The organism is Flavobacterium sp. B183 (genome assembly GCF_023539155.1).
GTDB classification, from domain to species: domain Bacteria; phylum Bacteroidota; class Bacteroidia; order Flavobacteriales; family Flavobacteriaceae; genus Flavobacterium; species Flavobacterium tructae.
In genome coordinates this window covers 4,323,845-4,554,530 of the sequence record NZ_CP097434.1, presented here as the reverse complement: position 1 = coordinate 4,554,530, position 230,686 = coordinate 4,323,845, and the positions used below count along the sequence as shown (strand labels likewise).

The window sequence follows — 230,686 nt, the reverse complement described above, 5'->3', positions numbered from 1 at the left end:
ACGGGAAAATTGATCGCAACCAGCTTTTAGCAAAGAGCGATTCCAAAAGTAATTCTGAAAAAGCAATAGTCCTTCCTTCAAACACCTATGAAGAAAAGATTCTTGAATTTTGGATGGATACATTGGGAAGAAATAGCTTAGGAATCAATGATAATTTCTTTGAGAATGGCGGACATTCTATTTCCGCAATACAGATCATTACAAAAGTCAAGAAAGAATTTCAGGTTGATATCCCGTTGAAGGATCTTTTTGAATATCCAATTCTCGAAGATTTTGCAAAAAGAATTGACTTTCATAAAAAAGAAAGGCTAAATCTGGTATTGCCAAATCCTGCGAAGAAAAGCAGAAAGAGCAGGTATAAAATATCACCTGTTCAGTTTGCCGAATGGTACCTGCAAAAATTTAATCCGAACAGCACGTTTTATAACATCGGATTTATACTTGAATTCAATGGTGATCTGAATATTGATGCATTGTACCAAACAATAGTACATCTGTATGACAGGCATGATATTTTCAGAATAGCATTAGTTGAAGACGATGGCAGGCCTTATCAGCTTCTCAGGGAACATACAGAACTTAATTTTACTGACTTTCTAATCGATATCAGACAAGAGTCAGAGCAGGAAAGTAAGGTGCAGGAAATCATAAAAAAATACAGCAACACTGTTTTTGATTTATCCAAACCACCAATCTGTACCGTTAAATTGATCAGACTGGCGGATGAAAAATACATTTTTACGTTAGAGACGCACCATATTGTCTGGGATCAGATATCAACTTTTATTTTCCATAAGGAACTGACTCAGGGCTATAACAATTTAATTGCCACAGGTGATTTTGGTCTTCCGGAATTAAAGGTAAACTATGTCGATTACACCGAATGGATTAACGCTTTGATCGATTCGGGACAATTAGAGTCTCAAAGGCAATACTGGTTGGAAAAATACAAAACAATACCGGAACCACTCGAACTGCCTACAGATTTTCCGAGGCCACTGGTGCATTCCTTTAATGGAGACTTTATTTTCAAATCGGTTGATTTAGATTTCAAACAGGAAATAACCGATTTCTGTAATCAAAATGGGGTCACCTATCAAATCTTTCTAATTTCTGTATTAAACTTATTATTATACAGATTAACCAACCAGGATGATTTTGTGGTAGGAACTCCTATATGGAACAGAGATAAGGAAAATCTGGAAGATATTATCGGCCTATTTGCATCGGGAATACCGATACGCTGTACGGTAGAGGAAAACTGGTCTTTCAGAAAATTAATGGAGCATTCAAAGAAAAGTTCGCTGGATGCTTATGAAAACCATTTGTATCCTTTCAACAAGATTATCGAAGAATTAAATCCGACTACAGATTTTTCAAGACAAAAAGTAATGTCCGTATTTTTTGGCGTGCAGAATGATGACACCGAATTGACCGAAAGAAACTTTGATGGCATCACCATCAATGACATCACTGGTCAGTATGATTTGAAAATAAACCATACCTCTGTTTTTGATTTCACGCTTCAGATTGATCACTCACAGCATTATATGTGGTATTCATTGCGATACAATACAGATTTGTTTAAAGCATCAACAGCGCAAAATTTCCTTTCGCGATACGAGCAGTTGATCCGTCAGTGTATAGCAGATCCCGAACAGAATATTGGAGATTATGACATATTGCTGAACGAAGAGAAAACGATCATTAGCGATTTTACCGAGAATACAGATGTTTTTGCTATTGAAGATTACGGTATTCATAACCTGATTGAAGAAACGGCGGTAAAATATCCTGAGAATGTTGCAGTAGTCGACAACGAACAACAGCTTACTTATGCCCAAATCAATGCTCTTGCCAATAAAATTTCCCATTATCTGATCGAAAAAGGTATTAGGAAAAAAGACAGGGTTGGAGTGCTGATGCAGCGATCGACAGAGTTTATAGCCACAGTATTAGGAATACTTAAAGCAGGTGCAATTTATGTGCCGCTGGGTAAAGACTATCCCGTACAGCGTATCGAAGAAATTATCAATCAGGCAGAAATTGAAGCAATAGTTACCACTACAGAATGTTTGTCTCAGGCATTTATGGAGGCCTCTTTTTCGAAATTGTTCATCGACCTGAACACTACAGATCTTTCCGGGTTTTCTGATTCTGCTCCAAATGTACAGGTAGAAAACCAGGACCTGGCTTATACTATATTTACTTCAGGATCAACAGGAAAGCCGAAGGGTATTAATATCAAACATGTAGGGATAATCAATATTATAAAATCTACTACAGAGGCTTTTAATTTCGATGAAAACGAAGCTATTTTATTTCACACACCGGTAGTCTTCGATGCGTCGATTATGGACTTTTTATGGCCATTAGCCACAGGCGCAAAAATTGTCGTGATGAAAGATGATGATGAAAAAAGCATAAAAGCCTATGAAACCTATATCGAGAAGCATAAGATTACGCATGTGCAGTCGGTGCCTTTGTTATTAGAATCTATTGTGGATGGTCTTGAAAGAAACGAAATTTCAAATCTTCAAAGTCTAAAAAGAATAGCGGTAGGGGGGGCTTTATTGCAGACCTCATTAAGAAACCGCTTTTTTAATGTGCTGGAGTGTAAATTGTATAACTGCTATGGACCAACTGAAACCACTGTAGATTCTACCCGATTTGACTGTTCTGAAAGCACTATTGGGACAGATCAGTTTGTTCCCGTAGGCAAGCCGGTAGCCAATACCAAAATTTATGTTTTGGATAAAAAGATGAAAATTTGTCCACTTGGTGTTCCGGGGGAATTGTATATATCATCAATAGGTGCAGCTGCCGATTACCTGAACAATCCCGAACAAACCGAAAATGCATTTGTTGATAATCCATTTCAGGATGGATTTAGCACAAGGCTTTACAAAACGGGAGATAAGGGCATTTATGACGAAGCCGGTAATTTAATTGTATACGGACGACTCGACAATCAGGTAAAATTGAATGGTAACAGGATTGAGATTGATGAGATAGAATCAGTTCTTTTAAATCATAACGCTATTTTTAATGTTGCCGTACTTGTAAACAAACAAGCAGCTTACGAACAATTAATTGCTTTTATTGAACCCGAAAAAGGAATCAACAGTTTTGTAGCTAAGGATGGCAGAGTTTACACATGGATTACCCTTCATCAAAATGAAATGATTAGGGAAGACTTCCAGGGCCTTTCCAAAACAGTACCTTTTGAACCATTATTTTTAGAATCTTTTAAAGATTTTGATCAGATACTTTACGATTATCCTGATCTGCAAATAAGGATTAATGACGAAAGCGGTAAAACAATTTGTTATGTAACGGCTGTTCCTGTTTTTCTGTCAGACGCGACTGCTGCTTCCGATGATAGTAGCATTTTACTGCGTAGGGTAGAGGAAACACAATACAACGCCATAGCCATTCTGAATATTTCGACCCTTTCGACATTCAACACTCTGGAAGAGGATGAGATTTTAAAGTGTTATGCCGAGGTATGCCGTCATTTTGGATATTCTAATCTGATCAGCCTCAAAGCTTCTACTGAAAAAGAAGGTACTTTTTTACAAACGGATTATTCCTATTTGCTGAACGAACAATCGGCCAGTAATTATTTGAATGATAATGCAATCAGAATGCATTTGTCTGTGTATTTGCCGCAATACATGATTCCGCGAAAAATTATTGTTTTAGATAAAATACCACTGAATGATAATGGAAAAGTTGACAAGAACAAATTAAACAAATTGAAGCTCAATAGCGATTTCCTGTCGCCTGAAACTAAACTGACGGCAACAGAGCAAATCATAAAAAGCTTCTTTACAGAAATTTTAGAAAAAGAAATCCAAATTCATTCCAGCTTTTTTGAATATGGAGGACATTCTATAAACATGATTCAACTGATTTCCAAAATCGAAAAAGAGTTCGGTATAAAATTCCCAATAGTAGAAGTATTCAATCGCCAATCCATTTACAGCATAGCGGCTTATGTAGACAAAAACGCAAAGAATAAAGAAGCTGGGATCTATCTGCACAAACTCAGCAGTGGAAAAACAAAGAATATGGTATGCATACCCTCTATTAGTACCACCGCAGTAGATTTCTTAGAGTTGTCAAAACACCTTGATCATTACAACGTTTATGCGCTTGATTTTTCTTTTTTAGATTCCTATAAAGAAATGCATAACAGTTTAAATGACATCGTAGACAGCGCTATAGCAATGATAATGAACAGCGGAATTGAAGGCGAACTTGACTTGCTGGGTTATTCAGCCGGAGGCTTATTTGCTTATGAACTGCTAAAAAAACTGGAAGATTATAAAGTGGTCAATAAGTTTATCGTATTGGATATAGTGCCACCGCCTCAGACCGTCAAAATAAACAAAAAAGCAACTGCTTATGAAGACGCTGACGTTGACGCATACTTAGAATTAGATCAGCTGAATAAATTTACTCCTGATGAAAGGAAAATAATTGTAGATCGAATATGGAAATATGCTGAAATCACTTCGTTCATATCAGGAAACAAAATGATCAATATTCCAACCTATGTTTTTCTGAGTGAAAATTCCAGCATCGACAAACACAGCGTTTGGCAAGCCTTAATTAAAAGTAAAATCAATCTGATCAGGCTTGAAGGGGGGCATTATGAAATACTCCAAAAAGAAAAAATACAAAAAAACACCCAAATTATAACAAATCAAATAGAGAAATAAAAAGATACAAAATTATGAGAAATATTATTTTAGGAATAAATTGTGTATACCATGAATCAGCGGCATGCTTAATAATTGATAACAAAGTAGTGGCGGCTATTGAAGAAGAAAGACTCTCAAGAGTCAAACATGCAAAAGAATCAAAAATTGACAATCCGGATGAATTGCCGATTCTTGCAATAAACAAATGTCTCGAGATGGGGGGAGTAAGTTTAGAGGATGTTTCTTTAATAGGGTTTTCATTTAAACCTGAAAGAAGATTAGAAAACATCCCTTCAGAAGATCGTTTCGTACCAAACAACTGGGGTTGTGAGGATGGCGAAAAGTTATTCTATGATAAATTAACACAAATTCCTCAAAAACTTCAGGAAATGGGGTTCAAGGGACAGTTTAGCTTTATCGAACATGCGATAGCGCATTGTGCATCAGCATACTATCCATCTCCGTTTAGTGATGCGGCCATACTTTCTATTGACGGAATCGGTGAATTTGAATCGACCACCCTTGCCTACGGACATGGTAAAAATATTGATGTAGTACAACAAATTGCCTATCCTAATTCAATTGGTTTTTTATGGGAGAAAATTTCTAAATTTTTAGGCTTTTCAGAATACGATGCATGTAAAGTAATGAGCGTAGCGTCGTTCGGAAATCCTTTAACATTCGAAGAGGAATTCAGTAAGATAATTTCCATCAATGATCAAACTATTTTTGAACTGGATAATGAGGTACTATGCTTCAGGGTTGAAGATTATTCTAAGTTAGAAAAGTTATTCAACATTAAAAAAAGAGAAACATTAGATGAATTAGAAGAGGTACACAAGGATATTGCCGCTGCTCTGCAAAAATGGACAACCGATATTATTGTAAAAGTTACCGACAGGCTTTTTGAAGAAACAAAATCTGAAAATCTTTGTGTTGCGGGTGGTGTCGCTTTAAACTGTGTTGCCAACACCATTGCTTTTGAAAATAGTAAGTTCAAAAATATTTTTATACAGCCGGCAGCAAATGATGCGGGAACTGCATTGGGAGCGGCTTTAAAACTGAATATTGAAGCAGAAGGTAATTTAGAAGGATTGGTTTTGGACAATACGTTCTTAGGGCCTTCATTTACGACCGAAGAAATACACAATGAAATGTCTAAGAGAAATCTGGTGTATTCACATGTGGAAGACATAGAAGTGAAAGCTGCAGAACTTATTAAAGCAGGTAATATTATTGGATGGTTTCAGGGAGCAATGGAATTTGGACCCCGGGCGCTTGGAAACAGAAGTCTTTTGGCAGATCCGAGAAATTTCCATATGATTAAAAAACTCAATTCAATAGTAAAACACCGGGAAGATCACAGACCATTTTGCCCAAGTGTTTTATCAGAAGAAACAGAAAACTGGTTTGACATTAAAAAAAGCACACCTGTATCCGAGTACATGCTTATGGCTTATCCGGCTTTAACCAATAAAAAAGAACTTATACCGGCAGTAGTGCATGTTGACGGGACTTCGAGAATACAGGCCGTTAATCAGAAAACCAATCCAAAATATCATGGGTTAATATCAGAATTCTATAAACTAACCGGTATCCCGATGGTTTTAAACACTTCTTTTAATGATAGAGAACCAATTGTTTGTACTCCTGAGGATGCGATAAAAACCTTTTTGAAATCCAATATTGATTATTTGGTAATGGGGAATTTTATTTTAAACAAACAGGATAATCTGGAAAAAGTGTAATCTTTTTGATGCTGAGAACGAAAATTTTGAAAAAGATTCACCAACTATTGAATGTATCTTTGTATAGGTATCCGTCTATTGCAGAAGTAGTTAATCGTGTTGGTAAAAACTCGGGCACTGTTTTGAAAGAAGCGATGAGACAAGTGAAATCAGTACAGCAATACTACTATTGATAACGAAATTAATGGTCAATAGTTGAGATCCGTATTCAGAAAAAAAATCACAGAAGAAGTACTGGCGTTAAACAATTATTTTTTCGCCAGTGCTTTTAAAGGAATGTTTAAAAAAGAACTCCTAATAATCAAAAAAATATACACGATATGGATTATAAAAAATATACCGAAGCAAACAGGATCGCATGGAATGAGGTGAACCCAATGCATCAGGATTTTAAAAAGAGATATAAAAGCAAATTCACTTTAGAGGACTTTAGTACCTTGGATGAGAACCTTCTGGAAGTACTAAATAAAATAACATTCCAAAACAAATCAATACTTCAACTGTGCTGTAACGACGGTGAGGAACTGATTTCATTAAAAAAAATGAATGCCGGCACATGTGTCGGTATCGATATCTCTGACGAAGCGATCGATTCGGCACGTTTTCTAAACGACCAACTGGGTCTTGACTGTACATTTCACGTCTATGATGTTTATGAAATGGACGAAATTATAGAAAACGAAAAATTTGATATCGTATTAATGACAGTAGGTGCCCTGGTCTGGCTGCCCGATTTGAATCAGATCATAAAAAAAATCTCTAAAGTATTATCTCCTGAAGGATTTCTGGTTATTCAGGAACAACATCCTTTTAGCTGGCTTATCGATGAGGATATGAAACTTTCGGAAGAGGAGAATTATTTTAGAAAAGAACCATTAAAAGAGGAAGGTGGCCTGGATTATTTAGGAAAAACCGAATATGAAGGAAGCACAAACTATAGTTTTAATTATACGTTCTCCGACCTATTCAATGCCATTGCCGATAATGGGCTGTCACTTTACAAATTATTTGAATATGCGAATGATATATCAAATTTAAAAGAAGACCTGGAACAAAAAGAACTTTCCTATCCGTTGTCCTATATCTGCATTGCAAAAAAACACAAATCCTAATCGATGAATACATTATTAGACAAACTGTACAAACTAAAAAAACTTATTGGAAATACTCCTTTGTATAATATATGCGCAGAGAAGAATATTTTTATAAAAGTAGAATACTATCAACTTGGTGGTAGTATAAAAATGCGATCTGCATTTAAAGTAATAGAAGAAGCAATTCTTGATGGTTCAATCAATGAAGACACAGTTGTAATCGAATCTACTTCGGGAAATTTTGGGATAGCGCTCGCTTTGATCTGCAGAAAACTGGACCTGAAGTTTATACCGGTTATAGATCCGTGCATCTCTTTATACAAAAAGAAAAAGCTGGAACTACTGTGCAGTCACATCGTTCAGATCACACAAAAAGACGAAACCGGTAATTATTTACTGAACAGAATAAAATTTATCAAAAACTATCTTGAAGAAAATAAAAATTCTTTCCAGCCCAACCAATATAAAAACAAGAATTGTTACCTGGCTTATAATGCGATGATGGAGGAGATAAAAGATCAAATTGATGAAATAGACTATATTTTTATTTCTGTGAGTTCGGGAGCCACAGTCACCGGATTATCACAGCATATCAAGAAGTATTTTCCAAAAATAAAGATTATAGCGGTAGATATTGAAGGCTCACTGATTTTTTCTACCATAACCAAAGAACGCAAACTACCGGGTATTGGTGCCAGCAAAACATCTGATTTTATTGCCCTGGCAGACATACATGATCATGTTATTTTAAGTGAAGAGGAAATCATAAGCGGCTGCCAAAAACTTTTCCATGAATACGGTATTCTGGCTGGTGCTTCCGGAGGAGCGGCTTTTTATGCTGCCTTGCAAAATATTGAAAATTCTGAAAAGAAACAGAATTGCCTGGTCATTATACCCGATTCCGGCGATGATTACCTGGAATTAATAGATTATAAATGCTTTCAACAAACTTCTTATGAAATACATTAATGAACAAAATATATTGGAAATAGGGAATAACTGGAATGAAATTATTCAGGTTATTGAAGATACTGTTCTCCTGTTAGAAAAAAAGGATTACGCACAACCTATAAAACCATACCTTAGATATAAAGATTTAAAAAACAGAATAATCGCTATGCCGGCTTATGTAGGAGGAGATTATAATATTTCGGGCATAAAATGGATCGCCAGCTTTCCTGACAATATAAAAAATAATCTCCCGAGGGCCAATTCAGTTATTATCCTGAATAATGCCGATACTGGTGTTCCCATATCGGTGATAAATACGCCCATGGTCTCGGCCATACGTACATCGGCAGTTACTGGTGCGATCATAAAAAGCTACAGAGAAGCAGTAGAAATTAAGGAGAAAATAAATTTTGGTATTATTGGTTTAGGACCAATTGGGAGGATGCATCTTGAGATGATTTTTACTTTGCATGAAGATATCATTGACAAAATTTATGTCTACGATATCAATCCAATTGACACAGAGTTGCTGCCCGAAAAATGGAAACATAAAATCGTACTCGCAAACGATTGGGAACAAGCTTATTTAAACTCAAAAATTTTTATTACCTGTACGGCCTCGTCAAAAAGATACATCAATCTTCCACCTCCAAAGGGTTCATTGCAACTCAATGTTTCATTAAGAGATTATGAAGCCGATGTTTATGATTTTATTGACTGCGTGATTGTTGATAATTGGGACGAAGTGTGCCGCGAAAACACCGATATTGAAATGATGCATCAGACAAAAGGACTGCTGGAGAAAGACGTTCTTATAATCACGGATGTCTTATCCGGAAAATTAGGAAAAACTATCAAAGCAAATGATACCATAATGTTCTGTCCTATGGGGATGGCGATTTTTGATATCGGGATAGCCAAATATTTCTATGAATTATCGCAAGATAAGCGTATCGGACAAACGTTGTAATTTTTAGGAAAACGTATTGCCTAAACCGAAAGAAGAAGCAAAACGATTATCGCAGTTATCCATACTGTTGCCCTTTTTAAATAGGCCGGCAGAATCACAAAATTGGACTCCGGCCAAACAATTATGGATGAAAAAGTAACTGATAATGTTATGGAACTACTATAAAAAGAATATTCATGAAACTGACATTGCCCCAACAAGATATTTACTTCGAACAATTATTATTTCCTAATGAGCCTGTTTACAATATTGGGGCTAAAATCGAAATTAAAGGTCAAGTAAACATAGAAATATTCAAAAGAGCGTATGTTGCCTTGATTGATCAGCACGATGCTTATAGAAGTATTATTGTAAAAAAGGAAGAAAATGTTGGTATTCAAATAGTAGCAGACCATCAATCGGAGCTGGGGTATATTGATTTTTCAGACTTTGAAAATCCAACTGAGCAAGCAAATCTCTATATGCAAAAGGAATTTATGAAACCTTTTGATTTATTAAAAGGAAGCCTTTTGCATATTTTCACTTTAGTAAAAGTTCAGGACGATTTTTACTATTTATTCTCGGTGTATCATCATATCATAACCGATGGCTGGGGAACTTCATTAATGTTTCAAAGATTGGTTCAGAACTACAATGAGATTTCTGAATCTGGCGCAATTATTTCCGATTATCCATTTAGTTACAAAGACTTTGAAGAAGATGATTTCGAATATCAAAATTCAGAATCATTAAAGCAAGATTTAGAATACTGGTCTCAAAAATTCAAACCATTACCGGAGAATTTATTCGATAAGTTAGATGACCGTGTGCAAATAAACAAAAGCAGCCGTAAAGAACTGATTATTGCAAGAGAGGTTTACAACCAATTAAATGAACTAGCCACAAGCTATAAATGTTCCACTTTTGCTCTAATTTTAGGAATTCTGTACACTTATTTTGGCAGAAAACACGAAAACAACGATTTTGCTATTGGCTTGCCCGTTTTAAACAGAAGTAAGTCTGCTTATAAAAAAACGGTGGGGCTTTTTATGGGAATTTCTCCTCTAAGAATGTCATTGGATTTTGAAGCGACTTTTCAGGATTTAATAACTGATATAAAAAATCAGTTAAAACAAGATTATCGCCACCAGCGGCTGCCCTTAGGAAAGTTAATTCAGGAATTGCAGTTGTACAGTCAAAAAGAGCGATTGTTTAACATCACACTTTCTTACGAAAAACAAGATTACTCCGCTCATTTTAAAAACACACAAACCAAAGTAATTCCATTAAGTCATCAATCAGAAAGAGTAGCTCTGGCTTTGTACATAAGAGAATTTGACGAATCAGAAGATGTGAAAATTGATTTTGACTATAATTTGAATTATTTTGATGAGGTAAGCATCACACAAGTGGTCAATCATTTTGAAAAGTTGGTTCATGCTGTTTTAAATAATTCAGATAAAAAGCTAAAAGAGTTAACCTATTTAACCACAGAAGAAAAGCAACAAGTAGTATTTGATTTTAATCGTACAAAAGTTGAGTATCCAAAAGATAAAACGGTACTGGATTTATTTCAGGAACAAATTAAAAAAGTACCTGAAAAAATTGCGGTAAAAGAGGAGACAAAATCATATTCTTATAGCGAACTGGATAAGCTATCCAACCAGATAGCAGCGTACATTATTTCAAAATTTGGTACGGAAGATAAAGCACCAATTGCTGTTTTGTTAGGTCGCTCTGCTAATATGATCGCTGTTTTGTTAGGGATTTTAAAAACAGGCAGATCTTATATCCCGTTAGATCCTGCTTTTCCAAAAGACCGTTTAAGCTATATTGTGGCTCATAGTCAAACCAGCATCATTATTAACGAAAATAATAATGAAATTGAGGCGATCAAACAGGTAAAGACAATAGCATTAGAACATATTCTTGCTGAAATTGAGGATCTACAAACAACAGCTTTTCAAAACGTATCCCCACAAGATACGGCCTATATTATATACACATCAGGATCAACAGGGAATCCAAAAGGAGTTGAAATTGGACATCAGTCATTGCTTAATTTCTTAACCAGTATGCAGCAGGTACCCGGAATAAATGCAAATGACATTTTATTTTCAGTAACAACTTATTCTTTTGATATTTCTATATTAGAATTTTTTGCACCCTTAATTTCAGGAGCAACCTTATATATTGCTAACCAGAATTTGTTATCCGATCCTAATTTAATGATTAGAAAATTAGAAGAACTCAAACCCACAATCCTTCAGGCCACACCAAGTTTTTATCAAATGTTATTCAATGCCAACTGGCAGGGCGATAAACAATTAAAAGTATTATGTGGCGGCGATTTGCTAAGCGAATCATTAGCCCAAAAACTAATCAGCCATAGCTCAGCATTATGGAATATGTACGGACCAACCGAAACGACTATTTGGTCCAGTGTAAAAAAAATAGAGCACCCCTCGCAAGCCTCCAATATTGGTAAACCCATCAACAATACGCAATTCTATATTTTAGATGCATTTTTAGATCCAAAACCGATTGGAATTCCGGGAGCCATTTATATTGCTGGCGATGGATTGGCACTGGGATATTATAAAAACAACGAATTAACCAAAGAAAAATTCATCCAAAACCCTTTTGATACGAATAGTTGGTGCTATGAAACAGGAGATGTTGGAAAATGGAATCACAATGGAGAAATAGAATTTTTAGGACGAAATGACAATCAGGTAAAAATTAGAGGTTATAGAATAGAATTGGGCGATATCGAGTCGCAATTCAATCAAATAGCTGCAATTAAAGATACTGTTGTCATTGCTAAAAAAGGAGCGCAACAAGAAGCTTTTTTAATCGCTTATGTTTTAAAAAATCAAGAGTTCGTCGATACAATTGAAATTACGAATCAATTGAAAAAGACACTTCCGTACTATATGATTCCGAATGCAATTATTCCACTGGAAGAATTTCCGCTTACGCCCAATCAAAAAGTAGATAGAAAATCGTTGTCACAAAGAGAGATTCAGTATAATACAAACGAAGATCATTTTAAAGAACCGGTTTCCGATTTAGAAATAAAACTATCACACTATTGGGCAACAGTATTAAATACAAAAGAAGTCATAAGTGTAACGGATAACTTCTTTGCGCTTGGTGGTCATTCTTTGAATGCAGTAAAATTGATTGGATTAATTTCCCGAAATCTTTATGTAGAGATTACTTTAAAAACGATTTTTGATTTCCCGACTATAAAAGCACTGGCTGTTTATTTACAAGAGTTAAAGCCAACCCAATCGAATGCCATACCTTTAGCTGAAATCAAAGATTTGTACCATTTGACTCCTGCTCAATATACTATTTGGCTGGCTTCTCAACAAACAAAGAATTCGATTGCTTATAATATGTCTGCCGGCTATACTATTGAAGGAATTATAGATACAGCTAAAGTGAACCGGTCCATCAATCAAATCATTGAAAAGTATGAAATCCTAAGAACCAATTTTATTGAAATTGATGGAATTCCGTATCAAAAAATAAATGCTACGGAAAAGAATAGATTTGAAATTGCTGTACATCAATTAAAAAATGGTTCTATAGAAGAGGCGATCGATCGATTATGTAATACCGAATTTGATTTAGAAAAAGACATGTTGATAAGAGCTCAATTGCTACCCTTAGAAACGAATCAACATCTACTTCTTTTTTCGACACATCACATTATGATGGATGGCTTGTCACTGGAAATTTTCATCAAAGAATTTATCCAAAACTATAATCAAAGTACTCCAAATCAAACTAACGAGAACAGCCTAAAACTTCAGTTTAAAGATTATTCAGAGTGGTTGAATAAAACAGTAAAAGAGGATCAATCTAAAAATGAGTTGTTTTGGAAAAATTATCTTCAAAACTATACACCTAAAAATTCATTTGACAGGGATTTTAGTATTCAGAATAATAAACAAAACGGAAGTAAATTATCATTTGAGCTCACAGAAGAAGTTACGCTCCTTTTAAAACATCTGGCTGCCGAAAAGCAAATGACTTTCTACACCCTTTTAGTGGCTTCAATCAATGCTTTAATTTATAAACTATCCAACCATTCGGATATATGCATTGGTACCGTAAATTCAGGAAGAAATAGCTATGATTTAAACAATCAAATAGGAATGTTTGTGAAAACTCTGGTGCTAAGAACTCAAATACAGTCAGAACAAACTTTTACAGATGTATGGGAGAATGTTAATCATAACATACTGGAAATAAACAATTATCAGGATCTGCCATTTGACAAAATAGCATCGGATATTTATGATCTGATGCTGGTCTATCAAAACCCCGAATTTAATTTTGAAAACAGCATTGAATTAGATGAATTGAAATTAGCATCTTATCCAATCGAAAGCAAATTCAGTAGAATACCTATTGTGTTTAACTTGTTTGAAAGTGAGCATCAGTTAAAAGGAACTATTGATTACAATTCTGATTTGTTTGAGGAAGATACTATACAAATGATTGTATCAGAATTTGGTAAAATGCTAAATGAAATTGTCGTTAATCCTTTAAGGAAGATTGGAGAAATAGACGATAAATTAGAGCAGGAAATCAATACGACATTAGATTTTGATTTTAATTTTTAAAGGATTGAATCACCAAAGCTGCGCAAATGTCTCTGACTTTGCGCTTTTTTTTTGCACTTGTGAATCATTACAGTTTATAAAAGTCTCCTGACTTTTACCGTTATTTTTTAATACTGTTTTAAATCTTTTCTTTTCTGGAAATTACATCTAAGAAATTTAGTTTTAAAGTCTAAGACTTTATGACTTGTATGTTTTAAATTAGATATTGCAAGTTGGCGTAAAGTCAGAGACATTTGCGCAGCGCGAAGAAATTTACTTTTAAAGTCTAAGACTTTATGACTTGTATGTTTTAAATTAGATATTTGCAAATTGGCGCAAAGTCAGAGACATTTGCGCAGCGCGTTAAAAGGGAAAATGATTTCTTATATAAAGAAAGGGGGACTTAGCAAGTCCCCCTTTGTTTTTTTACGTTTTAGTGTTTGCCATTTCCATGCCCTTTTCCGTGCCCATGCCCATTATCTTTATATTCTTTATATTCTTTGTTATTTCCTTTCCCCGGTTTTTGACCAATTGTTTTTTGTGGTTTTCCTTTGTAGCCTTTACCATATTTTACTTTGTGAGTTTTATAATTGTCATAGGGTGAATTGCCTCTGTAATCGGTTAGTACCACTTTATATTCGTTATAAAGGTCATAGTTTCTGTAACTTCTCGGCAAATTTCTAGTTCTGATCCATTTTCCGTTACTTATGTAAATGTAATTGGATGCATTGATGTCGTAGTACATCTCGAGATCCGGTAAATAATAATAACGGACATCTGTATAACCCACAGGACCCCATGCTGGCGGTGTTCCAATATTTACATTAACAGATACCTGTGCCTGTAAAGAGCTTACGGCAATGAATGTCATTGCAATAAAGAAGTATTTTAATGATTTCATGATTTCAAATGGTATTAAATTATTAATAATCTAAAGTAAAACAAAAATCGAACCTAAAATTAATTGATTGGTACTTTTTTATTATAAAGCCGTAATAATAAATTCACTACGTCTGTTCATTTGGTGCTCTTCTTCGGTACAAGGCACTCCATCCGAACATTTGTTTACCAGTTCAGTTTCTCCGTATCCTTTACCTGTTAATCGCTGTGGTGCGATACCATTTTTGATCAGCCATTGTATGGTAGATTTGGCTCTTCTGTCGGATAGGGCTTCATTGTATTTAAATGTTGCCCGACTATCGGTATGAGAACGAATGTCTAATTTCATATTCGGATACTGGTTTAGTACATCAAGTATTTTTTCTAAATCTAAAGCTGCCTCTGTGCGAATGTTTGATTTATCCAGATCAAAATAGATCATTTTAATGCCAAAACATTTACCCAGATCATCACCTATGGTTACCAGACAATCCGATTTTTCCAATGCTATTGATAAGTTTGTTCTTCCATTTTTATTTGAGATCGTTATACTTTCTTCTTTTGTATAATACTTCTCTTTTTCAGCTCTCAGAAAGTAGGTTACCCCACATTCTACCGGAAAAGTGTAGTTTCCGTTTGAATCAGAGTTGACCGTTGCGATTACTTTATTGCTGTCGGAATATAAACTTAGTTTGGTTTGTGGTAAGACTTCTCCCGTAGCCAGGTCAGTTATAGTTCCGTATAGTTCCTGAACGCAGGTTAGTGGAATTCTTTCCAAAAATTGATAAATATCATCGGAACCCTTTCCGCCATCTTTATTGGAACTAAAAAAGCCTTTTTTCGATTTGGTATCGATTATGTAAGCAAAATCATCTTTAGGAGAATTGATATCGGCTCCAAGATTTTGAACATTACTTACGTCGGTATTGCTTAATTTTCCAACAAAAACGTCCAAACCTCCCAGTCCCGGATGTCCGTCTGACGCAAAGTAAATTTCATTTTGATCGTTTATATAGGGAAAGCTTTCTTTTCCTTCGGTGTTAACACCTGGGCCCAAATTCTCAGGAATGCCAAATTCTCCATTACCGTTAATACTAACTTTGTAGAGATCAGATTGTCCTATTGATCCCGGCATATCCGATGCAAAATAGAGTGTTTTTTCGTCAGGACTTAAAGCAGGATGTGCCGTGCTGTAATTATTACTGTCAAAAGGAAGCTCTGTTATATTGGTCCATTCACCGTTTTCAAATGTAGCTTTGTATATTTTTACTAAAGTAATTTTACTTTCATTTTTCCCTTTTTTCCCATTTATATAATTGTTTCTCGTAAAATAAACAGTTTTTCCATCTTTTGTAAAAACAGGAGTCGACTCATGGAATTTGGTATTTATTTTAGATTTGAATTTTTTGGGAGCATTAGGATTAAAATTCTCATCGATATCGGATTGATATAAATTGGTAAAATGCTCACCAGTCCATTTGTGAATTCTTTGACTGAAATTACCGGTATCTCTGGCTGAGGCAAATATAATTTTGTGTTGATAGAAAGCTGTTCCATAATCGGAGTATTTACTGTTTATTCCTGCATTTTCGATAGTGTAGCGGCCCGAATTGGCTTTTATTTTATCCAGATAATTTTTATCTGTTTCATATAGTTTGGCTCTGCTGTCGTTTTTTGATTTTTGTCGGAATAAATCCATCATTTGATTGGCTTTGGCTGTATCTCCGGTTGATTTTAATGATTGTGCATATCGATAGTAATATTCAGGTTCAACTTCAGTATTCTGAGCAAATAATTCGCCATACCATTTTGCTGCTTTTTCGAATTCGGAATTGAAGTAAAAGGAATTACCTAACTTCTTAAAGAGATCTTCTGATTTGTAACCTTTTTCGGCTACTCTCTGATACGTTTTAATTGCATCGATATAGGCATAGTTATCGTATTTTTTGTCTCCGGAAACAATTTTACCCTGTTGCGCAAAACTGTTAGATAAAAAAACACTTACTACGGTGGTGCAAAGGAGTATATATTTTTTCATGATAAAAAATTTTAGAAGAAACGAGGAGTTGTCATTTTACTATTTTTTCTGAAGAATTCATAGCGCAGGAAGATTTCATGCGAACCAGAATTGTAATTGTTTAATTTAGTGGTTTCACGATCGTAACCATATCCTATGTACAGACCATCACTAATCTGAAACCCGGCCATAGCACTAAGCGAGGCACTCCATCTGTAGGCAACACCTACCACAAGTTTATCCATAAACATAAAGTTGGCAGAAACGTCTACCTGAAGCGGAGCTCCCTGAACCATTTTTGTGAGTAAAGCGGGTTTGAATTTGATGTATTGAAGTCTGTCAAGATCAAAAACATACCCGGCTATTAAATAATAATTGATTCTGTCTTTGTAAATGGCATAATCATTATCATCGTACCGATTGGTTTCGATAAAATTAGGTACTGATAAACCAATGTAAGCCTTATCGGAATGCCAATAGACTCCGGCTCCTACATTGGGAGAGAATTTATTGTTCAGGTCCTGAAACTGTGGATCACCCTGGCTTTCCGGATTTAATTTAGTAACATCGAGATTAAAAAAATTGGCTGAGCCTTTAATCCCGAATGAAAGTTTAAAATCTGCAGATGTTTGTATAGTATACGAAAGATCAGCTGAAAAAGTGTTTTCATTTGTAGGCCCAATCTTGTCATTGACCAGCGAAACTCCAACTCCCAAATTGCTATTGTTTATTGGAGTATTTACAGAAAAGGTACTGGTTTTCGGTGCCCCGTCAAGTCCAACCCATTGCGTACGGTATAATCCGAAAATGCTTAATGCTCCTCGTGAGCCCGCATATGCCGGATTGATATTTATGGTATTGTACATATATTGTGTAAACTGCGCATCTTGCTGTGCATAACTTACTATAGCAGTAAATACCAGGACGAAAGAAAGTAATTTTGTTTTCATAGTAGGTAAATTATTTTAGTATTGTCATTGCCTTTTGAATCTTAAAAAATAAGCTGAATGAATTCAGAAATCTATTACATGAGTTTTTCAATTGAAAACCATCCTGATCACTGATGAATTATGCAATCAGGATGGCATCTGCTTATCTGGAAAGATATAAGTATCCGTCTTTTTTGTTCATTTGTATTGCACCATTTCCATCTACGGAGGTGTAATTAAGAATGTAAAAGTAAGTTCCTGTTGGAAGACCATCTGATTGACTTACTGTTGTTCTTCCTCTTGAAATGCCATCAAAAGCATTGGTGGTATTGTTGTAATTTTTAGTATCGAATACTAATACCCCCCAACGGTTGTATATTTCGACACTATTGTCAGGATAACAAGCTGTGTCTTCGATATGGTCGATAACAAATCGGTCGTTTATACCGTCGTTATTAGGAGAGAATGCGTTATGAACCAGTATAGTTCCGCAGGCCAAAACTTTGCAATCATCATTAACCGCAAGGTTTACCACTAAACTTCTTGGACACGCTTCGTCTTTTATTTGATATTCAAATGAATAGTTACCAGTCGGAAGTCCAAAAGTAGTTACAACACTGCCGTTTAGTGCACCGGTATTATTGGTATCAATCCAGGTACCGGTTGTAGAAGTATTTCTAGGCAACGGACCTAACAAATTAACCGTTGAAGTATCGGCATTACAGGCTTCAATTGCAAAAGGAGCTGTCGTAACAATATCATGTACAACTGTTATGGTTTGTACGAGTATTGTTTTATTGCCGGCACAATCGGATAAAGTGTATGTTCTTGTTAAGATATAAGGACTGTTTCCACAACCAGTGCCTCCATTATTAGAATCACTTACGGTTACCGTTACGGTTTGGCTGCAATTATCGGCAGTATTGGTTACGGCTCCCGTATTGGCAACAGGAATATCTGCTATGTTTTGTAAAGTAACATCTGCCGGAATTGTTCCTGTTGGAGGAGTAGTATCCTTAACAGTAATTAGCTGTGTGTAGGAAGTTGTATTACAACTACAATCGCTGCTGGTCCACGTACGGGTCAGTGTATAATTTGTGCTGCATTCATTTTCAATACTGTTTTTTGTTTCAGTATAAACTACCGGCACATTAGCATTACAATTATCTGATGCTGTTATATTAGCCGGTGCAGGAACTTTATCACATGATACTGTAATATTCGCAGGAAGGACTCCATTAAAGACTGGTTTGCTGGTATCTTCGATTGTAATCACCTGAGTGAAAGTATCTGTAATATTGTTGCAATTGTCTTTTGCTACCCAACTGTTTGTATAGGTTCCGGCATTTGCACAAGTAGCAGAGGGTACAAACTGTCCTGTAGTTTTCACGATCGTCACATCGCTATCACAATTATCGGTTGCTACAGGCGCACTGGCTTGTGCAGTTGTCAGCCCTTCGGTATCACTACATTGAATGGTTTTATTCAAACTTCCCGCTAGAGTGGTCCAGGTAGGTTTGGTGGTATCTTCGATAGTGATTACTTGTATAAAAGTATCGGAAGTATTGCCACAATTATCCTTAACGGTCCAGGTATTGGTATAGGTTCCGGAGTTTCCACATGATGTAGAAGCTATAAACTGACCACTAGTTTTAACGATATTGCTCACATCGTTATCACAATTATCGGTTGCTACAGGTGCACTGGCTTGCGCAGCGATTAAACCTGTCGCATCACTACATTGGATCGTAATATCTAAACTTCCCGCTAGAGTAGTCCAGGTAGGTTTGGTGGTATCTTCGATAGTGATTACTTGTGTAAAAGTATCGGAAGTATTGCCACAATTATCCTTAACGGTCCAGGTATTGGTGTAGGTTCCGGAGTTTCCACAAGATTGAGAAGCTACAAACTGACCACTGGTTTTAACGATATTGCTCACATCGCTATCACAATTATCGGTTGCTACAGGCGCACTGGCTTGCGCAGCGATTAAACCTGCCGCATCACTACATTGGATCGTAATATCTAAACTTCCGGCCAGAGTGGTCCAGGTAGGTTTAGTGGTATCTTCGATAGTGATTACTTGTATAAAAGTATCGGAAGTATTGCCGCAATTATCCTTAACGGTCCAGGTATTGGTGTAGGTTCCGGAGTTTCCACAAGACTGAGAAGCTACAAACTGACCACTGGTTTTAACGATATTGGTCACATCGTTATCACAATTATCGGTAGCTACAGGTGCACTGGCTTGCGCAGCAATTAGACCTGCCGCATCGCTACATTGGATTGTAATATCTAAGCTTCCCGTTAGAGTAGTCCAGGTTGGTTTGGTGGTATCTTCGATAGTGATCACCTGTGTAAAAGTATCGGAAGTATTACCACAATTGTCCTTAACGGTCCAGGTATTGGTGTAGGTTCCGGAATTTCCACAAGACTGAGAAGCTACAAACTGACCACTGGTTTTAACGATATTGGTCACATCGTTATCACAATTATCGGTAGCTACAGGTGCACTGGCTTGCGCAGCAATTAGACCTGCCGCATCGCTACATTGGATTGTAATATCTAAGCTTCCCGTTAGAGTAGTCCAGGTTGGTTTGGTGGTATCTTCAATAGTGATTACTTGTGTAAAAGTACCGGAAGTATTACCACAATTATCTACGGCAACCCAAGTATTAGTATAAGTACCGGCATTGCTGCAAGACCCTGAAGCTACAAACTGCCCGCTCGTTTTGGTGTAAGTGACGGTTGAACAATTTGCGGTAGCAGTAGGTGCCTGATTTTGCGCAGCTGTTAATCCAGCAGCATCACTACATTGTAATGTAGTATCTAATGTTCCTGCTTGTGTAATCCAGGTTGGAATAGCAGTATCCTGAACAGTAATTATCTGGGTAAAGACTGTTGAGGTGTTGTTACAAACGTCATTTGCAGTCCAGGTATTGGTGTAAGTTCCTGTACTTCCACAATTTCCTCCTTGAAATTGACCGCTTACTTTGGTATAGGTAACTGTTCCTCCACAATTGTCAGTAGCTACCGGTGCATTAACCTGAGCAGTTGTCAAACCGGCAGTATCACTACATTGCAAAGTTACATCCAATGCAGCTGGAGCCGTTGTCCATGTTGGCGCGGTAGTGTCTTGTATCGTAATGGTTTGAGTAAACACAGTCGATACATTGGTACAAACATCCGTAGCGGTCCAGGTATTGGTATACGTTCCGGAGTTTATGCAGTTTCCTGCAACGAAAGCCCCTGAAACTTTAGTATAACTCACCGTTCCTCCACAATTATCAGTAGCTATTGGAGCATTGGCTTGTGCAGTTGTCAAACCAGCGGTATCACTGCATTGCAAAGTCACATCCAATGCGGCTGGAGCTGTAGTCCATGTTGGCGCTGTAGTGTCTTGAATTGTAATGGTTTGAGTAAACACAGTCGATACATTGGTACAAACATCTGTAGCCGTCCAAGTATTGGTATACGTTCCGGAGTTCACACAGTTTCCAGCCACGAAAGCCCCTGAAACTTTGGTATAACTCACCGTTCCTCCACAATTATCAGTAGCTACCGGTGCATTGGCCTGTGCAGTTGTCAAACCTGCAGTATCGCTACATTCCAAAGTCACATCTAATGCGGCTGGCGCAGTTGTCCATGTTGGCGCGGTAGTATCTTCGATAGTGATTACTTGTGTAAAAGTACCGGAAGTATTACCACAATTATCTACGGCAACCCAAGTATTGGTATAGGTACCGGCATTGCTACAAGATGCCGAAGCCACAAACTGACCACTCGTTTTGGTGTAAGTGACGGTTGAACAATTTGCAGTAGCAGTAGGTGCCTGATTTTGCGCAGCTGTTAATCCAGCAGCATCACTACATTGTAATGTAGTATCTAATGTTCCTGCTTGTGTAATCCAGGTTGGAATAGCAGTATCCTGAACAGTAATTACCTGAGTAAAGACTGTTGAGGTGTTGTTACAAACATCATTTGCAGTCCAGGTATTGGTATAAGTTCCTGTACTTCCACAATTTCCTCCTTGAAATTGACCGCTTACTTTGGTATAGGTAACTGTTCCTCCACAATTGTCAGTAGCTACCGGTGCATTAACCTGAGCAGTTGTCAAACCGGCAGTATCACTACATTGCAAAGTTACATCCAATGCAGCTGGAGCCGTTGTCCATGTTGGCGCGGTAGTGTCTTGAATTGTAATGGTTTGAGTAAACACAGTCGATACATTGGTACAAACATCCGTAGCGGTCCAGGTATTGGTATAAGTTCCGGAGTTTATGCAGTTTCCTGCAACGAAAGCCCCTGAAACTTTGGTGTAACTCACTGTTCCTCCACAATTATCAGTAGCTATTGGAGCATTAGTCTGAGCAGTTGTCAAACCTGCAGTATCGCTACATTCTAAAGTCACATCCAATGCGGCTGGAGCCGTAGTCCATGTTGGCGCTGTAGTATCTTGAATTGTAATGGTTTGAGTAAATACAGTCGATACATTGGTACAAACATCTGTAGCCGTCCAGGTATTGGTATACGTTCCGGAGTTTATGCAGTTTCCTGCAACGAAAGCACCTGAAACTTTGGTGTAACTCACTGTTCCTCCACAATTGTCAGTAACTACCGGTGCATTGGCCTGAGCAGTTGTCAAACCTGCAGTATCACTACATTGCAAAGTCACATCCAATGCGGCTGGAGCCGTAGTCCATGTTGGCGCTGTAGTGTCTTGAATTGTAATGGTTTGAGTAAACACAGTCGATACATTAGTACAAACATCTGTAGCGGTCCAGGTATTGGTATAAGTTCCGGAGTTCACGCAGTTTCCAGCCACGAAAGCCCCTGAAACTTTGGTATAACTCACCGTTGCTCCACAATTGTCAGTAGCTACCGGTGCATTGGCCTGTGCAGTTGTTAAACCTGCAGTATCACTACATTCTAAAGTCACATCCAATGCGGCTGGAGCTGTAGTCCATGTTGGCGCTGTAGTGTCCTGAATTGTAATGGTTTGAGTAAACACAGTCGATACATTGGTACAAACATCTGTAGCCGTCCAAGTATTGGTATAAGTTCCGGAGTTTATGCAGTTTCCTGCAACGAAAGCACCTGAAACTTTGGTATAAGTCACCGTTCCTCCACAATTATCAGTAGCTATTGGAGCATTGGCCTGTGCAGTTGTCAAACCTGCAGTATCACTACATTCTAAAGTTACATCCAATGCGGCTGGAGCTGTAGTCCATGTTGGCGCGGTAGTGTCTTGAATTGTAATGGTTTGAGTAAACACAGTCGATACATTGGTACAAACATCTGTAGCCGTCCAAGTATTGGTATAAGTTCCGGAGTTTATGCAGTTTCCTGCAACGAAAGCCCCTGAAACTTTGGTATAAGTCACCGTTCCTCCACAATTATCAGTAGCTATTGGAGCATTGGCCTGTGCAGTTGTCAAACCTGCAGTATCACTACATTCTAAAGTTACATCCAATGCGGCTGGAGCTGTAGTCCATGTTGGCGCGGTAGTGTCTTGAATTGTAATGGTTTGAGTAAACACAGTCGATACATTGGTACAAACATCTGTAGCCGTCTAAGTATTGGTATAAGTTCCGGAGTTTATGCAGTTTCCGGCAACGAAAGCACCTGAAACTTTGGTGTAACTCACCGTTCCTCCACAATTGTCAGTAGCTACCGGTGCATTGGCCTGAGCAGTTGTCAAACCTGCAGTATCACTACATTGCAAAGTCACATCCAATGCGGCTGGAGCCGTAGTCCATGTTGGCGCTGTAGTGTCTTGAATTGTAATGGTTTGAGTAAATACAGTCGATACATTGGTACAAACATCCGTAGCGGTCCAGGTATTGGTATAAGTTCCGGAGTTTATGCAGTTTCCGGCAACGAAAGCACCTGAAACTTTGGTGTAACTCACCGTTCCTCCACAATTGTCAGTAGCTACCGGTGCATTGGCCTGAGCAGTTGTCAAACCTGCAGTATCACTACATTGCAAAGTCACATCCAATGCGGCTGGAGCCGTAGTCCATGTTGGCGCTGTAGTGTCTTGAATTGTAATGGTTTGAGTAAACACAGTCGATACATTGGTGCAAACATCTGTAGCGGTCCAAGTATTGGTATAAGTTCCGGAGTCTATGCAGTTTCCGGCCACGAAAGTTCCAGAAACTTTGGTATAAGTCACCGTTCCTCCACAATTGTCAGTAGCTACCGGTGCATTGGCCTGAGCAGTTGTCAAACCTGCAGTATCACTACATTGCAAAGTTACATCCAATGCGGCTGGAGCAGTTGTCCATGTTGGTGCTGTAGTGTCCTGAATTGTAATGGTTTGAGTAAATACAGTCGATGCATTGGTACAAACATCTGTAGCCGTCCAAGTATTGGTATAAGTTCCGGAGTTTATGCAGTTTCCTGCAACGAAAGCACCTGAAACTTTGGTATAACTCACTGTTCCTCCACAATTATCAGTAGCTATTGGAGCATTGGCCTGTGCAGTTGTCAAACCGGCAGTATCACTACATTGTAAAGTCACATCCAATGCAGCTGGAGCCGTAGTCCATGTTGGCGCTGTAGTGTCTTGTATCGTAATGGTTTGAGTAAACACAGTCGATACATTGGTACAAACATCTGTAGCCGTCCAGGTATTGGTATACGTTCCGGAGTTTATGCAGTTTCCTGCAACGAAAGCACCTGAAACTTTGGTATAACTCACCGTTCCTCCACAATTATCAGTAGCTACCGGTGCATTGGCCTGAGCAGTTGTCAAACCTGCAGTATCACTACATTCTAAAGTTACATCCAATGCGGCTGGAGCCGTAGTCCATGTTGGCGCTGTAGTGTCTTGAATTGTAATGGTTTGAGTAAACACAGTCGATACATTGGTACAAACATCTGTAGCCGTCCAAGTATTGGTATAAGTTCCGGAGTTTATGCAGTTTCCTGCAACGAAAGCACCTGATGTTTTGGTATAGGTAACTGTTCCTCCACAATTATCAGTAGCTATTGGAGCATTGGCCTGCGCAGTTGTTAAACCGGCAGTATCACTACATTCTAAAGTCACATCCAATGCGGCTGGCGCAGTTGTCCATGTTGGAGCAGTGATATCTTGGACATTAATTATTTTGGTACATGTTGATTCACAACCATTAATGTCTCTGATTACCACAGTTAATGTAAATGGCGCACTACAAGTAGCACCAGTATTTACTAAAACGGTTTGTCCCGAAAGATTACCACTAATAGTAGCATTTCCTGAAATTGACCAGGTGTAATTGCTCATACCTGCAGGTGCTGAATAACTATTAGCTGTTGACGATGGACAAAGTGGACCATCAGATCCAGTAATCAAACATACTGGTAAAGGATTCACCGTAACTGTTACTGTAAAGGTACTTCCTGTACAGGTTCCTGATGTTGGGGTAACGGTGTAAACTACATTTATCGGTGCATTGGTTGTATTGGTTAAGGTTCCGCTGATGTTTGCAGCATTGCTTCCCGCCGCGGCTCCTGAAATTCCAATTACGCTTGGGGCTGCCCAGCTATAAGTAGTGCCAGTCGGAACTGTTCCGTTGGTTCCATTTGCTGGTGTAACTGTAAAATTACCTCCACTGCATATACTGGTCGCCGTTATATTGTTCAGAGCAGGTTTTGGATTTACCGTAACTGTCACTGTAAAAGTACTTCCTGTACAGGTTCCTGATGTTGGAGTTACAGTATAGACTACATTTATCGGCGCATTGGTTGTATTGGTTAAGGTTCCGCTGATGTTAGCAGCATTGCTTCCTGTCGCGGTTCCTGTAATTCCAATTACGCTTGGGGCTGCCCAGCTATAAGTAGTACCAGTCGGAACTGTTCCGTTGGTTCCATTGGCCGGAGTAGTGGTAAAAGTGTCACCACTGCATATACTGGTTGCCGTTATATTGTTCAGAGCAGGTTTCGGATTTACCGTAACTGTCACTGTAAAAGTACTTCCTGTACAGGTTCCTGATGTTGGAGTTACAGTATAGACTACATTTATCGGCGCATTGGTTGTATTGGTTAAGGTTCCGCTGATGTTAGCAGCATTGCTTCCTGCTGCGGTTCCTGTAATTCCAATTACGCTTGGTGCTGCCCAGCTATAAGTAGTACCAGTCGGAACTGTTCCGTTGGTTCCATTGGCCGGAGTAGTGGTAAAAGTGTCACCACTGCATATACTGGTTGCCGTTATATTGTTCAGAGCAGGTTTTGGATTTACCGTAACTGTTACTGTAAAGGTACTTCCTGTACAGGTTCCTGATGTTGGGGTAACGGTGTAAACCACATTTATCGGCGCATTGGTTGTATTGGTTAAGGTTCCGCTGATGTTAGCAGCATTGCTTCCCGCCGCGGTTCCTGTAATTCCAATTACGCTTGGAGCAGCCCAGCTATAAGTAGTACCAGTCGGAACTGTTCCGTTGGTTCCATTGGTCGGAGTAGTGGTAAAAGTGTCACCACTGCATATACTGGTTGCCGTTATATTGTTCAGAGCAGGTTTTGGATTTACCGTAACTGTCACTGTAAAAGCACTTCCTGTACAAGTTCCTGATGTCGGGGTAACGGTGTAAACCACATTTATTGGCGCATTGGTTGTATTGGTTAAGGTTCCGCTGATGTTAGCAGCATTGCTTCCCGCTGCGGTTCCTGTAATTCCAATTACGCTTGGTGCTGCCCAGCTATAAGTAGTGCCAGTCGGAACTGTTCCGTTGGTTCCATTGGCCGGAGTAGTGGTAAAAGTGTCTCCACTACATATACTGGTTGCCGTTATATTGTTCAGAGCAGGTTTCGGATTTACCGTAACTGTCACTGTAAAAGTACTTCCTGTACAGGTTCCTGATGTTGGGGTAACGGTGTAAACCACATTTATCGGCGCATTGGTTGTATTGGTTAAGGTTCCGCTGATGTTTGCAGCATTACTTCCCGCTGCGGTTCCTGTAATTCCAATTACGCTTGGTGCTGCCCAGCTATAAGTAGTACCAGCCGGAACTGTTCCGTTGGTTCCATTGGCCGGAGTAGCGGTAAAAGTACTTCCGCTGCATATAGTAGAAGTCATTGCAGTTATTACCGGTGTCGTACAACATGCAGTTACAGTAATATTGTTAACTGTTTTAGTATTTGGTATAACCTGATTTGTAGGGTCTGATACTGTTAAACTAGCAGAAAATGGACCAGCGGAAGAATAAGTCACAGTATATGGACCTATTGTTGTTAAACTAACCGGAGAAATTGTTGCGGCACCCGGAAATGACCAGCTATAATTAGTATTGGGTTCAACTCCTGTAGAAGTACTGGCGTAAACTACCTTTTGGAATGAGCCTCCATCACAACTTTTAGTAATAGAAAAATCGGCAAAAAGAGGTGTTTTTATAATTATCCCATTTGAATATGCACTACTGCATTTAGGAGGATTACAAGTAATCAGTGAAAGGCTTTGCGAAGGTGTAATAGCCTGTCCGTTTGTTTCCCATCCTAAGTAAATATTTTTTAACTCAAGGGATTGGCCTGCAGTATAGTTTGTAATTTGGGCCATTCGGTATTTGGACCCTGCTGTAATTATGCTTCCTCTAATTTTAATCGTCAACCGGTCTGTTACGGCACCAACAAAATTAGTGTTATCGAAATTTTTTCGAACTCCGCCAACTAAATAGTCAAATTGAAACATCAAGTCGTATTTAGAACTATTGGAGGCAATAGTTACCCATATGTACAAACCGTTTACAGGATTTGAAACATAGGCTAAAGTGGCTACATTTCCAACGTTATCACCTAGATAAACACTCCCAAAAGTAACATCCTGAGCATTACATTGTGAGAGAGAACAAGCTGGAGTCGTGGTTAATGAAGCATTAGTATTATCAAATGTAACATTGGTATTTTGTGAATAAGCAAATATTGTAGAAAGCATTAATAATAAAAAAGCCAGAAATGGAATTAAAGTAATTTTTTTCATAATCTTATTATTTAAATAAACTAGTAACTTATTTCTTGTTAAAATTTAAATAAGAAAAATTGAGATTTTAGTCTATTGCTAGACAATCTGAATATTTAAAAACTATTGATTCACCTAAGCTAACCCTCGGATTGGTTTGTGAATGACTGTATTGTGGTGCGGGACAGAACTAATAAGTCTGTATAAGTAGAGTACTTTTTGCTTTCATACTTTTTAGATTTAAAATTTATGAAATGTTTATTTTTTTAACACAATCAAAGATATGTATATGGTTTTTTATAATACTTTTTAATCTTTAAATAACTTAAAAAGTCGTTAAAAGGGTGTTTTTATGATAAAATGAACCTTAAATTTCTTTATTGTTTCATTTTTAGAAGAAGAGACTGGAGTTATTGTTTTGTATCCGAATGTTTTAAAAGCAGCTGTTCATAGTAGTACTAATTTAATGAGTATACTTAAAACAGCCGCTGCTGCAACAATAATATAGGAGTTCCTGAATTTTCTTTATATAAAGCAACGTAAAAGTTGTAATAATTGCCACTAGAGCCGTTGAAATGTCTATTATACTTCTTTTGGATATTACCATTACAGATATGAGTCAGAGAAATTGTACAGCGCTTGTGAGATACAATTTATAGAGCGGGATTTTCATTCATGATTTGTAAATTAGAATGCAATTCCAAACTGAAAACCGACTGTAAAGGAAGCAGGATGATTATTACCAAAGCGGATGGGTAGGGGGATTGCGGCAAAGTAGCTGCAATTGGTGCTTTTTATTATTGTTTTATTCAAAACAGGCGTAATGCCATATCTTCCGGAGGATTCAAAGGCAGCCCTTCCCGCAAAAGTATATCCGTGCCCCAAGGCTACCAGAACCCCGGGATGAAACAATAAGTTAGTTACTTTGCTGGTACCCTGATCGTCCTTTATATTGGGAACTACCTCAAAAGAAAATCCGATTTTCTCGTTTTTCCAGATATTGATTCCAGTTGGAAATCCTACAGCGTAGTAGTCTCTGAAATTTACTGCAGTTTCATCTTTATTTAAGGTTACCAGAGGATGCAGAATACCAAAATATCCTGTGATTTTAGGATACGTAGTCTGAGAAAAGCACGGAAGGCTAAATAGTAGTAGAATAGAAAGGTGCAGGAATCTTAAAAGCATCGATTTTGTTTTTATAAATTATAGAAACAAAATTACAAGCATTAAACTTCCCTAAATAGAATGCGTTTTACGTTTTGTATAGGGATTACTTTTTTTGGATTTTTTTTCTGTACGCCGACGGATTCTTTCCGGTTTGAAGTTTAAAAATTCTTGTAAAATGGCTTTGATCTGAAAATCCGGTTCGATAGGCAATCTCCGTCAAAGTATAGGTAGTATTCTCAATAAGATTTACCGCTTTTTCAATCCTTTGTTTTCTGACATAGTCCCCGAAATTTAAATCTTCAAAATATTTAGAAAATTCTCTCGACAGGTAGGATGGGTTCAAATCGAGTTCACCCGATATTTTTTTAAGGTCGAAAGTAAACTGAGCATCAATCTGGTCCTGAATAAGATTTTTGAGGTCTTTTACCCAGGATGGTGTTTTTCCGGTTGTTTTTTTGTCTTTAAGAAACTTGTTGTAAACTTCGTGTAGCAGGTTCTCAAAGGGACTGTTCTCCAGATGTTTTTGTTTATATAGATGCGAAGCCCAGCTGTAAAGTGCGTCATAGAGCACCATTCCGGTTTCAAGGAGTTTATAATCATCAGTAATATTATGCGAAAGCCCGGCAGACACCGCCCAGAGTCCGGCAGATTCTTTTGCAATTTCATGACGATCGGTATCAGCCCCGCGTACAATTCGTGCCATGATGGAAATAGCGGGATCTTCAATTTTATATTTTTTTACAATATAATCGAAAGTGCACTGCTCCTGATAATGTGTGAATTCAACATTTGGAATATCAAAAGGAACAGCATTTAATTCTTTTGCTTTGTCCAGAACCTGATCAAAAGGGACGTAAATAAATTCAGCCTCAGGATCCACAAAATTTCTAATAAGCCATGGGCATGCAATTCGGTCTATTTTTGGCCTTTCTCTGGTGATCCATTTCATAAATCAATTGTTTTTTAGAATACGTGCTAAGGTACATTTTTTTATTATTTAAGTATCAGGTAGTGAGAATGCACAGTGCTTGTGAAGTACACTTTATAGAGCGGGGAGAATTTTATTTAACTGAAACAAAATCGTATAAAAATTTATTTTGTTACAAGAAATGGAACAAAATGATAAAAAATAAAAATTTGTTACCGTTTTTGAAACAAATTTTAAAATATAAAAAAATTGTTCACCTGGTAAAATAGAACAATCCTTCGCGAGGGGATAGAAACTACGTAGAGCGGGCAGGGGAGTAAAACTTAATCTATGTCTACAAAATTAGTCAGTACTTTTTGTCCGTCTTGATCTTCTAGTTTACCTACTTTTATTTTTGTATAAGGTGTGGAAAATAATTTTGCTACGAAAAGCAGGTATTTTACATTCGATTCAAATGGAACCAGCGATGATAGTTCACATCCAATTTTTGTAAAATTTAGTATTTTTACGCTACTTTTATTTTTGTTAGCTGTCGTTTCAATAAAAATAGCCATATTACCATTCTCAAATAAGGTAGTGTATGACTTCCTAATACCATTTGTTATAATAGCGAGATCTGGGGTGTGATTTATCAAGCCGAGCTCCATCATCAATAAAATATCTGTATAAGAGATGTTTAGTGCTTTTTCTAGATATGCTTTATCTTCATAAGGAATAAAGTCGCTACTTTGTGATTTAATTCTTAAAGGAACAAATTTTGTAAAAACTTCGGCTTCTTGCTTAGTTAAGTTTTTTAGCACATCTAATGTTCGTAATGAGAATGCTCCTGGATTTTTAACTTCTCCAGAAAGTACTCTTCCCCAAAGTTTTTGCATTTCTTCACTAGAAATGTCTTCTGCTATATTAAAAAATCTAGTTGCCCAATCTGTATCAACTTTCTCAGAACTAACATCAGATTCTTGGTTGATTTGTGTAATAGCAACTTCGATTATATTATCAATGTTTTCTTGTTTTCTTTTCTCTTGAAATAGAAGTTTTTGTTCAATTACATTTAATGTTTCTAATTCAAATAATTTACTTTCTGCTTGTGCTTTTGACTTAGCTCTTTCAATAATTTCTATTTTGTAAGCTTCGGCTTCGGCTTCTTTTCTAATTGCTCTTGGTTTATATAATGTTCCAATGCCCTGGCTAATAACTTCAACAAGTTTTTCTATCGGTTTACCTTCAAATTTTATAAGTTCCATTTTTAATTTATTTTTTAAATTATCTTTTTTCAGAATAAAGATCTATCAATTTTTTTGACAATTCTGCTTTAGTTTCTTCCTTTAATTGTAAATGTGAATCTTTTATTGTTTCAATAATTTGAACAGACATTCCAACGGCGTTAATTCTTTCTAAAACATTGACAAAATCTTTCGCTTGTTCCATTACAGATTTGTATACTATTAAAAATGTTGCTCCGATAAAATTTACAATTAAGCCGGCTATTGCGACAAGAATAGAACCGTTTAAGTTTTTTGGATCATCAAAAACCATTATAGAACCATATATAATTAATCCAAAACCTACTATCATTACCAAAACAGATAAACTAAAAATGGATCTTACTTGGCTAATATTGCGATTGAGATAACTTTCAAGTTTAATTCGGGCTAAATCCCATGCTAACTTTGGCTCGTTTGGATGATTTGCAACCATCTTTTCTTGCTCAACAATTAGTTCTTCATTTTTTTCATTTGAAAGGTTTTGTTCCAAAATAACTCCTATAAATTGCATTATCAAGCCAAGGGTAACTGTTCCCAATACTAAATTCACTAATAAATAATGTAGATCCTTATCTGTTTTTTTTGGGTATAAAATTTCTGTGAAAATACCAATTACAATCCCAGTAATAATAAATATTAATCCTAAGTATAGTAATCGTAATACTGTTTTATGATTGTTCTTTTTTGCACTGAAGAAAGTAGATATAAGTGCATTTGGGAACCGAAAAAATATGTCCATGTTTTGTTAGGTTAGATCGTTTGATAAGTAAGAAAGGTTTAAAGACTATGCATATTATTTTGCTTAAGGCTTTTATTCGAGTTTAAAGTACTACCAAAAATAAAAATATTTATTCTACTTTTTGCCACTCACCGGAGAGCTTTTTAAAAAGTTGTGTAAACATCATTTGACAAACACTTATAAATTTTATTATATGAGCAAAAAATCTAATGATTAATAATATAATTAAACTGAATAATAACATTCCAAAGCAAAAAAAAGAGACTAAAAAAGTCTCTTTGTAAAATTAATATTTTATAAATAATCATTTACCAATCAATTTCTCAAGCCTCGCCATCATTTCATCTTTCTCCTTCAACATGCGCTCGTACAATGCAATTTTTTCTTCGTGAAGTTTTTTTAACTCTTCTAATGGATTGATGTTAAATACAGGTTTAGCATTTCCTATATAAGCCTCTTTTTCAATATTAAACGTATTCGAAATAATATTTATCGCTTGCTCTTCATCAAAATTCTGAAACGCTTCCACCGGAATTTTTAATACAGCTGAGATTTGTTTCAGAAGTTTGTCTTCAATGACATCTTTCTGCTCCAGCATCGAAATTTTTTTTTGGTTCCAGTCTTCGCCCAGATCATAAGCCAATGCTTCCTGTTTGATGTTAAGCATTTCTCTAAAACGTTTTACGTTTCTTCCCTGATGTATTTTCTGTTCCATAACGAATATCAATTTTCTAAAGGCTCAAAGATAACCTCATTTGGGTTAAAAATCCCTGAATTTCAAAGATAAAAAAATATTGGATAACGCGCCTGTTTTGTCAGATATTATACCAATTTTTATTCAGAGTATAATATCAACTTTTCGAATAGATTTTTCTTTTGAAAGAACAGAACTTCGTTTGTGAATTTTAAATCACCTTAGTATTTTGTGGCAAAATTGAAGGCAACTCCAGTCTTGATACTATTTGTGAATAGGATAATTTTAATTGGTTGTATTCTATAGATCTAATCGAACCATTTCTTATGTTTGTAGCTCAATATCTAAGTTTTAAGTATGAGTAAGAGTATTAAAATTATTTCATCAGAAGAATTTCCAAAACAATTTATGTCTGATGCTTCTCTCGACTTTGATTTCTTAAAATCTCCCTTACAGATATATGATTTAAATACTACAACCGAGTATATCCAGATTCCGACCCCGCTTTTTAGGCCTGATTATAATTTTATGGTTCATGTTACCAGAGGTTATGCAAAACAGCAAGTCGATAATGAAGTGATATCCATAAATGAAAATGATGTTTTGTTTGTAAAACAGGGACATATTACTGCAATGAAAGAAATTGATCAGATGATAACGGGACATTTTATTTTATTTGAGGAGAGTGTTCTGAATCATATTTTATCGAAACAGGAACTAATACAGATTTTTGCCGCCAATTCAGTTCTTAAATTGCCTAAAGAGACCAGTATATGGCTTAATTCTTTATTTGGTTTATTAAGTCAGGAATTTCGTAATGAAAATTCCAATATTGAAATTTGTTATTCGATCATGCAGGCGGCTTTCCAGAAAATTCTTTTTTCAAATAAAGAACTGAATAAAACAATACATCGCAACAATGAGATCACTTTTTCTTTTAAGGAGCTGGTTTATAAATATCATACAGAGAATAAGTCCGTGACCTTTTATGCCGATAAATTAAAAATCTCTGTAAATTATCTCAATAGATGTATCAAGCAAACCACCGGAATAGCTCCAAAAGAATGGATAAACAATGTTAGTATTCTGCAAAGTCAGATACTTTTGCAAGATTTGACTAAAGATATTTCAGAAATTGCTTTTGCGTTGAATTACGAAGATCCTTCTTATTTTGGACGCCTTTTCAAAAAAATAACAGGTACGACTCCTTCTCAGTACCGAAATTCATTAAAGCAAGATTTGTCCGAGTAACGGCAAACTAAATCCTAGTAACAATTATTGTTTTAACTGCAACTTTGCCCTAAGAAAATCTTAGAGGGCTGATACAGCTTGTGTGTTTAAATTTAATAATTGTTATTTTGAAAAAAGTACTGTCATTCGTTTTAGTAACCTTGTTTTTTTGTTTTCCAAATAAGTTTTACGCTCAATTAATTACAGATGGTGCCGGGATGAGCATTACTGTGCATGGGAGAACTAACTTTAAGAATTTGTCAACTGTAGATCTGTACTATGGGAATAAATTCAAATACAATACTTACGATTTTTGGTTGCCAATACCCTCTTTTAAAATTGGAAAAACACGTATTCTCGGAACGGTCAACTACCGTGTTTTAGACTTTACATTTGATAGAGATATTGAAATTAGTCCGAATTACATCACGAAGATTAACGAAATCAAACCTACCATTGTTGTGCGGCATCCTATAGGAAAAAGATGGGCTGCTTTTGGAGTCTTAATCCCTACGATTGCTTCTGACTTTAAAAATTCGTTTTCGATGAACGATATGGTTTTCGATGGCATTTTTGGAGTTTCGAGAAAGTTTGGAGAAAAGTCCACTCTTGAAATCGGAATTGGTCCTCATGTTATGTATGCTTTTGGCAAGTTTTTAATAACACCTGCCGTATCTCTCGACTATAAGAGCAATAATGGTAAGTGGCTTGCTCAAATATACTGGCCAAGGGTAAATGTTTTTAGAAATCTGGGTAATAATACTCAAGTTGGTCTGGCCGGCTCGATTGACTGGACGCTTAACAATTTACAAAACTACAAGAATGATCAGGGAGAAGAGATCGATTATGCTCAGTTTTCGGCAATCCATGGTGGTCTGCAAATTAATCAGCGTCTTTTTGATGGCTTTTGGCTGCAACTGCAAGGAGGTTTAGGATTTGCCAACAAATACACACTTTTTAATTCTAATAATGACACCATTAGCAATTATAAAGCAAAAGAAACGCCTTATGTCAAAATGATGCTCAGTTATCGTTTTGGGAAATAAGTACGCAAACAGAATCACATTAAAAATTATAAAATTAAAGACAAAATGAAAAAATCTATTTTAAGCATTCTTCTATTGGGAGTATCGTATTTTACTAATGCACAACAGATAAAAACGAATGTTGATGTCCACAATGTTCAAAAAGGTAAAGGGACTGTTGTACTAAATGTATATGATAAAAAAGAAAATTTTCTCAAGCGAGCCTGCTTTACCAAAGTTCAAAAAGTGAATCAGGAAACGATGAAGTTTCAAATTGATTTGCCAAGAGGGACTTACGCAATTACGGTTTATCAGGATTTGGATAATAACGGAAAACTAAACAGTAACTGGTTGGGGATGCCAAAAGAGCCTGTAGGGAACAGTACGAATTTTATGCCGGATGGCGGGGCACCAACATTTCAGGATTGCTCTGTTTATATCTTAAATAATGACGCTACAATTAAAATAAATCTTTACTAAGGATTTTTGAAATTTTAGTTTAAAAGAGCCAGTCTTTTATAAAATGACTGGCATTACTAGGCAAACTTAAATCATGACATAAAATTATGGAAGAGATAAATTCTGAAAAAAAAGTTATTGCAGAGTTAAAGGGGGCTTGCAAGGAGTATCAAACCGGTGATACATTGATTACGGCTCTGGAAGCAACAACTATTCAGTTTAGAACCCGGGAGCTCACCTTAATAATTGGTCCTTCGGGTTCAGGGAAAACCACTTTATTATCGCTGTTAGGCTGTGTTATTTATCCAACAAAAGGAGATGTTTTTATTGATGGTCAACACGTAAATGCGCTTTCGGCTAAGGAATTATCGGCTTTGAGATTGAATAAAATAGGTTTCGTATTTCAAAGTTTTAATCTTTTAGCACCACTTAATTCTTTAGAAAATGTAATGATGCCGCTGCAGCTTATGAAGGTAAGCGAGCCTGTGGCTAAGAAAAAAGCAGAAAAAGCTCTTGAATTAGTGGGGATGAAAGACAGAATGAAAAATTTACCAAAAATGCTAAGTGGAGGCCAGCAACAAAGAGTTTCGATTGCAAGGGCATTGGTAACCAATCCGCCAATTGTGCTTTGTGATGAACCAACGGCTGCATTAGATGTAAAAAGTGTTGGTTTAGTAATGGAGGAATTAAAAGAACTTGCTCAAAATGGAAAAAGTGTAATTGTGGTTACACATGATATGCGACTTAAGAAGTTTGCAGACAGAATTATTTATGTGGATAGTGGAATTGCGACTGAAAATGAGAGTACAACATTTATAAAGAATCAATTAATCAAATTATAAAGAATGAAATATATTTTAATTTCTATAACGGCCCTTCTTTTTTTTAGCTGTAATAAAAAAGACGAAGTAAAACAGGGTCAGACAGGTTTTACTAAAGAAGTTCTTTCATCGGGTATTGTAGGAATCGGACGCGTTGAACCGGAGGAGAAATTGTCTTTATTGGCAACAGAAGTGGGTGGTGTTGTTCTGGCTATCCATAAAAAGGAGAACGATACAATTGGGAAAAATGATTTAATTATCGAATTGGATCATTCCGTTCAGGATGCTAAAATCGCCCGGATAAAAAGTCGGATTCAAACGCAAAAAGGGGAGATAGACATAGCACAACTGAAGCTAAAAGAGCAGAAAATAAATGTTGCAAACAAACAAATTGAATTAGAACGACTGAGAAACTTACAAGAAAAAGGCGCGGAAATAAAACAGAATGTTGATAATCTTGAAACAGAAACTAAAATTTTTCAAACAAATCTGGAACAATTGAAAAGTAAGGTTTTGGTTGAAAACTCCAGACTTGAGGAAATTAAACAAGAGCTGGAAGTGTCAAACCGTGAGTTGCAACAATATTTGATAAAAGCACCGGGTGATGGGCAAATTATGACAATGTACGCAACAAAAGGAGCTGCATTGTCACCCAGTCAGTCTTTTGCAGATTTTATTCCGAAAAGTAATTTGGTTGCTGCCTGTGAAATTGATGAGCTGTTTGCAGACAAAGTTAAAAAAGGTCAGAAAGCCACTATTCGCCAAATAGGTTCCAATAAAATTATTGGATCTGGCAGAGTAATTTTTGCGTCTTTGGCACTTAAACGCAAATCTATTTTTTCTGAAAAAGCAGAAGATCAGGAAGACAGAAGAGTGCGGGAAATAAAAATTCTGTTGAACAACCCAACGAAGTATTTAATTAATTCCCGGATCGAATGCGTTATTCAGGCATCAAAATAAGAAAGCATCAAAAACAAGCCTGATAGGGAATAATTTCATAGGGACTGGAAATGCCAATATAGAGGCATGAATTCCATATATAAAGGAAAATAAATAATAGCTAAGTATGAAATTTGGTATTAAAACAGCGTGGAAGTTTATTCGTTTCGATAAAACAAAAAGCATCGGAGTAGTGGTTGGAATAGTAATAAGTACTTTTCTCATTGGACAACAAATTGGGACATTTAATTTTTTGACAGGACTAATGAGTGTGTTGGTAAAAAATACAACAGCTGATATTTGGGTTGTTGATAATAAAACGACAGATGCCAATCAGCTTAGTTTGATAGATACCAGAAAAGAGAAAGAAATCAAGAGTTTGGAGGGAGTGAAAGAGGCATTTCCAATGGTTGTAACAAATGGTAAGGCAAAATTTCCTAACGGAACCAGTGCTGTTGTAAACATTATTGGAAGTGAATTTCCTTATTTTAAAGCAGGTCCGGATAGTGCAAAGGTTGTACAAGGGGAACTTTCAGATTTAGTACAGGAGGCAGCGGTGTCTGCAGATTATTTTGACCGAAATAATTTTGGAGGTTCGTCAAATGTTGGGACCAGTTTTGAAATCAATGGGAAAAGAGCAGTAATTACTTTGCAAACAAAAGGGATAAGAGGTTGGGGCGGTTATTTAATGTACACTACAATTGACAGAGCAAGATTTTACAGTAATATTCCTTCTACTGCTATAAGCGCTTTATTGGTAAATGTAAAAAAAGGGAAAGATGTAGACCAAGTTGTAGATCAGATCAATAATTCTATTTATGGAGTAAGAGCATGGCGGGCATCATCCTTGAGTTCAGCAACCATAAATAGTGTTTTGGCTTCTACAGGTTTAGGTGCCAGTACAGGATCCTTAGTAGGATTTGCCATTATTGCCGGTTTTTTTATTATTGGATTAACGATGTATTCATCTGCACTTGACAGAATTAAGGATTATGGAACGCTAAAAGCAATTGGTGCAACTGATGCATACATTAGGAAATTAATACTTACACAAGCCACTTTATTTGCTATTGTTGGGTTTATGATTGCTTTTATTTTCTTATTGGGGTTTAAGAACGGAATGTATCAATCGGGAATAGTAATAGATTTTAGTCCCGGAATACTTTTCATAATTCTAACAGTTACCTTCTCTATTTCGCTTTTCGGAGCTGTGTTTGCCATTAGAAGAATAAAAAATGTAGAACCTGCCTCTGTATTTAGAGGTTAAAAAGTTGTTAGAATGAAAAATAATGTATGGTATATCTGTTTTATAAGCTGTCTTCTGTTGTCAGGATTTTTTAAAATGAATGCACAAAGTACGATCTGGACCTTGGATAAAGCCATTGAAGCGGCACAAAAGAATAGAAAGATAGTAGCTTCACTGGAAAAAGAATATAAAATCAATCAATTAAAAACAAAAGAATTAAATGCAAAATATTTGCCCAGAGTAGCGTTGAATTATAATTATCAGTACAATCCGATTATTGCTACAAGTGTGTTACCGGCTGAAGCATTTAATTCCCATCAATCATCAGAGGGTATGATCCCGGTAAAATTAGGAGCTAATTATTCTCAAAGCGCAGGTCTTTTATTGCAACAACCTTTACTGGATATGGCTATTTCAAAATTAATAGCCGAATCGAAACTACAGGAGAAACTAGCTGCTTTAAGTGAAAACGAGGCAAAGCTGGAACTTACTTATGAAGTCTCAAAAGTATATCTAAATATAGTAGTTGCAGAAGAACAAGAAAAAGAAGCGGTTGGAGATACTGCACGTACAGCGCTGAGTCTGGAGACTATTAATCAAAAATACAAATACAAAAGAGTTTTAAAAACGGACGTAAACGATGCTAAAGTAACGCACAATAATGCGGTTCAAAAATACCGCAATGCCGTAAATAATGTATTGGTTTTGAAACAGTATTTCTTATACGTTATTGGAAATGAATCTTTGATTGCTGCTGCTGTGAAATTAGAAAAATACAGCGTAGAGGAAAGTATTGGCAATCTTGATGATAATCTAATTGAAGCATTGCCGCAAATTGAAATTTTGAAAACGCAAAATGAAGTATTAGAGAATAAGAAAAAACTGGAAAGAACTAAATATAGCCCCTTGATTACTATTAATGGTTATTTAGGAGCGGATCAATTTACAGAAAACCTAAATCCTTTCAAGCAAAATAGTTGGTATGGAAATAGTTATGTTGGTGTCTCACTAAAGTTACCTTTTTCTTTTGGAGAAAATACAGCAAAAAGAATTGATCAGTTAAAATTTCAGCAAAATCAAAATAAGGACAGAATTACAGAGAATATTAATAAAAGCAAATACAATGCTTTAAATGCCGCTACTGTTTACGCTAATGTCCTGGAACAACTAAAAACAGTGAGTGAAAACAGTAAGCTAACTTCAGAGATTGTAATGATTTACCAGGACCGATATAAATTTGATCAAATAGCCTTTAATGAACTAAATGATAAAGAGATCAAATTGCAAAATCTGGAATTATTTCAGAATCAGCTTAAAAAACAATTGATAGTCTCATGGCTCGATTGGAAAAAAGCGGCAGGAAAATTAGTCTGGTAAGTTTGAAGAGCATTTGCATAAGTATCATAGCAAACGGATAAACATTCCTTTCAGCTAAATTTTATTTAGGAATGAAAAAAAACAGCTTTGTAGGCATACCCTGTAAAGGTTGTTCAACATCCCGTACAGTCTTTTGTTTACATTTTTAGTTTTAAAAGTTATCGATAGGCTGTTTATAGGATTGCTAGTCCCATTTTATAAACAGTATTCGAAGTTGACGGAGTGCGAAGCATATCAGGAAGCTTTTATAAAAACACGTAAAACTACCTATATTCATTTGCAGGATAAATCTTATTTTCGTTAGGGTGTACTATCAATTAGATAGCTAACCATTGAGCCGTAACAAATCAATAACTACTAAATATGGACAACAAAAAACGAAGCATTGAAAAACCTACTGCAAACAACGTAAAATGTTGGGACAGTAGTGGCAGTACTGAAATGGTGACACTGCGTCTTAAGGAGATGTTTGTAGAAATGGGCCAAAAAACCCGAATTGAAAATGGGCAACACCCAGCCGAACGTGCTGTTTTTAGAAAACAACACGGTATCACTTATGGACAATTCGTAATCAATGAGGATATTCCTGAAAAATTCAAAAAAGGTATTTTTGCAGGTTCTAGTTTTGATTGTGCTGTTCGTTTCTCTAGTGATACAGGACCCACTTCACCGGACTTAAATTCCACTATTGGAGTGGGGTTGAAATTGTTTGGAGTGGAAGGACCAAAACTTTTTGGAGAAGGCCCTACTGCCGATTTCATTTTTCAGAATATCGATCGCTTTTTTGCTAGTGATGCACAACAAATGTGTGCGTTTACAACTGCTGGTGCTATTGATAGGGATTATGATTCTTATATCAATAAACATCCTGAATTAGCTGGTATTTTACAAGCTATGCAGAAAGAAGAAGCGAGTGTGTTAAGTACTGGTTATTGGGCTATTTTACCTTTTCAACTGGGAGAAAATCAAATTGTTAAATATCGTTTGGTTCCGGACGACACTTATAAAGGGGCACCTTTTGACGATGATAATTATTTACGTTTGGATTTAGAAAAACGTTTGCGCAATGGAGCTGCTACTTTCAGATTTGAAATTCAATTGCGTACTAATGAAGCAACCATGCCTCTTAATGATGCACAAGTAGTTTGGAGCACAGAGGAAAGTCCGTACATCTGTATTGCAAAGTTACATTTACCCCAACAAGATGTAACTGCGATTGGTCAGTCTGAATTTGGAAGCAATCTTTCATTCAATATTTGGAGAACTTTAGAAGTTCATAAACCTTTAGGCTCAATTGCAGAGGCTCGCAAAACCGTTTATGCTGCTAGTGCCGAAGCAAGGCATCAAGCCAACGGGCAACAGCTACAAGAGCCTAATGCCATAAATCCACATTTTAGAGGCAATACAGACGAGGATAGCAATTGTATTGTTAGAGCTGGTATTTATCCTCCTATTGGTGTAATGCGTGTAGGAACTAGTGAAGAAGAGTATTTTATAGGCCCTTTAGTAGACGAACCAGAAGCAAAAGAGGATGTTTATGCGTATCGGGATAAAACCGGAGCGATAAAACGTCAGGCCGCCCAATTTCGTATTTATGGTTTCAATGCTGCCGGAAAAGCGATTAAGGAACTAACTATGGATAATGCTAAGATTACCTGGCATTCGCATTTGGCCAATCAAAAATCATCGTGGTATCAATTTCAAATTGCCTTAGATATTCCAGATGCATCCGCTCCTAATGTTCCGCCTTCTTTATTAAGAAATATTGATGTAAAAGACCGGAGCCAGTTATTGATTGATGGTGGAGGCGAAAGTATCTCAGATCCTAATGTCACTGAAGGAAAAAAATTCACGGGGGAATTCATGGGACAATCGGTTTATTTGGGAGAAATGCACACCGACGAAAAAGGACGTTTAGTAATGTTAGGTGGTCATGGTAAATCGAAAAACATCAATGGCGACAGAGCCATTACCTTTGCTAACAATGAAGGTTGGTATGATGATATGTCAGATGGCCCCGTTACCGCCACAGTAGAATATGAAGGAGTAGCTCTTAATGTAGATCCTGCCTGGGTGATTTGCGCTCCGCCTGATTATGCTCCTATGCAAAAATCGGTTCGTACTATGTGGGATTTAATGCGTAGTGTGGCTGTAGAATCAGGAATGTTAGTAAGACCTGCAAGACCTTCTTTCTGTAAAGATATCTTGCCTATTTTTGAAAGAATGACCAATTTACAATGGGTAAATGCAGGATTTGCGGCTGCTTTTGGATGGGGTGGACAATTTAATTATACCAGTATAACATGGGTAAAAAAACTAAATGATCCTTCTTCTGCCAACTTAGAAATGCGTCGTACTATTTCCAATAATTTCCGTAGGTTTGATCAATCTGGTGCTGAAGCGCCGCAGCTATGGCCTTGGCTATATGGTGATGCAGTTGCCATTCCTACACAAGGTTCTGTGCGTCAACATTCCACCTTATCGCAGTTGCAATTGCAGTTTTTAGATCAATGGGTCGAAGGTGATTTTGATGCCGATTTTGTAGATAAAACAGGCTGTCCTTATATTCCACCTGTTAAAAAAATTGATGATTATTCGATTGCTGAACAACCAGACATGCTAACCAAAGCGGCCATGGATTTTTGCCTGGCTGATGCTTTTCATCCGGGTTGCGAAATGACTTGGCCTATGCGAACTTCTGGTATGTATATGGCTCCTTTCCGATTGAAACACGCTCCTAAAACACCAAAAACTGATTACCATTATTATGGCTCTACTATGAATAGTGATGTCTTGACTTTACCTGCTGGTCCTTTATTAGGTGGTCAGGTACCAGGTGGTGTGACGAGATGGATGGCTATTCCCTGGCAAACTGATACGGCAAGCTGCAGAGATGGTTACACGACTGCATACGATCCTTATCTGCCAACATTTTGGCCTGCCAGAGTTCCTAATAATATTTTGAGTGAAGAACGTTATAAAGAAACTTTAGATACTCACCTAGGAGAAGAGACACGCAGAGAAGCTTTTGCATATCGTTATTTTTGGTTGGATGATTTGCCTTTAGATGGTGAAGCTCCAACACAAACCAATCAGATTAATGCAATGGTGAAGTATTTTGACAAGTTAGCGATTGTACAACCGCGTCCGGGGATATCTGATGATCCTAATTTTCCACCAGAAATGCAAATTGGTATAATTCCTAATGACGAACAAAATCAACTGTTGTTAAAAGAAACGGAAACCCGATTACGAAAAATCTTAAATGACAACAAGCGTTTGGACAAGAAAGAAGAATCTTTATTAAATATTACTTTGGAACATTTGTCTAATGAAGGTTTGTTTACTGAACAAGTTGTAATAGAGAGCACTCGCGACCAACTATTAGAATTGGTTCAGGACGAATTGGTTCAGGATGAGACTTTAACAGGTGAAGTTCAAAAATTAGTTGATTTATTAGCTTCTAAAGCACATAAATTCACCAGAACAAGAACCGTTCCTCATTCCAGACAACCTAGAAAAGAGGTGGGTGTTCCGGAACAATTGGTTCGTTTCCAGCGTTTTATTCCAAAACAGTATTAGATTTGGCAACAGAAAAAACAGATGTATTAATTATAGGTGGCGGTATTGCAGGTTGCATTGCCGCCATTTCCTTGACAGATGCCTATCAGGTAACATTAGTTGATAAACTTCCTGAACCCACTGAGCGCATTGGAGAATCTTTAGCTCCAGCTTCGCAACGCATTCTAAAACAATTGGATTTATTGGAGGGGTTGGAAAACCAAGTAGGCATTTTGTACCGTAAAAGCGTAGGTATGCAGTCCTATTGGGGAAGCGACCAGGTGCATTTAGTAGACGATTTAAGAAATCCTGACGGTTTTGTTAAAAATTTGGACCGGCAAGCTTTTGAAGCCTATTTGAGAAGTGTTGCAGAAGCTAGAGGCGTACATTGTTTGTGGGGTTCTAAACTGCATAGTAGTTCTTATGAAAATTCTCGTTGGCAGGTGCAATTAAGAGCTAGTGATACCTCTTTGTATACTTCAACGATTTCTGCATCTTTTGTTATTGACGCTAGTGGGCGTCAATCGCATTTTGCACAGAGCCTGGGCATTAAACGACAAGTAGAAGATAAATTGATTGCCTGTTGGGTTACTTTACCTAATACCCGAACAAATGTTATGAGTACTATTTCAGCTAGTGAAAATGGTTGGTGGTATAGTACTGTTGTTCCTCATGACAAAAGGGTAGTGGCTTTTCATACCGATGCTGATTTAGTGGCTAAAAACGAACTTAAAACTACTGGCTCATTTTTGGAACTGGCAAAAAAAAATACGGTTATTTTATCTTTACTAAAAGAACATGAAAATGCTATTACCTTTAAAGGTTCAGTTGCTGCTAATTCAACTAAATTAAAACAAGTAGCTGGTCAACAATGGGTTGCTTTAGGCGATGCAGCACTAAGTTTTGATCCGCTATCTTCACAAGGTATGTACAATGCAATGGCTAGTGCCATGCAATTACAAACTTTGCTATTGCAGTACGGGTTCACTGAAACACTTCAAAAAATATATACAGAACAAACGGAACACATTTGGAGTCATTACCTAAAACACAAAAGTATTTTTTACCAAGCGGAAACCAGGTGGAGAACAGCTGCTTTTTGGGAGAGACGGTTGTGATGTTTACCTTTAGAGAGATGTTTCTATTTGAATCGAAAATAGGCAATTCTGTTTGATAAATTCGGGAAATTGAACAGTCTTATTTTTTTGTGACAAAGTAAGAGGCAACTCCAGTTTGGTTTAATTTTCAACATTTAGAGTCATAGAAGTATAATCATAAGAAATGTTATCGATTCTAAACATATCTTTTGTTATGCTCAATTCCTCAAAATTCATTTTTTTATAAAGTCTGGTTGCTGGAATATTATTTGTCAAAACTTGCAAATCAATCCAGCTAATTTGGCGATTAGCTCTGCAATAATCAATAATAAATGCTAACAAATTTTGACCAATTTTCAAATTTCTAAAATTACTGTCAACGCCCATTCCAAGTAAAACTCTATGTTCTGCATTTGGCTGATTTTGAGAACGGATGTCAATGTGTCCAGCAATTTTTTCTTCTTCATTTATTGCTATCCAAACTTTTCTCCATCCGGCTTTTTCATTCATTCCGTCCTCAAACTTTGCCTTCCATTCGTTTGAAAGTGTAGATTGCTGTTTAGAAAGTGGCTGGAAAAGAGCTGTTCCTTTCTGTCCATTTTCAGAAAGATGAATGTTCAAGTATTGAAAAAAGTCATCAAGTTTGTCTTTATTAAACTCTTTAATTGAAATCATTTTATTAATTGAATATTGGTGTGTTGTTATTGGCTAACCATTAACACAAATATATAGCTATTTTGGATTTGCAAACAAATAGGAGAGAAAAGGTTACCCTACATTTTTGTAATTAGTTAGTTTATGAAACTCTTCAATAGTTTTAAAAATAGGTGATTCCTTTTGATAAATTCAGGACGAGACATTTTTTAATTTTATCAGCTCTTTAAATTTAAAAAATCCAACACCTTTGGTGAAACTTTCAAATCAGATGGTTAGACCAGGGATAACTATGTTTAAATCATTTTGTAAATTGGCGTCCCAAATTTTAAATGACTTAAATTTTTATATTTGATTCTGACAGATGCGACATAACCTTAGAATAAAATAGTATCAAATTTCATGAATAAGTTAGCAGGTTGTTGTTTAGTGTAACAACTTCGAATCAAACAGTATAAAAAAAACGACGCAGAATACCTTCTGCGTCGTTCCATTCATTTCTGTTTAATTGATTTAGATACCTTCCACCATCAAACGAGTGTCTGGTAAATTTTTCAATGGCTGTATTTTTACCTCTGGTTTTGCCATTCTCGTAATTGCATTTAATGCGGCAGCAATAGCACCTTCTTGCCAACCAGGAAGGGAGGAAATTTGATCACCAACAATAAAAAAGTTAGCATTGCTCGCATTTTTTGTGTTCGGATCTATAATTCCAGATCCTTGTGCAATAGCGTTAAATTGTTTCGTTGAGTAGTTCGCATCTCCAACGGCTTGCCAATATGCCCAGCCACCTTTGATATTTGGCATATTTTGCCAAGCTATGGCAACGCCTTCTCCCAAGCCTTCGGCAAATTTATTACCGAATTTACTGGCATCATTTCGTGCTTTGGTAAGTCGCTCATTAACGGGTAATTTTCCCCAATCGTGTGCTACTTTATCAAAATTATAAGCGCCTGTGAGCACACCTTTTTCGTCTTGATACGCCGTAGATGGATACCAAATTTGTTGAATTTCATTGTCTGTCCAAGAGATTCCTCCAAAAATAGGTACAACTCCCACTTCGGATTTTTCAACTGCCATTGTCTTGAGATTTATTGGGCTTCCTTGCCATAAAGATCGATTTGCCTGCCAGCCCACTTTGGAGGTACAGGCTAAAAAACGCGGAACGTATCCGTCTTCTCGCGGTTCATAACCTGGAGCTTGTGTTGGTTCAAATTGTGCCACAAAAACGGCTTCTAAAGCATCTTTAAATTCAGGTTCAAGTCCCGAATTTAGGAGATCAGAATCTAGTATGTTTTTCAAAAAAGGCATCGCAAGGTTGCAAACACAATAATCAGCTTCGTAATAGATCGGTTCTTCTGTTCCAACTTGTCCAACCGAAATGATGTACTTCTCTTTAGTTGAGTCCCATTTTATTTTTTTTACAGGACTATTCAAAAGAATATTTCCTCCCAAAGCAGCCACTTGTTGAGCAAAAGCGTGTTGTACCTGATCCATTCCTCCAACGGGTTGAAATAAAGTAGGTTGCCAAAGAAAATCTGTAGGTTGATAGAATTTTGTACCTTCCCAAAATTTTGATTCGAGCAATTTATCAAAACTCAAAACATCGGCAACAATTCCAGCCGCAACACCAGGTAAAACTTCATATCCAGCGCGTGTTTTTCCATCCTCGAAGCCAGGTGATCCAGCTGTTGCGCTATAGGTTCCATCTACATCAAGCTCTCCGAAACTGATCATCAAACTTTGTAATTGTTCAACGCGTGTTTCAAGATCACTTTCGCTAATTCCCACTTGTGAATTGCGAAGTAATTCTTCCGCATTTTTGTATACCATGTGCGCCAACCAACCTCTTGTATTATGATCCAAACGACGGTAAACCATAGGTTCACCTCCAAAACTTTCGTCCTTTTGAACCAAATTAGATTCAGAGTTCATCACATATATTTCAACGTCTACCGAAAAACGTTTTAAGTAAGAAAGGAGTCGTTTGTGACTGCTTGGAATACGACCAGGACCTGCATTAAGGTAAGGTTCTGAGTCTCCTACTGGGCGTTTAAATCGAACAACTTGAGGTTCTCCAGGTTTCGAATCGAACAAATCACTGTCTGCATCTTCAATGAGTGTATCCCCTGTACGTAAGCTCATGCAGCGTCCTCCTGTTTTATGAGATGCTTCCAGAATGGTTACTTTTGCACCAGACTCCTGAGCGAGAAGTTCATACGCGGTGGTAAGTCCCCCAACACCAGACCCGATGATTATAACCTCTTTTCCTTCTAGTTGATTTGGACTAAGTTTAATCGCTTGATTGGTAATCGTGTTTTGCATTTTTGTTGCTTTAGCCAATGCGGCGAATGCAATTGATCTTGGATTGTTTTTTAAAAATTCCTGACGACTTTTGTACTGTCCCATTTTGTATAAATTTTATGTTAAAAAATAAAAAAAATGATTTCTATGGTATTGGTATTTTTTTGGGATAATCTCGAAAACGCTTTCTAACTCTAGATTTTATTTTCTGAAATGAAATTAATGATTGAAAATAAAAAAATGAAAAAGATGTCGTTAGTGAAGGTTTTTCTGTCGTGAATGGATGTTTTTTTGTTGTGAATAAAATTGATTTATTCCAATAAAATAAATTACTTAAGGTTATTGTATGATTGCGGTTTTATAAAGAAGATTAAAATATAAAAAAGTAAAGCCTACAATTATTCTGTCAGCCTTTTACTTTTTTTAATTAGATTTAAAAAGATCTCCATAAACTTTCGCTAATTGAATCTGCTTCTAAGTAATATCAGGTTCTGTCGCATCTAAAGCTAAGTTTTATCTTTGCCTTTTTTAAATTTTTAAACTGATGAATACGAAAGGTCATTGCTATCCGAAGTCTATTATATTGCAGACAGTATAATTTAAGCTTAGGTTTACATTAAGTTATCGGGATCTTGAGACGATTTTGCCGCAAAACTTTTGAGTGTTTTTACAAAGTTTGAAAACTGTCTTAAAAGAAAAAAACCTACGAATACTAGGATTTGCAGGTTTTATTATGTTTTCTTAGGCCCAAAAAAAAGTCCTGAAATGTTTCAGGACTTTTAGTGGGGAGAGCAGGATTCGAACTTTATGTGTTTAGATCCCGTCTTTGCTACGTATTTATAAATGTCTTGAACCTAATGCACCGATTCTGCACCCAAATTCAATTTTACTATTTCAATAAATCATGCACAAAAATTAAAACACTAACGAATAACTGACAGTAGTATTATTCTTTTTTGTACTACAAATATACCAAAAATACTTAATATTTACGGTTAAATGGAATTGTCACTTACACAGATTTTTCAGATTGAACTTTTCGTTTAACATATTTACAGTTTTAAATATGATTACATTATTTCAAGATTTGAAAACGAAAACTCAAGAGGAAAAAAATCTTTTTTAGAGATTGGGTGATTACAATATGGAAATTTAATTTCTGGATATGTAATTAATAATATTGAATTATCTTAATTTAAGTCCATTTCTAAACTGACTCTTTTTATTCGTTTTTTTACTGTTTAACTAGTACCTAGTTATAAAAAATAATCGATTTGTATGTCCTGTCGGGGGACCTCTACGGGACAAATTTCTATAAATTTTGTGGAAGATTTGAAGAGATTGGCTTACTGGAAGTAGGTACTGTCTTTTAGCGGCACTAAGAATTTGGTTTAGATGTCCTGTTGGGGATTGAAGCAGAAATATATTTAGTTTTATGTATTATTTTACCCAAAATAAAAAGAGACAGCCTTAATTTTTTGTAAAAAAAAAGATATCAATTCCTTACATTTAAAGTTTTGAGGTGGCAATAAAATGGTAATCAAAATATCTTATACAACTGAATATTAATATTTTGTCGCATAGTAATTATATAAAAAGCCCTGAAATTTCAGGGCTTAATTGTAATTTATTTTCAGCAAACTACATTTTTGGAAGCAGTACTGTATCCACTACATGTATGACACCATTAGATTGATTTACATCTGAAATTGTAACTTTAGCTTTATTGCCACTCTCGTCACTAATGTACAAATCTTTTCCATCCATCCAGGCAGTTAGAGTTCCGCCGCTAACTGTTTTTAAAGAAGCTTTTCCTTTACCAGCTTTTATTGCTTTTGCAATATCAGAACTATTCATTTTACCGGCTACTACATGATATGTCAATATAGTTTGTAATGATTTAATATTCTCAGGTTTCAATAATGTTTCAACAGTTCCAGCCGGCAATTTACTAAATGCTTCATTTGTTGGTGCAAAAACAGTAAATGGACCTTTACCTTGTAAAGTTTCAACTAATCCTGCTGCTTTTACTGCTGCTACCAAGGTGGTATGATCCTTTGAGTTTACCGCATTTTCTATAATATTTTTATTAGGATACATATCTGCTCCACCAACCATTACTGTTTTTTGTGCAAATGATGTCAATCCAAATCCTAATGCCAGGATTGCTGCTGCTAAAAATTTTCTAGTTTTCATAATTACTTTTTTTAAGTTATAAAGTCATTTACGCTTTAATATTCTTTTTGGTTTTAAAAGAGGTAAAAAAATAAATTAAAATGGATACAAGGGGCGAATTGATATATTAATAATGAAAACTCCAATATTGCCTATTGCTATTATAGCATTATTCAGCCCACTCATTAATCCAGCTGCTAACAGTCTGGCACCACTTCTGGTCGTCATTCAAACAGGGAATAGCCATGAAATTTTCTCCTCCATTTTTCTCAAAATCTTCTTTGGCGCGCATGGCAATTTCTTCGAGCGTTTCTAAACAATCCGAAACGAAAGCAGGTGTTACAACAGCCAGATTTTTAATTCCTTTTGCCGGCATTTTATCAATTTCAATATCAGTATAAGGCTCCAGCCATTTATCTCCAGCTAATCGCGATTGAAAAGTAAGACTGTATTTGTCTTCAGGAAGATCTAATAATTTTACAACTTGTTTGGTTGTTTCATAGCATTGATGACGGTAACAAAAATCATGCGCAGCCGAAGGCGTGTTGCAGCAAGAGCCATCAATTTTGCAATGTGATTTAGTTACATCTGTTTTGCGGATGTGACGTTCCGGGATTCCGTGATACGAGAATAACAAATGATCGTATTGAAATCCGGCTAAATGTTTCTGAATTGAATCCGCCAGATTCCTTATATAATCTGGTTTATTGTAAAACGCAGGAACATCTGTAAAAGTCATGTGTGGGAATTTCTTTTTACGAATTTCTTCTGCTTTTACTAAAATAGTCAAAGTCGAAGCCATTGCATACTGCGGATACAGCGGAAAAAGCAGTACTTCCGTTGCGCCTTTTTCATGCAGTTCCTGCAGTCCTTTTTCAATAGTCATACTTCCGTAACGCATTGCCAAAGAAACCGGAACGTTTACCAAAGGCTGTACTTTTTTCTGCATTCTTTCTGAAAGCACCACAAGGGGCGAACCTTCATCCCACCAGATTTTTGCATAAGCATGTGCCGATTCTTTGGGTCTTTTTCTTAAGATGATACCTCGGACTAATAAAGCTCTTAGTAAATACGGAACATCGATCACATATTTATCCATTAAAAATTCATCTAAATAGGGCTTTACATCTTTTGGTGTCGGGCTTTCGGGAGATCCTAAATTTACTAATAATACACCTTTCATTTTTTTTTGGCTTTTTTACTTTAAGCTTCAGGCTTTAAGTATTTGTTGTTTAAATTGATGCTAAAAATAGTATTGGCTGCCTTTTAGAAAAAGGAAAAATCAATTTTATTTATGCTGTAATTTACAAAATCGACGCTGTTTTAAATTTGGTATTAACAGACATCAGGTATTTCTTTGGAGTTGTGGAAAATTTTTTCTTGAATCCCGCAATAAAGTGGCTTCCGGTGCTGTAACCTATTTTAAGCCCCACTTCATTTACATTGTAGGAACCGCTGTCAAGCAGTTTTCTGGCGAAATCCATTTTGTAATCAAACAGAAAACCATAAACGGTATCTCCGTAAATTTGTTTGAAACCTATTTTTAATTTTTTCATGTTCAGTCCAATTTCATCTGCCAATTGCTGTAATCCTGGTGGTTCGGCCATATTGGCGATAATGATTTCTCTGGCTTTTCTGATTTTCAGGACGTTATCTTCATCGATCAAAAATGGACATTGTCCTGCGTTTGGATCTTCCATTTTATTGAAATACAAACTCAACAATTCGTATCCTTTTCCTTTATAATAAAGGTTCTTTAGGGAGGGATGAAGGCTGTAATGAAACAACTGTCTCAAAACAATAGCCATCGAAGGACTAATGTTCCCTTCGGTATAATCCTTTTTTTTCTTATTATCGGGGCTTAAAATAGTAATATAATCTGCTTCAACAGAAAATAATGAATGAAATTTCTCAATCGAAACAATAACTGAAATCACCCATGAATTTGGAGAAAGCTCTAAATGAAGCAATGACTGTTTCTGCAGATTGCACAAAATCAGGGATTTTTCCTCTTTTAATTCTAAAGCATAATTACTCTGAGTGAATAAAAATCTGCTATTGCCTTTTAGTCCGAAATGAAACTGTAACAGGCCAGCACTAATTTCGTGCTGTGCAAAAAAAGATTCTGAACTGTCGTTCTGAAACCGCATAAGGGTAAGGCCGTCCTCAATTTTTATTTCTTCCTGCATTTTTTTTATATAAAAAATTATTGACTTTTCAAGATAGTTTTTAGGCGGTTATTGCCTATTGGACCCTAAGACTGCGGCAACCTGGATATTTATTTTATTGGAAAGTTTACTTTTAACCAAATTTGGAATTTGAATATTAAAATCACTAGCATTTACACTAAAATTACATGAAATGCTAATCCCTGATGATGATCTGCTTATCCTTGCAGCAGTATTTATATCCCTGGATTTTCCGTGAAGTTCTAATGTACCTTTAATGATAAAATCTTTGGGATTTACTGTTAGGCTTTGAAGATCAAATCCTTCTATTTTTCCTTTAAATACTGCTTTTGGATATTGGTCACTTTCGATGTAATTTTCATTAAAGTGTTCTTCCATTAAAGCAACCTTAAACTGGAAACCTTTCATCAGGGCCAAACTTGCAATCTCTCCTGTTGCTGGATTCAAAACAAAAGTAACATTCTTGTTTACTGCTTTAACTTCTTCAAAAGAAGGAACGGAAGCTTCAAAAGTAACTTTTGCTGATTTACTGACCATTTTTTCTTGTGATACGCCAATGGCGCAAACACACAGCATTGCAATAAGTATTGTTTTTTTCATTATTTCGCCTTTATTTTTTTATAAAATCATCCTGTTTTGCGAAGTCTTATTTTAAAACTGCAATAATTTGAATTTTGACTTTATTATCCAGTTTATATTTAATAAGCGCTGGAATTGGAATGTTGAAATCACTTGCATTTACTTCAAAATCAGATATAAGGGTGAATCTGGAACCCGATCTTGTAATTTTTGCATCGACACTTATATCCTTGGATTTTCCATGCACTTCTAGTTTTCCTTTTATGGTGTAATCTTTATAATCTTCTGTTAGACTTTTAATGTCGAAACCTTCAATTTGTCCCCTGAAAACTGCTTTTGGATATTTATCGGTTTCCATGTAATTTTCATTAAAATGTTCTTCCATCAATGCCATTTCAAACTGGAATCCTTTCATTAAGGCAAGACTAGCCACTTCTCCAGTTGCGGGATTCAAAACAAAAGTTACATTGCTGTTAGTTCCTGCAACCGGCTGAAAAGCAGGTACTGAAGCTTCCAGAGTTATTGTTGCAGATTTAGTTACTATTTTTTCCTGTGAAAAAACAATAAAAGAAGCCAATAGCATTGGCATTATTATGATTTTCTTCATGTTGCTGTTATAGATTATTTTTCTAATAATCCATCCTGATTCCATTTATTTATAATGTCGATAGTAGCTTGAGGCAATCTTGGTCCACCTTGCGGCATTAAGGAACTATCTCCATTTTCTAAAGAAATTCGTGTAAGCAATCCTCGGTTTAAAACTGCATTTTTCACCTGTTCATAAGTAACTAAAGACATTGGCGCGCCATTTTTAGGAACTGCCGCATGGCATACAACGCAGTTATTATCAATAATAGATTTTACATTTTGGTTGTATGTTGCCAAACCATTAATTGGTGTAGAGTCAATTAAAGTACTTGGATCATCGTTGGCACAACTTACAAAAATTGATGCTAATGATGAGATGGCGAAAAGGGTTTTTAAATTCATAAGGCTGGTTTTTAGTTATAAATAAATGCATGATTTTTTTAAGGATCATCAGGCATTTCAAAATCATATACGTTGAAAAGAATAATACAGATTTGGCAAGAGGCATATTTAATGTTTTAAATCCAATAGGTATTTTTTAACGTAGATAATTTGAAATACTAAAAACCAGTTATGAGAAAAAAAATACTAATTACAATTTCCCTTTTTATAATAATCGGAATTTCGGCGTACCTCTACATCTACAAAGGGCATAGAAATATAGAATCAGAAACTGCCGATTATGTTGTAACCGTTAACGAACTAGAAAGAGAGTTTACTTCAAACGATAGTCTGGCTTACATCAAATATCAGGACAAAACAATTGAATTATCTGCACGAGTAACAAGTATTGATAAAGTCAGTAATGGAATTGTTATGAGCGAAAAAATATTTGTGACATTCAAAAACGGTTTGCCGCAAAATATTATATCTGGAAAAACCCTAAAAATTAAAGGGCGTTTTTTAGGATATGACGAATTGCTCCAGGAATTTAAAATAGACCAATCTTCAGTTGTACACTAATACAAATAACAATTTAAAACTAACCTCATGAAAAACTTTATTCTATTACTTTTTTTATTTCCGCTATTAACCTTCTCTCAAACCGATTTGCTGTCCGGAGTAGAAACTCCTTCTGCAAAAGAAAAAGTGACATCTGCATTCAAAGCCTTAAAAATCGTTAATCTTGAGTCTACAAAATTGGCCGCAAAAGGGGATTTATATTTTGTTGTTGCACACCGATTTGGTTCTATTAAAGATGGTTTTGAAGGTTTCTACGGATTGGATAATGCCAATACACAAATAAAATTTATTTACGGTTTAACAAATGGATTTAATGTAAGTGCAGCCCGAAGTGAATTTGCTTATGACTTTGCAACAAAATATATGCTGTTTCCTCAAATAAAAGACGGTTTCCCTGTTACTATTGCTGGTTTTAATAGTTTGTCTATTAATAACACATTAAAAGAAAGTCTGTATCCGAAACTTCAATTTAAAGACAGGCTGACTTATGTTGCGCAGCTGCTGATTTCAAGAAAATTTTCTGAAAAGCTCTCTTTAGAAATTGTTCCGTCATTCTTTCATCAAAATTTTGTTGAAGACGTAGATCAAAGTAATACGCAATATGCGATAGGATTTGGAGGTAGATATAAATTCGCTAAGCGCTGGTCTTTAAATATGGATTATGCGGCGCATTTAAACAGAGCGCCAAATTCACTTTATAAAAATCCGCTATCTATAGGTTTTGATTTAGAAACCGGCGGACACGTTTTTCAAATGCATTTTACCAGTTCCCAGGCAATTGATGAAGCCGGATATCTTGGAAGAACCACCGGCGACTGGACAAAAGGAGATATATTTTTTGGATTTAATCTTGCCAGAGTTTTCTAGTATCTCCTTTATAATTAAATTATTAGGTAATTTCTGTATTTATAATAATTCTAAATTGATCGATTTGCTGCTATTTCTAAAACCGCATTGATGAAGTACACGTAGATAATTTTAAAAGCATAAAAAAATTATGAAAACTAATAAAATAATCAAAAAAGGACTTTTTATTCTAAGTGGAATATTTGTACTGTTTGCCGCGATTTTGCTTTTTCACATTATAACGGCCAAACCGCCCGTTTATGACACCCCAAATCTTCAGGTAAGCAGAATCGATTTTAAATCAGACATCGATTCTCTGCAGGCCAGAAAAATCTGTGCCGACCTGAGAAGCATAAAAGGCCTGACATCAGATTCTATCATCGTTAAAAGAAATGTTGTGGTGTACTTCCACAATAATAAAATTACAAACTCTGAGAAAGTTTTCAACGAGCTGATGGCTAAAGGACGTTATGATGCGCAGCGTTATATTTTACCAGCAAATTTAGCAGACAAAGAAGTGTGTCCAATGAATCAAAATAGTTTGAGCTATAGACTGTCTCAAAAGATAAATCGTTTTTTTAATTAACCCTTTAATACTTTAAATTTATGAAAGTTTATTCAAAACTTACACTTAGTGTACTAATTGCTGCATCGGCAGCTATGATTTCCTGCAGCAGTAATGACGACGAAACCCCAGCACCGGTTAAGGCTTCTATCTACGAGCGATTAGGCGGAACTAAAATGGTTTCTGATCCTGATAATTCCGGCCAGATGATCGAGCAGGGACGTTTGAGTTTCCGCAAAGTGGTAAATTCAACTATCGGATTGATTGTTGCTGATATCCAATCGAACGCGTCAGGTAATCTGCAGGCACATTTTGCCCCTTTATTAGCAGAAACTGGAACTACCCAGTCTACCAATATTGCTAAGTTATCAGATAACCTTACTGATTTCTTTTCGTTTAATACGGGAGGAACAAATGCTGTAAATACATATTCTGGTTTGAGTATGTCAGCTGCGCATGATCCTGCAAAAAATCCTCGTATGGGAACAAAATCAAGCAGTGCAGATTATACAAAATTTGAAGGATATGTTGGAGCTGCGGCCAATGCGAATGGCGTTGCTTCAAATACAGAACTTTATACTGATATTGTTGCTGTTTTAGAATCATTGAGAACTCCTATAGTTCAAAAATAAATTTTTTCTCAAAACGCTGCCTGAAAAAGGCAGCGTTTTATAATTCAATACTATTTGAAGTATATAAATATTTTTCAAAACCTGTCAGCTTTATAATACTTGGAAATTATATAAAACCGCAGTTTAAATCCATTTATTCCATAGTGATGTAAAAAGCACTTCCGGCGCTGTTATATAAATTCTGCAGGCAATAATTTTTGAACCTTTTAAGGAAAACATAAATATGGAAAATTTTAATATGTCCAGATCCTCCACTTTTTATGCATTGGGGTTAAGCTACAAGAAAGCAGATGCAGTTATCAGAGGAAAATTTAGTCTAGATGCTAAAGCACAATCTTATTTATTATTACAAGCTAAAGCAGATGGTATAGAATCTTTGATTGTTACTTCTACTTGTAATAGAACTGAAATTTATGGTTTTGCCCATCATCCTTATGAACTCATCAAATTGCTTTGCGAGAACAGCAATGGCTCTGTAGAAGAATTTCAGCAGGCTGCTTATATATATAAGAATGAAGAAGCTGTCAGCCACATGTTCCGGGTAGGAACAGGTTTAGACAGTCAGATTCTGGGTGATTTTGAAATCATCAGCCAGATTAAAACCGCCTTTAGCAATAGTAAACGGGAAGGTTTGGTCAATACATTTCTGGACCGGTTGGTAAATACTGTTATTCAAGCGAGCAAAAAAGTTAAAACTGAGACGAAAATTTCTTCTGGTGCAACTTCAGTTTCTTTTGCATCAGTGCAGTATATTATCCGAAATGTGGCCGATATTGGAAACAAAAATATTTTGTTATTCGGAACGGGGAAAATAGGAAGAAATACGTGCGAAAACTTAGTAAAACATACTAAAAACAGCCATATTGCCCTTATAAACAGAACAAAAAACAAAGCCGAATTATTGGCCGGCAAGCTGAATGTTATTGTAAAAGATTATGCTGATTTAAAACAGGAACTGCAGCAGGCTGATGTGCTGGTTGTAGCTACAGGAGCACAAAATCCCACTATTGACAAAACATCGCTTGCTTTACAGAAACCCTTATTGATTCTGGATTTATCCATCCCGCGCAATGTAGATACCAATGTAGAAGAAATCTCCGGTGTAACTTTAATACATCTGGATGATTTATCTCAAATTACTGATGACACGCTGGAAAAGAGAAAACAGCATATTCCTGCTGCGGAAGCCATTATTGATGATCTAAAATTAGAACTGAATACCTGGGTGAACGGCCGAAAATGTGCTCCGACTATCCATGCCTTAAAATCCAAGCTAAATGATATTGTATCAGCAGAATTTGCTTTTCAAAAAAAGAAAACAACCCATTTTGATGATGCACAGATGGATTTAATCAGTTCAAGAATTATTCAAAAATTAACAAACCATTTTGCCAGCCATTTAAAAAATGAAAACACTTCAGTGGATCAAAGCATTGAATTCATTGAAAAAGTATTTCAGATAGGACAGCTTGCACCGAATAAGGCTTCTTCACCAATAGAAGAAAAATACAAAATCAATCTGTCATAAATGCTTAATCAACTTCAGTTTCAAACTTACAGCAAAGTTCTGAAGCAAGTTACAAAAATAGAACCCGCCAGCTGCGCTGCACGCTGCGACGGGCTTGTCCATAAACATAATCTTCCAAAAAATGTTTACTTAATTCTGCATGGGAGTAATCAATTCCTCATTTGGTAAAGTTAGACTAATTAATTTGGTGATAATTACATGATTATTAATTAATTTTATAATTAGCTTTTTTACTATAAATTGCCTCACGTCATTGATCCATGTTATAAAAAAGGCAGGCCGGCGTACCAAACGCTTGAGAAGTAAACTAATTTTCTGCCTCAGCTGAGCAATAATTGATAATCAGAGAGTGAGAGTGGAAAATTCAATAAATGATAAATAGTTAACGATTTAATGGGGTTTCATTATTTCAATTACTAGAAATTTTAAAAAAGGGAGTATGGGGTCTATTCCATTTTTGGCGTTCGAATTCTGTTAACTTTTAACGTACTTTATCTAATTTTTCAAGTTGAAAGATTACTATTTGAAATTGCTGGTCAAAAATGGTTTATAAACATCGTCGGCGTTAAACGCTAAAAATGTTAAACTTAAACTTTTTAATCAAATAAAGTATCAGTCGAAAATATCTAATTATTGAAAGCAGGCTTTAAAATTCTACGTAGGCTGCAAAAAATTAAACTATTAGAAACTATTCAAATCAAAATTTGACGATGATTTTAGATTTTTTTACAATGGCTAAGGGGTTTGGGTAAAATTCCGCCAGAGTGCAGTATTGAATCCCAAAAAGCGCATATTGAATAGTATCAATATGCGCTTTTTAGTTAGGACTTTTTATGGAATTAGACTTTTCCTAAAGTATAAAGCTGCTCCATTGTAGGAGTAAGGCTTCCTCCTGCAGGTTCCAACGTGATGCCAAAAGCTTCAGCTGAATCGGTTTGGCTTACAGCGAAGATTTTTTGAGAGTTTTCTTCAAAATTATCCAGCAGACCAATACTTGTCGGTGTAAGCACCGGACTTAGTTTTAAAGACCAAACCTGGTAAACCATTCCTTTTGGAGGGTTTGGGAGACCTGCCGCGTCGATATAAGTCGTTTTTGTTTCTTTGTTCCAATACACTTTTGCAAATGATGCCGGAGATACTGATTGTCCGCCCAGAATAACGCTTGTGTTTTTAATGTCTCTCACAATGCTCAGATTTTTCTCAGTCTGTTTATTCTGCTGGTCTAAAAAAGCATATTCTCTTTCAATTTTATTTTTTTCGCCTCCAGCCTCAGAGACTGCCTGTTTAGATTTTGCCAGTTCTAAAGTCTGATATCCAAAACCTAAGAGCAGTAATACGGCAGCCGACCAGCTCAAGTACTGCGAACGGTTTGATGCTGATTTTATATTGATAACTTTACCATCGTTAAGCTCTAAAAGCGCTTTTGTTTTCTCGAAATTGGCAACCGAATGGAAAGGTGAGAAGCTTGATGATAAGGCTGAAACAGCTTTTTCTATAGCAATGATTTCACTTTCAACCTCAGGGTTTTTTCTAGCAAGTTCGGCAATTTCCAGGTTCTCTTTTTCTGTCAGCAGGCCGTAAACGTAAAGTTCTAAAATGCCTGATTCAATATATTCCTTATCTTCCATTATATCTTTAAATAATTTCTTAAATCGTTGATACAGTTTCTGTTTTGTGTTTTGATAGTGCCCAGCGGCATGGCAAGCTCTTCCGCTGCTTCTTGCTGGGTATATCCCTTAAAGAATAGCAGATCAATAATCTCGATACATTTTGGTTTCAGTTTTTTTACGAATTCCTGAATTCCTATAGAATCAATTCTGTTTGTGAGCTTGTTGCTATCATCTAATAGATTTACGAAATTATCCGAAGAAAGGTTTTTTTGGTTGTTGTTGAAATTTTTGGACCGCAGCTTGTCAATCGATGTGTTCCTTGCAATATTAAGGATCCATGTGTAGAACCTGCCCTTGCTTTCACTGTAACTATCGATGTTTTTCCAGATTTTTACAAAGACTTCCTGCAGGACATCCTCGGCTTCTTCCCGGTTTTTTACTAGAACATTTATGACCGAAAATAAGCTTTTTGAGTACATATCGTAGAGATGGGTGAAAGCTCTTTCATCTTTTTTGCGGATTAGTACCAGTAATTCTTCTTGGCTCATAGGATTGGATTTAAAGCTTAAATAAATTTTAATTTCTTATAAAGTGGTAATGCCGGATAAAGGTAATTTATTTTTTACGTAACTGGCCCAAAAGCAGAAATAAAGGATATTACTTTCAAAATACCAATTTTCGGGGATTATGTTATGTTGATGTTCTTCTCTTGCACCGTTGCTTTTTCTATTTTCATAAATAGGAATAAATCAATTTTTAGCTGTTAATAAAACAAAGATTTACTTGAATTATAATGTAGAAATGCAAAGTCACTTCCCCAATGAGTTCTTTGAAAAAATTAAACGTTAATGTAATGCTAATTTTAAAGGCAGCTTATAATGCCTGGCATAATTTGACTATTCTAATTATTCTTTTGAATATTCGCTGCTACGTTAAGTTCTGCAGAAACAAGTATATATACAATTGCAATTTCAAGTAAAAAATATATCAAACCATGAGTTTTAATGCCATTGTAATGAATAAATAAAAAGATTAAGTAAAAGGTTTAAATAATTTGTTTATTTTCTAACTGATATTATTCTGGAGTTGCTACATTTACTGGGACATAAATTTTAAGACTGTTTAAATAAAAATAAATATCTTAGAATTATGAAAAAACGAGTTTACAGTGCTGAGTTTAAATCATCAGCAGTACGATTAAGTTACGAGCGAGAAAACATCAAAGAATTAGCAGATGAACTAGGCGTCCAGGTAGAGCGTATTTATAAATGGAGGTCTTCTCAAAAAACATTTACTAATCTACAACCAATTATTTCTAAAAAGACAGAGATAGATTCTTTAGAAGTAAAACAATTACGAAAAGCCCTTAAAGAAAAAGAATTAGAGCTTGAGATATTAAAAAAGGCCGTTCACATCTTTTCCAAGAGCGATGGAAAATCTACCAATTTATAGTCAGCTATAAACATTTATATCCTATTGAAAAGATGTGCAACGTTTTAAAAGTAAGCCGAAGTAGTTATTATAGATGGTTCAGTGGCGGTCCTTCTAATAGATTTATAGAAAATAGTCTATTTACAGATTTAATAAAAGAAGTTTTTGATCTAAGCAGTCAAACTTACGGAAGTCCCAGAATAGCGGAACAGCTAAAAAGAAAAGGATATAAAATATCCAAAAGGTAAGTTGCTAAATTGATGCTTCTTAATGGCTGGAGAAGTAAACTTAAAAGACGCTTTAAAGTAACCACAGATTCTAATCATCGATATCCAGTGTGCAGTAATCATCTCAATAGAAATTTTACACCAAAATCACTTAATGAGGTTTGGGTGTCTGATATAACCTATATAAGAACAGCTGCCGGCTGGTTATATCTTACTACTATTATTGATTTATATGACAGGCAGGTTATAGGATGGTCATTAAGCATACGAATGTATACCGATCAAACGATTATTCCAGCTTGGAAAATGGCAGTATCAAAAAGAGAAATAACAGAATCTTTACTTTTTCATTCAGATAGAGGAATACAATATGCTTCGATAGAATTCAGAAAATTGATTAATAAAAATACTTTAATCACTCAAAGTATGAGTAGAAAAGCTAATTGTTGGGATAATGCTGTAGCTGAAAGTTTTTTCAAGACCCTTAAAGCAGAACTTATCTATCAGCATAAATTCACAACCATTGAAGAAGCTAAATTAGCAGTCTTTGAATATATAGAAGTATGGTATAATAGAAAACGTCTGCATTCTTCTTTGGGATATAAAACACCTAAAGAAATGGAACAAGAATTTTATAAAATAGAAAGTGTAGCATAGGTCTTAGAAAATTTGTCCGACTTTTTGTTGCAAGTCCAATCTATATACTCTGGCGTTTTTGCAACACTTTCCCGAAGCGTTCCGAAAGGCTTTTTGCTGTTTCACCAACCACCTCACCACTGAAAATAGTACTTACTGTATTTTGGATAACCTTTGCCTCCTTATCTCCATAGTCCCTTATTAATTGCGAATATATGTTGTATATCACTTTTTGAATTGATAAAGATCATTTGTGTAGCTGTTTTATTATTCCAACTTTGTTTCATAATCAATGGCTAAGAATGCCTTGAGATAATTAGTCAAAGTAAAATTTAAAAATTTTTCACCATGAAAAAAAGTAATGATTTTTTACGTGAAGAAGTAGTAGAGGCTATCAAATGGGAACCTCTTTTGAGCTCTAACGAAATTGATGTTAGTGTTCAGGATGGTATTGTTACTCTGGGAGGAACGGTAGATAATTATACTCAAAAAAGAGAGGCTGAACAGGCCGTAAAAAATATTGCCGGAGTAAAAGCTATCGTAGATGATATGAAAGTTGATTTGTTTTTTTCGGCTATTAAAAGTGATACTGATATAGCCTTATCTGTTATTAAGGCGTTGCGTGAAAACTGGGCCGTTCCTGATCATCGAATACAAGTTACCGTAGAGAATGGATGGTTAACGCTCGAGGGAATCCTGCATTGGAATTTTCAAAGAAAAGCGGCAGATAATGCTATCCGTTACCTGCCAGGAGTAAGGGGAGTAATTGATCAAATAAAGATAGAAGCAGAAATAAAAAATGAATTGGGAAAAGAAATTGTTGAGAAAGCCCTAAGTCGGAGTTGGATTCTTGATGTTAATAATATTAAGGTTAGAGTTGAGGGTAAAACAATCTACCTCAGCGGTATCGTTGATTCTCTTTTTCAAAAAGAAGAAGCAGAAAGAATTGTATGGAATACTCCTGGAGTTTGGTATGTAGATAATGAACTTGTCGTAGACAACTAGAAACTAAAATAGAAGATATGAAAAGTAATGAAATTTTGCAAAAAGAAGTACAGGAAGCAATTAAGTTTGAACCCCTGTTACATGCAGCAGAAATTGGTGTGATTGTAAAAGATGCAATAGTTACCCTTACAGGACATGTCGATTCGCTGGTAAAAAAAACAGAAGCTTTGCATGCTGCTAAGAAAATTAAAGGGATTGCGGCTATTGTAGATGAAATTGAGGTGATACTGGAAAAATCATCTGCAGTTTCTGATCAGCAAATCGCTGAACAGCTTGTGAGCATTTTTAAAGAGAATCATATTGTTCCAAAAGGCACTATTAGCATAATTGTAGAAAAAGGCTGGGTCACACTTGAAGGACTACTTCCATGGAATTTTCAGAGAGATATCGCCAGGGAACTTGTGGAAAATCAAATAGGGGTAATAGGTGTAACCAATAATATTAAACTTAAAAGAGAACTGCGTGATCAGGTAGAAAAAGAATTGCTCGAAAAGGCACTCAATAGACATTGGGCTTTTGACACGGACGAGATTGAAATTCAGGTTGCTGGCGCAACGGTCCAGCTATCTGGAACAGTGGGTTCTATTTTTCAAAAAGAAGAAGCTGAAAAGATTGCCTATAAAACCCCAGGTGTAATCAGAGTCGTGAATCATTTAAAAGTAAATATAGAACAACCTTATTTATGTTGATTAGCTGAATACTATAAAGTTATGAAAGATCATAAACCTCAGAACGATAAATTAGAAATTCAATTTTTAGAGGGGTCGCAATCAAGGTTTACGGAGCTGAAATTTATATTAACTACTTTATGGGAGCTCATTCGATGTTTTAGAAAATTGTATAGCATTGGACCTTGTATTACTTTTTTTGGATCAGCACGTTTTAAAGAAGATCATCCTTATTATGATTTTACCAGAAAAGCGGCAGGAGAATACGCCAAACTTGGCTTTACAATAATGACAGGGGGAGGGCCAGGCCTTATGGAAGCTGCAAATCGGGGAGTAAAAGAAGTTGGAGGAAAATCTGTAGGATGTAATATTAAACTTCCAGTTGATCAGATGCCAAATTCTTATCTGGACAGATGGGTAGTTGCAAAACATTTTTTTATTCGAAAGATACTTTTAGTAAAATATTCTTTTGCCTTTGTCGTAATGCCGGGAGGTTTTGGCACCCTCGATGAATATTTTGAAGCACTTACACTTGTGCAGACCGGAAAGATTAAAAACTTCCCGATCATCATGTTCAATAAAGAGTATCATAAAGCACTCATTGAACATATTAATTTGATGAAACAGCAGGGGACTATAAACGATTCCGATTCAAAATTATGTATGATAACAGACGATATGAAGAAGCCAGGCTTTTTATTATGGAACATAGTATTAAACATTACGGTCTAAAACCAAAATTCCACCATTAATCTTTGATTTTTTTTAAACTATTAAAAGTTGAGATATATACCACTGATAGCTGCTAAAGCTTTTGTTTTTTTTCTTTATGATTGCCTTTAATTATATTATGTTCAAGCATATCATTTATTATTAATTTCCCATATTCATGCGCCAGACTTGCGGCATTTAAAGGATTAAACGATTGGGTTTGTACTGAATATATTATTTTTTGATCAGGCATCGTAAAAAGGCTGCTCTCCCAAAAATAATAGGTATCATTTACATAATATCCTTCTTGATAAATTTTGCTATATATAGCAGCGTAGTAGATATTGAAATCATTTGTATATCCTAAATCAAACATACTTTTTGGCGCATGATATTTTTCTTTTTGTTTGTCAAGCAGTACAACAGTTAAAACAGCCGCTGCACCATTTTGTTTTAATTGCTCCATAATCTGATTTTCATCTTTGCCTTCAAATGTATTTAAACCATACAGTTCAAGAGATGAAATGGCATCATAGCCAAGATTACAAAGATCATCAGCCAGGTGATTCTCCATTTTCTTTTGAAGTGATTTATCTGATTCTCTGATTAATCCAAGAACTATTATCCGGCCAGATTTCAGATTTAATGTTTCTGATCCTGATGACTGCCATGAACTGACGATATTTGAACTTGAACATTGAACCAACAAAAATGACAATACTATAATAATCAATGTTATTCTTTTCATTAGGCTTCTTTTTGAATTAACTGTTTTGAATTGAATAAAATTATGAATTCCTATTAGGCGAAAATATGATTACAATCACTATTTAATTTATTATTTTAAGTTGTGATTACATTGTGACGCTTATTTTAGTATTATAAAAAGCTGTTTAATATCATTTTCGGAGATGATGGCAATCATAGAGTACTTTTTCTGAATTCTTTACTTTAGTTCCATTCAAATTTTAAGATGAAATAATAATTCCTTTTGCATCTGATTGTTGAAAGCCTGTATTTCAGTTTTAAACGTATCACAAAAACACACAAGATTATAATCAAATAATATGAAAACAAAATTTAATATTTTGGGTATTATAGCAGTATTGTTATATTCCTGTCAGGACAGACCTTCGTTAATTGAGGATAATAGTGATTCAGATTCAGTAATGACAGCAACAAATATCGAGCAGCAAACGCTCAGAAAATGGTTTTCGTTTAATAAAGAATCAGAGAGTATAATTACGTCGGCTGAATTGATTATTAAGCAGCAGGAACAAGAAATGAAGTTACAATCAAAGAATAAAAAAGAAAAGAGACTTCATGATGCCCAATATCATCTTGATCAATTAAAAAAGAGAGTGAATTATATTAAAGATTATGAAACCCGTACTGAAAGTTTTGACTTATCAGTTGTACACAAATTAGATTCACTTAAATTTGATTATCTTCAGGAAAAATTGAAACTTGAAGCTACTTTGTGTGATTTTCAAGAATTTAAAGTGCCTTAATTGACTTTAACTGCTTAAATAAATTTTAAAATAGCCTATTAGTTTAAAGTAAAAACAAAAAAACTTTTATGGGCTTTTGAAGAAAGAGCTTTATAATAAAAATAATTGGCCGGTAACTGTAATCCATTTACCAGCCAATTTTTATTTTCTAAAAACAAGCATAGGAGTTCTTGTATCAAAACCCTTTTCTGCTGTTTTAATAGGCTGAAACAATTGTTCAAACCAGCCCCTGTCTTCTTTGGCAAACATGGTTATAGTAGAAGGCTTGGCTGTCATAATATCAATTTGCAAATGACTTAATAAAGAAACTTCGGGATTTAATTTTTTAAAATGGAAATTTATGGTATTTGATTTATATTTATGCTCTATTTTATGTAGTTTTTTACTGATTTCTTCCTCTTCAGTAAAATAATCATAATGATATATAGCAATCGGAACATCAAATTCTGCAGGAAACTTTCTAATTAACGGCAATTCAATGTTTATGTCTTCAATATCAGAGGGATATAGAACAGTATTTAAGTGCTTAATTCTGTAATGTCTTGGTACAACTAGAACAGGAATAGGAGAATCATGTAAAATTTTGTTGGTATGACTGCCTAACAGCTTATTGGCCAAACCACCGCCTCTTGTACTCATGCAAATATAATCGGCCTCGATTCTTTTTGCACAGTCTAAAATAGCTTCATTTACGTCCAGCTTATTTTCGACTATATAATTAATCTTTCCTGGTTGCTTATTGGTTTGTCTGTACAAGGTATGTATAAATCTTTTTAAGCTTTGTTCCTGTATTTTAGTGTCAGGTTCAGGAAGGTCTACAAAGGTAACAGCTGAAAAAGGGTCAATGATAAATGAACTATTTACATGAAGAAATGAAAGTCCATATCCTGTCTGGCAGGCAAGCTGTATAGCAAAGCGTACTGCTGGTTTGGAGTTGTAAGATAAGTCAGTTGTAACAAGTATCTTTTTCATATTTTCTAAGCATTTAATGCAGCTGATTGCCGCGTTTATTAATTATAAAAAATGAGTCCGCTGTTACTTTGAAGCAAACTTCATTTCATTTACATATCTATTTATCTTTTCCCATTGTTTATGATCAATTTTAGCAGTATCAACGTCAGTAGTCCAGTCGAGTCCGGGAAATAATTTTAACCTGTTTATGACTCTTTTTTTGTATCCAAAAGAAAAACGATCACCCCACATCTGGAATTCTATAGTTTTGTTACCGTTGACTTTGTTTTGATAAAGAATTGTTTGTGTTTTCCAGTCACCGCCCCAGGTTAAAAAAGATTGTACAAAACAAAAAACTCCAATAATTAATATTGTAAGTACTCTTGATTTTGTAGTTTGAAGTTTCCCAAAGATGCGGCCTATAATAAAAACAAATGTAATTGATGCCAATATTAATAATATAAAATGCATTATTGAATTATTAATATAAAGATCCGTATAACGATTCAATAATAGTACGGCTATAGTAATTAAGAACAGCAGGTATAACAGTATTGTTTTCATTGCTCACACTATTTAGAATTACATTAAAAATATGATCGAAAGGTTCAGTTTATTGGATGTCGTTTGCTTCCGACTGATCATCATAAAGATTTGATGGTCTTTTTAGATCTTGCTCGCATATTTTTCTGTCTTTGTTATTTTGCCTGAAAGCAAAAATCATCACTACTAATACAATAACACCTGTAAAGGATAATATTAACCAACTTGCTTCCATAATAATTAAAATTTAAATAATTTGTTAAAACACCACTATTTTTTTACTTTTTCTATCAGGAAAAGGGAGGCAGATTCCCTTTTTAACTATTCTGATATAGCATATTTGTGCTGCACAACAAGCTCGTTATCTACAGACCAGATGCCTGGAGTTTTCCAGACTATTTTTTCTGCTAATTCTTTCTGAAAAAGGGAATTTACAGCTCCGGTTAAAGTAACTTTTGTTCCCTCTACCTTCAGGAAGATATTCTCAGCATGTAATGTCCAATTACTGGCTAAAGCCCTTTTGATATTATTTTTATCAATCTGGTTTTGTACTTCAGCTTTAATCTTAATACGATTCGTGAGGCCTTTAACACCTAAAATATGTCCTATAGATTTCTCAGCAGCTTCTCTTTGATAGTTCCAGGTAACCTGACCTTCGAGTGTGACCCATCCTTTTTCCACTTTCAACTGAATTTTTTCTTCTGGAACATTCCAGTTATCAATTAAAGCTTTTAATGCATCATTGGCTATATCCTGATCAGATTTAGAACTATTAGAATATTTTATCTCAATTTCCTCAGCAACTGCTTTTACACCATCAACATTTTTCGCAGCATTTTCTGCTTCAATTTTTTTAAAGTATGCATCTACACTTCCCATCAGTGTTATCACGCCATCTTTTGCAGTTACGCCAATTTCTGCTGCATGAAGCTGCGGTTCCCATTTAATGGCATTCTGAACATCTCTTTGTAATTCTTCATTTGTTTTCATGTTGTTTTATTTATAGTTAATTATTTAATTAGGTTGATTATAATTCGAAAGTTTGGTTTTCTAAAAGCATTTGGCTTTTTCTTTCTGCTAGTGAATTTTCTTTATGGATATGGATTTGCAATAAGGTTCTTATGTTTTCGATTTTTGCATTAGTTTCCTGGGCAAAGAGCATAATTTTTTTTGCTTTCACTTCTGTTTTGTATTTTATACCTTTGTCTTTTGAAAATCCCATGCCAATTAGTGGCAGAGTAGCTCCTAAAAGTACCGCTACACATGCATATATGATGGGAATTTTAAAATAAGGAAGGCTTGCAGTAAAGTTAAAAATGAAAAGCATTCCAAATAAAAGTCCGCAAAATCCAATAGCAAATAGTCCAAGGGTACTCCATTTTTCCATTTTGTCATAAATATTAAAGTAGTCTAATACGTTTTGTTCTATATAACATTCTGTTCCTATTACGGACAGTTTTGTAATATCGTAACCATTCTTTTTTAGTTTTTTGATAGCATCTTCAGCTTCTTGCTGTGTTTTATAATTTGCTACAAATAGTTTTTGATTTTCCATGGCTTCTATTTTTTAGTTATTATAGTTCTTAAGATGAGATTTTGCTTTAGTGTAGTACTCTTATAATGCCTTTCTTAATATTATGATCCGATAAAATGCATTACCAGGAACTTTAAATTTGTTAGGTAAAATTCCATTAAATATTAAAAATTGAAAATGATCTTAATCATTGATAAAAATGATCTTTGATACTTTTTGTTTTCGATGCAATTGATTTTAATTGTTTTTATTGGTGTTTGAGAAAGAAATCAATTTAAAAACTCTTCATTAAAAAGAACTATTGCTCTGATTTGACAGACCAATTTTTTTAATACAGCTGGTTTTATAATATAATTAATCTGATGTGATGAAAATCATTTCTTATCAAATCTTAATGGATTAATTTAGTTTATGTCAGAAGAGAAATATTTTAACTCAGGAAAAGGACTCTAGATGTTTTATTAAAAAAAGTTTATATGGAGACTTCACAAGAATATCAGGTAGATTTGTCTTGGCAAGAGAATCAAAACGCACGAATAACTTCGGTGATTTTTAGCCATGCTATAGAAGTAGCATCTCATTCATGTTTAAAAAATTTCCATGATGATGTTTGGTCGGCAGAACATTTGTTTATTGCTTCTATAGAAAGTTCCTATATGAACGCATTTTTCAGAACAGCAAAAAATAAAGGAATTAAATTTAAAAGTTTTAACTGTACAGCCCGCGCCTCTGTGCTGATATCAGATGAATTTTCAGAAATAACAGATATTGTCATTAGACCCAAAGTAGCTTTTTTAGAAAGTAATCAGATTAATAAGACTCTGAAGCTTTTTTCTCTTTGCAAAGATCATTGTCTGGTTCTAAATGCTTTAAAGGTAAGACTGCACATCTTTCCATCAGTTAGTGTAGCGTAACAATCTAAAAAACTATTTAGTACTTTTAAGAGATCGTACTGTAAACTAATTTATGTAAATATTCTATGAGCACAAACCAACAAGAATTAAAAGGATTAAGTTTTGAAGAAGTAATCGATTTGAGAAGAAAATTTGGAATCAATACTTATAATTACAAGAAAGAAAACAGATTTTTAGCTTTTCTAAAAAGTATTTTTGCAGAACCAATGGTTCTTTTATTGCTCATTGCCTCGGGCATCTACTTTATCAATAAGCAATACAGTGATGCGATTTTTCTTTCGGTTTCGATTTTATTAATTGTAGCCATTTCACTCTATCAGGAAAAAAGAAGCCGCAATGCGCTGACAAAACTACAAGAATTTACACAGCCTTTGTGTAAAGTTATTCGTCAAGGACAGCAGCAAAATATCAAAACTCAGGATATTGTGGTTGGCGATCTGGTGATTATAGAAGAAGGCAGCTTGGTTCCGGCTGATGGTTCTATTATGAGTTCAAATGATTTTTCGGTAAATGAATCCATACTTACCGGTGAGTCTATGACAGTTTTTAAAAACAAAGACAAAGAAGATAATAAGGTTTTTTCTGGAACTACCGTTGTCAGCGGATTGGCTATCGTTAAAATTATTGCCATTGGAAATGAAACACGATTAGGAAAAATAGGCAGCAGTCTTGATGCTATTGGGGAGGAGAAAACTCCATTAGAACTCCAGATTGGGAATTTTATTAAAAAAATGGTTTTTGCCGGAGCATTGGTTTTTGTTTTGGTTTGGGGAATCAATTATTCAAGAGTAGGGAATGTTTTGGAAAGTCTTTTGATGGCGCTCACTCTTGCCATGAGTATTTTACCCGAAGAGATTCCTGTTGCCTTTACCACATTTATGGCATTGGGAGCCCGCCGGCTTATGAAGATGGGGATTGTCGTGAAACAAATGAAAACTGTTGAGACATTAGGCAGCGCGACAGTAATTTGTACGGATAAAACAGGTACAATTACCCAGAATAAGATGGAACTGGCAAGGCTTTACCTTCCTTCGGGCCCAGAGGTAGCGACAGATACTTTTAGAGAATTTAAAGAAACAGAAGAACTCCTTACAACCGCTATGTGGGCAAGCGAGCCAATTGCTTTTGATCCCATGGAAATTGCCCTTCATGATACCTATAAGAAATATACCGATAAGGATATAAGAATCCTTTTTAAAATGATTCATGAATACCCTTTATCGGGCAAACCCCCTATGATGACCCATGTGTTTGAAGATGAATTTGACCATCGAATTATTGCTGCAAAAGGAGCACCGGAAGCTATTTTAGAAGTTTGCCATCTTGGGGCTGAAGAAAAAGAAACGGTAACGGCTGCCATGAATAAATTAACAGAGAAAGGGTATAGGGTCCTTGGTGTTGCGACGGGAAATCTGCAAGGGAATAATTATCCGGAAATGCAGCAGGAAATTCCATTTACATTTAAAGGATTGGTTGCTTTTTATGATCCTCCAAAGCAGAATATTTCTGAAGTTTTAAAATCATTTTACACTGCCGGAATAGGAGTAAAGATTATTACTGGGGATAACGCCCGAACTACAAATGCCATTGCTCAGGAAATTGGTTTTCAGGGATTTGATAAATCTATTACAGGAGACCAACTCATGAAGTTAAGCGATACTGAACTGCAGACTAAAGTAATGCACATTAATGTATTTAGCCGAATGTTTCCAGAAGCCAAACTACGAATTGTAAATGCGTTGAAAGCAAATGGGCAGATTGTAGCCATGACAGGAGACGGAGTTAATGACGGACCTTCGCTCAAGGCAGCGCACATTGGTATTGCAATGGGTAAAAAAGGTACTTCGATAGCAAAAGATGCGGCTTCACTTATTCTCGTAGAAGACAATCTTTCTAAAATGGTTGATGCTGTTGCTATGGGAAGAAAGATTTATACGAACCTAAAAAAGGCGATTCAGTATATTATATCCATACATATTCCTATAATATTTATTGTTTTCCTGCCCCTTGCCTTAGGATGGATTTATCCCAATATATTCAGCCCGCTGCATGTAATTCTGCTCGAACTTATAATGGGACCAACCTGTTCTATAATTTATGAAAATGAACCTGCAGAAGCAGATACGATGCAGAGGGGGCCAAGACCGCTGACATCAACATTTTTTAATGCAAAAGAACTTGTAATCAGCATTGTTCAGGGGATTGTCATAACCTTTGGTTTGTTGTTTGTATATCAGTGGTCAGTTCAAAATCAATTGGAGGAAAACAGAACACGAAGTATGGTTTTTTTGACTCTAATAACTTCGAATGTTTTGCTGACACTTGTTAATCGCTCTTTTTATTATTCGCTATGGGTAACGCTTCGATATAAAAATATCCTGGTATCGATTATTATTGCACTAACCGTATTTTTGGTTCTGTCACTATTTGTAATACCATTTTTACGTTCCCTTTTTAGTTTTGAATTAATAACATTTTATCAATCAATTCTTTGCATTTTGGTTGGTTCAATAGCAGTATTATGGTTTGAAGTTGTAAAATATTTTAGAAGAAGATAAGGAGAATTTAAATTTCTATTTCACTTCCCATGAGCGGAACACTGCATTTATACCCATATCGATCCTGAATTTTGGTGCGCAATTCATCTGCTGGAAGGTTTTCGCCATGTACTAAATAGATGCATTTTGGAACATTTTGAAGGGCAGAAAGCCAATTGACTAAATCTTGCTGGTCACCATGGGCAGAGAGCCCTTCTATTTGATGTATTTTGGCCTCAACCGTGTAATATTTTCCATATATTTTAATTTCATTAGCTCCTTCTAAGAGCTTTCTTCCTCGGGTACCTTCTGCCTGATAGCCTACAATTATAACAGTCGTTTTTTCAAGACCTATGTATTTTTCAAAATAAGATAATACGCGACCGCCGGTAACCATACCGCTTGCCGCAATAATTACTTTTGGCTGAGGATCTTCAATAATGCGCAGGGTTTGTTCGAATTCAGAAACGATTCTGAACATTTTGAACATTTCATGACAGTCATTAGCAGAGAGTTTATGCCACTGCATATTTTCCAGAAAAACATCAAGTACACTGGCGCCCATAGGAGTGTCAAGAATATAGGGAACATTTGGAATTCTGCCTTCTGTTTTAAGCTGCCATAAAAGATACATTATCGATTGCGCTCTTTCAACGGCAAACCCTGGAATAATTACAGTTCCTTTTTGTTCGATCGTAGTATTGATATAGGCCTCAAGTTCTTTTTTTACGTCAAGATCAGGATGAAGACGATTCCCGTAGGTGCTTTCAAGGAAGATATAATCTGCTTTTAGAGGTTTTGTTGGAGCAAACATTAATACATCATCATCACGACCTATATCACCGGAAAAAACTAAAGTTTTGTTTTCGAGAGTCAGCGTAATACTGCAGGCGCCTATAATATGTCCTGCAGTTGAAAAAACGGCAGCAATATCATTGGCTATTACTACCGATATATTGGGCTGTATGACTTTAAAAAACGGAAAAACAGCTTCGGCCTGAGCTACCGTATAGAGAGGTTCTGCTTTTTCATGTTTAGAATAATGTTCATTGTTGGCTTTATGGGCTTCTTCTTCCTGAATTTTGGCACTGTCTAAAAGAACAAGTTTTGCCACAGCTTTAGTTGGACCGGTGCAATATATTTTTCCCCTAAATCCCTGAGCGACCAGTCTGGGCAGCCAGCCGCAATGATCCAGATGTCCATGTGTTAGCAGCACATAATCTATTGTAGAGGGCAAAATAGGCAATGGTTCCCAATTGAGTTCCCTGAGTACTTTGAGCCCCTGAAAGAGCCCGCAGTCAACCAATATTCTAATGCCATTGCTTTCTATGAGTGTTTTTGAGCCTGTTACGGTTCCCGAACCTCCTATAAATTTTATTTTCATTTTAGATAAGTTTACAAATTTGTGAAGCTTCTTTCAATACATTTCGAACCCGGTTGTCACTAAGTCCAATTTTATGAAGATTATTAGAATCATCAGTAAGATCTTTTACCAGTATTTGATCCAGAATTAGCAATTTTTCTTTTTCTACCATTGATAAAGTAGTGAGGCAGGTAATAGGGTAGAGCGCTCCTTTATCTATTTTATCCTTAATATTGTTTTTTTGAGGATAATCCCAGCTCAAAAGAGAAATTCCGCTGCAGTTTGCAAAACTTTCAGCATCCTTGGTAAATCGGTTATTGGTCACTATAATACAGGAATTAATAGTTTCATGGTTTGAAAAAAGGGTATGTTGTTTCACTTTAAGATCATTAAAACGAGAAAGAATGTACATGGGAACTTTTACATCTGAAGAACCTTCTCTGCTGCTTTGAAACTTACATTCAATCATAGAAATTAGATTCTCTTTTTTTAGCATTACATCTACTTCATGTGATACACATTTTCCCTGCAGCGTTAAGTTGGTTCTGGTTTTAAAACCTTCGGCAGTATATAATCGTGCAATAAATTTTTCAAAGAAAAATCCGGCCGGACCAAGCATTTGTAAGGCAGAACGTAAATTATAGCGTGCAGCATGGCCGTTCGAGGCTTTTTTTAAAATAGCAAATGCCATTTTATAGATTTGTTTGGTCGTTATGCCCTCATACATTTGGTTCTGTATTTGAGCAAGTGATTCCTCAATAAGGGCAGGGGTAGCACCGGATTTTTGAAGAGAAAGCCTTAATTTTTCTACGTCGAAAGGAACAACATGCCCTGAGTGCTTAATTACATTCATAATTTAGTAGTTGATCCCGATTACTTAAAAAGTATAGGATTGTTCAACCAAAATTATGGCAGATTGTCCAGATAAGGGATGATGAAAATCACTTAAGAAAATGATCTTCATCATAATGAAAGATTAGTTCTTTATTTTACTGAGTTTATCTAAGTTAAGTACGTGAATGGTACTGGCTGTTTTCTCAATTAGTCCCTCTTCTTTAAAGTCACTTAAAGTACGGCTCACTGTTTCTGGAGAAGTTCCGGAAAAAGCGGCGAGATCATCCCTGCTGAATTTGATACTCGACCCGTCAGCACTATGCTGCAGCAATAAGTGCAAAATGCCCTGGGCAATTCTTTTTCGCACCGACATATAAGCTATCTGCAGGAGACGAACCTCTTTTTCTCTCATATCATTAGCGAGAATTTTAATGAATTTTGCCCCTACATCCGGATAAAGAAAAAGAAGTTTATCGAGTTGTTCTGTTGGCAGAAAACTCAAAATAGTATCTTCCAGAGCAATAGTAGTATCGTTATACGTATCATTAGAAAATAAAATACTGATATCCAGATAATCATTCTCTTTGTAAACGCCTGTGATAAGCTCACGACCGTCTTCTGTAAGTTTTACGGTCTTAACTTTTCCGCTTATGATGTAGTAAATGCCTATTACGTGATCGCCCTCATAATGAATATACTGATTTTTTTTATAAGATCTGGTGCTGCGCTCCAGCATGATTTCTTTGAGTTTTAAGAGTCCGTCTTCTTTTGAAATAAGAGAGTTGAGGTTTTCAGGAGTTTGTCCGTAAAACAACTGTTGTGATTCTCTTTTTTTAGTCTGGCTTCAATAGCGCGAAGCAGTTCCAAATCATCAAAAGGTTTAGTAAGGTAATCGTCAACACCTAATTCCATTCCTTTTCTTATATCAACTCTTTCTGCTTTGGCAGTTAAAAATATAATGGGGATTGTCTGTGTTTCAGGATTCTTTTGCAGAATATGCAGCACGCCATACCCGTCAAGTTCGGGCATCATAATATCGCACAGTACAATGTCTGGTTTCATTTTAAGCGCAATTTCAACCCCGGTTTTACCATTGTTCGCTTCAAAAACTTCATATCCGGAGAGTTCCAGAATTTCAACAACATTTTCTCTAATGTTGTCGTTATCTTCAATAATAAGTATTTTAGTCATAAACGCGGTAGTTCAATAGTAAATAAAGTTCCTTTATTAATTGCACTTTCAAAAGAAATTGCACCATTCATCAGTGACACATATCTTGAAACAATGTGTAGTCCAAGACCGGTTCCCGGTATGTTTCCGGTGTTGTGAGCCCTAAAGAAAGCTTCAAATAGATGTTCATGATCTTCCTCAGGTATACCAATGCCATTATCTTTGATATTTATAATTATAGTGCTGGACGTCATTGCTGTGGAAAGTTCAATTTCAGTTTCTTCACCAGAATATTTAATAGCATTAGAAACCAGATTGATAATGCAGTTTTTGAGCAGGTTTTTGTCTAATTTTACTAAAGTGACCTCTGCGTTCGGAATACTTACAATTCTCTGTCTTTTTTTGGTCAGCAGTTTTAATTCTCCAATAATTTCCTTTATAAAATCCTGAAGGTCAAAACAGGATAATTGCAGTGTAATTTTATTTGATTCCGCTTTTTCAAGAAGGAGGAAATCATCCAGTATTCCGGTAAGATTTGCTATTGCACTTTTTATTTTGATTATGTGAGCATCAATCTTTGAATTATTTCCACTTTCAGCATAACGCTGAATTAAGGAGGTAGAAAGCTGAATGGTACTGAGTGGCGTTCTAAATTCATGGGAAGCCATGGATAAAAGACGGCTTTTAATTTTGTGAAGTTCTTTTTCTTTTTCTAATGTAGTGCTGACTTCTTCTTTTGTTTGAGTTAAGGCATCAATAGTTTCGTTTAGGGTAGCGGTGCGGTCTTTTACCAGTTCCTCTAAATGCTGTGTATATTGCATGAGCCTGTTTTCCGCTTCTTTTTGATGGCTCATATCATGAATAAAACCAGCGAAAATTCTTTCTCCTTCAAATTTAACTTCACTCACTCCAAGTCGGAACGGGAATATATTACCGTCTTTCTTTCGTCCTAAAACGTCCCTGTCATGGCCGATAATATGCGGAATTCCCGAAGTTTTGTAATTCTCTAAATAAGAATCATGCTTTTCCCGGTCAGGAGAAGGCATTAAAAAAGAAATGTTTTTTCCAATAACTTCTTCTGGATCATATAAAAAAAGCCGGCAGGCTGAAGGATTTATAGATTCTACAATTCCCTTTTCGTTTATTGTAATGATACCATCGATTGCGTTATCAATAATTGCATTTAAAAGTGCTTGATTTTTCATGTCGCAATCGGTTTTTGGTTTGACAAATGTCGCAAAATGTTTTTGATAACCAATTTATTAGAGACTTAATTTTTGCTAAAGAAATAGCGGTTTGTTTGTAAAATCATGTTCTAAGAGGTATATGCATTTTTCTGTTCCGTAATATCATTTTTTAAAACTGAGTTTATATTTTTAATACCATTTACCAATGCATCAGCATTAAATGAAATACTGTTGATTCCCGCCATGACCAAAAACTTTGTAAATTCTGCCGAATCGCTTGGTGCCTGTCCGCAAAGCCCAATTTTTCGATTCATTTTATTAGCGGTTTGTATCATTTGAAGAATAAGCTTTTTAGAAGCTTTGTTCTCTTCATCAAAGAGATCGGCAATTAATTCAGAATCACGATCGATACCTAATGTGAGTTGCGTAAGATCATTTGAACCTATTGAAAAACCATCGAAAATTTCCGAAAATTCTTCTGCCAGTAAAACATTTGATGGTATTTCTGCCATGACATATATTTCAAGTCCGTTTTCATGCTGTTTTAAACCGTATTGTTCCATTATAGCAATGACTTTTTTTCCTTCTTCAGGAGTACGGCAAAACGGGATCATGAGTTTTACATTGGTTAGGCCCATATCATCCCTAACCACTTTCATAGCCTGGCATTCAAGTCTGAATCCTTCACGATATTTTTCATGATAATAACGGGAAGCACCCCGAAAACCCAGCATTGGGTTTTCTTCTTGAGGTTCAAAAAATGACCCTCCCAGAAGACCTGAATATTCATTGCTTTTAAAGTCGCTCATTCTCACAATAACTTCTTTAGGATAAAAAGCGGCGGCTATTGTTGCCACACCCTGTGATAGTTTTTCGATGAGGTAATCTGCTTTGCTGTCATGATTTTCCGTGAGTTTATTAATCGCTGTGCTTTGAGCTGCATCAGTTACTTTTTCGGGATGAATGAGCGCCATGGGATGTACCTTAACATTATGAGTTATAATAAACTCAATACGAAGTAATCCCACGCCATCATTAGGATAAAATGAAAGTTCAAAAGCTTTCCCGGGTTCAGAAACTATAAGCTGGACTTTTGGTTTTCCAGGCAGTTTAATTTCATCAAGCGCTGTGGTTGTTTGAACATATTTCAATTTATCTTTATATACATATCCTGTTTTTTCCTCAGCACAGCTTATTGTAATTACATCACCATCTTTAATTACTTCGGTGGCATTCTCTGTTCCTACTACAGCAGGAGTTCCAAGTTCACGTGCTACTATAGAAGCGTGACTTGTTCTTCCTCCTTTATTTGTGACAATTCCGACTACTTTTTTAAGAATGGGATCCCAGTCCGGACTTGTAAAATTAGTGATAAGAATATCTCCTTCTTGCAATTGTGTGGCCTCAGTTGGAGCGCGCAATATTTTGGCTATACCACTTGTGATCGCATTTCCTATGGCTTCACCGGTTATGATTTCTTCTCCTTTTTTTTCTAATCTATAAGAAGTGATCGATAAGGGTTTTATTAAAGAATGAACAGTTTCAGGTCTGGCCTGAATGATATACATCTCACCATTCATACCATCCTTGGCCCATTCAAAATCCATTGGTTTATTATAATGAGATTCTATAATAAGTGCCCATCTGGCCAGTTTTTCAATTTCAGTATCCTGAAGGACAAATTTACTGCACCATTTTCTGGGAGTTACTTTTAGAACAGTCGAATTGATACCGGCTGAATTTTCATTATAAATAAGCATTTTTGTTTTTGTCCCTAGATTTTTTTGCAGAATGGCTTTTTTATTGTTTTTAAGAGAAGTTTTAAATACAAGAAATTCATCCGGAGTTACAGTTCCCTGAACAATTGTTTCGCCCAAACCCCAGGTACCTGCAATATGAATCAAATCCCGAAATCCTGACTCGGGTTCAAGTGTAAAACCTATTCCAGAACAGGCTAAATCTGAACGAACCATTTGCTGAATCCCTACAGAAAGAAATACTTTGTCATGATCAAAACCCTTATCCTGTCTGTATTTGATCGCTCTGTCTGTATAAAGTGATGCAAAACAGCATTTAACGGCATATATAAGCGGCATGGTTCCTTTTATATTTAAAAAAGAATCGTGCTGTCCTGCAAAACTCGCATTGGCCAGATCCTCGGCTGTAGCACTGCTTCTTACCGCAACAGTGAGATCACTATCTTTAGATAAGTTTATGTAAGCGGCTGAGATTGCAGTTTGAAGATCCAGCGGGAATTTTGCATCGAGTAATAACTTTCGGGCTTTTGAACCAATTTCATGTAAGTTGGTAAAATCTTTCTTATCCAGAAGTTTCATAAGTTCATCTAATGGAGCGCTTAACTTATTATAATTTATAAAGTCTTTATAAGCAGCTGTTGTAATGGCAAAACCATTTGGAATCTTTATTCCCTGAACAATAAGATTATTATACATTTCGCCCAATGAAGCATTTTTGCCACCTACTTTACTAATATCATTAATCCCTATCTGATTAAATTTTAAGATATACTTTTCCATTTTCATTGCTTTTAAAATCTGGTATTTATGGCTTTAATTTTCCTAATAAAGATAAGTTGATGCATAATTATTAGAAATGATGGTAATCATTTAATACGTTTTTTTAGAGGTTAACGACTTTCTAATATGTGATGCAGATCATTTCACATTACTAAACAATAAATGAAATTTGTTACATAAGATTATATATGATAAAGAATCAAGATGAATATCATATTCTGAAAAATTAGGTTTTAGAAGTTTTATAATTGAAAAAAGGACAACATGAAAACAAAAAAATCACAAGAGAACAATATATCTGTTTTTGAAAAACTTAGAAAAAAAGATAAAACGAGTAATGAATATTGGAGCGCCATGGAACTTGCTAAATTGCTAGATTATTCTAAATACAGTTTGTTTTTGAAGGTGATTGATAAGGCAAAAGCAGTTTGTATTAATGCAGGTCAGGAAACAGGTCTACATTTTAAAGATGTTGGTACGATAAAATCAGTGGGTGATATAAAACTATCGCGTTATGGCTGTTATCTGGCAGTTCAAAATGGAGATTCAAATTTGAAACCCGTTGCTTTGGCACAAGCCTATTTTGCTACGCAGACTCGTTTGCAAGAACTGAGTCATCAAAAGAAGCATAAAAATTTAAAAATAGTAAAGGACAGAAGGCTTTTTCTTCGTGAGGAACTCTCTAAAAGAAATCTTCAGCTTGCCGGAGCAGCCCAAAAAGCGGGCATAACAAAACCTGCAGATTATGCCTTTTTTCAGAACCATGGCTATAGAGGACTTTACGGAGGATTAGGTGCAAAAGCGATCCGTGAGATCAGACATCTTGATCCTAATGAAAATATTCTGGATCATATGGACAGTGATGAATTAGCAGCCAATTTATTTCGTGTTACACAAACCACAGAGAAGCTTAAAAATGATAATGTCAATGATATTGTTGATGCCAATAGTATTCACTTTGCTGCGGGATTAAAAGTTCGTAAAGCACTGGAAGATACGGGAAATATTTTGCCCGAGAATATGCCGGTAGTTGAAGATATTTCTTTAGCAGAGAAAAAAGATAAAGAACTGAAAACCAGAAAAAAAAGCAAAATAAAAACTGTTCGATAGATGAAAAGAGTAAAGTTCTAATCACTAAAAAATACATAGTTTTGACTACAACAGAATTTTTATTTCGATTAATAGAGGCCTTAATTATTGGTTTTGAAAGACAATGGCACCATAAAGAAACGGGGCTTACTACAAATATGCTTGTAGCAGCCGGAGCTGCTGCTTTTGTTTTATTGTCTATAAAAGTGTCAGCAGCAGATTCAAATATTGATGTTACCCGAATTACTGCCCAGGTCGTTATGGGAGTTGGCTTTCTGGGAGCCGGAGTTATTTTTAGACAAGGACCAAATGTACATGGTTTAAACTCTGCGGCCACTATTTGGTGCAGTGCTGCTATTGGGTGTATTGCCGCTTCGGGATATTTTATAGAGGCATTAGTGTGTACACTCTTAGTTGCGATTGTAAATGCCGTTCTTGAACCTGTAGATCAATGGCTGCGAAACAGAAAATAAGTATATAGAGATTTCCTTTTTTTTAAATTAATGAATTAGACTAGCCGGCAATCAGCTTTACAATAATACACGCAGAAAAAATTAAAAAGTAATACTATGAAAACAAAGTTCTACATACTAGCTGTTATTATTATACTGCTATATTGCTGCCAGAAGAAGGACTCAGGAGATTCCAATGAAAATGGTATGGAGATAGATACAGCTGAAATGTCTGGTATCAATGATAATCTGCTTAGAAAGTGGCTCTTATTAAACAGGGAATCAGACAGTATAATTAAATCGGCACAGCTGATTATTGAGCAGCGGAGAGAGCAAGTAGAATCTCATCCGCAGGATGAGCGCCAGTACATGAATACCTGCATTGAAGAGGCCCAGCAGCAGCTTGACCTATTAAAGGAAAAAGTGAAATTTACTAAAGAATTTGCAGGTGGTATTAAACAGTATGACCCATCTCTGCAGTTTACCATTGACTCATTGGAAGAAGACTATATGCGGGAGAAATATAAACTGGTAGATGCATTAAAACAGTTGAAATAAGGCGTATTGCTAATTTCTTTTTTTGATTCTACGAAAGCAGGGCGGAGTTCTACAAGGCCTGAATAATGGGGTATTGAGTTAATCAGGTGTTAAGAGCTGCTGTCGGAATTTAATTTGGAGTGGTCAGCATCGTCAATTGTATATAATATTACTTTTTGGGTTTAATATTAGTTTTTAGGTTTAATATTATTTTTTTGGAGCTCTTCCCGCTATACGTTCCACCCGAGCGTCAGCGAACTGGCGAAGTAATATTTTGTACCAAACTCAGGATCAATTGATAATGTTATTTTTTAGGAATTTTTTCCCGCTATACGTTCCAATCTTTTGTACCGAACCTCAGCAAAAAAGGATTTTCACTGCACACGAGCGAAGCGAACTGGCGAAGCAATCGGAGCTAGGGCTGCTTGAGAGCCCTATTTTGTCTTTGGAGGACTGCATATTGGAAGCCAATTGTTCTATTTTTAGTAAATACTCAATTTTGTTTTAATACCATATGCCGCAATTCTCTCAAAGATATTATTACTTCCAGCAAAAATATATATGAAGAATGTAAACATTGGAACCTGCCTTTCAGCTCTACTAAAACGCAACTTTTTATACTTATGCAATAAAATATAGCATACTGCGGCTCTTTAGACTAATAAATTAGTAAAGTATAATAAAAAAAGGCGTCAATTCTCTTCAATTGGCGCCTTTTGGCAGTGTGGTGCCCCAGGAAAGACAGATTTCACACCACTTTATGAAGGATTTGAAGAGATTGGCTTACTACGACTTTCAGTGGCTTGAGCAATTTGGTTTGGATGTCCTGTTGGGGATTGATGTAAATTTGTATCTAACTTTATTTTTTTATATGAGAGTAGCATTAAAATCGCCTTAGTTTTTTATGGCAAGAAAGGTATCCCTTCCAATTTCCTTATAGATCAAAATTACCACAGTTATTTTTGAAAGTTTGTTCAATTTCTGAATAAAATGATTCCTAAACAAAAGAGCACTGATTATCTAAAATTATAAACCACCATCGTCAAACGACTTTGGTGGTTTTTTAATGAATCTAATTTGAATTAAGTTTTTAACTATTTGTATTTAATGTTGATACTTATAATGTCAGATGTCATATTAGTAGTCCTTGTATAATGTCCATAGCGTATCTCTAAGGTATTCCAGTGTTTAAGACCAAAAATTCCGTTAAGGGGAGTAAATTTCATTCCCATTCCAAAGAAACTGCTGTCAAATTTTGACAAATCATAGTTGCTGGTGTAGTATTCATCGGCTGCCGTATGTTCTCCGTACGGTTTGAAATACTTCGTTCCGGTTTGGGTATAATACCTGTAAAACGGACTCACTGAAAATGCCTGGGTTAATTTTACAGGGATTTCAAGATCAGCGGTATGTGCTTTTAAGCTCCAATCGTCACTATAATACCTGTAATAAGCCCTGATAATTACATTGTCACCTAAGAAATAACTTGCTCTGATTCCCAGCGGTATTTTTAACCTTGTATCGGGCATTTTTTCCTGATGAACAGATCCGTCTGCAAAATAAACCCTGTGAAACGGAAGGCTTAAATATCCGTTTTGGCTGATAACATCACCTACAAGCATGACCTGAAGGTTTTTGTTTACAACCTGAGAATAACTCAGAGTTCCTGCAAAAGTATTTCGGTTGGCGCTGCCATACCCTTCTCCTCCCGAAGTACGAAGTTCAACAGGTTCAATTAGTTTTAACTGATCTATAAAGGTTTGGAATTTTGCCGTAAATTCTCCGTTTCTGTCTTTCGTTTTTTGTGCGAAACTAATGTTTCCTCCAAAAGACTGGTAGTCAAATTCAGTAGATGATGAAACTCCCAGACCAATTGTTCTTCCTGTTGCTTCATTTTCTCTAAGATAAGATAAAGACGGATAGAAACGATTGTCTGAAGATGATGCAGATGAATTGGCACTCAAATCAATCATATCTGATGATGCCGAGGTATAATGATCAATTCCGGCTTCGATATCGAAGGTATGTTTGATTCCGGTTTCTCCGTATTTCACTAATTTAACATCAATGGTATTGGCAATATCGGTAAGATGTTCAGAACCAATTCCGCCTGTAACGGCAGAGTTGTCTCCGTTTTGCTTATAATAACTGGACACTAAGTTTACTTCTTCCAGTTTTAATTTTTTGCTTTTATAACTGGTAGAATCCGTAGGAACATTTTGTGCTCTGGTTTGAAATAATGCCAGTAAAGCAAATCCTGTAATGAATATTCTTTTCATTTTATATACGGATGAAAATTAGTTACAGCCACAGCCACCGCCGCTTTTTCCTGAATTTGCTCCGGAAGCTCCTTCTCGGTAGGATTGAAAACTGAGTTCTGTTTTTTCGATTTTTCTATTAGAAAGGACCATTTCAGAATCGTTGATTTTGCCTTTTTGGTATTCTTTTACCGATGTGCAGGAGGTGAGTAGAATGCCCGTAAAAGCAATGCTGCAGAATAGTACGAGCGCTTTTTGTTTTGGCTTTTTCATTTCAGGTTAATGTTTTTTGAAGTGTAAATTTTGTTGTTGTCGTCAATGATAATACAATATAGATCTGCTATTTGATCTATTAAAAACAAGCCTGCTTTAATCCCCATAACCGCTATTGGTGTTGCCATTGCATCTGCAAATTCTGCGTTTCCGCTAATAATGGTCACACTTTTAATTCCGGTTATCGGAAGTCCTGTTTTTGGGTCAATGGTATGCGAATATTTTTTGCCGTTAATAGTTACGAACTTTTCATAATTCCCGGATGTTGCCACCGCTTTATTGGAAATTTCCATATAAGAGAATGCTGCATTTGGAGCGTCAGGATCTACTACGCCAATGGTCCATTTTCTACCGTCGGGCTGTAATCCCCAGGCCGAAAGATCTCCGCTGGCATTAATAATTCCGCTCTCAACATTATGATTTAAAAGTATTTGTTTTGCCATTTCAGCAGCATATCCCTTTCCGATACCACCAAAACCAATTCGCATTCCTTTTTCTTTTAAAAATACGGTCGTGTTTTCCGGGTCTAAAATGATATTTCTGTAATCAATAAGATGCACCATTTTGAGTGCCGTTTCGGCATCTGGTAATTCAGTCATTGTTTTGTCAAAATTCCATAGACTTTTGTCGATACTTCCATAAGAAATATCAAAGGCACCTTGCGTAATTTTAGAAATTCCAATGCATCTTTCGATAAGATGAAAAACTTCAGGATCTACTTTTACAGGTTTAATTCCGGCATTTTCATTGATCAGATTGGTCTGGCTGTCCTCTTTATAGGTAGTCAAAAGTTTTTCAATCCGTCTGATTTCTTCAATAGCAAGGTTTATACTCTTATTTCCAATATGCTCATTTTCTGCCACAACAGTAATAGTAAAGTTGTTCCCCATGAGTTTAAGGGATTGCGAGTACTTCTGTTTTTTCAGTATGTTACTTTTTGCTATCACAGATTGCTTTTATTTCGGCAGTCCACTGCTCAGGCGTAGTTTCAGGTTTTCCGTGCCAGGTTTTAAGAACTTTCCCATCTGCGTCAAGAAGCAGGGTTAGAGGAAAACTACCGTCTTTATTATAAGTCTCGGCTAAATCCTCGTTTCTCTTTACCTGCTGGGGCGTTCCTATGTTTTTCTTTTTTCTTGGAAAATCAGCATTAACCAGTACCAAATTCTCATTCGCCATCTCTGTGAAAGCCTGATTTTCCAGATAGTCTCTGCGCATCACTATACAAGGCCCGCACCAGTCTGAACCGGAAAAGTTCAATAGAATTAATTCGTGCTTTTCCTTTGCCACTTTTTTGGCATTAGTAAAGTCAGGTTCCCAGTTGATGGGAAGTACTGTCATTAAAAGGAACATTGTAATTAGTTTCATTTTGCGGAGTTGTTTTAAGTATATACGAAATAACGAATTGCTAGGTGTCTTTATTTTTTTTACATGCTTAAGATTCTATTAACTTTTAAATCAAAAGCTATTTTCTAAGCAGTCTGAACACCAAAAAGATAACCCACCAGGGCCGACATTGCCATTGCGAAAGTACCCCAAATGCAGATACGCAATACTGCTTTTAGAATATGTGATCCGCCAGCTTTTGCAGCCAGTATTCCTGATAATGCCAAAAAGAGTATCGAAAAACCATATTGATAAAATATCATTTCTTTGATAGGAGCAAATATAGCGACCAGAAGTGGTAACAAGCCTCCAACAATAAACGAAATAGCTGACGCAAAAGCTGCCATAAGCGGATTTGCTTGTGTGATTTCATTAATTCCGAGTTCATCGCGCGCATGGGCTTCGAGTGCATCATGAGCTGTTAATTCGATGGCAACCTGTCTGGCTAGTTCTTTATTTAAACCCCTTTGAATATAAATATCGGTTAATTCTTCGAGTTCTTCTTCGGGCAGGGTTTTCAGAGCGATTTTTTCCCTTTTCAAATCGGCAGTTTCTACATCAGACAGGGAACTTACCGATACATATTCACCTGCCGCCATAGAAAGCGCACCAGCCACTAAACCAGCTACGGCAGCCAGTAAAATAGGTTCTCTGCTAACACTTGCAGCTGCCACGCCAATGGCCAGACTGGTAGTGGATAAAATTCCGTCGTTTGCACCCAGGACAGCTGCTCTGAGCCATCCGCTTCTGTTGATATAATGGTTTTCAACATGCATAATTTTAATTTATAGTAGTTTAATCCAATCCGGATCTTCAGCAGTTTTTGGAACACCTCCAAAATTGGTTTTTAGAAATTCCCTAACTTGAAATTGTGTTTTGTTCTTGGTACTGTTTTTCCAATCGTTAAAATCATAAATATGAATCTGCTTTGCATTTGTGTTTGTAACAAATGAAATTCGGGATATTGAATCCTTATATTTCTTTATTTCATTTAACATGTCGCGATTTGGCACGACAACAAGAATATTTTCCCAGTCAAGAAAATTCTTAGGGATATCGTCACGGTCTTTTAATCCTAAAAATTCAATAAAGGCTTTTATTTTTTGATCATTAAGCCTATTTATATCTAAATCAACTTTTTTTAGAATAATGTGGAGATTCTTTTCATCTCTAATTATACCCATATTTTTTTTTATTATTATAAAATTACATTAACATGTTGAAAAAAAATAGACTATGCCCCGTAGAACGATTCTAAATTTTATAGTACAAATTTTAATTCTTCCTTCAATGAAACTTTTTAAAGCTTTTTTATTAACGATATCCACAGCAGAAATATTTGATACCAATGTGTCTTATAACTGTTTTAAATAGTCGTTTTTATGAAATGATCAAAGTATATTACCTGATTTCAGAATGTCTGATTTCTCCGCCTGTAGTTCCTGTTTGCTGACCAAAGTATAAAACTGCCAGACAGTATAACAGTATAGCTAAAGCAATATTATTAGCATACGATTTCTTTTTCCAATTGCTCCACAAAGCAACTATCGAACCTATGCCCAATACATAAGATAATAGAGCAAATACTTCTGCTTTTTCTTCATGTTCATGGATTAAACTTTTAGAGATTCCGTCAATTTGTTTTACCACGTGCTCGGCGCCTTCGCCTGTTGCTATTGCCGCAAATGCTGTTATTGCTCCCAGTATAAAAATACAGTAAGCCGTTCTTTTTACAATTTCAGATTTTACTATAAATCCGCCAATGAGTACCAATAAACCTACAATGGGTATGATAATAGGCAGGTGGTTCAATACTAAGTGATAATGTGCTCCGTTCATAATGTTTTGTTTTAAATTATTAATTTTTATTCTTCTTTATTTTTCATTTTCATAAGTAAGGTATAAGCTCCATTGGTAACAATTTTTTTATTTTTGAACTTTTCAGGGTTTAAAATCTCCAAATAGCCGTTTTCTTTGGCTCCCACGGTAACTTCTGTCATTTCATATTGTTGCTTTCCGGTTTGGGTAAAAACATAGTCTTTACTCTCAAAGGTCACAATACTTAATTCAGGTAATGCATTGGCTAAGCCCGATGTTGTTTCTATTTCGGCATTCATGTACATGCCGGGTAAAAGGTATTTGTCATACTTTACAAAATGGCAATGTACCTCTGTGTTTCCGTTAGAGTTAATGTCTTTGTTGATGAGTATGATTTTGCATTCGTACTTTTTATTGGGCGCTGCATTACTGTAGGCAATCACTTTTTGCCCTATGGCAAGCTGTGCAATATTGGTATCATAAACGTTAAGGTTTAAGTGAATGTCGCTGGGATCTATCAGCTCAAACATTACTTCACCTGGAGCGATATATTTGCCTATATTAATGTTGACCTTGCTTACAAAACCTGTTATAGTACTCAAAATGCTGATACTTTTAGAAATTTTATTGGCTGACAAATGATTCGGATTGATATTAATCAGTTTGAGTTTTTCTGATAAAGCGTTTACTGTTATACGAAGGCTGCTTGCTTCAGATTCTGCTAATTGAGTTGTTTTATCGCTACTGGCTTTAGATTGATTAAGATCTTTTTGACGTGCGAATTCCATCTCAGCAAAATGCAGTTTAGATTTTGCCATAAGATAATCTTGCTGTAACTGAACATATTGCTGATCTTGCAAGGTAGCTATTACTTCCCCTTTTTTTACCTGCATTCCGGGTAAGAGTTTGCTGTTTATCAAATATCCTCCAAGCGGAGCATTTACAGATACTAAATTTTGTGGCGGAACATCTATTTTTCCGTTTAATTTTATAACCGTGGCAATATTTTTCTGTGTTAATTGGGCAGTTGCGATACTTGCATTTTTGAATTGCGCATCAGTAACTATTACACTATTTTCGTTTACGGGTTTTTCTATTACGGTCTGTTCTTCGGTTGTGTTTTTGCATGCATTTAGTATAAAAAGCATACTTATAAACAAGGATATATTTTTCATTTAAGTGTTAATTTGAAGTGATAAAATTAAGTTCGATACTGCTCTGGTTTAGTGCTCTTACAGCTTCTAAATAATTGCTTTGTATGGCAATTGCCTGATTGATTACCATTACAAAATCCAGGAAATTAATTTCACCGTTACTAAATTGTTTATTAGCCGTTTCTTTAATAAGCGTGGCATTTTTCATGCCTGTATCTTCAAAATATGCTGTTATTTTGGTATTGCTTTTATGAGCAGCCATTAATTGTTTATAACGATTCTGCAAAAGTTGTAATTGCATTTGATATTCATTTTCTGCAATACTTTCTCCAACCTTAGATGCTTTTATTTTGGCACTCTGGCTTCCTGCAAAAATGGGTATTCCCAGTCCCGCCTGTACAGAGCTAAAGCGGTTACTTCCGTGATAATAGTTGTTATCAGGTCCCATACCTTTAAAACTATTATTGAAGTAGCCTATAGTAAGATCCGGCAAGTATTTTGATTTTTCTAATTGCGTTTGTGCAGCAGCATTATTTTTTTGTTGCTGCGACAGTTTTAAAAGAATATTATTCTCAACTCCATCATTCATGGAAACAAGAGGACATTTGAGACTTTTTTCTAAAGGAGTAACAGTATTCTCTGAATTCAAAAGTACCTGAAATTCTAATAATGTGGTCTGCATCTCCTGTTGTAGCTGCATCAATTGTATGGCAATGGCAGCTCTTTGGTTTTCGGCAGTAGTTTTTTCCAGAATATTACTTTCTCCTTTTTGCAACCGAAGATTTGCTTTGTCATAAAAGCCATTAAAAAGTGTATCTGCTTGCTGTAATAGTTTTTCTTTTTCTTTATAATAAAGGAAGGTATAAAAAACTTGTGTTACAGCCTTTTTTATTTCGTGCTCTTTTAATGTAGTACTTAATACCGAAGTTTTCCATTGTTCTGATAACAGCTGTTTTTGTTTTTTATAAATGGTAGGAAATGCTATAGTTTGTGAAATACCAAATCTCGTATCATCATAAGCACTATTTATTTGTCCTGCTTCTGCAAAAACGGTTGTTTTAGGAATATCAGATCCTGATTTAATAAGTGTTTGCGTGTAAGCCGTTCTGAGTTTTTCGTTTTTTATACTATTGTTTTTCTCAGTTGCCATTTTTAATGCCGTTTCAAGACTTATTTTTTCCTGTGCATGTGCAGCTGAAAAAACAGAAAAGAAAACCAGAACAAACGCTGCTTTTTGAGTTAAACTTTTTATTTTAAAGCCTTTTTCAAACAAGATATACAGCAGGGGCAATACAAACAAGGTCAAAAAGGTAGCGACCAACAAACCACCTATTACTACTGTTGCCAGAGGGCGTTGTACCTCGGCACCTGCGCCGTTGCTTAAAGCCATTGGCAAAAAGCCCAATGAAGCGACAAAAGCAGTCATTAACACAGGACGAAGTCTTGATTTTGTTCCTGTTAAAACAATTTGAGCGAGATTTTTCATTCCGTTATTTTTAAGTCGGTTAAATTCAGCGATTAGTACAATTCCGTTTAAAACAGCTACTCCAAACAAAGCAATAAAACCTACACCGGCACTAATGCTAAAAGGCATACCGCGCAAGGCCAGGAAGAATATTCCTCCAATTGCAGATAACGGAATTGCGGTATAAATAAGGAGTCCATGCTTAACGGAATTGAACGCGAAGAAGAGTAAAATAAAAATTAGTATCAGAGAAACAGGAACGGCAATCATAAGACGGTCTTTTGCCTGATTTAAATTCTCGAATGCACCACCATAAGTAACGTAATAACCTGCAGGCAATTTTAGTTCTTTGTCTACTTTGGCCTGTAATTCATTTACGATACTTTGTACATCTCTGCCTTTTACGTTAAAGCCTACAACAATTCTGCGTTTTGTGTCCTCACGCTGTATTTGGTTAGGACCGTTTTTAATTTCTACACTAGCAAGTTGCGATAAAGGGATCTGACTTCCGTCTGATGAGGGAATAAGCAAATTTCGAATGTCATCGATATCTTTTCTTTCATTGGCGTTCAGGCGCACCACCAGATCAAACCTTTTTTCCTGTTCAAATACTAAGCCCGTGCTTTGTCCTGCAAAAGCGGTATTGATCACTTTGTTTATATCACCTATTGATAAATGATGTTGGGCAATTGCAGGTCGGTTATACGATATAATTACTTGTGGCATACCGGCAACGGGTTCTATGAATAAATTGGCAGTTCCCTCTACCTTGCTAATGATTTTGCCCAGTTTGTTTGCTGTCAGTGCTAATGTATCTAAGTTTTCTCCAAATATTTTAAGCACAACATCTTGTCGGGCTCCTGTCATGAGTTCGTTAAAACGCATTTGTACCGGAAATTGAAATCCTGTCGTAATTCCGGGAACATCATCCAGGGCTTTGCTCATTTTAGCCGATAATTCATTAAAAGTTTTAGCAGAAGTCCATTCTTTTTTATCTTTTAAAATCACCATCATATCACTGGCTTCCATTGGCATTGGATCTGTAGGAACTTCGCCGCTGCCTATTTTGGTCACTACTTTTAGTACTTCCGGAAATTGGCTTTTAAGTATATGTGCCGCTTTCTGAGTGCTTTCTATAGTAGTATTTAAGTTACTGCCTGTAAGCACACGCGTATCTACTGCAAAATCGCCTTCTTCAAGAGCGGGTATAAATTCGCCTCCCAGAGTAGTAAGTGTTATAACAGCCAATACAAAAAGCAGTAAGACAGAACCTAATACGGCTCTTGGAAAACGAAGTATCTTTTTTAGGGTATTTTGATAGCTGTTTTCAAGGCGTTTAATTACCCGGTCTGAAAGATTCTCTTTGTGTTTTGTTTTTTTGCTTAGCAAAAAAGCACTCATCATCGGAATATAAGTCAGAGACAAAATAAAAGCCCCCAGCAAAGCAAAAGCAACTGTTTGTGCCATAGGCTTAAACATTTTGCCTTCGATTCCCTGCAGCGTAAAAATAGGCAGGTAAACGATCAATATGATGATTTGTCCAAATACGGCACTGTTCATCATTTTACTGGCTGAAGTTGTAACGGTTTTATCCATTTGGTCAGCAGTAAGTGAGGCATGTTCCTTATAAGCCTTATTACTGGAGAGATGATGCATAATGGCTTCAACAATAATTACGGCACCGTCTACAATTAATCCAAAATCCAGTGCTCCAAGACTCATTAAATTCCCGCTTACCCCAAAGAGATTCATCATGCAGATAGCAAAGAGCATGGCCAGGGGAATTACCGATGCCACGAGTAAACCTGCCCTAAAATTCCCCAGAAACATTACCAAAACAAACACTACAATTAAAGCTCCTTCGAGTAAGTTTTTTTCGACTGTACCAATGGCATTATTGACCATTTTTGTTCGGTCCAGAAAAGGTTCAATTTCTACGCCATCCGGAAGTGTTTTTTGTATTTGGGTAATTTTTTCTTTTACATTTTTAATGACCTCACTACTATTGGCTCCTTTAAGCATCATGACAATCGCTCCGGAAACTTCGCCTTGATCGTTATAACACATTGCCCCGTAACGTGTGGCAAAACCGGTTTTTACCTGAGCTACATCTCTTATAAACAACGGAGTGTCACTGTTTTTATTGACAATGGCGATATTCTCTATGTCGGCAATAGTGCCAATAAGTCCTTCGCTGCGAATATAAAGTACCGTTGGTCCTTTTTCTATATACGAACCACCTGTGTTTTGATTATTGTCCTGAACCGCTGCAAAAACATCATTAATGGTAATCCCGTAAGCATTTAGCTTATCAGGATTAATACTGATTTCATATTGTTTGAGTTTACCACCAAAACTACTCACTTCGGCAACGCCTTTAACGCCCAGAAGTTGTCGCCTTATAATCCAGTCCTGAATCGTTCTTAAGTCAGTTACATTGAATTTTTGTTCATAGCCTTTTTTGGGTTTAACCACATATTGGTAAATTTCGCCAAGTCCTGTAGATATTGGCCCTAATGTAGGCGTACCAATACCTTGCGGAATCTCATTTTGTACTTGCTGTAACCGTTCGGCAACTTGTTGTCTTGCCCAGTACACATCAACATCGTCATCAAAAACGATAGTGACCAGAGACAATCCAAATCTGGAAAAGCTGCGAATCTCTTTCATACCGGAGATATTGCTATTGGCCTGTTCTATAGGAAAAGTGACCAGGCGCTAAATATCAGTGGCTCCAAATGAAGGGGCTATGGTTATAATTTGTACCTGGTTGTTTGTAATATCCGGAACAGCATCAATAGGCAGGTGAGTGGCCTGGTATGAGCCATAGCCAATCAGGGCAATTATAAAAAGCCCTACGATGAGTTTATTCCTCACGGAAAACTCAATTATTTTAGTAAGCATAAGTTTGTTTTTATTAATCGTAGTTATAAAAAATAAGGCATAGCAAAACACACGCAATTATATTGCGGAAATTTATAAACTATAGAAAACGATTAACAGTCTCTGGGCGGCTGCCAGATAGAGGAAAGAGAAATGGAGCAGTAGGAAAAAGAGTACATATATAAATTTTGTTTTTTATACGTAATATTCACTTTTTGTATTGCTTCATATTCTTGTATCAACGGATAAAATACAACAGAACTGATATTGGTGTGTGATTTAAAAGGTAATTTCATATCCTTATCATAATCAGCATCAAATACATCTGGTCCCTGATAGTGAATGCATAAAAATTGAAAAAAAGTTAAATTAGGATTTTGTTCCTTATGTTCCACATAATGTTCTACCATTATAGGCAGCTTTATAAGTTCGGTTAGCTGTGTTATTGACAGTAGGTAAACAGATAAAAATAATATGGACAAGTTTTTTTTCACAGTTCAAATATAAGTAATGATTGTATAATAATTTGTTGCAATTTTTTGTTTATAAGTGTTATAAATAGTTGACTCTGTTTGGCAGTATTATCTTAAAGACTGGGATTTTATATTTTAATTCAAGTTAAAATTACAGGCCGATAGGGTGGTGTCTGCCAAAACCTGGATAGGTAATGTTTGCTTTCCCGAACTGCTGCTTGAAAGTATCTGGCAATAGTTACTGCCACAAAATTGAAGCCCAGAATGACAATATGAGATTTTGAGCTGATATTTTATTTTAGTTATTTATTTTTACTGTTGGATTCATTATCACTTTTGATTTTACAGAATTTGAAATTAGACAGGCAGTTTCTGATTTTTGTAAAACCTTCCCAGCCCTTTCACGGTCTTTTTCATCTGTTATAATAACTATGGGTTCGAGGATAATTTCACTTATTATGAACTTCCCCTCAATCTGTTCGAGTTTTCCTTTTGATTTACAACTGAAACTTGAAAAAAGCAATTTAGAATTTTCTGCCACAGATAAAAAAGTAGTCATAAAACAACTGCTTACCGCAGCTGTCAATAAATGTTCAGGCGACCATATGCCGGGTATTCCTTTCGGAAATTCCGGAGGTGTTGCAACCTCAATGCAAATTCCTTTTTCCTTATTTAATTCGGGGGAACACATGATTCCTTTGCGGGCGGTATCCCATTTTACTTCAACATTGTAATAATGCGTTTCCATAATTAATTATTTTTTAATTTTTATTTAGGTAACTTTTCAATTATAATAAAACAGTATTAATAAATAATCTCCCCTGTATCTTTCCATACTTTCTTTTGGCAGCGCCGCATAACCCTGTTCTTAATTAGTGCAGCAGCAACGAGTGTTTTAAGTATCGCCCTTGCAGGGTAATGAGAGTTCGTTTGAATTGGTCAAATTCCTCCCCATCAAAATCGGATAATTCCTTTTCCTCCCATAATAAACAAGCAGTACAACTTTTATTCTGCTTTCACCAGAAAGTATTAGATGTTTGTTATTGCTTTAAATGCTTGAATTTTGAGTAAAGATACCTTATCAATAGACCGATATATATGACAGCTATCACCTAAAAAAGTAATATTGATCACAAAAAGATAGTAAGTTTAAATTTTGATAGCCCGCCAACGGTACTAATGTAATTTAAGACTCTTGCTAATTGGCTCTATGGATACAGATGATCTGGAATAAACGCGGTCAGTAACAAGTTTTTAAAATCCGAAGAATATATTTCTGTAAATGTTATTTGTGACAATTGTCATTTTTTATTAAAAGCCCATAATATACCTTTGGTTGATTATTATTTTAAATAAAGCAATTATGAAAAAAAACGTGGGAATTTTAGATACAAAGATTCGAATAGCATTCGCTGTTGTGATTGCTATTTTATATTTTACGGGTACTATTTCAGGCTTTTATGGGATAGTAATTTTAGCTGCTGCCGTGTTGCTTGTTTTGACCGGTTTGGTACGGTTTTGTCCTTTATATGCTTTATTTGACTTTAATACCCTTAAAAAATAATTATTTATGAACGCTTTCCACAAGATAATCAATGCTGAAAAACCAGTCTTAATTGATTTTTATGCTACCTGGTGCGGTCCCTGTCAAATGCTTAGTCCTGTTTTGAAACAGGTAAAGGATAACTTGGGAGAACGTATCTCCATTATTAAAATTGACGTAGATAAAAATCAAGATATAGCTGCATCCTATCAAATTAAAGGTGTTCCCACAATGATGCTGTTTCAAAACGGCAAACAGCTTTGGCGCCAGTCGGGTGTACTTTCCAAAGATGAAATTATAAGAATAATAATAGAAAAATCTAATTAATGGTCTATTCTATCTTTTAAAACTACATCAGGTCTGAATATTTAATATGTTGTATGTCAAATATTAAATTGATAAAAATCATTTTCCCCAGCTTCTTTTTTTTTCAATTTTGATCATAAAATAATATCCTGTACAGCAGTCAAGTTTTTTTTGCAGTAGCATTTTTCAACAAAAACAATCACAGGAAAAAATTAAAAAATTAATCATATGAAAATAAAGATCAGTATATATATGATCCAGCCCTACAGCCTACACTAGACTCATTAAAAGAAGATTATATTCAGGAGAAATTTAAGCTGGAAAAAGCATTAAACCAGTTAAAATAGCGTGAAATCCTGTAAGTGCCCTCTGTCTTAAATCTGTACTCAAGCCGATGGTTAATGAAAAAATGCGGTGATTTGTGTGTAAAGTACCACCTGCTGTCAGAATGATTCTAAATTTTTTCCAGTCTGATTTTTTTTTAGTCTAATTCATACTAATTTAGCATTGTAAAATTACCATTATTGTGACTTGCGACTCTTTAAATTCACCTGGTCACTACTTAAATTATATGCAATATTTATCACATTAGAATTCAATGCATGAAACAAATTTATTCAATAATAATTTAATCGGGATATCACCCATGTATACACTAAACACCCAGCTGGCCTATTTTAAATACAATCTGGATTTTAAAAAGCTGGTTGTAAACATTAAATGGTTTCGACTTGATAAGTTTAGCGCTTTACATATCCAGGGGCTTTCTTTTAATAAGGCAGAACTCGATCAGCTCAAGTCCTTTATGGATAAAAACCCGATAAATTTTCCGGGTAATCAATTTCTTGAAGATACTAAAAGGGAAGGCTTTGATATATTAAGAGTTAATGAGTTATCGAAAACTTCATTACCCTTATATCTTGTTTTATCAAAAAAATCAATTTTGAATTTAGATAAACCTATTTATCATGCCATGATGATTGTACTGACAGATGAAAATTACCAAGCAACTGTTGATTATACTTTGGATTTCGATGTTATAGGCAGGATTGAAATTTATAAAGAAGTGAAGGTTAAGTGATTCATTTAAAGTGTCTAAAGGAACTATGATTTCCCCTTACAAGCATATGCATTGTTTCAAATTATAAAAATTCAACAGATCATGTGCAGCATAGCAGTGGTATAACAGTTTGTTTTTTACAGGACGCAATACTTTGCCCATATTCTTTCCTCGATGCAAGTAGTACTTGTGCAGTGGTTAAACCGTTCGTATGGAATTTGTTTTGAGTCATTTTTGTTTAATTGTGGTTTTCATTGCTCTGTTTATTTCCTGAAAACAAGTATTGGAGTATTGGTATCAAAACCAAACTCCTTAGTTTTACTCGATGCAAAGTGACGTTCAAACCAGTCACGGTTTTGTTTGGTAAACATGACAATCATTGAGGGTTTTATTTTTCGCATATCCACTTGTAAATGATTCAGTAAAGAAAATTCGATATTTAATTTTTTAAAGTTAAATGATACCCTATCGGATTGGTAGTTGCTGGCTATTGTATTAAAATCGTTCTTAAAATTGCCCTGATCAAGCAGTTCACTGTAATGATAAACTGAAATATCGGCGTCAAATAGAACTGCGAATTTCTTTACTAATGGAAGTTCAATACCAATTTTCGCAAGATCTGAGGCATATAATAAATGATTTAGAGGCCTTCTGCGATAGTTATATGGTACAATCAGAAGTGCAATAGGGGAAGCAGTAATTAATTGTGAAGCCGTAGTTCCAATCAGCTGATTAAAAATCCCAGGGCCTGATGTATTGATACAGATGTAATCTACTTTGTGTTTTTGAGCAAAAGCAATAATGGACTTAGCCACGTGAGTCTGGTTCTCGGTCACGAATTCTGCCTTATCAGCCTGTTTTTTAGTGGTTTTATAAATGGAGAGTATGAATTTTTTAAGTTTATAATCCTGCGTATTTTTTTATAGTGGTTTTCTATATTATCGCTGAGCTCTTTTGTATTTACGCTATAGAATATGAGTTCGCAAGGTGTCTGGGAAGCAAACTGGATAGCAAATCGAATCCCTGCTTTTGAGATATTGGAAAAGTCTGTGGCAACGAGTATTTTTTTCATGGTATTTACTTTTAAACTTCAATAATTATTCTGCTTGTTCATACTTGCGTAAATGGGAAAGTTCAAGAAAAAGTTCTTTTTCTTTACCTCTAAGCTCTACAGGTATTTTGAGAATGTAAGCAATGTATAAATCTCCAAAATGACCTTCATTTTTATAAACAGGAAAGTCTTTTGCCTTTTAATTTTATCCTGGTTCCGCTTTGTGTTCCGAGAGGTACTTTGCGCTTTACTTTTGTATGGAAAGTATTTCTGGCCGGTTTTCTGCAGGCTTTCCTGATGTCGCCCTGTCCGGCGGTTTTAGGCACCTCGAGAGTTGTATAATAATCTATAAATTCCATCGCAATAGTTTTAGGTTAAGATTTCTCTATCTGAGTTTCATTTCATTGACCTGCAGATTTAATTTTTCCCATTTTGATTTGTCTAAATAAAGCGTGTCGATATCGGTGGTCCATTCCATAAAAGGGGCTAAGTGGCAGATACTGATAACCCGTTTTTTATATCCAAATGCGAATCGGTCCCCCCGGAGCTGATAGTTGATAGTCTGGCTTTTATTTTCTATGTTTCTGTAAAGTACAGTTTGTGTCTTCCAGTCTCCACCCCACGTAAAAAAGGCCTTTAGTGCGCATAATATTCCAATGCCTGTAAAAACTAAAATTATGGACCAGATGCTCTGTAATTTTTTAAAGAATTGGCCAATGAGGATTACCAGTGAGGATACCGCAAAGAAGAGAAAGAAGAAATGCACCCTGTAATCATTAATATGAAAGGGGGTGTATCTGTTCAGTAATATGATGCCTGCTGATATTACAAAAATGATATAAAGAGGCAAGGTTGATTTTTTTATCTGTGCTGGCATGGTTTTATTATTTATCAATGTTATTTACCCTGCGCATGAAATCTGCAGTTGCAGTATCCGCAGCTATTCCAAAACCATCCACAAGGGTTGCTTTTTCTTTATCAAAGGTTTGAACTGCGTACATGATGGCGCTGTGCTCAGGATCGGATTCACCTTCAAAACGATAAAAATGTGTTATTTTTAGCTGATCGGCACTATAATGATTATTGGTTTTAATTGATATCAGGCTCTTGTGATGAACCTCGAATTGGGATGTAAATCCTTGTTTTTCCAATTGGGCCATAACAATGACCAGACTGTCCATATTTACTTTTTCCATAATTGGTTTTTAAGATTATTGATCCAGTGCTGCCTGCAGTTTGTTTTTGAGTTCCAGCATACCGGGAGCTTTCCACGAAATGCCGCTTACTTGATAAAGGTACGTTTAATTGGAGTATTAGAAAATGATTTTCATCATTCCCAAAGCTGATTTTAATTACTTCTTGTTGCTGTTGCAATTAGAAACCTTACTATCAGAGAACGGCAAAATAGGGGCAGAAAGGTCTGCTGGATAATTTTTAATGCTGCTCCAAGGCTCTTTGAGCGTATATTTTTTTGCGATGGCCGGCATTGTCAATTCTATTTAATATTAATTTTTAGGTTTAATATTATTTTTTAGAAGCTCTTCCCGCTATCCGTTGCAATCTTTTGTGCCAAAACCCGGTACAAAAAGATTTCACTGCACACGAGCGAAGCGAACTGGCGAAGCAATCGGGGCTAGGGCTGCCGGAGAGCCCTATTTTGTATTGGAGAACTGCATATTCAGACCCAATTGTTGTTCTTCTAATAAATACTCAATTCTCGTTTTTTTTAAATACTATATGCCACAATTCTTCCACAAAGTTATTCTTTCGCAAAAACGTGAAACCCTGGATTGGAAATAACCAAAAATCAGGGCACAAAAAGTTCTCCGCGCATAAAGCTGTGATTTTTATCCATAAAAATAGTGACAAGGGTCATAGGTTCTAAAATTATATTGTTTGAATTTTACTTAAAATATTTTTTAAGGGCCTGCTGCGCATCAGATATAAACCGCCTTATTTATCTACAGAAATCCTATATTCAAAATCGAAGAATGAAAAATAGAACAATAAAAATACTGGCCGTTTTGATTAGTTTTTCATGTTTGATGATAAACTTATATTGTTTTGTGAATCAGGATGTTTTTTCTGAGGTATTGGTAATGACAAATATTGCCGCTGCGTTTCTACTTTTATTAGTTGTGATTCTGCCGGCCATTGAAAAACGAATGAAAAAATGAAAAAAAATAAAAGAGTTGCAGCTGTTTTTCTTGAAGGCTGGAAAAAGCTCGGGCCCGGACTTGTCACAGGTGCAAGCGATGATGACCCCTCAGGCATAGCTACCTATACACAGGCAGGCGCTGCATACGGGCTTTCCACATTATGGACGGCCCTTATTGCATTTCCCCTGATGGCTGCCATTCAGCAGATGTGCGCCAGAATTGGTCTGGTCACATCCCATGGCCTTACAGGAACCCTAAAAAAACATTATCCCAGAGCTGTATTGTACCTGATGCTGGTTTTCAGCTTTCCTGCCATTGTGATGAACATAGGGGCCGATATCGCGGCAATGGGGGCTGTAGGAAACCTGCTGTTTCCGGTTGTTGATGCGGGTTATTTCAGTGTCCTCTTTACAATAATTCTTTTAGGACTGATGATCTATCTGCCTTATCAGAGAATTGCTTCGGTTTTAAAGTACCTCTGCATTGTGATGCTGGTATATTTTATTGTCCCGTTTTTCTACAGGCAGGATTTTATTGAAATCCTCAAAGCTACATTTATTCCCGAAATTAAGCTGGACAGGAAGTTTCTGGCCATTATAGTAGGCATACTCGGCACTACTATTTCCCCCTATCTTTTCTTCTGGCAGGCATCGGTGGAAGTTGAAGAAAGCACGGCCAGGCACCTGATTGTAAACAAAAAGCTGATCCGTCAGATGAATAAGGATATCGATTTTGGAATGGCAGTTTCAGGTTTTGTGATGTACTTTATCATTCTAACGGCAGGTACTGTTTTGTTTAAAAGCGGCATCAATCAGATTGATACCGTTGAGCAGGCCGCCCTGGCGCTAAAGCCATTAGCCGGAAACCTGGCTTATCTTCTTTTTGCAGCAGGGGTAATAGGAACAGGGCTTATCGCAATTCCTGTACTGAGCGGTTCTATTTCCTATATCATTACTGAAACATTCGGCTGGGAGCAGGGACTTGGAAAAAAGTTTCATGAAGCAAAAGCATTTTACGTTATAATAGCCGTTTCACTGCTTCTTGGTTTATCTTTGAACTATATGGGAATTACTCCCATTGAGTCATTGATTTATACGGCAGTTCTCTACGGACTCACTGCCCCGGTGCTGATTGCGATGATCCTGCACATAGCAAATAATAAAAAAATAATGGGCTCCAATGTCAATGGATGGATTACAAACAGTATCGGTTTTGCGGCATTAATAATTATGACAGCAGCCGCTGGGGCATTAGTTTATATACAGTTTTCGCAGAACTAAGGATGCCAGTGATTTTTCAATACAATATCAAGCCTGTATCACTATACAAGAGCTGGCGCATTGCAGTGCTAAGCGTTAATTTTCTCTTTATGGTACTCTTTTAGCTATTTTTCCATTTTCTGGAGCACCTTCATTTCCCAGATAAACAATCATAAGTAGTAATGTTTCGAACTTGAGCCTTCAAATTGTTTTAATACAGTATTATCAGTTCTTGTTAAATCTAAATGCATCGATTGTGCACCCAGTTTAACTCTAGCATCATAAGAAAAGCTATTATTTAATTGCCTGCTGATTCTGAAACTCTTCGATCGTTAAGTTTCCGAGTGCAGAATGTCTTCTGCAGGTGTTGTAAAAGTTCTCGATATAATCGGTTATTGATTTTTCTGCTTTCTCTTTAGTCTTATATTTATTTTGGTATACCAGTTCTACTTTTAATGTCTTGAAGAAGCTTTCTGCTATCGCGTTATCATAGCAGTTTCCTTTTCGGCTCATGCTTTGGGTTATTTTATTTGTGTCTAATAGAGCAATAAACTCACGGCAGGCATATTGCTTTCCTTGGTCTGAGTGAAAGAGTAGTTCCTGATTGTTCTGCAATGGACGATTTAAAAGAGCTTTCGTTAAAGAGGTGATGCTGGTATCTTTTGCTCTCATTGTTTCGCTGATTGACCAGCCGATCACTTTACGGTCAAAAAGATCTATTACCACAGTGAGATAGATCCAGCCTTCATCTGTTTCGATGTAGGTTATATCAGATACCCAGATTTCGTTTCTTCTGGCTGCCTTAAAAATCTGTTCTAATCTGTTTTCTGCTGATCTGTTATTACGGGTTGGGTTTGTAGTCTTTTTATATTTAGATTTAGCAATGCTTCTCAGATGGTTTTCCTTCATAATCTGCCCGACAAATTTTCTGGAAACTTTTATCCCGATGGAATCTAATTCTTTAGCAATTCTCGGGCTTCCGTACCGGCACTGGCTCCAGTGGTAAATTCTTATAATTTCTTTTATTATATGGTCTTTCCGTACAGACTTTGCAGTGGGTGTTCTTTTCCTCCATCGGAAGAAACTGCTTTTGTGAATCTGAAAAATCCGGCACATCTTCTCGACAGGAAATATTTCAGCATTTTCTCTGATGAATTCATATTTCACCCGCCGCTCTTGGAGAAGATATTTTGAGCCTTTTTTAGGATGTCCCTTTCAATTTCTAATTCTTTTATCTGTTTCCGAAGCTTCTGCATCTCATTTTTATGGGATATTTCAGCTGAAGTTTTCTTTATGGTAAATCTGCCTTCTTGGTAAAGCTTCTTCCAGTGCTGAAGGGTACTTGTACTGATGTTGAGTTCTCTTGCCACGTCACAGACTCTTCCGCAGTGGATGCTCATGGATGCGGCCAGAATCTTGAAGCCTAAAGTAAAGGTTCTCCTCGTATTTTTCATGCTGTTAAAATTAGCAGGAATAAAATTAGTTGCCATTTAGAAATTTTAGGCAATATATCCTCATTTTTTACTGCCTCAGATAAACACTGCCTAAGCGTTTAGTCGCAAAAAAGGTATCAACTCCAGTCCTGTCGGGGGACCTCGAAGGGACAAATTTCTATACATTTTATGGAAGATTTGAAGAGATTGGCTTACTGGATGTAGGACCTGTCTTAAGATGGCTTCAACAATTTGGTTTAGATGTCCTGTTGGGGATTGATGAAAAAATGTATAGTTTTATATATGATTTTACCATAAATTGCAATCTTATAATTTTAATTTATTTAAAGTAAAATGAGATAGCCCTTAATTTTTTTGTAAAAAAAGATATCAGCTCCATATATGTAAAGTTTTGAGCTGGCAATAAAATGTTAAGCAGAATCTCTTTTACAATCGACTATTATTATTGTATCGCATAGTAATTATATAAAAAGCCCTGAAATTTCAGAGCTTTTTATATAATTGTAATTTATTTTTAGCAAATTACATTTTTGGAAGCAGTACTGTGTCCACTACATGTATAACACCATTAGATTGATTTACATCTGAAGTTGTAACTTTAGCCTTATTGCCGCTTTCGTCGCTAATGTACAAATCTTTTCCATCCATCCAGGCAGTTAGAGTTCCGCCGCTCACTGTTTTTAAAGCAGCTTTTCCTTTACCAGCTTTTATTGCTTTTGCAATATCAGAACTATTCATTTTACCGGCCACTACATGATATGTCAATATGGTTTGTAATGATTTAATATTCTCAGGTTTCAATAATGTTTCAACAGTTCCAGCCGGCAATTTATTAAATGCTTCATTTGTTGGTGCAAAAACAGTAAATGGCCCTTTACTTTGTAAAGTTTCAACTAATCCTGCTGCTTTTACTGCTGCTACCAAGGTGGTATGATCCTTTGAGTTTACAGCATTTTCTATAATATTTTTATTAGGATACATAGCCGCTCCACCAACCATTACAGTTTTTTGTGCAAATGATGTAGATCCAAATCCTAATGCCAGGATTGCCGCTGCTAAAAATTTTCTAGTTTTCATAATTACTTTTTTTAAGTTATAAAGTCATTTACGCTTTAATATTCTTTTTGGTTTTAAAAGAAGTCAAAAAATAAAGTAAAATAAAATCGGACTAAGTAAAAGGTATTATGGATGAGTATTTTGAAGTAATATTTTTTGCGCAATTTACTTTTGTCAAAATAATTTCGCTGTTTTATTCAAAATCAAAGCAAACATGTAATGTATAGCCTAAATTTCTTCTTCTTTATCTTTGGTACTCCAAGTTTTCAATTAAGTAATTTTAATCAATTGATTATAAACTTTAAAAATCAAATGTTATTCTTTTAGCCCTTTTAAGTACTTAAAAGCTGGAATTCTAGAAATAAAGAATTGTGGCCTGGATTTTTTATCAATTTATAAAATAGAATTTCTTCCCATCTTTTAGATTATATCTATTGGTTTAAGATTTAATGTATTATCAATTCTCTCATAACTTTAAAAGTATTATTTTTGTTTAATGTTATTTAATAACTGTTAAACAAAATATGATAAAGTCAATCATTGTAAAAATCGATAATGGTGTAATGAATGAAATTCAGATCGATAGAATTATAGAAATGGCATGGGAAGACCGAACACCTTTTGATGCAATAAAATTTCAATTTCATCTTTCAGAAGCCGATGTGAAAGCTTTAATGAAAAAAGAGCTAAAATTCAGCAGTTATAAATTATGGCGCATTCGAGTTGAAAATTGTAAAACAAAACACGCTGCAAAGAGAGCCGAAACAATAGAAAGATTTAAATGTAACAGGCAAAGAGCAATTTCAAATAATAAAATATCTAAGCGTTAATAAAAATATTCGAAGATGATAAAAAAAGATAAACCCGATAATGTAGTATTTTCTTCTGAGCATGGTTATAATGCAAGCCTATTGCCATATGCTACAAATGTTGGCGCACCGGTAATAAAAGCAGATGATTTAGCAGGATGGAAAGGCATGGGCCTAAATAAGGTAAACAAAGAGTTTGAAAGTAAATTCAATGAACTAAAAATGCAATACCAGGATTTAATCGAAGAATTCCAATGGAATGAATTGGTATACAATGCCAGATTTTCTTTTGAACCTATTGTAGGTGAAATATATCACTTATATAAAGATGCAGACGGTTTTGATTTTCTCTCACTTATAGGACCCAAAGAATGGAATAAGGAACATATTGCTACTTTTAGACTTAACAGTGATAAAAAATGGATACTCATCAATTGAAAAGTTGCATTTTTTAATAAATTTCTACTAATGAAAAACAAAATAAATTTTAAAACCAGTGATCTGGAAAAAATGGAAAAGCAAACTGCCGTGCATTTAATCAATAGTTTAGGCGGTTTTAAAAGTGTGGCATTGGTAGGAACTTCTGATGTACAGGGAAATACTAATTTATCCATTTTTAGTTCTTTTTTTCATATTGGAGCAAATCCTCCATTAATAGGTATGATTTTTCGCCCCAGCCCGCCCGAGCGTGATACCATGAGAAATATTTTAGATACAGGATTCTATACCATTAATCATATCAATGAACAGATCTACAAGCAGGCACATCAGACATCAGCGAGATACAATAAAGAAATTTCAGAATTTGATGCTGCAGGACTCAGTGCGGAATATAAAAATAACTTTCCAGCTCCTTTTGTACTCGAAAGCAACGTACAGTTAGGCATTAAATTTAAAGAAAAAACAGCCATTTCAATCAATAATACTACTATGATTATCGGGGAAATAGTCCAGATTTTTATTCCCGAAGACTGCTTGTCTGAGGATGGTTTCCTCGATTTAGAAAAAGCCAATACCGTTACTTGTTCCGGTCTGGACAGCTATCATAAAACCATGCAGTTAGACCGATTTAGCTATGCAAAGCCCGATAAGGAAATTAAATCACTGCTTAAAAGTTGAATAAAAAAAAGATAAATATTATGTGGTTCAAACGTGATCTGCGTTTTACAGATCACGAACCTCTTTTTATGGCACAGCAGGAAAATATCCCTCTTCTTTTGGTTTATTTTTTTGAACCCTCAATAATGACTTGCGATGATGCTGATGTCCGTCATTGGCGGTTTGTTTATGAATCCTTAAAGGAAATGCAGTCTAAATTAAAATCATTTGCTGCGCAGATTTATTATTTTCATAACCAAGTCCAGACTGTTTTTGAGCACTTATGCAGTCTTTATGAGGTTCAAACAGTGTTTTCGCATCAGGAAATTGGCAACAAAGTCACTTTTGACAGGGATATTGCCATGCAGTTTTTTTTTGATGATCATAAAATTCTTTGGAAACAATCTCAGCTCCATGGTGTTATCAGAAAGCTGCGATCAAAACAAGATTGGGATAAGCGCTGGGAAGAAACAATGCGCGCAATTCCTAAAATGATTGACCTGAATACTTTTAAATTTGAAAATTTAGATCCTGATTTTTATCAAAAACTAAAAGGAAGAGTACTTTCGAATGAAATTACAAACCGAAATAAAAATTTTCAACAAGGTGGCGAATATTGGGCCTGGCGATATTTAGAAAGTTTTGCAAAAGAAAGACACGTAAATTACAGCAAGCACATTTCCAAACCAGCTTTAAGTCGAAAAGGCTGCAGCCGTTTATCGCCTTATTTAACCTATGGAAACATAAGCATGCGAATGGTGTATCAATATACCAATCAGTTTTATGAAACATCATACAACAAAAGAGCCATGCTAAATTTTGTTTCCAGACTTCACTGGCATTGCCATTTTATGCAAAAATTTGAAAATGACTGTCAAATTGAATTTGAAAATATAAACAAAGATTACGATTCCTTGGTCAAGCCAAAAAACGAAATCTATATAAAAGCCTGGCAGGAAGGTAAAACCGGCGTTCCTATTGTTGATGCCTGTATGCGATGTTTAGTCCAGACAGGTTATATCAACTTTAGAATGCGTGCCATGCTGGTTTCCTTTTTTACATTCAATTTGTGGCAGGACTGGCGGGACCTTCATTTCTTGGCAAGACAGTTTTTAGATTATGAACCCGGAATTCATTATCCGCAGATTCAGATGCAGGCCGGTACAACAACAGGCAATACCATTAGAATTTATAATCCCGTAAAAAATTCACAGCAGCACGATTCAGAGGGCATATTTATAAAGAAATGGCTGCCTGAGCTGGCTGAAATTCCACCACAATTAATTCATGAACCATGGAAATTAAATCTTATTGAGCAGCAATTTTACAAATGCGAAATAGGTAGAGATTATCCAGAGCCTATAGTTGACATAGAACAAACTCGAAAATACGCCAGTGATATTGTTTGGAGTTTTAGAAATAAACAAAAAAATGAGAGGAGTTAAAAAACAAAACCTGCCCACTAAAATCTGCATTGTTTGCCAGAGCCCATTTGCGTGGAGAAAAAAATGGGAAAAAATCTGGGACGAAGTGAAATATTGCAGTGATAAATGCAGAATAAGCAGATAAATGATATTTATACTGGTACTAGTTCTTTAACAAAGGTATTAATGGGTAATATATTTAAGAAAGTCAAAAAAGACTGTTTATCAATTTAGAAAGCTTTTGCTTCTTATATTTATTAGTCCCTTAATAGTTATAATGCTTGCATCTGTAGCTGAATCTAAAATAATAAGACCTTCACTATCTAGCATTATTAATGCATCTAAGACTTTTGCCTGATTTGACCTTTGGATAAATAAACTCTCTTGTAGGGATTCATTCAAACAAGCAATAACCATACTGGTTAAATCTTCAAAAGGGCAAGTTTTTTCAGGGCTTTGTGCCAGTATATTAAGAATGATTTCAGAAATAGTAAACTTGTTATACATAAAATAGTTTTACTTAAAATTATGCAAAATAATTCTATTTTAAAACTTTAAAAAGTTACCAAGATAATTAGTACAGAATTAGAATATTAAACAAAATTACTTTCCAGAGTAAATATTTACTTTTTAAAATATTTTTTTTTAACTCTCAAAATCAATTAATAACAAAACATCGAAATAAAAAGCGGGGAATTTAGAATCTAATTGATGTTAGACGTACTTAGGTAAGAAAAGTCGTTTTAAATGTTATACTTTTAACTAACTTTATTAATCGTAAATTATGGATCAGGATATTATATTAGATAAGTTAAAAAAAGCGAAGCAAGAACTTATTTTTAATCACGAAGAATTGCAAAGATGTACTAAAGATTTAAAAATTGCTAATGTAAATTTGAACATCAGAGAAAAAGAAAAGGAGTTGAACATGGAAGAATTTAACAGTGGTTTAGAGCAGATGATGTTTGCAATTTCTCACAAGGTTAGAAAGTCCGTTGCCAATATCCTGGGTCTTTCAAAATTGTTGTGTGAAGATGTAAATCTTGGAAATAATGAGTTGAAAGAAATTTTACTTTTGATTATTCAATCTGCCGAATCACTGAATGCTTCGACAGAAGAATTATCGAAGTTCATTTGTATAAAGAGGCGAACGGATATATGAATGATGGGAGGTCCAATATCTCGATATTGCTATTTTAGTATTATTCAGCCCAGTCATTAATCCAGTTACCAACAGTCTGGCACCACTGGTCGTCGTCATTCAAACAAGGAACGGCCAAGAAATTTTCTCCTCCATTTTTCTCAAAATCTTCTCTGGCACGCATGGCAATTTCTTCGAGCGTTTCTAAACAATCCGAAACGAAAGCCGGTGTTACTACAGCCAGATTTTTAATTCCTTTTGCCGGCATTTTATCAATTTCAATATCGGTATAAGGCTCCAGCCATTTATCTCCATCCAATCGGGACTGGAAAGTTAAGCTGTATTTATCTTCTGGGAGACCTAATAATTTTACTACTTGTTTTGTCGTTTCATAACATTGATGACGATAACAGAAATCATGCGCTGGTGAAGGTGTGTTACAGCAAGAACCGTCAATTTTGCAATGCGATTTGGTTACATCGGTTTTTCGTATATGACGTTCTGGAATTCCGTGATACGAAAACAATAAATGATCGTATGGAAATCCAGCTAAATGTTTCTGAATTGAATCTGCCAGATTTTTGATATAATCCGGTTTGTTGTAAAAAGCAGCAACATTGGTAAAAGTCATCTGTGGAAATTTCTTCTTTCTGATTTCCTCTGCCTTTACTAAAATGGTTAGAGTAGAAGCCATTGCATATTGCGGATACAGTGGGAAAAGCATTACTTCGCTAACGCCTTTATCGTGTAATTCCTGGAGTCCTTTCTCGATGGTCATGCTTCCGTAGCGCATTGCCAGTGCAACCGGTACATTTACCAATGGTTGTACTTTCTTCTGCATTCGTTCTGAAAGCACTACAAGGGGCGAACCTTCGTCCCACCAGATTTTTGCATAAGCATGTGCCGATTCTTTGGGTCTTTTTCTTAAGATGATGCCTCGGACTAATAAAGCTCTCAATAAATACGGAACATCGATCACGTATTTATCCATTAAAAATTCATCTAAATACGGCTTTACATCTTTTGGTGTTGGACTTTCGGGAGATCCCAAATTTACTATTAATACGCCTTTCATTATTTTTTTGCTTTTTAGTTAAGCTTTAAGCTTTAAGTATTTGTTGTTTGAATTTTTTCTAAAAGTAGCATTTGCTGCCATTTAGAAATATGAGTAATATTATTTTTTATTTATACTGCAATTTACAAAATCGATACTGTTTTAAAATTGGTATTAATCGACATCAGATATTTTTTTGGAGTTGTGGCAAATTTTTTCTTGAATCCCGCAATGAAGTGGCTTCCGGTGCTGTAACCTATTTTTAAGCCCACTTCATTTACATTGTAGCAGCCGCTGTCAAGCAGTTTTCTGGCGCAATCCATTTTGTAATCAAACAGAAAACCATAGACAGTATCACCGTATATTTGTTTGAAACCTATTTTTAGTTTTTTCATATTAAGGCCAATTTCATCTGCCAATTCCTGTAAACCAGGGGGTTCATTCATATTTGCAATAATAATTTCTTTGGCTTTTCTGATTTTCAAAACATTGTCCTGATCAATTAAAAACGGACAATGTTGTGCACTTGGATTCTCAGACCTGTTAAAATACAAACTCAGCAGTTCATATCCTTTTGCTTTGTAATAAAGGTTTTTTATAGAAGGATGAAAGTTATAATGAAACAGCTGGCTTAAAACAATTGCCATCGGGGGACTGATGTTTGCTTCAGTAGAATACTTTTGGTTGTTATTATCAGCACTTAATAAAGTAATATAATCTGCTTGAGTAGAAAACAGCGCGTGAAATTTCTTAATCGAGACGATAATAGAAATCACCCATGAATTTGGAGCAAGTTCTAAATGAAGTGATGTCTGCTTTTTAGGATTATACAAAAGCAGGGATTTTTCCTCTTTCAATTCTAAAGTATAACTACCCTGACTGAACAAAAAATTGCTATTGCCTTTCAGTCCGAAATGAAACTGAATCATATCACTTCCCAGCTCACGGTTGGCAAAAAAAGGCTCTGAACTGTCATTCTGAAAGCGTATAAGGGTAAAGTCGTCTTCAATTTTCGTTTCTTCCTCCATTTTTTTTGATATAATGAATAATTGACTTTTTAAGTTTTTTTGGTAGTTATTGTCTGTTTGCTCCTAATACTGCTGCAACTTGAATGTTTATTTTATTAGAAACTTTGCTTTTAACAAGGCTTGGTATTGCAATATTAAAATCACTGGCATTTACACTAAAATCAGATAAAATACTAACTCCTGATATTGATTTGCTTATCCTTGCTGTGGTGCTTACATCCTTAGATTTTCCGTGAAGTTCCAATTTACCCTTAATGATAAAATCTTTAGGATTTACCGTTAGGCTCTGAAGATCAAATCCTTCTATTTTTCCTTTAAAGAATGCTTTTGGATAGCGGTCACTTTCAATATAATTTTCATTGAAATGTTCTTCCATCAAAGCGACTTTAAATCGAAATCCTTTCATTAAGGCTAAACTTGCAATTTCGCCCGTTGCAGGATTCAGGACAAAAGTAACATTAGTATTTGTGGCCTTGACTTCTTCAAAAGAAGCAACGGATGCTTCAAAAGTAATTTTTCCTGATTTACTGATCATTTTTTCTTGTGAGAGGCCAATAGCGCAGACATATAGCATTGCAATGAGTATGTTTTTTTTCATAGTTTTTTGGCTTTACATTGTTTTTAGTGGATAAGATTTATCTGGTTTAGCATTTATTTTAAAACCGCAATAATTTGAACCTTTACCTTATCGTCCAGTTTATACTTAATAAGCGATGGGATAGGGATGCTAAAATCACTGGCATTTACGGCGAAATCAGAAATGATGGTGATTCGCGGCCCCGTCTTGGTAATTTTTGCAGCGGCTTTTATATCTTTAGATTTACCGTGAAGTTCTAACTTCCCTTTTATGATATAATCTTTATAATCTTCTGTTAGACTTTTAATGTCGAACCCCTCAATTTGGCCTCTAAAAACGGCTTTTGGATACTTATCGGTTTCCATGTAATTTTCATTAAAATGTTCTTCCATCAAAGCCATTTCAAATTGGAATCCTTTCATTAAAGCAAGGCTTGCCACTTCTCCTGTTGCGGGATTTAAAACAAAAGTTACATTGCTGTTAGTTCCTGCAACCGGCTGAAAAGAAGGTACTGAAGCTTCGAGCGTTATTGCTGCAGATTTAGTTACTATTTTTTCTTGCGAAAAAACAATAAAAGAAGCCAATAGCATTGGCATTATTATGATTTTCCTCATGATCTTGTTCTAGATTATTTTTCTAATAATCCATCCTGATTCCATTTATTTATAATATCTATAGTGGTTTGAGGTAATCTTGGTCCGCCCTGCGGCATTAAGGAACTATCTCCATTTTCTAAAGAAATTCGTGTAAGCAATCCTCGATTTAAAACTGCATTTTTCACCTGATCATAAGTAACTAAGGACATAGGCGCTCCATTTTTAGGAACTGCTGCATGGCATACAACACAGTTATTATCAATAATAGATTTTACATTTTGGCTGTACGTTGCCAGACCATTAATGGGTGTGGGGTCCATTAAGGTGCTTGGATCATCGTTGGCGCAGCTTACAAAGATTGAAGCTAATGATGAGATAACGAAAAGTGTTTTTAGATTCATAAGATTGGTTTTTAGTTATAAATAAAGGCATGATTTTAAGAATCATCAGGCATTTCAAAATCATATACGTTGAAAAGCATAATACAGATTTAACAAAAGGCATATTTAATGGTTTAAATCCAATAGGTATTTTTTAACGTAGATAATCCAAATACTAAAAAACAGTTATGAGAAAAAAAATACTAACTACAATTTCCCTTTTTATAATAATCGGAATTTTGTCTTTCTTCTACATCTACAAAGGGCATAGGGATATAGAATCAGAAACTGCCGATTATGTTGTAACCGTTAACGAACTAGAAAGAGAGTTTGCTTCAAACGATAGTCTGGCTTACATCAAATATCAGGACAAAACAATTGAATTATCTGCACCAGTAACAAGTATTGATAAAGCTGGTAATGGAATTGTTATGAGCGAAAAAATATTTGTGACATTCAAAAACCGTTTGCCTCAAAATATTACATCCGGGAAAACTCTCAAGATTAAAGGGCGTTTTTTAGGATATGACGAATTGCTCCAGGAATTTAAAATAGACCAATCTTCAGTTGTACACTAATACAAATAACAATTTAAAACTAACCTCATGAAAAACTTTATTCTATTATTTTTTTTATTTCCGCTGTTAAGCTTCTCCCAAACCGATTTGCTCTCTGGAGTAGAAACTCCTTCTACAAAAGAAAAAGTGACATCTGCATTCAAAGCCCTGAAAATTGTTAATCTTGAGTCTACAAAATTGGCCGCAAAAGGTGATTTGTATTTTGTTGTTGCACACCGATTCGGATCCATTAAAGATGGTTTTGAAGGTTTCTACGGACTGGATAATGCCAATACACAAATTAAATTTATTTACGGTTTGACAAATGGACTTAATGTAAGTGCGGCCAGAAGTGAATTTGCATATGACTTTGCAACAAAGTATATGCTATTACCTCAAATAAAAGATGGTTTTCCCGTCACTATAGCCGGGTTCAATAGTTTGTCTATTAATAACACGTTAAAAGAAAGCTTGTACCCTAAACTTGAATTTAAAGACAGGCTTACTTATGTAGCACAGCTGCTGATTTCCAGAAAATTTTCTGAAAAGCTGTCTTTAGAAATTGTGCCGTCATTCTTTCACCAGAATTTTGTTGACGACGTTGACCAAAGCAATACTCAATATGCTATAGGTTTTGGAGGAAGATATAAATTCGCCAAACGCTGGTCTTTAAATATGGATTATGCAGCGCATTTAAACAGGGCACAGAATTCTCTTTATAAAAACCCGCTGTCTATCGGTTTTGATTTAGAAACCGGCGGGCATGTTTTCCAGATGCATTTTACCAGTTCACAGGCAATTGATGAAGCTGGATATCTGGGAAGAACAACAGGCGATTGGAGAAAAGGAGATATATTTTTTGGATTTAATCTTGCCAGAGTTTTCTAGTATCTCCTTTATTATTAAATTATTAGGTAATTTCTGTATTTAAAACGATTCTAAATTGATCAATTTGCAAGTATTTCTAAAACCGCAGCGATTAAGTAGACGTAGATAATTTTAAAAACATAAAAATTATGAAAATTAATAAAATAATCAAAAAGGGACTTTTTATACTAAGCGGAATATTTGGGCTATTTATTGCCATTTTGCTTTTTCACATTATAACAGTAAAACCACCCGTTTATGATACGCCAAATCTGCAGGTAAGCAGAATCGATTTTCAATCAGATATCGATTCTCTGCAGGCCAGACAAATCTGTGCCGATTTAAGAAGTATAAAAGGCCTGACATCTGACTCTATAATAGTTAAAAGAAATGTTGTGGTGTATTTCCACAATAATAAAATTACAAACTCACAGAAAGTTTTCAATGAGTTGATGTCTAAAAGACACTATGATGCTAAGCGTTATATTCTACCTGCAAATTTAGCAAACAAAGAAGTCTGCCCAATGAATCAAAATAGCTTGAGTTATAAATTATCTCAAAAAATAAATCGTTTTTTTAATTAACCCTTTAATACCTTAAATTTATGAAAATTTATTCAAAACTTACACTTAGTGTATTGCTTGCTGCATCTGCAGCTATGATTTCCTGCAGCAGTAATGACGACGAAACCCCTGCACCTCCTGTAAAGGCATCAATTTATGAACGCTTAGGCGGGACTAAAATGGTTTCTGATCCTGATAATTCCGGCCAGATGATTGAGCAGGGACGTTTGAGTTTCCGCAAAGTGGTAAATTCAACTATCGGATTGATTGTTGCTGATATCCAATCGAATGCTTCAGGGAATCTGCAGGCACATTTTGCTCCTTTATTAGCAGAAACGGGAACTACCCAGTCTACCAATATTGCTAAATTATCAGATAATCTGACTGATTTCTTTTCATTTAACACTGGAGGTACCAATGCTGTAAATACATATTCAGGCTTGAGTATGTCAGCGGCGCATGATCCTGCAAAAAACCCTCGTATGGGAACAAAATCCAGCAGTGCAGATTATACAAAATTTGAAGGATATGTTGGAGCTGCAGCCAATGCAAATGGTGTTGCTTCAAATACAGAGCTTTATACTGATATAGTTGCTGTTTTAGAATCATTGAGAACTCCTATAGTTCAAAAATAATTTTCTTCTCAAAACGCTGCCTGAAAAAGGCAGCGTTTTATATTTCAATACTATTACGGTGCCGGATTCTTTACAATATTATAGAATCAGTATATAAATATTTTGAAACTCTCATGTAATGTATAATGGCAGGAAATTATATAAAATTGCCAATTTGAATCAATTTATTCCACAGCGATATATTAAGTCCTTCTAGCGTTGTTATATATAAATTAGTCAGTAATAATTTTTTGAACTTTTTAAGGAAAGCATAAATATGGAAAATTTTAATATGTCCAGTTCCACCACTTTTTACGCATTAGGGCTAAGCTATAAGAAAGCAGATGCAGAAATTAGAGGAAAATTTAGTTTAGATACTCAAGCACAATCTGATTTATTGATGCAAGCCAGAGCAGAAGGCTTAGAATCATTAATCGTGACTTCTACTTGTAATAGAACTGAAATTTATGGTTTTGCCCATCATCCTTATGAACTCATCAAATTGCTTTGCGAAAATAGCAATGGTTCTGTTGAAGAGTTTCAGCAGGCTGCTTATATATATAAGAATGAAGAAGCTGTTAATCATATGTTTAGGGTAGGGACAGGTTTAGACAGTCAGATTCTGGGCGATTTCGAAATTATCAGCCAAATTAAAATCGCTTTTAATCATAGTAAACAAGAAGGTTTGGTAAACACTTTTCTGGACCGTTTGGTAAATACTGTTATTCAAGCGAGCAAAAAAGTTAAAACAGAGACTAAAATTTCTTCTGGTGCAACATCCGTTTCTTTTGCATCAGTGCAGTATATTATACGAAATGTGGCAGATATTGAAAATAAAAATATTTTGTTATTCGGAACAGGAAAAATAGGAAGAAATACTTGTGAAAACTTAGTAAAACATACTAAAAACAGCCATATTACTCTTATAAACAGAACAAAAAACAAAGCCGAATTATTGGCAGGAAAACTCAATATTATTGTAAAAGATTACGACGATTTGAAAGAAGAACTACAGCAGGCAGATGTGCTGGTTGTAGCTACAGGAGCACAAAACCCGACTATTGACAAAACATCGCTTGCTTTACATAAACCATTATTGATTCTGGACTTATCCATTCCACGGAATGTAAATACTAATGTAGAAGAAATACCCGGTGTAACTTTAATACATCTGGATTATTTATCTCAAATTACTGATGACACGCTGGAAAGAAGAAAACAGCATATTCCAGCTGCAGAAGCTATTATTGATGATCTGAAATTAGAACTGAATACCTGGGTAAACGGCCGAAAATGTGCGCCAACCATCCATGCATTGAAAGCGAAACTAAATGATATTGTATCGGCTGAATTTGCTTTTCAAAAAAAGAAAATAATCAATTTTGATGAAGTTCAAATGGATTTAATCAGTTCCAGAATTATTCAAAAATTAACAAACCATTTTGCAGTCCACTTAAAAAATGAAAATAATTCCTTGGATCAAAAGATCGAGTTTATTGAAAAAGTGTTCCAAATTGGACAGTTTACGCAGAAAATAAGCCCTTCATCAGCAGAAGAAAAATATAAAATTAAACTTTCATAAAAATTCTAAAATAATAGGCCTTAATTCTGGAATTTTAAAAGTATAACTTTCTAAAGATAATGCTGATTTAGCAACACTGAAAATGATGCCCAAATTTTTCTAAATGATCACACAGCTGGTTCTGGGAAAATTATTGATAGTGGAAGAAGTTTAAGTATCTAAAAATTTTAATCTCAAGAAAATGTATTATGATAATATACCAGATGTATTGATGGTTAATTATTCTATCTAACATTTAAAGAAAATCATAGATTTATAGTAATATCGCATAAAAATTAAAACAGCCGTTCGCGCTGTTTTTTTATTTTACAATGTCTTAAATCGAAAAAAATGGTTCTGTCGCATTAGGATAACTTTATCTTTATAATTTTAAACCTAGCGAAAAATGAATACCGAAGTTCATTGTTATCCTCAGTCAATTATTCTGCTGGCAGTATATTTTAAAGTTAGGTTTACTTTAAGTTATCGGGATATTGAAGAAATAATGAAGATAAGGGCTGTGATTGTGGTTTATGCTAGGATTCAACATTGCGCTTATGCCGATTTAAATGCACGCAATAGCTATTTTCGGACATTTAGGGATCTTTGTTTTGCTGTCGAAAAAATAAAGTTTTTCTATTTTTGATTGTACAAAAGCCGGGAGCGTTCTGCAGGGCTTGAGTAATCGAGTATTGAGTTAATCAGGCGTTAAGAGTTGTTGGCGGAATTTATTTTGGAGTGGTGAGCATCGTCAATTGTATATAATATTATTTTTTAGGTTTATTATTATTATTATTATTATTATTATTATTATTTGGAGCTCTTACCGCTTTATGTTCCAATCTTTTGCGCAGAACACTGGCACAAAAAGATTTTCACTGTTATCAGGGCTAAGGGCCGCCTAAAGGTCCTATTTTATCTTTTGAAAAATGCATATTCGAAGCCAATTGTTGTATTTTTTGTAAATTATCACTTTTTTTAATATCATACGCTGCAATTCTCTTAAAGCTATTAGTACTTTCGGCAAAGAATAAATGAAGAATCTAAACATTGGAACGTATCTTTCAGAACTACTAAATACGCACCTTTTAATACTGATGCAATAAAATATAGCATAGTGCGGCTCTTTAGACTAATAAATTTATAAAGTATAATAAAAAAGGCGTCAATTGTCTTCAATTGGCGCCTTTTGGCAGTGTGGTGACAGGAACGGGATAAATTTCAACAAAATTTATGGAGGTTTGAAGAGATTAGCTTACTATATTTAGTGTCTTTCTTCCATTGGCTTTATGAATTTGGTTTGGATGTTCCGTTGGGGATTGATGTAAAAATTCATGAGCTTAAATTATTTAATTGTCTTTTCATTTAGTTTTAATTGTAGTTCCTTTAACAGTACTTCATTTATACTTTTTAAAAACTTAAGATTTCTTAATATAAATATTTTTTTTAAAATGACTCTAACTTATCGAATGGAATTAATTCAATTTTGTGATCCAAATCTGAGTGTCCAGCATCTTTAATACAATAAAGTGCAGTCATAAAAGTATTTAACAAAAAAGTCATTCTCAAAGATTAAAATCCATATGCCTAGAAAGATTCAGGAGGTTAGATAATGGATAACTATGTTTATATCATTCTGTAAATTAATAGTTTAATTTTAAAATTACTTAAAGGCTTATATTTTATGCTTACAGATTCTATAGAACTTATTATTATAACATTTTACCTCTTTATCAAGATCATTTTTAAGTTATCAAGCCTGTTTTCTGATTAATTAAAAATTTAATAAAAATATCATATTGATAAATAGTAAAGTTAGGTAAGGGCCATATAGTTTTGCAGTAAACTAAAACTAATGTAGTGAACGCAGAATACAATACTTTTTTAGACAAAAAACCTGTTTTCAATAAAGTTTACCAGCAGAACTGGAAAGCCCTTTATTCTTTTGCTTTTAATATTTTGCGTGATAAAGAATCAACAGAAGATATTATTCAGGAAATATTTATTGACTTTTGGGTACGAATGAATGATACTGATATTCAAAATTATACAGCATATTTGTTTCAGGCAGTTCGAAACCAATGCGCTAAAAGGCTTAGATATAAGAAACTAACAGTTTTTGAATTACAAGTTTTAGAAGAATCTATACAATTGATAGATGAGGAAGAATTTTTTGAATTTCCAAAAGAGCAGATCGTTGAGCAAGTCAGACAAAAGGCACATGAAATTTTACCTCCTAAGTGCCTTGATATCTTTAATCTTAGATTTTATGAAAAGCTGAGCATTAAAGATATTGCTGAATATAAAAAGATATCAGTAAGTACAGTTGAAAATCAAATTAATAAGGCTTTAAAAATGTTAAAGACAGAAAATGATTACTTCATTAAATTATTGGCCATCCTTATTTTTTGTTCTTAGCTAGAGTTCTTTTCAAGCTTTTTGTTAAGAATGTTAACAAATTGTAATCCTTTAAAAATTTTATAGGTGCTGCCTGCTTTTCGTGTACTATATAATAAAGACCTTATTAAATAGTCATATGCAAAAACAGTACAAGCATCTTTTTAAAAGATACAGTGAAGAGAAATCTTCTGAAAAGGAAAAAAAAATAATAGATACTTATTTTAACAAAATTCAATATAACGGTATTACAGAACAGAATATTGATAATGTTTTGGGAGATCGTATTTTGCTTAAAATAGAAGAACGTTTAGAAAGAAAAAAGAAAACCTATTATTATAGAATTTCGGCATCTGTTGCGGCTGTTATACTTTTAGGAACGTTGCTGTTTACTTTTAATTCTATTTTTAAAACGAATCATTTTATTACTGTTGCTGCACAATTTGGTGAGCAAAAAAATGTACGATTACCTGATTCCTCAGTGGTTTATTTAAACTCAGGAAGCAGTATAGTTTATCCGGAACACTTTGGAGAAGATTCCAGAGAAATTACTTTAAAAGGAGAAGCTTATTTTGAAGTTGTACACAAAGAAAAACATCCATTTATAATTTCTTCAGCTCATTTTAAAACGCAGGTTCTGGGAACCAGATTTATTGTAACCAATTATGAAAAAGGTCTTGCGTCAGTAACGGTTGTTTCCGGAAAGGTAAAAGTTACAGATCAGCATTCATCTAAATCCGAAATTATCACTAAAAATCAGAGAGTGAGTTATGATGATGTTTCAGGGGCTTTTATAAGATCTAATAATATCGAATCATCAAATTACCTGGCATGGAGAGAGGGAAGAATCTTTTTTGATCACGCTCAGATAGATCAGGTATTGCTAACACTACAGAGAAAATACAATGTGGTACTGAAACTGGATTCAAAACCTTATCAATGCAATACTATTAGTGGAAATTTCTCAGGCAATGACATCGAAAAAATCTTAAGCAGTATTCGTTTCATTAATGATATGGAATATAGCACAATTAAAAATGACACCATAAAAATTAAACTAAAACCCTGTAAAAACTAGCGCCTATGCAAAACTGAAAAACTACTCAAAAAATATAAAAAAAACCCGAACATGGCGGCCACCAATCATCGGGTCACATTAATTGCAAATAATTAACATAAAACAAATATATTCAAATTATGTATCTTGTAACAAATAAAAACAATAATAAAAAGAATATACTTTTCTTTTTTTTGGTTACGTTATGGACACAAGTGACATTTGCGTCAGCATTTACCTCGCAAAGCACAGAATCTACTCCAGTATCAGTTTCAAAAAATGTTTATGAACTCAAAGCTTTATTTAAAGCTATTGAAAGTCAAACTGATTTTTCACTTCTTTATTCTGATGAGGTTGCAAAACTTAAAACTCAAGTTCCTTTTAGTTCAGGAACACAAACAATAGCAGCATTACTTAAGGAAGCTGCTGTTAAATTTAAAGTTGCTTATCAGATAAATGATGGTTTGATTACTTTTAAAATGAATAATCCTGCTAAAGGTAAAAAGGCAGTAAATGTCGCAAAGCAAATAAAAATCTCAGGTACAGTTACGGATAATTTAGGTAAACCAATTCCCGGAGCTACAATTCTGATTGAAGGAACATCAGTAGGGGTGCAAACGGATTTAGACGGAAAATACAGTATTGAGGCCGGAGAAGGAGAAATACTAGTTTTTGTTTATATGGGATTTAAGACCGTTAAACAAAAAGTTGAAAAAGATAGGACAATCAATATTACCCTTGAAGAGGAAGCTGAAGCACTAAACGAGTTAGTAATTACTGCCTTAGGAATTAAACGAGAAGAAAAGGCTCTTGGATATGCTGTACAAAAAGTCGATGGCTCTTCAGTACAAACGGTAAAAGGTGTAGATGTTGCAACGTCATTAACTGGTAAAGTATCAGGTTTACTTGTAAAAAACAGTACTGAATTTGCAGAATCCCCTACTGTTGAAATTCGAGGCGAAAGTGCCTTATTAGTTATTGATGGAGTACCTTATGGAAACATGACTCTCAGGGACATTCCTGCTGATGATATAGAATCTTTAAGCGTACTCAAAGGAGCAACTGCATCAGCCTTATATGGCTATCGTGGCGCCAGCGGTGCTATTGTTGTAACAACCAAAAAAGGAAGTTCTAAAAAAGGCCTTACGGTATCGTTAAACAGCAGTACGATGTTTACAGCGGGTTATCTGGCAATTCCCGAAACCCAAACGACTTTTGGAAGACAGATAGATGCTACTACCAATATGTATAAGGGAACAGGCTCTTGGGGAGTACCAATGGAAGGACAAGAAGTTGTTCAGTGGGATCCGGTTAGTAAATCGTATAAATCGATGCCTTATTTACCAGTAGGAAAGGATAATTTTAAAAACTTTCTGGATCAGGGTTACATTTTAAATAATAACTTAAGTGTAACACAGCAAGGAGAATTCGGGAATCTTAGATCATCTGCAACCTGGGTTAGCAATAAAGGGCAATATCCAAATTCTCAATATGATAAATATACTTATGCATTAGGTGGAGATATTAGTGTAGATAAATTCAAATTATCATCTTCAATATCGATAAATAAGCAAAGTTCGCCAAATATTGGATTTAATGGTTATAAAGGCTATGATCCAATGTATAATATTCTGGTTTGGTCATCTCCGGATTACGACATACGAAAATATAAAGATTACTGGCTTGTAAAAAATGAGTCGCAAAATAACAGTTATACCGGTACAAATAATAATCCTTATTTTGACAGATTTGAAAGATTACACAGTTTAGACCGCAATGTTTTTAACGGTTTTGTTTCGGCAAGTTATGAAATAGCGCCCTGGCTTAATGCTACTGTCAGAACTGGTTTTGATACCTATAATAACAAACAGACAGTTAGGGTTTCAAAAGGGTCTCTGGTTGGTGCCGGTGTCTCTACAGTTATTCTTAACGGGACTGAGATTTGGGGTGAATCTCTAAAAGGATCTTATAATGAAGGCCTAGGAAGTGGTTATAGTTCTAATACTGATTTTATCTTAAATGGAAATAAAAAGATCAATGATTTTGATATTGACGGTCTTTTTGGAGGAACTATTTATTATACACAGGACGAAGGTATTGAGGCCAGAAGCCAGGGAGGACTTTCTGTTCCTGGGTTCTATTCTTTAAAGGCTTCTGTTACTAATGCTGTTGTGAATTCTTCTGTTTATAAAAGACAGGTAAACAGTTTTTATGGAAGACTTGCCGGATCGTGGAAGGGAATGGCTTTTCTTGAAGGTACTTTACGAAAGGACTGGAGTTCAACTCTTCCTGAATCTACACGTTCTTATCTTTATCCATCTGTTTCAGGCAGTTTTTTAGTCTCAGAAGTTTTACCAAAATTTGATTGGTTAACTTTATGGAAACTTCGCGGTTCCTGGACTTCATCTAAAACCCCGGCAGGAGTTTATGATATTAATTCGGTTTACAATATTACAACCAATTCCTGGGGAGGTTTAAACTCGGCATCTTATCCTGATGTTATCCGTGGAAACGAAGTTAGACCCGAGTCAGCCAGTACATGGGAGATGGGAACAGCTGCCAATTTGTTTAAAAAACGTTTGTCATTTGATTTTACTTATTATTCAAAGAGAATGTACGACTTTTTAACCGCTACCAATGTCAGCAGTGCATCAGGTTTTAGCTCAAATTATATCAATATAGATCAGGAAATTACCCGAAGAGGAGTTGAACTTACACTAAACTTTACACCAATAAAAACTTCAGACTGGCAATGGGATGTAATGGCAAACTGGTCTAAATATGCACGCTATTATACCAAGTTGGACAAAGAATTTTCGGCAGATAGACCCTGGGTAAAAGTTGGAAACAGAGTTGATGCTTTTGTTTTAAACGATTTTCAGAAAAGTGTAAATGGTGCTGTTATTTATGAAAATGGGCTACCGGTCTATTCTCCTTATGAGTCCGTTTATGGATATGGTGATCCTGATTGGATTTGGGGGCTGACATCTTCACTTTGTTATAAAAATTTCACTTTGAATATTTCTGTTGATGGACGGGTAGGAGGTTTGGCACAAACTACAACCGAAATGTATATGTGGCAGTCTGGAAACCATCCTGACTCTGTAAATGATATTCGTTACAAAGATAATTACTACCGGTACAAGTAATTATGTAGGAGATGGAGTAAAAGTAATTTCAGGTGCAGTAACTTATAATGCTTACGGAAATATTACCAGTGATACCAGACAATATGCTTCAAATGATGTTCCTGTTACTTATGAGAACTATGTAAAAAGAATTCATAAAGGTACAGCCTGGGGAGGTAATTCATCTCCTGCGGATACTTACAGCACTACTTTTTTGAAATTAAGAGAAGTCTCACTTACTTATAGTGTTCCTAAGTCAGTATATAGTTTTATAAAAGCAAAAAATGCTACAGTATCAGCAATAGGTCAAAATTTATTCCTTTGGGCAAAAGATTTTAAATATTCTGATCCAGATGGAGGAGTTGATAATTTTAGCGATCCTTCACAGCGTTTTGTAGGTTGCAATATTAAGCTTGAATTCTAAATTTAAAAGTAAACATAATTTAAAATTATTGATATGAAAAAAATAATCGTTGCAATTACAGGTATGCTAATGTTTTCTGGCTGTAGTAATTTTGATGAAATCAATACCAACCCTAATACGCCTACCCAGGTAAGTGCTTCACTATTAGCTACAAATATAATTCTGAGTATTGCTAAATATCAAGGCACTGATTCAAAAGAATATATTTCTGAAAATGCTTTGCCAAAATATGTTGGTTATGCTAATGAAGGACAATTAGGAACTCAATATAACTTAATAGCCAATTCAAGTTTTAACAAAATGACCATTTTACCTGATATTGATAAAATGTTACTTGCTGCTCAAGGCAGCCCGGCAGAAAACTCATATAAAGGAATAGGTCATTTTATAAGAGCGTATACTTTTTATATCCTTACCATGAAGATGGGAGATATTCCATACAGTGAAGCAAATCTTGGACTGCAAGGCAATTATAAACCAAAATACGACGCTCAAAAAGAAGTTTTTATGGGGATTCTTGGTGAATTGGAACAAGCACGTCTTGAATTCTCACAAGGTTTGACTTTTGATGGAGATCCAACCATTTTTAAAGGAAATCCTCAAAGATGGAGAAGAGCCTGCAATGCATTTGAACTTAAAGTTCTAATGACTCTCAGTGCAAAAGAGAGTGATGCTGATTTAAAAATTAAAGAGAAATTTGCCAGTATAGTTAATGAAAATATACTTCTTCAAGATGATTCTGATTATTTTGGCTTAGAGTATAATACCGTAAACCTTCATCCATTATACAGTACAAATGATATGTTTACCGGAAGAACTATTTTAAGTGATATTGTAGTAGACAATCTAAAAAGACTAAACGATAAAAGATTGTTTTATTTTGCAGAACCCTCAGCAGATCAAATTGCAAAAGGATTAGCTCAAAACAGCTTTATGGCTTATACTGGTGTAAAAACTTCATTAGATTATGGACTAATGAACGCTAATTATGCAGGTGGCAAATATTCTAAAATAAACCTGCGATACCAAACCAAACAAAATAGCGATCCAAGAAGGCTGCTTACCTATGCAGAGCAGGAACTGATTTTGGCCGAAGCGAGCATTAAAGGCTGGATTACTGCATCAAATGCACAGCTTTATTATGAAAATGGAGTGAAAGCTGCCTTAAAAAATCTTATGAGTACAGATGCTTCTTTTGCACATGGAAATCCTATTGTGCAAAATGATATTGATACTTATTTTATCGGTGAAGCAGCATTTTCGGCAGATGCAGCTACGCAATTGAAGCAAGTTTGGATGCAGCGATATTTGCTCAATTTTTTAGTTGATGCAGAAACTGCGTATTTTGAATACAGAAGAAATAAATACCCGGATTTTAATATTGACCCGACAACAAACCTAAACGTTAATAGTCCTACTAGTATGCCTATAAGATATTTATATCCTTCTTCGGAATTGAATTATAACAGTCAAAAGTTGATGGAGGCCTTAAACCGTCAATTTGGAGGTTATGATGAAATTAATAAGACAATGTGGCTTTTAGCAAATTAGCAAAAAGGTCATATTGATTAGTTTTGTTTTTTTATTTTTTTGAACGCTGCTCTTTATAATTAGAGCAGCGTTTTTATTGGCAAATAATAGAAAATAAGAAATCAATTTTAAAGATTTAAAAATAAATTAATTCAATACAGAATAAAAATAAAGTTATGAGAAAAGTAAAATTTTTGATAGTGATTCTTTTGGCCATGCAAATCAATGGACAGAATTTAAAAATAATGACTTACAATATTCGTGTAGACCTAGCAGTTGATGGTGATAATGACTGGAGCCACCGCAAAGATTTTTTTACATCCCAAATTCAGTTTTATCAGCCCGATGTATTTGGAATTCAGGAAGCGGCACCAAATCAGGTAAATGATATTGCAAGTAACCTTGCTCAATACAGTTTTGTTGGTATAGGAAGAGAAGGTGTTGGAAAAGGGGAATCCTCTACTATTTTTTATAATAGAGAGCGTTTAAAAATGCTTTTAAATAACACATTTTGGCTTTCAGAAACACCCGGTGAAATTTCTTTGGGTTGGGATGCGGCATATAAAAGAGTCTGCACCTATGCTTTGTTTAAAGATCTAAAAACAAAGCAGCTTTTCTGGATTTTCAATACCCATTTAGATCATGTTGGTGAACAGGCAAAAATAAATGGTATAAAACTTATTCTTGCTAAAATTAAAGAAGTGAATAATAAAAATTATTCGGTCATTTTTACTGGAGATTTAAATTCAGAGCCTGAATCAGAGGGCATTTTTCTTCTAAAGAAAGAAATGAAAGATACCAGAGAAGTTTCAAAAACACTACCTTTTGGTCCTTCTGGAACTTTTAACGGTTTTAAGCACAATGAACCCGTAACACGATTGCTGGATTATATTTTGATATCTAAAGATACTGGTTTTAAAGTAGAAAAATTTGCTGTTTTAAGTGATTCAAAAGACTTAAAATATCCATCCGACCATTTGCCTGTTTATGTAGAATTGAGTTATTGAAGGAATATATATCCGATTAAATAGAAAACCTTTTGATAATTTGTAAGAAAAAAAAAACTAATATATTTAAATTAGCATTAGGGTAAACGGGATAGTAAGAACAAAATGAAGCCTCATTTTGATACAAACAAATTCGCTTTGAACAAGATTGAATTTTATATGTAGGCTAGTTTTAAAATAATTAGGTATATTATTAAGGAAAATTAGTTATTTTTATCGTTAAAAGAAATAGAACTTCCTTACATAATTACGTTTGTTATAATAGAAAAAAATAAAAATTCAGTTATATGCAAAAACCTGAAATACCTGATAACGAGCATCTTCGTTTCGAAGCCTTAGATGCTTATAAAATACTAGATACATTGCCTGAAGATGAGTATGATGCCTTAACCAAAATAGCAGCACAAATTTGTGGTACACCCATCGCATTGGTCACTTTAGTTGATCATAATCGACAATGGTTCAAATCGCATCATGGTTTAAATGCAACCGAAACTCCAAGGGATTTTGCTTTTTGTGCACATGCAATAAACACACCGGATGAATTATTTATTATTCCGGATGCCACTAAAGACGAAAGGTTTCATGATAATCCGTTAACAATTAATGCCCCAAACGTAGTGTTTTATGCAGGCGCTCCGTTAAATACCAAAGACGGTTATTCTTTAGGGACGCTTTGTGTTATTGATACAAAACCAAGAGAAGGTCTTACAGAGAACCAACAAGAATCATTAAAGGCATTGGCCAATCAAGTGATTTCGCAATTTGAACTTCGTAAAAAAAATAGATTTTTAGAAGATTTGAATGATGAAATTATTAAAAAAAATGTGCAGTTGGACCAATTTGCTTATCGGCTTACTCATGATTTAAAAGTACCAATACGAGGTATAAATTCATTATTAATTTTTATAAAAGAAGATTATAAAACACTCCTTGAAGACACAGAATTAGAAGCTTGCATCGATTTAATTTATTCTCGAAATGAATACATGGATTTCTTAATTAATGGAATCTTAGAATATACAAAAGTTAGTAACGATCAAATTTGTTTTGAAGATTTTAATGTCGAAAGCACTATTCAATATATAGTTAATAATGGTGCTTTACATATTCCGACTCATATAAATTTTAGGAATTGCGATACCTTTATAAGGCATTCAAAAATAGGTTTTGTTCAAATTATTCAAAATCTTTTATCAAATACAACGAAACATACCGACAAAGAAGAATGTAATGTTTGGATTTCACTAACAGAAAATGAAACTAATTATTCTTTTGTTTATGAAGATGATGGGCCAGGTATACCAGAAAAATATTGGTTAAAAGTATTTGAGTTGTTTGAAACAGTTAACTCAAAATATGGTAAAAATGCCGGTATTGGCTTGTCAACAATAAAAGCCATAGTAGATCGAGTAGTGGGTACTATTTATTTGAAGAATAGAGAAGATAATAAAAAAGGTGCTTGCTTTTGTTTTGTTTTACCAAAAGAGTATAACTGTTAATTTTTGACGGAAGATTTTATCAGCCTACAACAAGCATTTTACTTTTTCTTTTAATAAAAGTAGTATCGAAAATTTGTTTGTGAAGCAAGAAAATAGCACTTCACTAGAATTACATCGCCTTTTAATGATTTTAATTTGGATAAAAGCTCAGAGCTTTTTGGGCAAAAAAGGTGGTAATATTTTTTGGTACTTAGCAAGTCTTTTTTGAAGGTGTAGGCAATTTCAAAATTGATTTTTAAAAGCGCAAAGTACAACAATAAATGGCAATGTAATTCTGGAAGTAACTGCAATAGTGGAACAATATTGGCGCAAACAGGGTAATGGCAGTGGCAAAAATGAAACAAAAATTAGTTTTAGTTTGTCATTTTTCAAATAACTTATAAAAAATTCTTTGCTTGATACTATAACTTATGGTAACTAATACCGTTTTTGAAATGTATCGAATAAAATTTTCTTTTTTAAACGGTTATTAACAATTTGAAGTGTTATTCCGATTAATGAAATGGCTAAAAAAATCATAATCAAAGTGTTTGCTTCGATAGGGATCTTTGGCTCTAGGTTTTTTCCAATAGTTATAATAATCATGGAGAATACTAAATAGTGCTCAGATTTGATTCCAATAGGAATTGTGTTTGCTAAAGTAATTGCTGTTTTCATTTTTCAGTGGTATTTGAATGAAACTTCATTTCTTGTTGATAAATAGTTTTAATTTTGAGTGTTTACTAAATCGAATAGATTATCTATCGAAGTTGCAATCACTGCTGACATTGTTAAATTTTTTTTGGAAATAATTATTTTATTAATTTTTATTTTTTTTGTTCCTTAATTCTGACACAAATCTAAGACGATTATAAGAATTGTTTTTTGTTTTTTCGATGAATAGCAGTTTGTTGTCGATCAATAATCAATCTTTATGCTTGAATTACAGTTGATTATGATTTTGTGTCGATAAATTAATATTAAAAATGGAAATCGTCCTTTTTTTTGTTTTTTTTAATATTCAGTTTACTTATTATATAGTTACAGACGTTCTACTTATATATAAGAAATTTTAAAAATCAGATGCAATGGCTATTCGATAAAAATTAGATTGAAGTATTAGGATCCCTTTTTAGATGTCGTTTTTTACTGGCTTCCGGATATTTTTTATGAATGAATTACATATAAAATACCATTCGTCGACACTTTTTTTGCAGTTGTCTACACTATATTATGAATTAACTAAAAAAGACTCTTGCTTTAAAAGGAATAAAATACCTTTGAAGTTGAATAAGTATGCATCAAACTTTAAAATTAATAAAATGGCAAAATCGTTGAATATACTATTAATAGAAGATGATGCAATTGAAGTAATGAAATTCAATAGAGTACTAAAAAGTTTAGAACTCAATCATCGAATCATTGAAGCAAATAATGGAGAAGAAGCAGTTGATCTATTAAAAAGGAAAGAAATAATACCAGATGTTATTATTTTAGACCTTAATATGCCTAAACTAAACGGTATCGAGTTTTTATCTATCTTAAAAGCAGATGATGTATTAAAATATATACCAGCAATTATCTTAACTACTTCTAACAATCATAGAGACGTGATGGAGTGTTATAAAATAGGTATTGCGGGCTACATTTTAAAGCCTTTGAAATATGAGGATTATGTAGATAGGATAAAAAAAATACTAGACTATTGGAGCACGAATGAATTAATTTCTCAGTAAAAATAAGTAGCGTTATTTTTTGAATCTAGTACTAGAGATAAGAATTAAAGCTTTAAAATATTTTTTGTTTTTTATGTCATAAACAAATTGAAAACCACTTGAGATTTAAAACATTTGTAGTGTAAGAAAAAAAGTAGTACTTTACGTTACAATTCTAAAAGAGTTGAATAGCTGGAATTTGAGTTGGGTTTAGCAGTAGTCTTATCTACTTTTCGTAATCAAAAACATTCGAAATAATAGAATGTATCCAGATGCCGTATTCATGAAATTTTTAAAACTAAGGAGGTAACAACATGGAAAATTCTCAATTTCATTTTGATAGTGAAACATTCAATAGGATTTTCCCTTTTTATGTTTTACTAGACCACAACTTACTTATTCAAGACCGAGGTGAAGGTTTAATCAAAGTACTTCCGGACTTAAAATGCAGAGGATATTTCCTGAGATCATTTACAATTACCAATCCATTTATCGAAGAGCTAAATGTTGACAATTTTTATAAAGTTACCAATCAATTAGTTATAATAGAATCTGTTAAAGATAAAATTTCGCTTCGAGGACAATTTGAAAACTATGAAAATGGCTATTTATTTATAGGTAGCCTATCGCATACTTCCTTGAATTATTTTGAAGAAAAAAAAATCTCTCTTTATGATTTCGCTAACTACGATGCAGCATTACAAAATTCTTTGAATACAATACATCAGCAAGAAAATCAATTAAAAGAAGCCAATAAGAAAATTGTTGATATTGCTCTTTTTACTACTCAAAGTCCAGATCCATTAATTCGGATTGATTTTGAGGGACATCTATTAAAAATGAATCCAGCAGCCGAAGATTTAAAAAATCTTATATTTCAGGGAATTGATTATGAAATTGAGGATTTTTTAAAATTTATCATTCATCAAATTGATAAGAGAAAAGAAAGATGGATGTTTGAGGCGGAGAATAATGGTAAGTGCTATTCTTTTGTTTGTAAAAGTCTGCAACAAGAGGGCTGTGTAAATATCTATGGACGAGATATTACAGAACAAAAAAGAAATCAAGAAGAGCTAAATAAGTTGTCCTTGGTAGCAAAAACGAATAAAAACGGCATTGTATTCACTTATCCGGATGGAAAGATATTTTGGTGTAATGATGCATATCTTAAATTGACAGGATATGAGAACGATGAAATCATTGGTAAAACACCTGTTGAAGTAGGTTCGGACGCTCTATCGAATAAAGAGGAGATCCACAGAATGATCAATGCATTTTACGAGGGAAATACTTTTGAAGTAGAAATTTTGCATGCTAAAAAAAACGGTGGCACTTTTTGGTCTAAAACAGTGGGACAACCCATTTTTGATTCCTCCAAAAAGGTGATTCAATATTTTGCAATGATTGAGGATATTTCTGAAGATAAACAAAAAGAAGAACAACTTTTATTACTTTCCTCGATAGCAGATAAAAATATTAGTGCAGTCATTATTTGCGACAGTGAAGGTAAAATTGAGTGGGCCAATAGTAGTTTTACCACAATGACTGGCTACTCCAAGGAAGAATTGATTGGTAAGAGTCCTGGTCGTTTATTACAAGGTGAAGCAACCAATCCAAAAACGATTGCTTATTTAAAGAATCAAATAAAACAAGGACTTCCTTTTACTTGTGAGATCTTAAATTATACAAAATATAAAAAGAAATACTGGGTTAGAGTACAAGGACAGGCGCTTCATAACAAACAAGGAGAGGTGATTAAATATTTTGCTATCGAAGAAAATATAAGCCAAGAAAAAGAGTTCAATCAACAGCTTATAGATTCTGAGAATCGTTTAACGTCATTAATAACCAATCTTCAATCAGGCATTTTACTAGAAGATGAGGATAGAAAGGTGCTAATTGCCAATAAAAGGTTTTGTAATTTATTCGATTTTAAAGGAGAACCAGAAGAGATGATAGGTTTTGATTCTAAAATGGCTACTGAAGAAAATAAACACTTTTTTAAAAGATCAGATGAATTTATTGAAAGGGTAGAAGAAATTTTAAGAAATAAAAAAAACGTCTTTTCTGAAGAAATTGAATTGGCCGATGGACGCGTTTACGAAAGGAGTTTTATTCCGATAGCCAAAGGCAAGAAAAATGATGGTCATTTATGGAGTTTTGAAGATATTACCATCAAGAAAAAGTACAAAGAAAGTCTAGAAGCAGAAAAAGAAAAATATAGAAATATTATTGCCAATATGAATATGGGTTTATTGGAAGTAGATATGGATGACGTAATACAATTAGCCAATCAGTCTTTTTGTGATATGAGTGGTTTCTCTTTAATTGATTTGTTAGGCAACAATGCATCTGAAATTTTGTTGCATCCTGAGGATAAAAAATTAGTAAATTTTAAAAATAAAGAACGGGTTAAAGGTAAGTCAGATTCGTATGAAGTTACTTCTATCAATAAAAAAGGAGAGACAAGATATTGGTTAATTAGCGGCGCTCCAAATTATAATGTAAATGGTGAAGTAATTGGTTCGATAGTTATACATTTAGACATAACTCGACAAAAGAGCCTAGAATTGCAAAAAGAAGAATTACTTAAAAAATTAGAAAAACAGAACGAGCAGCTCAATGATTATGCTCAAATTGTATCGCATGATTTAAAGTCACCACTACAGAGCATACATTCTTTAGTTACATGGATTAAAGAAGATAATGATAAAGAGTTTAATGCGCAAACGAGTCAATATCTTGATATGATTGAAGACAAAGTCGAGAAAATGGATCATTTGATTGAAGGAATTCTAACTTATTCTAAAGTAGATGATATTGAGATGATTACTGAGAATATTAATTTGAATGTTGAAATCAATAAAATAATTGATATTATTCATATACCTAAGAATATTGAAGTTATAGTAAAAAAAGAACTACCGACAATCAAAGCTGAGCGATTTAGAATGCAACAGTTGTTTCTAAATATCATCAGCAATGCGGTGAATTATATTGATAAGCCTCTCGGAATTATTCAAATAAGTTTTGAAGAGGAAAAAAAGCATTATATTTTTGCTATTAAGGATAATGGTCCTGGAATTGCTGCAGAGAATCAGGAAAAAATTTTTAAAATATTTCAGTCTTTTACATCTAATAAAAAATCAACAGGTATCGGATTGTCTATTGTAAAAAAAATAGTCGAGAATTACAAAGGAAACATTTGGATAGAAAGTGAACTGACTAAAGGTACAACCTTCTTTATTAAATTACCAAAATAGAAACTATGAAAATAATTCAAGCTTATAAAAAAAAGAATGAAAATTGGCAGTACCTAACAAATAAGGAAAAACTAAAAAATCCGCTGGTACTTGTTTTTGCCAATAGGATGCAATTAGAGCTTCCAGAAGTCATTGATGCTATTAGAAACGAGTTTCCTTATGAACATCTGGTTTTTGGCTCTACAGCGGGTGAAATTTTAGATGCAAATGTCTTTGATGATTCTATTGTTGTTAGTGCTATAGAATTTGAAAAAAGTACGTTTGCAATTAAAACCGATAATATTTTTAATCATAATAAAGATGCAAATGCTTTAGGGGAATCTCTTTACCAACAAATACCCAAAGAAAACTTAAAGCATTTATTTGTACTTTCAGAAGGTAGTTTCGTAAACGGAAGCTCACTTATTGAGGGTCTTGAGAATGGCATTCAAAATAAAGTGCCTATCTCAGGAGGAATGTGTGGAGACGATGCAAAATTTGAGAAGACATTGGCTTCTTATAAAGAAAATCCAAAAGAAGGAGAAGTCGTTTTAATTGGGTTTTATGGAGAAACTTTAGAAATTTCGTTTTCCAGTTTTGGAGGATGGAGCTCATTTGGTCCCGAAAGAATTATTACCAGATCAGAAGCCAATGTATTGTATGAAATCGATGGACAACCTGCTTTAGATTTGTATAAAAAATACTTAGGAGACAAAGCCAATGAGTTGCCGCAAGCTTCTTTGTTATATCCTTTAAATGTTACGCCCGAAGGTAAATCACAAGCTGTAGTTCGTACCATTTTAAATATCAATAACGAAGATCAGTCGATGATTTTAGCTGGAGAAGTGCCTGAAAATGCCAAAGTACAGCTCATGATGGCTTCTGTAGATGCTATCGCCGAGGGAGCTTCACAAGCGGCAATGTTAGCAATGCAAAATAGAATAAATCACCCACAACTTGCTTTACTAGTGAGTTGCGTAGGAAGAAAATTAGTTATGAATCAACGGGTTGAAGAGGAAATAGAGCAAGTGCAAGAAATAATAGGAAATGAAGTAGCAATTACCGGGTTTTACTCGTATGGCGAAATGGCTCCATTTAGCGAGAATACTTTTTGTGAATTACATAATCAAACCATGACTTTAACCCTAATCAGCGAATAATGAATACTCTTTTAAAAAGGCAAATTGCTAAATTTATAAACCCTGAGCACTTAAAAGATTTAAAGCATTTTTTGCAGGCAGTCAATGAATCTTATGATAATCACGAGGATCAGATGAACATGTTGCAGCGAGCAATGAAAATTAGTTCTGATGAACTTTTCCAAGCCAATAAAAAACTACGCGATGAAGCCAATAGTTTAAAAGAAATAAATTCAAATTTGACAGAAATATTGAATTCTATGAATTTGGATGCTGAAAAATTAGGTAATGAAAAAGATTTTAATCAATCCGATTTCTTAAAAAAACAATCTATAGAAATTGTGACTATGAATAAGCAAAGAGAAGAATTACTAAAGAGTTTAGAAAATCATAATAAAGAACTTAACGAATATGCTCATGTTGTTTCTCATGATTTAAAAGCACCACTCAGAAATATAGACACCCTTATTAATTGGGTCATTGAGGATAATAAAGAAATGGGTGAAAGTTGCTTAAACTCGCTTAATCAGGTACTTTTTAATGTCGAAAAAATGGATTTGCTCATCAAAGGAATTTTAGATTATTCTACTGTAGACAAGTTAGAATCTGAAGAAAGATTAATTGATCTTAATGAGGTAATTGACGAAATAAAGAGAGATATTCATATTCCGAAAAATATTGAAATTTCGATAATCAATGATTTACCAAAAATAAAAGGAAATACATGGCGATTCAAACAATTAATGCAAAATTTAATTGAAAATAGCATCCATTATAATGATAAGTCTCAAGGCCAAATTGAAATTGGTTGTAGAGAAAAAGAGCAAGATTTTGAATTTTACATCAAAGATAATGGCATCGGAATCGCTGAAAAATACCACGACAAAATTTTTAAAATATTCACAAAATTAGAAAGCAACAATCAAAATTCAGGAGTAGGGCTTTCTATAGTTAACAAAATTATTGAGTATTATAAAGGTTCGATCTGGCTTGAAAGTAAAGAAAACATTGGAACAACATTTTATTTTACCTTACCTAAAAACTATGGAACAGCCTAATTTAAATTATATTGACCAACTCTGCGGAGAAGACTATGCATTTAAGCAAAAAATGATTGCAATTATTAAAAAAGAACTACCTCTTGAAATAGATTCCTATCATAAATGTATGCAAGAGCAGCATTATAAGCTGGCAGCAGAGTGTGTTCATAAATTAAAGCATAAAATATCTATTTTAGGCCTTGAAAAAAGCTATGATATTACTCATGAATACGAAAATTACTTATTAAATGGCACACTTGGATCTGAAGACAAATTTGAAAGTATTTTACAGTTAATGCAAAATTTTGTAAACGATTTGTAAAAAAGCTTAGTTTACGAATGGTATTATTATTGGCAGTTAATACATATATTATGATACTTTACATTCTCCTATTATATGTCAGAGATATTAAAAAACAAATAGAGTCAAAATAATCTTTAACCGTTTGTCATAAAAGTACTTTTTTAATAAAAAAAGCGAAAAGCAAGTTATGGTTTTAACTTGCTCTATACTTTACTGGTTGTAGTTTTTTACCTGTAATGAAGTGCGATTTGGCCAATTTGACCAATAATTTTTATGGAATCTTTAAATGACAATTTCGAACCATCCATGTGAATCCATCTGTTTAAGGGTTTTTCTAAAATTAACTCTTGAGTCTTCGTAGAGCCATATATTTTTTTCATCCGCATAAAAATCTCTACATCAAAAACCCATTTTGTTATGAATTTTTCATTAAAGGTTTTTTCTATAATTTCTTTTGTCATTATTTTGGCGCCACATTGTGTATCGTTAATTTCCATTCCAAGAATTTTTCTAATGATATAATTTATAGTTTTGCTAATAATAGCTCTTGCGGATTGTTTGGTAATATCAGCTCCCATTCTTGAAATTCTGGAGCCAAAAACCAATTTGTATTTAGAGTTATAAATTGTATCTGCCAAATCTTGAAAATCATCGAAATTGGTCGATAAATCGGCGTCTAAAAAACCGATGTAATCAAATTGATTTTGCTTGGCCAAGTGTAACATTCCCAGACGGACAGCTTCGGCTTTTCCACCATTTTTTTTACAATCATAAACGCTAATATATTCTTCTTTTCCTTTTGTTAATTCATGCAATACAGCTAGTGTATTGTCTTTACTTCCATCGTTTACAAAACACAAATGGTAACCTAAATTTTTATGTACAAAAGACTTAAATTCATCACTAGACAAACGAGTTTCCTCGTTATAACACGGAATAACAACTCCAATACACTTGTTTTGGATATATCGCTCTTTCGAATTGGGTTTTTCCGTAACACTTTTTTCAATAGTAGAGCCTATTAATCTTTTTACTCTCGCACCAATTTCGCTTAAACTCAAAGGCTTCTTCATGTAGTCATCAATACCTAAATCAAAACCTTTTATAATGACTTCTTCATCAGTATTACCAGATAAAACCATTACAGGAGTGTTGTCTTTTTTGATTTGCTTGATATGTTTGACTACCTCCAAACCAGATTGATGCTCATTTAAAGATTCTGTATTAGAGAGATTAGACATATTAATGTCAACAATAACTAAATTTGGCTTTTCACTGTCATATTTAGCTATGGCATCGATTATATTGTCTGTACTTATAACTTCATATCCTAAACCACTTAGCAATTTTTCTAAAGACAACAAGACCAATTGCTGATCATCTACTATTAGTATTTTCATAATATTACATTTAAGTTTATTGTATTGATTTAAAACATTCTATATACATCATTATAATTTTGTCCATTGATAGGGCGCTTGCAGCCTGAAAATTAGCAATTGCTAATTCTTTTCGATAGGTATCGTTTGAAATAATTTTGTCAATCGCTATAGCTAAAGAATCGGCACTTTCCGGATTAAAAAATTCTCCTTTATACCCTTCATCTTTAATTAGCAAGGCCAAATCACCTAAATCAGGCATGATAACTGCTTTGCCGTAGCTTCCTGCTTGATGCAAAACTCCAGAACTACCAGTAGTAGATGTATAAGGGAATACCACAATTGTACTATCAGTAAAAATTCGTTCTACATTATTTTCTTCAACATAGCCGGTAAAAATTATTCCCTCAACGTTTTTGTATTTTTCTTGTACTCCATCTAAATATCCAGGTGTGTTTGGACTATCTGTTCCAGCAATCACGACTTCTAATTTTTCTGGATTTGTTTTTCTAACAATTTCGACTGCATCAATTAAAATTTCGACTTTTTTGTAGGTTCCAAATTTACCAAAAGCCATAATTTGTTTAGGGCCAGATTTAATTTCAAAATTAGGATTTTTGACTGATTCGAATGTCCCATGTGGAATTAGCATTACATTTTTGGTATGGTATTTAGCATTTAAAACATCCACATATTTATGAATAGTTACAGCAACTTTATTGGCTTTCAAAATGCATCTGGTAATGTTAGTTCCAATAAAATTATAGATCTTCTGCATGAATTTACTCTCTGTGAATCCTGCTTTTTCTAGATCAACTTGCTCTAAAATGTTATGTAATAAAACCACTGTTTTGTATCCAAAAAATCTCAAAATCATGGGTAACAATAATCCCAAGGCAGAAGGTGTTTTTTTATCTCCAAATTTTACAAACTGAAGATTAAACAAAATCACATCTGGTTGTTCTTCTCGAACTGCATTAAGAACAGAAAAAATAGTGGTGTAACTGTTAAATCTCCAACATTCTTTTACTTTTACCTTTTCTTTTTGGTCAAAGTCTAATTGTTTCGCTTCAGATGTTTTATCGGATAATAAAATTAATTCGGATACTTCTGAGTTTTGAACAAAGTTTTTTACCAAATGATAACCATATTCATTTAGTGTAACTTTACTTGGCGGAAATGCAGTGACTACAGCTACTTTCATATTTAAAATGTTACTTTTTATTGTTATTAAAAAAGAAAAAAAACAATTGAAATAATAATAATACCACCATCGCGATGATTTGCATAACAACCACTTGTTCGAGTGAATTATGATAGAGGACTATTAGAATTATTTGTGTAAGTCCCAGAAAGGCTGATATTACAACAGGCACATACTTATTTATAGAAAGAAAATAGTAAGCAAAAATATTTGCGATAGCAAAAATTGAAGTTGCCAATGCATATTTCCACAACAAAAAAGCTATGGGTAGGTATTTCTCGCCAAACATTAATCGCACTACAATTTCTGGAAATAAGAGTGCACTTAGAACAATTATTGTAGACAAGCAAACAATATATAAAACATATTTTAATAGAATCGGAAGTGTATCTTCACCCTGTTTTTTTAACTGTATTACTTTGGGCAAAAGGAGCATTACAAACATCCAAGCGACAAAATATACTACCCTGCCTATTAATGCTAAACAAGCATATAAGCCCGCTTTTTCATTATCAAAATAATGTTTAACCAACATAATATCACTATTGTTAATGATGATTTGCGTTAATTCATAGAAGGCTGTTAAAGCGAAAAATGTAATAATGGATTTTGTATCTAAATTGTCACTTAGAGTCTGTTTGTTTTTGCTGTTAATTATTTTTTGAAAGGGAATCAAACCAAAGACAAAAGAAATTAAAATTCCTACTGCGATGATAATAGAAGATTGAATTTGAGGTAAAAGGTAGAGTAACAAAAGTGTCAAAATCAAACGACATAACATTTCAAAATAGTAGGTTTTTGACAAATTTCTCAGATCATTTTTCCCCTGATATAAACCCCTATTAATACTCATTATAAAATACATTGGAAGTCCCAAACCAAACAAAACGAACATTAGTGAGGTTTTGGTTTTAAAAATTTCTTGCAATTGATGGCTGAATACTACTACTGTAAATCCCAGTATTACACCGAAGAGGAGTGCATACTTAAAAATAAATTTTAAAAAAACATGCAATTGCGTTCCTTCTAGCAAAACGGCATATTTAGCCGCAGTAACCTGAAATGTCATTCCAACAAAAGACAATACTAAAAGCAAAGTTATTAAGATCGCAGCGTCAGCAAACTCAGAAGGACCAAGTATTCTTCCTAATAGCAAATTGTACAAATAATTTCCTGCATTTACAAATAAAATTGTAAGCATAAAAAATTTTTCCGCAGTGATCTTTTTATAAGTATTTTTAATATTCAATTCAAGTGTGTAGTATTAAAAAAATAGTATGATGAAATTTTAAAAAGCTTATTCTTATAAACAAATATAAGAAAAATAAGAAAACTTTAACAAAAATGAAAAGGAATTTATAAGATAAATTCCTTTTCGGCAACAATTAACTAAATCAACATATTTATTATGAATTGTAATTTTTGAAATTAAAAAGTACTTTCAACGAAAGTCTCTACAAGAGATTTAAACAAAAGATGTTTTGTTTTTTTGAAAATAACATCACTGTGATGCTCTAATTACATGATTCTGGCAATACTTATTTTAGAATATTATTCTGATGTAAAATTAGAGCTCTTGTATGACTTTTTTTGATATTTTAGATGTTTGGTACTGTTTCTTTCGATGAAAGGACATTTTGTACAGTTATATCGTTTTCTTCTATAAGACGATATCCCTATATTTACAAAAACAATAATGTAAAATAAGAGTGATTGAAAGAAACTTCTAATAAATATTTGATAGTAGCCTTACTTTTTGGATTGACTTTCCATGGCAGCGCTATTTTTTTTACTTTAGAAAGTTCTTATGATGCTTTAATTCACATGTTTTTCGGAAATCATTATGCCCACAGTTGGTTTGAACCTTGGAATTATAGTTGGTATACGGGTTTTAATGTGATGAGTTATCCTCCATTAGTGCACCAAACCATTGGGTTACTTTCTTTAATTGGAGGTTTGAAATTTGGTATGTTTACTGTTGCCATCGTTGGGATTATTTTATTCATTACAGGAACTTTTAGATTTTCACTTTTAATAACTGGAAATAGAACCGTTGCAGGTTATTCTGCTATTCTGGCAGTGGTTTCTTCTTCTTTTGTAGAAACATTGCATATTTTTGGACAGCTTCCCAGTATTATTGGAGTTTCTGTTTTAATGCATGCACTTCCAGAGATTTATCTTTTTATCAAAACAGGCAAAAAGAAATATTACTTCACCTCTCTGTCTTTGATGGCCGTAACCGTTTGTTCGCATCATGTTACACCTTTATTTGGAATGGTATTTTTTGTTTCGCCTTTAATCGGTATGATAGTAATGGATACCGCTCGCGAAAATGTCAATTCATTCAAGGAAATCACATTCAAAATATTCTATAAAACATTTCTATCATTATTAAAACGGATTATTCTTTTCTGTGGTAGCGCCGTTTTTCTGCTAGTATTTTGTATACTGCCGTATTGGATTAATTCTAAAGCCAATCCCATCACTCAGGTTCCTATTCCGCATGGAAGTCGCGACAATTTTATAGAAGTAACCTCTTCTGGCTTGATGTTCTTCTTGATACCTTGGGGAATATTACTTTTTATATTGCCTTATATATTTTATAGATATTACAGCAAAAGGTATATTTTTTTCGGATTATCCTTAACCTTGCTCACTGTTTTAGGAACGGGCGGCACAACTCCAATTCCCTTAGCAATTTTAGGAGAAAATGCTTTTAATATCCTAACCTTGGATCGCTTTACACTTTGGGCTTCTATAATGAGTTTGCCCATTTTTGGTGAATTTGTGTACCGATTAGTTGAAGGTGACTTAAGAACGGCTTTGCAAGTAAAATTTGGGAGTGTTTATAGGAGGATCCTAGGCGGATTATTTGCTGGTTGCTTTTTGTTTTTTGCAGTGTTTACCATGACGTTAGGGTATTTTAGACCATTGCAACCGCAAAAAATTAACTTTTTACCAATTGTCAATTTCTTAAATCAGGATCAACACGATCACTGGAGGTTTTTGCCATTAGGTTTTGGTGATCAGATGGCCTACTTATCGACACAAACAAAGGCAATGACGGTTGATGGAAATTACCATTCGGCAAGAAGATTACCAGAATTGACTTCTCGTGCAGTAGAACGGCTGGAAAACTCCAAATTTCGAGGACTTGAAGGTATTGGTTCATTGCAGCAATTTCTAACGGTTCCTGAAAAATATAATTTGAAATATGTTTTTTCTAACGATAAATTTTACGATCCAATTCTCTATTTCTGCGGTTGGCATCGATTATCACAATTAGAAAATGGTATAATGGTGTGGGAAAAACTAAATGTGCAGCCCTTGTCTAAAATTCTTCCAAAAGATGAAGTACCGATCTATTTGAAATTAATGTGGGGAATTATTCCGATGTTAACCATTCTTCTGGCTTTTATACTTAATGTTCAGATGATTTGGTTGCAGGCCTTAAAAATAAAGCCTTTAGAAAAACCTTCTTTCAATAAGTATGGAATTGTTTATGCTAATTTTCCAAGAGCGATGATAAAATTTCTACACATTTGGACAGGGATTTTACTACTAATTATAAGCTTTGGAGCATATCGCATTTATATCAAAAATGCTGTACAGATTAGTCCTGAAAATGTTGTAAAAGCATATTATGATGCTCTAGATTTTAAGTTTTATGATAAAGCGCACTCTTATGTTGTTCCTAATAAAGAATACTCGGTGGCTCAGTTTATGCTGGAAATTTCTGTTTCGGATGGTGTTCTTAATTCTTACGCCAAGTTAGATGCTATCGAAACTAAAATTGTTCAGCAAAGTAAAGACAAAGCTAGAGTTATTGCAACGACCAAGTGGGTTACACCATTAGAATTAATTGAAAAAAAGTACATACATGACGTTCAGAAAATAAACGGGAAATGGTTTATCATTCCAGATAAAAAAGATACCGATATTCCTCCGGACGAATTCATGTCAGAGAATATTAATTCGTATTACAAGCAAGGGAGACGAAAGATAACTACCCAGCAGACCTATCATGAAGATGTACTGCGCCAACCAGATTTAGAAATTATATCGGCAAGTTTGGTAAAAATTGACAGTCAATATATAGTGATTGGTGAAGTTCAAAATATAGATAATGTTCCTGCAGATGTGGTCTTGAAAGCTACTTTATATGACAGAAATGATAAATCGATTGCCGTATTCAACGCAAAGTATACTATTAAACATAAATTGATGCCAAAAGAAGTCACGAGTTTTAAGGTGAATTTTGAAGATATTGCGTGGTTAAAGCCAACTGATGTAAAGCCAACAACTTTTAACCCCAATGAATTTACACCAAAAGAATTGAAAAATATTCCCGCTACATTTGATATTCAAAGTGCTGGAAATGTCGCAACCACCGACTTGTATAATTCGGTTGCTATTTCAGATTTAGTGATATATAACAACCAGATCAAAGGTACTTTATTCAATTACGGAATTCAAGAAGTAACCATTCCAGAGCTCTTAATTTCGTATTACAATGATAAAAAAGAATTGGTTTATGTTGATCACCAGTTTATAAAAGAGGGTGTTCGCATTCAGCGTAAGCAATATTTTACCTATAATTTGCTAAGAGATTTGAATCCTGTGATTATAAAATCTTCAACAGAAAATTGTTTTGTAAATGGTTTAGAATCAGAAGCTCTTGCTCGTGCGGTAATTCCGGTACGAAACAGTAAACAAGAAAGTGCACAAATGCAAAGGGTTAAAGGACATAAAGGGTATTCGTTTATTAAAATTGAAATTAATAATTACATTGGAAATCCTAGATAATGAAGAATAAAATCTATATATTTTGTTTTTGTTTGTTTACCATATTATTGGTATCAGTCACTTTATTGCCTAAAAAACAAACGGGCGCTATTATACTAATTACGCAACAAAAGACTTTTATAGCAGGTGCCAAAATAGCTTTAGATTTTGAGGTCAATACGTCAAATAGACCGCAGTTGTTTTTAATTCATTCTTTAGGAAAAACACTTTTAGATGCCACCGTTAAAAATGATAAATTAACTTTTGCCCTCCCTAAAAGTTATGCTAAAAAATCGGGTCGTATTGATTGGTTTTTGGTTGTAAACGGAGAAAATAAACTACAGGGAAACTTTGAAATTTTGCCCAATAACGACACTAAAACGGATATCGAAAATTATTTAGGTCCACCAAGTACATTGGTAGGTGATGGTCATTTTGTAATGTACGTTACCATTCCGACAGATGGCTTTGATAATCCGAAACCAGAAAATACTCCTGTAATTTTTAGAAGTCAGTTTTTAAATACTATTACAAATCAAACGGTAAAAACGAAAAATCTCATTGCTTGGAAAATAATTGATGCTCCTACAAAATCTGGAATAGTTTTGGTTTCTGCTCAATGCAATGCTACCATTACTAAAGAATTTAACGCTGTAATTTTTCCTGGAATCGCTACAAATTTCATAATTTCTTTTACTAGAAATCATCAATATGCTGATGGAAATCAAATTACGACCTTAAAAACAGCTGTTATTAAAGACAAATTTGGTAACGTTGTAAGCGACGGAACCATGGTCTCATTTGTGATTTCTACTGCTAATAATATGGTTTTAAAATCATTTGGCACAACTATAAACGGAGTTGCAACTGCTCAGATTTTGCATCCTGATCACCAAGATGTTTATACTGCAAAAGCGTATGTAGCGGGAATAGCAGAAAGTAATTCTATAGCAATTAACTACGAACCGATTAATCCGAAAATTGAATTTGAATTTTCAAAAGATAAGCGCACTATAATAGTCGGCCCGTTGCGTAGTTTTATAAATCAGTTAGTTCCAGACGGAATTAAAGTGACTCTAAAAGTGTATCATCATAATCAACTCGTAGCAACTTTGCAAGAAGATAGCGTAAAAGGCCATGCTGTTTTTACTATTTCATCTGAATATTATAAAGAAAAAAATATTCATTTGAAATTTCAACCTTAGGAAGTATTCAAAAAGTAGAAGAAAAAAATTATGATAGTAATTAACAATAAAAATAATTATCGGGCAATTTTAATAGTTTCATTTATTGCGATTAATATTTTGGTATTATTTGGAATGAGTGAAATTTTGGGCTACTTAAATTCGGGAGCAGATAGAAGTTCGATGCTGCATTTAGAGAAAGAGACTTTAGATACATATTTACCCAAAGTAACGTGGGAAACCTTCAAAAATCAAGGTAGACGGATGGAAAATCAAACCATCCAGAAAATTGAGAAGCATTATTTGTTTTCTTATGTAATAAAAAATAATGCTCTTAAAAACAATGTCAATGATGGAATTGACGATTATTTTACAGAAAGTTCGAGAAAGCAATTAGAACAAATTATAGCCTATAATAAGGCCAAAAAAATTTCGATCCAGAGTACAATAATAGAACATCATGCATCGTTAGATTTTTATAGCGAAGACGGCCAACAAGTCGTTATTACCGATAAAAATGTAGTTGAATTTCAAAATATTTATCAAGATAACAAGCTTATAACTTCTGTTCGGGATACTGCAAATTATAAGGTTTTAATGTTGCTAGAGGATGGTTTTTGGCGTATTCGACACTATGTTCGGATGCAAAAAGAAAAGAGTTTGGTTGCTGTAGAATTGAATAAAAAAATATACACGGTAAAAGGAAATGAAATTTTAAAAAATGGTGCTCCCTATATCATAAAAGGTATTAATTATTATCCTAAAAATTCTGCTTGGGATATGTTTGGAAATAAATTTAATAAAGATACTATAGCTGCTGATTTTGATATAATAACAAAAGCAAAACTCAATACGATTAGGATTTTTGTTCCTTATGAAGAATTTGGTAAAGCAGAGGTTTCAAAAGAGAAATTAGATAAGGTAAAAATAGTTTTAGACTTGGCCGAAGAAAAAAAACTAGCTGTAATCGTTACATTATTCGATTTTTATGGAGATTATGCTCCAGAAAGCTGGACTTTAACTCATCGACATGCAGAGAAAATTGTAACGACTTTTAAGGACTGCAAAAATATTATTGCTTGGGATATTAAAAACGAACCTGATTTAGATTTTGAATCACGTGGGGAACAAAATGTAAAGCCTTGGCTGGAACAAATGATTGCAGCAGTCAAGAAATTCGATGCTAATCATTTGGTCACTATTGGATATTCTAATATTGCATCGGCAGAGATACTAAAAGATAAGGTAGATTTTGTATCGTATCATTATTATGAAGATATTTCACTTTTTGAAGACAAACTTGCTGTTTTAGAAAAAGCAGCCAAAAAGCCTTTGGTAATGCAAGAATTTGGGCTTTCGTCCAATCGAGGACTGTGGAGTTGGTTTGGTAATTCAAAAGAAAAGCAGGCTAATTATCATAAAAAAATGCAATCTATATTCAAAAAGAAGCAACTTGCATTTGTTTCCTGGACTTTATATGATTTTCCGAAAGTTCCAGATAAAGTTGCTGGAAAATGGCCGTGGATAAAAAACAAACAAAAACAGTTTGGATTCATCGATTCAGAAGGAAAAAACAAACCTTCTTTTTTGTATATAAATTATTGATTTTAATTTTTAAATAAAAACAATTAAGTCTTTTTATTTGACATTGAATTAACTTTTAAAATAGTACTTCACTAGAATTACATCGCCTTTATTGATTTTAATTTTAAAAAAACGTATAGCTTTTGCGGCAAAAAAGGAGATCATATTTTTGATACTTAGCAAGTCTTTTTTGAATTTGCAGGCAATTTTAAAATTGATTTTTAAAAAGGCAAAAGTCCAACAATAAAGGGCAATGTAATTCTCTAAGTAGTCGCATAATATTGGTACAAACAGGTTAATGGCAGTGACATAAATGAAATAAAAAAAAGTGTTTTAGTTTGTCATCTTTCAGACAGCTCTTAAAATTCTTTCTTTTCTTAATAGTATTACATACTCAGCAAGCTAAATCTGTTATTCATAATTAATTTTACTATTTTGTTTCTTAATTCTGATACAAATATACGTTCGTTATAAGATTTTTTTTTATTTTTTTTCGATTATCCGCACTTTACTGTAGACGAATAATCAATGTTTATACTTAACTTGCAGTTAATTACAAAAGATATGTTTAAAAATGAACATTAAAAAGGAAATAGTCTTAGTTTTTTGCTTTCTTCTTGGATTATCAATTCAAGCGCAAGATATGCAAGAGGGTTTTACCAATTTAGAGAAAGGAGAATTTGCTCAAGCCGAAATTTTTTTCAGCAAAATTTTAAAGACATATCCAGATAATAAAACGGCAAAGCTATGTTACGGTAGAGCTGTCGGTTTAAATTCAAGTCCTGAAAAAGCCACAGTAATTTTTTCTGAACTACTAAAAAAGTATCCAGATGATTTTGAAATCCAGTTGAATTATGCTGAATGCATGTTATGGAATAAAAATTTTTCTGAGGCAAAACCTTATTACTTTGGCCTGATAGCAAAGCATCCCGAAAGTTTTCCGGCTTTACTAGGCTATGCAAATACTTTGTCTAATTTAAAACAATATGAGGAGGCTTTAATCTATGTAAATAAAGCTTTGGCAGTTTCTGTTAAAAATCCAAATGCCTTAGTTTCTAAGAAATACATTCGCATGGGATACGCCAATCAATTGGTACAACAACAAGATTATAAAACTGCACTTTCTTTATTAGATGAAAATTTTGAGGATTTTCCGAAAGACAAGGAAACATTAGTGAATAAAGCTAATATTTATTTAATCACTAAGGATAAAAAAAATGCAACCAAGGTATATCGAGAATTAGCAGTATCCAAAAAGGATAGCTTGTTTTCTTTAAACGGATTGTCATTAGTTTCGCATATAGCCGAAAGAGATAGCGAAGCTTTATCTATAGCCAAAAAAGCATTAAAAAATAGCCAATTTATTGAGGACATAAAATTACAAAATCAAACAAAAGAACGCTATGTTCAGGCACTAATTTGGAATAGAAAGTACAAAGAAGCAGCAGCAAAAATAAAGGAATACCAAATTAGTAATCCCAATGAAAATTGGGTATTAGCGCTTTCTGCAACTTTAGGAATGTATCGTAGTGATTTTAAAGAAAGTATTGCTGACTACCAAAATATATTGGTCAACGATGCAAAATCATTTGATGGAAACTTAGGAATATCGAATGCTTACTTTGCAGATGGCGAACCATTAAAAGCTTATGAAGCAGTTGATACTACCTTGAAAATATTTGAAAACCAAAAAGATGCTATTGGATTTCTAAAAAAATTAAATGAAAATTTCACACCAAGTGTAGAGGAGATAATAAGTTATTCATTTGATAATGGAAAGAATGAAGCCTACGCTAATAATACAGTTTTGAATTTTCCAATATCGACGAAATGGGCTTTTTTAGGAATGTATCAATACAGAAAAACTGAAAATACAGTCACTAAAAATTCGGCAGTCTCTAATGACTTCAAGGTCGGCGCACAATGGCAATTTCATCCCAAAATAAATTTTAATGTTTTAGTAGGTTCAAGTAATGCAAGATCTTTCGTTAGTAATTATAGTCAATTATTAGTAGACGTATTTTTCAAAATAAAGCCCTTAAAATTGCAAGATTTAGAATTAGGGTATAAGCGAGATATTCAGAACTTCAATGCTGATCTGGTAAGTAGAGAGATAACAGCTAATAATTTTTATTTCAATTATAATATTGGCACAAACTTCAAATTAGGATGGTTTACACAATATTATTACAGCGCGCAAAGTGATAGTAACCAGCGAAACTTATTATTTACCTCATTATATTATAATTTTTTATCAAAACCAATTTTGAAAGCAGGCTTTAATTATCAATTTATTGCCTTTCAAAAACAATTGCCAACAATTTATTTTAGTCCAAGTAAATTTAATGCTTATGAGATTTTTGTTGATTTTTTGAAAGATGAAAAATCGGCTGAAAACAATGCTATCTTTTACACACTAAGTGCTGCAACAGGATTTCAATACATTGAAAATGATAGCAAGCAATCGACTTATCGAGTGCAAGCTAAATTTGGCTATAAATTTTCAGATCGTTTTTTGGCGAATTTTTATGGTGTTAAAAGTAATATTGCGTCTGCTACTGCTGCCGGGTTTCAATATACAGAAGTAGGTTTGCGTCTTAGATGGATGTTGACATCTAAACCAGTATTCAAAGTGAAGAAAAACGAGAAATAAGAGCTTTTTTCAACTTAGTATTAAAGAAGTAGTATTTTCTTTTATAAAAATGCTACAATAAGTTCAGTCGTTTCATTAAATCTGGTCTATTGGCGCGACTTACAGGAATGACGTCTTTGCCAATTAACACACTATTGTCTTCAATGTCAATAATTTTTTTTGTATTGATAATAAAGGAACGATGCACTTTCAAAAACAAATCTTTAGGTAATTTGTGTTCTATTTTTTTAAGGGTTGAGTGGACCACATAGTTTTTGTTTTCCGTTTTGATATGAATATAATCTCCTTTAGCTTCTATAATATTGACGAAAGCAAATTCAATTTTGATCAGACGGCGATCAATATTGATGTAAAATTCGTTTGCATTATCTTCATTAGCACTTCTATTTAAAATTGTTGTTGTAGTATTCGCTTTTTGAATTGCTTTTTGAAAGCGATCTTCGGTAATTGGTTTTACTAAATAATCTACAATACATTCGTATTCAAAAGCTTCGATAGCAAAATTTTTATCAGAAGTTATCAGTATAATTTTGGGTGGACTTTTAATTGTTTTAATAAAATCAAAACCTGTAAAATCAGGCATGTGGATGTCTAGAAAAATTAAATCGACATTATTTTCATTTAAATACTTTATGGCATGAATAGCATTTGAGAATTCTTTTAACAAGTTTAATTGAGATGTATTTTCAATCATTTTTTCTATTATGGATCTTGCCATTTCTTCGTCATCAATAATAATGCAATTCATAGTTTAATAAGATATTATAATTATATTACAAGTCTATTGTAGTTCCTAAAAGTAATCTAAAGTTCATATTGTCGGTTAGTACTATTTCTTTTTTTAATTTTCTTCTTATTTTTTAGCAATATATGAACTTTTTGCAAGACCTAATATGGAAATTTTAGATTTTAATTTTTAAATGATTCTAAAAAAGTTTTTTTGAATAGTTTAAAGTAAAAGTTTAATTAATCTTTCTATTATTTTAAAGTGTTTTGCAGTTTCTTGTTGGTTTTTTTGAAATTATTATTATTAAGATTTTGTTAATATATCAGTATTGATTTCTAGATTACTGATAGTTCGGATATTTTTAAATCTTTGAACCCAAAAATATTTTTGCGACAATATCTAATCTAAGATTAATCCATAGTGAATTTAGAATATTGTAAGCGATTTCCCTACTAAATTAAGTTGTAAATTACTTATTACGATAGAAGTGGCAAGAAGTTTTTATTGTTTTAAAGCGGATTTGTATTGATGGAATGTAATTTAAAATTTTTTGATATGCAATAATTGAAAGCTTAAGATATTTTGCTTATCTATATTTTAATATTATTTCATTTGCTGTAATTCGATCTGAATTCAAGCTCTATTCGCTTGCAGATGATAAGTTCGATATTCTTTAATTTTTTGTTCAACGTCAGTAGGCTAGAAACCGTTTGTCGATATTTTTTGGTGATTTGCCGTAACTTGTTAATGACTTAACGAAAATGTTTAATCGTCTAAAAAAATAGATGATAATTTTGGTATTAGATAATAGATTTAACTCATCGATATGTATTCAGAAATATTTATTATAAAAGTATTTCAAATTGATCAGTACAAATAACTTTTTTAAAAAATAGTATACCTTATTTATTAAATTAATTTAAAGTTTTTAATTGCAAAATGCCAAAAGTTTAATCTCATTGTTTCTGTAGGTAAAAGTTTAATACTTATTTGCAACCAATAATATGAAGCAAATAATTTAGTACAAGTGGCTAAATTTTAACTATAAGTTTTAATATTTTTTTCATAACATTAAATATTATATAGTATTTAATTCGAATTTCAAATTAATAATCCTTGTGGTTATTGATGTCCGTGGATGATTAAAAAAAAAACTCTTTTTTTTTAAAAATTAGCAAGATTTTGCTTTTTATTTGTAAGTTTATGATGTTGTTTTTAGTTTTTTTTGTCGGAATTTTTCTTCGTTATAAAAACCAATTTATAATTTATCTCGTATTTTAATTTGATATCCAATTTTTAATTAAAATTTCTATAGTATGAATAATTTTACACTCATTAATTCTGTAATTAAAAGTTTATTATCGATTTTCTATTTTCTATTTAGCAAAGGACTATTGATTTTGAATAAGTTATTAAATTTTAATTCTTTTTCTTTTTTTATAAATGTTTTTTTTCTTTTTAATATATCATCTTCAATATATGCTCAAGCTACTATTGTAACAAATCCATCAAATTTGCAGATAAATACCGCTTTAAATGGGCCTGGAATAGTTATCGTTGGTGGAACATTGTCGGGAGCAGCAACTGCCGCAACATTGCGTGCAAATCAAGTTGCCACCTTTTCTAATGGTATTAGTGGCGCTGGTTTGCAGATACCGAGCGGTGTGTACTTTACTACAGGAAGTGCCCCTTTCGAATTAGCAAACAAAAATACTGCTGTCCAAAATAGTTTTAACCCTGCTGGAGCTACAACATTATCAGATCCCAATTTATCTTTAATTGATCCTACCGCAACACGTGACTTAGTATCGTATTCTTTTACAATAACTTTAGCACCGAATGTTTCGGGACTACTTTTTAGTTATCAATTTGGTTCAGAGGAGTTTCCAGATTATGTAGGTTCTAATTTTGATGATGCTTTTGGTTTTTTTGTTTCGGGGCCTGGTATTTCTGGAATTCAGAATTTCGCAACATTGCCAAATGGTAATGCCACATCAATAAATAAGGTAAATTCTGGTATTCCTGGATTTAGCTCACCGGCAACACCTGTCGCTGCATACGATGGTTCTCAATCTGCTTTGTATATCAATAATGGTCACATTACAACTACTACTGGAGGTAAATATAACCTGAATACAGCGCCTCAACCAGGACCTTTCCCAGTTTTTACAGAACATAATGGTTTAACAAAGTCGATAAAGAAATCCATTGCTGGCTTAACTCCTGGAGGAACTTATACTTTTAAAATTGTAATTGCTGACGCTGGTGATGCATCGTTGGATTCGGGTGTTTTTTTAGATATTATAGAGGGTATAATTTCTGCCGATCTCTCTGTTTCTAAAACTGTAAATAACCCAAGTCCAAATGTGGGAAGCAATGTTGTTTTTACACTCACAGCAGGCAATACTGGTCCTGGTAATGCACCAAATACCAAGGTTACTGATTTGTTACCAGCTGGTTACACTTTTGTGTCTGCTACACCAAGTGTTGGGACATACGATTCCTCGACAGGGGTTTGGGATATTGGTTTATTAAATATAGGCTCTTCCCCAACTTTGCAAATTACTGCTACGGTAAAAGCTGCAGGTCCTTATTTGAATAGTGCTTCTATAGCATCTCCAGATATTGCAGATCCTACCCCTGGAAATAATACCTCTAGTGTTACCCCAACCCCGGTTGCGCAGTCTAATGTTGGTATAACCAAAACCGCAAGTAGCGCTACGCCTAATGTTGGCAGTAATGTTACTTTTACTTTAACAGCAACCAATGCAGGTCCAAGCAACGCAACAGGAGTAAGTGTAACGGATATTTTACCTTCCGGTTATACTTTTGTAAGTGCCAGCACAGCTTCAGGAACCTATACAAGTGGAACTGGAATCTGGGCCATTGGTACTTTAGCCAATGGAGCGAATGCTACCTTATCTATCATTGCCACAGTCAATGCCTCAGGAACGTATACCAACAGTGCGAGTATAACTGCCAATGAAGCAGATCCTACCCCTGGAAATAATACCTCTAGTGTTACCCCAACCCCGGTTGCGCAGTCTAATGTTGGTATAACCAAAACCGCAAGTAGCGCTACGCCTAATGTTGGCAGTAATGTTACTTTTACTTTAACAGCAACCAATGCAGGTCCAAGCAACGCAACAGGAGTAAGTGTAACAGATATTTTACCTTCTGGCTATACTTTTGTAAGTGCCAGCACAGCTTCAGGAACCTATACAAGTGGAACAGGAATCTGGGCCATTGGTACTTTAGCCAATGGATCGAATGCTACCTTATCTATCATTGCCACAGTCAATGCCTCAGGAACGTATACCAACAGTGCGAGTATAACTGCCAATGAAGCAGATCCTACCCCTGGAAATAATACCTCTAGTGTTACCCCAACCCCGGTTGCGCAGTCTAATGTTGGTATAACCAAAACCGCAAGTAGCGCTACGCCTAATGTTGGCAGTAATGTTACTTTTACTTTAACAGCAACTAATGCAGGCCCAAGTGCTGCAACAGGAGTAAGTGTAACAGATATTTTACCTTCTGGCTATACTTTTGTAAGTGCCAGCACAGCTTCAGGAACCTATACAAGTGGAACTGGAATCTGGGCGATTGGTGCTTTAGCCAATGGAGCGAATGCTACCTTATCTATCATTGCCACAGTCAATGCCTCTGGAACGTATACCAACAGTGCGAGTATAGCTGCCAATGAAGCAGATCCTACTCCTGGAAATAATACCTCTAGTGTTACCCCAACCCCGGTTGCGCAGTCTAATGTTGGTATAACCAAAACCGCAAGTAGCGCTACGCCTAATGTTGGCAGTAATGTTACTTTTACTTTAACAGCAACCAATGCAGGTCCAAGCAACGCAACAGGAGTAAGTGTAACGGATATTTTACCTTCCGGTTATACTTTTGTAAGTGCCAGCACAGCTTCAGGAACCTATACAAGTGGAACTGGAATCTGGGCGATTGGTGCTTTAGCCAATGGAGCGAATGCTACCTTATATATCATTGCCACAGTCAATGCCTCTGGAACGTATACCAACAGTGCGAGTATAGCTGCCAATGAAGCAGATCCTACTCCTGGAAATAATACCTCTAGTGTTACCCCAACCCCGGTTGCACAGTCTAATGTTGGTATAACCAAAACCGCAAGTAGCGCTACGCCTAATGTTGGCAGTAATGTTACTTTTACTTTAACAGCAACCAATGCAGGTCCAAGCAACGCAACAGGAGTAAGTGTAACGGATATTTTACCTTCCGGTTATACTTTTGTAAGCGCCAGCACAGCTTCAGGAACCTATACAAGTGGAACTGGAATCTGGGCGATTGGTGCTTTAGCCAATGGAGCGAATGCTACCTTATCTATCATTGCCACAGTCAATGCCTCAGGAACGTATACCAACAGTGCGAGTATAACTGCCAATGAAGCAGATCCTACCCCTGGAAATAATACCTCTAGTGTTACCCCAACCCCGGTTGCACAGTCTAATGTTGGTATAACCAAAACCGCAAGTAGCGCTACGCCTAATGTTGGCAGTAATGTTACTTTTACTTTAACAGCAACCAATGCAGGTCCAAGCAACGCAACAGGAGTAAGTGTAACGGATATTTTACCTTCCGGTTATACTTTTGTAAGTGCCAGCACAGCTTCAGGAACCTATACAAGTGGAACTGGAATCTGGGCCATTGGTACTTTAGCCAATGGAGCGAATGCTACCTTATCTATCATTGCCACAGTCAATGCCTCAGGAACGTATACCAACAGTGCGAGTATAACTGCCAATGAAGCAGATCCTACCCCTGGAAATAATACCTCTAGTGTTACCCCAACCCCGGTTGCGCAGTCTAATGTTGGTATAACCAAAACCGCAAGTAGCGCTACGCCTAATGTTGGCAGTAATGTTACTTTTACTTTAACAGCAACCAATGCAGGTCCAAGCAACGCAACAGGAGTAAGTGTAACGGATATTTTACCTTCCGGTTATACTTTTGTAAGCGCCAGCACAGCTTCAGGAACCTATACAAGTGGAACAGGAATCTGGGCGATTGGTGCTTTAGCCAATGGATCGAATACTACCTTATCTATCATTGCCACAGTCAATGCCTCTGGAACGTATACCAACAGTGCGAGTATAGCTGCCAATGAAGCAGATCCTACCCCTGGAAATAATACCTCTAGTGTTACCCCAACCCCGGTTGCGCAGTCTAATGTTGGTATAACCAAAACCGCAAGTAGCGCTACGCCTAATGTTGGCAGTAATGTTACTTTTACTTTAACAGCAACCAATGCAGGTCCAAGCAACGCAACAGGAGTAAGTGTAACAGATATTTTACCTTCTGGCTATACTTTTGTAAGTGCCAGCACAGCTTCAGGAACCTATACAAGTGGAACAGGAATCTGGGCCATTGGTACTTTAGCCAATGGATCGAATGCTACCTTATCTATCATTGCCACAGTCAATGCCTCAGGAACGTATACCAACAGTGCGAGTATAACTGCCAATGAAGCAGATCCTACCCCTGGAAATAATACCTCTAGTGTTACCCCAACCCCGGTTGCACAGTCTAATGTTGGTATAACCAAAACCGCAAGTAGCGCTACGCCTAATGTTGGCAGTAATGTTACTTTTACTTTAACAGCAACCAATGCAGGTCCAAGCAACGCAACAGGAGTAAGTGTAACGGATATTTTACCTTCCGGTTATACTTTTGTAAGTGCCAGCACAGCTTCAGGAACCTATACAAGTGGAACTGGAATCTGGGCGATTGGTGCTTTAGCCAATGGAGCGAATGCTACCTTATCTATCATTGCCACAGTCAATGCCTCTGGAACGTATACCAACAGTGCGAGTATAGCTGCCAATGAAGCAGATCCTACTCCTGGAAATAATACCTCTAGTGTTACCCCAACCCCGGTTGCGCAGTCTAATGTTGGTATAACCAAAACCGCAAGTAGCGCTACGCCTAATGTTGGCAGTAATGTTACTTTTACTTTAACAGCAACCAATGCAGGTCCAAGCAACGCAACAGGAGTAAGTGTAACGGATATTTTACCTTCCGGTTATACTTTTGTAAGCGCCAGCACAGCTTCAGGAACCTATACAAGTGGAACAGGAATCTGGGCGATTGGTGCTTTAGCCAATGGATCGAATACTACCTTATCTATCATTGCCACAGTCAATGCCTCTGGAACGTATACCAACAGTGCGAGTATAGCTGCCAATGAAGCAGATCCTACCCCTGGAAATAATACCTCTAGTGTTACTCCAACACCTATAAATATAATTGTTGCGGTAACAGAAACGACCCCTTCGGTTAATGGATTACCAGGTGGCACCACCACGGCATTAACGAACAACGACACCTTAAATGGAAGCCCAGTAGTAGTAGGTACTGCAGCAGGGAATGTACAAATCACATCAAGTACGGTTCCAGTAGGATCAGGACTAGTAGTAAATGCAGATGGAACAGTAATAGTTCCGGCCAACACCCCATCTGGAAACTATTCAGTAAGCTATACGATTTGTGAAGTAAACAACCCATTGAATTGTAGTACTATTAGCTCTACGGTAGTAGTAAGTGCCCCGGCGATTGTTGCGGTAACAGAAACGACCCCTTCGGTTAATGGATTACCAGGTGGCACCACCACGGCATTAACGGGCAACGATACCTTAAATGGAAGCCCAGTAGTAGTAGGTACTGCAGCAGGGAATGTACAAATCACATCAAGTACGGTTCCAGTAGGATCAGGACTAGTAGTAAATGCAGATGGAACAGTAACAGTTCCGGCCAACACCCCATCTGGAAACTATTCAGTAAGCTATACGATTTGTGAAGTAAACAACCCATTGAATTGTAGTACTATTAGCTCTACGGTAGTAGTAAGTGCCCCGGCGATTGTTGCGGTAACAGAAACGACCCCTTCGGTTAATGGATTACCAGGTGGCACCACCACGGCATTAACGAACAACGACACCTTAAATGGAAGCCCAGTAGTAGTAGGTACTGCAGCAGGGAATGTACAAATCACATCAAGTACGGTTCCAGTAGGATCAGGACTAGTAGTAAATGCAGATGGAACAGTAACAGTTCCGGCCAACACCCCATCTGGAAACTATTCAGTAAGCTATACGATTTGTGAAGTAAACAACCCATTGAATTGTAGTACTATTAGCTCTACGGTAGTAGTAAGTGCCCCGGCGATTGTTGCGGTAACAGAAACGACCCCTTCGGTTAATGGATTACCAGGTGGCACCACCACGGCATTAACGGGCAACGATACCTTAAATGGAAGCCCAGTAGTAGTAGGTACTGCAGCAGGGAATGTACAAATCACATCAAGTACGGTTCCAGTAGGATCAGGACTAGTAGTAAATGCAGATGGAACAGTAACAGTTCCGGCCAACACCCCATCTGGAAACTATTCAGTAAGCTATACGATTTGTGAAGTAAACAACCCATTGAATTGTAGTACTATTAGCTCTACGGTAGTAGTAAGTGCCCCGGCGATTGTTGCGGTAACAGAAACGACCCCTTCGGTTAATGGATTACCAGGTGGCACCACCACGGCATTAACGGGCAACGATACCTTAAATGGAAGCCCAGTAGTAGTAGGTACTGCAGCAGGGAATGTACAAATCACATCAAGTACGGTTCCAGTAGGATCAGGACTAGTAGTAAATGCAGATGGAACAGTAACAGTTCCGGCCAACACCCCATCTGGAAACTATTCAGTAAGCTATACGATTTGTGAAGTAAACAACCCATTGAATTGTAGTACTATTAGCTCTACGGTAGTAGTAAGTGCCCCGGCGATTGTTGCGGTAACAGAAACGACCCCTTCGGTTAATGGATTACCAGGTGGCACCACCACGGCATTAACGGGCAACGATACCTTAAATGGAAGCCCAGTAGTAGTAGGTACTGCAGCAGGGAATGTACAAATCACATCAAGTACGGTTCCAGTAGGATCAGGACTAGTAGTAAATGCAGATGGAACAGTAACAGTTCCGGCCAACACCCCATCTGGAAACTATTCAGTAAGCTATACGATTTGTGAAGTAAACAACCCATTGAATTGTAGTACTATTAGCTCTACGGTAGTAGTAAGTGCCCCGGCGATTGTTGCGGTAACAGAAACGACCCCTTCGGTTAATGGATTACCAGGTGGCACCACCACGGCATTAACGAACAACGACACCTTAAATGGAAGCCCAGTAGTAGTAGGTACTGCAGCAGGGAATGTACAAATCACATCAAGTACGGTTCCAGTAGGATCAGGACTAGTAGTAAATGCAGATGGAACAGTAACAGTTCCGGCCAACACCCCATCTGGAAACTATTCAGTAAGCTATACGATTTGTGAAGTAAACAACCCATTGAATTGTAGTACTATTAGCTCTACGGTAGTAGTAAGTGCCCCGGCGATTGTTGCGGTAACAGAAACGACCCCTTCGGTTAATGGATTACCAGGTGGCACCACCACGGCATTAACGGGCAACGATACCTTAAATGGAAGCCCAGTAGTAGTAGGTACTGCAGCAGGGAATGTACAAATCACATCAAGTACGGTTCCAGTAGGATCAGGACTAGTAGTAAATGCAGATGGAACAGTAACAGTTCCGGCCAACACCCCATCTGGAAACTATTCAGTAAGCTATACGATTTGTGAAGTAAACAACCCATTGAATTGTAGTACTATTAGCTCTACGGTAGTAGTAAGTGCCCCGGCGATTGTTGCGGTAACAGAAACGACCCCTTCGGTTAATGGATTACCAGGTGGCACCACCACGGCATTAACGGGCAACGATACCTTAAATGGAAGCCCAGTAGTAGTAGGTACTGCAGCAGGGAATGTACAAATCACATCAAGTACGGTTCCAGTAGGATCAGGACTAGTAGTAAATGCAGATGGAACAGTAACAGTTCCGGCCAACACCCCATCTGGAAACTATTCAGTAAGCTATACGATTTGTGAAGTAAACAACCCATTGAATTGTAGTACTATTAGCTCTACGGTAGTAGTAAGTGCCCCGGCGATTGTTGCGGTAACAGAAACGACCCCTTCGGTTAATGGATTACCAGGTGGCACCACCACGGCATTAACGGGCAACGATACCTTAAATGGAAGCCCAGTAGTAGTAGGTACTGCAGCAGGGAATGTACAAATCACATCAAGTACGGTTCCAGTAGGATCAGGACTAGTAGTAAATGCAGATGGAACAGTAACAGTTCCGGCCAACACCCCATCTGGAAACTATTCAGTAAGCTATACGATTTGTGAAGTAAACAACCCATTGAATTGTAGTACTATTAGCTCTACGGTAGTAGTAAGTGCCCCGGCGATTGTTGCGGTAACAGAAACGACCCCTTCGGTTAATGGATTACCAGGTGGCACCACCACGGCATTAACGGACAACGACACCTTAAATGGAAGCCCAGTAGTAGTAGGTACTGCAGCAGGGAATGTACAAATCACATCAAGTACGGTTCCAGTAGGATCAGGACTAGTAGTAAATGCAGATGGAACAGTAACAGTTCCGGCCAACACCCCATCTGGAAACTATTCAGTAAGCTATACGATTTGTGAAGTAAACAACCCATTGAATTGTAGTACTATTAGCTCTACGGTAGTAGTAAGTGCCCCGGCGATTGTTGCGGTAACAGAAACGACCCCTTCGGTTAATGGATTACCAGGTGGCACCACCACGGCATTAACGGGCAACGATACCTTAAATGGAAGCCCAGTAGTAGTAGGTACTGCAGCAGGGAATGTACAAATCACATCAAGTACGGTTCCAGTAGGATCAGGACTAGTAGTAAATGCAGATGGAACAGTAACAGTTCCGGCCAACACCCCATCTGGAAACTATTCAGTAAGCTATACGATTTGTGAAGTAAACAACCCATTGAATTGTAGTACTATTAGCTCTACGGTAGTAGTAAGTGCCCCGGCGATTGTTGCGGTAACAGAAACGACCCCTTCGGTTAATGGATTACCAGGTGGCACCACCACGGCATTAACGGGCAACGATACCTTAAATGGAAGCCCAGTAGTAGTAGGTACTGCAGCAGGGAATGTACAAATCACATCAAGTACGGTTCCAGTAGGATCAGGACTAGTAGTAAATGCAGATGGAACAGTAACAGTTCCGGCCAACACCCCATCTGGAAACTATTCAGTAAGCTATACGATTTGTGAAGTAAACAACCCATTGAATTGTAGTACTATTAGCTCTACGGTAGTAGTAAGTGCCCCGGCGATTGTTGCGGTAACAGAAACGACCCCTTCGGTTAATGGATTACCAGGTGGCACCACCACGGCATTAACGAACAACGACACCTTAAATGGAAGCCCAGTAGTAGTAGGTACTGCAGCAGGGAATGTACAAATCACATCAAGTACGGTTCCAGTAGGATCAGGACTAGTAGTAAATGCAGATGGAACAGTAACAGTTCCGGCCAACACCCCATCTGGAAACTATTCAGTAAGCTATACGATTTGTGAAGTAAACAACCCATTGAATTGTAGTACTATTAGCTCTACGGTAGTAGTAAGTGCCCCGGCGATTGTTGCGGTAACAGAAACGACCCCTTCGGTTAATGGATTACCAGGTGGCACCACCACGGCATTAACGGGCAACGATACCTTAAATGGAAGCCCAGTAGTAGTAGGTACTGCAGCAGGGAATGTACAAATCACATCAAGTACGGTTCCAGTAGGATCAGGACTAGTAGTAAATGCAGATGGAACAGTAACAGTTCCGGCCAACACCCCATCTGGAAACTATTCAGTAAGCTATACGATTTGTGAAGTAAACAACCCATTGAATTGTAGTACTATTAGCTCTACGGTAGTAGTAAGTGCCCCGGCGATTGTTGCGGTAACAGAAACGACCCCTTCGGTTAATGGATTACCAGGTGGCACCACCACGGCATTAACGGGCAACGATACCTTAAATGGAAGCCCAGTAGTAGTAGGTACTGCAGCAGGGAATGTACAAATCACATCAAGTACGGTTCCAGTAGGATCAGGACTAGTAGTAAATGCAGATGGAACAGTAACAGTTCCGGCCAACACCCCATCTGGAAACTATTCAGTAAGCTATACGATTTGTGAAGTAAACAACCCATTGAATTGTAGTACTATTAGCTCTACGGTAGTAGTAAGTGCCCCGGCGATTGTTGCGGTAACAGAAACGACCCCTTCGGTTAATGGATTACCAGGTGGCACCACCACGGCATTAACGGGCAACGATACCTTAAATGGAAGCCCAGTAGTAGTAGGTACTGCAGCAGGGAATGTACAAATCACATCAAGTACGGTTCCAGTAGGATCAGGACTAGTAGTAAATGCAGATGGAACAGTAACAGTTCCGGCCAACACCCCATCTGGAAACTATTCAGTAAGCTATACGATTTGTGAAGTAAACAACCCATTGAATTGTAGTACTATTAGCTCTACGGTAGTAGTAAGTGCCCCGGCGATTGTTGAAGTTCCATCAATTGCCATAATTAAGACAGCGGTATTTAATGATGAAAATAGTAATGGGAATGCAGATGCTGGCGAAACTATAACTTATAACTTCAAGGTTACTAATACTGGAAATGTTCCTTTGTACAATATTACTGTTTTAGATCCATTAGCTGGTATTATTATGTCAGGAGGTCCAATAGATTTGAATGTAAATGATACGGATGAAGTTTCTTTTAGTGCTCAATATAGCATCACGCAAAATGATATTAATAATGGAAGTATTAGTAATCAGGCTAGTGTAATGGGTAGTACTCTAAGTGGAATTAAAGTTGAGGATAAGTCAGATAACATAAATAATCTAGGTGACAATCCAACAGTTTTATTATTAAGTGGTTGTGTAATCAAAATTTTTAATGCCGTTTCAATAAATGGTGATAGTATGAACGAAAGATTCTATATACAAGGAATAGAATGTTATCCTGACAACACAGTTCAAATTTATAATCGTTGGGGTGTATTGGTTTTTGAAAGAGATCATTACAATAATACCGATGTTGCCTTTAGAGGAATTTCAGAAGGACGTGTTACCATTAAAGAATCAAAAGGATTACCAGAGGGAACATATTATTATATCATAAAATATAAAGACCATCAATCTACTCCTCATCAGGAAGCGGGTTATCTGTACTTGACCAAATAATATTCTATGCTAATTAATTGGCTTGTTGAAGTTGAGCTGTAATTAAAAATGAAAAAAATGAAAAAGTTAATTTTAGTTTTACTGTTTTGTTCAACTGCGAGCTTTGCACAGCAGGATGCACAATTTACACAATATATGTACAATACCATTAATGTGAATCCTGCTTATGCGGGATCACGTGGAGTACTGAGTATTTTTGGTTTATATCGTACCCAATGGGTTGGGTTAGATGGCGCGCCGGAAACAAGTAGTTTTTCTGTAAATACACCAGTTGGTAATAACGTTGGGTTAGGAGTTTCATTAATCAATGATAAAATAGGTCCAACGAATGAGAATAACTTATCGGCAGATTTTTCGTATTCTATACCAACATCGGCTACAGCCAAATTATCTTTTGGCATAAAAGGATCAGCAAATTTATTCAAATTAGATCCAACTAAATTAACACCGGAAGATCAGGGAGATCCGCAATTTCAGGATTTTAAAAATAAATTCACGCCTAATATTGGAGCCGGAGTTTACTGGCATACAGATAAAGCTTATGTAGGTTTATCGGTTCCTAATTTCATTCAGACCAATCGTTATGATGATAATGATGTTGCGATTTACAAAGACAAAATCAACTATTATTTTATCGCAGGTTATGTATTTGAATTAGATCGTTATGAAACCGTAAAATTTAAACCGGCTATAATGACAAAAATGGTCGAAGGTTCACCATTGCAAGTAGATGCATCGGCTAACTTTATGTTCAACGATAAATTTGTAATTGGAGTGGCTTACAGATGGAGCGCTTCGGTAAGTGCACTGGCTGGTTTTCAAATCACAGATGGTTTGTATTTGGGTTATGCTTACGATCGTGAAACAACCAAATTAGTGAATTATAATTCAGGATCGCACGAGATATTCCTCCGTTTTGAATTCTTAAATAAATATGGACGTATAACTTCACCAAGATTTTTCTAATTATGAAAGTTAAAAATATAATTTATGCTGCTGTTTTGTCGTCTGTTTGTTTTAACGGAACGGCTCAAAAAACAGTTTTAAATAAAGCAGAGAAGGAGTACAATCAATATGCTTTTGTAGACGCTATCGCTATTTATGAAAAAGTAGCAGAAAGCGGATATAAGGATGAAAAAATGTTTCAGAGATTAGGAAACTCCTATTATTTTAATGCCGAATTACCGAAAGCTGCAAAGTGGTATGACGCCCTTTTTGCTTTTAACGAGCAACAAGAACCTGAATATTATTACAGATATGCTCAGACGTTGAAATCTGTGGGTGATTATGCCAAAGCAGATAAAATGCTTGAAATTTTTAATGCGAAAGTAAAAACTGATACAAGAGGCGTTTTATTCGAAAACAATAAAAATTATCTGGAGCAGATTAAAGCGAATTCAGGAAGATTTGATATTGCAAATGCCGGAATTAATTCGAAACAATCAGATTACGGAAGTACAATTTATAATAATAAATTAGTATTTGCTTCTGCTCGTGATACTGGAAGTGTTATTAAAAAAACATTTAAATGGACAAATAAATCGTTTACGAATTTATATGCTGCGGAATTAAAAGCGGATGGAACTTTAGATAATCCAATTCGGTTTGAGAAAAAAATCAATTCAAAATTCAATGAATCTTCTCCGGTTTTCACCAAAGATGGAAAGACAATGTATTTTACCCGAAACAATTTTTTAGGAGGTAAAAAAGGAAAAGACAATAAAAGAATTACATTATTAAAGTTGTACAAAGCCGAATTTGTAAATGATAAATGGGCAAATATTATTGAGTTGCCTTTTAATAGTGATCAATACAGTATTGCACATCCGGCTTTAAGTCTGGACGAAAAAAAGCTGTATTTTGCATCAGATATGCCGGGAACTTTAGGACAATCGGATTTGTTTAGTGTTGTTATTAATGAAGATGGAACATTCGGGAAACCGGAAAATTTAGGAACAGCAATTAATACCGAAGGAAGAGAAACATTCCCGTTTATATCCGGAGATAATGAACTTTATTTTTCAAGCGACGGACGTCCTGGATTAGGCGGACTTGATGTATTTGTGGCAAAAATCAAGGAAGATGCTACTTTTGATCTGGTACAAAATATTGGAGAACCCGTAAATACCAAGTTGGATGATTTTGCTTTTATAATTGACAGCAATACACGTAAAGGTTACTTCTCATCCAACAAAGAAGGCGGAATTGGAAATGATGATATCTATAAATTCACAGAAACAAAAAGACTGGATTGTGAAAAAAAATTATTTGGAATTGTTTCAGATTCTCAAACGAACGAAGCTTTAGCCGATGCAAAAGTAATTTTGCTTGACGATAAGTTTAAGGAAATTGCAACAATAATTTCGGATAAAAACGGAAGTTACAATTTTGATGTAAAATGCAATCAAACCTATTATGTAAGAGTTTCAAAACAAGATTATGAAACTAATGAAAGTTCGGTTACAATTCAGCCAACAAATGATAAACCTGAATTAGATATTAAATTAAATAAACAAATCAAGCAAATAGAAGTAGGGACAGATTTGGCTAAAACTTTAGATATTCCGATGATTTATTTTGATCTGGATAAATCATTTATTCGTCAGGAAGCTGCTTTTGAATTAGAGAAAGTACTTGCTGTAATGAAACAATATCCTGAAATGAAAATCGATGTTCGTTCTCATACAGACAGTAGACAGACTCAGGAATATAATATGAGATTGTCTAATAAAAGAGCAAAAGCAACAATCGAATGGTTTGTAAAACGAGGAATTGCCCCAACCAGAATATCAGGGAAAGGGTATGGCGAAAGTCAGTTAATCAATAAATGTTCAGATAATGTAGCTTGTACAGAAGATGAACATCAGTTAAACAGAAGAAGTGAATTTGTAATTGTTTCAATGCAATAAGAACTTACAAATCATTATCGATAAAAACACAGTCCTAAAAAGTGTGTAAGTTCTAAAAATAACGGGGTTTAACTTTTTAAATAAAGTTGAACCCCTTTTTCAAATATAGTTAAGAACTGATTGAGTATTAATTCCTAATTATGGATTAGAATAGCCCGTTTTTTGGTCAGTTCTATTCAAATAGACCTATATTTCTTAAAAGGGTTCTGTCGCATTTGGGAATAGCTTTTATCTTTGGAATTTTAAAACTAAAAAAAATGAATACCAAAGGTCAGAGCTATCCAAAATCTATTCTTCTTCGGGCAGTGTATTTTAAATTAAGATTTACCCTTACTTACAGGGATGTATAAGAGATCATGAAAATGCACGGAGTTCATGTTGATCATGCTACTATTCAACGCTGGGGCTATACGTTTACACCTTTCATCGAGTTAGAAATAAAGAAGAGAAAAGGCAGAGTGGGGACGAGCTGGAGATTGGATGAGACCTATATCAAAGTAAAAGGTATATGGTGTTATTTATATCGAGCGGTAGATAAATTGGGTAATACGGTTGACTTTCTTTTGACCAGAAAAAGACAAAGATAGGCGCTCAGTCTTTTCTAATTAAAGCAATTAATAATAATTGCCGGCCAAGAGTAATAAACATTGATAAAAGCGGTTCTAATACTGCAGCAATCAAAGTCTGTAACAAACGTTCATTCTCAAAGATTAAAATCCGGCAGTGTAAATATCTCAACAATATTGCCGAACAGGACCATCGATTTATAAAATGGCGCATACAAAACGGATTAGGCTTTAAAAGTTTTGAATCGGCTAGGCGAACATTGAGTGGAATTGAAGTTGTGCATATGCTTAGAAAGAATCAGATGGTTAGACCAGGGATATCTATGTTTAAATCATCCTGTAAACTAGCGGGTTAAATTTTAAATTACTTAAATTCTTATATCTGATTCTGACAGATGCGACAGAACCATTGTTGAAGGATTTCTTGATTTATGAAATGTAATAATCAAAAAATTTAAAAAAAGTCCTTTACAAAGAGTAAAGGACTTTCTGTTTAAATTCAAATCTTCCAAATTTAAATTTGTTTAGGGGACTAAACTAAAGTAAAAATAGATAAATTAAGCTTTAGTTGTTAGAAAAATATTTAAATAAAAAAGTTATTGTAAATACCATAAAATATTTATGATCATCCGTACTCATAATCTAAGTTTTTTAATTCGTTAACTAATCTGATATTTTCGTTTTTAGATTTTTAAGTAGATGTCAATTTATATAACAGTAGTAAAAAAAAGATATCGACTCCAAATGCCATGTACCATATTTTTGCCACAAAACTTATTACTAATTTTTTCAACATTTTTAGATATAGAATTCTATTCCTTGGTGTTGTGATCGCGAATCGAACCTGTTAAAATAAAAAAAACAACTAAAAAACAAGGAGCTTTTATAATATATTTAAATCTAAACTTTGCCAATAAATGATTCTCTAGTTTTAAAAAATAGCTTGTGCTACAATTTTACAACAGAGTAGGAAAATTAAATGAATTAAAAATTTTGGTAATAATTTTTGTTAGCAATATTTTAATAAAAGACCCGGTTGGGTAACATGGATGATAGTTAGTAGTAAATTCTATAAACCAATGGAATTATTATGTACTGACAAAAAATAAAAAGTAAAAAAGAAACAGTCTATATTTCATTTAGATAATTTAGTAATGTTTCGAACTTAAGGTTTCAAGTAGCTGTTTTATAGTGTTTTAAATTGTATCTTGAATCTAGGTGCACCGATTCTGCACCCAGAATCTAGTTGATCCATTTAAATATTTTATTATCCCAAATATCGTCCTCTAAAAGTTTCGAACCTAAACTTCTTAGACCTTGATTTTGCTGAGCTTCTAGTTTTCAAAAACTCCATGCGCCAGGATTCTACCACAAAACTTAGACTGGTGAAATATCTTTAAAAACCGCCTTAACTTTTTGTGGCAAAAAAGGTATCACTTCCATCTTTAATTGCTGTGATTTAGGAGCTATACTCATAGCGTTATTTTGATCGATGAATTATTAGAAGCGAATTTTTGAATACATAGAGATTTGCTGCAATAAAAAAAGAAGTTTCGGCTTTGAACCATAAAAGCATTTAAGAGTTTGACAATAAAGTTGTTATATTAATTCAGGCTAATTTCTTCTCCACTTTTTGTTAGAAATCCATGATTAAATCGTTATTTAAATTGGTAAGATGATTTTACATTACATGAATTCTTATATTTGACTGTGGCAGATGGGAGAGAACCATTGTTGGTCTTAATAATGAATTATATAAATAAGTAGAAATGAATTATAAGGTTTTCTTTGCATTCCAGATGGATGTAGAAGATAAATTCGGAAAAGGATTTATTCAATCTGCAATTGAGATTGCAATTGCCAAATTCAGGTCAGAAGGAACAAATGTATTATTAGATTTTGGTTTTAGAAAAACTCCTGGTACTCCATTGTTAATTGATGAAATGTTAAGGAAAAGTAATGAATCAGATATGGTTATTGTCGATTTAACATATACATCTGCAAAAGAATTTTTAGCTGCTGAAATAATTGGTGAAGATGCAGATTCTACTTCTATCAGAATACCAAAAGGAGATCGTAAACTTTCTCCAAACCCAAATGTTCTTTTAGAAACCGGCTATGCTTGGGCCAAAAAGGGAACTTACAGAACTTTAGCTGTAATGAATGAGGCATATGGAAGCCCTAGTGATTTGCCTGTTGATTTAAAAGGGTTTCGTTGGGGAATTACATATAATTTAAATGAATCAAATAATGAAAACAGAAAAGCTGTTAGAGCTGAGTTAGCTAAAGATTTTTATGATGCAATAAAAGCAGCAATTCATTCAGAGAGTGACTATCAAAGAGATAAATGGAAGCCACTAAGATTACACAAAGATTGGTCGCCGAAAGATTATCAGACAGTTTATTTACCAACTTCGAATATCAAAGAAAAAATTAAACAGCTTAGAATTGACTTAGAAAGAACAGATCGACCTCAAAGAATTGTCGGCCCTAAAAATTCTGGTAAAACAAGATTAGCATATGAGCTATATAGAGAAATTGACAGCTCACTTCCTAAAGTTGATAATTTAGAGAAGATTTTATATTATGATATTGATGGAAGTGATTATAGATCGATTGAAAACAAATTATTGGATCTTCAAACACTTAATCAGCGAAAAATTGTCATACTTGATAATTGTCCTTTAAAAATCTATAAAAAAGTTTTTAATGAATATTTCTATGATTCGCATATAAGCTTATTAACAATCAGTAATGATGAAGACGGTGAGGGAGCAAGCCATTTCGTTGATCAAGATTTTGCCAATGAAATAATTGAAAAAATATCAAATGAGAATGGGAATCCTAGAAATACAAACTTCATTATTGAGAATGCTAAAGGGAATTTAAGGAATGCGCTTGCTATGATTGGAAAAATACCAGAAGGGTCCGAGGGGTTTTCAACTGATTATAACGAAAAATGGAATCAGCTTTTAGGTGCAGATTTAGGTGAACCCGAAGTATTAAATCTGTTAGAGGAGCTTTCTCTTTTTACGCATGTGGGGTATTATGACAGTTTCCAGCCGCAGTCTGAATTTTTATTGTCTCAAACGGGGATTGCCACAAGGGAAGATCTCGAACTTATTATCAATAAGTTAGAAGAAATAGGTATTGTTAAAATTGCTGGAGACTTTATTGTTTTAGAGGTCTTTGTTGAAGAATTAGCTTTTAACAGACTTGAGAAATTGGCAAACGAAGATGTAGAACAGTTTTTTACAAAAATCACCGAAATTGGTTTGTCAAAACAATTCAGTAAAAGATTAATCGAGCTGAACAAATTAAAAGGAGCACATCATTTAATAGAAATTCTGTCAGTAGAAGGTGGCTTACTGACTAAATATGAATTTGTTAACTCCGATCAAGGTGCAAGAATAATAATGGGGCTTGCTGAATTGGAACCAGATAAAATTTTAAATGCTTTAGAATCATTTTTAAATACGAAATCAAACGAAGAACTTATAGAAATAAAGGAGGGCAGGCGTTATCTGGTTTGGGCATTGGAAAGATTAGTATTCAGAAAGCAAACTTTTAATGGTGCTGCAAAACTACTTTATAGATTGGCAGTAGCTGAAAATGAGAACATAGGGAATAATGCTAAATCGCAATTTATTCAATTGTTTCAATGTGTTTTACCGGCTACAGAAGCAACTTTAGATGATAGAATTGAACTTTTAAACGAATTAATTCAGAGTGAAAATGGCAGTTTTAATATAATTAATGCTGCATTAGATAGAGGTCTAATGGTGCATGGGTTTACCAGAATGGGAGGTGCTGACTTACAGGCTGGAGAAAAGCTGCAGGATTACAATCCTACTGGTGCGCAAATATTTAAGTATTGGGAAGATATAATTAATTATGTAATTCAGTTAGAAAGTTATGATGTATTAGTAAACAGACTCAATTCGCAGATATTTAGTGGAAACCAGAAAGCTATGGTGGATGCTGTTGAAAAAATGTTAGAGAAAAAATCTGAAATTGATAAAAATCTTCGCCAGCAGTTTGATTATATTTTAAGTGAAAAGAGAGAATTGCCTAAAGATATTTTTGACAAAATTCAAGAATTACTAAATAAGTACACCAAAAATACCATTCGTGAGAAATTGGAATTTATGGTAGCACTCGCTCCTTATTCTACCTTTAAAGGCAAGGATGGGAATATTATTAATCGATCGGAAGTAAAGGCTAATGAATTTGCTAATGAATTTGCTGATTTAAAGGACAAAAGCTGGATGAATGACTTGGATGTCCTTCTTCAAGACGAACAGCGTTTAACTTTTGGTTTTGCAAAAAACTTAGCAAATAATAATCCGGATTACAGTGAATTAATTGAAACTGCAATTCAGAAATTAGAGCAGATTCCTTTTGAAAAACAGAATATTAGTTTTATTGAAGGATACTTGGCGGGGATTTTAAATCAAGATTTCATAAGAGATACAATTAGCAGGTTTTTAAAAAATGATAAAGTAAATTATCATAGCATTAAATTGACAAGATATCTACTCTTGGAAATTAATGACCTGGAAATTCTATATCCATTAATCGAGAAAAATCCAAACTATGCAATATCACTTCAATATTTAAGTATAAAAACTTTATCAGAAGATGAAATTATAAATTTCATTGAATGGTTAAAAAATATCGAACCGTATGGCTGGTGGGTAGCTATTGATTTATGTGAATTTAATTTTAAAAAAGAATTGGATCTTACGGATAAAGTTTTAAACCTTTTTACACAATTGCTTCAAAGGGAAGGTATTTTAAAAGGAGAAGGAACATACAATGCATTCTCAATGCGTCAATATGTTGAGCTTTTAAGAAAACTAGAAGCAAAAGGTTTAGATGATTCGACAGTTCAATTTCTTGCTAATGAAGTTATAAGTGCAACAAAAGAATTATCCTTAAAACATGAAAATAGCATAGAAGATATTTTAGAAATTATTCTCAAGGATTATTGGAATATTTCATGGCCTATTATTGCGCTTGAAATGCAGCGAAATGACTTTTATGGTTGGTACAATCTTAAAAAGTTATTAAAGGCATATCATAATTTTGAGGAAAGCAAATTACTTGATTGGATGGATCAATATCCATTTGAATCACCGCAAAAAATTATCCAATTCATACAATTTTCCGTCAAAAATCAAGACGAAGAAGTTTGGTCAGCACTTGCAATGGAAATGTTCAATAGATTTGCCGAAAATGACGTTTTTTTACAGAACCTAAGTAGTGTGCTTCACAGCTATTTTTGGTCAGGATCACTAGTTCCTTTATTCGAATCTAGAATAAATTTATTGCAGCAGCTTTTAAATCATCCACAAGTTAAAATTCAAGAATTCGCTAAAGAAAATATAATTGATTTTGAAGAAAAGATCGAAAGAGAAAAACGTAAGGATGAAAATTACGGATTAGAATAAAAAATAATATTAGTACCGTTTTATATGGAATCCGGCCACTGCTCTGCCGCAGTTTTTTAAGTCTCTCTGCCTGCCTATCTCAATGATGCGATGGACCAATTGGAAGGGCAGATTGCCTTGGCGAAAATCGCCATGGCACGGCTTTCTTTCCCACAGTTCTATTATGTGCTCTCAGGAAATGATTTTATGCTCGATATCAATAATCCCGATGAGCCGAAGATTGTCTGCATGGGAAACAATCCGCAGAAGATCCAGATTTACGGAGCCGTTTTATCGCTGTATGTCAACCGTTTGATCAAGCTGGTCAACAAAAAAGGGAAGCTAAAATCAAGCCTCATTTTTAATGAGTTCCCGAGCGTTTTTGGAAGATAGTGCAGGACAGGGAAAGTGTTTCAATCAACAGCGAAGACACATCGGTCAGCCGTTCCAGACAGCTTGAATCTGCCGTTCTCGCATCGAAGATTTCGTACTTGAGTTCGGGGGAATTTGTCGGCATGACACCGATAATCCAGACTGTAAGATAGAGCTTAAGACCTTCCATTCCGAGATAATAAATGACCATGAAGCGCTGCGCAGAGAAGAGGAAAGTTACGTTGAAATACTTGCTGTTCGCAAACTCGATGATGCGATGATCCAGCAGAATTTCGCACAGATCAGAAGCGATGTGCAGGAAATCATCTATACCGAGATGGAAAGGCTGCTGCATGATCCGGCGCTGAAGCATCTGGTGTTGAAGAAGAAGAAAATGTGATAGTTTTGGATTGGTTTATAAAGGATTTACTTCAGAATATTTTTATGATAATTTTGAACAAGGGTTTGGAAGCTGATCCGGTCTATGTGTTTACAGAAAAGATTCACTTTCTTTAATGGATTTATTTGAAGCATAATATGGTTTTCCGTAAAAAAGATTCATTCCAAAGATTGATATTTGAAAAAAGTAAATTTTATCTTTTTTAAACCATTAAAAACAAAATTATGAATGCAAAAATCAGAAAAATTATTGACAACGGTCACAATGATGAAAGAATTCTAATTGATATTTTGGCTGATACTGACATTGGGAAATTCCTGGTTCTGGACACTACTTACACCAGTTCAGGAGAAGTTTCTAATAAGGTACGTCATCCCTATTGGTTTCCGGACAAAGTTGTGAAAAAAGGAGATTTGGTAGTTTTATACACAAAAAAAGGGAAAATTAGTAATACAGAAAATAAAGATGGGACAACTAATCATTTTTTCTATTGGGGTTTAGATAGTAATGTGTGGAATAATGATGGTGATTGTGCATTGCTTTTGCATGTTGATGACTGGCAGTCACACAAAGTTAGCATTAGCAAATAAATATACGCAATAGATAGTGTTTCAAAGTTATATGAGATTTTTAATTTTTAATGTAGTGAATCATACATAATAGAAGAAAAAAACATTAGAGATGAGTGATGATTGCTCATCTCTTTTTGTATTAAAATTATTCTACTCTTAGTTAGTTTTCTTTACCTTTTTTTTAGATTTTTTTAATTGTGGTTTTGGCCAGTGACGTGGATGAGAGACTTAGAAGGATCGTTTTTTTAATGGATAAGACGATTTGTTCTTTTATTCTTATCGATTTAGTTTTGTCTGCGCTGACAACCTAAATATGATTTCCGTGTTGCATCGATATTTAGAACTAATTTTCGAGTGACAGCAGAATTATATATCGAGAAACCATTTTGATTAAAAATCGCATAAATCCGTTGTAATAACTTTGTAATCAGCGTCTATATGGAATGTTTTTGGGAGGTTGCCATTCCATTTCAAAACTTGATAAGCTGCTTTATATAAGAATATGTTCATTTGAGATAAATCTTCTGTTTTACATTCAAAGGAATCAGTTGTAAGGTTTTAGATAATTTGTGTATGTGTCCAACGTTTTTAAAGGATCATTATCGAATATCTGATTTTTGGACAGTTTTGAAATAGCTTATAATCTTCCTATTTTGATAAAGCTCTTTATTTCTCTCCCAATACTCATATGCTTCCTGAACTGACCGTGTCGGGCTGCCGGCATCAAAGTTGGGTTCACCCGAAATCCTGTAAGGAAGCGGCTTTACATGTTTGGTTCTGGTTACTTCATCGATAAAGAAAGTATTGGTCTGGACAGCTTCCTCTAAATGCTGATCCGCCAGCTTCAAATTATCATTCAGGATATGTACTGCAACTATGCCAAATTTAAATTCTATCGTAAAATCATCTGGATATTGATTTAGTAGATCTTCAGCCTGTTTGTAATCTTTTAACGCAAATAAGGTCTCCAGCAGGAGATATCTGATGCCCTGATGATCTTCGGGATTCAGAGCTAAATTTAACCTGTAGATTTCAACAGCTTCGGAATATTTTGTATGATATTGCAGCTCAACTCCCCAATTTTGGCATGCCCTTAAAAAAGGTCTGTTATCAGACATAGGCCATATCAGTTGGTCTTCTTTTAGGTTAAATGCTTTTGGCAGGCATCCGATCCCCACATTAAATGCCTTCTCAGCAGTCAGAAGACTTTCAAAGGTTTTTTCCTGACTACGATATGCAATGCTGAGATGAACATAAGCATCAATATAATAGGGATGCTCTAAAACCAGTTTTTTCAGCATTTTTTCCGCAATCAGGTTACTATCATCCAGAAATTCGACAGCTTCCCAAAATTCATCACTGACTCTTTCATCAATAATGGACAGGGGATATACAAATTCCCAGGTATTGCCATACTGTCTCTGTACTATTGGTTTTTCAGATGTATTGCTCATAGTTATGTGTTTTTTTATCTTGGTTTTTGTTTTTAAAAGACCAAAAAGCTGCTATTGTTAAACCGTTTCAATTTAAATAATTCCAGTACTGTTAGTGTTAAGTACAATCAATTACGATTGTTTAAGCATTTCTTTGGGATAACCTAATAACCTCATTGTAAATTCTTGCGATTTTCGTTTGATGAAACTTAATTGATTACTTAATACAGTGATGCCGGATGCTCCAATTAACGTAAATACATAGCCATAATCATTAATTTTTTAACAAATTCAGGAGAATAAACAGGAAGTTTTAGTAACCCATAAACCGCGAATGAAAAAAGACTTGCTTGTAATAACCAGGATAAGATTTTTGTTCTGCGAATGAAACTGTCATTAAATTTTTTAAGCAGATGCATTTCACTTCCATCAGGCCCTTCTTTCAATTCAATAATTAGTTCATATGCCCTTAGCGCAGACAAGATTTGGAAATCATTTCTATTTTCAAACAGTACCGTATTGTCCATTATGCTTTTAAAAGTGTTGTTAAGAAGATGGTTATTAATGAATGATTGATCATACAGGTTTAAATAAACTAAGACAACTTCCATTTGATTGCTTGTACTGGAGTAATTTTTATTTAGAATATTTTCAAGCGTAATAGTTATAATGTTTCTGCTGCGTATGGAGAGAATATTTTTTATCCAGTTAGTATCAAAACCAAATTTTTGGATACCAATAATTAATATTAAAATCATATAATCGTCATTTACAAAGGGAGCTGGTGAATCCCTGCTGGGATTACTCTTGCTTTTTAACGAGTAAATCTGCTCAAAAGCGGTCTTGTTATTTGTTTGGATTGCTGCAATCATTTTCACAAACTGCTTGTCGGAATCACTAACTTCTGAATTAAGATTCAAATTAAGGGCAGAACCGCTTAAAAATTGGTCAAATGCGACAAGTTTTGCACTGCTTTTTATCCTGTCCTTGTAGGTGATTCTGTTGTCTATAGAAACCATTTTTTTCGTTTTAATCCATATTTTAGTGTATCAGGATCCCAGCCCTGAACGTTTCTCATTTTCCCCAAAAGTCTTGAAATCAGATTTGAATATTTCATTGTAGCCGGTTCTTCACCAGGCAGAAAACTTCTCCATGACAAATAAGTAAAGGAAAAAATCTGCTGTGTTATGTAGGTCAAATCATAGAATAACATATCATTTATCTCCGTATTATTATAGTTGCCCTGAGGCGTGAGAATTTTAATCTGGATTGGTTTGCTCATTCCGTGTTTAGACGTTTTTAATTCGCTTGCGCCCAACATTTGTACAATGCAGGTTTCCGAATCAAGGAAAACGTTGCTTCCCCGCACCGGTATGTATTCGCCTTTTTTGACAGTTGATCCATAGGAACCAATTCCTGGCTGATTGATGTCAAATAATGTGGTCGGATGTATATTACCAATAGTAACAAAAGCAAATTTTATTCTGTATTGTGAAATGTCTTTTATGAGCTGGGTAATCACATCAAATTCTGTATTTTTAATTGGCTTGAAAATGTGAAATATTAGGCGCACAGTCTCATCGTCATTCCAGCCTTGTTCAGATGAAAGCCTATGTATGGATTGTTTAAGACTTTTTAGGAGTTCATCAAAATAATTTTCATATGATACGTCTTTAACCTTATCTCCAAGGAGGTATTGTCCGTCACTGGAAAGAAATGTTGTAATTCCGACTACGCGGTTGGATTCTGATCCAGTATATTGATTTTTTCTAAGCCAGCTGTGACCGATACCGATTACCAGTTCGCGATCCACAGAACGCTGCGTCGGCAGGACCCACGGAGTTCCTCCCAGTTTTGCATAAATTTGTAAAGCTATCGAGTTAAGGATGTACTCATTGTAATTATTGATAATCCTGGTCGTAATAAATTGAACTGGTATCTCAAGAGCTAAAAGTTTTGCTTTTATTTGATAGTAGGGGTTGGTCTGATCACTATATTGTTTAAAATTTTCGGGTATTTCAATGATGGCTAAATGTGGTTTGCTATCGTCATCGTCAGTTATTGCTTTCAAGTACTGTTCTAAGGTATTGCTGTGGATTTCTTTAATATTAAACGATACACTATGCAGGTCGTACTTTTTTTGCAACCCTTTTTGGAAATACCTTGACTGTGGCAAGCCATCCCTTAGGTTAGATAGAAATTGCGTAAAATTTCCTCTAATTGTTTTGTTGCATACGCACAAAACATTGGGAGATTTGATATCAAAGATGTTACTGTCATAAGGGCCGAAATTGTTAAGGCCGTTATCAGGAAAGGAATTTGTTGTTTTTGTTGCGGCAGGATCAAAAATGAAAGTAGGTGGCTTGATTTCAATGCTGTTGTAAACTGTTAATGGACTCGATTTAACTGTAAAACAGAAACCATCCTTGTTTTGAAACAGTACCGGGTTGCCATTCTCAGTAAAAAGCGCTTTTGCTATACTGTTAATTTCACTATATAGCTTCTTTGTATCATAAATATCAGATCTTTTATTCTCTATGAGCCTTAATATTTCATCACTTTTTTCCTGAGAGATTGCAAATGCAAGATAATTTCCTATGCTACGTTTGGTTTTACGGATAAAAAGTTCGCCCAAATCATATTCTTTTTCGCCCTCATTGGTATTAATTTTTGCTTTTGTTCCACTTATAGAAAGAATCTCCCCTATGAAGTCCTCGTTGGGTGCCAGGATATTTGTAAGTCCCGGCAAAGTTTCCGCGTGTAACACCTCAGCACCGATCAAGTTATAATTTTCGGAATGCAGCTCTGCACAGGTTTTATCAAAAATCCAATTGCGTTTAATGTTGATTAAAAATCCAAATTGCTTTTTGTTTTCTATTTCCGTTAGACGAAGCTGCACTTCAATTAGTTTTTTATAGCCTATACGGTTCTTCAGATTGTCCGGGAGGAAATCAAAGATGATATCGTCTCGTTGCTGTCCAGAGAAAAAACGGAACGGATAAAAATCAACAGGCGTGTGCTGCTGGAAGCGCTCCTTGAAAGTGCGGAAGAACAAATGTTTAATGAGCGATGCTGTAATTTGGGAATTGCCAAATATGCTGCGTTCAGCTAAACTACCAATTGCAGTGCCGGTATTGTCGTCTTTATTGGATATGTAAATTAGATCGCCGTTCCTAAAAAAAGAGTGCGTATTATTATGTAAAGCCCGTAATTCGCCAAGGCGCTCATGACTGTAGGGTTCAGCATTGAGCTGGTATTTTTCGAATTCAAATTCTATTGGAAAGTAATTTAGCTGCATAAGGTGTGGTTAATTATTAATCTTCTAACAGCTTACTAGTGAGTAAAACGGCCATTTAGCTTGACGCAAATTAAGATTAAGTTTGGTTATGTATAGATAAGTAAATTTTGTCAGTAATTTATATAATTTATTTGTAACTGCTTTAGTTTTTGCAAAGTTTTATTTGATCTCTTCCGTACTATATAAGTAGGTTTTTTCATATAGAGTTTATTGTGGCAATGGGCGGTCCCAATGCCTGCTGTTATTTATGATATCTGCTTCTTCCGGAATGACAAGAAAATTTTTAGGCAGAGGGGTTATTGGTACAACATAGGAAGAGGCGACATCAACAGACTCATCAAATATCCATTCTTGATTACTTCTGGAATAAGACTGAAAAAAATGAGTAAAGAGCCAGCTTAATCTGGTTTTTTCCGGATTTATGCTTTCAATTGTCTTAACTATTTTTTTTAATCTTTCCCTTTAAACTGCCGGACCGTCAAAAGTTTCCATTCCAATATGAATAACAGCTTCATAGGGAAGCGTCAACTGTCTTAAAGCTTTGGCAAGCAGTCCGTCAAGATCGCGGGCTTTTCCGACATACGCTTGAAGAGAATCACATGTACATTTAATCCCTGCGGCATTAGTAATCTTATGAATATACCGGTTATTCGCCAGACCTTCTCCCACATGATATCCTGTCGAATTGAGTGCTACCGTAAAACCTTCATAATCGATAGGTTTTTTTGCCAGCAATTCTAGTAATTGTGGTGAATTGTACTTTATGTGATATTTTAAAAGCTGCGCATTAATCATTTTCAGATCAAACGTTGATGCGATTATCTCAATTTTTTCGTTAGACAGCCTCCAGTTTTTTTCTTTTATTTTTGAATTTTCGAGTCTGAACAAATCGATCAGATAAGTTTCGGGCAGTGTTTTTAATTCTACATGAAAAGTAATTTCCAATAGGTAGTTATGCGCTAAAACAAATGGTATGATATGGTGCACCATTTTTTGACGCAGTACGGTTTCCTCATAAAAATAACTGCCTGATTTCTGCTGTCTCTTGCATTCCACCTGATAAGATTTATCTTCTTTTCGGACTAAAAGATCAGGGGTTTTGTCAGCCTCTTCTGGAAGGAATTCTACTTGGTAGCCATTCCTTTTCCAGGCAAGTGCAGCTAGAAATTCAAACAGGATCTGGTCCGCTTCAATTGGTCTTTTTTTTATGAGATCGCTGATTTTTTTTCTGAGTCCATCAAGGGAAGGAAGCAGATCAATGTCCATTCCGATACGTTTAAAAATAGGGACAATGCGTGCCCCCTGATAATACTCATACTTATGGGGTTCATGTATTAAGCAGTGTACCAGATAAAGATACCAGCCTATTCTGTCTTTTTCAATTACTAGTAACAGTCCGTCCGATACGGGTTTTGAAAGAGGTGGAGAGTCAGAGTGGAAATTACTGAGATATTCTTCAATTGCCTGTTTTCTTTTGTGCCATTGGTCGGGTGTCATAAATGTCATAAAATAGTCAAAGGCAGCGATCACATCTTTGTCATCATATTCAGGAAAAATTAGTTCTGTTATTGGAATTCTCGTCGTCATAGTTGGTTTGAATTTTACTAGTTAAAAAGAAAATAGATCAAAGGAAATTTTTTGAAAGTGCAGTAGACTCCAAAAGTAGCATTTGTGAATTTTTTTGAATCAGTAGAAATACGGGTTTTAGCGATCCATCTTTAAACTTTATTATTTTAGTGCAAAACTGAAACGCTAATGAATGTTGCATACTGCTGATATATTTTTACGTTATTCCGTAAGGTAAACTTAGGACTAAATGATATTAGGGTTTTACGGTTTTCCATAATTGGTAAACTTACTACTGTTTTCACTCGAAACGGCTAAAAAGGGCAGCCAAGATAGTGTCAGCCGTCTGCTGCATGCTCATAACGGATTCCAGTTACCTTTCGTCCGCCCTTCGGGACTTATAGCACTCCGCATCCTTTAACTGACGCTTGATTCTTGCTTTCTTTTTTTCCGTTTTTTCTTTTGAAAACAATTTTTTTAAAGGGCGGAGCGGGAGTTAAGAAAGCAGGGATCAATAGTTATTGCTTCAGTATTTCATAAGCATTCTAAGTTACTAATTAAATCAATATTTATTTTGCACGTTAAATATTATGAAATATATATAGCGCTTAACGATTCTAATCACCGCTCTACATTGAAAAATTTTTTTTTGTTTCACACTTTATTTAGTAAACAGTAATTTTAGAAACTTCCAAAATCTGCACAGCCATCTCTGCAAAAGAAATTTTTGTTCACATTCCCGAACAGGATCAATATAAGTAACTGAAACCTTTTCAATATAGTCTTCGATTGCCGATCCGGTCCGTTTGTTGATCTCTTCTCTTTTCTGTTGCACCATTTCTTCAATCCGCTCCTCAGTTAATATTACTCCAGCTTTAGCAGATGTACTTCGGATTAATTCTCGTATAAAATCTCTTTCTTCAGCAATACATTGTGTTATGTGGTTTCCGTATTCCTGTTCCGGATCGAAAAAATCATCAGGGTCATTATATTGTATGAATTCTGTCTTGGAATACAGCTTCTCCATAAATCTATTAAGCAGATCTTCGGTGCTCATGCCATTGAAATAATCGATATCCTGTTTCATAAAGCTGGTATTAATTTGACGGAAGTGCAATTAAGTTTCCTTCGTAGGGAAAGGCAAATTCGGTGATGGCAACAGACTGGTCCAGCCATGCCGTTTCATCCTGCTTTTTAAGCATTATCGGCATCCTGTGTTTATGGTTGTGAACATAATCCATTATTTTATTGGCCTTAGTGGTCACCATGGTGTAGGTATTTTTAATCTCGTCCGTAACCGGATCAGTCCATGTTGAGTACAAGCCTGCAAAGGTGAAGATTTCATCATCCTGCGAATTGATCTGGTATTTGTCCTTGCTTTTTCCCTTCTCGTCATTCCAGTGCCATTCATAATAAGCCGAAGCAATTATAAGGCAGCGATTGTGGGTTATATTATTGAATGACGCTTTCTCGTCAATGGATTCAATGCGGGCATTGAGCGTGTTTTTCCTGAACTCGATGTCTTTTGCCCAGGAAGGCAAAAGTCCCCATGTGTAATCAGTTGTGATGAGATGCGGAGATGAATTGAGTATCACAGGGATGTTGGGATGCGAAAAACCGTTTATGAAATCCGACTGCAGATAAGTCTCTTCATTGTCGAGTTCCGCATTAAATCGTCTTTTGAGATCTTCTATTGAGGCATTCTGCTGGGTATAATAACACATAATTTTCCGTTTTAAGGCTGTTTTAAAAATGTCTTATCCTGATACAAATATGTCCTTCGCAAGGCTTTTGTCTTTTTCTTATGGAACCATATTCAATAAACATTAAATGCATTGAAAGACTTTTAAAAGAAAATGAAAAGCGAAAGCAAAAGCTTTGGAAAAGAAACAGCAGAAAACGGATGTGCTTTATGCTTATTTTTCTTGTACTTTTCTTGCTTCTCTATCAAATTTAATTCATTCTTAGGACTTTACATAAAAAAATCAAAATTTCATTCTGTGGCGCGGCAGATTAATTTCATGCTCCTGCGGATATGGCTGTCTGTTAGTGCTGCTGACATCCTGTTTGATATTGTGCTGTGTGGTATACCTTTTTTCCGAGTCCGAATATCTGGGATCAGGAATGAAAGGCATTTTTGCCATCCTTGAAATGGTGATCGTCGGGAAATGATAGTCAATTTCGACGGTTCCCAGAAGCAGATAACATCCGCCTCCCTGAAATGGATTGTGGACCAGACTGTCGGGGAAATGCGCCGTATCAAAATAGGCACCTTCATTATCGATCTATGTCCCAAAATACATATTGCCCCTTTTGGTAGGCACCTGTTTGGTTGAGATCAGGTAAGCCAGCATTCGGACCTGTTTTTTATGGTATTTCAGGAGGTCACGCACCATCACATCCCCTCGGTGTCTGGTCTGCAGCAGATCAAAAACGGTGCAGGAAATGGGGAAATTCAAAAGCTCGATTTCATCAAAGGCATCTTCAAATACCGAGCGCTCCAGAACAGGAAGCTTAAATTCTTTAGCAGGCTGCTCAATGAGCATAAGCCCGCGATTTTCAGGCTTGAAATTATTCATCAAAAGGCTTACCTGCACCAGCAGCTGGTTTTTGGTTTTTCCGGTAAAGCGGAAAGCGCCGATAAAAATAAGAACCTTAACATTCTCAATGCCCATGGGCACCCTGTTTATGAAATCCTCGAGTGATTTATAAACGCCGTTTCTTTCTCGTTCAAAAGAAATGAACTGCGAGAGCTTGGAATCCAGACCCTGCAGGTGCATAAAGCCAAGATAGATATCGCTGCCGTAAAGAGCAGTTTCATATCCGCTTTTGTTCACGCAGGGGGTATGGATAACGGCGCCGGCCATTCTGGCTTCGTGCACATAGATTTCAGTTCTGTAAAACCCTCCCTGATTATTTATGACGGCAACCATAAATTCAACAGGGTAGTGCACCTTGAGGTAAAGGCTCTGGTAGCTCTCAACGGCATAGGATGCCGAGTGCGCCTTGCAGAACGAATAGCCAGCGAAGGATTCTATCTGGCGGTAAATTTCCTCGCTCAGCGCTTCGGGATGCCCTTTTGCGGCGGCTGAAATAAAGAAATCGTCTTTTACTTTCTGCAGCGCGGCTTTTGAGCGTCCCTTACCCGACATGGCACGCCTTAAGATATCTCCGTCTGCTGCTGAGAGACCGCCGTAATGCAGGGCAATTTTGATAACGTCTTCCTGATACACCATAATCCCGTAGGTTTCTCCGAGCTCCTTTTCGAAAACCGGATGAAAATATTCAAATTTTGACGGATTATTATGGCGGAAGATATATTCCTTCATCATTCCGGACTGCGCAACCCCAGGGCGGATAATCGATGATGCCGCCACAAGTGTTTTGTAGTTGTCGCATTTCAGACGGCGCAAAAGGCCGCGCATAGCGGGGCTTTCAATATAAAAGCAGCCGATTGTCCTTCCTTCTGCCAGAAATTTGTTGGCTGACTGCTCGTTTTTTGATAATGAGGTGTCCCGAATATTGATTCGAAGGCCTCTGTTTTTCTCAATTAGTTTTACCGTATCATCAATATGGCCAATCCCTCTCTGGCTGAGGATATCAAATTTTTCAAATCCGATATCTTCAGCGGTGTGCATATCAAAAAGTACAATTGGAAAACCTTTAGGAGGCATTTCCAGCGGCGTGTAATTGGTCAGCGGTTCTTCCGAGATCAGAATCCCGCAGGAATGCATGCTGCGCATGTTGGGATATTTCTCGAGCATCATGCCGTATTCCTGAACCAGTTTGACAATGGAATTGGGCTCATGGAATTTCATGGGATTCTTTGCCAGCAGGTCAAGCTCATCTTTCGGCAGGCCGAAAACCTTGCCGACTTCCCGGAAAATCGAGCGGTATTTGAATTCTACATTGGTACCGCAGAAAGCCACATTCTCATAACCGTAGCGGTCGAATATGTATTTTAAGATTACATCACGCTCTTTCCAGCTCCAGTCGATGTCAAAATCGGGAGGGCTTTTACGGTTCTCATTCAGGAACCGCTCGAAATACAGATCAAGCTCTAGTGGGCAGATGTCCGTTATTCCCAGACAGTAGGCAATAATGCTGTTGGCGCCCGAACCCCTTCCGATATGCAGGAAACCGCGGCTGTTGCTGTAGCGTATGATATCCCAGGTAATTAGGAAATAGCCACTGAATTCAAGGTCATTGATTACTTTTAGCTCTTTCTCCACACGCGCTTTTGCCTGGTCATTATGGCGCCCGTAGCGCCAAACCAAACCTTCTTCGGCCAGCGTGGTTAAAAGGGCGATGTCCCCAGCTTTATTTTTGGTATAATGTTTTTTGTTTTTGGGACTCTCGAAATCATAATGAAAATTACAGTGCTCGATGATGTAGCGGGTATTCTGGATGATCTCGGGATAATCTTTATATAGGGAGGTAAGTTCTGTTTCGGGCATCATCATATCCGATTTTCTGCAGCAGTCATCAGGTTCGAGTTTGGACAAAAGCTCGTTGAGGTCAACGGCGCGCAGAATCCGGTGCAGGTTGTATTCCTTTTTGGTACGGAATACCACGGGTCGCAGGATAACCATTTTGGAAATCTTCTTTTTAAGTTCTGGCATAAAAAGCCTGCCGAGCTGGTCAGGCTCAATGCCGATAAATTCATTTTCGTCGAGCTTCGCAGGCGCATTTTCAAGCGTATAGATAAAATAAACCGATTCAAAAGATGGAGCTTTTTCCGGCAGGGGATTTCCGCTGAAATTATGATCGGTCAGAAAGCGGTTCATCTGGGAAAGCCCTGCAGCATTTTTTGCAAGCCCGATATAACGCAATTTGTGCCTGCATCGGAATTCTATACCGACAAGCGGTTTTATGCCTGAGGCTTCACAGCCTTTTATAAAATCATAAATCCCAGTTACGGTGTTGATGTCGGTCAAGGCTGCTGCCATGACACCGCACTGTGCTGCCTGTTTTATCAGATCATCCAGCGGAATAGTGCCGTAGCGCAGGGAATGAAAAGAGTGGCAGTTGAGAAACATGATTTATTTTTTACGTTTTAAAATTTCATTTTTATTATTGGGTTTGAAAGATGCGCCGGCGCAGCGCATCACGGCATCAAATCCGTAACGGGTCTTCATTCTGTCCATAGCCTGATAAAGGGAAAGCATTTCCTCGGTATCATTGAAAAGGTCGATCTGATAGGTTCCCCTGACAAGGCCGCTGAAGCGCACTCCGATTAGGCGCAGCCTCATACGGCGCTGATAGAGCTTGGTAAAGAGATCTGTCACTGTCTGGGTCAGAAGATGATCCGCTGAGGTGTACTGGACTCTGGACTGCTTGGTTTCGGTATCAAAATTGGCGTACCTGATTTTGACGGTCACCGTTGAGGTGAGCCACTGCTCGGCGCGGAGCTGATAAGCCAGTTTCTCCACCATGCCCTGAAGGATCCTGTTTAGTTTTAATACATCAATGGTGTCCTGGGAAAAGGTATGTTCGGTTGAAATTGATTTTCTTTCCGTATAGGGCTCCACAGGATTGTTGTCAATTCCATTGGCTTTTTTCCATAGTTCGGTTCCGTTTTTGCCGATCATCTGCTGCAGGGATTCGGCAGGCATTTCAGAGAGTGTGCGGATGGTGCGGATTCCGATGCGGGAAAGAAGCTCAAAGGTTTTCTGGCCGACCATCGGGATTTTTCTAATGGAGAGCGGATTTAAAAAAGACTGCACCAGATGCTCGGGTATTTCAAGGTTCTGCTTCTGTTTACCTTCACCGGTGCCGATTTTCGATACGGTTTTGTTGACCGAAAGCGCAAAGGTGAGGGGAAGGCCTGTTTCTTTTGTGATGCGCTGGGCGAGCTCATCGGTCCATCTGTAGCTGCCATAGAATTTATCCATGCCTGTGATGTCCAGATAAAATTCATCAATGCTGGCTTTTTCCACCACGGGCGCTTTTTCCTGGATGATCTCTGTAATGTCGTGTGAAAGCCTGGAATAGAGTTCCATGTCGCCTTTCATAATTTTTGCCTGAGGGCAGAGCTTCATGGCCATATGTATCGGCATGGCCGAACGCACGCCGAATTTTCTGGCTTCATAAGAGCAGGAAGCCACAACGCCTCTCTCACCGCCTCCAATGATAAGCGGTATGCCGTTAAGTTCAGAATTTGTCAGTCTTTCGCAGGATACGAAAAACGTGTTCATGTCGATGTGTACAATAGCCCGGCTCATAATCTTAATCATTTTATATCCATCAAAATTAGCACAGATAGCGACAATTTTTATAAATAAAATGTTCTAAATAATAACAAAAATAAAAAAGCCTTATTTTTCGGGGCATAAAAAAAGCACCCAAATCGGTGCTTTTTTCCTTTATTAAGAATTTACGGAAGGATCAGAATTATTCTGAAGCAGGTTCTTCGCCGATCGGCTGGCCTGCTGTTTTTTTCATCAGAATGTAAAAATCCCTTAAATGCCACCATGCAGGGCAGCGGTCTATCGGGCCGTTAAAATTTTTGATGGTGGTATAACAGCTGTTGAGGAAAACCTGAGTGTCGGTAATCTTCGCCCATTCGGTCCACGCTACTTCCTTCGGCGGCGGAGTGTTATCAAAATATCGTTTTATTTCTTCATGATTCATAGGGCAAAATTACTTAAAAAACCAGAACAGCACAAGGGCATGAAAGATGAAAACGCCCTTAAAGGGCGCCTTCATCTGCAAAAGAGTAATAGGTCTCGGGTGTTACGATCAGGTGGTCGAGCAATGGAATATCCAGCAGTTTTCCCGCTTCTCTAATTTTTCGGGTCATATTTCTGTCGGCCTCGGAAGGGACTGTTTTTCCTGATGGATGGTTGTGGGTGATGATGATCCCGACGGCGGCAGCTTTCAGGGCTGCAGCGAAAAGCAGGCGCATATCCACCACAGTTCCCGCTATGCCTCCTGAGGAAACCTCATAGATTCCCAGAACCCTGTTGGACTGGCTGAGCAGCAGCACTTTGAACTGCTCAAAGAATTCTATTTTGCCGGGATCCCAGCTGTCAAGTAGTATGCGGTAAGCATCTCTGGAAGAAGTTATACACGGTCTTTCAGTGCTTTTTACTTTGGTTTTATAGATCAGTTCGATTTCTGATACTTTCTGCCAGTCTGTGTTTTGATGTTGATTTTTCATAATTGCTGTAGTTTTAAGATTAATTACAGCACCGCTGTGCGGGCAGGGACGAGCGAACGCAGAAAGCAACGCAATAAAGCAGAGGCGCAGCCCTGCATTTATGGGGGAATTTTTTGCGGAGAACCGAAAGCCGTGCCCGAACTTTGTGATGAAATTGACTTAACATTCCACAATAGCTCCTGAGCCGGGACTGCCCCGTGTACCTTAAAGTGTCTGCGCGCCAAAAAAATACCGCAGTGTAAAATCTGCGGTATGAATAGTAAAATGGTTTAAGCGGGAGCGGTCTGCTTTTTCTGCTTTTTCAACCGCTCGGCAATCTCAGGCAATTTTTTATTTATAATCCTAAGAATTCTGCTGTGATATTTAGTGGCTTTATTGCGAAGCCCTCTGCACTGGATAATTTCCATTTTGGAAAGAGAGATTTCAATGGTTTCCACGGGTCTGTTTTCAATCTGCGCCGAGAGTATCAGGGAATCTTTCTTTTTATAATACTCATTGGTAAATACGCAGTGGTGGAGCGTGTCGCCCTCTTGGAGAAAATCCTGCACACGGTCAAGGACTTTTACGGTAAGGTCATTATCGGTAAAAGAAAGTCCGAAGAACTGTTTTTTATCATTTTCATAAATCGGCTCTGCTTTCTGTATTTCAGCACGCATCTGCGCAAGATGCTTTCTGCGCTGTATGTCCCTTTTTTTGGCAACAAGCCTGTCATGCGCCTGGTCTAAATTTTCAGGGCAGACAAGCGCAGGGGAGTTGAGGTCTTTTTTAAACCATCGGAGCAGGGCAATATAATCCTCCCAAATTTTGATGTCCTGAATCTGATAACGCTGTTTAAGACAGGTTTTTACTGCCTGCCAGTTTTTGCGCAGGTGCTGTTCATGGGAGGTGAGGTAATGCTTGAGCAGAGAGGTCTGCGAACTTTTTAAAAAGGTTTCTGCAATGGGGTCTTTTAAAAGAGCAGTAAAGAGTATCTGCGGTGCAATGCCATAGGTGGAAGTTTTAAAACCGTTTCTTTTTAAAAGCGGAATCACTTTTATGTGCGGATAAACCTTGTAGGGATTGATGCGGTATTTTGGCGAGTTCTGAAAATCCTTTGGACGGATTTCCAAAGGGGAATAGTACTGCCATGCATCATAGGCATTGGAAAAAACATTGGTGTTTCTTGAGATGGTGCGTACTTCCCCTTTTGGATTTATCCAATGCTGCATGACTTCCGTGTGGGAATAGTCGGGAAGCACATTTTTTTTCATGTTCTTGTGCGAGCAGATGATGCGCACCACCTGATACCCACAGCAGGTATCGGTAAGGGCGAAGTATTCGATTTCTTTGAAATGCACCTGATTGTGCTGATGCATTTTAAGTTTGCCCTGACAGGAGGCGCATTTGATAAACTTCTGGCAGGATTGGCTTTGGCTGTCGGGCTTCCACGAATGGGTGCATTCCAGACAATGGAATTTTCCCCTTGAGAGCACTGCCCATTTCAGGAAAATGTTTTTTTCCGCCCACTGATGCATCTGCGCTGTGATTGGTGCTAGGGAGGTACTTAAGGCGCTGATTTCTTTTTCTATAACTGTTTTGGGTATCATAAATCAAAGAGTGTTAGGGTTTTCTGTACAGGATTCACGGGCTGCACTTTTTCTGTTTTTTGAACTGTGCTTTGAGATACTGCGGGAGCAGTGGAGAACAAATCAGGTTTGGTAGTCGGGCTTACTGCAACTCTGCATTGAACAGGGGCAGGCGTTCCAATCGTGTCGTCTGTGTAGTACTTCACAGCCATGTCAAAGATTTCCTGATTGTCAAAGGCGCATTCCCCTGTTTTTTTGACCTCGCCGAAAATGTAATGGAAACAGCTCTCAAGGTTTTTGCTCTCTTTTTTATAGTCCGCTGAAAAAACGGCATCGTTCTGCGCTTTTTCGCTCAGGTAGCTTTCTATAGCAGTTTTAAATTTATCTGATGCTTTCATAAAGGAAGATTTAAGATTGAAAAGCGTTATTCAAAACTGTTTCTGTAGATGTCAAAACAGTATTCTTCAAAGCAGAGCCAGCATACAAAGGTGTAATGGGGCAGACGGTGGCGGTTTTTGACAGATTCCCCAAGGGAATCTTCAATTTCGTATCGGATATTTTCCAAATCATCCAAATGCTGGATATAGAATTTCCTGCAGTCCGAGTTGTAGACAAACTCTGAAATCATCCCGCAGATGCATCCATTTTTCTGCAGGTCTTCCAAAAAAGATTTTAACTGCTCTTTTTTTGTTCCGTCATAAGATTCCATATTGGAGAGGACTATTTTTTTGAACTGGGCGGATACGGGATATTCTATGTAGACTGATTTTTCAAAGGCTTTCATGGCGTATAAATTTTGATGTGAAACCGTATATATTCCAATTAGAAAGGCAGGTCGTCAGGGGTGTCTTGATCCATGTTTTTCTTTTGGACTGCGGGAACTTCAGTAGTGTTTTCTGTTTTCGGGAAAACCAGTATTTTAATATTACTGGTGTGAAAGGTCAGCGAACCGAGCGCTTTGCCCTCGGCATTATTGTAAACATTCATACCTATACGTCCGAAGAGTTCAACCACGGTTCCTTTTTTAAGCCACTGCGCCATTTTGGAACCCATCCAATAGGAGCAGTCGATGTAGGTTACAATCTTTTTAAGCTCGCCTGAGCCTTTTGGTCTGTAGCTGTCGTTTATGGCAATGGAGAAATTTACCACCTCCCTGTCATTTGAAACTTTTACCATTACGGCATCTTTTGTGATTCGTCCTGAGATTTCCATGATGTAAAATTTTAAGTGAATATTTTTTCTGTTTTTTCTCAAGCCCGCATAAAATTTTTCAAAGAAAAAACGGGAAAAAAGAAAGCACAAAATCAAGCGCCCGATCAAGGATCCGGAGTGCTATAAGTCCCGAAGGGCGGCAAGGCCGTTATGCGCATGCAGGAGCCTGCGGGTGCTATTTTCGCGGCTCTTTTAATCCGTTTTCATTGAAAATTTCCTTATAGTTTTTACAGCAGGCTGAACCCCTATTTCAGATGCCTGTTTTGGGATCGGCATTGAAATATTTTGTAATTTCAGGTGACAAAAAAGCAATGCAATGGAAAAGCGATATGATCTGGACCGATTTTTAGAAGCGCAGCGGGAAACGTACGGAAATGCTCTGGAAGAGATCAGGCAGGGCAGCAAACAGACCCACTGGATGTGGTTTATTTTTCCCCAGCTAAGAGGACTGGGATTCACGGATTATAATATCTTTTACGGCATTGAAAACCTAAAGGAAGCCTCACTGTATCTCAATCACCCGATACTGGGAAAACGTCTGGTGGAAATTACCCAGCCAATGCTTGAGATCGAGAATAAAACGGCACTGGAAATTCTGGGCAGGCCAGATGAAAGGAAACTTAAATCCTGCATGACCCTGTTCGGACTTCTGCCTGAAACGCCTGAATGTTTCAGGCAGGTGCTTGTGAAATATTACAATGGAGAGCAGGACGAAAAGACACTGCAGCTTATAAAAGAATCCGGTAGCTAAAAAAACATTTCTTTTTTCTCTGTCTCAAGAAAACATCTAAGGATTAAAAGTTATTTTTCTTTTTTGAGAACCAGTGATGAAAGCGCAGGATTTTTGATTATCCTTTCCATTTCACTGTGGATTATTTCCTGAATTTCAATTTTTATCTGCAGATAATTTTTGTGGATGATAGCATTATCAATTGTCCGTATGATCGGAATTTCTTGGTAATTATCTGTTTCTTTTTTAATTTTTTCGTGGTCGTTGATGATCTCGCAGTGAAAGGTTTTAAGCTCAATTCTGCAGTCCGGGTTATCAGCTGTCATGCCCACGAATTCCCCCGAACTCAGCGAAGAAATCTTCGAAGGCGGCACTGCGGATTCCAGCTGTCGGGAACGGCTTATGGAGGTGTCGCTGCTGTTTATAGAGAGGCTTTCGCGGTCCTGCATTATTTTTCCGAAACGCTCTGAGAGCTGTTTGGCCGTATCCCCACTGACCTGTCCGCAGATGATATTTCCGACTATATTAATGATCACATCAGCCTGCTCGCGGCCGTAGTCTTTACGAAGCTGGCTGAAGTCCTGAATACCCAGACAGGTGCTCACTCTGTTGCTTCTTGCCGTTGCAATCAGACTGTCAATATTATTGAGATAGATAGTGGGGAACTCGTCAAAAATGAGACTGCTTTTAAGCTTTCCCTTCTGGTTTACCTGTTTGATAAGACGGCTGACAAAAAGGGAAAGGACTGCCCCGTATGTCTGTATTTTCTGCGGATTGTTCCCCATTGAAACAATTTTTGGATCAGATGGATTATTAATGTCAAGGGTAAAATCACTGCCTGACAGCACATAGTAAAGCTGGGGTGAGGAGAGTTTTGCCAGTGAGATTTTAGCAGAAGCGATCTGCCCCTCCAGCTGGTCTACAGCCTCGTTCAGGAACGCACTGACAAAGGGATTGATAAGCACTTCGATCTCTTTTTCAGTTCTCAAAAGCGTGAAAAGGCTCTCGTAATCTGCCTGGATCATTTCAATAACGTGGGGCAGGGTGCAGAACTCGCCATCGTTGTATTTTCGAAGGTACCAGATGACAGCTGTCAGGAAATTTATAGGGGATTCCACAAAGAAATCTCCCTGTTTTTTAATCCACTCCCGGTTGAGTCCCATAAGGATTGTGCGGGCAGATTCAGCGGCATCGGTAATGTCTGTCATTGCCGCAGGATCAAGAGGATTGCACCGGTGCGTTCTGGAGAGGTCGTCAAAATTTATGATGTAAAATTTGGGCTCCACGGCATAAAGATGACGATATTTCAGCCAGGCATTATAGGCGATAACGGTGAGGTCGTCGAACTTAAAATCATAGATGAACATGGAAAATCCTTTGGCAATATGCTGGGTGATTATATGGCGGATTACAAAGTATGATTTTCCCGAACCCGGCGTGCCTGGAACCAGAATACCTCGGAAGGGATTTATAATGTTAATCCAGCTTCTTCGCACTTTGTCTTTGAGGTGATAGCGTGCGGGAAGGTTAACGGAATATTCGTTTTCAATCAGCCTTTCCTCTTGTGGGAAAGTTTCATTTTCCTTATTGAATATATCTGCTGAACCCAGCTTTCTGCGGATAATTCGGGAGAGTAGGGTGCCACCGGAAAGCGTCATTAAATAACCCAAAGAACACAGTGATATATATAGTACGGAGCAGACCTCAGCATTCGCAAATATTACAAAAGCCAGATAGGAACCAAAGTAAAACATCAGCCCCAATGAGATATAATAAAAAGCAGTTCTAAAATGGAGCTTTTCATCTTTTCTTCCTCTGGCCCCCATGAGGGAAATAACCAAGAGTCCAAGTGCAAAAAGCTTAGATTTATGGAAGCTGTCCAAAAGCCCCGTACGATAAATATTCTCCAGTATCCTGCAGGTAAAATCCGGCGCAAGATTCCAATGCCTGAAGGAATTAAAGCAGTAATAATAAAAATGGATGAGCAGCACTGCGATGCTCATCAGTCTTGTCATATCTAAAATTTTTCTAAGCGCCTGTTCATTTTCTCCCGTCTGCATGCTGTTGATTTTTATGTGTTAATTATTATCGGACTGTCCTTTTCTCCTTCTTTTTTTTCGCTTGTTTTTAAGCTCTCTGTGAAGGTAATCTGACGGCGTTCCGGCGAAAAGCACTTCATCAATTATCCGCTGCACTTCCCCTGCGGAAATAAAAGAGCCGTGCTTCTGAGCGGTACCATCAGGAACTGTATACTGCTTCTCATAATGAGAGGAATGGCCCAGACGCTGCAGGAGACCTTTGGCTGCATATCCAGGTCCGAGACTGCTTCCGTTGAAAACGCATCTGGTGTTATGATCTATGTACGTCATGCCGTATATTAGCCCCTGTTCATTTTTTCTGACAACTGCCGTAATGCCCTGGTTAGCCAGCCGCGTTTCAAGCTGCGAGAGCGTAATGTTTGGGTATTTCAAAAGGAGCAGGTCCACCGCATTTCGTGTTCTTTTCATGTTTATCATGCGAGAAGTTTTGGAGTCGGCAAAATTAATTTCAAGCCGGGAAAGGGTTGGCTTGGAATAAAAACTACTGGCTTTTATAGGAACTCCGACAGTCTTTTTGTTCTCATCCAGAATCTGGTAGACCAGCCCTTTATTCTGAAACATTTTTGAATTTTCCTTTCCCCTTTCCGCCTTCACGTTATAGAGGTTCAATACTGCGTTCAGCTCACCCAGCGTTGTGTATTTGTAGTGCGGAATAACTGCATTGAGTACACTTCCGATGGCTCTCTTGGAATCTATTGCCCCATATTTTATTTTTTCCGCATCGATGTCATTAATAAGTGCCGGACTCTGTTTTCTTCTCGAGTCCGCCCGAACCAGATTAAAAGAAATCTCCAATTCTTTGCGAGCAGTTTCAGACTGGTTTCTTCCAATATTGTGCATGTTAATTCTGGATCCGTCTGCCCGCACATTTATGGATGCGATATGAAGGTGGGGATGTCCCGCATCGTGGTGCTGGTAGACCAGATAAGGCTGTGCGCCGAATCCAATTTTCTCCATATAAGAAGAGGCGATCTGCATGAGTTTTTCTTTTGATAAATCCGTGTCCGAACGGTCAAAATTCAGCGAGATGTGCACTGCGCTGAGCTTGACATTTTCATTGAGCTGGAGCTGTCTTAGAAATACGCCGAGCTTAAAAGATTCAGACATTTTTTCAATATCGATGGGATAATTTCCCTCGCCGATACACACGGCACCTCCTTGGGAAACTTTATTCTCATTATAGATAAGGATGCCTCTAATTGAGTGTCCTGTGTTTATGACTGCAACCATTTTTGGGCGAGATTTTCAATTTGTTTTTTTATTTGTTCAACCAGCGAAAAATATTTATTCCTGTCCGAATCAAAAGACAGAATCCAGACTCTTAAATCGGAAATTTCAAAAAGGGTATGGAGTTTTTTAACGCTCTGATTGAAATTATTCCCCATGAAATTAAGCTGCGTTCTGAGCTGGATAAGCTCCTGCAGCAGCTTATCCAGCGACTCGTTTCTATATCTCATAACAATGGGTTTTCGCAGCAGATTTCTGCGCACGAAATCACTGCGTTTGCGGCAGGCTGATGCTTTGAAATTCTTATCAATAAAATCAAATTCTTCTTTGGTCAGCCGGATGTGCAGCCATCTATTTCTGCTGCTGTTTTTGTCTTCCATAATCTTTTCTTTTTCATTGTTTCAATTTCATTCAACCTTAAAGTTTCACTGCCAGCGAGTTCCGAGCAGAGGGGCAGCAAGATTTTTGGTTGTGATACAACCAGACATCTTGCTGACTGCCAAAAACCGCAGTCCGAAAGCTTCTAAAAGACTTTTTTCAGCTTTAGCAATCAGCTAAGAAGCAGCTGTCATCCTTATTAAAAATTAAAGGAAATCCATTTTAGAATCTGCTTTAAAAATCTAAATGCACCAATTGAACAGGTACCGCGTATTTGCCTAAGGCTAAATTAGAAAAGGCTTCCAAGCCCTGCAATCCTCCCCAAATTTTGAGTAGGGTAAATAGGGATGATACTTTATAATTTTACGGTAAGTGAAATATTAATTTAAAATGATGAAGTATGATTACAGCAAATGATGCGGCCAAGGTTTTTGATACGGTGCTCAGTATCCCTGGCATGAATGAGCCGGTGAAAATAGATTTGAAAATTTCACGAAAAAATGTGCTGCTTTTAAGCCATTTGATACAAGACGGGCTGAAGATAAGAGAAGGATCTTCGGTCCTATTGGAGAGCATAAGCGAGCAGGGAAGGACAGAACTGGAGAGTCTCTCTCAAGAGTGCCTGCAGAAAGCAGGGCTTATAGAACTGCATGAAAAACTTGCCGGAATCAGCGCTTCGATAAAAGGCTGATTTCAAAAACAATTACAATGATTTAATGCCTGCGCGATTCTTACAAAGTGCAGGCATTTATTTTTTATGCCATCTCAACTGTAAAACTGCCTGATTTTCAAAGTTTTTGGCTTGGTTTTTAAAGGGGTTATGCGAAATTTCGTATATATATTTGCATTGATGATTTCCAATATTATCAGGGAAATAGAAATTATAGACGCATTTTAAAATAGTAAGATCATGACGTTAAGCAGCCGTACCAAATATTACATTACAGAAACCATCTGCCTGCTCTTTATCCTTCTGTTCATTTATGCTTCTGCAAGCAAACTTATGGATTTCCAGCATTTCAGAATCCAGCTGGGACAATCACCTTTACTGAGTGCATTTGCTGAACAGCTGGCGGTTATTGTACCCTTGTTCGAAATAATTATCTGCATTCTGCTGTTAATTCCTAAATATAAGCGGTTGGGACTTTTTGCGTCATATGGAATTATGGTCATGTTTACTACCTATATTTTTATAATCCTGAATTATACGTCTTTTATCCCTTGTTCTTGTGGAGGTGTACTGGAAAAGCTTAGCTGGCAATCTCATATGATTTTTAATCTGGCCTTTGTTTTTCTCAGTGTCTTAGCAATAATTCTCTATGAGAAAAAAGATAAAAGCTTATATCTTAAAAAGGGATTCATAGTCGGAGTTTTCTCTTCGGTAACCATTGCAAGCGTCAGTGTAGTTGCGGCTTTATTTATGCTTTCGGAAAATATTATTCATTATCACAATACACTTACAAGGCGATTTCCCCAGGCACCTATAAGACAGATTGCCACCTCAGATTTAAAACTGAACTCTTTTTATTTTGCGGGACTTGACAGCAGTGATATTTATTTAGGTAATACTACAGCGCCATTAGTGATCACAAAATTGAATTCCAGACTGGAACAAACCCAAAGAAAGAAGATAGATTTGGACAATAAGAAACTTCCCTTCAGGGCAGCATCAATTATGGTGGAACCGCCTTATTTTTTTGTGACAGATGGTACAGTGCCCTGCATTTTTAAGGGAAAGATTGATAATTGGAATGCTAAATTAATTCTTCGCAAAGGAGAGTACTTTACCACTGCCAGAGTAATTGACTCCAATGCAATAACTGTAGTATCAGCAAAAAGAACAAATGGAGATAATGTTCTTGCCGTAATTGATCTGCTGGATAATGGAAGAACAACACTAAATCCAGAAATTCTGCAAAAACAGAATGATGGAGTTTTTGATACTGACGGTATGCTGGTATACAGCAGGGAAATGAAAAGAATAATTTATCTATATGCCTACCGAAATCAATTTACAATTGCAGATAAACGTTTGAAAATTGACTACAGGAGCAGTACAATAGATACTATTACAAAGGCTCAACTGCATATTGAAAATGATGAAAATTTCCGACAGAGGCAGTTTTCAAAGCCGCCCTTATTTGTGAATAAAAATTGTGCTGTTTTCGGCAACTTACTGTTTGTACAGTCTGCAATACCTGGAAGGCTTGAAGATGATAAAATATGGAAACATTCCAGTATTATTGATGTTTATGATCTTAGGAAAAAGAGCTATGTTCTTAGTTTCTGCATAAGCGATCTCAACGGAAAAAAAATGCGCTACTTTAAAGTGCTGGATGACAAAATGTATGTGCTGATCGGCACTCACATTATTGTGTATAAACTGGATTCAAAAATTACAACACATTACGCTAGTCAAAGTGTAGATAATCTATTGGCCAAATAGCAGGGAACTGATCGAAAACCTGTAAAAAAGAGTAGATCATTAACCATATAAATTATATTATTATGAAAACGAATGTTTTAAAAACCATTGTGCCACTTGCTGTTGTGGCAGTGGGACTGACCAGTGCAGCAAGCACTTCGTCTCTGAATAAAAATTCAAAATCAGCTGTTCAATGGGGCTATGAGCACATTGAAAATGATAATAGCTGTAACGCCGTTCAGCAGTGTGATGAAAACGGAAATTTTAATTGTAAAATTGGCTCCGAGGGTGCACAGCTTTACGATTCTAATTGTGCAACACCTCTGAAAAGAAGTACGTTAGATTAAAATTGTAAAAATGATGCCGTCACTTATTTATAAATGACGGCATTTTTTCAGGTAATAGTGTCTTTACCTGTCGAAATCGCAGTTCATCCAGTCTTTCCTTGGTTCGTTTTTCAAGTAATGATTAAACCATTGCATGATGCGAATATTCAGGTCCTTTGCATTTTCTTTTATTGCCATTTCATGTCCTTCGCGTGGATAAACCAGCAATGTGTGCTCTTTATTTAAGCGCCGTAATGCCAGATAGAACTCCATACTTTGAAGCGAATGGATATGCCTGTCATCTTCTCCTGTCCAGCCTAGTAAAGGAGTCCTTACGTTTTGTGCCAGAAGCACGGGAGAGTTTTTTAAATAACTAGGCATATCTTCATATAATGATTTACCAATTCGGATCTGATTCTCTTCAGCACGATAAAAATCTGGCTGTCTGCGTGAACCGCTCACATATAGATAGCTGCTGACTAAATCTGTCCAGGCAGCTCCTGCAACTGCTGCTGCAAATCGATTCGTCTGTGTTATAATTAAGTCAGATTCATATGCTCCAAAGCTATGGCCTATAAGTCCGATTCTTCCAGAGTCTACATCTCCTTTTTTAAGAACTTCATCTACTGCACTTATTACACTTTTAGTTACTGATTCCGCCAGATTTCCATAGTCATAAACAATGTCGGGGTACAATACAAAATAGCCATTATTAATTACATTTGTAACATTGAATCCATCTTCGGTTAAAAGTGACGGATTAACGTAGTCGTTTAGATAGGCAAACTGCCGTTCATATATATGAACGACCATCGGGTACTTTTCGCCTAACTTATAATCTGTAGGATAACATAGAAACCCCTTTGTTTTTATTCCGTTTACCTTGTATTCAATCGGTTCATTCCTACCCCAGAAAAAACTTTGCTGCTGCGGATTACTTTGTGCAATTTCCTTTGACTTATTATTAAGCAACATAAGTCGTGGAGCCAATTCAAAACTCTGATCTGTATAAAGATAGATATCTCTGCCAGCAGCTTTTTTTATCTCTGCTGTTTTCTTATTTTCCCAGACCATATCTTTCAATCCGCCTTTAAGACTCCAGTAGCTAAATCCGCTCTGGCCTGTTTCACGGTTAGCAGTCTGTAAAAGGAATCCTTTTTTAAGATCGAGAAAATGCTTATTAGATTCCGTCATGCTGTAATAAAAGTCTGAATTGAATACTTTAATTCGATACGATTTTTGCATTTCACGTCCTTTGGTGAGCCTTTTTTTGAAAACTCCATCAGCTGAGACCAGCCACAGATCGTATCTGTCGTACAAAATGATTTCATTATTTTTCGTCCATCCTCCAATACCGTAAGAAGGTGCATCAATAGGCATATTATAATCCTCTCGAAAAAAAGATTCTGAAATTCCTTGCGAGATGTTAATGTACTTATCTTTAGAAATATCATATATCCAGCACTGCTGGTTTTTTGTAAAGAATAGGTAGTTTCCATCGGGTGATCCCATTGGAAGAAAATCGCCACTCCGACGCTCTATTATTAGTTTTCTTTTACCAGTCTGCAAATCCAATATGTACAAATCAAATGGTTGCGATTGATTCGTATTGGGTTCGTATGCTGTGGGATCATATATGAATGCATGCTTATAATCTGCACTAAGAAATCCCAAAGGGAAATCCTTGGTGGTTATCTGCAAAACTTTATTACTATCTAAAGACCATATTGCCATTTTATCCTTTGATTTATAATCCCCTATATGCTTTTTGAAATCATATAGCAGTTTGTCTTTCGTGTTCCAAATCTGAACGGCATTTGGATTAATGGCGTCATCAGATTTATTTTCACTTAGCCAGAAAATTACACGGCTGCCATCATCAGAAAGGATGTTTTTTTTGTAAATCGGATTTGATATTTTCATTCCATGTGGAAAACCATCTGCAACGTTTGAATCCAATATTCTCATTTTATTCATGCTTATATTAAAATTGTAGAGCATCGGGCTGATAGCTTTATCTTCATTAAAAGCAATCGAATTGCCTTTCCATACTAGACCTGTAAACGGAACTTCATGATTTGATAAAATCTTTTTGCTGGTAATTGTATTTTTAAAGTTCAGTATTTCAATGCTATAAGTATTATTTCCAGCAAAGCAGTACACCATGCCATTTTTTAAAGGATCATAGGTATAATTGATGATATCAGTAGCTTTATGGACAACATTGCCATTAGAATTTCTTATTTCCAGTTTGCGCTTCCTGTTTATGTGCCCCATAAGAATTGCAATATACTTTTGATCGGCTGAAAATTCGAAACTGCTTGCACCGGGCACCCTGTAAACTATGCCTGATTTGAGATTCAGCACTAGCAAAGTGTCACGGGCAATGCAGGCAAAATGTGATTCTCCATTGAATTTTCCGTTTCTGGAATATGGAAAGTTAAACTTCCTGCCAGTTTGGTTCTGCTGGACAAATAGTGTATCTGATTTTCGATTATTGTAAGTTAAAGCATAGCTGGACCAGTTACCATGCTCAGAAATCTGATCGGAGGTAAGGGTACTCCACAAATCATAATCTTTTATGGTCATGATTTTTTTTTGTTTAGCCTGCCCCCTTAAAAGGGGACAGGTTACTAAAACAAAAACAAAAATGGATGCTCTAAAAAAGCGGTAAACTAATAATTTAATAGCCTGCATTTTGAGGAGAAAGATTTGGATTTAACGTTAGTTCGGAATTGGGTAAAGGAAGTAATCTATCAGTTGTTTTCCATTGTGGCTTAACTGGTAAAAGTTGCTGGTCGAGTCTGCCAACTCTTTTGAGATCAAAAAATCGATGGCCAAACTCAGTAAAAAATTCCAGTCGGCGTTCGTCCATAACAGCATCGATAATGTCTTGCGATGTTACTGCTGATGTATTTCCAAGACCTGCAAGATTTCTGGTTTTGTTCAGATCTTCCTTGGCGCCAATAAGATCTCCTGTGTGGGCACGGGCTTCTGCTCTGATTAAATATTGTTCTGCCATTCGAAATACTACCGAATATTCCAGTGATGTGGCGGTATTGGATTTTTGCTGGTATTTGTACGGGTGGTACCAGGTTGCTGTTCCATTGCTAACGGCTTTTAACCACTTGGTCTTTCGCAAATCATCATGGCTGAATGCATTAAGTAAATTTTCTGAGACAGCAGAAGCGGGAGGAGGTCCCTGAGTAAAAATGAATACATTGCCCTGATAGGTATTAGCTCCTTCTAAATTAGACATAAGCTGCCAGATCGTAGCTTTGCTTTCTTTTTTAAACTCTGTGTCCAATGATTCTGGCCAAACGTACAAAGATGTTTGGTTAAGTACAGATGAAGCGGAATTTGATGCTTCTTCCCATTTCTCAGAATATAGATAAACCCTTGAAAGAAGCGCCTGAACGCATCCTTTATTTGGACGCACTCTATTGCTTCCATTATAATCCTTATTTAAAAGCGTAGAAGCCTGTTCTAAGTCTTTTTGTATCAGTTTATAAACTTCTTTTTCTGGCATTCTTACTGCCTTGGCGTTGATTTTGTAATCAGTGGTGTCGATATAGGGGATCAGCCCAAAAATATTTAGCAGATAAAAATGAATTAAAGATCTGACAAACAATGCCTCGCCAGTAAGCTGCTGTTTGTTTTCAAATGGTAATTGCTCAGCTTTTCTCACACCTTCCAGGACTGCATTGGCTGCGTAAATTTGATTATAACTAGTATTCCATAGGGCTGCGATCTGTGAATCTGTAGGTAAAAGTGAGTTATTGAAAAAGTTTGCGGGTCCGCTTGCAGATGCACCGTAAAATTTGAGCTCGTCTGCGTATAAACCCAGCTGGCTGGAAATTCCTGTAGGATAGCCGGTTAGAATTCCATTATCCCTAATTTGTGAATATATATCGATCATAGCAGCGTTCGCTGTTACTTTATCTTCAAATACAGTCCCGGAGGTTAGTTGAGATGATGGCAGATCCACATCTGTAAAATTTGAACAGCCATACAACAGCGATAATAATGTAAATGGCAGGGCTAACAGGAATATTTTAAAGTTATATGTTTTCATAATAGATAATTAAAATTAAAAAGTTAACTGTATAGTGCTTGTGAACACACGTAACGGAGGCAGGTAGCCCGAATATTTAAATTCAGGATCAATTCCTTTATATTTAGTTAATGTGAATACATTCTGGCCTTGAATGCCGATTTTGCAGTTGATTTTTTTTGTCCAATTCAATGGTAGCTGGTAGGTCAGGGAAATATTCTTTAATCGGATGTAGGAGGCATCGCTTACAGCTGCATCACTTGAAGTAAACTGTGAATAAGCTAGAGTTCGGGCTGTATTGCTATTACTATATGCCTGATAAGGCCCCAAATCGCCGGGATTTTGCCAGCGGGAAATTACTTCTGAGGGCTGATTTACCATTTTACCCGGCATAGGGGTGTATGTATTTGGATTGTAATTTTCCTGTTTAACAAACTGAAATAAGAAATCAAGATCCACATTTTTGTAGTGAAGCTGGTTTTGAAGTCCACCATAGTATTTCGGGCTCAGGTCTTTTACTGTTTTTTGGTCATTGATATAATTTATTGAGCCGTCTCCATCTGTATCCTCAAATTGATAAGTGCCCGTTTGAGGGTCTAGTCCGGTATAATGAAATACTTTTCTAATATTTAATGACCGTCCAATTACATATTGATTTTTATAGGTTGAGGATTCAAGTGCAGGAAATGAAATCAGTTTATTTTCAGCGGTAGTAATATTAAAACTTGTTGTCCAGCTGAATACGCCATTTTTAATATTCAATGACCTTATACTGAATTCCAACCCACTATTCTGCACAATCGCGTCTAAATTGGCCTGCATGGAGGAAAAGCCTGTAGTCCCGGGAAGAGGTACGCCGACCAGCTGATTGGAAGAGCGATTCTGGTACCAAGCTATCGTTGCAAATATACGATCGTTAATAAAGCCTGCTTCAAGGGCAATTTCCAATTTTTTGTTTGTTTCCCATCCGAACTCGGGATTGTATAATCTGCTAGGCTGTAATCCAGAAATACCCTGATATTTAAACGGTGTAGTACTATAAGTGTCTAAGTACTGATAATCTCCTATCTGGTCATTACCAGTTGTGCCATAACTGCCCCTTATTTTTCCAAAACTTAAAAAAGACAGTTTTTCTTTGCTGACCATTTCCTCACTAAATACCCAGGCGGCACCAACGGCACCAAAATTTGCAAATTGGTTTCCTGGTCCAAATCGGCTGGAGCCATCTCGTCGTCCGGTAAGGTTTATTAGATATTTTCCTGACCAATTAATATTTAATCTGGTATAAAAAGCCTGATATTTATATACATTTTGGTCACTGCTTAAAACTAAATATCGAGTTGCAGATACAGGATTTTCCATCATACTGTTAGTTGGAAATCCAATACCATAATTCACTACTTTATTTCCATTTTGCTGCTGAAAAGTTGTACCTGCCAATGCATCTAAAGTCAATTTTGAGATATTACCGGTCCAATTAATTTGAGGCTCGATTATCCATGAGGTGCGATTCAAATTATTTGTATAGACAATGGAACTTTCGCTACCCGAACCAAAGGCGGGGTTTAAAACAGTGGAAGGGCGCAAATTCAATTGTTTTTGAGCGAGATTGGTATATCCGAAACTGCTTCTGAGATTGAAACCAGATCCAATATCATAAGAAATGACTGCATTGGCCAGCAGATCGTACGTCTGTGCTTTGATTTTACCTTCCAGCGGCGCTATTGGATTAGAAAAGGTGTTGTTTTCCCAGTTTAACCTGCCTGCGGAGTCATATAAGGCTGGCGCGTTAGGAACCAGCTGAAGCGCCGTGGAGGTTATGTCAATAGCCGGCAGATCGCTCTTTTGCGCTGTATAAATTGAAGAAAAGTTAATTTTGAACCTTTTGTTTTCGGATTCATGGTTCAGGCTTAAATGTCCGCCTGCTTTTAAGTAATCAAAGCTGCCAGGGAAAACGGTAGTTTCTCTGCTGTAATTACCGCTCAGCAGAAAATGTGTTTGAGCGGATCCACCAGAAATTGAGGATTGCAGGTTTGTATAGCTTGCGGTGCCGCCTATCAGCTCCTTCTGCCAGTTAGTATTACGGTTTTGGTCCCAAGTTCCATTAACATCATAGGCGTTAGCGGGATATACTGTTACACCGTCGTTGGCAAATGCTTCCCTGCGCATGGATAAGTACTCGGGAGTCTGCAAAACATCCATATAGTGCGCCACCTGACCTATTCCATATGAGTACGTTGTTGAGAAAACTGTTTTGCCTTCTTTGCCTTTTTTAGTAGTTATTAGTACAACGCCATTTGCACCTCGCGAACCATAGATAGCGGTTGCATCAGCATCTTTAAGAACTTCAATTGCAGTTATATCAGCTGGATTTATACTGTTGAGAGGACTGTTTTCAGCAGGCATATTGCCTGATGTTGCATTACTTCCAATACTTTGGGAAGAATAGGGTACGCCATCAATAATGTATAATGGATTATTTCCATTGAAGCGTAAACTATTCTGTCCACGTATTTCAATTTCGAATCCACTTCCGGGCAGACCTGTATTTTGGATGATATTCACACCTGCCATTCTTCCCTGCATTGTGGCCAGTACATTGGTGACAGGCTGTGTCTCTATATCCTTTGAAGTTATTCTGGCAATACTTCCGGTACGCTCACTTTCTTTAACCGAATAATATCCGGCATTGACTCGAACTTCCTGCAGGGTCGTAGTATCATAAAGCAATTGCACATCGATTTTGGTACGCCCCTTAACGGGAATTAGGGCTGTTTTGAATCCTATAAAGGAAACAACCAAGGTGTCATTGGCAGAGGCCGAAAGTGCATACTGCCCGCTGTAATCTGAAATGGCAGCACTATTTAATTTGCCTTTTATAGCAATGGTAACTCCGGGCAAGGGATTGGAACCATCACTGATAGTACCCTGAATGTGATGCTGTTGAAAAAATGTAGCGTTATGCTCGGCAGTGTCTTTGGCATAATTGGATGAAAAAGTAAGCAGAAAGGCCGTAAAAATTAGGCAATAAAGCGCTTTCCCACCCTTGTAAAATGAAAAATAATTCATAATATTGGGTTGGTTAGTGAAACGTTGGTTTTAGTAGCTGTGGTCCTCTATTCGACCGCCAAGAAGAGGTAGAGGGCCTTTTTATTTTGAAGTTAAATGTTGAACTTTCAATTTTGGCTTCAAGTATAGTATTTCATAGGCATTTAAGTTTAAAGGTTAGTAATTGGGAGTCTGCACCGTCTCTCCTGGTTGCAGCCTGTTTCCAGACAGTGCATTTCCCAACTAATTCAAAAGAACCCAATCAGATAGTATCTGATAGTTAGTACATCTGATAAAACAGTTTCCCTGTAAAACTTTTAGCAAACATTTTGAACTTTCAGTTGTAAAATAGAAATAAAGGATATACTTTTAAAGTGCGAGTTTAAGAGAGTTTTATCCGGTTATTCTAGGTGTAAAATTAGAGAGTAGTTAGTGTTCTAATGTGGGCTATTTATAGTTTTCTATAGAAAAGCTATCATTAGATGGCGTACAAAAGTTGGCCCTCTAACGAGTGCAAATTCATAATGTACAGCTCCAATATTTGTTTTGCAGGGAAACAAAAAAGTTGACCTTGATTAAGGCGGTCGCATGATAAAGTGGTTAAAGTAATTCGTTCTCATCAATTATTTATTTTATGATAATTGAACGATGTCTTTCGGAAAAGTAATGAAGAGAAACAATAAAGCGAACTTCAAAACTTTGAAAAGAGGTACCGCTAAGAACCCTACAACCGAAATTGTAGTCCACAAAGATTTACATGAAGTTCGCCCTATTAGATATTGTACAAAAATAGTAAAATCTAATAGATAGTGGCGAACTCATATCTTCTCATGTGGAATTTTAGCGGTTTTTCTTTCATGAGAGACATCATCAATCAAGTCTTATGAGACTTAATTAAAATTTTATGTCGCAAAATTATAAGAACAAATATATAAAAGTTTTACGTTAAACGCAAAACTTTTGTAGAAAAAAATTTAATAATGAAATTAAATAGATTAAAAAAAGTCTTTGACGATCAGAAAATTAAGAACCGAGTAATTGCTAAATATTTAGGGAAATCTGAATCGACTATATCTTTATGGCGTAATAATAAAAGACAACCGAACCTTGAGGAATTTTATCAAATAGCGAAACTTTTGCGTGTAAATATACATAGCTTGATAGAACCTACTAATTGGAAAGAAGAAACATCAGAAACTTATGAAGATTTTGCTAAGAGGTATATAGAAAAAAACAATAATTAAAGTTCAAATTATATTTGTACAATTGAAATTAGATTAAATATTTATTGCAAATAAATATCTATAAATTTGATATGTAATAATAGAGAAAAAGAACTAAAGGCTGGTGCGAGTGTCACACTCGTGAACAGAATAAAAATCAATACATTTTTCTAAATTTAAAAGGATAAGCATATATAGATCCTGCTTTATCATTTGTAATCTTTTTTGGTTATTTTTGAAAATATATAATACGAAACAAACATTCGTATATACACTCAATTTTGGGTAGATTGGCGCTACTTTGTAGCGTATATAAATAAGTTGGTGGCAATTTTGCCTAACCGCAGAAACAACTATAAAAATAAGAATGACAGAAGTAGACAAATTATCTTTATTTTTTAGCAATGAATTTCCTTTTAATAAAGAAGGTTTAGAAGAATTTGTAAATACTTTTGTTATTAGATCATACAAAAAAGGAGAAATCATTTTAGAAAATGGAAATATAGATAATGAACTTCGTTTTTTAGATCAAGGAATCATTCGAGAATATTATGCAACCACCGACAAAGAAAAAAATATCAATTTTTTCACAAATGCTGGTTTTATAACCGATTTTTCCTCATTTACCCATTCAACAGCGACAAAAAAATACCAGGAATGTTTAACTGATGTAGATTTGAGGGTTTTATCTAAAGAAATATTTTCGACTTTTACCAACCAATATAATTGTGGTAAGTTGTTTGTAGAAACCATTTTCCAAAGAATTGTTATTAATAAAGAAACCGAAGAATTTAACCATTTTGTAAATACTGCAGAAGAGTTGTATCTTGATATTATGAAAAATAAACCGGATTGGTTACTTGAAATTCCACAATATCATATTGCTTCTTATTTGGGAATTACACCCGAAACATTGAGCAGAATAAGAAAAAGAATTTAATTTATTGATTTCAATCAATGGAATCTATTTTAGCATTATGCAACTTTGCGCTTTCAATTTAAAACTATTAAATAATGAAAGTACATCATTTAAGAAACGCCACTTTAGTCATAGAAACTGGAGATAATTTTATATTAGTTGATCCAATGCTTGGAAAAAAAGGAACAGCTGGACCAACTTTTACACTTTTCCGATTCAAACCACAACGAAATCCTATTGTAGATTTACCAAACAATGCAATGGATATTGTTGAAAAAACTACACATTGTTTAATAACGCATTTGCATCCAGATCACTTAGACAAGAAAGCTGAGCATTTTCTTCGCACTAAACAAATTCGTGTTATTTGTAGCATAAAAGACGAAGCAACATTAAGAAAAAAAGGGTTAAACGTTTCACAAACGGTTGAATATTGGAAAGAAAGTTCTTTTTTAGACGGAAAAATTCAAGGTATTCCAGCAGTTCACGGTTATGGATTTGTTGCCAAACCAATGGGAAATGTAATGGGTTTTCACATTGAATTACCTAATGAAAAATCGATTTATTTAAGTGCAGATACGATTTATACTGATGATGTTCACAAAGTTTTGACACAATTAAAACCTGAAATTTCAGTTGCCGCTTGTGGAACGGCTCAATTAGATATTTTTCAACCTTTATTAATGCGAATGGATGATATTTTAAAGTTTGTAAAAAATGCACCAAATCAAGTAATCGCAAATCATCTAGAAGCTGTAAATCATTGCCCGACGACACGACAACAATTAAAAGTAGAAGTTTCAAAAATTGGACTTTCTGACAAGGTTTTTATTCCAAATGATGGAGAAAGTAAAGTCTTTTAATAAACTAAGTACAAATGATTTTATAGAAAAACAGCCAGTAAATCAATGTCATATTTTTTATATCATCAATGATTTGAAAGGGATTTAAAATTCTACACTTGTAATTACTAACTTTGCAAAGCAGCAAAATATAAATACGAATTATAGAATTAAAGCTTAAAACAAGTACTATGTTTAAGAAAAATCAACTGTTGGAATACTTAAAACAATACAATTTATTTACAGATAGTGAAATAAATGAATTTATAAGTTTAGCGACTATTTCTACGATAAAAAAAGGAGATTTTTTCATTAAACATGATGAAATGTGTACCACGCTTTCCTTCGTGAATTTTGGTATTTTTCGATCATTCTATTATTCTAATAATGACGAAGAAATAACCTATTGTTTTACCTTTCCCAATACATTATTAGTGGCTTATTCTTCATTTATTACACAGAATAAATCAGAAGAAAATTTACAAGCTTTAACCGATTCTGAAATAATTTCAATTTCAAAAAAAGAATTAGAAAACCTTGCGGAATCAAACAATAAATGGTTGAATTTTTTAAAAATAATTGCAGAAAAAGAATATGTTGAACTCGAAAAATGGATATTTAATCATCAAAAATCCAACGCCCAAAAACGATATGTAGATTTGATAAACAACTATCCACAATTTGTGCAACAAATTCCACTTCACTACATAGCTTCCTATCTTGGAATTACTCAAAGACATTTAAGTAGAATAAGAGCATCGATTTAATTTTTAGACAAATGTCCTACGTGCTTAGTAGGGCAGGAGTGTAATTTTGCACTTCAAATTAAAAATAATTAAATATATGAAAACAGTAATTTTAATAGGTGCTAATGGGAAAATGGGAAAAGCAGCACTTACAGGTTTAGGAAAACACAAAGTGATTACAGCTGGTCGTTCAAAAGACGGTTGCGACTACCAAGTTGACATTACCAGTGAAGAATCTTTGAGAAAATTATTCAAGGAGGTTGGTCACTTTGATGCAGTTGTGAATACAGTTGGCGTATGTGAATATGCAACCTTCGAGGAAATGACTGAAGCGCAATGGATGACTACAGTAATGAGTAAAATGATGGGGCAAATCAATATTGTTAGAATAGGTCAGGAATACATTGCTGATAAAGGTTCCTTTACGCTTATTACAGGTATACTAAATTTAAAGCCTATTCCTTTTGCTATTGCAGATGCAACTACAAGTGGTGCCATTGATACCTTTGTAAAATGTGTAGCCTTCGAAATGCCAAGAGGTATTCGTGTAAATTCAGTAAATCCAACAGTTTTAGCGGAGGCTTGGGATGTTTACGGCGATATGATGCCAGGATTTCAACCTGTACCAAGTGCATTGGTTGGTAAAGCGTTTGAGCGCTCGGTTGATGGATTTATTACTGGTCAAGTGATACTTGTTGATGCATAATTAACAAAAATTACAGCATATAGTCTTTTCAAAAAAGAAATTGACTATATGCTGTTTATTATAAAATAAAAAGAAAAATGGAATTAAAACTTTACCAAATTGACGCATTTACAGATACCATTTTTGGTGGAAATCCTGCTTGTGTGGTGCCTCTTGACAATTGGTTATCAGACGACATTTTGTTGAAAATAACTAAAGAAAATGCCGTTGCAGAAACCGCTTTTTTTGTAGATAAAGGAGAAAAAATCCATTTGCGATGGTTTACGCCAGAAATTGAAATGGATTTGTGCGGTCACGCCACACTTGCAACAGCACATTGCTTAAAGACAATTTTAGATTACAAAAAAGATGAAATTGTTTTCGAAACATTAAGTGGCGACTTAATTGTTAAAGTTGAAGATGGACTATACAAAATGGACTTCCCATCAAGAATGCCTATTGCAGATACTTTACCCGAGACAATTTCAAAATCTTTAAATATCCAACCTAGGGAAATTTTAAAATCAAGAGATTATGTTTTGGTTTATGAAAACGAAACAGCAATTAGAAATATTAAAATTGATCGACAATTGTTTGACCAAATCAACCTTGATCCAGGCGGAGTAATTGTAACCGCAATTGGAGATAACTGTGATTTTGTTTCTCGATTTTTTACACCACAAGCCTCCATTTTAGAAGATCCTGTTACAGGTTCAGCACATTGTTCTTTAGTGCCATTTTGGTCAAAAAGACTTGATAAAAAAGTACTCTATGGGCAACAAGTTTCGGAACGAATGGGCAAACTATATTGTGAAGACAAAGGTGACCGAGTTATTATTAGCGGAACAGCAAAAACCTATTCTGTTGGGAACTTTTGGATAGAATAAAACAATTTCTTGAAACAACAAAATATCGATTGTCATTGTAACCGACTCGCTTCAAAAATAAAAGAAAATTAAAAAGAAAATCAAAAATGAACTTTCAAATACAAAATAGCAGCAGTAACGATACAGACGAAATTTTCCGTTTATATAAAATTGCTACCGATTTTCAGAAGACGAGATTTATCAACCATTGGCCAGAATTTGATAGAAAACTTATTGAAACTGAAATTTCAGAAAACAGACAATGGAAAATTGTTTCAGAAGGTAAAATTGCTTGTGTGTGGGCGACAACATTTAATGATCCACAAATTTGGGAGGAACGTAACGAAGATCCAGCTGTTTACATTCACCGCATAGCAACAAATCCTGATTTTCGCGGACAAAATTTAGTGGGCAAAATTGTAGAATGGGCAAAAAATTATGCTCAAGAAAATCAAAAACAATTTGTTAGAATGGATACTGTTGGCGATAATTCAGGATTAATTAATCACTACACAAAATGTGGCTTTGAGTTTTTAGGTTTACTGAAACTTAAAACCACTGAAGGACTTCCAGCACATTATGACAACGCAACAGTAAGCTTATTTCAAATTGACGTAAACTATAAATAAGAAAATAACTTCTCATTTATTTGTTTACAGTTTTATTTAATCCATTCTTGACAATTGAAAATATTGAAAACAGTTTTACTACATTTCCCAATACAAAAAGACAGGAATACAAAAATAAAAACTGCCACCAACACACGCTACAAGCAATTTGGGTATTAGGCTTAATTTGAAATTGGTTTTGTATTTGGTAGATTTGGCAAATCCGAATAATGGGCTTAATTTAGTCCCAAACTACTTGTAGCGCGGGAACGTTGGCGGTCAGTTGAACGCCGAACGGAGAAGAAAATACTCTAACAAATTTGAATTTCTTTAGGCACCAAAATTGAAAAAATAAAAATGGAATTTTAAATCCTAAATTACAGAATGAGCAAATCATACAAAATTCAAATATATTTTTATTCAATACTTATAATTAGCATAATTTGGTTATTTATATTTCCAAAGCCTATTAAAAATTTCGCTCCAATTATTTTTGGAATTCCAACTTTTCCCGTTTTTATATTTAATTTTCGTGATAAATTAGAAGATTTTAGTAGGGCTCTTAAAAATACACTCCCTGATTTATTCCAAAAATATGTTGTTGATTATGGAGTTTCAGCCGATAAAGGAGAAATCGTTGACATAGGATTATTATCAAAGAATGCAGATTTTGACAATTTAAAAGATGTGGAACTTTACGAAATATATATTTTATGTAAACAATCAATAAGATTAGCTTTCATCTCTTTTTGGATTATAGCATTATTAGGAATTGCAACAGTTTATCTGTAGGAAAGAAAAAATCAGAAATATAAATATGGAACTTTAAAATTGGATTTTGCCAGCAGAAGCGTGAAAAGCAGAAACTTAATAATAGGTTTGAAATCGTAATTCCTACTAAAAAAAACCGAACCGCCAACACACGCTACAAGCAATTTGGGCATTTGGCTTAATGGAAAGATTGGTTTGTATTTGGAAGATTTGTCAAATCCGAATAATGAGCTTAATTTAGTCCCAAACTGCTTGTAGTGCGGGAACGTTATGAGCAATTTCACAGAATTTTAATCTAAAATAGAACGGATGTTATTTAACCGACAAATTACGGAATGGGAACACATCGTTAATGAAAGTTGTGATATCGAGTTTGATTATGTCGCAATTGATAGCATTGGTCAACTTGCAATTTTTAGCACATTTAATAGAGGATTTAAACCAAAGATTGTGACCAAATCTTTCGAAGATTTCTTAAAATTGGATGAGTTCATGGAAACGTTGCCGAAAATAGCAAAGCCAATACAAAAAACTGAAAGCGACGGTATCTATGATGACTGGAAAAAGTATGCGGAATTAGGTTTTTATGCTTATGACAATCAAGATGTGCACAGAACAAATAAATTGGAACGATACGACATTATTTATCAACCAAAAGAGCCTTTAAAAATAGAAAGCCAAACAGAACTTCAAAAGTTTGAAAATATTATTCCTAAATTTGATTTAGTGTTTGGAGAAAATTTAAAGTTTGAGGAATTAGAAAAAGCGCTGAGAGAATAGAAACTGCACATAATAGCTAGAGATTCGTTGGGCTTGAAAAGCCAACAATGAAACTCCTGTTGAACGGAACCGCTCTACATCCATACCTTATGGGTTTTTCGATAAATGAATTTTAAGAATTTCAAGAGGCTACAGTGCCTCTTTTTTTTGAAGTAGTTTTAAGTATGTTTTTTTTAAGTGTTTTCCATCACTTGTATGCATAAGTTCCCTTACCCGAAAAATCAATTTTTACAGGCAATGGAGTTTTGGCTACTGCCAAGATACCAGACAGGTGGGCCACGCTGGTCAAAAATAACGATGCGATGTAGATTGCCTTTTTTGCAACAGTGACATTTGGGTAAAAAAGGTTTTCTTTCTTCTTTTTGCAACACTTTTACCTGAAGTTTTTCTTGCAAAACTTTCAGTTTTTTCCGTTTCCATGTACTGCTCAAAAAGCCATAATGACGGATCTTCACAAAACCTTTGGGTAAAACATGCAACGAAAACCGTCTGATAAACTCCCCGTGTGTGAGTGTCATTTGTTTTGGGGTTCCTGCCATTCGGTAATCCTTATAATGAAAAGTCACGTTTTGATTATCGATGTTTTTGATTCGATGGTTGCTAATGGCTATTTTATGAGTGTATCTGCCTAAATATTCGACCACCGACTTTGAACTTCCAAAAGGTTTTTTTGCAAAAACTACCCAAGGTTTCTGCCATAATTCTTGCCTAATTTGCTCGTATTTAATAGGCTCTTTCCCTTTGAGCTTTTCGCAGTATTTTGCTCTGAAAACCTTCGACAACGCCTTGACCGGAAACAGAAAATTGCCATCTGTCCTGCTGTTTTTCCACTGTCCGTCTTTATTGATGCCTCCTCCAGGTACAATACAGTGCAGGTGTGGATGCAGACTCAGTTGTTGTCCCCAAGTATGCAAAACGGCTATAATTCCCATTTGCATTTCTTTGTCTTTTCCAAAGCTTTGAAGGGTTTCACAAGTAGCTTCAAACAAAGTGTCGTACACCATTTTAGGTTGATGTATCGCCAGAGAATTAATGCTCGCAGGCAAGGTAAAAACCACGTGGAAGTATGGCACAGGCAAAAGCTCAGTTCTTCTAGCCTGTATCCAATCTTCCCGTTTATTGCCCTGACATTTTGGACAATGCCGATTACGGCAGGAATTGTAACTTATTGATAGTTGACCACAACTGTCACAAGCATCAATATGACCGCCCAATTGTGCTGTCCTACACTTTTTTAAAGCGTAAAGAGTACGAAGCTGCCAGGTATTTAATCCGTAGTTTTCAATTTTTGAGCCAATTTTTCGCAGTACATCGGCTACTTCAAACTTCGGCTGCATTTGACAAAAAGCGTATCAAGGGGACTGAATTTTTGCTGAGTCTCAAGTTGTGCAATCTGTAAATACTCTAAAGTTGTCTCCAAATTTTGATGTCCCAGAAGGTCCTTAAGAGTGATAATGTCCATTCCATCCTCAAGCAGATGCGTAGCATAACTGTGCCTTAGTGTATGCACATGAACTTCTTTTTTTACTCCTGCGGCCTTGGCTACTTGCTTGATTGCCCATTGCACGCCACGTTGCGAATAACGATTGTCAAAATCACCACCAGCACCATTAGCCAAAGGTTGTCCGTTAAAAAGATACTCTTGAGGTTTTTCTACTTCAATGTATTTTTTTAGTCCTCGAATTAAATGTTCTGAAAGGGGAACGTAACGGTCTTTTTTGCCTTTTCCCTGTACAACTTTGAGTTGTTTTCGATCAAAATCCAGATCCTGCAAGCGTACATTTCTGGCTTCCATACAACGCAAACCACACCCATAAAGTAATCCGATTAGTATTCGGTGTTTGAGCAAAGCGGCATTTTGAAGCATTGCCCAGACTTCTTCTTTGCTCAAAACAACAGGGAGTTTTTTTTCGTGTTTAATAGAGGGTAATCTAAGAAATTCATAAGGCAAGCCTTCGGATTTGAGCAAAAAACGAAGTCCGTACACACAGTGCTTGAAATAGGTCTGAGACGGGGATTTTGATTTTTTTTGAAGAAAAAACAAGTAGTCATGAATTTGCTCGGGATCAAGCTCGGTGGGTATTTTGCCGAAATACAGAGAAATAGAGGCAACATGTCGTGAGTAATTACTAAATGTGCTTTGGCTTCTGCCTAAAACGGAAACCGTGCGCTCAAAACGATCTAATAACTCCGTAAAACCAGATACTTCTCTTTTGGCTTGGTTGAGAATTTTGTTCTCTCTTAATTCTTAAACCGACTTTTTTTTGTGACCATAATTATAATTTTTAGTTATATTCGTAAGATACAAAATCTCGGTAAGTGCTACCGAAGGTTTAGTTCAACAGCAACTACAACGGATTTGGGCAATTGGCTTAATGGAAAGTTGGTTTTGTATTTGGGATGATTTGGCAAATCCGAAAATAGGGCTTAATTTAGTCCCAAACCCGCTGTAGTAGCGGGACGTTACCTGCAATGTCGAATCACGAAAATTTATAAATAATGAAACAAATCCTAACATATCTAGTTCTGGTCGTTTTTTTTTCCTGCAATTCTCGTGAACAAAAAACTACAGAAAATGAAGAAAAAAGCGTAACAGAAGTTAAGTCCGCTAAAAAATGGCTTATTGAATCGATTGAATCATATTTTAAAAATGATAATTCAGAGATGATATCAATAACTACAAAACGTTATGCAGAATATAAATCAGACGCGATGAATATCGAGTTTGACGTAGATGGAAATCTAACTGAAAAGGATTTTGAAAAAAAATGGAAAAATCATTATGATACAAAACTAGCCGGTTTTCATTCAGGTTTCCTCATTTCGGGTCAAGATTGGATCAATCCAACTGTCACAAATTGTGATTTAAAAAGCAAGACCGAAAATGGTTTAGTATTTAAAACTACTATTTCAGATGACGGTTATAAAGTGAAATATATCAGAGAAATTAAAGTTATAAAAGAAAACGGTCACTTCAAAATAGATGATGTTATTGACCTAAATTAACAAGACACTGCAGGTAACACACGCTACAAGCAATTTGGGTATTTGGCTTAATTTAAAATTGGTTTTGTATTTGGATGATTTGGCAAATCCGAAAATAGGGCTTAATTTAGTCCCAAACTGCTTGTAGCGCGGGGACGTTGGCAGTAATTGTAAAAAACGAATTCTAATGAAATTAACACTTGTAAATAAACCATTTCTCATCGTTTTTGTCTTGTCAATTTTATTATATTCTTGTCAGAAAGAAGAAAAACAAAAGAAAATTAAAGAATCTAAAGTTCACTCTTGTGCAAAAGAATTACAACCACCGCCACCAATAGAAAATAGAATTTTATCATCAGCGAAACTCGAAATAAATGAGGAAAAGAGAAAATATTTTGTTACTGTAAATTTAGTTGCTGATAAGTTAGTAGATTTTAACGGAAAAGACCAACAGCTTTATAAAATTGAAACAACAAACAAAAATAGGACAAGAAAACTTTATTTCGCTCTTCCAATAGATTACAATAAATATTGGAATGAATTAAAAATATTTCCTGATAAAGAAAATAAGATTTTAGAAATCGGTTTTAAAGAAAAGGAAATTTCAAAAACATTATATAAACTTTACGGATATAAATATGACAATGAAGATTTCGGAAATGGTCTTATTGAGATAAAATCAAATTTTGAAAAGAATCAATATAGAATAATCGACTAGCTAAAAACAACTACTGTCAACACACGCTACAAGCAATTTGGGGTTTTGGCTTAATGGAAAAATTGGTTTGTATTTGGAAGATTTGGCAAATCCGAAGAATGGGCTTAATTTAGTCCCAAACTGCTTGTAGCGCGGGAACGTTGTGTGCTAGTTTATCAGAAAATTTACGGTTAAAAGAACTCCGAAAATCTAAATCAAGAATGACAAATAATTGGGAAGAAATAAAATGGATTTTTGAACCTGATGGAACATTAAGAGATATTTATGTAGAAAACGTAGATATTGAAGATTGGAAAATTCTAATAGATTATTTAAATGCAAATCATATTGTAAAATATTGGCCGTCAGATGATAATCAAATTGTAAATAAGATTGATAAAGATTATTTAATTCAATTATTGACAGACTTTACAGGAAAATTGGAATTAAAAACTGTGGCAATAATTATTGACGATATAATTATAAATACTCATTTTTTTACAGTTGATGAAATTGAATTCGATATTGAACCTAAAGAAATAAACTCTGTAGAGGATTATGAAAAGGTTTTGAGTTTTATGAATGAAATTAGTCGAATTTTAAATAAACAATTGATTTTGACTGGTGAAAATCAAATTCAATTTCCACTCGTAAGAGTTGATTTCTCAAAAAATCTAATAAAAGCATTGACAAAAAAAGATGCTGAAAAGTTGTGGAAGTAAAAAACCAGCACACAACACACGCTACAAGCAATTTGGGTATTTGGCTTAATTTAAATATGGTTTTGTATTTGGAAGATTTGGCAAATCCGAAAATAGCGCTTAATTTAGTCCCAAACTACTTGTAGCGCGGGAACGTTAGCGGTAATCAAAAAAAAATTTGGAAATAACAGAAGCATTTGCAATTTTAAATCTCTCATCGGAGTCAACTTCAGAAGAAATAAACAAAAGATATAAAGAACTATCACAAATTCATCATCCTGATAAAGGTGGTTCTAATGAAGAGTTTTCAAGATTAAAAGATGCAAAAAACCTTGCAATTATATACGCAGAGAACAAATCACTAATAATTGTTGCAAATCACGTTTACGGAACTGAGTTGGCAATAATTGAAAAAAAACGAGAAGTTTCAAATCAAATTAATTCGTTTTTAAATAAAACTGAACGCAGATATCGTAGTAAATATCAAAGTTTAAAGGAAATATCTCTTGGTTGCGCTACTATCTCTGGTACATTAGGATTAATTACTAATAAATCTTTGCCAATATTTGAGATTATTCCCGAAAATTTTAGAACTTATTTTTTGATTACTGCCGTATTTTTTGGGATGGCATTTTTGATGGTAAATTACATGACAAATCAATTAAAAGATAAAATTGATGAGTTGAAAGAAATCTTTGAGAACAAAGAAGACCTTCATCAAATTTTATCAAAAATATTTTCAGTAAATAACGATAGTATTTTAACTAGGCGTGAAATCTATCACGAAATAGCACATACATCATTTAATGATGAGAATTATCGCAATAATTCTATGGCACAACTTCTTTCATTATCTATTAGATCTAATAATTCACTAGACTCTCTAATAAGATTAGTAGGAATCGAGGAATTTGGAAAAATTTTGATTTTGAAAGGTGTTTCAAATAAAATGCTAACCGAGATTGAAAATAAAGAAAACGCAGTTTTAGAAATAAAATATTTTTTTAATAAATAAATTGACTACCGCTAACAGCAAGAGTTTCGTTGCGTGCGTAGCACGAACAATGAAACCCGTGTTGAAAGGAACCGCTGAGATTCCGCAACTATGGGTTTTTCGTAAAGATTTTACTGATAAGCAGAATACTTCTCTCCAGCCCCGATTGCTTCGCCAGTTCGCTTCGCTCGTGTGCAGTGGAAATCCTTTTGCGCCGGGGTCCGGCATAAAAGATTACTTCACTTACTTTTTATCTCAATCGGAGTTCAGTGAACTTCGTTTACAGCGCAAAGCGGGAGAGGCTGCCAGATAAAAAACCTTGAGCTTCTGCTTCAAAAAAGCACTGCTGTCATTCAGTTTAAAAATATCAGCAAGGACCAGCCATTAGAATCAGCATAAAAAGAACTAAAAACAGGCATAAAAAAATGGGGTTTAAAAACCCCATTCTCTTCTTTTAAAAGTAAGTAAGACTGCCAAAAATTATTTCTTAGACTCCTCAATAGAAACCTTTCTAAACTCTTTTAAAAGTTTTTCGATTTCTAAAGATGATTTACGAGCTCTTGCTCCTGCAGCTTTAACTCCTTTTTCAATTAGAGAGTCTGATTCTGTTTTAAATGTTTCGATTTCAGCGTTGATTTTTGCAACTAGATCTTTCATTATACAATTTTTTTAAATTAATTGGGCAAAAGTAAAATTTTGCCATAAATGAAAACGGTATTGCTAACAAAATATTTTCACGAATTCTCTTTTTTCAATTCCTTAAGGAAATAACTGAACGAAATTCCTGTTTTTGAGTGGAATGCATTAGTAAACCGGGGAGTGGAAGTAAAACCGGCTTCCTCCGCCAGTGAGCCTATAGAGTAATTTCTATGCATGTTTGAGTTTCGCAGCAGTTCTAGCAGATAATCAATTTTTAGGTCATTGATATAGTCAGCAAAACGCTTGCCGCTGCGATGGTATATCACTTTTGAGAGGTATTTACTGTTAGTATTAAACCTTACAGTTAAAGTGGCTAGTGTTACCTCTTTGTGCAGGAATTTTTTGTCCCTTTCAAATTTTTCAAGGTGTTTTATTATTTGCTGTACAGTCTCCTGCGAGATATCAGTTATTTCGAATTTATCGGGTGACTGTTTCTGGAAGGTGCTCTTTTCATTTTTTTTCAGAAGCAGATCAAATTTGATCTTATTGCGCTTTTTGGTTTCAAAGTGGTTATAGGTCCCGTAAATGACAGCGGAGAACAGAACGACAACGACGCTGATCAAAATAACATCATAATATTTCGCTTTTACAAGCTGCTGCTGTATTTTTTCTTTTTCAAGGAGAATTTCTTTTGTGTCATATTCCTTGTGAATTTTGCCCATTAGGTACTTATTGGTATCTGTTAATATAGAATCTGCTTTTAAAAGCTGGTCTATATAATACAACTGGGATTTCAGGTTATTTTCTTTCTTGTAATATTTAATCATTAATTCAAAAACTTCTCTTAAATCCGGACGAATGTAACCTTTCTCAATAAATACTTTTTCCACCTTTTTAAAGTAAGGAACTGCTTTTGCCTGACGCTGTAGTTTCCAATAGTTTTTTCCAATGTAAAAATTGGCAATTGATTCATTTGCAAACTCTGTCATGCTGTTTAACTGCGGCATAACTTCCTGAAGCAATTGAATAGAAGTGTGATAATTATTTAGAAAGAACTGGTTGATTCCTTCGGAGTGCTTAAAAAATAATTCCATCTCGGGAATCTTAAGGCGCTCACATTCTTTAATTCCTACAGCATTAGTTTCGGAGCATTTACTGTAATCTCCAATCTTGTTGTAACAAACACTAAGTGAGTGCAGTGAATTTAAATAGGGGCGGGGCTGATTTTTTTTAAAATATGTAACGCATTCATTAAAGAGTGAAATAGCCTCATCATAGAAGCCGAGATAATATTTAATCTGAGCAATATGATATTTGGTTTTGTAGATCAGGTAATCATTTTCGGTTTTGGAAATGCTTTCATTTGCTTTAATATAATAATCATAGGCTTTTACATAGTTTTTCTGGCTGTAATAGACTATTCCTTTGGATAGCTGAGCAGATCCGATCAGTTCATTACTTCTTGACTTTACAGCTGTCTGCACCATGCTGTCTGCATATTTTAAACGGAGAATCATAGGTGACTGATGCAGCATATTTTGATATGCATTAACTAACTCTTCATGATTCTTTTCACTGCGCGCTTTTCTTAAATAGGCATATAAATATGGAGATGCTTTCAGACTGTCATTTTTGTATTGATAAATTTTATCATCCAGATATCCATAACTTTTAAAAATAAGGGAATCAGGAATTCTGTTCGGAGTATTCTGGGCAGTTAAAGATTTAATTAGAAATAGAAGCAGCAGTACCGATAAATTACATTTCATAATACATAGAAATTTTGAGTTTATGCTCTGATGAAAGCATAAATCAGATTAATAAAAAAAATGTAGAAGTCGCTATAGAGCAACTTTCAAAAATAATGTAATTATTTGAATTTCAATATTTAATGTAAGAAAAATACATTATTGATTTCATGGAAATCGACAGTGGATTTTCCGAAAATCCACATACATGCACTTGATTTATGATTTTTTGCAATTTAGATTTGCCTTGAATTCAACAGCAAAAGATTCAGTAAAGTACTGAGCAAAAGTTCTGCTGGCCCGGGTAAAATGGACTGAGACAAGTTCTCAATTAACCAAACCATTTTGCATTATGAAAAATTTACTATTAACTGGTTTAATTATTTTTTTAGGTTCATGTTCAAATGACGATTTTGACAATTCTGATTTAAGATTGGTTTCCTGCCAAGCAATCAGCAAAGAGAAAACTGCAGATTTTAAAAATGGGTCTGCTTTAGAGGAAAACTTTAAGGAAGTTCCGGCGGGAGATTACGTACTTCTAGTTCCAGCCCAATTAAAAGAAAGGATCATTTCAGTATTAAAAGCCCAACATGGGCGAAATGAACTAAAGACTTTTGAGAAAAGCAGTTCTGCTTTAAATACAATTTCTTCTACGGAGGATCCTGTCTCAACATTATTTATAATTGTTGATGAAAGTACACTGGGATCATCATTGAAACTTGATCTGAAGGGGTATATAGTCAATCTCGGAAATCTTCGCGGCCAGCAGTACCAAATTGTGGATGATTTTATAATTCAATATGAGATTTCAAAACGACAGGATTCAACACTTCTAACAGATGAAAAGGAATCCATTTTATCTATTTCCTCAATTTCGGAAGCAGTTTTATTTAGCGAAAAGGACAGAAAAGACAGAGATTGGGAGACATCCACCACCAGTAAGAGTACCAGACATTAATAATGTAACGACGTAATTGAAGTTGAATCACTTCCTACTTTAATATAGTTGATTAATAATTTTCTAATCTACCTGATTTATGAAAAAGAGAGCTTTGTTTTATATTTTATTGTTCCTTTTTAATCTTTGCAGCCTTTATTTTATAATGAAGCTTTTTGCTGCTGATCAGCTGGTACAGTACGCACTTTACGAGGACAATATAATTGAGAGTCCAAGATTAACAGCGTATATTTTATACGTATGCTGTTTGTCTAATTTATATTTCCAGTTTTTTACATGGATGGAATATTTTTTCAAGGATGAAATCTAAAAGGAGATCTAAACTAAAAGAACAAAAATGATTAGAGAAATCTTAAATACTGAGATTAAAAGCATTGAAAATGATGGTATTGATGTAGTATACATTACAGACTATAGGGCAAAAAATATTGTACCGGTCCCATTTTTCGTTTCAAATTTTTCAGTGCTTTTAATCAAAAGTGGTAAAATGAATATCAGATTTCATGACGAAACTAATATAGTTAATCGGAAAGATTTATTGGTAATCCCATTTAATTCCATTTGCACCAGGCTTGAAGCGACGGATAATATCCAGCTTTATCTTGTAAGGACAAATTTTGATTTTGCATTTAATAATTGTTATGAGAAAGAGCTTTTGGATGCTTTTAGTTTTCTAATGTTAAAATCAGATCGAAAGATTAGTCTTCAGGAAACGGATTTTAAAGTTTTGTCGCTTATTTATAAATTAATGTATGTATTACAGAACAGCAATGACAAACCGGAAGTAATTACTAAGCTGCGCCGGATATGCTTTAATTTATTTATATATGAACTCAAATTTATACATTCGAAATATAAACCTGACTTAAATTTTGACTTTTCAAGAAGAGAAAGCATTGTATTACAATTCCTGACTATACTTTCAATTCATTTGAGAAAACAGCATCATGTCCAGTTTTATGCAGGAGCTTTATTTATCACTCCAGGACATTTGAATAAGATGGTAAAAGAAAGCACAGGTAAAACAGCGAAAGCCTTTATAATTGAAGCTCTTGTCAATGTTTCAAAAAATCTTCTTACGGATTCAAGCTATTCCGTGGCTAATATTGCCGATGAATTAGAATTCAGCAGCGCTGAAAACTTTGGAGTGTTTTTCAAAAGACATACAGGTATGCTGCCAACTGAATTTCGTTCAAGTAAAAAATAAGCTGCCTAATCGCTCCTCATTCTGCCAGAGATTGTTTAATTAAAACGATAAGACGATGATTAAAATGTATCCTTTGGAATGGTTTGATTCGTTAATTATAAATTCATTTGATACTGATAATTCTTCTGTAAAAGTATCGGAATATGAACTGGAGAATTTGAGTAAAACAATAGTATCTGAATCAAAAAAAATTAAAATTCATATTAAAGATTCTTTTTTCGAGCTGAAAAGTAAAAGGCAGATTAGACTTCTTATAAGAAAATATCATTCTTCGTTGGTGTTTTTAATAGATAGAGTAGTAGAAATAAGAATGATCGAAAAATTCAATTCTCCTGAATTTTTTAGAATATTTGACCTGATCGTTAATTCCCTCGAGGATTTGCTTTCATTTGTAGAAATCAGATATTCGTCCTTCATGAGTTTGGACCAAAGGGTGTCATATAGCTATTTTTCAATTTGGAAAAAAGAGACACTTGAGGTTTTAAAGAATGTGATTAAAAAAAAAGAAAATACTGGGGAGAATGATCTCGAATTGGAATTTGTTGTTAATCTTCTTGCTGCGCCACTTCATAACAGCAAAAAGAATAAGTATACCTATCGGCAGATTTTGTATTATAGAGAGATTATCATCGAACTTGAAAAATTAAACGATCAAGTTACGGAATCTGAAGGTTTTTCAAATCTTGATCTTATGCTTATAAGAATGAATTTTAATTCCAGAGAATATACCGAGAGACTGGTTAATAGAATAGGCAGGTATTTAGAAGGTTTTGAGAATTTATCTGAAAGACTTGAAAAGCTGCTATACTTCTGCAAGAAACTGTCTAAAATAAACGCAGATTTAAAATTAACCTTTAATCCATCTCAACAGAATCTTATCTCATTTTTGGAATACTGGTTCTCCAGCGAAATCAGATTTGCTGAAAAGAAGGCTGCAATTCTCCTACAGGAACAGATTGATGCTTCTGTCGGGAGTGAATTTGTGGAGAAGGCAGATTCAAAACTTGAATGTATACTTTCAGGAGATCAGATTGGACTTATTTTAAGGGCTACAGATGAGGCGAGAATTATTAAAGCTAAGTCTATGAATTACATATTTAAAAGTATAGTACCTTATCTTTCTACTCCCGTAAAAAGAAATCTTTCTTACCAGTCAGTGAGAAGCAAGTCATATAATGCAGAAGAGCGTGATAAGGAAATTGCGATTGAAAGTCTTGAAAAAATAATCTGTAAGATAAAAACGTACTAGATTTTATTGTCTTGTGTAATCTGACAACCCTTTAAATTCGGGCATTTTGAAAGGGTACAAAAAGGGTACAAAAAAGTTGTACTTGTAGAAAATTTATTCTTATCGTTCCTTTGACCTGTAGAATAAATCCCATCAAAATTTAACGGATGGTGATTTTCATAGAGGAGGATAAAATGTTGAACGATAAAATGAGGAGCTATGTTTACAAATATTTCATGGGGCAGTTATCTGACCGCGGCTGGTATTGCTGTAATTTTCTGGTATCTAATAATCTTACTGAAATTTCACAGTAGTGATTTAAAAAAAATCTTATCAGGTGAAAAAAAACTGCAAATACCATTTCTAAAAAAAACTTCTAAAAGTTTACAGGATATAAAATCGATATCCGATTCATTTCCGAACTCTTTTGATACCCTGGAAGATGCGGAAAATCTGTCGCAACGTATTAAAGAAGCAGTTAAAGAAAGTGCAGAAAAACGACTAACAAAACAGCAGTTTCAAAACTACCTGCGAATGCTTCTGGATGAATATCCTTATGTCAAAATTTCCTCCCTCAGAGAAAACATTAACCAACAAATGGTCTTTGAATCTCAAAAGCATCCCGATCTGCTTTTAACGCTCAGTGAGGCAGACAGTCTTTGGGAAGGAGCGGTATTTTAAAAAATTCAGAGGAGGAATATTCCCCGTTCTCTCTGGTGCGGTATGGCTTTATGTGACAGGAAAAATAGAGCTGCAACGGTGGTATTCCTCTTCTTTTTATAAAGAATAACTTTAAAAATGATTTGTGATGAAAAAATGCAGATGGAAATTAAAAAGTCTTTTGAGAAGATTTAGAGCTATGGGATCGTCGCTACTGATGATTCTGGTTAGTAATGTTATTTACAGCCAGGATGGTGTGGCGGGAATTAATGAAGCCAACCAGAAAGTGAGAAGTTACTTTGATGCCGGCACTGAGTTAATGTATGCAGTAGGAGCGATCCTCGGGCTGATAGGGGCAGTAAAAGTCTACCAGAAATGGAATGCTGGAGATCCTGATACTGGAAAAGTGGCTGCGGCTTGGTTTGGAAGCTGTGTGTTTCTGGTGGTAGTAGCTACTGTAATTAAATCCTTTTTCGGGGTTTAAACGATAGAGAAGATGAGTAACAGTGTTTATTCGATCAATAAAGGAATCAATCAGAGTATAGAATTTAAGGGACTTAAAGCGCAGTACATCTGGTATTTGGGTGGAGGTGTTGTAGGTCTTATGATTCTGTTTGCTGCCCTGTATATAATTGGAGTGCCTTCCTTGATATGCATTGGTTTTATTGGAACGGCGGGAGGTTTTCTTGTTTTTAAAATATACAGAATGAGTAATACCTACGGAGAATACGGCATGATGAAGGCTTTGGCTAAAAAACAGATTCCAAAGTGGATTAAAGTCTACAGCAGAGAGGTTTTTATGAAGACATAGCTACAGAACGTTAATGACATAATGAAGAAAGGATGGAGAAGAGGATGGAAGAGCAGCTGCCGGTTATGGCAGTGGAGCATGATTGTATTTTATCAAAACAGGGCGATGTAACTATAGTTTTTAAGGCAGAACTGCCTGAAATTTTTACGCTGTCAGACCAGGAGTATGAAGCTTTCCACCAGTCATGGATAAAGGCGTTAAAGGTGCTGCCGAAGTTTTGTGTTTTTCATAAACAGGACTGGTTTTTAGAAAGTGCTTATAAAGCTGATTTTTTAAGTGAAGACAGCAGTTTTCTCACCAGAAGTAGTGAGCGTTTCTTTAATGAAAGACCTTTTTTGGATCATTCCTGCTATATCATGCTGACCAAGAAACCGGCGGGAAGAAGAAATGCAACCTCATTGTTTTCTAATCTGCTTAGAAGTTCCATAGTACCCGAGGAAACCTTAAAACCGCAGCTTCTGCAGGATTTTGCAGATACCTGCGGCCAGTTTAAGAGAATTATGGAAGACAGCGGATTTATAAAGCTGGAGCGTCTGCAAAATGAATCGCTTAGAAGCGAGAGCAGAAGAATAGGGCTGGTGGAAAAGTATTGTTTTTTGTCAGAGCGTGAAGATTCATTCGTATTTAAGGATATAAGGTTTGATGAGGGATTAGCGGTAGGGGATAAACACTGTCAGCTCTTTACTCTCGGTGATGCAGCTGATCTTCCTGGATTATGCGGATCGAGAATCAATTTTGACCGCTATTCAACCGATAAGACCAAATTCAGTATTGGTTTTGCGTCAACCCTCGGCCAGCTCTTATCCTGTAATCATATTTACAATCAGTATATCTTCATTGAAGATTCACAGAAAACCATCCAAAAGCTGGAAAGCAAGCGACTCAGACTGCAGTCACTCTCTGCCTACAGCCGGGAGAATATGATTGCTAGGGATGCGACGAATGATTTCTTGAACGAGGCAGTATCACAGCAGAGGCTTCCGGTTAAAGCCCATTTTAATGTACTGGCCTGGAGCACGGATAAGGAAGACTTGAAAGAGATTAAAAACAAAGTGTCATCAGCTCTTGCGCAGATGGATGCGGCTGCCAAGCAGGAAACTGTCGGAGCTCCTCAGATCTATTGGGCTGGAATGGCGGGAAATGCTGCGGACTTTCCCATGAATGACACCTTCGACACCTTTACTGAACAGGCGGTATGCTTTCTGAATATGGAAACGGGATATAAATCTTCGCTGAGTCCGTGCGGTATCAGGCTGGGAGACAGGCTGACAGGAAAACCAGTTCATGTTGATATCAGTGATGAGCCTGTTAAGATGGGAATCTGCACCAATCGCAATAAGTTTATATTGGGACCTTCGGGCAGCGGCAAGTCCTTTTTTACCAATCATATGGTGAGAAGCTATTACGAGCAGGGAACGCATATTGTGCTGGTGGATGTCGGGCACAGCTATAAAGGGCTCTGTGATATGGTAAACGGTTATTATTTTACTTACGATGAAAAGAATCCTATCCGTTTTAACCCATTTTATATTTCAGAAGGAGACAGTCTGGATACGGAGAAAAAAGAGAGCATTAAAACGCTTCTGCTCGCACTCTGGAAAAAAGACGACGAAACCTTTAACCGGAGCGAGTATGTAGCGCTCTCAAATGCCCTTCAGCTGTATTATGAGAAATTGGATAATAATGCAGAGATATTTCCCTGTTTCAATAGCTTCTATGATTTCCTGAAGGTGGATTTTATCTCAATTTTGGAAGGAGATAAAGTAAAGGAGAAGGACTTTGATGTGAATAATTTTCTTTATGTACTCAGGCCTTATTACAAGGGAGGCGAGTTTGATTATCTACTGAACGCGACAGAAAATCTGGACCTTCTAAAAGAAAGGTTTATTGTCTTCGAGCTGGATAATATCAAAGACCATCCGATTCTTTTTCCAGTAGTGACCATCATAATAATGGAAGTTTTTATAAACAAGATGAGAAAACTTAAGGGTATTCGAAAAATGATACTCATTGAGGAAGCATGGAAAGCCATAGCAAAAGAAGGGATGGCGGATTATATAAAATATTTATTTAAGACTGTGCGTAAATTCTTCGGGGAAGCGATAGTGGTCACGCAGGAGGTAGAGGATATTATTTCTTCGCCAGTGGCCAAGCAGGCAATTATCAACAACAGCGACTGCAAGATCCTTCTGGACCAGAGCAAATATCAGAATAAGTTTGACCAGATTCAGGAGCTGCTTGGACTTACAGACAAAGAAAAGGCACTTGTACTTTCTGTAAATAAAGCCAATGATCCAGCCAGGAAATACAAAGAAGTGTTTATCTCTCTGGGAGGGATGCTTTCAAAGGTCTATAGAACCGAAGTTTCGCTGGAGGAATACTTAGTGCGCCCATAAGGGCATATAGCAAATGTGGTTTGGCAACCACTGGGCAAGTGTTTATAACGCCCATCAACAGCTGACTTATCCGAACGGGAAACCAGACGGGGAGTGTAGCATGTCAGAAAAGCCACAAGTCAACTAACTATTAAGTTGCGACTGAGTGGCAAGTTGAAAAGTTAGATATAAGGATGAAGTCTGGATTGATTGAACGATAGTCTGAACGGTCGGTTCTTGGGCTATGACGGAAAATAGTTATAAACGTCATACTGTGGTACTATACTAATGTTAGGTAGTAGTTATAGCATAAACAAACCACAGCGTAGCTGCAATAAGCAGAAAAAGGCGAACATCGCATCCGAGAATTTAACAAGCCAATAGTTGCTATATGTCTAAATGGGGATTGCCTAAGTCGAAATGCCACTAGTGTGGCTATGGAGAAAAGCTCCTGAATATTCGATAAGGTAACGGAGCCTCCGTAATAGTCTGAGCAAGGGAAAGCCTTGTACATGGCGAAGGGAGGCAGTCAATTTAGTTTAATACGGTTAATGGAAAATGTGAGAGACATTATGAGAAATCCAGAATTAGTATTGAACAGTCTAATAAAGCACAGCGGAGATTCGAGCTATAAATTCGAAAGGCTGTACAAAGTTCTGTTCAATGAAGAGATGTACTATGTAGCTTATCAGAAAATCTACAGCAAAGTAGGTAATATGACAAAAGGTGTCGATGGAAGAACTATCGATGGAATGAGTATATCCCGCATTGAAAGGCTGATTGAATCGATCAAAAATGAAAGCTATCAGCCAAACCCATCCAAAAGGATTTATATACCGAAGAAAAACGGTAAGAAACGTCCGCTTGGAATTCCCTCTTTCGATGATAAACTAGTACAAGAAGTTATCAGAATGATTCTGGAAGCTATATATGAGGGCTATTTTGAACATACTTCACATGGTTTTAGACCACAGAGAAGTTGCCATACGGCATTAATAAGTGTTCAGCAATCATTTACGGCTGTGCGATGGTTCATTGAAGGAGATATAAAAGGCTTCTTTGATAATATCAATCACGAAGTGTTGATTGGAATCCTTAAAGAACGTATCAATGATGACAAGTTTATCCGTTTAATTAGGAAGTTCCTAAATGCAGGGTATATCGAAGACTGGATGTATCACAAAACATTCAGTGGTACACCGCAAGGGGGAATTATAAGTCCAATCCTTGCCAACATCTACCTTGATAAACTTGATAAATATATTAAGGATTACATCAAAGAATTTGATAAAGGGGAAAGAACGACGGCAACACGCCAGTACAGACTATACGAACAGAGACGATACCGTTTGGCAAAGAAACTGGAATGTGAGACAGATGAAACTGTTAGAGCGCAAATGATTGCGGACATTAAGGTACTACGACAAGAAAGAAACAAATATCCAGCCTATAATAAGATGGATAGCAGTTACAGAAAGTTGAAGTATGTAAGATATGCGGATGACTTTCTTATCGGGGTCATAGGTAGTAAAGAAGATTGTAAAAGGATTAAGGATGACATTAAGAACTTTCTTTTTGAAAAACTGAAACTTGAACTCTCGGATGAAAAAACCTTGGTAACCAATGCTAAGAAACCAGCCAAATTCTTAGGCTTTGATGTTTACGTGCGTAAATCCAATGAAACAAAGAGGGATAAACACGGTAGAACAGTCAGATGCTTCGGAGACAAGATTGTACTCTATGTAACAGCAGAAGTGATGAAGAAAAAACTACTGAGCTATAATGCGGTAAAATTAGTTACACAGAAAGGCACAGAAGTTTGGGAACCACGCTCCCGTTATTACATGAAAGACTTAGATGATTTAGAGATCATCAGTCAGGTAAATTCTGAAATCCGAGGCTTTTACAATTACTACGCAATCGCTAACAATAGTTCATATGTTCAGTCATTTTCTTACATCATGGAGTACAGTATGTACAAAACCTATGCACTGAAATATCAAACTTCGGTAAGTAAGGAAAAGACAAAAAAGTGTATCAACGGAGTGTTCTCTATTCCTTATAAAAACAGGAAAGGCGACATAATCTATAGACGCTTTTACAATGAAGGTTTCAAACGCCAGAAAATTGCTCGTGGAGTTTACGTGGATAATTTACCCATGACAGTTACCATTACAGGTGGAAGAAACAGCCTTATAGCAAGACTGCAAAACGAAAAATGCGAATTATGCGGTGCAAATGACAAATTGGAAATGCACCATATAAGAAAGTTGAAAGACCTAAAAGGTAAAGAAGATTGGATGAAAAGAATGATTGCAAGGAAAAGAAAAACTTTGGCAGTCTGTTCAAAATGCCACGATAAGATACACGCAGGAAAGTTAGACTGAATAAATTGATGGAGAGCCGTATACCTGGAGACAGGTACGTACGGTTCGGGGGAGAGTTCTTGGAAACCTGCTATAGTTAATATAGCAAGGCGCCGGGTTCTTATCCTACGCTTATACAACAGAGGAAAGCGAGAAAGTGAAAATGAATGCCTATGCGAAGAAGTTTGGCGGGGACATAAAGAAAGGAATAGCCGCAATGGCTCAGGATATGAGAAATGGAATTAAATGAAAAGGAATAATGAAAAAGAAATTAATAGTCTTGATGGTCTGCCTGCTGCTAGTCGGCACCTCGGCAAGACCTGCGGAAAAAGTTGCGGTATTGCCGATACTGGAAATTGTAAAAGCTGTTACGAAAAAGGTGATTAAAGCCATTGACCTGAGAATCCAGCGGCTACAGAATAAAACTATCTGGCTTCAGAATGCACAGAAGCTGGTGGAAAATGTACTTTCCAAATTGAAGCTCGATGAGATCTCGGACTGGACTCAGAAACAGAAAGATCTTTACAAAGGCTACTATGAAGAACTCGCAAAAGTAAAGTCAATTATTACCTACTATCAGAGGATAAGAGAGATTACCAAAAAGCAGACACAGCTTGTTCAGGAATATGAAAGAGCTTGGAATCTTTTCAAGCAGGATACCCATTTTAAAGACAGCGAAATCCAGTATATGGAGCTCGTATATACAGGAATACTCGAGGAAAGTGTGAAGAATATCGACCAGATTTTTTTGATTCTGGATTCTTTTGCCACCCAGATGAGTGATCTCAAACGTCTTGAAATCATCAACAAGGCAGCTGATCAGATTGATGGGAACTACGACGACCTTACAATGTTTAACCAGCAGAACATACTGCTGAGTCTTCAGAGGGCCAAAACAGAAGCAGATGTAAACCAAGTGAAACAATTTTACGGAATTCCATAATTCAATAAAAAAAAACATGAAAAAGATAGCTGTACTACTAGTAGCGCTCTGTGTTTTTAATCAAAGTATGAGCGGGCAGGCAAAGCAGAGGAAGGAACTAATCCTTCAAATAGCGGCACTTCAGGTTTATATTGACTATGCAAAGAAAGGATATTCGGCAGTATCAAAGGGACTCAATTTTATTGGGGATGCGAGAAAAGGTGAAGTCAACCTGCATGGTGACTATTTTACTTCACTTTTAAAAATCAATCCAAAGGTTCGGAATTATTATAAAACTGTTGAGATCATTTCCATGCAGTTTAAAATAATGAAACTCTGTAGAAAGACTTTGTCAGATCTTAAAACTGTTGATTTGTTTCATGGTAATGAACTGGACTATATAGAGAGGTCTTTTGAGAAACTTCTTCAGAACTGCAGCCAGACTCTTGACCAGCTGCTTGTTATTACCACCGATGCAGAACTAGAGCTAAAAGATGACCAGAGGCTTGAGCGCATTGATCTTCTGCACAAAACTATGCTGGAGGATTATAATTTCTGTCTTTCTTTCAGCAGGGATGCCAGACTGCTGTCGGTTTCAAAATCTGCCGATAAAAAGGATTCTAAGAATGTTGATGAATTATATGGATTATAAATTAAGCTACTATGAAAAAGATTTTGATTTTGACAATATTGATCACTTTGTTAATGATTCCAGTTAAATCAATGGGGCAGTCAGCAGAAATTCAGCAGCTGATTTTGAATATCGAAAAGCTATCCCAGTTCAAGAAAATTCTCAGTGATATGAAAAAGGGATATGAGCTGCTTTCAGGTGGATACAAAACGGTGAAAGATATGACTGAAGGAAACTTCAGCCTGCATAAAACTTTTCTAGATGCGCTTATGCAGGTAAGTCCAGCGGTAAAGAATTACAAAAGGGTAGCAGAGATAGTAGAATATCAGATTTCAATAGTCAAGGAAAGCCGCAACGGAATGAACCGATTTATAAAAAGCGGAAATTTCAGCGGACAGGAAATAAATTACTTTGAGAAAGTTTACGGAAACCTGCTTAATCAGAGCCTGCGAAATCTCGATGAACTTACGATGATCATAACAGCAGATAAGCTCAGGATGTCGGACGACGAAAGACTAAAGGCAGTTGACGATATCTATGAGCAGATGCAGGATAAACTGCTTTTTCTCAGAAACTTTAATACCACGTCGAACGTGCTGGCTCTACAGCGGGCAAGGGAGAAAAATGATGTTTACGCGTCAAGAGGATTACAGACATTTAAAGACTAAAGAATGAAGATGTTATTAAATAAAAAAGTAGTATCAGCGGTGCTTATGGTATTATTGTTTCCATTCAGGATCATGGCTCAGGGACTTGGTGATGATATGAGTAGTCTTCACGGGGTCTTAGACCAGCTTTATGATGAAATGATGCCATTGTGTTCTAACCTAATTGCTGTAGGGCAGGGACTAGCAGGCTTTGGAACTATATGGTACATCGCCTCACGCGTGTGGAGGCATATTGCAAGTGCAGAACCTATCGATTTTTATCCGCTCTTCCGTCCCTTTGTAATAGGATTCTGCATTATGATTTTTCCGTCGGTTCTGGCACTTATTAACGGAGTTATGAAACCAACTGTTACAGCTACTGCAGCTATGGTAACAGGCTCTAACAATGCAGTTGCTGTTCTGCTTAAAGAGAAAGAAAAAGCAATTAAAGAAACCGATCCATGGAAGATGTATGTCGGGACTGCAGGTACGGGTGATCGTGACAGATGGTATAAGTATACGCATGACGGTGCTGATCCATCGGATGAGAGCATGCTCGCAGGCATAGGCAATGATGTCAAATTTGCGATGGAAAAAGCTTCTTACAGTTTTCGAAATTCGGTCAAGGAATGGCTGGGCGAGGTGCTGAGGGTTTTGTTTGAAGCGGCCGCCTTATGCATTGACACCCTTCGGACCTTTCAGCTGGTGGTGCTTTCCATTTTAGGTCCGCTGGTATTTGGAATCGCAGTATTTGACGGTTTCCAGCACACGCTCACTGTCTGGCTTGCCCGATATATCAATATTTACCTCTGGCTTCCTGTTGCCAATATATTCGGAAGTATTATAGGAAAGATTCAGGAACTCATGCTCAAGCTGGACCTCTCGCAGGTGCAGGCAACAGGTGACACTTTTTTCAGCAGGACCGATATGTCATATTTAATTTTCATGATAATAGGTATCATAGGATATTTTACCGTTCCTTCTGTTGCCAATTATATAGTTCATGCAGGCGGAGGAGGAGCCTTGGGTCATAAGGTGACAAGCATGTTTGGAAATTCAGCTAGTTCTGTTATGAGAACCTCTTCAAATGCGGTTGGAATGGCTGCTGATGCGATGGGAGATGCGGATCGGAGAATGACCAGCAGCATGGCTGCGACAGCAGGAAGCAGTCCTTATTTTACTGATAAAGGAAACTATATGAATGACAGGCTTAAAGGAAATTCTAAACAGACTTAATAACAGGAGCATATGTTTACCAAAATGAAAAACATTGATACGGCATTTAGATATGTGAGAGGTTTCACGATGCTTGTAATTGCAGGCTGCATCATAATAAGCTGCTATGCTGTCTATAAAAGTTTCCAGACAATGAGCCTTATGCAGGATAAAGTATATATTCTGGCAAACGGTAAAGCGCTGGAAGCTTACGCTTCGGAAAGAAAAGATAACATTGCTGTTGAAGCAAGGGACCATGTGAAAACCTTTCACAAGTTTTTCTTTACCCTTGATCCTGATGATAAGGTCATTAAAACGAATATCACAAAAGCGCTATATCTGGCAGACGACAGTGCAAAACGGATTTATGATGACCTGAAGGAAAACAATTTTTATTCGGGTATTATATCAGGAAATATCAGCCAGAGCATCCAGATTGATAGCATAAGCATTGATATCCGTGAATATCCCTACCGTTTTAGATGTTATGCCAGACAGAACATTATCCGTACTACCAGTATTTTGAAAAGAAGCCTGCTTACAGAAGGTGCGCTTCGCAATGTATCAAGAAGCGATAATAATCCGCATGGTTTTCTTATCGAGCGGTTTAATACGATTGAAAACAAAGATCTTTCCGCAGAAACCAGAAAATAGAGATTTATGAAATCCTTTTTTACAAGACAGACTGAGCCTTTTGTGTATCACAAGTATTATCTGCTATTGCAGAAAAGATGGGCAGAAAAAATGAAGAGCGTCACAGATGGGCTCTCTAAAACAAAACTGATCTGGGGACTTCTGTTCTTTACGGTTTTGACATCGGGTTATTTAATTTATAACCTGTATAGGACATTTTATAAACAAGCTGAGGTTTCAAAAGCTTCAAAAATTAAGACAATCAATTTAAAAAACTAAAATTATGCAAGAGAAAACATTATCTCCAAAGGAATCTAAAAAGAGAAAGATGCTTTTAATGCTGCCTCTTATAACATTTCCATTTCTCACATTCTTATTTTATTCATTAGGCGGCGGAAGAATGGAATCCAAGATGGCAGGGAACGACGAAAGGAAAGGATTCAATTTTCATCTGCCACTGCCTAAATTTAAAGAAGATTCAGCACTGGATAAGATGAGCTATTACGATCAGGCAGCAGTTGATTCGATAAAACTGCGAGAGCAGATAAAAAAAGATCCTAACTATATTGATAATAAAGTCTCGGAAGATAAAGCAGATTCTTTTTCCACAAGTGATTTTGAATCCCGCATGCTTCCAAAAAACAGATCAGCTTTTAATTCTCAGTCTTTTCAGGACCGCAATGAACAGAAAGTTTATGAGAAGCTGAGGGCTCTTGAAAACATAATCAGCCAGCCTGCTGTCCCTCCTTATGGTCAGGACATGAGGGAATTTGAAAATTACGGCACTTCTCGTGGAGAATCGGAAGAGATTAAAAAACTTGAAGGGCTAATGTCGACGATGAGCACGACCCAGGAACCTGACCCAGAACTTCAGCAGTTAGGCGGTATGCTGGAAAATATTTTGGATATACAGCATCCGCAGCGCGTGCAGGAAAGGCTTAGACAAACATCTGAGAGCAAAAAAGGCAAAATATATTCAGTGCAGAAAAAAGAAGCAGAGAATAACATAAGCTCACTTCAGCGGAATGCCGATTGGCAGACCTCTTTGAAAACAAATGAATTTTATTCTCTGGACGAAGCAGAGCCTGCTGAAGAAATACAAAATTCTATTGAAGCAGTTGTGCATCAGACGCAGACTATTGTCAATGGCTCGGTGGTTAAATTAAGACTCACGAATGATATTTTTCTCCAAGGAACAATTATACCCAGAAATGCTTTTCTGTATGGTATGGCGGCTTTAAAAGGAGAGAGGCTGGAGGTGAAAATCACAAACATCCAGTACAATAATTCGATATTTCCCGTCGAGCTGGCAGTCTATGATATGGACGGGATTGACGGCATCTATATTCCCGGAGCGATTAACAGGGATGTGGCTAAAGCATCTGCCGATCGTTCTATCCAGACACTCGGCCTTACCGGGATTTCGGAATCTTGGGGTGCACAGGCCGCAGGTATGGGCATCGAGGCAGCCAAAAGTCTGATGAGCAAAAAGGTAAAACTCATAAAAGTGGTTGTAAAGGCGGGGTATCAGGTGCTGCTGTATGATGAAAAGCAAAAGAATTTAAAACCTTAAAAGAGAGAAAATATGAAAAGAGCGAATTATTTGTTTTTAATCAGCTTACTGCTGGTTTGTGTTTCAGTTAATCCACAGTCAAACGCAAAGGAAACTGCCTTTTACGAAGACCAGTATAAAAATCTACAAGTAGGTTTTTCTAAAACCACAAGCATTATTTTTCCTTATACAATCAAGAGCATAGATAAAGGAAGCGCAGAAGTGCTTGTACAAAAAGCAAAAGGAGTTGAGAATATACTACTTGTAAAAGCTGCTAAACAGCATTTTTTCCAGACCAATCTGACAGTTGTTACATCTGACGGGAAATTGTACGTTTTTGTACTGAATTATGATGAAACGTGCCCTGACTTAAATTTTAAGGCTGAAAATGCAGTGGTTGCAAGCAGGGATGTGCTGTTTTCTTTAGAAAACGAAAATCAGAAAAGAATTGAACAGTATGCTTTGGCTGCATATTCCAAAAAGAAAAAAATCAGTGGTCTAAAAAAATCAAAGTATCAGATCAGACTGGAGGTGAACGGGATCTTTATCCAGCAGGATGTTTTGTATCTGCGTATTGTTTTTGAAAACAAATCAAAGATTAACTACGATATTGATCAGCTCCGTTTTTTTATCAGA

General features: G+C 35.7%; 187 protein-coding genes and 4 pseudogenes (2 of these 191 cut by a window edge). 103 read left to right on the top strand and 88 right to left on the bottom strand.

Translation table 11 applies throughout. The features are described 5' to 3' along the window. From M4I44_RS18865 to M4I44_RS18840, 6 genes are all read left to right on the top strand, one after another. Nucleotides 1–4,727, top strand: partial view of a non-ribosomal peptide synthetase gene (locus M4I44_RS18865; protein ID WP_249965741.1) — the end only. 6,298 nt of this gene lie to the left of the window's left edge; the window shows 4,727 of its 11,025 coding nt (coding positions 6,299–11,025); the start codon falls outside the window, past its left edge; it ends in the stop codon at nucleotides 4,725–4,727. Between the two features lie 14 nt (nucleotides 4,728–4,741). Beyond that, a complete protein-coding gene (locus M4I44_RS18860; RefSeq protein WP_017496290.1) occupies nucleotides 4,742–6,457 on the top strand; it encodes a carbamoyltransferase C-terminal domain-containing protein in 1,716 nt (571 codons plus the stop codon). A gap of 320 nt (nucleotides 6,458–6,777) precedes the next feature. Next, complete coding sequence (locus tag M4I44_RS18855) at nucleotides 6,778–7,569, top strand: bifunctional 2-polyprenyl-6-hydroxyphenol methylase/3-demethylubiquinol 3-O-methyltransferase UbiG (RefSeq protein WP_249965740.1); 792 nt, start codon at nucleotides 6,778–6,780, stop codon at nucleotides 7,567–7,569. 3 nt (nucleotides 7,570–7,572) lie between these two features. Beyond that, nucleotides 7,573–8,520 carry a cysteine synthase family protein gene (locus tag M4I44_RS18850; RefSeq protein ID WP_017496288.1) on the top strand — a complete coding sequence of 316 codons (948 nt, stop codon included), beginning with the start codon at nucleotides 7,573–7,575 and terminating at the stop codon, nucleotides 8,518–8,520. Next, on the top strand, nucleotides 8,507–9,472 hold the full coding sequence (locus M4I44_RS18845; protein WP_249965739.1) for a 2,3-diaminopropionate biosynthesis protein SbnB: 966 nt from the start codon (nucleotides 8,507–8,509) through the stop codon (nucleotides 9,470–9,472). The genes M4I44_RS18850 and M4I44_RS18845 overlap by 14 nt, the downstream gene beginning before the upstream one ends. A 176-nt stretch (nucleotides 9,473–9,648) precedes the next feature. Continuing rightward, on the top strand, nucleotides 9,649–14,091 hold the full coding sequence (locus M4I44_RS18840) for an amino acid adenylation domain-containing protein (RefSeq protein WP_249965738.1): 4,443 nt from the start codon (nucleotides 9,649–9,651) through the stop codon (nucleotides 14,089–14,091). A 412-nt stretch (nucleotides 14,092–14,503) separates the two neighbouring features. Here the strand turns inward: M4I44_RS18840 and M4I44_RS18835 are convergent, their stop codons facing one another. The 10 genes from M4I44_RS18835 to M4I44_RS18790 form a co-directional block, all read right to left on the bottom strand. Then, nucleotides 14,504–14,971, bottom strand: a complete 468-nt coding sequence (locus M4I44_RS18835; RefSeq protein WP_249965737.1) for a hypothetical protein — start codon at nucleotides 14,969–14,971, stop codon at nucleotides 14,504–14,506. Between the two features lie 81 nt (nucleotides 14,972–15,052). Then, nucleotides 15,053–16,987 (bottom strand): OmpA family protein, encoded by a 1,935-nt coding sequence (locus M4I44_RS18830; RefSeq protein ID WP_249965736.1) that lies wholly within the window; start codon nucleotides 16,985–16,987, stop codon nucleotides 15,053–15,055. 11 nt (nucleotides 16,988–16,998) lie between these two features. Further along, complete coding sequence (locus M4I44_RS18825; protein WP_249965735.1) at nucleotides 16,999–17,916, bottom strand: type IX secretion system membrane protein PorP/SprF; 918 nt, start codon at nucleotides 17,914–17,916, stop codon at nucleotides 16,999–17,001. Between the two features lie 142 nt (nucleotides 17,917–18,058). Beyond that, a complete protein-coding gene (locus M4I44_RS18820) occupies nucleotides 18,059–23,434 on the bottom strand; it encodes a gliding motility-associated C-terminal domain-containing protein (protein WP_249965734.1) in 5,376 nt (1,791 codons plus the stop codon). Between the two features lie 33 nt (nucleotides 23,435–23,467). Beyond that, on the bottom strand, nucleotides 23,468–27,850 hold the full coding sequence (locus tag M4I44_RS18815; protein WP_249965733.1) for a PKD-like domain-containing protein: 4,383 nt from the start codon (nucleotides 27,848–27,850) through the stop codon (nucleotides 23,468–23,470). Between the two features lie 666 nt (nucleotides 27,851–28,516). Next, on the bottom strand, nucleotides 28,517–29,014 hold the full coding sequence (locus M4I44_RS18810; RefSeq protein ID WP_070905679.1) for a hypothetical protein: 498 nt from the start codon (nucleotides 29,012–29,014) through the stop codon (nucleotides 28,517–28,519). Between the two features lie 85 nt (nucleotides 29,015–29,099). After that, on the bottom strand, nucleotides 29,100–29,945 hold the full coding sequence (locus M4I44_RS18805) for a chromate resistance protein ChrB domain-containing protein (protein WP_249965732.1): 846 nt from the start codon (nucleotides 29,943–29,945) through the stop codon (nucleotides 29,100–29,102). Nucleotides 29,946–30,247: 302 nt separating this feature from the next. Beyond that, complete coding sequence (locus M4I44_RS18800) at nucleotides 30,248–31,168, bottom strand: DUF2806 domain-containing protein (protein ID WP_249965731.1); 921 nt, start codon at nucleotides 31,166–31,168, stop codon at nucleotides 30,248–30,250. Between the two features lie 19 nt (nucleotides 31,169–31,187). After that, a complete protein-coding gene (locus M4I44_RS18795) occupies nucleotides 31,188–31,928 on the bottom strand; it encodes a hypothetical protein (RefSeq protein WP_249965730.1) in 741 nt (246 codons plus the stop codon). A 304-nt stretch (nucleotides 31,929–32,232) separates the two neighbouring features. Further along, nucleotides 32,233–32,643, bottom strand: a complete 411-nt coding sequence (locus M4I44_RS18790) for a helix-turn-helix domain-containing protein (protein ID WP_070905677.1) — start codon at nucleotides 32,641–32,643, stop codon at nucleotides 32,233–32,235. Nucleotides 32,644–32,979: 336 nt separating this feature from the next. Between M4I44_RS18790 and M4I44_RS18785 the strand changes: the two genes are divergently transcribed. The 9 genes from M4I44_RS18785 to M4I44_RS18745 all read left to right on the top strand — a co-directional run bounded on the left by M4I44_RS18785 (nucleotide 32,980) and on the right by M4I44_RS18745 (nucleotide 44,398). Further along, nucleotides 32,980–33,873 carry an AraC family transcriptional regulator gene (locus M4I44_RS18785; RefSeq protein WP_249965729.1) on the top strand — a complete coding sequence of 298 codons (894 nt, stop codon included), beginning with the start codon at nucleotides 32,980–32,982 and terminating at the stop codon, nucleotides 33,871–33,873. Between the two features lie 107 nt (nucleotides 33,874–33,980). Continuing rightward, nucleotides 33,981–34,898, top strand: coding sequence for a DUF6268 family outer membrane beta-barrel protein (locus M4I44_RS18780; protein WP_249965728.1), 918 nt, complete (start codon nucleotides 33,981–33,983; stop codon nucleotides 34,896–34,898). A gap of 45 nt (nucleotides 34,899–34,943) precedes the next feature. Beyond that, nucleotides 34,944–35,357, top strand: a complete 414-nt coding sequence (locus tag M4I44_RS18775) for a DUF2141 domain-containing protein (RefSeq protein WP_089078351.1) — start codon at nucleotides 34,944–34,946, stop codon at nucleotides 35,355–35,357. 86 nt (nucleotides 35,358–35,443) lie between these two features. After that, nucleotides 35,444–36,178, top strand: coding sequence for an ABC transporter ATP-binding protein (locus M4I44_RS18770; protein ID WP_249965727.1), 735 nt, complete (start codon nucleotides 35,444–35,446; stop codon nucleotides 36,176–36,178). Between the two features lie 3 nt (nucleotides 36,179–36,181). After that, complete coding sequence (locus tag M4I44_RS18765; protein WP_249965726.1) at nucleotides 36,182–37,117, top strand: HlyD family secretion protein; 936 nt, start codon at nucleotides 36,182–36,184, stop codon at nucleotides 37,115–37,117. Between the two features lie 106 nt (nucleotides 37,118–37,223). Continuing rightward, a complete protein-coding gene (locus tag M4I44_RS18760) occupies nucleotides 37,224–38,363 on the top strand; it encodes an FtsX-like permease family protein (RefSeq protein ID WP_249965725.1) in 1,140 nt (379 codons plus the stop codon). 12 nt (nucleotides 38,364–38,375) lie between these two features. Further along, nucleotides 38,376–39,719, top strand: coding sequence for a TolC family protein (locus M4I44_RS18755; protein WP_249965724.1), 1,344 nt, complete (start codon nucleotides 38,376–38,378; stop codon nucleotides 39,717–39,719). A gap of 363 nt (nucleotides 39,720–40,082) precedes the next feature. Continuing rightward, nucleotides 40,083–43,301, top strand: a complete 3,219-nt coding sequence (locus M4I44_RS18750; RefSeq protein ID WP_249965723.1) for a LodA/GoxA family CTQ-dependent oxidase — start codon at nucleotides 40,083–40,085, stop codon at nucleotides 43,299–43,301. Between the two features lie 2 nt (nucleotides 43,302–43,303). Next, the gene (locus tag M4I44_RS18745; RefSeq protein ID WP_249965722.1) at nucleotides 43,304–44,398 is read left to right on the top strand and encodes an NAD(P)/FAD-dependent oxidoreductase; all 1,095 of its coding nucleotides are present in this window, start codon (nucleotides 43,304–43,306) and stop codon (nucleotides 44,396–44,398) included. 120 nt (nucleotides 44,399–44,518) lie between these two features. Here the strand turns inward: M4I44_RS18745 and M4I44_RS18740 are convergent, their stop codons facing one another. From M4I44_RS18740 to M4I44_RS18705, 8 genes are all read right to left on the bottom strand, one after another. Continuing rightward, a complete protein-coding gene (locus M4I44_RS18740; protein ID WP_249965721.1) occupies nucleotides 44,519–45,052 on the bottom strand; it encodes a GNAT family N-acetyltransferase in 534 nt (177 codons plus the stop codon). A gap of 492 nt (nucleotides 45,053–45,544) precedes the next feature. Then, the gene (locus tag M4I44_RS18735) at nucleotides 45,545–47,440 is read right to left on the bottom strand and encodes an FAD-dependent oxidoreductase (protein WP_249965720.1); all 1,896 of its coding nucleotides are present in this window, start codon (nucleotides 47,438–47,440) and stop codon (nucleotides 45,545–45,547) included. A 1,536-nt stretch (nucleotides 47,441–48,976) separates the two neighbouring features. Further along, nucleotides 48,977–49,531: a fasciclin domain-containing protein gene (locus M4I44_RS18730; RefSeq protein WP_166924822.1), complete on the bottom strand. Its 555-nt coding sequence runs from the start codon at nucleotides 49,529–49,531 to the stop codon at nucleotides 48,977–48,979. A gap of 148 nt (nucleotides 49,532–49,679) precedes the next feature. Continuing rightward, nucleotides 49,680–50,693 (bottom strand): ferrochelatase, encoded by a 1,014-nt coding sequence (hemH, locus tag M4I44_RS18725; RefSeq protein ID WP_166924820.1) that lies wholly within the window; start codon nucleotides 50,691–50,693, stop codon nucleotides 49,680–49,682. Nucleotides 50,694–50,814: 121 nt separating this feature from the next. Further along, nucleotides 50,815–51,699, bottom strand: a complete 885-nt coding sequence (locus tag M4I44_RS18720) for an AraC family transcriptional regulator (protein WP_166924818.1) — start codon at nucleotides 51,697–51,699, stop codon at nucleotides 50,815–50,817. 48 nt (nucleotides 51,700–51,747) lie between these two features. Continuing rightward, entirely contained in the window at nucleotides 51,748–52,299 is a 552-nt protein-coding gene (locus M4I44_RS18715) for a YceI family protein (RefSeq protein ID WP_166924816.1), read from the bottom strand. Nucleotides 52,300–52,345: 46 nt separating this feature from the next. Beyond that, on the bottom strand, nucleotides 52,346–52,885 hold the full coding sequence (locus M4I44_RS18710; protein WP_249965719.1) for a YceI family protein: 540 nt from the start codon (nucleotides 52,883–52,885) through the stop codon (nucleotides 52,346–52,348). 14 nt (nucleotides 52,886–52,899) lie between these two features. Further along, on the bottom strand, nucleotides 52,900–53,268 hold the full coding sequence (locus tag M4I44_RS18705; RefSeq protein ID WP_053471238.1) for a hypothetical protein: 369 nt from the start codon (nucleotides 53,266–53,268) through the stop codon (nucleotides 52,900–52,902). Between the two features lie 171 nt (nucleotides 53,269–53,439). Between M4I44_RS18705 and M4I44_RS18700 the strand changes: the two genes are divergently transcribed. From M4I44_RS18700 to hemA (M4I44_RS18680), 5 genes are all read left to right on the top strand, one after another. Continuing rightward, nucleotides 53,440–53,829, top strand: coding sequence for a hypothetical protein (locus M4I44_RS18700; RefSeq protein WP_166924812.1), 390 nt, complete (start codon nucleotides 53,440–53,442; stop codon nucleotides 53,827–53,829). 27 nt (nucleotides 53,830–53,856) lie between these two features. Beyond that, nucleotides 53,857–54,696: a DUF5777 family beta-barrel protein gene (locus M4I44_RS18695; protein ID WP_166924810.1), complete on the top strand. Its 840-nt coding sequence runs from the start codon at nucleotides 53,857–53,859 to the stop codon at nucleotides 54,694–54,696. 130 nt (nucleotides 54,697–54,826) lie between these two features. Next, a complete protein-coding gene (locus tag M4I44_RS18690) occupies nucleotides 54,827–55,261 on the top strand; it encodes a hypothetical protein (RefSeq protein WP_166924808.1) in 435 nt (144 codons plus the stop codon). Nucleotides 55,262–55,281: 20 nt separating this feature from the next. Further along, entirely contained in the window at nucleotides 55,282–55,872 is a 591-nt protein-coding gene (locus M4I44_RS18685) for a hypothetical protein (protein ID WP_095955078.1), read from the top strand. A 223-nt stretch (nucleotides 55,873–56,095) separates the two neighbouring features. Beyond that, nucleotides 56,096–57,400: a glutamyl-tRNA reductase gene (gene hemA / locus M4I44_RS18680; RefSeq protein WP_166924806.1), complete on the top strand. Its 1,305-nt coding sequence runs from the start codon at nucleotides 56,096–56,098 to the stop codon at nucleotides 57,398–57,400. Nucleotides 57,401–58,239: 839 nt separating this feature from the next. Here the strand turns inward: hemA (M4I44_RS18680) and M4I44_RS18675 are convergent. Further along, nucleotides 58,240–59,028: an anti-sigma factor domain-containing protein gene (locus tag M4I44_RS18675; protein ID WP_166924804.1), complete on the bottom strand. Its 789-nt coding sequence runs from the start codon at nucleotides 59,026–59,028 to the stop codon at nucleotides 58,240–58,242. Beyond that, the gene (locus tag M4I44_RS18670; protein ID WP_249965718.1) at nucleotides 59,028–59,558 is read right to left on the bottom strand and encodes an RNA polymerase sigma factor; all 531 of its coding nucleotides are present in this window, start codon (nucleotides 59,556–59,558) and stop codon (nucleotides 59,028–59,030) included. Before M4I44_RS18670 ends, M4I44_RS18675 begins: the two co-directional genes overlap by 1 nt. Before the next feature lie 601 nt (nucleotides 59,559–60,159). On the opposite strand from M4I44_RS18670, the gene M4I44_RS18665 reads away from it, so the two are divergent. The 3 genes from M4I44_RS18665 to M4I44_RS18660 are packed head-to-tail and all read left to right on the top strand — an operon-like array spanning nucleotide 60,160 to nucleotide 61,325. Beyond that, nucleotides 60,160–60,462 carry a transposase gene (locus M4I44_RS18665; RefSeq protein ID WP_099707978.1) on the top strand — a complete coding sequence of 101 codons (303 nt, stop codon included), beginning with the start codon at nucleotides 60,160–60,162 and terminating at the stop codon, nucleotides 60,460–60,462. Nucleotides 60,463–60,494: 32 nt separating this feature from the next. Then, complete coding sequence (locus M4I44_RS22645) at nucleotides 60,495–60,689, top strand: IS3 family transposase (protein ID WP_371922987.1); 195 nt, start codon at nucleotides 60,495–60,497, stop codon at nucleotides 60,687–60,689. A 12-nt stretch (nucleotides 60,690–60,701) separates the two neighbouring features. Further along, nucleotides 60,702–61,325: an IS3 family transposase gene (locus M4I44_RS18660; protein WP_249967429.1), complete on the top strand. Its 624-nt coding sequence runs from the start codon at nucleotides 60,702–60,704 to the stop codon at nucleotides 61,323–61,325. Nucleotides 61,326–61,368: 43 nt separating this feature from the next. Here the strand turns inward: M4I44_RS18660 and M4I44_RS18655 are convergent. Continuing rightward, nucleotides 61,369–61,518, bottom strand: a pseudogene (locus tag M4I44_RS18655) (conjugal transfer protein TraG); the annotation flags it as partial. Nucleotides 61,519–61,652: 134 nt separating this feature from the next. Between M4I44_RS18655 and M4I44_RS18650 the strand changes: the two are divergent. Genes M4I44_RS18650 through M4I44_RS18640 form a run of 3 tightly spaced genes read left to right on the top strand, consistent with a single transcriptional unit; the run spans nucleotide 61,653 to nucleotide 63,709 of the window. Beyond that, nucleotides 61,653–62,309 (top strand): BON domain-containing protein, encoded by a 657-nt coding sequence (locus M4I44_RS18650; RefSeq protein WP_249965717.1) that lies wholly within the window; start codon nucleotides 61,653–61,655, stop codon nucleotides 62,307–62,309. A gap of 17 nt (nucleotides 62,310–62,326) precedes the next feature. Continuing rightward, entirely contained in the window at nucleotides 62,327–62,998 is a 672-nt protein-coding gene (locus M4I44_RS18645; protein WP_249965716.1) for a BON domain-containing protein, read from the top strand. A 21-nt stretch (nucleotides 62,999–63,019) separates the two neighbouring features. Beyond that, complete coding sequence (locus M4I44_RS18640; protein WP_249965715.1) at nucleotides 63,020–63,709, top strand: TIGR00730 family Rossman fold protein; 690 nt, start codon at nucleotides 63,020–63,022, stop codon at nucleotides 63,707–63,709. 73 nt (nucleotides 63,710–63,782) lie between these two features. Here M4I44_RS18640 and M4I44_RS18635 read toward each other — a convergent pair whose 3' ends face one another. Continuing rightward, nucleotides 63,783–64,436, bottom strand: coding sequence for a hypothetical protein (locus M4I44_RS18635; RefSeq protein WP_249965714.1), 654 nt, complete (start codon nucleotides 64,434–64,436; stop codon nucleotides 63,783–63,785). Nucleotides 64,437–64,755: 319 nt separating this feature from the next. On the opposite strand from M4I44_RS18635, the gene M4I44_RS18630 reads away from it, so the two are divergent. Continuing rightward, on the top strand, nucleotides 64,756–65,199 hold the full coding sequence (locus M4I44_RS18630) for a hypothetical protein (RefSeq protein ID WP_249965713.1): 444 nt from the start codon (nucleotides 64,756–64,758) through the stop codon (nucleotides 65,197–65,199). Nucleotides 65,200–65,340: 141 nt separating this feature from the next. Here M4I44_RS18630 and M4I44_RS18625 read toward each other — a convergent pair whose 3' ends face one another. The 5 genes from M4I44_RS18625 to M4I44_RS18605 all read right to left on the bottom strand — a co-directional run bounded on the left by M4I44_RS18625 (nucleotide 65,341) and on the right by M4I44_RS18605 (nucleotide 68,248). Next, nucleotides 65,341–66,171 (bottom strand): universal stress protein, encoded by an 831-nt coding sequence (locus M4I44_RS18625; RefSeq protein WP_249965712.1) that lies wholly within the window; start codon nucleotides 66,169–66,171, stop codon nucleotides 65,341–65,343. Nucleotides 66,172–66,234: 63 nt separating this feature from the next. After that, the gene (locus M4I44_RS18620) at nucleotides 66,235–66,714 is read right to left on the bottom strand and encodes a hypothetical protein (RefSeq protein ID WP_249965711.1); all 480 of its coding nucleotides are present in this window, start codon (nucleotides 66,712–66,714) and stop codon (nucleotides 66,235–66,237) included. 49 nt (nucleotides 66,715–66,763) lie between these two features. Next, a complete protein-coding gene (locus M4I44_RS18615) occupies nucleotides 66,764–66,928 on the bottom strand; it encodes a hypothetical protein (protein ID WP_249965710.1) in 165 nt (54 codons plus the stop codon). Between the two features lie 86 nt (nucleotides 66,929–67,014). Then, nucleotides 67,015–67,683 carry a BON domain-containing protein gene (locus M4I44_RS18610; RefSeq protein ID WP_249965709.1) on the bottom strand — a complete coding sequence of 223 codons (669 nt, stop codon included), beginning with the start codon at nucleotides 67,681–67,683 and terminating at the stop codon, nucleotides 67,015–67,017. 37 nt (nucleotides 67,684–67,720) lie between these two features. Next, nucleotides 67,721–68,248, bottom strand: a complete 528-nt coding sequence (locus M4I44_RS18605) for a hypothetical protein (RefSeq protein ID WP_249965708.1) — start codon at nucleotides 68,246–68,248, stop codon at nucleotides 67,721–67,723. Between the two features lie 455 nt (nucleotides 68,249–68,703). Here M4I44_RS18605 and M4I44_RS18600 point away from each other — a divergent pair, with 455 nt between their 5' ends. After that, a complete protein-coding gene (locus tag M4I44_RS18600) occupies nucleotides 68,704–69,141 on the top strand; it encodes an OsmC family protein (protein WP_249965707.1) in 438 nt (145 codons plus the stop codon). A 65-nt stretch (nucleotides 69,142–69,206) separates the two neighbouring features. Further along, nucleotides 69,207–71,699, top strand: a complete 2,493-nt coding sequence (locus M4I44_RS18595) for a cation-translocating P-type ATPase (RefSeq protein WP_249965706.1) — start codon at nucleotides 69,207–69,209, stop codon at nucleotides 71,697–71,699. Between the two features lie 7 nt (nucleotides 71,700–71,706). Here M4I44_RS18595 and M4I44_RS18590 read toward each other — a convergent pair whose 3' ends face one another. The 6 genes from M4I44_RS18590 to ppsA all read right to left on the bottom strand — a co-directional run bounded on the left by M4I44_RS18590 (nucleotide 71,707) and on the right by ppsA (nucleotide 78,769). Next, nucleotides 71,707–73,062, bottom strand: coding sequence for an MBL fold metallo-hydrolase (locus tag M4I44_RS18590; protein WP_249965705.1), 1,356 nt, complete (start codon nucleotides 73,060–73,062; stop codon nucleotides 71,707–71,709). A gap of 1 nt (nucleotide 73,063) precedes the next feature. After that, on the bottom strand, nucleotides 73,064–73,894 hold the full coding sequence (locus tag M4I44_RS18585; RefSeq protein WP_249965704.1) for an ATP cone domain-containing protein: 831 nt from the start codon (nucleotides 73,892–73,894) through the stop codon (nucleotides 73,064–73,066). A 123-nt stretch (nucleotides 73,895–74,017) separates the two neighbouring features. Beyond that, entirely contained in the window at nucleotides 74,018–74,689 is a 672-nt protein-coding gene (locus M4I44_RS18580) for a Crp/Fnr family transcriptional regulator (protein ID WP_249965703.1), read from the bottom strand. Further along, nucleotides 74,626–75,066 carry a response regulator transcription factor gene (locus M4I44_RS18575; RefSeq protein WP_249965702.1) on the bottom strand — a complete coding sequence of 147 codons (441 nt, stop codon included), beginning with the start codon at nucleotides 75,064–75,066 and terminating at the stop codon, nucleotides 74,626–74,628. The genes M4I44_RS18580 and M4I44_RS18575 overlap by 64 nt, the downstream gene beginning before the upstream one ends. Continuing rightward, nucleotides 75,063–76,250, bottom strand: a complete 1,188-nt coding sequence (locus tag M4I44_RS18570) for a PAS domain-containing sensor histidine kinase (protein WP_249965701.1) — start codon at nucleotides 76,248–76,250, stop codon at nucleotides 75,063–75,065. The genes M4I44_RS18575 and M4I44_RS18570 overlap by 4 nt, the downstream gene beginning before the upstream one ends. A gap of 110 nt (nucleotides 76,251–76,360) precedes the next feature. Beyond that, the gene (gene ppsA / locus M4I44_RS18565) at nucleotides 76,361–78,769 is read right to left on the bottom strand and encodes a phosphoenolpyruvate synthase (protein ID WP_249965700.1); all 2,409 of its coding nucleotides are present in this window, start codon (nucleotides 78,767–78,769) and stop codon (nucleotides 76,361–76,363) included. 264 nt (nucleotides 78,770–79,033) lie between these two features. On the opposite strand from ppsA, the gene dinD reads away from it, so the two are divergent. The 3 genes from dinD (at nucleotide 79,034) to M4I44_RS18550 (ending at nucleotide 80,868) form a co-directional block, all read left to right on the top strand. Beyond that, nucleotides 79,034–79,879 carry a DNA damage-inducible protein D gene (gene dinD / locus M4I44_RS18560; protein ID WP_249965699.1) on the top strand — a complete coding sequence of 282 codons (846 nt, stop codon included), beginning with the start codon at nucleotides 79,034–79,036 and terminating at the stop codon, nucleotides 79,877–79,879. A gap of 41 nt (nucleotides 79,880–79,920) precedes the next feature. After that, complete coding sequence (locus M4I44_RS18555) at nucleotides 79,921–80,331, top strand: MgtC/SapB family protein (protein WP_249965698.1); 411 nt, start codon at nucleotides 79,921–79,923, stop codon at nucleotides 80,329–80,331. Nucleotides 80,332–80,427: 96 nt separating this feature from the next. Continuing rightward, nucleotides 80,428–80,868, top strand: coding sequence for a hypothetical protein (locus tag M4I44_RS18550; protein ID WP_249965697.1), 441 nt, complete (start codon nucleotides 80,428–80,430; stop codon nucleotides 80,866–80,868). Between the two features lie 1,073 nt (nucleotides 80,869–81,941). Here M4I44_RS18550 and M4I44_RS18545 read toward each other — a convergent pair. The 11 genes and pseudogenes from M4I44_RS18545 to M4I44_RS18495 all read right to left on the bottom strand — a co-directional run bounded on the left by M4I44_RS18545 (nucleotide 81,942) and on the right by M4I44_RS18495 (nucleotide 93,302). Beyond that, complete coding sequence (locus M4I44_RS18545; protein WP_249965696.1) at nucleotides 81,942–83,126, bottom strand: DUF3570 domain-containing protein; 1,185 nt, start codon at nucleotides 83,124–83,126, stop codon at nucleotides 81,942–81,944. Nucleotides 83,127–83,144: 18 nt separating this feature from the next. Continuing rightward, a complete protein-coding gene (locus M4I44_RS18540) occupies nucleotides 83,145–83,378 on the bottom strand; it encodes a DUF4266 domain-containing protein (RefSeq protein WP_072965097.1) in 234 nt (77 codons plus the stop codon). Next, complete coding sequence (locus M4I44_RS18535; protein ID WP_249965695.1) at nucleotides 83,375–84,268, bottom strand: FAD:protein FMN transferase; 894 nt, start codon at nucleotides 84,266–84,268, stop codon at nucleotides 83,375–83,377. The genes M4I44_RS18540 and M4I44_RS18535 overlap by 4 nt, the downstream gene beginning before the upstream one ends. 40 nt (nucleotides 84,269–84,308) lie before the next feature. Then, the gene (locus tag M4I44_RS18530; RefSeq protein WP_249965694.1) at nucleotides 84,309–84,743 is read right to left on the bottom strand and encodes a thioredoxin family protein; all 435 of its coding nucleotides are present in this window, start codon (nucleotides 84,741–84,743) and stop codon (nucleotides 84,309–84,311) included. A gap of 104 nt (nucleotides 84,744–84,847) precedes the next feature. After that, the gene (locus M4I44_RS18525; protein ID WP_249965693.1) at nucleotides 84,848–85,537 is read right to left on the bottom strand and encodes a VIT family protein; all 690 of its coding nucleotides are present in this window, start codon (nucleotides 85,535–85,537) and stop codon (nucleotides 84,848–84,850) included. Between the two features lie 9 nt (nucleotides 85,538–85,546). Next, nucleotides 85,547–85,945 carry a hypothetical protein gene (locus tag M4I44_RS18520; protein WP_249965692.1) on the bottom strand — a complete coding sequence of 133 codons (399 nt, stop codon included), beginning with the start codon at nucleotides 85,943–85,945 and terminating at the stop codon, nucleotides 85,547–85,549. A gap of 217 nt (nucleotides 85,946–86,162) precedes the next feature. Continuing rightward, nucleotides 86,163–86,600: a hypothetical protein gene (locus M4I44_RS18515; protein ID WP_249965691.1), complete on the bottom strand. Its 438-nt coding sequence runs from the start codon at nucleotides 86,598–86,600 to the stop codon at nucleotides 86,163–86,165. A 26-nt stretch (nucleotides 86,601–86,626) separates the two neighbouring features. Then, entirely contained in the window at nucleotides 86,627–87,754 is a 1,128-nt protein-coding gene (locus M4I44_RS18510; protein WP_249965690.1) for an efflux RND transporter periplasmic adaptor subunit, read from the bottom strand. A 7-nt stretch (nucleotides 87,755–87,761) separates the two neighbouring features. Continuing rightward, nucleotides 87,762–92,102, bottom strand: a pseudogene (locus tag M4I44_RS18505) (CusA/CzcA family heavy metal efflux RND transporter). Between the two features lie 92 nt (nucleotides 92,103–92,194). Beyond that, a complete protein-coding gene (locus M4I44_RS18500) occupies nucleotides 92,195–92,491 on the bottom strand; it encodes a hypothetical protein (protein ID WP_249965689.1) in 297 nt (98 codons plus the stop codon). A gap of 361 nt (nucleotides 92,492–92,852) precedes the next feature. After that, on the bottom strand, nucleotides 92,853–93,302 hold the full coding sequence (locus tag M4I44_RS18495; protein ID WP_249965688.1) for an OsmC family protein: 450 nt from the start codon (nucleotides 93,300–93,302) through the stop codon (nucleotides 92,853–92,855). 615 nt (nucleotides 93,303–93,917) lie between these two features. On the opposite strand from M4I44_RS18495, the gene M4I44_RS18490 reads away from it, so the two are divergent. From M4I44_RS18490 to M4I44_RS18480, 3 genes are all read left to right on the top strand, one after another. Beyond that, nucleotides 93,918–94,118 (top strand): DUF2892 domain-containing protein, encoded by a 201-nt coding sequence (locus M4I44_RS18490; RefSeq protein ID WP_249965687.1) that lies wholly within the window; start codon nucleotides 93,918–93,920, stop codon nucleotides 94,116–94,118. A gap of 6 nt (nucleotides 94,119–94,124) precedes the next feature. Continuing rightward, nucleotides 94,125–94,424, top strand: coding sequence for a thioredoxin (trxA, locus tag M4I44_RS18485; RefSeq protein WP_249965686.1), 300 nt, complete (start codon nucleotides 94,125–94,127; stop codon nucleotides 94,422–94,424). A gap of 625 nt (nucleotides 94,425–95,049) precedes the next feature. Further along, nucleotides 95,050–95,484, top strand: coding sequence for a hypothetical protein (locus M4I44_RS18480; protein WP_249965685.1), 435 nt, complete (start codon nucleotides 95,050–95,052; stop codon nucleotides 95,482–95,484). 242 nt (nucleotides 95,485–95,726) lie between these two features. Here the strand turns inward: M4I44_RS18480 and M4I44_RS18475 are convergent, their stop codons facing one another. From M4I44_RS18475 to M4I44_RS18455, 5 genes are all read right to left on the bottom strand, one after another. Next, entirely contained in the window at nucleotides 95,727–96,299 is a 573-nt protein-coding gene (locus tag M4I44_RS18475) for a universal stress protein (protein WP_249965684.1), read from the bottom strand. Then, entirely contained in the window at nucleotides 96,296–96,535 is a 240-nt protein-coding gene (locus M4I44_RS18470) for a universal stress protein (protein ID WP_249965683.1), read from the bottom strand. The genes M4I44_RS18475 and M4I44_RS18470 overlap by 4 nt, the downstream gene beginning before the upstream one ends. 152 nt (nucleotides 96,536–96,687) lie before the next feature. After that, entirely contained in the window at nucleotides 96,688–96,873 is a 186-nt protein-coding gene (locus M4I44_RS22640; protein WP_371922986.1) for a hypothetical protein, read from the bottom strand. 26 nt (nucleotides 96,874–96,899) lie between these two features. Next, on the bottom strand, nucleotides 96,900–97,391 hold the full coding sequence (locus tag M4I44_RS18460) for a hypothetical protein (RefSeq protein WP_249965682.1): 492 nt from the start codon (nucleotides 97,389–97,391) through the stop codon (nucleotides 96,900–96,902). 7 nt (nucleotides 97,392–97,398) lie between these two features. Then, nucleotides 97,399–97,710 (bottom strand): hypothetical protein, encoded by a 312-nt coding sequence (locus M4I44_RS18455; RefSeq protein WP_249965681.1) that lies wholly within the window; start codon nucleotides 97,708–97,710, stop codon nucleotides 97,399–97,401. 795 nt (nucleotides 97,711–98,505) lie between these two features. Between M4I44_RS18455 and M4I44_RS18450 the strand changes: the two genes are divergently transcribed. Together M4I44_RS18450 and M4I44_RS18445 are read left to right on the top strand one after the other, a co-directional pair. After that, the gene (locus M4I44_RS18450; RefSeq protein WP_249965680.1) at nucleotides 98,506–98,691 is read left to right on the top strand and encodes a hypothetical protein; all 186 of its coding nucleotides are present in this window, start codon (nucleotides 98,506–98,508) and stop codon (nucleotides 98,689–98,691) included. After that, nucleotides 98,688–99,953 carry an NRAMP family divalent metal transporter gene (locus M4I44_RS18445; protein WP_249965679.1) on the top strand — a complete coding sequence of 422 codons (1,266 nt, stop codon included), beginning with the start codon at nucleotides 98,688–98,690 and terminating at the stop codon, nucleotides 99,951–99,953. The genes M4I44_RS18450 and M4I44_RS18445 overlap by 4 nt, the downstream gene beginning before the upstream one ends. A gap of 273 nt (nucleotides 99,954–100,226) precedes the next feature. On the opposite strand, the gene M4I44_RS18440 is transcribed toward M4I44_RS18445, so the two are convergent. The 3 genes from M4I44_RS18440 to M4I44_RS18430 all read right to left on the bottom strand — a co-directional run bounded on the left by M4I44_RS18440 (nucleotide 100,227) and on the right by M4I44_RS18430 (nucleotide 102,463). After that, a complete protein-coding gene (locus M4I44_RS18440) occupies nucleotides 100,227–101,099 on the bottom strand; it encodes an IS3 family transposase (protein ID WP_166924798.1) in 873 nt (290 codons plus the stop codon). Further along, complete coding sequence (locus tag M4I44_RS18435; RefSeq protein ID WP_249965678.1) at nucleotides 101,096–101,422, bottom strand: transposase; 327 nt, start codon at nucleotides 101,420–101,422, stop codon at nucleotides 101,096–101,098. Before M4I44_RS18435 ends, M4I44_RS18440 begins: the two co-directional genes overlap by 4 nt. Before the next feature lie 486 nt (nucleotides 101,423–101,908). Further along, nucleotides 101,909–102,463, bottom strand: a complete 555-nt coding sequence (locus M4I44_RS18430) for a fasciclin domain-containing protein (protein ID WP_035625480.1) — start codon at nucleotides 102,461–102,463, stop codon at nucleotides 101,909–101,911. A 503-nt stretch (nucleotides 102,464–102,966) separates the two neighbouring features. On the opposite strand from M4I44_RS18430, the gene M4I44_RS18425 reads away from it, so the two are divergent. From M4I44_RS18425 to M4I44_RS18405, 5 genes are read left to right on the top strand one after another with little or no spacing between them, the layout of a single operon-like run. Then, entirely contained in the window at nucleotides 102,967–103,272 is a 306-nt protein-coding gene (locus M4I44_RS18425) for a TIGR03643 family protein (protein ID WP_051885892.1), read from the top strand. A gap of 15 nt (nucleotides 103,273–103,287) precedes the next feature. Further along, complete coding sequence (locus tag M4I44_RS18420) at nucleotides 103,288–103,689, top strand: DUF2452 domain-containing protein (protein WP_313771877.1); 402 nt, start codon at nucleotides 103,288–103,290, stop codon at nucleotides 103,687–103,689. A gap of 30 nt (nucleotides 103,690–103,719) precedes the next feature. Continuing rightward, nucleotides 103,720–104,370: a flavin reductase family protein gene (locus tag M4I44_RS18415; RefSeq protein WP_089052224.1), complete on the top strand. Its 651-nt coding sequence runs from the start codon at nucleotides 103,720–103,722 to the stop codon at nucleotides 104,368–104,370. Between the two features lie 20 nt (nucleotides 104,371–104,390). Next, nucleotides 104,391–105,794, top strand: a complete 1,404-nt coding sequence (locus M4I44_RS18410) for a cryptochrome/deoxyribodipyrimidine photo-lyase family protein (RefSeq protein WP_249965677.1) — start codon at nucleotides 104,391–104,393, stop codon at nucleotides 105,792–105,794. Continuing rightward, nucleotides 105,781–105,918: a DUF2256 domain-containing protein gene (locus M4I44_RS18405; RefSeq protein ID WP_081912509.1), complete on the top strand. Its 138-nt coding sequence runs from the start codon at nucleotides 105,781–105,783 to the stop codon at nucleotides 105,916–105,918. Before M4I44_RS18410 ends, M4I44_RS18405 begins: the two co-directional genes overlap by 14 nt. Nucleotides 105,919–105,998: 80 nt before the next feature. Here the strand turns inward: M4I44_RS18405 and M4I44_RS18400 are convergent, their stop codons facing one another. Further along, the gene (locus tag M4I44_RS18400; protein ID WP_035625477.1) at nucleotides 105,999–106,280 is read right to left on the bottom strand and encodes a hypothetical protein; all 282 of its coding nucleotides are present in this window, start codon (nucleotides 106,278–106,280) and stop codon (nucleotides 105,999–106,001) included. Between the two features lie 277 nt (nucleotides 106,281–106,557). Here M4I44_RS18400 and M4I44_RS18395 point away from each other — a divergent pair, with 277 nt between their 5' ends. Beyond that, entirely contained in the window at nucleotides 106,558–106,935 is a 378-nt protein-coding gene (locus M4I44_RS18395; protein ID WP_035625474.1) for a hypothetical protein, read from the top strand. 40 nt (nucleotides 106,936–106,975) lie between these two features. Here M4I44_RS18395 and hemH (M4I44_RS18390) read toward each other — a convergent pair whose 3' ends face one another. The 5 genes from hemH (M4I44_RS18390) to M4I44_RS18370 form a co-directional block, all read right to left on the bottom strand. Then, nucleotides 106,976–107,989 carry a ferrochelatase gene (gene hemH, locus M4I44_RS18390; RefSeq protein WP_249965676.1) on the bottom strand — a complete coding sequence of 338 codons (1,014 nt, stop codon included), beginning with the start codon at nucleotides 107,987–107,989 and terminating at the stop codon, nucleotides 106,976–106,978. Nucleotides 107,990–108,111: 122 nt separating this feature from the next. Continuing rightward, nucleotides 108,112–108,996, bottom strand: a complete 885-nt coding sequence (locus M4I44_RS18385; protein ID WP_035625466.1) for an AraC family transcriptional regulator — start codon at nucleotides 108,994–108,996, stop codon at nucleotides 108,112–108,114. A 46-nt stretch (nucleotides 108,997–109,042) separates the two neighbouring features. Then, the gene (locus M4I44_RS18380; protein WP_035625463.1) at nucleotides 109,043–109,594 is read right to left on the bottom strand and encodes a YceI family protein; all 552 of its coding nucleotides are present in this window, start codon (nucleotides 109,592–109,594) and stop codon (nucleotides 109,043–109,045) included. A gap of 53 nt (nucleotides 109,595–109,647) precedes the next feature. Beyond that, a complete protein-coding gene (locus tag M4I44_RS18375; RefSeq protein ID WP_035625460.1) occupies nucleotides 109,648–110,187 on the bottom strand; it encodes a YceI family protein in 540 nt (179 codons plus the stop codon). 14 nt (nucleotides 110,188–110,201) lie between these two features. Beyond that, nucleotides 110,202–110,570, bottom strand: coding sequence for a hypothetical protein (locus M4I44_RS18370; RefSeq protein ID WP_035625458.1), 369 nt, complete (start codon nucleotides 110,568–110,570; stop codon nucleotides 110,202–110,204). 167 nt (nucleotides 110,571–110,737) lie between these two features. Here M4I44_RS18370 and M4I44_RS18365 point away from each other — a divergent pair, with 167 nt between their 5' ends. From M4I44_RS18365 to M4I44_RS18310, 12 genes are all read left to right on the top strand, one after another. Beyond that, on the top strand, nucleotides 110,738–111,127 hold the full coding sequence (locus tag M4I44_RS18365; RefSeq protein WP_035625455.1) for a hypothetical protein: 390 nt from the start codon (nucleotides 110,738–110,740) through the stop codon (nucleotides 111,125–111,127). Between the two features lie 27 nt (nucleotides 111,128–111,154). Beyond that, nucleotides 111,155–111,994: a DUF5777 family beta-barrel protein gene (locus M4I44_RS18360; protein WP_035625453.1), complete on the top strand. Its 840-nt coding sequence runs from the start codon at nucleotides 111,155–111,157 to the stop codon at nucleotides 111,992–111,994. A gap of 128 nt (nucleotides 111,995–112,122) precedes the next feature. After that, entirely contained in the window at nucleotides 112,123–112,557 is a 435-nt protein-coding gene (locus M4I44_RS18355; RefSeq protein ID WP_035625451.1) for a hypothetical protein, read from the top strand. 20 nt (nucleotides 112,558–112,577) lie between these two features. Continuing rightward, nucleotides 112,578–113,171, top strand: a complete 594-nt coding sequence (locus M4I44_RS18350) for a hypothetical protein (protein WP_035625449.1) — start codon at nucleotides 112,578–112,580, stop codon at nucleotides 113,169–113,171. A gap of 256 nt (nucleotides 113,172–113,427) precedes the next feature. Further along, nucleotides 113,428–114,732 carry a glutamyl-tRNA reductase gene (hemA, locus tag M4I44_RS18345; protein WP_035625447.1) on the top strand — a complete coding sequence of 435 codons (1,305 nt, stop codon included), beginning with the start codon at nucleotides 113,428–113,430 and terminating at the stop codon, nucleotides 114,730–114,732. Nucleotides 114,733–116,571: 1,839 nt separating this feature from the next. Further along, nucleotides 116,572–117,129, top strand: a complete 558-nt coding sequence (locus M4I44_RS18340) for an RNA polymerase sigma factor (protein ID WP_070905662.1) — start codon at nucleotides 116,572–116,574, stop codon at nucleotides 117,127–117,129. A 118-nt stretch (nucleotides 117,130–117,247) separates the two neighbouring features. Further along, entirely contained in the window at nucleotides 117,248–118,186 is a 939-nt protein-coding gene (locus M4I44_RS18335) for a FecR family protein (protein ID WP_051885885.1), read from the top strand. A 119-nt stretch (nucleotides 118,187–118,305) separates the two neighbouring features. Then, the gene (locus M4I44_RS18330; RefSeq protein WP_249965675.1) at nucleotides 118,306–121,314 is read left to right on the top strand and encodes a SusC/RagA family TonB-linked outer membrane protein; all 3,009 of its coding nucleotides are present in this window, start codon (nucleotides 118,306–118,308) and stop codon (nucleotides 121,312–121,314) included. Beyond that, the gene (locus M4I44_RS18325; protein ID WP_249965674.1) at nucleotides 121,274–121,717 is read left to right on the top strand and encodes a hypothetical protein; all 444 of its coding nucleotides are present in this window, start codon (nucleotides 121,274–121,276) and stop codon (nucleotides 121,715–121,717) included. Before M4I44_RS18330 ends, M4I44_RS18325 begins: the two co-directional genes overlap by 41 nt. A gap of 33 nt (nucleotides 121,718–121,750) precedes the next feature. Next, nucleotides 121,751–123,268, top strand: coding sequence for a SusD/RagB family nutrient-binding outer membrane lipoprotein (locus M4I44_RS18320; RefSeq protein ID WP_035625445.1), 1,518 nt, complete (start codon nucleotides 121,751–121,753; stop codon nucleotides 123,266–123,268). Nucleotides 123,269–123,423: 155 nt separating this feature from the next. Then, nucleotides 123,424–124,254 (top strand): endonuclease/exonuclease/phosphatase family protein, encoded by an 831-nt coding sequence (locus tag M4I44_RS18315; protein ID WP_035625443.1) that lies wholly within the window; start codon nucleotides 123,424–123,426, stop codon nucleotides 124,252–124,254. Nucleotides 124,255–124,541: 287 nt separating this feature from the next. Continuing rightward, complete coding sequence (locus M4I44_RS18310) at nucleotides 124,542–125,756, top strand: ATP-binding protein (protein WP_249965673.1); 1,215 nt, start codon at nucleotides 124,542–124,544, stop codon at nucleotides 125,754–125,756. Between the two features lie 417 nt (nucleotides 125,757–126,173). Here the strand turns inward: M4I44_RS18310 and M4I44_RS18305 are convergent, their stop codons facing one another. Next, nucleotides 126,174–126,413, bottom strand: coding sequence for a hypothetical protein (locus M4I44_RS18305; RefSeq protein WP_035625440.1), 240 nt, complete (start codon nucleotides 126,411–126,413; stop codon nucleotides 126,174–126,176). 644 nt (nucleotides 126,414–127,057) lie between these two features. Between M4I44_RS18305 and M4I44_RS18300 the strand changes: the two genes are divergently transcribed. The 5 genes from M4I44_RS18300 to M4I44_RS18280 all read left to right on the top strand — a co-directional run bounded on the left by M4I44_RS18300 (nucleotide 127,058) and on the right by M4I44_RS18280 (nucleotide 133,193). Beyond that, complete coding sequence (locus tag M4I44_RS18300) at nucleotides 127,058–127,471, top strand: response regulator (protein ID WP_035625496.1); 414 nt, start codon at nucleotides 127,058–127,060, stop codon at nucleotides 127,469–127,471. Nucleotides 127,472–127,764: 293 nt separating this feature from the next. Beyond that, nucleotides 127,765–130,713: a PAS domain S-box protein gene (locus M4I44_RS18295; protein ID WP_249965672.1), complete on the top strand. Its 2,949-nt coding sequence runs from the start codon at nucleotides 127,765–127,767 to the stop codon at nucleotides 130,711–130,713. Between the two features lie 5 nt (nucleotides 130,714–130,718). Beyond that, nucleotides 130,719–131,852, top strand: coding sequence for an FIST signal transduction protein (locus tag M4I44_RS18290; RefSeq protein WP_035625437.1), 1,134 nt, complete (start codon nucleotides 130,719–130,721; stop codon nucleotides 131,850–131,852). Further along, on the top strand, nucleotides 131,852–132,889 hold the full coding sequence (locus M4I44_RS18285) for an ATP-binding protein (RefSeq protein ID WP_035625434.1): 1,038 nt from the start codon (nucleotides 131,852–131,854) through the stop codon (nucleotides 132,887–132,889). The genes M4I44_RS18290 and M4I44_RS18285 overlap by 1 nt, the downstream gene beginning before the upstream one ends. Then, entirely contained in the window at nucleotides 132,876–133,193 is a 318-nt protein-coding gene (locus tag M4I44_RS18280; protein WP_035625432.1) for a hypothetical protein, read from the top strand. The genes M4I44_RS18285 and M4I44_RS18280 overlap by 14 nt, the downstream gene beginning before the upstream one ends. A 209-nt stretch (nucleotides 133,194–133,402) precedes the next feature. On the opposite strand, the gene M4I44_RS18275 is transcribed toward M4I44_RS18280, so the two are convergent. Genes M4I44_RS18275 through M4I44_RS18265 form a run of 3 tightly spaced genes read right to left on the bottom strand, consistent with a single transcriptional unit; the run spans nucleotide 133,403 to nucleotide 136,959 of the window. Then, nucleotides 133,403–134,575 (bottom strand): response regulator, encoded by a 1,173-nt coding sequence (locus M4I44_RS18275; protein WP_035625429.1) that lies wholly within the window; start codon nucleotides 134,573–134,575, stop codon nucleotides 133,403–133,405. Between the two features lie 16 nt (nucleotides 134,576–134,591). After that, complete coding sequence (locus tag M4I44_RS18270; protein ID WP_035625426.1) at nucleotides 134,592–135,758, bottom strand: glycosyltransferase; 1,167 nt, start codon at nucleotides 135,756–135,758, stop codon at nucleotides 134,592–134,594. 10 nt (nucleotides 135,759–135,768) lie between these two features. Further along, on the bottom strand, nucleotides 135,769–136,959 hold the full coding sequence (locus M4I44_RS18265; RefSeq protein WP_070905681.1) for an oligosaccharide flippase family protein: 1,191 nt from the start codon (nucleotides 136,957–136,959) through the stop codon (nucleotides 135,769–135,771). A gap of 512 nt (nucleotides 136,960–137,471) precedes the next feature. Here M4I44_RS18265 and M4I44_RS18260 point away from each other — a divergent pair. From M4I44_RS18260 to M4I44_RS18245, 4 genes are all read left to right on the top strand, one after another. Next, nucleotides 137,472–140,564, top strand: coding sequence for a hypothetical protein (locus M4I44_RS18260; RefSeq protein WP_249965671.1), 3,093 nt, complete (start codon nucleotides 137,472–137,474; stop codon nucleotides 140,562–140,564). Continuing rightward, nucleotides 140,564–141,748, top strand: coding sequence for a hypothetical protein (locus tag M4I44_RS18255; RefSeq protein WP_249965670.1), 1,185 nt, complete (start codon nucleotides 140,564–140,566; stop codon nucleotides 141,746–141,748). The genes M4I44_RS18260 and M4I44_RS18255 overlap by 1 nt, the downstream gene beginning before the upstream one ends. 30 nt (nucleotides 141,749–141,778) lie before the next feature. Continuing rightward, nucleotides 141,779–143,332 (top strand): cellulase family glycosylhydrolase, encoded by a 1,554-nt coding sequence (locus tag M4I44_RS18250; RefSeq protein ID WP_089052222.1) that lies wholly within the window; start codon nucleotides 141,779–141,781, stop codon nucleotides 143,330–143,332. A 553-nt stretch (nucleotides 143,333–143,885) separates the two neighbouring features. Next, nucleotides 143,886–145,964, top strand: coding sequence for a tetratricopeptide repeat protein (locus M4I44_RS18245; RefSeq protein WP_249965669.1), 2,079 nt, complete (start codon nucleotides 143,886–143,888; stop codon nucleotides 145,962–145,964). 52 nt (nucleotides 145,965–146,016) lie between these two features. On the opposite strand, the gene M4I44_RS18240 is transcribed toward M4I44_RS18245, so the two are convergent. Then, nucleotides 146,017–146,712 (bottom strand): LytTR family DNA-binding domain-containing protein, encoded by a 696-nt coding sequence (locus tag M4I44_RS18240; RefSeq protein WP_035625416.1) that lies wholly within the window; start codon nucleotides 146,710–146,712, stop codon nucleotides 146,017–146,019. Nucleotides 146,713–148,205: 1,493 nt separating this feature from the next. On the opposite strand from M4I44_RS18240, the gene M4I44_RS18235 reads away from it, so the two are divergent. From M4I44_RS18235 to M4I44_RS22565, 6 genes and pseudogenes are all read left to right on the top strand, one after another. Continuing rightward, the gene (locus M4I44_RS18235) at nucleotides 148,206–158,867 is read left to right on the top strand and encodes a choice-of-anchor L domain-containing protein (RefSeq protein WP_249965668.1); all 10,662 of its coding nucleotides are present in this window, start codon (nucleotides 148,206–148,208) and stop codon (nucleotides 158,865–158,867) included. 57 nt (nucleotides 158,868–158,924) lie between these two features. Next, nucleotides 158,925–159,833 (top strand): type IX secretion system membrane protein PorP/SprF, encoded by a 909-nt coding sequence (locus M4I44_RS18230; RefSeq protein WP_035629060.1) that lies wholly within the window; start codon nucleotides 158,925–158,927, stop codon nucleotides 159,831–159,833. A gap of 2 nt (nucleotides 159,834–159,835) precedes the next feature. Continuing rightward, nucleotides 159,836–161,776 carry an OmpA family protein gene (locus tag M4I44_RS18225; protein ID WP_035629056.1) on the top strand — a complete coding sequence of 647 codons (1,941 nt, stop codon included), beginning with the start codon at nucleotides 159,836–159,838 and terminating at the stop codon, nucleotides 161,774–161,776. 257 nt (nucleotides 161,777–162,033) lie between these two features. Continuing rightward, nucleotides 162,034–162,698 (top strand): annotated as a pseudogene (locus M4I44_RS18220) (IS6 family transposase). 1,413 nt (nucleotides 162,699–164,111) lie between these two features. Next, nucleotides 164,112–167,795, top strand: a complete 3,684-nt coding sequence (locus M4I44_RS18215; RefSeq protein ID WP_249965667.1) for a hypothetical protein — start codon at nucleotides 164,112–164,114, stop codon at nucleotides 167,793–167,795. A 90-nt stretch (nucleotides 167,796–167,885) separates the two neighbouring features. Further along, on the top strand, nucleotides 167,886–168,167 hold the full coding sequence (locus M4I44_RS22565) for a hypothetical protein (RefSeq protein WP_305881774.1): 282 nt from the start codon (nucleotides 167,886–167,888) through the stop codon (nucleotides 168,165–168,167). On the opposite strand, the gene M4I44_RS22560 is transcribed toward M4I44_RS22565, so the two are convergent. After that, the gene (locus M4I44_RS22560) at nucleotides 168,136–168,501 is read right to left on the bottom strand and encodes a hypothetical protein (RefSeq protein WP_305881773.1); all 366 of its coding nucleotides are present in this window, start codon (nucleotides 168,499–168,501) and stop codon (nucleotides 168,136–168,138) included. The two genes, M4I44_RS22565 and M4I44_RS22560, sit on opposite strands and share 32 nt — an antisense overlap. A gap of 269 nt (nucleotides 168,502–168,770) precedes the next feature. Between M4I44_RS22560 and M4I44_RS18205 the strand changes: the two genes are divergently transcribed. Next, nucleotides 168,771–169,136 carry a hypothetical protein gene (locus tag M4I44_RS18205; RefSeq protein WP_249965666.1) on the top strand — a complete coding sequence of 122 codons (366 nt, stop codon included), beginning with the start codon at nucleotides 168,771–168,773 and terminating at the stop codon, nucleotides 169,134–169,136. Between the two features lie 581 nt (nucleotides 169,137–169,717). On the opposite strand, the gene M4I44_RS18200 is transcribed toward M4I44_RS18205, so the two are convergent. The 14 genes and pseudogenes from M4I44_RS18200 to M4I44_RS18135 form a co-directional block, all read right to left on the bottom strand. Next, nucleotides 169,718–170,572, bottom strand: a complete 855-nt coding sequence (locus M4I44_RS18200) for a tetratricopeptide repeat protein (RefSeq protein ID WP_249965665.1) — start codon at nucleotides 170,570–170,572, stop codon at nucleotides 169,718–169,720. 227 nt (nucleotides 170,573–170,799) lie between these two features. Beyond that, entirely contained in the window at nucleotides 170,800–171,570 is a 771-nt protein-coding gene (locus tag M4I44_RS18195; protein ID WP_249965664.1) for a hypothetical protein, read from the bottom strand. Then, nucleotides 171,558–173,849: a Piwi domain-containing protein gene (locus tag M4I44_RS18190; RefSeq protein WP_249965663.1), complete on the bottom strand. Its 2,292-nt coding sequence runs from the start codon at nucleotides 173,847–173,849 to the stop codon at nucleotides 171,558–171,560. Before M4I44_RS18190 ends, M4I44_RS18195 begins: the two co-directional genes overlap by 13 nt. A gap of 462 nt (nucleotides 173,850–174,311) precedes the next feature. Continuing rightward, nucleotides 174,312–175,436: a hypothetical protein gene (locus M4I44_RS18185; RefSeq protein ID WP_249965662.1), complete on the bottom strand. Its 1,125-nt coding sequence runs from the start codon at nucleotides 175,434–175,436 to the stop codon at nucleotides 174,312–174,314. Between the two features lie 640 nt (nucleotides 175,437–176,076). After that, a complete protein-coding gene (locus M4I44_RS18180; protein ID WP_200104570.1) occupies nucleotides 176,077–176,502 on the bottom strand; it encodes a hypothetical protein in 426 nt (141 codons plus the stop codon). A gap of 10 nt (nucleotides 176,503–176,512) precedes the next feature. Continuing rightward, on the bottom strand, nucleotides 176,513–177,139 hold the full coding sequence (locus tag M4I44_RS18175) for an SOS response-associated peptidase (protein WP_249965661.1): 627 nt from the start codon (nucleotides 177,137–177,139) through the stop codon (nucleotides 176,513–176,515). A gap of 261 nt (nucleotides 177,140–177,400) precedes the next feature. Beyond that, nucleotides 177,401–180,454, bottom strand: a pseudogene (locus M4I44_RS18170) (DNA polymerase III subunit alpha). A 3-nt stretch (nucleotides 180,455–180,457) separates the two neighbouring features. Next, nucleotides 180,458–181,639, bottom strand: coding sequence for a DNA polymerase IV (gene dinB, locus M4I44_RS18165; RefSeq protein WP_249967428.1), 1,182 nt, complete (start codon nucleotides 181,637–181,639; stop codon nucleotides 180,458–180,460). A gap of 169 nt (nucleotides 181,640–181,808) precedes the next feature. Continuing rightward, complete coding sequence (locus M4I44_RS18160) at nucleotides 181,809–182,048, bottom strand: hypothetical protein (protein ID WP_249965660.1); 240 nt, start codon at nucleotides 182,046–182,048, stop codon at nucleotides 181,809–181,811. A gap of 58 nt (nucleotides 182,049–182,106) precedes the next feature. After that, on the bottom strand, nucleotides 182,107–182,577 hold the full coding sequence (locus M4I44_RS18155) for a RadC family protein (protein ID WP_249965659.1): 471 nt from the start codon (nucleotides 182,575–182,577) through the stop codon (nucleotides 182,107–182,109). Between the two features lie 269 nt (nucleotides 182,578–182,846). Then, a complete protein-coding gene (locus M4I44_RS18150; protein WP_249965658.1) occupies nucleotides 182,847–184,163 on the bottom strand; it encodes a PcfJ domain-containing protein in 1,317 nt (438 codons plus the stop codon). Beyond that, nucleotides 184,160–184,540 carry a Cas9 inhibitor AcrIIA9 family protein gene (locus M4I44_RS18145; RefSeq protein ID WP_249965657.1) on the bottom strand — a complete coding sequence of 127 codons (381 nt, stop codon included), beginning with the start codon at nucleotides 184,538–184,540 and terminating at the stop codon, nucleotides 184,160–184,162. The genes M4I44_RS18150 and M4I44_RS18145 overlap by 4 nt, the downstream gene beginning before the upstream one ends. Nucleotides 184,541–184,566: 26 nt before the next feature. Then, on the bottom strand, nucleotides 184,567–184,926 hold the full coding sequence (locus tag M4I44_RS18140) for a hypothetical protein (protein WP_070908213.1): 360 nt from the start codon (nucleotides 184,924–184,926) through the stop codon (nucleotides 184,567–184,569). A gap of 38 nt (nucleotides 184,927–184,964) precedes the next feature. Continuing rightward, on the bottom strand, nucleotides 184,965–185,354 hold the full coding sequence (locus M4I44_RS18135; RefSeq protein WP_035627454.1) for a single-stranded DNA-binding protein: 390 nt from the start codon (nucleotides 185,352–185,354) through the stop codon (nucleotides 184,965–184,967). A gap of 316 nt (nucleotides 185,355–185,670) precedes the next feature. Here M4I44_RS18135 and M4I44_RS18130 point away from each other — a divergent pair, with 316 nt between their 5' ends. Further along, nucleotides 185,671–186,105 carry a DUF1810 domain-containing protein gene (locus M4I44_RS18130; RefSeq protein WP_035627452.1) on the top strand — a complete coding sequence of 145 codons (435 nt, stop codon included), beginning with the start codon at nucleotides 185,671–185,673 and terminating at the stop codon, nucleotides 186,103–186,105. A gap of 50 nt (nucleotides 186,106–186,155) precedes the next feature. Here the strand turns inward: M4I44_RS18130 and mobC are convergent, their stop codons facing one another. The 3 genes from mobC to M4I44_RS18115 are packed head-to-tail and all read right to left on the bottom strand — an operon-like array spanning nucleotide 186,156 to nucleotide 189,790. Next, nucleotides 186,156–188,144 carry a conjugal transfer protein MobC gene (gene mobC / locus M4I44_RS18125; protein ID WP_249965656.1) on the bottom strand — a complete coding sequence of 663 codons (1,989 nt, stop codon included), beginning with the start codon at nucleotides 188,142–188,144 and terminating at the stop codon, nucleotides 186,156–186,158. Nucleotides 188,145–188,162: 18 nt separating this feature from the next. Beyond that, nucleotides 188,163–189,413 (bottom strand): relaxase/mobilization nuclease domain-containing protein, encoded by a 1,251-nt coding sequence (locus tag M4I44_RS18120; RefSeq protein WP_249965655.1) that lies wholly within the window; start codon nucleotides 189,411–189,413, stop codon nucleotides 188,163–188,165. Continuing rightward, nucleotides 189,398–189,790 (bottom strand): plasmid mobilization relaxosome protein MobC, encoded by a 393-nt coding sequence (locus tag M4I44_RS18115; protein ID WP_249965654.1) that lies wholly within the window; start codon nucleotides 189,788–189,790, stop codon nucleotides 189,398–189,400. The genes M4I44_RS18120 and M4I44_RS18115 overlap by 16 nt, the downstream gene beginning before the upstream one ends. 398 nt (nucleotides 189,791–190,188) lie before the next feature. Between M4I44_RS18115 and M4I44_RS18110 the strand changes: the two genes are divergently transcribed. The 3 genes from M4I44_RS18110 to M4I44_RS18100 all read left to right on the top strand — a co-directional run bounded on the left by M4I44_RS18110 (nucleotide 190,189) and on the right by M4I44_RS18100 (nucleotide 192,560). Continuing rightward, on the top strand, nucleotides 190,189–190,479 hold the full coding sequence (locus M4I44_RS18110; protein WP_249965653.1) for a hypothetical protein: 291 nt from the start codon (nucleotides 190,189–190,191) through the stop codon (nucleotides 190,477–190,479). 219 nt (nucleotides 190,480–190,698) lie between these two features. After that, nucleotides 190,699–192,234: a MauE/DoxX family redox-associated membrane protein gene (locus tag M4I44_RS18105; protein ID WP_249965652.1), complete on the top strand. Its 1,536-nt coding sequence runs from the start codon at nucleotides 190,699–190,701 to the stop codon at nucleotides 192,232–192,234. Nucleotides 192,235–192,296: 62 nt separating this feature from the next. Next, complete coding sequence (locus tag M4I44_RS18100) at nucleotides 192,297–192,560, top strand: DUF6520 family protein (RefSeq protein WP_129056628.1); 264 nt, start codon at nucleotides 192,297–192,299, stop codon at nucleotides 192,558–192,560. A gap of 63 nt (nucleotides 192,561–192,623) precedes the next feature. Here M4I44_RS18100 and M4I44_RS18095 read toward each other — a convergent pair whose 3' ends face one another. The 3 genes from M4I44_RS18095 to M4I44_RS18085 all read right to left on the bottom strand — a co-directional run bounded on the left by M4I44_RS18095 (nucleotide 192,624) and on the right by M4I44_RS18085 (nucleotide 199,662). After that, complete coding sequence (locus tag M4I44_RS18095) at nucleotides 192,624–195,128, bottom strand: prolyl oligopeptidase family serine peptidase (protein ID WP_249965651.1); 2,505 nt, start codon at nucleotides 195,126–195,128, stop codon at nucleotides 192,624–192,626. A gap of 94 nt (nucleotides 195,129–195,222) precedes the next feature. After that, nucleotides 195,223–196,614 carry a RagB/SusD family nutrient uptake outer membrane protein gene (locus M4I44_RS18090; RefSeq protein WP_249965650.1) on the bottom strand — a complete coding sequence of 464 codons (1,392 nt, stop codon included), beginning with the start codon at nucleotides 196,612–196,614 and terminating at the stop codon, nucleotides 195,223–195,225. 15 nt (nucleotides 196,615–196,629) lie between these two features. Then, entirely contained in the window at nucleotides 196,630–199,662 is a 3,033-nt protein-coding gene (locus tag M4I44_RS18085; RefSeq protein WP_249965649.1) for a SusC/RagA family TonB-linked outer membrane protein, read from the bottom strand. A gap of 959 nt (nucleotides 199,663–200,621) precedes the next feature. On the opposite strand from M4I44_RS18085, the gene M4I44_RS18080 reads away from it, so the two are divergent. The 9 genes from M4I44_RS18080 to M4I44_RS18040 all read left to right on the top strand — a co-directional run bounded on the left by M4I44_RS18080 (nucleotide 200,622) and on the right by M4I44_RS18040 (nucleotide 207,081). After that, nucleotides 200,622–200,885, top strand: coding sequence for a helix-turn-helix transcriptional regulator (locus M4I44_RS18080; protein ID WP_012026345.1), 264 nt, complete (start codon nucleotides 200,622–200,624; stop codon nucleotides 200,883–200,885). A gap of 346 nt (nucleotides 200,886–201,231) precedes the next feature. Beyond that, the gene (locus M4I44_RS18075) at nucleotides 201,232–201,804 is read left to right on the top strand and encodes a Crp/Fnr family transcriptional regulator (RefSeq protein WP_249965648.1); all 573 of its coding nucleotides are present in this window, start codon (nucleotides 201,232–201,234) and stop codon (nucleotides 201,802–201,804) included. A 74-nt stretch (nucleotides 201,805–201,878) separates the two neighbouring features. Continuing rightward, nucleotides 201,879–202,646 (top strand): MBL fold metallo-hydrolase, encoded by a 768-nt coding sequence (locus M4I44_RS18070; RefSeq protein WP_249965647.1) that lies wholly within the window; start codon nucleotides 201,879–201,881, stop codon nucleotides 202,644–202,646. Nucleotides 202,647–202,816: 170 nt separating this feature from the next. Beyond that, a complete protein-coding gene (locus M4I44_RS18065; RefSeq protein WP_249965646.1) occupies nucleotides 202,817–203,392 on the top strand; it encodes a Crp/Fnr family transcriptional regulator in 576 nt (191 codons plus the stop codon). 76 nt (nucleotides 203,393–203,468) lie between these two features. Further along, entirely contained in the window at nucleotides 203,469–204,077 is a 609-nt protein-coding gene (locus M4I44_RS18060; protein ID WP_153209445.1) for a short chain dehydrogenase, read from the top strand. 77 nt (nucleotides 204,078–204,154) lie between these two features. Further along, the gene (locus M4I44_RS18055) at nucleotides 204,155–204,943 is read left to right on the top strand and encodes a PhzF family phenazine biosynthesis protein (RefSeq protein ID WP_249965645.1); all 789 of its coding nucleotides are present in this window, start codon (nucleotides 204,155–204,157) and stop codon (nucleotides 204,941–204,943) included. Nucleotides 204,944–205,029: 86 nt separating this feature from the next. Beyond that, nucleotides 205,030–205,551: an N-acetyltransferase gene (locus M4I44_RS18050; protein WP_249965644.1), complete on the top strand. Its 522-nt coding sequence runs from the start codon at nucleotides 205,030–205,032 to the stop codon at nucleotides 205,549–205,551. A 363-nt stretch (nucleotides 205,552–205,914) separates the two neighbouring features. Continuing rightward, nucleotides 205,915–206,322, top strand: a complete 408-nt coding sequence (locus M4I44_RS18045) for a hypothetical protein (protein WP_249965643.1) — start codon at nucleotides 205,915–205,917, stop codon at nucleotides 206,320–206,322. Nucleotides 206,323–206,610: 288 nt separating this feature from the next. Next, on the top strand, nucleotides 206,611–207,081 hold the full coding sequence (locus M4I44_RS18040; RefSeq protein ID WP_249965642.1) for a hypothetical protein: 471 nt from the start codon (nucleotides 206,611–206,613) through the stop codon (nucleotides 207,079–207,081). A gap of 221 nt (nucleotides 207,082–207,302) precedes the next feature. Here M4I44_RS18040 and M4I44_RS18035 read toward each other — a convergent pair whose 3' ends face one another. Further along, the gene (locus M4I44_RS18035) at nucleotides 207,303–208,418 is read right to left on the bottom strand and encodes an IS91 family transposase (protein WP_249965641.1); all 1,116 of its coding nucleotides are present in this window, start codon (nucleotides 208,416–208,418) and stop codon (nucleotides 207,303–207,305) included. Then, on the bottom strand, nucleotides 208,397–209,032 hold the full coding sequence (locus tag M4I44_RS18030) for a tyrosine-type recombinase/integrase (protein ID WP_249965640.1): 636 nt from the start codon (nucleotides 209,030–209,032) through the stop codon (nucleotides 208,397–208,399). Before M4I44_RS18030 ends, M4I44_RS18035 begins: the two co-directional genes overlap by 22 nt. 548 nt (nucleotides 209,033–209,580) lie before the next feature. Here M4I44_RS18030 and M4I44_RS18025 point away from each other — a divergent pair. From M4I44_RS18025 to M4I44_RS18010, 4 genes are all read left to right on the top strand, one after another. After that, entirely contained in the window at nucleotides 209,581–210,087 is a 507-nt protein-coding gene (locus M4I44_RS18025; protein ID WP_249965639.1) for a hypothetical protein, read from the top strand. 166 nt (nucleotides 210,088–210,253) lie between these two features. Further along, nucleotides 210,254–210,784, top strand: a complete 531-nt coding sequence (locus M4I44_RS18020; protein WP_249965638.1) for a hypothetical protein — start codon at nucleotides 210,254–210,256, stop codon at nucleotides 210,782–210,784. Between the two features lie 200 nt (nucleotides 210,785–210,984). Further along, nucleotides 210,985–211,485 carry a hypothetical protein gene (locus M4I44_RS18015; RefSeq protein WP_249965637.1) on the top strand — a complete coding sequence of 167 codons (501 nt, stop codon included), beginning with the start codon at nucleotides 210,985–210,987 and terminating at the stop codon, nucleotides 211,483–211,485. 157 nt (nucleotides 211,486–211,642) lie between these two features. Then, entirely contained in the window at nucleotides 211,643–212,479 is an 837-nt protein-coding gene (locus tag M4I44_RS18010; RefSeq protein ID WP_249965636.1) for a J domain-containing protein, read from the top strand. Between the two features lie 459 nt (nucleotides 212,480–212,938). Here M4I44_RS18010 and M4I44_RS18005 read toward each other — a convergent pair whose 3' ends face one another. After that, nucleotides 212,939–213,115 carry a histone H1 gene (locus M4I44_RS18005; RefSeq protein ID WP_249965635.1) on the bottom strand — a complete coding sequence of 59 codons (177 nt, stop codon included), beginning with the start codon at nucleotides 213,113–213,115 and terminating at the stop codon, nucleotides 212,939–212,941. A gap of 77 nt (nucleotides 213,116–213,192) precedes the next feature. After that, nucleotides 213,193–214,866 (bottom strand): helix-turn-helix domain-containing protein, encoded by a 1,674-nt coding sequence (locus tag M4I44_RS18000; protein WP_249965634.1) that lies wholly within the window; start codon nucleotides 214,864–214,866, stop codon nucleotides 213,193–213,195. 331 nt (nucleotides 214,867–215,197) lie between these two features. Between M4I44_RS18000 and M4I44_RS17995 the strand changes: the two genes are divergently transcribed. The 15 genes from M4I44_RS17995 to traN form a co-directional block, all read left to right on the top strand. Next, nucleotides 215,198–215,803, top strand: a complete 606-nt coding sequence (locus tag M4I44_RS17995) for a hypothetical protein (protein ID WP_249965633.1) — start codon at nucleotides 215,198–215,200, stop codon at nucleotides 215,801–215,803. A gap of 337 nt (nucleotides 215,804–216,140) precedes the next feature. Beyond that, nucleotides 216,141–217,010 carry an AraC family transcriptional regulator gene (locus M4I44_RS17990; protein ID WP_249965632.1) on the top strand — a complete coding sequence of 290 codons (870 nt, stop codon included), beginning with the start codon at nucleotides 216,141–216,143 and terminating at the stop codon, nucleotides 217,008–217,010. A gap of 55 nt (nucleotides 217,011–217,065) precedes the next feature. Then, nucleotides 217,066–218,259, top strand: a complete 1,194-nt coding sequence (locus M4I44_RS17985; RefSeq protein ID WP_249965631.1) for a hypothetical protein — start codon at nucleotides 217,066–217,068, stop codon at nucleotides 218,257–218,259. A gap of 198 nt (nucleotides 218,260–218,457) precedes the next feature. Continuing rightward, nucleotides 218,458–218,919, top strand: a complete 462-nt coding sequence (locus tag M4I44_RS17980) for a hypothetical protein (protein ID WP_249965630.1) — start codon at nucleotides 218,458–218,460, stop codon at nucleotides 218,917–218,919. A gap of 178 nt (nucleotides 218,920–219,097) precedes the next feature. Next, nucleotides 219,098–219,382, top strand: coding sequence for a DUF4134 domain-containing protein (locus tag M4I44_RS17975; RefSeq protein ID WP_223704658.1), 285 nt, complete (start codon nucleotides 219,098–219,100; stop codon nucleotides 219,380–219,382). A 12-nt stretch (nucleotides 219,383–219,394) separates the two neighbouring features. Next, nucleotides 219,395–219,709 (top strand): DUF4133 domain-containing protein, encoded by a 315-nt coding sequence (locus tag M4I44_RS17970; protein WP_249965629.1) that lies wholly within the window; start codon nucleotides 219,395–219,397, stop codon nucleotides 219,707–219,709. A gap of 32 nt (nucleotides 219,710–219,741) precedes the next feature. Next, nucleotides 219,742–222,105, top strand: a complete 2,364-nt coding sequence (locus M4I44_RS17965) for a TraG family conjugative transposon ATPase (protein WP_371922985.1) — start codon at nucleotides 219,742–219,744, stop codon at nucleotides 222,103–222,105. Nucleotides 222,106–222,656: 551 nt separating this feature from the next. Further along, on the top strand, nucleotides 222,657–224,471 hold the full coding sequence (locus M4I44_RS17960; RefSeq protein ID WP_371923047.1) for a reverse transcriptase domain-containing protein: 1,815 nt from the start codon (nucleotides 222,657–222,659) through the stop codon (nucleotides 224,469–224,471). Between the two features lie 238 nt (nucleotides 224,472–224,709). After that, nucleotides 224,710–225,393: a conjugal transfer protein TraI gene (locus tag M4I44_RS17955; RefSeq protein WP_249965627.1), complete on the top strand. Its 684-nt coding sequence runs from the start codon at nucleotides 224,710–224,712 to the stop codon at nucleotides 225,391–225,393. Between the two features lie 16 nt (nucleotides 225,394–225,409). After that, entirely contained in the window at nucleotides 225,410–226,024 is a 615-nt protein-coding gene (locus M4I44_RS17950; RefSeq protein ID WP_249965626.1) for a hypothetical protein, read from the top strand. Between the two features lie 11 nt (nucleotides 226,025–226,035). Then, entirely contained in the window at nucleotides 226,036–226,671 is a 636-nt protein-coding gene (locus M4I44_RS17945) for a hypothetical protein (RefSeq protein ID WP_012026327.1), read from the top strand. Nucleotides 226,672–226,674: 3 nt separating this feature from the next. Beyond that, nucleotides 226,675–227,886 carry a conjugative transposon protein TraJ gene (gene traJ / locus M4I44_RS17940; protein WP_249965624.1) on the top strand — a complete coding sequence of 404 codons (1,212 nt, stop codon included), beginning with the start codon at nucleotides 226,675–226,677 and terminating at the stop codon, nucleotides 227,884–227,886. Between the two features lie 24 nt (nucleotides 227,887–227,910). Continuing rightward, nucleotides 227,911–228,519 (top strand): conjugative transposon protein TraK, encoded by a 609-nt coding sequence (gene traK / locus M4I44_RS17935; RefSeq protein ID WP_249965623.1) that lies wholly within the window; start codon nucleotides 227,911–227,913, stop codon nucleotides 228,517–228,519. A gap of 262 nt (nucleotides 228,520–228,781) precedes the next feature. Continuing rightward, entirely contained in the window at nucleotides 228,782–230,071 is a 1,290-nt protein-coding gene (traM, locus tag M4I44_RS17930; protein WP_249965622.1) for a conjugative transposon protein TraM, read from the top strand. A 12-nt stretch (nucleotides 230,072–230,083) separates the two neighbouring features. Continuing rightward, on the top strand, nucleotides 230,084–230,686 hold the 5' portion of the coding sequence (traN, locus tag M4I44_RS17925; protein ID WP_249965621.1) for a conjugative transposon protein TraN. 261 nt of this gene lie beyond the right edge of the window; the window shows 603 of its 864 coding nt (coding positions 1–603); the start codon lies at nucleotides 230,084–230,086; the stop codon falls past the right edge of the window.

Excerpts from the sequence above, each read along its gene's own strand:
- M4I44_RS18675 (WP_166924804.1), bottom strand. The coding sequence starts at position 59,028 with ATGGAAGATAAGGAATATATTGAATCAGGCATTTTAGAACTTTACGTT.
- M4I44_RS18055 (WP_249965645.1), top strand. The coding sequence starts at position 204,155 with ATGGAATTAAAACTTTACCAAATTGACGCATTTACAGATACCATTTTT.
- M4I44_RS18370 (WP_035625458.1), bottom strand. The coding sequence starts at position 110,570 with ATGAATCTAAAAACACTTTTCGTTATCTCATCATTAGCTTCAATCTTT.
- M4I44_RS18295 (WP_249965672.1), top strand. The coding sequence starts at position 127,765 with ATGGAAAATTCTCAATTTCATTTTGATAGTGAAACATTCAATAGGATT.
- M4I44_RS18455 (WP_249965681.1), bottom strand. The coding sequence starts at position 97,710 with ATGGAAAAAGTAAATATGGACAGTCTGGTCATTGTTATGGCCCAATTG.
- hemA (WP_166924806.1), top strand. The coding sequence starts at position 56,096 with ATGGAAAATTTTAATATGTCCAGATCCTCCACTTTTTATGCATTGGGG.
- M4I44_RS18630 (WP_249965713.1), top strand. The coding sequence starts at position 64,756 with ATGAAAACAAAATTTAATATTTTGGGTATTATAGCAGTATTGTTATAT.
- M4I44_RS18545 (WP_249965696.1), bottom strand. The coding sequence starts at position 83,126 with ATGAAAAGAATATTCATTACAGGATTTGCTTTACTGGCATTATTTCAA.
- M4I44_RS18860 (WP_017496290.1), top strand. The coding sequence starts at position 4,742 with ATGAGAAATATTATTTTAGGAATAAATTGTGTATACCATGAATCAGCG.
- traK (WP_249965623.1), top strand. The coding sequence starts at position 227,911 with ATGAAAAACATTGATACGGCATTTAGATATGTGAGAGGTTTCACGATG.
- M4I44_RS18185 (WP_249965662.1), bottom strand. The coding sequence starts at position 175,436 with ATGACGACGAGAATTCCAATAACAGAACTAATTTTTCCTGAATATGAT.
- M4I44_RS18730 (WP_166924822.1), bottom strand. The coding sequence starts at position 49,531 with ATGAAAACTAGAAAATTTTTAGCAGCAGCAATCCTGGCATTAGGATTT.
- M4I44_RS18365 (WP_035625455.1), top strand. The coding sequence starts at position 110,738 with ATGAGAAAAAAAATACTAACTACAATTTCCCTTTTTATAATAATCGGA.
- M4I44_RS18090 (WP_249965650.1), bottom strand. The coding sequence starts at position 196,614 with ATGAAAACATATAACTTTAAAATATTCCTGTTAGCCCTGCCATTTACA.
- ppsA (WP_249965700.1), bottom strand. The coding sequence starts at position 78,769 with ATGGAAAAGTATATCTTAAAATTTAATCAGATAGGGATTAATGATATT.
- M4I44_RS18650 (WP_249965717.1), top strand. The coding sequence starts at position 61,653 with ATGAAAAAAAGTAATGATTTTTTACGTGAAGAAGTAGTAGAGGCTATC.
- M4I44_RS18335 (WP_051885885.1), top strand. The coding sequence starts at position 117,248 with ATGCAAAAACAGTACAAGCATCTTTTTAAAAGATACAGTGAAGAGAAA.
- M4I44_RS18200 (WP_249965665.1), bottom strand. The coding sequence starts at position 170,572 with ATGAGCAATACATCTGAAAAACCAATAGTACAGAGACAGTATGGCAAT.
- M4I44_RS18350 (WP_035625449.1), top strand. The coding sequence starts at position 112,578 with ATGAAAATTTATTCAAAACTTACACTTAGTGTATTGCTTGCTGCATCT.
- M4I44_RS18645 (WP_249965716.1), top strand. The coding sequence starts at position 62,327 with ATGAAAAGTAATGAAATTTTGCAAAAAGAAGTACAGGAAGCAATTAAG.
- M4I44_RS18410 (WP_249965677.1), top strand. The coding sequence starts at position 104,391 with ATGTGGTTCAAACGTGATCTGCGTTTTACAGATCACGAACCTCTTTTT.
- M4I44_RS18840 (WP_249965738.1), top strand. The coding sequence starts at position 9,649 with ATGAAACTGACATTGCCCCAACAAGATATTTACTTCGAACAATTATTA.
- M4I44_RS18845 (WP_249965739.1), top strand. The coding sequence starts at position 8,507 with ATGAAATACATTAATGAACAAAATATATTGGAAATAGGGAATAACTGG.
- M4I44_RS18605 (WP_249965708.1), bottom strand. The coding sequence starts at position 68,248 with ATGGAAAATCAAAAACTATTTGTAGCAAATTATAAAACACAGCAAGAA.
- M4I44_RS18190 (WP_249965663.1), bottom strand. The coding sequence starts at position 173,849 with ATGCAGCTAAATTACTTTCCAATAGAATTTGAATTCGAAAAATACCAG.
- M4I44_RS18610 (WP_249965709.1), bottom strand. The coding sequence starts at position 67,683 with ATGAAAACAAATGAAGAATTACAAAGAGATGTTCAGAATGCCATTAAA.
- M4I44_RS18375 (WP_035625460.1), bottom strand. The coding sequence starts at position 110,187 with ATGAGGAAAATCATAATAATGCCAATGCTATTGGCTTCTTTTATTGTT.
- M4I44_RS18135 (WP_035627454.1), bottom strand. The coding sequence starts at position 185,354 with ATGGAAATCTCAGGACGAATCACAAAAGATGCCGTAATGGTAAAAGTT.
- M4I44_RS18785 (WP_249965729.1), top strand. The coding sequence starts at position 32,980 with ATGAGTAAGAGTATTAAAATTATTTCATCAGAAGAATTTCCAAAACAA.
- M4I44_RS18530 (WP_249965694.1), bottom strand. The coding sequence starts at position 84,743 with ATGAAACTAATTACAATGTTCCTTTTAATGACAGTACTTCCCATCAAC.
- M4I44_RS18140 (WP_070908213.1), bottom strand. The coding sequence starts at position 184,926 with ATGAAAGCCTTTGAAAAATCAGTCTACATAGAATATCCCGTATCCGCC.
- M4I44_RS18435 (WP_249965678.1), bottom strand. The coding sequence starts at position 101,422 with ATGGCAACTAATTTTATTCCTGCTAATTTTAACAGCATGAAAAATACG.
- M4I44_RS18130 (WP_035627452.1), top strand. The coding sequence starts at position 185,671 with ATGGAAAAGCGATATGATCTGGACCGATTTTTAGAAGCGCAGCGGGAA.
- M4I44_RS18575 (WP_249965702.1), bottom strand. The coding sequence starts at position 75,066 with ATGACTAAAATACTTATTATTGAAGATAACGACAACATTAGAGAAAAT.
- M4I44_RS18285 (WP_035625434.1), top strand. The coding sequence starts at position 131,852 with ATGAATACTCTTTTAAAAAGGCAAATTGCTAAATTTATAAACCCTGAG.
- M4I44_RS18470 (WP_249965683.1), bottom strand. The coding sequence starts at position 96,535 with ATGAAAAAAATACTCGTTGCCACAGACTTTTCCAATATCTCAAAAGCA.
- M4I44_RS18360 (WP_035625453.1), top strand. The coding sequence starts at position 111,155 with ATGAAAAACTTTATTCTATTATTTTTTTTATTTCCGCTGTTAAGCTTC.
- M4I44_RS18700 (WP_166924812.1), top strand. The coding sequence starts at position 53,440 with ATGAGAAAAAAAATACTAATTACAATTTCCCTTTTTATAATAATCGGA.
- M4I44_RS18005 (WP_249965635.1), bottom strand. The coding sequence starts at position 213,115 with ATGAAAGATCTAGTTGCAAAAATCAACGCTGAAATCGAAACATTTAAA.
- M4I44_RS18020 (WP_249965638.1), top strand. The coding sequence starts at position 210,254 with ATGAAATTAACACTTGTAAATAAACCATTTCTCATCGTTTTTGTCTTG.
- M4I44_RS18750 (WP_249965723.1), top strand. The coding sequence starts at position 40,083 with ATGGACAACAAAAAACGAAGCATTGAAAAACCTACTGCAAACAACGTA.
- M4I44_RS18040 (WP_249965642.1), top strand. The coding sequence starts at position 206,611 with ATGTTATTTAACCGACAAATTACGGAATGGGAACACATCGTTAATGAA.
- M4I44_RS18640 (WP_249965715.1), top strand. The coding sequence starts at position 63,020 with ATGAAAGATCATAAACCTCAGAACGATAAATTAGAAATTCAATTTTTA.
- M4I44_RS18405 (WP_081912509.1), top strand. The coding sequence starts at position 105,781 with ATGAGAGGAGTTAAAAAACAAAACCTGCCCACTAAAATCTGCATTGTT.
- M4I44_RS17960 (WP_371923047.1), top strand. The coding sequence starts at position 222,657 with ATGAGAAATCCAGAATTAGTATTGAACAGTCTAATAAAGCACAGCGGA.
- M4I44_RS18330 (WP_249965675.1), top strand. The coding sequence starts at position 118,306 with ATGTATCTTGTAACAAATAAAAACAATAATAAAAAGAATATACTTTTC.
- M4I44_RS18790 (WP_070905677.1), bottom strand. The coding sequence starts at position 32,643 with ATGGAACAGAAAATACATCAGGGAAGAAACGTAAAACGTTTTAGAGAA.
- M4I44_RS18000 (WP_249965634.1), bottom strand. The coding sequence starts at position 214,866 with ATGAAATGTAATTTATCGGTACTGCTGCTTCTATTTCTAATTAAATCT.
- M4I44_RS18080 (WP_012026345.1), top strand. The coding sequence starts at position 200,622 with ATGAAATTAAATAGATTAAAAAAAGTCTTTGACGATCAGAAAATTAAG.
- M4I44_RS18830 (WP_249965736.1), bottom strand. The coding sequence starts at position 16,987 with ATGAAAAAATATATACTCCTTTGCACCACCGTAGTAAGTGTTTTTTTA.
- M4I44_RS18715 (WP_166924816.1), bottom strand. The coding sequence starts at position 52,299 with ATGAAAAAAACAATACTTATTGCAATGCTGTGTGTTTGCGCCATTGGC.
- M4I44_RS18595 (WP_249965706.1), top strand. The coding sequence starts at position 69,207 with ATGAGCACAAACCAACAAGAATTAAAAGGATTAAGTTTTGAAGAAGTA.
- M4I44_RS18245 (WP_249965669.1), top strand. The coding sequence starts at position 143,886 with ATGAACATTAAAAAGGAAATAGTCTTAGTTTTTTGCTTTCTTCTTGGA.
- hemH (WP_249965676.1), bottom strand. The coding sequence starts at position 107,989 with ATGAAAGGCGTATTAATAGTAAATTTGGGATCTCCCGAAAGTCCAACA.
- M4I44_RS18570 (WP_249965701.1), bottom strand. The coding sequence starts at position 76,250 with ATGAAAAATCAAGCACTTTTAAATGCAATTATTGATAACGCAATCGAT.
- M4I44_RS18735 (WP_249965720.1), bottom strand. The coding sequence starts at position 47,440 with ATGGGACAGTACAAAAGTCGTCAGGAATTTTTAAAAAACAATCCAAGA.
- M4I44_RS17975 (WP_223704658.1), top strand. The coding sequence starts at position 219,098 with ATGGGATCGTCGCTACTGATGATTCTGGTTAGTAATGTTATTTACAGC.
- M4I44_RS17965 (WP_371922985.1), top strand. The coding sequence starts at position 219,742 with ATGGAGAAGAGGATGGAAGAGCAGCTGCCGGTTATGGCAGTGGAGCAT.
- mobC (WP_249965656.1), bottom strand. The coding sequence starts at position 188,144 with ATGCAGACGGGAGAAAATGAACAGGCGCTTAGAAAAATTTTAGATATG.
- M4I44_RS18150 (WP_249965658.1), bottom strand. The coding sequence starts at position 184,163 with ATGATACCCAAAACAGTTATAGAAAAAGAAATCAGCGCCTTAAGTACC.
- M4I44_RS18550 (WP_249965697.1), top strand. The coding sequence starts at position 80,428 with ATGAAAACAAAGTTCTACATACTAGCTGTTATTATTATACTGCTATAT.
- M4I44_RS18065 (WP_249965646.1), top strand. The coding sequence starts at position 202,817 with ATGTTTAAGAAAAATCAACTGTTGGAATACTTAAAACAATACAATTTA.
- M4I44_RS18225 (WP_035629056.1), top strand. The coding sequence starts at position 159,836 with ATGAAAGTTAAAAATATAATTTATGCTGCTGTTTTGTCGTCTGTTTGT.
- M4I44_RS18230 (WP_035629060.1), top strand. The coding sequence starts at position 158,925 with ATGAAAAAGTTAATTTTAGTTTTACTGTTTTGTTCAACTGCGAGCTTT.
- M4I44_RS18270 (WP_035625426.1), bottom strand. The coding sequence starts at position 135,758 with ATGAAAGTAGCTGTAGTCACTGCATTTCCGCCAAGTAAAGTTACACTA.
- M4I44_RS18110 (WP_249965653.1), top strand. The coding sequence starts at position 190,189 with ATGATTACAGCAAATGATGCGGCCAAGGTTTTTGATACGGTGCTCAGT.
- traM (WP_249965622.1), top strand. The coding sequence starts at position 228,782 with ATGCAAGAGAAAACATTATCTCCAAAGGAATCTAAAAAGAGAAAGATG.
- M4I44_RS18665 (WP_099707978.1), top strand. The coding sequence starts at position 60,160 with ATGAAAAAACGAGTTTACAGTGCTGAGTTTAAATCATCAGCAGTACGA.
- M4I44_RS18145 (WP_249965657.1), bottom strand. The coding sequence starts at position 184,540 with ATGAAAGCATCAGATAAATTTAAAACTGCTATAGAAAGCTACCTGAGC.
- M4I44_RS18215 (WP_249965667.1), top strand. The coding sequence starts at position 164,112 with ATGAATTATAAGGTTTTCTTTGCATTCCAGATGGATGTAGAAGATAAA.
- M4I44_RS18070 (WP_249965647.1), top strand. The coding sequence starts at position 201,879 with ATGAAAGTACATCATTTAAGAAACGCCACTTTAGTCATAGAAACTGGA.
- M4I44_RS18525 (WP_249965693.1), bottom strand. The coding sequence starts at position 85,537 with ATGCATGTTGAAAACCATTATATCAACAGAAGCGGATGGCTCAGAGCA.
- M4I44_RS18425 (WP_051885892.1), top strand. The coding sequence starts at position 102,967 with ATGATAAAGTCAATCATTGTAAAAATCGATAATGGTGTAATGAATGAA.
- M4I44_RS18280 (WP_035625432.1), top strand. The coding sequence starts at position 132,876 with ATGGAACAGCCTAATTTAAATTATATTGACCAACTCTGCGGAGAAGAC.
- M4I44_RS18305 (WP_035625440.1), bottom strand. The coding sequence starts at position 126,413 with ATGAAAACAGCAATTACTTTAGCAAACACAATTCCTATTGGAATCAAA.
- M4I44_RS17990 (WP_249965632.1), top strand. The coding sequence starts at position 216,141 with ATGATTAGAGAAATCTTAAATACTGAGATTAAAAGCATTGAAAATGAT.
- M4I44_RS18085 (WP_249965649.1), bottom strand. The coding sequence starts at position 199,662 with ATGAATTATTTTTCATTTTACAAGGGTGGGAAAGCGCTTTATTGCCTA.
- M4I44_RS18450 (WP_249965680.1), top strand. The coding sequence starts at position 98,506 with ATGAAAAATAGAACAATAAAAATACTGGCCGTTTTGATTAGTTTTTCA.
- M4I44_RS18740 (WP_249965721.1), bottom strand. The coding sequence starts at position 45,052 with ATGATTTCAATTAAAGAGTTTAATAAAGACAAACTTGATGACTTTTTT.
- M4I44_RS17985 (WP_249965631.1), top strand. The coding sequence starts at position 217,066 with ATGATTAAAATGTATCCTTTGGAATGGTTTGATTCGTTAATTATAAAT.
- M4I44_RS18515 (WP_249965691.1), bottom strand. The coding sequence starts at position 86,600 with ATGAACGGAGCACATTATCACTTAGTATTGAACCACCTGCCTATTATC.
- hemA (WP_035625447.1), top strand. The coding sequence starts at position 113,428 with ATGGAAAATTTTAATATGTCCAGTTCCACCACTTTTTACGCATTAGGG.
- M4I44_RS17995 (WP_249965633.1), top strand. The coding sequence starts at position 215,198 with ATGAAAAATTTACTATTAACTGGTTTAATTATTTTTTTAGGTTCATGT.
- M4I44_RS18855 (WP_249965740.1), top strand. The coding sequence starts at position 6,778 with ATGGATTATAAAAAATATACCGAAGCAAACAGGATCGCATGGAATGAG.
- M4I44_RS18035 (WP_249965641.1), bottom strand. The coding sequence starts at position 208,418 with ATGCAGCCGAAGTTTGAAGTAGCCGATGTACTGCGAAAAATTGGCTCA.
- M4I44_RS18400 (WP_035625477.1), bottom strand. The coding sequence starts at position 106,280 with ATGTATAACAAGTTTACTATTTCTGAAATCATTCTTAATATACTGGCA.
- M4I44_RS18795 (WP_249965730.1), bottom strand. The coding sequence starts at position 31,928 with ATGGACATATTTTTTCGGTTCCCAAATGCACTTATATCTACTTTCTTC.
- M4I44_RS18490 (WP_249965687.1), top strand. The coding sequence starts at position 93,918 with ATGAAAAAAAACGTGGGAATTTTAGATACAAAGATTCGAATAGCATTC.
- M4I44_RS18160 (WP_249965660.1), bottom strand. The coding sequence starts at position 182,048 with ATGAATCATGAAGAAATAAAACGATATTTTGATAACACTCCGCCGCCG.
- M4I44_RS18590 (WP_249965705.1), bottom strand. The coding sequence starts at position 73,062 with ATGAAAATAAAATTTATAGGAGGTTCGGGAACCGTAACAGGCTCAAAA.
- M4I44_RS18275 (WP_035625429.1), bottom strand. The coding sequence starts at position 134,575 with ATGAAAATACTAATAGTAGATGATCAGCAATTGGTCTTGTTGTCTTTA.
- M4I44_RS18355 (WP_035625451.1), top strand. The coding sequence starts at position 112,123 with ATGAAAATTAATAAAATAATCAAAAAGGGACTTTTTATACTAAGCGGA.
- M4I44_RS18520 (WP_249965692.1), bottom strand. The coding sequence starts at position 85,945 with ATGGGTATAATTAGAGATGAAAAGAATCTCCACATTATTCTAAAAAAA.
- M4I44_RS18025 (WP_249965639.1), top strand. The coding sequence starts at position 209,581 with ATGAAACAAATCCTAACATATCTAGTTCTGGTCGTTTTTTTTTCCTGC.
- M4I44_RS18175 (WP_249965661.1), bottom strand. The coding sequence starts at position 177,139 with ATGTGTTATTATACCCAGCAGAATGCCTCAATAGAAGATCTCAAAAGA.
- M4I44_RS18445 (WP_249965679.1), top strand. The coding sequence starts at position 98,688 with ATGAAAAAAAATAAAAGAGTTGCAGCTGTTTTTCTTGAAGGCTGGAAA.
- M4I44_RS18775 (WP_089078351.1), top strand. The coding sequence starts at position 34,944 with ATGAAAAAATCTATTTTAAGCATTCTTCTATTGGGAGTATCGTATTTT.
- trxA (WP_249965686.1), top strand. The coding sequence starts at position 94,125 with ATGAACGCTTTCCACAAGATAATCAATGCTGAAAAACCAGTCTTAATT.
- M4I44_RS18115 (WP_249965654.1), bottom strand. The coding sequence starts at position 189,790 with ATGGAAGACAAAAACAGCAGCAGAAATAGATGGCTGCACATCCGGCTG.
- M4I44_RS17980 (WP_249965630.1), top strand. The coding sequence starts at position 218,458 with ATGTTTACAAATATTTCATGGGGCAGTTATCTGACCGCGGCTGGTATT.
- M4I44_RS18430 (WP_035625480.1), bottom strand. The coding sequence starts at position 102,463 with ATGAAAACTAGAAAATTTTTAGCAGCGGCAATCCTGGCATTAGGATTT.
- M4I44_RS18205 (WP_249965666.1), top strand. The coding sequence starts at position 168,771 with ATGAATGCAAAAATCAGAAAAATTATTGACAACGGTCACAATGATGAA.
- M4I44_RS18800 (WP_249965731.1), bottom strand. The coding sequence starts at position 31,168 with ATGGAACTTATAAAATTTGAAGGTAAACCGATAGAAAAACTTGTTGAA.
- M4I44_RS22645 (WP_371922987.1), top strand. The coding sequence starts at position 60,495 with ATGTGCAACGTTTTAAAAGTAAGCCGAAGTAGTTATTATAGATGGTTC.
- M4I44_RS18060 (WP_153209445.1), top strand. The coding sequence starts at position 203,469 with ATGAAAACAGTAATTTTAATAGGTGCTAATGGGAAAATGGGAAAAGCA.
- M4I44_RS18510 (WP_249965690.1), bottom strand. The coding sequence starts at position 87,754 with ATGAAAAATATATCCTTGTTTATAAGTATGCTTTTTATACTAAATGCA.
- M4I44_RS18755 (WP_249965724.1), top strand. The coding sequence starts at position 38,376 with ATGAAAAATAATGTATGGTATATCTGTTTTATAAGCTGTCTTCTGTTG.
- M4I44_RS18540 (WP_072965097.1), bottom strand. The coding sequence starts at position 83,378 with ATGAAAAAGCCAAAACAAAAAGCGCTCGTACTATTCTGCAGCATTGCT.
- M4I44_RS18495 (WP_249965688.1), bottom strand. The coding sequence starts at position 93,302 with ATGGAAACGCATTATTACAATGTTGAAGTAAAATGGGATACCGCCCGC.
- M4I44_RS17970 (WP_249965629.1), top strand. The coding sequence starts at position 219,395 with ATGAGTAACAGTGTTTATTCGATCAATAAAGGAATCAATCAGAGTATA.
- M4I44_RS18720 (WP_166924818.1), bottom strand. The coding sequence starts at position 51,699 with ATGCAGGAAGAAATAAAAATTGAGGACGGCCTTACCCTTATGCGGTTT.
- M4I44_RS18380 (WP_035625463.1), bottom strand. The coding sequence starts at position 109,594 with ATGAAAAAAAACATACTCATTGCAATGCTATATGTCTGCGCTATTGGC.
- M4I44_RS18825 (WP_249965735.1), bottom strand. The coding sequence starts at position 17,916 with ATGAAAACAAAATTACTTTCTTTCGTCCTGGTATTTACTGCTATAGTA.
- M4I44_RS18685 (WP_095955078.1), top strand. The coding sequence starts at position 55,282 with ATGAAAGTTTATTCAAAACTTACACTTAGTGTACTAATTGCTGCATCG.
- dinD (WP_249965699.1), top strand. The coding sequence starts at position 79,034 with ATGAAAACAAAAAAATCACAAGAGAACAATATATCTGTTTTTGAAAAA.
- M4I44_RS18395 (WP_035625474.1), top strand. The coding sequence starts at position 106,558 with ATGGATCAGGATATTATATTAGATAAGTTAAAAAAAGCGAAGCAAGAA.
- M4I44_RS18815 (WP_249965733.1), bottom strand. The coding sequence starts at position 27,850 with ATGAAAAAAATTACTTTAATTCCATTTCTGGCTTTTTTATTATTAATG.
- M4I44_RS18075 (WP_249965648.1), top strand. The coding sequence starts at position 201,232 with ATGACAGAAGTAGACAAATTATCTTTATTTTTTAGCAATGAATTTCCT.
- M4I44_RS22565 (WP_305881774.1), top strand. The coding sequence starts at position 167,886 with ATGGACCAATTGGAAGGGCAGATTGCCTTGGCGAAAATCGCCATGGCA.
- traJ (WP_249965624.1), top strand. The coding sequence starts at position 226,675 with ATGAAGATGTTATTAAATAAAAAAGTAGTATCAGCGGTGCTTATGGTA.
- M4I44_RS18690 (WP_166924808.1), top strand. The coding sequence starts at position 54,827 with ATGAAAACTAATAAAATAATCAAAAAAGGACTTTTTATTCTAAGTGGA.
- M4I44_RS18325 (WP_249965674.1), top strand. The coding sequence starts at position 121,274 with ATGATATTCGTTACAAAGATAATTACTACCGGTACAAGTAATTATGTA.
- M4I44_RS18100 (WP_129056628.1), top strand. The coding sequence starts at position 192,297 with ATGAAAACGAATGTTTTAAAAACCATTGTGCCACTTGCTGTTGTGGCA.
- M4I44_RS18660 (WP_249967429.1), top strand. The coding sequence starts at position 60,702 with ATGCTTCTTAATGGCTGGAGAAGTAAACTTAAAAGACGCTTTAAAGTA.
- M4I44_RS18105 (WP_249965652.1), top strand. The coding sequence starts at position 190,699 with ATGACGTTAAGCAGCCGTACCAAATATTACATTACAGAAACCATCTGC.
- M4I44_RS18620 (WP_249965711.1), bottom strand. The coding sequence starts at position 66,714 with ATGAAAACAATACTGTTATACCTGCTGTTCTTAATTACTATAGCCGTA.
- M4I44_RS18710 (WP_249965719.1), bottom strand. The coding sequence starts at position 52,885 with ATGAAGAAAATCATAATAATGCCAATGCTATTGGCTTCTTTTATTGTT.
- M4I44_RS18180 (WP_200104570.1), bottom strand. The coding sequence starts at position 176,502 with ATGAAACAGGATATCGATTATTTCAATGGCATGAGCACCGAAGATCTG.
- M4I44_RS22640 (WP_371922986.1), bottom strand. The coding sequence starts at position 96,873 with ATGGAATTTATAGATTATTATACAACTCTCGAGGTGCCTAAAACCGCC.
- M4I44_RS18050 (WP_249965644.1), top strand. The coding sequence starts at position 205,030 with ATGAACTTTCAAATACAAAATAGCAGCAGTAACGATACAGACGAAATT.
- M4I44_RS18615 (WP_249965710.1), bottom strand. The coding sequence starts at position 66,928 with ATGGAAGCAAGTTGGTTAATATTATCCTTTACAGGTGTTATTGTATTA.
- M4I44_RS18315 (WP_035625443.1), top strand. The coding sequence starts at position 123,424 with ATGAGAAAAGTAAAATTTTTGATAGTGATTCTTTTGGCCATGCAAATC.
- M4I44_RS18240 (WP_035625416.1), bottom strand. The coding sequence starts at position 146,712 with ATGAATTGCATTATTATTGATGACGAAGAAATGGCAAGATCCATAATA.
- M4I44_RS18095 (WP_249965651.1), bottom strand. The coding sequence starts at position 195,128 with ATGACCATAAAAGATTATGATTTGTGGAGTACCCTTACCTCCGATCAG.
- M4I44_RS18155 (WP_249965659.1), bottom strand. The coding sequence starts at position 182,577 with ATGAAAAATCAACATCAAAACACAGACTGGCAGAAAGTATCAGAAATC.
- M4I44_RS18500 (WP_249965689.1), bottom strand. The coding sequence starts at position 92,491 with ATGGTAGAACATTATGTGGAACATAAGGAACAAAATCCTAATTTAACT.
- M4I44_RS18290 (WP_035625437.1), top strand. The coding sequence starts at position 130,719 with ATGAAAATAATTCAAGCTTATAAAAAAAAGAATGAAAATTGGCAGTAC.
- M4I44_RS18760 (WP_249965725.1), top strand. The coding sequence starts at position 37,224 with ATGAAATTTGGTATTAAAACAGCGTGGAAGTTTATTCGTTTCGATAAA.
- M4I44_RS18705 (WP_053471238.1), bottom strand. The coding sequence starts at position 53,268 with ATGAATTTAAAAACCCTTTTCGCCATCTCATCATTAGCATCAATTTTT.
- M4I44_RS18835 (WP_249965737.1), bottom strand. The coding sequence starts at position 14,971 with ATGAAATCATTAAAATACTTCTTTATTGCAATGACATTCATTGCCGTA.
- M4I44_RS18770 (WP_249965727.1), top strand. The coding sequence starts at position 35,444 with ATGGAAGAGATAAATTCTGAAAAAAAAGTTATTGCAGAGTTAAAGGGG.
- M4I44_RS18120 (WP_249965655.1), bottom strand. The coding sequence starts at position 189,413 with ATGGTTGCAGTCATAAACACAGGACACTCAATTAGAGGCATCCTTATC.
- dinB (WP_249967428.1), bottom strand. The coding sequence starts at position 181,639 with ATGAGCCGGGCTATTGTACACATCGACATGAACACGTTTTTCGTATCC.
- M4I44_RS18015 (WP_249965637.1), top strand. The coding sequence starts at position 210,985 with ATGACAAATAATTGGGAAGAAATAAAATGGATTTTTGAACCTGATGGA.
- M4I44_RS18805 (WP_249965732.1), bottom strand. The coding sequence starts at position 29,945 with ATGAAATGGATCACCAGAGAAAGGCCAAAAATAGACCGAATTGCATGC.
- M4I44_RS17945 (WP_012026327.1), top strand. The coding sequence starts at position 226,036 with ATGAAAAAGATTTTGATTTTGACAATATTGATCACTTTGTTAATGATT.
- M4I44_RS18670 (WP_249965718.1), bottom strand. The coding sequence starts at position 59,558 with ATGAGCCAAGAAGAATTACTGGTACTAATCCGCAAAAAAGATGAAAGA.
- M4I44_RS18480 (WP_249965685.1), top strand. The coding sequence starts at position 95,050 with ATGTATACACTAAACACCCAGCTGGCCTATTTTAAATACAATCTGGAT.
- M4I44_RS18420 (WP_313771877.1), top strand. The coding sequence starts at position 103,288 with ATGATAAAAAAAGATAAACCCGATAATGTAGTATTTTCTTCTGAGCAT.
- M4I44_RS17950 (WP_249965626.1), top strand. The coding sequence starts at position 225,410 with ATGAAAAAGATAGCTGTACTACTAGTAGCGCTCTGTGTTTTTAATCAA.
- M4I44_RS18765 (WP_249965726.1), top strand. The coding sequence starts at position 36,182 with ATGAAATATATTTTAATTTCTATAACGGCCCTTCTTTTTTTTAGCTGT.
- M4I44_RS18600 (WP_249965707.1), top strand. The coding sequence starts at position 68,704 with ATGGAGACTTCACAAGAATATCAGGTAGATTTGTCTTGGCAAGAGAAT.
- M4I44_RS18250 (WP_089052222.1), top strand. The coding sequence starts at position 141,779 with ATGATAGTAATTAACAATAAAAATAATTATCGGGCAATTTTAATAGTT.
- M4I44_RS18585 (WP_249965704.1), bottom strand. The coding sequence starts at position 73,894 with ATGAATGTAATTAAGCACTCAGGGCATGTTGTTCCTTTCGACGTAGAA.
- M4I44_RS18535 (WP_249965695.1), bottom strand. The coding sequence starts at position 84,268 with ATGGGGAACAACTTTACTATTACTGTTGTGGCAGAAAATGAGCATATT.
- M4I44_RS18045 (WP_249965643.1), top strand. The coding sequence starts at position 205,915 with ATGAGCAAATCATACAAAATTCAAATATATTTTTATTCAATACTTATA.
- M4I44_RS18625 (WP_249965712.1), bottom strand. The coding sequence starts at position 66,171 with ATGAAAAAGATACTTGTTACAACTGACTTATCTTACAACTCCAAACCA.
- M4I44_RS18695 (WP_166924810.1), top strand. The coding sequence starts at position 53,857 with ATGAAAAACTTTATTCTATTACTTTTTTTATTTCCGCTATTAACCTTC.
- M4I44_RS18635 (WP_249965714.1), bottom strand. The coding sequence starts at position 64,436 with ATGAAAAGAATAACATTGATTATTATAGTATTGTCATTTTTGTTGGTT.
- M4I44_RS18850 (WP_017496288.1), top strand. The coding sequence starts at position 7,573 with ATGAATACATTATTAGACAAACTGTACAAACTAAAAAAACTTATTGGA.
- M4I44_RS18300 (WP_035625496.1), top strand. The coding sequence starts at position 127,058 with ATGGCAAAATCGTTGAATATACTATTAATAGAAGATGATGCAATTGAA.
- hemH (WP_166924820.1), bottom strand. The coding sequence starts at position 50,693 with ATGAAAGGTGTATTATTAGTAAATTTAGGATCTCCCGAAAGCCCGACA.
- M4I44_RS18255 (WP_249965670.1), top strand. The coding sequence starts at position 140,564 with ATGAAGAATAAAATCTATATATTTTGTTTTTGTTTGTTTACCATATTA.
- M4I44_RS18460 (WP_249965682.1), bottom strand. The coding sequence starts at position 97,391 with ATGCCAGCACAGATAAAAAAATCAACCTTGCCTCTTTATATCATTTTT.
- M4I44_RS18265 (WP_070905681.1), bottom strand. The coding sequence starts at position 136,959 with ATGCTTACAATTTTATTTGTAAATGCAGGAAATTATTTGTACAATTTG.
- M4I44_RS22560 (WP_305881773.1), bottom strand. The coding sequence starts at position 168,501 with ATGCAGCAGCCTTTCCATCTCGGTATAGATGATTTCCTGCACATCGCT.
- M4I44_RS18195 (WP_249965664.1), bottom strand. The coding sequence starts at position 171,570 with ATGGTTTCTATAGACAACAGAATCACCTACAAGGACAGGATAAAAAGC.
- M4I44_RS18310 (WP_249965673.1), top strand. The coding sequence starts at position 124,542 with ATGCAAAAACCTGAAATACCTGATAACGAGCATCTTCGTTTCGAAGCC.
- M4I44_RS18415 (WP_089052224.1), top strand. The coding sequence starts at position 103,720 with ATGAAAAACAAAATAAATTTTAAAACCAGTGATCTGGAAAAAATGGAA.
- M4I44_RS18385 (WP_035625466.1), bottom strand. The coding sequence starts at position 108,996 with ATGGAGGAAGAAACGAAAATTGAAGACGACTTTACCCTTATACGCTTT.
- M4I44_RS18320 (WP_035625445.1), top strand. The coding sequence starts at position 121,751 with ATGAAAAAAATAATCGTTGCAATTACAGGTATGCTAATGTTTTCTGGC.
- M4I44_RS17955 (WP_249965627.1), top strand. The coding sequence starts at position 224,710 with ATGAAAAAGAAATTAATAGTCTTGATGGTCTGCCTGCTGCTAGTCGGC.
- M4I44_RS18810 (WP_070905679.1), bottom strand. The coding sequence starts at position 29,014 with ATGCTTTTAAGATTCCTGCACCTTTCTATTCTACTACTATTTAGCCTT.